Source organism: Burkholderia sp. SR8, from assembly GCF_052851275.1.
Window position 1 is genome coordinate 55,464 of record NZ_JAULUC010000009.1, and the last position, 200,849, is coordinate 256,312.

Below are 200,849 nucleotides of genomic sequence, written 5' to 3' on the forward strand. Positions count from 1 at the left end.
TACGCGACGAGCGCCGGATTGGCTGCGAGGAAATCGGGCAGCGCGCCCATTTCGTCGGCCTCGAAGTGCGGGACGATCACGCTGCTGACCATCGACGGCGCGATGCCGACGGTGTCGAGCGCCGCGCTCAGCCGCGTGAAATTGGCACGGGTGCCGGTTTCGACGCACAGCACGTCGCCGTGCGGCGATCGTACGAAGAACTGGCTGAAGCACAGGTTCAGCGTGTCGACGTAGGACGTGGCGCGAAACAGGCCGTCGCGGACGGCGTCGATTCGGGAGGCGCTCATCGGGTGATCCTCGCGCTGGGAATGGGGCGGGAGCGGCGCCGCCCGCGCGCCGCAGGTTGCGGTGCGGCAGGCGGCAGCAGTCGATCTTCCGATCCAGTCTAGCAGCGTCGCTGCGGATCCGCGAACCGGCCGGCGGCGGCCGTGACGCGTCAGTTCTTCAGCTTGTAGCCGGTGCGGAACATCCACGCGACGATCGCGAGCAGGATCGCGAGGAACAGCGTGGTCGCGGCGAGGCTGATCCACACGTGCACGTCGGCGAGCCCGTAGAACGACCAGCGGAAGCCGCTGATCAGGTAGACGATCGGGTTGAACAGCGTGACGATGCGCCATGCGGGCGGCAGCATGTCGACCGAATAGAAGCTGCCGCCGAGGAACGTGAGCGGCGTGATGATCAGCAGCGGCACGAGCTGCAGCTTCTCGAAGCTGTCGGCCCAGATTCCGATCACGAAGCCGAACAGGCTGAACGTGATGGACGTCAGCACCAGGAACAGCACCATCCAGAACGGATGCAGGATGTGCAGCGGCACGAACAGGCCGGCCGTCGCGAGGATGATCAATCCAAGCAGCAACGATTTCGACGCCGCCGCGCCCACGTACGCGATCACGATTTCCCAGTACGACACGGGCGCGGACAAGATCTCGTAGATCGTGCCCGTGAAGCGCGGGAAGTAGATGCCGAACGACGCGTTCGAGATGCTCTGCGACAGCAGCGACAGCATCACGAGGCCCGGCACGATGAACGAGCCGTAGCCGATGCCGTTCACGTCGCTGATGCGCGAGCCGATCGCCGAGCCGAACACGACGAAGTACAGCGACGTCGAGATTACCGGCGCGATGATGCTCTGCATCAGCGTGCGGCGCGTGCGCGCCATTTCGGCGCGGTAGATCGCGCGGATGCCGTGCCAATTCCAGTTCGTCATGTGCGTTAGGCCCCATGTGCGCCGTTGCGGCGGTTGTCGATCAGGCTGACGAAGATATCCTCGAGCGAGCTCTGCGTCGTATGCAGGTCGCGAAAGCCGATGCCGGCCGTGCCGAGGGCGTTGATCAGCGTCGCGATGCTCGCGTCGTCGCGCTGCGAGTCGTACGTGTAGACGAGCGCGCTGCCGTCGGCCGCGCGTTCGAGCCCGAACGCGGCGAGCTCGGCCGGCACGGCCGCGAGCGGATGCTCGAGCTGCACGGTCAGCTGCTTCTTGCCGAGCTTGCGCATCAGTTCGCGCTTCTCTTCGACGAGCACGAGTTCGCCGCCGAGAATGATGCCGATCCGGTCGGCCATTTCCTCGGCTTCCTCGATGTAGTGCGTGGTCAGCAGGATCGTCACGCCGCTTTCGCGCAGCGTATCGACGAGCTTCCACATGTCGCGGCGCAGCTCGACGTCGACGCCGGCCGTCGGCTCGTCGAGAAACAGGATGCGCGGCTCGTGCGACAGCGCCTTCGCGATCATCACGCGGCGCTTCATGCCGCCCGACAGCGTCATCAGCTTGTTGTCGCGCTTGTCCCACAGCGACAGCGCCTTCAGCGTCTTCTCGATGTAGGCCGGATCGGGCGCCTTGCCGAACAGCCCGCGGCTGAACGACACCGTCGCCCACACGGTTTCGAACGCGTCGGTCGTCAGCTCCTGCGGCACGAGGCCGATCATTTCGCGCGCGGCGCGGTAGTGGTCGCGGATATCGTGGCCGCCGACCGTCACGCGGCCTTCGGTCGGCGTGACGATGCCGCAGATGGAGCCGATCAGCGTGGTCTTGCCCGCGCCGTTCGGCCCGAGCAGCGCGAAGATCTCGCCGGGCCGGATGTCGAGGGTCACGTGCTTCAGCGCCTGGAAGCCGGACGCGTAAGTCTTGGAGAGGTCGGAGACGGAAAGGATCGGTTGCATGCTCACGGATGGCACGGCCGCTCGGTCCGACGCTGTGCGCCGCGCGTGCCCGGTGTCGCCGCCGCGAGGCGGCCGGTGTCGGGTGCGGCATGGCGAACGGGCGTCATGTCGAACGGCGTTGTGGTGCGGGATCGCAGGACCGCCATATTAGCAACCGGAAGATGGAAATGCATTTCGATGGAAACGGCATGCGATGCCGGTGCGCGATTCGCGTGAAATGCGCAGATGTCATTCAATAATGCGATGCTTTATTTGAATCGAGCGAACAATGTGTGGCGTTTTCGGCTGGTGGGGCGGTCGCGCGTCGTGCGGGGCAGCGGCCCCCGCGACGACTGTGCTGCCGGAACGCCGCCGCGCCGTACCGGGACGGCAGCCGCCGCGGTCGCGATAATGCGTTCCTTCACGTTCCCGGAGCGGTGCGCATGTCTCTGATCGATTTCAAGTCCGTTGCGGCCGCGCAAGCCCTCGCGTGGCAATCCACGATCGTCGGTGAAGTGGGGCCGGCCAGGATCAAGGTGCTGCGGATGGACGCGCAGCCGTACGAGGCGGAAGTGCACGATTACAACGAGGGGCTGCTCGTGCTCGACGGCCGGCTGATGCTCGAGGTCAACGCCCAGACGCTCGTTGTCGAGGCCGGGCAGATGTATCTCGCGGCGGCCGGCACGCGTCACGCGGTGCTGCCCGGCAGCCACGGCACGCTCGCGATCATCGACGTATGAGGTTGCGTCGCAGCATGCGTACGGCGCGGCGGACGCCCGCCGGCCGGGCATCTCGTGGTTTGAACGACCTCATCCACACGCGCGTGATGCGGCTCGGGTATTTGTCTGAGCAAATAAATTGAAGGCTGTTTGAAAAACTGTCAAACACCGTGCACGCAGTAGGATCGCGCGGTTCCGTTCGTTTGGAACTCTGCATCCATTTACTTGTGCGTATCGCCCGATCATAGTCTCGACCAACGACGCATCAACATAACGAATCAAGCGTACGTCTGGAGACCACACCATGAGACGCCTATCCGAGGGCCCGGCTGGACTGCCGTTTTCCGGCTTTTCAACGGATGCGGGCGCGCCGCGAGTCGCGCGCCTGCATCATCGCTTCGCGTTGCCGCTGTAGCGGCGCACACCGTTCCGTTCCGTTTTCCCGATGGCGCCGTGCCGCATGACGGCGCTGCCGGAGCGCGCTCGCGTGCCGTGGCGGGGTTCATTGCAACCGCGTGAATTGCAACACGGCGCCCAGGTGTGCACCGTCATGCGCCGCATGCCTTGCACGGCGGCGCGATACCAACCGGCGGGCCATGCAGCCCGTCCGGACGAGACCTGTCGTACCTCAAAAGGAGGGGTTGATGCTTTGCATTCCTGAATGGCGGAAGTCGATCCTGTCGTGCGCCGTGCTGGCGCTGCCGTTCGTCGCCGGTTGCGGCGGCGGCGACGATCCGGGCCCGATCAACGTGCCGCAGTGCTCGGGCAGCGCATGCGGGCCGAGCGGCGCCGAAACGACGCCGCCCGTCGTGACCAAGCTGTGTCCGGATTCGCTCGACTACACGACGACCTATACGGGCGGTGCGGGCAGCGGCGAATACGTGAAGGTGAAATTCGACACGACGAAGCTCACGTACCAGATGCAGTTCATCGACTCGTCGGTGCCGACGTCGGCGGGCCAGGTCAACGACACGCGCGCGGGCCTGACGATCAGCGGCGCGTTCCACCATCCGACCAACCTGCCGACCGCCGAGCAGAATCGTTGCGCGTTCGTGCTCGACAGCGGCGCGACGAGCGACGGCGCGTATGCGGTGACGATCAATCGTGCGGACCCGCCGATGCTGTTCGTCGGCAACGGGGTGGTCGGCGGCGGCATTCCGGGCGCGACGATCCAGTTCGACGGTATTCCTGTCGTGCCCGGTCTCTATCTCGGCACCGTGCCGTCGCGCACGTTCGATTTCTATCCGTTCATCGGCTTTACCGACACGGAGACCGATTTCACGAAGGTGGCCGGCGTGTACAACGAGGTCGGCATTCATCTGTCGCCGACCGGCAGCAGCTATCAGACCGCGACGCCGCAGGGCTGGCAGTCGGACGTCGTGAACTGGAGCCAGACACTGAATGAAGACGGTACGTGCACGATCACGCCGGGCAGCGACTACTCGTGCCAGACGACCGGCACGCCGTGGACGCTGCGCAAGAACGCGGACGGAAGCGCCGACAACGTGTTCGTCAGCGGCGCGAATCCGGGCCTGCCGTATCCGTCGGCCGGGCAGGAGCAGCCGCTCGTGCTGCTGTCGCCGACCCAGGCGCATGGCGTGATGATCGTCGGCAAGCTGAACGGCGTGCTGGTGCCGATCGTGATTCGCGTCGGCTATTCGCATGCAGACGCGACGAATCTGCTCGCGTCCGTCGCCGACGCGGAAGTCGGCATCTCGATGCTGTCGCCCGCGCAGCCTGTTGCGACCAATGTGCTGAAGGGCGGCTTCATCGGCGCGACGAGCGCGTCCGCGTGCGGGGTGGTCACGTCCAACGGCGTGTCGGGCGCGCCTGCGATATCCGGGCCGAGCTTCAGCAGCACGATGCCGCACCCGGATCTGCCCGGCACGTTCAACGGCACGTTCTTCCTGCCCGAGGCTGGCAACTGCACCGACGGCACGGCCGTATCGACGATCGCGGCGAACTACACGTCGACGCTGTTCCAGGGTGCGACTGCTGCGTTCATCGACCCGCAGACGTCGTCGGTCACGTCGCAGTTCGCGCTCGACTACACGCAGGCGACGCCCGGCAAGATCAAGGTCACGGCCACACAGGACTTCAACGCGAAGGGCGCGAACGGCAACGTGGCGATCTTCGGCAAGGGCGACACGGGCTGGCTCGTGACGGCCGGCAACGTCTACGCGATGGTCGTCAACAACAGCAAGGTCAACCCGTTCTTCACGGTCGGCGCGTTCGTCCAGTAACGGCGTAACGAACACGGAACACCGGCGGCGCACCGGCCGCCGCCGGCGAATCGAAATTCGAGAGGATTCCTATGAATGTGAAGAATTGGATGGCTGCCGCGTCGCTCGCGCCCGTGCTGGTCGCCTGCGGCGGCGACGGCGACCCGCCGCCCGCACCGGTGGTCCGGCTGTGCCCGCAGACGATCGACTACAACACGGTGTTCATCGGCGGCTCCGGCTCGGGCGAGCTCGTGAAAGTACAGCTCGACACGACGAAGATGACCTACCGGATGACCTATCTCGCATCGCCGGTGCCGACCGCCGCCGGCACCGTGCAGCCGACGCGCGACGCGGCGCCGGCCAACGTGGTCGACGGCGCGCTGGCCGACGAAACCGGCCTGCCGACCGTGAAGCTGAACCAGTGCACGTTCCGGATGCAGAACGCGAGTCTCGATCCGAGCCGGCCGGCGCGGCTGTTCCTCGGCGAAGGCGTGCTGGGCGGCGCGATTCCAGGTGCGACGATCCAGTTCGACGGCGTGATCGGCGTCGGCAGGATTCCGAAGACGACGTTCCCGTACTACCCGTTCATCAGCTTCTCGACGCTCGAAACCGATCTGTCGAAGATCGCCGGCACCTACAACCAGCTCGGCTACCACCAGGTACCGTCGCAGAACTTCCAGCCCGTGGCGCTCGACCAGCAGGTGACGATCAACGCGGACGGCAGCTACGTCGAGACCGACAACTTCGGCAAGAAGAACGGCGGGCAGCCGCTGCCGTCGAGCGCGACCGTGAACCAGCCGTTCACGCTGCGCGCCGATGCGCCGGCGTTCCAGTCGCTCAACTACCAGCCGCAGATTCCGCCGACGCTCGCCGCGCTCGATCCGGCGAAGGCCGGCAAGGGAATCCTGATCGTCGGCAAGCTGCGCAACCAGCTCGTGCCGATCTTCATCCGCACCGGTGCCGCCAATGCGGATCTCACGCAGGGCCCGCCGAGCGCGGACGACGAATCGGGCATCTCGTTCCTGAGCCCGCAAGCAGCGATCGCGCAGGGTTCGCAGAACGGCGAGTACACGGGGGTCGACAGCGCGTTCAACTACCGCGCAACCGCACTGATCGGCGCGCAGGCCACGTTGCTCGATCCGTTCAACGCGTCGCAGGCCGCGCTCACGCGTGCGCTGAACCTCGATTTCACGCAGAAGGTGCCGGGCGTCGTGACGACCGTGCATGCGGACGCGGCGTCGGGGCCGGCGACCGGCAAGTTCGTGTTCACCGGCGGCGTGTTCGGGTTCCTCGACATGGCCGATACGCGCAATCCGTACTTCACGGTCGGCGCGTTCGTGCAGTGAGCTTGCGTGGCTGCAGACACGGCGGCGCCGCGCGCACGTGCACGGCGCCGCCCGGACAGAATGAGGGGGAGACTTCATGAAGAAGCTGATTGTCGCGGGTGTCGTCGCAGGCGTGTCGACGCTCGCATCGGCCCAGCAGGCGGGCGACAACGTCGCGACGCTGGGCTGGCTGCACATCATGCCGCAGGATTCGACCAACGGACTGACGACGAATCTTGCCGGCATGCCGATCAACGGGCCGTTGCGGCTGCCCGGGTCGTTCACGTCGCCGGGCACGAGCCTGACGGTCAACAACGCCGATACGGTCGGCCTCACGCTCACGCACTTCTTCACCGACCATATCGCCGTGACGTCGGTGCTCGGCATTCCACCGGAATTCACGCTGACCGGGCACGGCGTGATCCGGCCGCCGGGTCCGGCCGGCGCGCTCGGCAGCGTCAACATGGACAATCCGTCGAACCAACCGGCCGTGAAGAACGCACGGCAATGGAGTCCGACGATCATTCTGCAGTACTACTTCAACGCGCCGACCGCGAAGTTCCGCCCGTTCGTCGGGATCGGCGTGGCCTACAGCTGGTTCAGCAACATCGAGCTGAACGGCAACTTCGCGCGGGACATCAACGAGAACCTCGGCAGCGTGCTCGCGGCCGGCGCAGGCAAGCCGGGGCCGACGTCGGTGGAGGGCAAGGCGTCGTCGTCGTTCACGCCGGTCTACAACGTCGGTGCGAGCTATGCGATCGACAAGCACTGGGGACTGACGGCGACGCTCACGTACATGCCGCTGAAGACCTACTCGTCGCTCGTGATCAAGGCCGCCGACGGATCGACGCTCGCGACCACGCGCACGCGGTTGAAGGCCGATCCGCTGATCACGTTCGTCGGGATTTCCTACAAGTTCTGAGCCGTGCGGCGTGCATCTTGCGTGCGTCGGCGGTTTCCTGCGGCCGGCTGGCCCGGTGTCATCGGGCCGGGCGGTCGCGTTCCTGGCGGCGTGCCGCCATTTCGTGAAGAGAGAGGGGGCAGTGCAAATGAGCATTCGCAAAATCGTATCGCTTGTTGCTGCAGTGGCATTCACCGCGGTTGCGGCCGCGCCCGCGTTCGCGGTGACCGTGTCGCGCGCGGACGGCCAGCCGATGAATCCGAACGGCGAACCGTTCTCCGCATCGGGGCTCACGACGCTCAGCAAGGGCGCCATCAACGCGAGCTGCAACGCGACGTTCAACGGCACCATCACGTCGACGGGCATCGTCAACATCACGTCGACGACGTTCGCGGGCGGCGCGACGTGCGGTCTGATCAGCGGCAGCGCGACGAGCGCGGCGCCGTGGACGGGCCAGGCCGACAGCACGACGCAACTGTCGATCAACAACGCCAAGGTGACCGTCACGCTGCTCGGTACCTGCGGGCCGAGCAAGGTCGTGACGGCGTGGAGCGATCCGAACTCGTCGCTGACGTTCAACAATGCCGTGCTGACGCCGGACTGTACGGTCAGCGGCACGGTCGCCACGTCGCCGAAGTTCCACGTGCAGTAAGCACCGCGCGATCGACACCGGGCGCCCGCCGGATACGAGGGCCGTGCAAGGATGCGCGGCGGGCGTTCCGGTTTGTCGATGCGTTGGCGTCGTCGCGCCCGATCGCGCGACGGCTGCTCGGCTGCCTGCTTCGCGATCCGGCGCGGGCGGCCATGCGGCGGCCGGTGCGATGCACCGTGCCGCCTGCTTCGATCGATACACAACAATTACCCGACTTGTCGGAACCATTCCTGACCACCCATGCTCACCGACCCCGCGAAGTATGGCGATGCGCGCGGTGCGACGCCCGACCGGCTGCGCACGGCTGCGTGGCTGCAGTATCTGATCGAACATCTGGACGACGCGGCGCGCGTGGCGGCGCGCGTTGCCGGCGCAACGATTGCCCAGCCGTCGCGCGCGGCACGCGTGCAATCGTGCATGAACCTGTCACACGACACGATCGCCATCCTGCATGAACTCGCGCCGTGGATCGCAGCGGACGGCACCGGTTGCGCCTGCGACGCGACTGACCCGCTCGACGCATGCGTGCACGTGCCCGATGCGCGGCAGCTCGCGTATGCGGAACGATGTTGTCCGGGGTCGCGCGCGGCATTCGAAGCGGCGCATGGCTTCATCGATGCGTGGGCGTTCGACGACCCCGACGATGGCTGGGCCGCGCTCGAGCGGATCGCCGGCGGCGTCGAGCCGGACGGCGGCGTCGCCGCGCACGCAGGCACGGAACCATCCGCGATCGGCGAAGTGCCGCCTGCGAAGAACCTGAGAGAGCGGCGCGCGCCCGTCGCAGCCGCGTGCGTGGCGCCGTCGGCGCGGCCGGGTGCGATCATCGACGCGGTCGTGCTGCGCGTCTGCGGGCCGCGCGACGATGCCGCGCGTATCGACGAGATGGCCGCGCTCGCGATGTTCTGCGCGGAACTCGCCGCCGGAAAAGGCGTTTCCGTCGCGGCGTACGGCGGTCGGCACAATCTCGTTGCACGCGCGATTCGCGAACGACGTGCGGATCTCGGATCGGTCGACGGCCTGCTCGCAGCGGTATCGGTGTGCCGGCTCGACCGGCTCGCCGGCGCGGGCAGCTTCTGGGCGTATTACCTGCTGGCGGGTATCGCGATCGCGGCGCCCGACATGGTGCGCGCATTCGCGCGCCGCTTCCACGGCGACGCATGGACGATCTGGCTCGATGAAATGCTGGCATGGCCGGCGGTCGGCCGCTTCGGACGGAACGAAGACGTCGCGTTCGACCGGTTGCGCGGTGCGATGAGCCTGACGTCGCGAGCGAATCCGATCGTGCGTGCAAAACGCGTGCGGCCGACGGCGACGCGCATCACGCGCTTGCGCACGCGCGGCGAGCGCGTCCAGTGAAATGAACAACGGCCCGCGGCGAGAACGCCGCGAGCCGTGCCTGTCGTTGCTGCCGCGCCCGGCGGTGGGCGCGGGCGCGGTTACACCGTCTCCGGCTGCCGCACCGCCTTCGCGACATTGCGCGCCATCGCGCCGTTCGCGACGAAGTAGGGGACGTCCACGCGCGCGAGCGGCGTGCGGCCGCGGATCTTGTCCGCGATCTTCTCCGCGATCATGATCGTCGGCGCGTTCAGGTTGCCGGTCGTGATGATCGGCATGATCGACGCATCGACGACACGCAGCCCTTCGAGCCCGTGCACGCGGCCTTCTTCGTCGACCACGGCCATGTCGTCGTAACCCATCTTGCACGAGCATGACGGATGGAACGCGGTTTCCGCGCGAGCCCGCACGAACGCATCGAGCTCCTTGTCGGTCTTGCAGTCGGCACCCGGGTTCAGCTCGCGGCCGCGATAGCGATCGAGCGCGGGCTGGCGCATGATCTCGCGCGTTGCGCGGATTGCGTCGCGGAACTCGCGCCAGTCGAGCGCTTCGGCCATGTAGTTGAACAGGATGCTCGGATGGTCGTTCGGATCGCGCGAGCGCAGCTTCACGCGGCCGCGGCTCGGCGAGCGCATCGAGCCGACGTGCGCCTGGAAGCCGTGCATCTCGATCGCGTTCGAGCCGTTGTAGTTGATCGCCACCGGCAGGAAGTGATACTGGATGTTCGGCCACAGATCGTCGTCGCGCGTGCGGATGAAGCCGCCCGCCTCGAAGTGGTTGCTCGCGCCGAGGCCGGTGCCGTTCAGCATCCATTCGAGACCGATCTTCGGCTGGTTCCACCACTTGAGCGCCGGATACAGCGACACCGGTTCCTTGCATTCGTACTGGATGTACATCTCCAGGTGATCCTGCAGGTTCTGGCCGACGCCGGGCAGATCGAGCACGACCGGGATGTCGAGCTCCTTCAGCCACGCGCCGGGGCCGACGCCCGAGCGCTGCAGCAGTTGCGGCGATGCGATCGCGCCGCTGCACACGAGCACTTCGCGGCGCGCATGCGCGGTCGCGCGCTCGCTGCCGCGCAGGTACGTGACGCCCGATGCGCGCTTGCCGTCGAACAGGATGCGATCGGCGAGCGCGTGCGTGACGATCTCAAGGTTCGGCCGGACCTTCGCCTGGTCGAGATAGCCGCGCGCGGTGCTCGCGCGGCGGCCCTTCGGCGTGACGGTGCGATCCATCGGGCCGAAGCCTTCCTGCTGATAGCCGTTCAGGTCGTCGGTGCGCGGATAACCCGCCTGCACGCCCGCATCGACCATCGCCTCGAACAGCGGATTCACGCCCGGCTTGCTGGTCGTGACCGACACGGGGCCGTCGCCGCCGTGATAGTCGTTCGGGCCGACGTCGCGCGTCTCGGCCTTCTTGAAGTACGGCAGGCAGTCGAGATACGTCCAGTTCTCGAGCCCCTTGTGCGTCGACCAGTTGTCGTAGTCGAGCGCGTTGCCGCGGATGTAGCACATCCCGTTGATCAGCGACGAGCCGCCGAGCCCCTTGCCGCGCCCGCATTCCATCCGGCGATTGTCCATGTGCGGCTCGGGGTCGGTCTCGTACGCCCAGTTGTAGCGGCGGCCCTGCAGCGGATAGGCGAGCGCCGCCGGCATCTGCGTACGGAAGTCGAAGCGGTAGTCGGGGCCGCCCGCTTCGAGCAGCAGCACCGTGACGTTCGGATCTTCCGTCAGGCGCGTCGCGAGCACGTTGCCCGCGGAACCGGCGCCGCAGATGATGTAGTCGTATTCGCGTGTCGTCATGACGGGGTATCTCCTGTCGTTCTCAAAACACCGGGTTATAGCGGCCGAGCTCGACCTGTACCGACTTGATGCGAGTGTAGTGTTCGAGCGTCGTGATGCCGTTCTCGCGTCCGACACCGGATTGCTTGTATCCGCCAACCGGCATCTCGGCCGGCGATTCGCCCCACGTGTTGATCCAGCAGATGCCGGCTTCGAGGCGATGGATCGTGCGGTGCGCGCGCGACAGGTTCTCGGTCACGACACCGGCGGCGAGGCCGTAGTGCGTGTCGTTCGCGCGGCCGATTACTTCGTCCTCCGATTCGAAATCGAGGATGCTCATCACCGGCCCGAAGATCTCTTCGCGGACGATCTTCATGTCGTCGCGGCAGTCGCCGAACACGGTCGGCGCGACGTACTGGCCGCTGGCGAAATGACCGTCGGTCAGCCGCGTGCCGCCCGCGAGCAATTTCGCGCCTTCGGCCTTGCCGCTTTCGATGAAGCCGAGCACCTTGTCGAGCTGCGCGGCCGACACGAGCGGACCGAAGTTGGTATCGGCATCGGTCGGCTTGCCGACACGGATGCGCTTCACGCGTTCGAGCACCTTCTGCGTGAATGCATCCTTGATCGAGCGGTGCACGAACACGCGCGTGCCGTTCGTGCAGACCTGGCCCGAGCTGAAGAAGTTGGCGGTGACCGCGATGTCGGCCGCGCGGTCGAGGTCCGCATCGTCGAACACGATCAGCGGCGACTTGCCGCCGAGTTCCATCGTCACTTCCTTCAGCGACGACGCGCCGGCGAGCGACATCACCTTCTTGCCGGTCTCGACACCGCCGGTGAACGACACCTTCGCGATGTCCGGGTGGCCGGTGAGCAGCGCGCCGACCGAGCCGTCGCCCTGCACGACGTTGAACACGCCGGCCGGCACGCCGGCTTCCGTGTAGATCTCGGCGAGCTTCAGCGCGGTGAGCGGCGTGACTTCGCTCGGCTTGAACACCATCGCGTTGCCGGCCGCGAGCGCGGGGGCCGTCTTCCAGCACGCGATCTGGATCGGGTAGTTCCATGCGCCGATGCCCGCGCACACGCCGAGCGGTTCGCGGCGCGTATAGACGAACGACTCGGCGCGCAGCGGCACCTGCAGCCCTTCGATCGCGGTCGCGAGGCCCGCGTAGTACTCGATCACGTCCGCGCCGGTGACGATGTCGACCGCGAGCGTCTCGCCGATCGGCTTGCCGGTGTCGCGCGTCTCGATCGCCGCGAGTGCGTCGTTGCGTTCGCGCAGCAGCTCGACCGCGCGGCGCAGGATGCGCGAGCGCTGCATCGCGGTCATCGCCGCCCATTCGCGCTGGCCTTCCTGCGCCGACGCGACCGCGCGGTCGACGTCGGCCGCGCTCGCCTGCTGCACCTGCGCGAGCAGTTCGCCGGTGGCGGGATCGAAGGTGTCGAAAGTCTTGCCGCTGGTGGCGTCGACGTAACCGCCGCCGATGTAGAGGCGCTGCAAACCGTATACGGACATGAGGATCTCCTTGAGGGCGACTGCGTGACGCGTCAGTCGGACGCGAGCAGCAGGTCGATGTAATCGTTGGCGAGCTTCAGTGCAGCCCGGGTGTCGATCGGGCCGCCGGCGAGTGCACCGCGCAGCCACAGGCCGTCGATCAGCGCGGCAAGGCCGCTGGCGGCCTCGCGTGCCTTCGCGCGCGGCAGCGCCTTCGCGAATTCGGCGCACAGGTTCGAATGGAGGCGCCGCGTGTTGACGTGCTGCAGCCGCTTGAGCATCGCGTCGTGCATGCTCTGCGACCAGAACGCGAGCCACGTCTTCATCACTGGCGCGCTGACCTGCGTGTCGTCGAAGTTCGCGGCCACGATCGCGCGCAGCCGCGAACGCGGATCCTTGCGCGCGGCCACGCGGCGTTGCGTGGTGGCCGTCCACAGATCGCGCAGTACGTGGCGCATCGTCGCCTCGAGCAGGCCGTCCTTGTCGCCGAAGTAGTGGCTGACGATGCCCGTCGAGATGTTCGCGCGCTGCGCGACCGACGCGAGCGTCGTGCCGGGCAGGCCGGCCTCGTCGATCGAGCGCAGCGTCGCGTCGATCAACTGTGCGCGGCGAATCTCCCGCATTCCGACTTTCGGCATCGCGACTCCCTTAGCCCGGACGGGCAGGTGGCTGGAAGTCGTGAGCTTAGCGGTTTTTTATTGAACGTTCAATCAACAAAAAAGCGGGGTCGGACGGTGTAGGCATGCGTCGGCAGACAGAAACGGGTTGCCGCACCGATTGTGCGGAGCGGAAAAACGGATTGAAAGGTGGTTAAATAATTTCAAGTTTGTTTAAAACGATTCAAGCCGGAATGACGCAATGGTCGTAACAGTTTCCCAATCCGATTCATTACACGTCGAAAGAATGTCGAGCTATGTGACATTTTGGAAAATCGCACGATTCGAATGCCAGCGGATGTCGCCGGTAATTTCTGGAAATCCGTTTGAATCGGGCGATGGAATTTCCATACATCATTGAATTTAAAGAGGATATGCATTGATATCCGCCGTTTAGTGGGCGATGCGAAAACGATTGCCGTCCGCCGCAACCCGATTCCGCATACCATAAAAAATGCTGGAAAAATTTGAACCGGGCGTATTTCCCGATGGAGTAGAGGGGATCGTTGGGATGACTTGAGTCAGTAATATTGCCCGTATTAGTATGGCGCCGCACTACGAGGAATGAATCGGCGCCGCGCGAATTTGCCGCGGTGCGTCGGCGACGGGGCGGCCCATGGCCGCGACGCGGCCGGCGCCAGCCATTGCGCACCTGCAGCATGCCGCGACGCCGAGACGCCGCATCCACCGGAGAACGACGATGCCGACCGAAAAACACGTGGTCCCGCTGCCGAATGGTCTGAAGGTCTACGTCGAACGGAACGTGTTCGATCCGTCGTTCGACACGGCGATGCTCGTGAACGGCGCGCTCGCGACGACCGCATCGTTCGGGCAGACCGTCCAGTATCTGGGCGAGCGGATGAACACGATCTGCTTCGACCTGCCGTATGCGGGGCAGTCGCGCCAGCACAACCCCGGCTGCTTCATCCTGACCAAGGACGACGAGGCCGCGATCCTGCAATACCTGGTCGAGCGCTTCGCGCCGGCGTTTCTCGTGTCGGTGTCGTGGGGCGGCGTCGCGTCGCTGTTCGCGCTCGCGCGCGGCTGCCCGAGCGTGCGGCGCGCGGCGATCTGCTCGTTTTCGCCGTTCCTGAACGACGCGATGATCGACTACGTGACGCGCGCCCGCGACCACATCGCGGCCGGCGAGAACCTGAAGGCCGCGCAGCTGCTGAACGATACGGTCGGCCGCTATCTGCCGCGCATCATGAAGCTGTACAACTACCGCTATCTGACGCGCCTGCCGCGCGACGAGCAGGACCAGGTCGCGTTCCACGTCGACCAGATCCTGTCGCTGCAGCCCGAGCGTTACCTGAGCGAGTTCGCAAACATCGGCTGCGAGCTGCTGTTCCTGAACGGCGAGCGCGACGAATACACGACGCCGGCCGACGTTCGCCAGCTCGCCGCGCACGTGCCGCGTGCGCGCTTCGCGACGATTCCCGACGCCGGCCATTTCCTCGACATCGAAGGCCGCGCGCAGCGCGACACCACGCGCGCTGCGCTGCTCGACTTCTTCTGCGACGCGCCGCCCGCTGCCGCCGGCATCGCGCTCGGCGCCGCGCACGCGTGCGTGCCTTCGCCGATGCCGGCGCTGTCGTCGTAATGCCGTCGTAATTCAGCACGCCGCGCACCGGGCCCACCGGGCGCATCCGAATTCTCATCCATACGAGGCAGGCTCGCCGTGAATATCGTTCAGACCATCGCCATCGTCGTTCCGTGGGCCGCGTGGCTCGCTTACTGGATCGCGACGTCGCAGGCCGTGAAGACGACCGTGCGCAAGGAGGCGTCGCGCTCGCGCACGCTGCAGTCGATTCCGCTGATCGTCGGCGGCGCGCTGATCATCCTGCCCGATCCGTCGTGGCAGGCGCTCGTGCCCGACTGGCACCGCTTCGGCCTGCAGGCGCAATGCGGGGTCGCGGTGCTCGTCGCCGGGCTGCTGTTCTCGGTGTGGGCGCGGCTGCATCTCGGCACGAACTGGAGCGTGTCCGTCACGCTGAAGGAAAACCACGAACTCGTGCGCACCGGCCCGTACGGCCTCGTGCGTCATCCGATCTACACCGGCTGCCTGATCGCGCTCGTCGGCGCCGCGCTGATCGGCGGCGAATGGCGCGGCGCGCTCGGCGTCGCGCTCGTGTTCGCGTCGCTTGCGTACAAGGTGCGCGTCGAGGAGAGCTGGCTCACCGGCTATTTCGGGCCGGCGTATGCGCAGTACCGCCGCGAGGTCGCGGCGCTGATCCCCGGCTTCTACTGATTCCGGCGAGGCGTGCGATGGCGAAGGTGATCGTGACTGCGATCGGCTCGGCGGGCGACGTGCATCCGCTGCTCGGCGTCGCGCGCGTGCTCGCGACGCGCGGCCACGAAGTCGTGTTCTGCACGCATCCGCCGTTCGACGCGATCGTGCGCCGCTGCGGCTTCGCGTTCGTGCCGGTCGGCACCGCGGCCGAGTACGATGCCGCGATGGCGAACCCGGCGCTGTGGGATCCGCGCACGTCGTTCCGCACGCTGTGGCGGGTGATCGCGCCGGTGCTGCGCCCGCATTACGACATGCTGCGCGCGCTGACCGACCGCGACACCGTGCTGGTCGGCACGCTGTGGGCGTTCTCCGCGCGCTTCATGCAGGAGCTGCACGGCACGCCGTACGTGTCGGTGCAGGTGTCGCCGTCGACGCTGCTGTCCGCGCACGTGCCGCCGACGCATCCGCGCCTGACGATTCCCGCGCGCTGGCCGCTGCCGGTGAAGGCGGCATTGATGACGCTGATCGAGCGGCAGGTGCTCGATCGCGTGTGCGGGCCGGCGCTCGATGCGGTGCGCGGCGAACTCGGGCTTGCGCCCGCGCGGCGCGTGCTCGGCCGCTGGCTGCATTCGACCGACGGCGTGCTGTGCCTGTTTCCCGACTGGTACGCACCGGCGCAGCGCGACTGGCCCGCGCATTGTCTGCAGAGCGGTTTCCCGTTGTTCAACGATGTCGCGACGCCCGGCGACGATCGCGCGCTCGATGCGTTTCTGGTGGCCGGCGAGGCGCCCGTCGTATTCACGGCTGGCTCGACGCTGGTCGATCACGCCGCGTATGCGCGCGCGGTCGCGCATGCGGTGCGTGCCACCGGCGCACGCGGCATCCTGTTGAGCCCGCACGATGCGGCGCCGGGCGACGACCGGTTGCTGGTGCGCCGCTTCGTGCCGCTGCGCACGCTGTTGCCGCGCTGCCGCGCGCTCGTGCATCACGGCGGGATCGGCACTGCGGCGCTCGCGTTCGAAGCGGGCATTCCGCAAGTCGTGACGCCGTTCGCGCACGATCAGTTCGACAATGCGCAGCGCGTCGTGGCGAGCGGTTGCGGTGTGCGCGTCGACGGTCCCGTCGACGGCGCGCGTATGGGCGCGGCGCTCGAGCGCGTGCTCGGCGAACCCGAATTCGCGGTGTATGCCGAGCGCGCGCGTGCGCTGATCCAGGCTGCTCCGGACGGCTGCGAGACGGCCGCCGATTTCATCGAGCGCTTCGCGCCGACGCGTGGCCGCGTGCCTGCATCGGGCGCTGTCGCGATGGCGGGCGCATGAGCACGGCATCGCCGCTTCAGCACGCAGACGCCGCCCCGAATGCGGGCGAATCGGTATCGGCCGCCGCGCGCCCCGTGCGCGGCGCGCGGCTTGCGCTGCTGACGTTCGCGCTGTCGCTTGCGACTTTCATCGAAGTGCTCGACTCGACCGTGACGAACGTCGCGGTGCCGGCGATCTCCGGCAGCCTCGGCGTGTCGAACAGCCAGGGCACGTGGGTGATCAGCTCGTACTCGGTCGCGGCCGCGATCGCGGTGCCGCTGACCGGCTGGCTCGCGCGACGTGTCGGCGAGCTGCGGCTGTTCGTCGGCGCGGTGCTGCTGTTTACGCTGACGTCGCTGCTGTGCGGGCTCGCGCGCGACCTGCACGTGCTGGTCGTCTGCCGTGCGCTGCAGGGGCTGTGCTCGGGGCCGATGGTGCCGCTGTCGCAGACGATCCTGCTGCGCACGTTTCCGCCCGACAAGCGCACCGTCGCGCTCGCGCTGTGGGCGATGACGGTGCTGCTCGCGCCGATCTTCGGGCCGGTGGTCGGCGGCTGGATCGTCGACAGCTTCTCGTGGCCGTGGATCTTCCTGATCAATCTGCCGATCGGGCTGTTCTCGTTCGCGGTGTGCACCGCAATGCTGCGTCCCGACGCGCAGCGCGGCGCAGCCGGCCCGATCGACGTGCCGGGCATCGTGCTGCTCGTGATCGGCGTCGGCTCGCTGCAGGCGATGCTCGATCTCGGCCACGACAAGGGCTGGTTCGATTCGCCGCTGATCGTCGCGCTCGCGGTGATCGCGGCGCTCGCGATCGTGTCGCTGCTGATCTGGGAGGCCGGCGAAGCGCATCCAGTCGTCGACCTGAGCCTGTTTCGCGACCGCACGTTCTCGTTCTGCGTGCTGATCATCTCGCTCGGGATGATGAGCTTCTCGGTGGTGGGCGTCGTGTTTCCGCTGTGGATGCAGGCGGTGATGGGCTACAACGCGTTCCATGCGGGGCTCGCCACCGCGTCGCTCGGCGTGCTCGCACTCGTGTTCTCGATCCTCGTCGGCCTGCACGCGCACCGCTTCGATGCGCGCGTGCTCGCGACGTTCGGCTTCGTCGTGTTCGCGGCCGTGCTCGCGTGGGACGCGCATTTCACGTTGAAGATGACGTTCCTGCAGATCGCCGCGCCCGGGCTGATCCAGGGCATCGGGCTGCCGTGCTTCTTCATCCCGCTGACGGCCGCGACGCTGTCGCGCATTCCGGACGATCGGCTCGCGGCCGCGTCGAGCCTGTCGAACTTCCTGCGCACGCTGTCGGCCGCATTCGGCACCGCGATGAGCGTGACGCTGTGGGACAACCGCGCGAGCTATCACTACGACGTGGTGTCGCAATCGGTCACGCACGCTTCGGCCAACACGCAGCGCTTCGTGAACACGCTGAACGCGATGGGCGTCGACGGCGTGCGCGAGCTGTCGACGCTGCACCAGGTCGTGATGCAGCAGGCATACATGATGGCGACGGCCGACATGTTCTGGATGGCGAGCATGACCTGCGTCGTGCTCGCCGCGATGATGTGGCTGACGCGGCCGAAGCGCGGCGCGGCGGCTTCGTTCGGACATTGAGGAGAGCGGCATGACGACACTCGGCGCACTCGTGATCCTGTATCACCCGACCGACGCGCAGCTAGCCGCCCTCGGCGCGTGGCGGCACGCGTGCGACGCGCTGCTCGTCGTCGACAACACGCCGCAACCCGATGCGCGTGCGCGCGCGCTGTGCGCGCGCGACGGCATCGCGCTGCTGCATCACGGCAATCGCGGCGGGATCGCGGGCGCGTACAACGCCGGGCTTGCCGCACTGTTCGGCGGCAGCGTCGATGCCGTCGCGCTGTTCGATCAGGACTCGTCGGTGCCGGCCGGTTACTTCGCGACGATGCGCGGCGTGTGCGCGACGCTCGCGGCGCGCGCGTTCCTCGCGGGCCCGCGCATCTTCGACGAGAACGCGCGAAGCTTCCTGCCGGAGCTCGCGACGAACGGGATCGGGTTGCGCCGGCTGCGCTTCGCGCCCGATGCGCCGCTGCAGCGCTGCGCGTTCCTGATCTCGTCGGGCTGCGTCGTGTCGCGTGCCGCGTTCGACGTGCTCGGCCGCTTCGACGAGACGCTGTTCATCGATCACGTCGACACCGAGTACAGCTTCCGCGCGCTCGCGCGCAACGTGCCGCTCTATGTCGTGCCGTCGCTGGTGCTGCCGCACCGGATCGGCGCGAAGCAGCGTCACGCGTTCGGCCCTTTCGAAATGACGTCGATGAATCACTCGTGGCAACGGCGCTATTACAGCGCACGCAATGCGGTGCAGCTCGGGATCCAGTACGGGCTGCGTTTTCCGGTGGCGATCGTGCCGAACCTTCTGACCGTGTGGCAGGTCGTGCAGATCGCGCTCGTCGAGCGCGACAAGCGCGACAAGCTCGCCGGCATCCTGTTCGGCATCGCGGACGGCCTGTTCGGGCGGCTCGGTCCGCTCGAGCGCACGCGGCCGCGGCTCGCTGCACGCGCGCAGCGCGTCCGGCAGGGATGAGCGGCGCGATGAAACGCATCGGAAAGGCGGCGCGTGCAGCGCAGAGCGGGTTGACCATCATCGCAGCGGCAGCGCTGTTGCCGCTCGGCGGCTGCGTACCGTCGGGCTTTTTGCCGTCGCTGTCGCTGCGTGCACCGGCCGGCGACGCGCTCGCGCAGACCGCCGGGCCCGGCGCGGACGGCGCGTGGCCCGCGCCCGACTGGGTCAGGCAACTGCAGGACCCGCAGCTCGACGAACTCGTCGCTCAGGCGTCGCAGAACAATCCGGATCTGCAGGTTGCGCAGGCGCGGCTGCGGATCGCACAGGCGCAGCTTCAGCAGTTCGATTCGCTGACAGGACTGACCGGCACCGCCGGCGCGACGGTCAGCCGCGCGCGGATGCCGAAGCCGGGCGACATCGCGGACGTCACGGCCGGCGGCTATCGCGTGCCGGTCGAGATCTTCGGCGATCCGGTCGTGTCGCCGTCGTCGGTGTTCGTCGGACTGAACTATCAGCTCGACCTGTGGGGCAAGAACCGCGCGGCGACGAAGAGCCTGATGTCGCTGCGCGATGCGGCGGCCGTCGAGGCCGAGCAGGTGCGGCTCACGCTCGCGGTCGCGATCGTCACCGTGTATTGCCAGCTCGACCAGGCGTACGCGGCGCGCGACCTGCTGCAGCAGAAACTGAAGATCAGCCAGCGCGTGACGGCGGTGCTGCGCGAACGTACCGCGCGCGGCCTCGACAACGCATACGACGCGAGCGATGCGTCGATCAAGCGCAGCCGCCTGCTCGGGCAGATCGCGCTGAACGACGAGCAGATCAAGCTCGCGCAACTGCAGCTCGGCGTGCTGTCCGGCCGCGGGCCCGAGCGCGGTCTCGCGCTGCAGCGGCCGCGTGTCGGCGCGTTCCCCGGCGGTGCGCTGCCTGCGCGGCTGCCGGCAGACCTGCTCGGCCGCCGGCCCGATATCGTCGCCGCGCGGCTGCGTGTCGAAGCCGCGTTCGCGAATGCCGATTCGACGCGCGCGCAGTTCTATCCGGACGTGAACCTCGTCGCGCTCGGCGGCGTGTTCGCGCTGACGCCCGCGTCGCTGTTCTCGCGCGACTCGCTCGCGGGGTCGGTCGGTCCGGCGATCTCGCTGCCGATATTCGATCGCGGCCGGCTGAAGGCGAAGCTCGGCGCGGACGTCGCGCAGGCCGACGTCGCGATCGGGCTGTACAACAAGACCGTCGACGACGCGCTCGGGCAGGTCGCTCAGATCGTCACGTCGCTACAGACCGCGCAGACGCTCGTCGCGCAGCAGCAGGACGCCGTTGCCGCCGCGCAGAAGATCGTGCAGATCGCGGCCGACCGCCATCGGCGCGGCGTGCTGATGCAGAAGGACGTCGACGTCGCGGATCTGACGCTGATCGACGAGCGCGCGCAGATGATCGCGTTGCTCGGCAAGCAGCGCACGCTGCGCGTCGGGTTGATCGGCGCGCTGGGCGGCGGATTCGATGCGGGCGCAACGACTGCCGCGGCCGCCGCTCCGGCCGCGCGCAGCGCGCAAAACGTGCGGGCGAAGCGCGGCGCGACGGCGAATGCCGCCGCCCGCAACGCGACGGACGCCGCCACGGAAGCGCGCCGCGCGGCTGCGTCGGATAACGGCGCCGCGGCACGCGCCGTAGCGGCCGACCGTTCGGCGGCGCTCGCCGTGCCGCGCAGCACGGGAGCCGACACCGCGGGCGCGGGCGTCGGCACGAGCGCGCGCAGTGCGGCTCCCGCCGTCGTCGCCGTCCCGCGTGGGCCCGCGATTCCGCTGTTTCAGCATGATCGACTGATCGTTACGCAAAGCGACTGATGCACCACGACAATCTCCATACCGCCGCGCAGCCGGCCGCACTGACCGACCCGCCACTCGATGCGCGCCGCGCGACGCGCCGCAGGCGCTTCACGGTGTTCTTCGCGGTCGTGCTGCTGGCCGCGCTCGTCTGGATCGCGTTCTGGCTGTTCCATGACCGCTATTACGAGGACACCGACGACGCGTACGTCGCCGGCAGCATCGTGCAGGTCGCCGCGCAGGTTCCGGGCGCCGTGACCGACGTGCTGGTCGCCGATACGCAGGCCGTGCGCGCGGGGCAGACGCTCGTGAAGCTCGACGATACGGAAGCGTCCGTCGCGTTCGCCCAGGCGAAGGCGCAACTCGTGCAGGCCGTGCGGCAGGTCGCGAACGCGAAGATCTCGAACACGATGTACGTGGAAGCCGTGAATGCACGCCAGGCCGACCTGTCGCTCGCACAGCGCGCGCTTGCCGCGCGTTCGGGGGCGTCGGTCGAGATCGTCGCGCCGGAGGAGCTCGCACGGGCCCGCGCGGCCGTCGCCGGCGCACAGGCCAACCTCGCGGCCGCGCAGGCGCAGCTCGAAGCCGCGCGTGCGCTCGGCACCAGGTTGCCCGTCGACGAAAGCCCGGCCGTCGTGCAGGCGGCCGCGCAGTTCAGGCTCGCGTACCGGAACCTGAAGCGCACGACGATCGTCGCGCCGGTCGACGGCACGATCGGCCAGCGTTCGGTGCAGGTCGGCCAGCAGGTCGGCCCGGGCGTGCCGCTGATGTCGATCGTGCAGTTGAACCGGCTGTGGATCGAGGCGAACTTCAAGGAAGGGCAGATTCGCCACATGCGCGTCGGCCAGCCGGTCGACGTCGTGTCGGACCTGTACGGGTCGCGCGTCGTCTATCGCGGCCGCGTGCAGGGCTTCTCGGCCGGCACCGGCAGCGCGTTCTCGATGTTGCCGTCGCAGAACGCGGCCGGCAACTGGATCAAGGTCGTGCAGCGCGTGCCGGTCGTGATCGCGATCGATCCCCGCGATCTGGCCGCGCATCCGCTGCGCGTCGGCTTGTCGATGCGTGCGACGGTCGATACGCGCAACCGCGACGGCCACGCGCTCGATAGCGAGCCGCCGACGCCGGCCGTCAGCACGCGCGTGCACGACGGCGTCGCGAGCGACGCGGAAGCGGCCGCCGCGGCGATCATCCGCGAGAATCGGGGCGGGTAATACGCGGACCGGGCGGGGCGCCGGACCGGCATGCTCGACCGGCGCTCGAGGGCGCTATTCGACGGCGCTATTCGTCTGTCCGACTGTCCGACTGCCCGACAGCCCGACAGCCCGACAGCCCGACAGCCCGACAGCCCGACAGCCCGACAGCCCGACCGCCCGACCGCGCGCCCGCCCGACCTCGTCGCATCGGATCGCGCCCCCGGCCCGGCCGGCGCCCGCGCATTCCGGCCCGTCGCCCACCCGCGTTTCGGCCGCTTCCCGCCCCGACTTTCGCGTTTCCGCCATCGATGTCGGCGCCGTTCAAACGCATGTCGGGTTTGAGACATCGGCGCCCCCGCCTCCGGGACTACTCTCGAACAGCACGTTGCGTGCGTGTCCGCATCCGCCGACGCATCGCGACGCCATCCAACGAGACATGGAGACAATACGATGAGCAGCAATCGAGGTGTCGTCTATCTTGGGCCGGGCAAGGTCGAAGTTCAGAAGATCGATTATCCGAAGATGGTCGATCCGACCGGCCGCGCGATCGGCCACGGCGTGATCCTGAAAGTCGTCAGCACGAACATCTGCGGGTCCGACCAGCACATGGTGCGCGGCCGCACGACCGCGCCGATCGGCCTCGTGCTCGGTCACGAGATCACCGGCGAAGTGGTCGAGGCCGGCCCCGACGTCGAGACGCTGAAGATCGGCGATCTGGTCTCGGTGCCGTTCAACGTCGCATGCGGCCGCTGCGCAATGTGCAAGGACACGCATACGGGCGTCTGCCTGAACGTGAACCCGTCGCGCGCCGGCGGCGCGTACGGCTACGTCGACATGGGCGGCTGGATCGGCGGCCAGGCCGAATACGTGCTCGTGCCGTACGCGGACTTCAACCTGCTGAAATTCCCGGATCGCGATCAGGCGATGGCGAAGATCCGCGACCTGACCTGCCTGTCCGACATTTTGCCGACCGGTTATCACGGCGCGGTGACCGCAGGCGTGAAGCCCGGCTCGACGGTCTATATCGCGGGCGCGGGCCCGGTCGGGATGGCGGCGGCCGCTTCGGCGCGCCTGCTCGGCGCGGCGGTGACGATCGTCGGCGACATGAACGCGGAACGCCTCGCGCACGCACGTGCGATGGGCTTCGAAACGGTCGACCTGTCGAAGGACGCGACGCTCGGCGAGCAGATCGAACAGATCCTCGGCGTGCCGGAGATCGACTGCGCGGTCGACTGCGTCGGCTTCGAGGCGCACGGCCACGGCTCGTCGGGCCATTCGGAAGAAGCGCCCGCGACGGTATTGAACTCGCTGATGGAAATCACGCGCCCGGCTGGCGCGATCGGCATCCCGGGCCTGTACGTGACGGACGATCCGGGCGCGAAGGACAAGGCCGCGCAGCACGGCAGCCTGAGCATCCGCTTCGGCCTCGGCTGGGCGAAGTCGCACTCGTTCTTCACGGGCCAGACGCCGGTGCTGAAGTACAACCGCAACCTGATGCAAGCGATCCTGTTCGACCGTCTGCCGATCGCGAAGATCGTCAACGTCGAAGTGATCTCGCTCGACCAGGCGCCGGAAGGCTACAAGAAGTTCGACGGCGGCGCGCCGCGTAAATTCGTGATCGATCCGCACGGTCTGCTCGCGGCCTGACGCGCGAACGGCACGCAGGGGAGCGACCCGCGGCGGGCGGCACCGGAAACGGCGCCGCCCGTTTTTCTTTTGGGGGCCGGCGCCGCTCGAGCAGGCGAATCCCGATCGCTGCGGCCCGCGATTGCTGCGATAATCATCGCCCGTTCCCGACCCTGTGCCGCCGTCCGGCGGCGATTCAAGGATGGCCAAGGCACTCCCTCTCGCCGCGTTGCACACGTTCGTCGAAGTGGCGCGCTGCGGCAGCATGAAGCAGGCGGCCGATCTGCTGTGCATTTCGCCGGGCGCGGTCAGCCAGCATGTCCGCAATCTGGAGGACCGGCTCGCCGTGCGGCTGTTCGAGCGCACCGGCCGCGAGCTCGAACTGACCGGCACCGGCCGCGCACTGTTCGACCAGCTCGCCGGCGGGTTCAACGAGATCGAAGCGGCCTGGGCGAACGTGCACGGCGCGCACCGGCGCATCGTGCGTCTCGCGGTGACGACCACCGCGTCGTTCGCGAACACGTGGCTCGTGCAGCGTCTCGGCTCGTTCAACGCCCAATACCCTGAAATCGAAATCACCGTCGAGACGCGTGCGCAACTGGTCGACCTGCGGCGCGACTACGTCGACGTCGCGATCCGGCACGGGCTCGGCCAATATCCGGGGCACGCATCGTTTCGCATCTGGACGCCCGAGCTGTGGCCGGTCTGCAGCCCGCAGCTATTGGATCCGGCTCGCCCGGTCGACACGCCGGCCGACTGCCTGTCGTATCCGCTGCTGCAGGACGCGGACCGCGCCGACTGGGTGCTATGGCTGCGCGCGCAGGGTATCGAGGATGCACGTGCACCGCGCGGCGCGAGCTTCAGCGAGGATGCGCTGCTGATCAAGGCCGCGGTGGCCGGGCAGGGCATCGCGCTCGTGCGCGACATCTATGCACGCGACGAAGTCGCGGCCGGGCGGCTGGTGCGCGTGCTCGCGCGCCCGTGGCCGACCGAGCTGTCGTATTACGTCGTCTGCAGCGACGCGCGGCGGCACGAGTGGAAGATCGCGGCGTTCCGCGACTGGCTCGCCCGCGAGATCGGCGGTGGCGACGACGGCCCGCGCGACCTACTGGCGTGACCCGCGCACGGCAGCGGCCGTGAACCCGTTCAGCTTGCCGGTCGCGAGCGCCGTGCCGAGCAGGATGATCGCGCACCCGATGATCGTCTGCACGGTGATCGCCTCGTGCAGGAACATCGCCCCCCACACCACGCCGAAGATCGGGATCAGGAACGTGACCGACGCCGCGTATTGCGCGCCGGCATTGCGGATCAAGCCGAAATACAGCAGGTACGCGACGGCCGTGCAGATCGCGCCGAGCAGGATCACGGCGACCCACGCGGACGCGTGAACCGGTTGCTGCGGCCACAGCGGGGCCGCCAGCGGCACGAGCACGAGCGCCGCGAACAGCTGGCTGCCGAACGCGGACACGAACGGCCGCACGCTCGCCAGCTTGCGCTTCGAGTAATGCGCGGCGAAGCCGTACGACAGCGTCGCGAGCATCGCGGCCGCGATCGCGCGCGGCGCGCCCGGCGTGCCGGCGCCGATCGCCGCACCGGCGAGCACGACGACACCGGCGAACCCCACTGCGAGGCCGATCGTCTGCGGCCGGGTCAGCGGCATGCGCAGCCACAGATACGCGACGAGCGCGGTCCAGAGCGGCGTCGTCGCGTTCAGGATCGAATCGGTGCCGGCCGACACGTAAAGGGCCGCATAGGTCAGCAGGCAGAACGGCAGCGCCGAGTTGAACACACCGACGACGAACAGCGGCAGTGCATGGGTGCGGAATTCATGCCGCGCGTGCGTGCCGCGCAGCACCGGCGACAGCAGCACGGCCGCGATCGCGACGCGCAGCGCGATCAGCGGGATCGCGCCGAATTCCGGCGCGCCCATGCGCATGAACAGAAAGGACGCGCCCCAGATCGCGGCGAGGGTCACGAGTTGCAGTGCATTCATCGACGGACTCCGTTCGGTGGTGGGCCACCCATTGAACGTGATTCGTCCGTCGCGATGCAAGCCCGATTTCGTGAGGGCCGGTTTAGAAAATTGAATCGGCACGCCGCGGTTTCAATGCCCGCGGTAGAGGTCGGCCAGTTGCGCGTCGGTCGCCGCGGCGCGTCGCGCGTGGCGCACATGCACGCTCACGCGGCGAACCGCATGGGCGCGTCGCGCCGGAACGCCGCCCTTCCAGTCGGCGACGCGAATGCCGCCGCCACGCGCGCTGTCCGGCCCGCGAGCCGGCGGCGCGTGCCGGGCGAGCGTCGTCGCTGCGCGTCCGGACTTGTGTGCAGTCGCGTGTGCGGTTGCACGTGCTGGGGGGCCGGCAACGGCGTCGGGCGGCGCGGCGGCCGCGAGCGTCGGCGCGTCGGCGGTTGTCCGCGGCCCGTCGTCCGGACGCAATGCAAACACGGGTGCGGGCGTCGCCGGAACCGTCGGCACCGTCGGCGCTGCATCCGCGGGACGCGTGCTCGCGTTGATCGTCGCCGCGTCAGGCGCACCCTGGCCGCGACAGACCGGATCGGACCGGCACATCCGGTCGTACGTCACGTAACCGCTGACCATCAGCACGAGGGTCAGGACGCTCAGCAGCGGCGCGCTGGATGCACGCGGCCGCCGCTGCGCCGCGCTGCGCACCGCGGCGGCGACGCGCGACGACCAGGTCGGCGCGGGCTGCACCGGGTGTACCGCATGCATCGCGGGGGCGGGCTGCGTATCGTAGCGTGCGTCGCCCAGCGGCGCGAACGGCCAGCCGCCCAGTCCGCAGACGGGGCACTGCTCGCGCGCGCGGAACGCCATGAAGCCGCACTGCCGGCATCGCTGGCTGACGGCGCCGCGCGGTTCGGCTCGCAGGGACAGAGTGCCGCGCAGCGTGTCGCGCGTGCGGACTTTCAGGTTCGGCAGGACTCGCATGGTGTTGCTACCTCGTCTGTCGTTGCCGTCCCGCGAGCGTGCCGATGGTCTGCATCGCGTCCTCGACGGCAGGGGTCCACGGCCGGCCGTAATTCAGCCGGACATAACGGCGAAAGGCGCCCGTCACGGAAAAGATCGGTCCGGGCGCGAGGCTCACGCCGTTCTCCATCGCTTCGCCGAACAGCTGCATCGCATCCACGTGCGGCGGCAGTTCGAGCCACATGAAATACCCGCCGCGCGGCGTGTACACCTCCGTGTCGGGCGGGAAGTACGCGCGCACGGCGGCCAGCATCTGCGCCTGGTGCGCGGCCAGGTTGCGCCGCAGCCTGCGCAGGAAGCGGTCGTATGCGCCGCTGCGCAGGTAGTGGGACACGGCCATCTGCGCGGGTACGTCGGCCGCCGGCGCGCTCGCGTCCTTCACCTGCCGGATCTGCCGCACATAGCGGCCGGCCGCGACCCAGCCGACCCGGAAACCCGGCGCGAGGCACTTCGAGAACGAGCCGCAGTGGAGCACGAGCCCGTTGTCGTCGTACAGCTTCGCCGGGCGCGTCGGTATCGGGCCGAAATGCAGTTCCCCGTACACGTCGTCCTCGATCAGCGGCACCTGGTGCGATGCGAGCAGATCGATCAGCGCGCGCTTGCGCTCGTCGGGCAGCGTCACGCCGGTCGGGTTGTGGAACGACGTCATGAACCAGCACGCGCGCACCGGATGCGTGTCGAGCGCATCGGCGAGCGCGTCGAGATCGAGGCCGGTGCGCGGGTCGACCGGGATTTCGATCGTCTTCAGGTGCAGCCGCTGCACGGCCTGCAGCACCGCGGGGAACGCCGGACGTTCGATCGCGACGATGTCGCCGGGGCGCGTGAGCGCCTGCAGGCTGAGCGTCAGCGCTTCGGCTGCGCCGGTCGTGATGACGATCTCGTCCATCGGCATTGCGCCGCCCGCGTTCAGGTAGCGCAGCGCGATCTGGCGGCGCAGCGCTTCGTGGCCGGGCGGCAGCCCGGCCAGCAGCTTCGTGCGATCCATGTTGCGGGCCGCCGTCGCCGCATACCGCCACAGGCTGCTCATCGGAAACAGCGAATAGCTCGCGAACGCGGAGCCGAGCGGCACGATGTCGTCGCGCTTGAGCGAGTCGAGCAGCTGGAACAGCGCGTCGTCGTCGCCCGTTTCCGGCGCGAGCGGTTTGCGGGGGATGTCATGGGGCGCGCGTACGCGCTTGTCTTCGACGTCCGCGACGAAATAACCGGAACGCGCGCGCGCAGTGATCAGCCCCTCGCTTTCGAGCGTGTAGTACGCGCGAAACACGGTGGAAGGACTTACACGGTACGCGCGGCATGCCGCCCGCACGGTAGGGATGCGCGCGCCGGCTCCGAGGTCGCCGCGCCGGATCGCGTCGGCAATCGTCTGTGCGAGCACCGCATATCGCTTCATGCCTGCCTCCCGCCGACCGCGGTCAGCGTTGAAAAAAGAGTAGCACGGCGTGCGCCGCGTTCAATCCCGCCCCGAATGCCGTTCGGTATTCGTCTGATCCGTATGTTTTCGACCGGCTCTGAGCCTTTTCTTCAGACCAGTAACCCGGCATGCTGCGCAAGTTTCATTCCCGAGGCGTGATCGGTACCGCGTTCACGCTGCCAATGGCGGATCCGTGACCCGCGCACCCTTGGTGCGGGTTCTTTTCTGCGGCGTCCGTCCCTACCTTTACCCGGAAGCAACCAAGCGTGAAATCGAAGTTCTTCGCTGCGGGCCTCATGGCCGGCATCGCCGTCACTCTGTTCAGCAGCACCGCATCAGCAGCCTGCATCAGCAACCCGCCGACCCAATCGAACGCGTCGTTTCCCGCCGCGCTGACCGGCAAGCTCGTCTATCACAGCTACGTCAAATACGGCGACGGCACGAGCCAGCTGTTCCTGTACGACTTTTCCGCCCATACGCTCACGCAACTCAGCAAGAGCAGCTGGGGCATCACCGATCCGATGAACGGCGTGTTCAGCCCCGACGGCAAGTGGCTCGCGTTCATGGGCATCAGCAACGGCGCGTGGAACGTGTTCATGCTGCAGCTCGGCGCCGGCACGGCGCCCGTCAACATGACGCACAGCACCGGCGCGACGCGCAACGAGGATCCGAAGTTCAGCGCGGACGGCAAGACGCTCGTGTTCAAGCAGAACGGCGACGTGAAGCAGGGCACGCTGTCGTACACCAGCGCGGGGCCGGTATTCACGTCGGTCGTGAGCCTGACCAACGCGCCGGCCGGCGCCGAATACTCGATGCCGTTCCTCGCGCCGGACGCGAGCGCCGTGTACTACGCGACGGGCACCGGCTCGAACATGGGTCTGATGAAGCGCACGATCGCGACCGGTCAGACTGCCACGTTCGATCACCCGGCCGGGTTGCAGACCTACTATCCGATCGTGCGCCGCGACGGCATGGTGTTCTATGCGCGCTGGAAGGATACCGGCGGCGCGGACCAGATCTATGCGAAGACCGCTGATCCGGCATCGACGCCGAACGCGCTGCCGATCAACGACTGCATGAGCAACAACTCGGATCCGGCGCCGGTCAGCGGCACGAACTACGTGTTCTTCTCGTCGACGACGGCGGGCGGCTACCAGCTCTACGTCGGCGACGTGACGAGCGGCCAGCGCTGGAGCCTGTCGCAGTTCGGCGTGAATGCGGATTCGACCAAGGCGAAGCTCGGGTCGAACTACTACGGCGGCCCGGCGGTCGCGCAGCCGACGCTGCTGTCGCAAGGGCGTCCTGCGGCCGCATCGGCGAGCTACAACGCGACGCTCACGGCCGACAAGGCGTTCGACGGCAACACGACCAGCACGCGCTGGGATTCGCCGGAGGGCGCGGGCGTCGATCCGCAATGGATCTCCGTCGATCTCGGCGCGGTGAAGAAGATCAGCAGCGTCGATCTGTACTGGGATGCGGGCGCGCTCGTCTACCAGATCCAGACGTCGAACGACAACGCGAACTGGACGACGGTCTACTCGACGAACAACGGCGTGTCGTATGGCCACGTCACGCTGCCGAACCTGAACGCGCAGGGCCGCTACGTGCGGATGCTCGGCACGAAGCGGGCGACGCAGTGGGGGTACTCGCTCGACGAAATGCAGGTGTGGGGTTCGTAAGCGCAAATGAAAAGCGGCCTTCAAGAAGGCCGCTTTTTTTTATCGCACCGGGCGCACTTCACGCATGAATCAGATGCGCCGGAAACGCCGGCCCGCCGGCCGCCGCACCCTGCGCGAGCGGTGCGACCTGCTTGCGGCGCTCGCGTGTCGGCGCAACGCCGAACGCATCGCGATAGCTCTTGCTGAAGTGGCACGCCGACTGGAAGCCGCACGCCATCGTGATGTGCATGATCGACATGTCGGTCTGCAGCAGCAGCTCGCGCGCGCGGCGCAGCCGCAGCGTCAGGTAATAGTGCGTCGGCGTCATCCCGAGGTGCTCGCGGAACAGGCGCTGCAACTGGCGCTGCGACATGTTCGCGAGCCGTGCGAGCTCCTCGCGCGACAGCGGCTCCTCGATGTTGTTTTCCATCAGCGAGATCACTTCGAACAGCGACTTGTTCGCCGAGCCGAGCCGCGCGACGAGCGGCATCCGTTGTTGCGCGCTGGTATCGCGCACGTGTTCGACGATGAACTGCTCGGCGATCTGCGTGACGCGCGCGGTGCCCACGCGCGCGGCGATCAGGTTCAGCATCATGTCGAGCGGCGCCACGCCGCCCGTGCACGTGATGCGGTCGCGATCGACCACGAACAGTTCCTTCAGGAAGCGCGTGTCCGGAAACTCTTCCTTCAGCGCCGACATGTTTTCCCAGTGGATCGCGCACGCGTAGCCGGCGAGCAGCCCCGACTTCGCGAGTGCATAGGTGCCCGTGCACAGGCTGCCGAGCGGAATGCCCGAGCGCGCGAAGCGGCGCAGCGTCGACAGATGGGCGGGCGTCGTCGCGCGCTGCACGTCCACGCCGCCGCACACGAACACGATATCCGGCTGGCCGACGCACTCGGCCGGCCCCGTGTCGACCGTGAGTCCGTTGCTCGCCGTGACCGGGCCGCCGTCCGGGCTGATCACCGACCAGCGGTAGAGCGGCTGTCCGCTCAGGTAGTTCGCCATCCGAAGCACCTCGATCGCATTCGTGAACGCGATCATCGTGAAGTTCGGTAAAGGCATGAACGCGAAGTGGGACAGCGACGCTGTGCGGTCGGGCGACATGGGGAGCGTTCCTTGAATCTCTAATAGCTTTTCGCCCGAGAGGCACGGATCGGGCTGCCGTATTGTGTGAGCGAGCGCAACAAGCGTGCCATACGGCTAAACCCTAGCTCCATACGTTGTATGGGCGCGCGGGCGATGTTGCACTGCACCGCAAGCGGGCTGCGCTGCACCCCGGACGCGCAGCCGAGGCACCGGCGAAGTGCCTGTCCATAGGTGAACCGCAACATGCGGTTTGGTTGGTCATCCGAAAAAGCACGACCGGTCACTTGTACAAAACGGACGCGCATGGCGGAAAAGGCAAAGAACGCGTCTAAATTCATCAATCCGCCGAAAATCCGAACGACAAGAATAGAGCCGTCGGCAGCCTTGCACTGGATGCGCTGGAAACCCAGGTACGGCGGGCCTCGAGCTTCGGTTTCACGCCCTTTATTCTTCGTCACGGACGCACTATGTCGAACACCCAGCCTTTCTTCTCGCAGCCCCTCGCCGAGCGCGACGCGCCGGTGCGCAGCGCCATCCTGAAGGAGCTCGAGCGCCAGCAGTCGCAGGTCGAGCTGATCGCGTCGGAAAACATCGTGTCGCGCGCGGTGCTCGAGGCACAGGGCTCGGTGCTGACCAACAAGTATGCGGAAGGCTATCCGGGCAAGCGTTACTACGGCGGCTGCGAATTCGCGGACGAGGTCGAGGCGCTGGCGATCGAGCGCGTGAAGCAGATCTTCAACGCCGGCTACGCGAACGTGCAGCCGCACTCGGGCGCGCAGGCGAACGGCTCGGTGATGCTCGCGCTGGCGAAGCCGGGCGACACGGTGCTCGGCATGTCGCTGGACGCCGGCGGCCACCTGACGCACGGCGCGAAGCCGGCGCTGTCGGGCAAGTGGTTCAACGCGGTCCAGTACGGCGTGAACCGCGACACGATGCGCATCGACTACGACCAGGTCGAGGAACTCGCGCACCAGCACAAGCCGAACCTCATCATCGCCGGTTTCTCGGCGTACCCGCGCGCGCTGGACTTCGCGCGCTTCCGTGCGATCGCCGACAGCGTCGGCGCGAAGCTGATGGTCGACATGGCGCACATCGCGGGTGTGATCGCCGCCGGCCGCCATGCGAATCCGGTCGAGCACGCGCACGTCGTCACGTCGACCACGCACAAGACGCTGCGCGGCCCGCGCGGCGGCTTCGTGCTGACCAACGACGAGGAGATCGCGAAGAAGATCAACTCGGCCGTGTTCCCCGGCCTGCAGGGCGGCCCGCTGATGCACGTGATCGCCGGCAAGGCCGTCGCGTTCGGCGAAGTGCTGCACGCGGACTTCAAGACCTACATCGACAACGTGCTCGCGAACGCGCAGGCGCTCGGCGAAGTGCTGAAGGCGGGCGGCGTAGACCTCGTCACCGGCGGCACCGACAACCACCTGCTGCTGGTCGACCTGCGCCCGAAGGGCCTGAAGGGCGCGCCGGTCGAGCAGGCGCTGGAACGCGCGGGCATCACCTGCAACAAGAACGGCATTCCGTTCGACACCGAGAAGCCGACCGTCACGTCGGGCATCCGCCTCGGCACGCCGGCCGGCACGACGCGCGGCTTCGGCGTCGCGGAGTTCCGCGAGATCGGCCGCCTGATTCTCGAAGTGTTCGACGCGCTGCGCGCGAACCCGGAAGGCGACCACGCGACCGAACAGCGCGTGCGCCGCGAGATTTTCGCGCTCTGCGAGCGCTTCCCGATTTACTGATAGACGACCCCACAAAAAGCAGAGACTGGAGCGAGAGGCAGATATGAGCACGCTGCATGAGGACAGCATCATCATCGACGGACTGAACATCTCGAAGTTCGAGAAGCCGGTGTTCGAGGACATGCGCAAAGGCGGCATCACGGCCGCGAACTGCACCGTGTCGGTGTGGGAGAACTTCACCAAGACCGTCGACAACATCGGCGTGATGAAGAAGAAGATCCGCGACAACGGCGAGCTGCTGACGCTTGTGCGCACGACCGACGACATCTTCCGCGCGAAGAAGGAAGGCAAGACGGGGATCATCCTCGGCTTCCAGAACGCGCATGCGTTCGAGGACAACCTCGGCTACATCGAGGCGTTCGCCGACATGGGCGTGCGCGTCGTGCAGCTCTGCTACAACACGCAGAACCTGGTCGGCACCGGTTGCTACGAGCGCGACGGCGGCCTGTCGGACTTCGGCCGCGAAGTGATCACCGAGATGAACCGCGTCGGCATCATGGTCGACCTGTCGCACGTGGGCGGCAACACGTCGTCGGAAGCGATCGCATTCTCGAAGAAGCCGGTGTGCTACTCGCACTGCCTGCCGTCGGGCCTGAAGGAACATCCGCGCAACAAGAGCGACGCGCAGCTGAAGGAAATCGCCGACGCCGGCGGCTTCGTCGGCGTGACGATGTTCGCGCCGTTCCTGAAGCGCGGGATCGAAGCGAACATCGACGACTACATCGAGGCGATCGACTACGTCGTGAACCTGATCGGCGAAGACGCGGTCGGCATCGGCACGGACTTCACGCAGGATTTCGCGAAGGAATTCTTCGACATGCTGACGCATGACAAGGGCCGCTATCGCCAGCTGACGAACTTCGGCAAGGTGATCAACCCGGACGGCATCCGCACGATCGGCGAATTCCCGAACCTAACCGCGGCGATGGAACGCCACGGCTGGAAGGAATCGCGTATCCGCAAGATCATGGGCGAGAACTGGGTGCGCGTGTTCAAGGACGTGTGGGGCGCATAAGCGCTCGCCGGCCCGAACCGCCAACGGAAATTCAACACTAGAACAATCGGGACGTGCCGGCGCCTGGCGCGCGGGCACGCGGACGATGTCGTGCCTGCGCCCGAGCCGCGCGGCCATTTTTCCTCACGGAGTCACCACGATGCAACCGCAACTGCCGATCAACGTCGATCCCGATACCGGCGTCTGGACCACCGACGCGCTGCCGATGCTGTACGTGCCGCGCCACTTCTTCACGAACAACCACGTCGCCGTCGAGGAAGCGCTCGGCGTCGACGCGTATGCCGAGATCCTGTACAAGGCCGGCTACAAGTCCGCGTATCACTGGTGCGACAAGGAAGCGAAGCTGCACGGGCTCACCGGCATGGCCGTATTCGAGCACTACCTGAAGCGTCTGTCGCAACGCGGCTGGGGTTTGTTCTCGATCATCGAGGCCGATCCGGCCAGCGCACGCGCGAAGATCGAGCTGCGCCACTCGTCGTTCGTGCTCCAGCAGCCGGGCAAGGAAGGCAAGCTCTGCTACATGTTCGCGGGCTGGTTCGCCGGCGCGATGGACTGGGTCAACGACACGACGCCGGAAGGCAAGGGTGCGCCGCGCGCGCAGTCGAAGGAAGTGCAGTGTGCGGCCGAGCACCACGACCACTGCGTATTCGAAGTGTCGCCGATCGCGCACTGATGCGCTGACGTAACGACACAGCAACACCACAACACCCGCAACACGAGACATTCGAACGCCAGAGGTCGCCTGCGATGCGTTATCCCCACCTGTTCAAACCCATGCAGCTGAACCAGCTGACGCTGCGCAACCGGATCGTCAGCACCGCGCACGCCGAGGTGTATGCCGAGCCGGGCGGCCTGCCGGGCGACCGCTACATCCGCTATTACGAAGAGAAGGCGAAGGGTGGCGTCGGCCTCGCGATCTGCGGCGGCTCGAGCCCCGTGTCGATCGACAGCCCGCAAGGCTGGTGGAAGTCGGTGAACCTGTCGAACGACAAGATCATCGATCCGCTCACGCGTCTGGCCGACACGATGCACAAGCACGGCGCGAAGATCATGATCCAGGCGACGCACATGGGCCGCCGCTCGTCGTTCCACGGCGAGCACTGGCCGCACCTGATGTCGCCGTCGGGCGTGCGCGAGCCGGTGCACCGCGGCAACGCGAAGATCATCGAGATCGAGGAAATCCGCCGCATCATCGGCGACTTCGCGGCCGCCGCGAAGCGCGTGAAGGCGGCCGGCATGGACGGCATCGAGATCTCCGCCGCGCACCAGCACCTGATCGACCAGTTCTGGAGCAAGCGTTCGAACCATCGTACCGACGAATGGGGCGGCAGCCTCGAGAACCGTCTGCGCTTCGGCATCGAAGTGCTGACGGCCGTGCGCGAAGCGGTCGGCAAGGACTTCTGCGTCGGCCTGCGCATGTGCGGCGACGAATTCCACGAAGACGGCCTCGATCACGAAGCGCTGAAGGAAATCGCGCAGGCGATGTCCGAGACGGGCCTGATCGACTACCTGAGCGTGGTCGGTTCGGGCGGCGACACGCACAACACGATCGCGAACTGCATGCCGCCGATGGCGCTGCCGCCGGAGCCGTTCGTGCACCTCGCGGCCGGCATCAAGTCGGTCGTGAAGATTCCGGTGATGCACGCGCAAAGCATTCGCGATGCGGGCCAGGCCGAGCGCCTGCTCGCGAACGGGATGATCGACCTGGTCGGCATGACGCGCGCGCAGATCGCCGATCCGCACATGGTGATCAAGATCCGCGACGGCCGCGAGGACGAAATCAAGCAGTGCGTCGGCGCGAACTACTGCATCGACCGCCAGTACAACGGCCTCGACGTGCTGTGTATCCAGAACGCCGCGACGTCGCGCGAAGCGACGATGCCGCACATCATCGAGAAGTCGCGCGGTCCGAAGCGCAAGGTGGTGGTGGTCGGCGCCGGCCCCGCGGGCCTCGAGGCGGCGCGCGTCGCGAAGCTGCGCGGCCACGACGTCGTGCTGTTCGAGAAGAACGCCGAAGTCGGCGGCCAGGTGATGATCGCCGCGAAGGCGCCGCAGCGCGAACAGATGTCGGGGATCATCCGCTGGTTCGACATGGAAACGAAGCGCCTCGGCGTCGACCGGCGCCTCGGCGTCGCGGCCGACGAGAAGATGATCATGGCCGAGAAGCCGGACATCGTCGTGCTCGCGACCGGCGGGTCGAGCTTCACGTGGCAGGTGCCGGCGTGGGGCGTCGCCGAAGGGCTGGCCGTCAGCTCGTGGGACATCCTGACCGGCAAGGTCGAGCCGAAGCAGAACGTGCTGCTGTTCGACGGCGTGAGCACCCATGCGGGCGCGGGCGTCGCCGACTTCATGGCGAGCCGCGGCTCGAAGGTCGAGGTCGTCACGCCCGACGTGAAGGTCGCCGACGATTGCGGCGGCACGACGTTCCCGATCTTCTATCGCCGCCTGTATGCGCTCGGCGTGATCCCGACGCCGAACACGATGCTCGATCGCGTGTACGAGGAAGACGGCAAGATCATCGCCGTGCTGCGCAACGAATACACCGAGGAGCTCGAAGAGCGCGCGGTCGACCAGGTGGTGATCGAGAACGGTTCGTCGCCGAACGACGAGTTGTACTGGAAGCTCAAGCCGGAATCGGTGAACCGCGGCCAGATCGATCCGCACACGCTGTTCGCGGCCGAGCCGCAGCCGTGCCTGTCGGAAGAACTGGGCAACGGCCGCTTCCTGCTGTTCCGTGTCGGCGACTGCATCTCGATGCACAACGTCCACGGTGCGATCTACGACTCGCTGCGCCTCGTGAAGGATTTCTAAAAATGAATCCGGCTTTCCTCATTACCGCACTGCTGTGGCTGTCGGTGGCGGGGCTCGCGTTCGCGGTCGCGAAGCGCTCGTCCTACTGGCGTCTCGGGCGCGCGACGGCGCCCGGCTCGTTCGGCGTCGCGAACCTGTTCGCGATCCCGAAGCGCTACTTCGTCGACCTGCACCACGTGGTGGCCCGCGATCCGTACATCGCGAAGACCCACGTCGCGACCGCCGGCGGCGCGATCGCCGCGCTCGCGCTGGTGTTCGTCAACTACGGCCTCGCGATCTATTCGCCGTGGCTCGACAAGCTGATCTTCCTCGCGGCGCTCGCGATGCTCGTCGGCGTAGTGTTCGTCTGGCGCCGCCGCGCGGCGAAGGACGTGCCGGCCCGCCTGTCGCGCGGCCCGTGGAATGCGCTGCCGTGGCTGCTCGGCTCGTTCGCGCTCGGCCTCGTGCTGTTCATGGTCGTGCCGGCCGGTGCGATGTCGGGTGCGTTCGCGGTGCTCTGCGCGCTGCTGATCGGCGTCGGCGCGTTCACGATGACGGTCGGCGCCGCGAAGGGCGGCCCGATGAAGCACGCGATCGCCGGCCTGCTGCACCTCGCGTTCCACCCGCGCCAGGAGCGTTTCGCGGCGACCCGCGACTCGTTCACGGGCAACGGCACGGCCACGCCGCCGACCGCGCTGAAGCTGCCGGACATCGAGCATGAAGAGTACGGTGTCGCGAAGCCCGTCGAATTCCGCTGGAACCAGCTGCTGAGCTTCGACGCGTGCGTGCAGTGCGGCAAGTGCGAAGCCGCGTGCCCCGCGTTCGCATCGGGCCAGCCGCTGAACCCGAAGAAGCTGATCCAGGATCTCGTCGTGGGGATGGCGGGCGGCACCGATGCCGCGTACGCCGGCAGCCCGACGCCGGGCCTCGCGGTCGGCCAGCATCGCGGCGAGCCGAACGGCCCGATCGTGTCCGGCCTGATCGAGGAGCAGACGCTGTGGTCGTGCACCACCTGCCGCGCCTGCGTGCAGGAGTGCCCGATGCTGATCGAGCACGTCGATGCGATCGTCGACATGCGCCGCAACCGCACGCTCGTGCACGGCACGGTGCCGGGCAAGGGCCAGGAAGTGCTCGCGAACCTGCGCGAGACCGGCACGATGGGCGGCTACGATGCGACCGCGCGCTACGACTGGTCGGTCGACCTGAACGCACCGGTCGCGCAACCCGGCAAGCCGGTCGACGTGCTGATCGTCGCGGGCGAAGGCGCGTTCGACATGCGTTACCAGCGCACGCTGCGTGCGTTCGTGAAGGTGCTGAACAAGGCGGGCGTCGATTACGCGGTGCTCGGCGGGACCGAAACCGACACCGGCGACGTCGCGCGCCGCCTCGGCGACGAAGCGACGTTCCAGCAGATGGCGAAGCGCCTGATCGGCACGCTCGGCTCGCTGTCGTACAAGCAGATCGTGACGGCCGACCCGCACGTGATGCACAGCCTGCGCAACGAATACCGCGCGCTCGGGCTGCGCGTGACGGTCAAGCACCACACGACCTACATGGCGGAGCTGGCCGACGCCGGCAAGATCGCGCCGAAGGCCGTCGAAGCAGTGCGCGAGAAGCGCACCACGTATCACGATCCGTGCTACCTCGGCCGCTACAACGGCGAGACGGAATCGCCGCGCAAGCTGCTGAAGACGATCGGCATCCAGGTCGTCGAGATGGAGCGCAACGGCATGCGCGGCCGCTGCTGCGGCGGTGGCGGCGGTGCGCCGCTGACCGACATCCCAGGCAAGCAGCGTATTCCCGACATCCGCATCGCCGACGCGCGCGCAATCGGCGCGGACGTGGTCGCGGTCGGATGCCCGAACTGTACGGCGATGCTCGAAGGCGTCGTGGGCCCGCGCCCCGACGTGCTCGACGTGGCCGAACTCGTTGCCGCCTCGCTGGAGTGAATCGATGAACACGATCAAACGAATCGATCCGCGCCGGCCGTTCATCATCACGGCCGCCGGCCTGAAGCGCATCACGCTCGGCGAGGAAGGCAGCGCCGATGCGAGTGCCGCGCAGTGGTCCGCGCACGGCCACGGCGCCGCGGCCGCGAAGCCGCGCCGCGCGGTGCAGGACCCGAAGCACGTGATGCTGGTGGTCGCGCATACCGAGCGCGGCGCGCTCGACGATCATGCGCGGCAGGCGATCGCCGCCGCCGCGGTGCTCGCCGACGCGCAGACGGAAGTCGCGCTGCTGGCATTCGGCGAACTGAAGGACGACGCGGCCGAACTCGGCGTCGACAGGCTGATCGAGCTGGCCGGCTTCGACCGCCGCGCGTTCGCGCCCGAAAGCGAATTGCAGGCATTGCAGGCATGTGCCGCGGCGCTCGCGCCGAAGCACGTGTTCGTGCCCGACAACGCGACCGGCGACGGCGACCTCGGCCGGCGTTATGCCGCGGCGGCCGGCGCGAGCGTCGCGACCCACGTCGTCGAGATCGATGCGAAGCATGTCGGCGCATACGCACAGGCCGGCCGCGCGTTCGCGACCCGCGGCTTGCCCGACGTGATCCTGCTCGCGCAGAACGCGGTCGAGGCGAAGCTGCCGTTCGTCGGCGCGGGCGAACGCCTGGCCGCCGACTTCATCCGTCCGGCCGGCGACGCGGCGCAGCCGTACCGCGATCTCGGCCTCGAGGAAATCGACGCGGCGCAGGTCGCGCTGGAGGAAGCCGACTTCATCGTATCGGCGGGCAACGGCGTGTCGGACATCGGCGCGTTCGAGCGGCTCGCCGGCGCATTCGGCGCGGCGATCGGCGCGAGCCGCGTCGCGGTCGACAACGGTCACTTCACGCGCGACAAGCAGGTGGGCGCGACCGGCAAGACGGTCGAGGCAAGCGTGTACATCGCGTTCGGCATCTCCGGCGCGGTGCAGCACCTGCAGGGGATCAAGGACTGCCGCCACGTGATCGCGGTGAACCTCGACGGCAGCGCGCCGATCGCGAAGCGCGCGAACCTGACGGTGGTGGGCGACGCGCAGGCGACGATCGCCGCGCTGATCGAACAGGTGCAGGCCGCGCGCGCGGCGCGCGGGCAATCACCGGCTGCGGTCGGCAGCCGTGAAACGGAAGGAGTCGCAGCATGAACGCCCCCCGCCAGTTGCAACGCATCGCGGTGCTCGTGTCCGTGGGCCGGCATCCGGTCAGCGGCACGGCGCGCTACAGCCGCAACGACGCGGCCGCGCTCGAAGCCGGCCGCCAGCTCGCGGAGCAGCATCGCGCGCAGCTCGACGTGATCCATGCGGGCGACCCCGCGAATGAAGCGCTTGCCGAATATCTCGCGCTCGGCGCGCGCCAGGTCGAAGTACTGGCCTGCCGCGACGGCGACGATGCCGTGCACGCGATCGCCGCGCGCGTCGAGGGCTACGACCTCGTGCTGACCGGCACGCGCGCCGAGGGCGCATACGACACCGGGATGCTGCCGTATCGCGTTGCCGCGACGCTCGGCTATCCGCTCGTCGGCTCGGCCGTCGACGTGACGGTCGGCGGCGGCCGCGCGGCGGTGCGGCAATTCTTGCCGAAAGGGCTGCGGCGGCGCGTCGACACGGCGCTGCCGGCCGTCGTCGCGGTCCATCCGCTCGCGAACGTTGCGCCGCGCTACGCGTATGCGCGGCTGCGGGCCGGCACGATCCGTCCGGCGCTCACGGCGCCCGGCACGGATGCCGATGCGGCCGCATGGAAGGTCGGTCCGATCGAGCGTAAACCCGTAAAGCTGGTCGCCGCCGAGAAGCGCTCCGGGCATGCCCGGATGCTGTCCGCGACGACGACCGAAAGCCGCGGCGGCAACGTCGTAAATGAAGGGAGTTCAGTCGAAAAAGCACAAGTGATCCTCGCGTATTTGCGCGAGCATCAGCTCATCGACTACTGATTTTGATGCCTGTCGGCAACAACACTGGGACGCAAGGAATCCGGAGCAAACGATGAAAGTATCGGCAGACATTCGCGCACTGATCGAACGCCGCAAGGAAGGCTACAGCCTCGAGGCGCCGTTCTACACGAGCGAGGAAATCTTCGCCCTCGACATGGAGGCGATTTTCCGCCAGCACTGGATCCAGGTCGCAATCGAACCGGACATTCCCGAGCCGGGCGACTACGTGACCGTGGAACTGGGCAGCGACTCGATCCTGATCGTGCGCGACGACGACATGGAAATCCGCGCGTTCCACAACGTGTGCCGGCACCGCGGCGCGCGCCTGTGCAACGAAGACAAGGGCTCGGTCGGCAACATCGTGTGCCCGTACCACAGCTGGACCTACAACCTGACGGGCCAGCTGATGTTCGCCGAGCACATGGGCGAGAAGTTCGACCGCTGCAAGCACAGCCTGAAGTCGGTGCACGTGCAGAACCTCGCGGGCCTGATCTTCGTGTGCCTCGCGGAGGAGCCGCCGGCCGACTTCGCGCAGCTGCGCGCCGAGATGGAGCCGTATCTGCTGCCGCACGATCTGCCGAACACGAAGATCGCCGCGCAGATCGACATCATCGAGGAAGGCAACTGGAAGCTCACGATGGAGAACAACCGCGAGTGCTATCACTGCGTCGCGAACCATCCGGAGCTGACGATCTCGCTGTACGAATACGGCTTCGGCTACCAGCGCTCCGACGCGAACGCCGAAGGCATGGATGCATTCGCCGAAACGTGCGTGCGCCGCGGCAAGGAATGGGCCGAGATGGGCCTGCCGTCCGCCGAAATCGAAAAGCTGCTCGACGTGACGGGCTTCCGCACGCAGCGCCTGCCGCTCGACCGCCACGGCGAATCGCAGACGCTCGACGCGAAGGTCGCGTCGAAGAAGCTGCTCGGCAAGTTCGACCAGGCCGACCTCGGCGGCCTGTCGTTCTGGACGCAGCCGAACTCGTGGCACCACTTCATGAGCGATCACATCGTGACGTTCTCGGTGATTCCGCTGTCGGCCGGCAAGACGCTCGTGCGCACCAAGTGGCTCGTGCACAAGGACGCGAAGGAAGGCATCGACTACGACGTGAAGAACCTGACGGCCGTGTGGAACGCGACCAACGACCAGGATCGCGCGCTCGTCGAATTCTCGCAGCGCGGCGCGACCAGCAGCGCGTACGAACCGGGCCCGTATTCGCCGTACACGGAAGGTCTCGTCGAAAAATTCTCGGCCTGGTACATCGGCCGGCTCGCCGAAAAGACCGGCGCGTAGTAGTACCCAGCACTGAAGCGGAGTTACACATGATGCGAGATGCGGCCCATTTCGAGCCGGCGGACAGCCGGGTCACCCACCCGGCGTTCTGGAGCGCGCTTCCGGAGCGCTGGACGAGCGACGTCGAGGAAACGCTGGTGTGCTGCCACGTTCGGCAGGAAACCCACGACGTGAAGAGCTTCTTCTTCCGTTCGCCGCAAGGCCGTGCGTTCTCGTTCGAGCCCGGGCAGTTCATCACGCTCGAGCTCGACATCGAAGGCGAGACGATCAACCGGTGCTACACGATCTCGTCGTCGCCGGCGCGGCCGCACACGATCTCGATCACGGTGAAGCGCGTGCCGGGCGGCAAGGTGTCGAACTGGCTGCACGACAACCTGCAGCCGGGCGCGTCGGTTCGCGTGCTCGGCCCGGCCGGCGAATTCACGTGCGCGCGGCATCCGGCGCGCAAGTACCTGTTCCTGTCGGCCGGCTCGGGTGTCACGCCGCTGATGTCGATGAGCCGTGCACACCACGATCTCGCCGAGGATCGCGACATCCTGTTCGTGCATAGCGCCCGCACGCCGGACGACATCATCTTCGCGCGCGAGCTCGACCTGATCGCGTCGAACCATACGAATTTCCGCACGTCGTTCGTCGTCGAGCGCGTCGGTTCGCGCACGAACTGGCCGGGCGTCACGGGCTTCCTGACGCTGCCGCTGCTGAAGCTGATCGCACCGGACTTCATGGAGCGCGAGATCTTCACGTGCGGCCCCGCGCCGTACATGAAGGCGGTGCGCGACCTGCTCGACGAAGCCGGTTTCGATCGCAAGCAGTATCACGAGGAAAGCTTCTCGTTCGAAACGCTCGCACAGACCGCGAGCGACGACGTGCTCGCCGAACTCGTGCCGGCGGCCGACGGCGGCGACGTCGCGACGAAGCAGTACACGGTCAGCTTCGCGAAGAGCAACCGCGAGATTTCGTGCGGCTCCGAGCAGCACGTGCTCGACGCGGCGCGGCAGTCCGGCGTGCGGCTGCCGGCATCGTGCACGCAGGGCATGTGCGGCACCTGCAAGGTGAAGCTCGTGTCGGGGCAGGTCGAGATGAAGCACAACGGCGGCATCCGCCAGCGCGAAATCGACCAGGGGATGGTGCTGCTGTGCTGCAGCAAGCCGCTGTCGGATCTCGTGATCGACAAGTAGTCCAGTACGCCACCGGCTGTCCGGACGCGTCGCGTTCGGACAAGCATCCGTCGGAAAAGAACGATACCGCGGATTTGTGGTTGAAGAACCTAGAGAGACAACGCGCGGTGTGCGCATATCAAGGAGATCGACCATGAAACTGTTCGGAAAACTGTTGTGGAGCGGTGCCCTGTCGGCGATGGTGGCACTGAGCGCGTCGGCGCTTGCCGATACCAAACCGACGCTGAAGATCGGCTACGTCGAAGGCTGGGACGACAGCGTCGCGACGTCGAACGTCGCGGCCCGCGTGATCGAGAAGAAGCTCGGTTACCAGGTCCAGCTGGTGCCGGTGGCGGCCGGGATCATGTGGCAGGGCGTTGCGCGCGGCGACCTCGATGCGACGCTGTCCGCGTGGCTGCCGGTCACGCACGGCTCGTACTGGAGCGAGTACAAGAGCAAGGTCGTCGACGTCGGCGCGAACTTTCCCGACGCGAAGATCGGCCTGATCGTTCCCGACTACGTGAAGGCGAAGAGCATCGAGGACCTGAACGCCGAGAAGAGCAGCTTCGGCGGCCGGATCGTCGGCATCGATGCCGGTGCGGGCGTGATGCGCAAGACCGACGAGGCGATCAAGAACTACGGGCTCAGCTACACGCTGATGCCGAGCTCGGGCAGTGCGATGACGGCCGAGCTGTCGCGCTCGGTCGGCGCGAACAAGCCGGTGATCGTGACCGGCTGGGCGCCGCACTGGATGTTCGCGAAGTGGAAGCTGCGCTTCCTCGAAGACCCGAAGAAGGTGTTCGGCGGCGCCGAGCACGTCGACAGCGTCGTGAACCCGCAGCTCGAAACGAAGGCAAAGCCGGTCGTCGCGTTCCTGAAGAAGTTCCAGTGGAAGCCGGGCGAAATCGACAGCGTGATGCTCGCGATCCAGAACGGTTCGAAGCCGGAAGCGGCTGCGGATGCATGGATTGCCGCGCATGCGGACCGCGTGAATTCGTGGACTGAAGGCGCGCAGTAACACCGCGGCGATTCGTCGCGCGAAGCATTACAACAATACGCCGGGAATGGCATGCAGGAATCCGAAACAATCGTGAATTCATGCAGCCATATCCCGGTTTTCTTTTACTGATTCTGCAAAAAAGCCCGTAAGTTGTTACACTACGGCCCTTGTGCGGAGTCATCTCAGGAGGCATTGGATGAGTCAGGCAGGACTGCGTGCGAATCGCACCAGTGATGTTGAGGCAACCATCTCACATGATTCGACGGGCCATACGCTGCATCGTGGCCTGACCTGGAAAGACGCTTTTTGGGTAACGAGCGGCGTGCCGGCAGGCGTGCTGTTCACGATCGGCGGCGTATGCACGACGATCGGCCAGCCCGCGTGGGCGATCTGGATCGCCGCGATCACGATGGGGCTGATTCAAAGCGCGACTTATGCGGAAATATCGGGGCTATTTCCTCATAAATCGGGCGGCGCGTCGGTGTATGGCGCGATCGGATGGGTCCGTTACAGCAAGCTGATTGCCCCGGTTTCCGTGTGGTGCAACTGGCTCGCGTGGTCGCCGATGCTCGCGCTCGGCTGCGGCCTCGCGGCGAGCTACGCACTCACGAGTCTCTTTCCCGCCGATGCCGCGGTGCTGCACTGGCAGCTCACGGTGGCGAATCTCGGTTTCATCAAGCCGGGGCTCTCGCTTCGCATCAACGCGACGTTCATCATCGCGACGATCCTGCTTCTCATCACGTTCAAGCTTCAGCACAGCGGCGCATCGAAGGCGGCGCGCACGCAGCGCATCCTCGGCATTGCATCGCTCACGCCGCTGCTGATCGTCGGCATCGTGCCGTTCGTCACCGGCGACGTGCCGATGTCGAACCTGCTCCCGCTGCTGCCGCTCGGCCACGATGCGCACGGCAACCTCACGGCCGCGACGTTCGGCTCTTGGAACGGGCAGGGCGTCACGATGGCGCTCGGCGCGATGTTCATGGCCGGCTGGGCGTCGTACGGCTTCGAGACGGCCGTCTGCTACACGCGCGAGTTCCGCGATCCGCGGCGCGACACCGCGAAGGCGATCTTCTGGTCGGGCGCACTGTGTCTCGTCGTGATGACGCTGGTGCCGATGGCGTTCCAGGGCGCGCTCGGCACGCAGGCGATGCTCGATCCGGCGATCGGCGACGGCACCGGCGTCGCGGCCGCGATGGCGAAGATCGTCGGCGGTGGCGCGTGGGTCGCGAATGCGGTCGTCGTGATGCTGATGCTGTCGATCCTGCTGATCGTGATGACGTCGATGATGGGTTCGTCGCGCACGCTGTACCAGGCATCGGTCGACGGCTGGCTGCCGAAGTACCTGTCGCACGTGAACGAGCACGGCTCGCCGACGCGCGCGATGTGGACCGATCTCGGCTTCAACCTCGTGTTGCTGATGATGTCGGACTACATGACGGTGCTGTCGATCTCGAACGTCTGCTACATGCTGTTCGTATTCCTGAACCTGCAGTCCGGCTGGATCCACCGGATGGACCGCGGCGACTGGGACCGGCCGTTCCGCTGCCCGACGTGGCTGCTCGTCGCCGGTTCGATCTGCGGCTACGCGAACCTCGTCTACGTCGGCGCGGGCGCGAACCTGCAGGGCGAAGGCACGCTGCGCAACGGGCTGATCGCGATGCTGCTGATCGTGCCGGTGTTCCTGTATCGCCACTACTGGCAGGATCGCGGCCGGTTCCCCGCACAGATGCAGCGCGACATGGAACTCGAAGTGCCGAAGCGCGCGATGTGGCTGAACCTGATGCCGTACGCGGCGCTGGTCGGCGCAGCGCTCACGATCTGGCTGTCGTACTACTTCGCGTGGATGAAGTAAGCGCGTGACGCATCGCGCGGCGCACCGGACACCGCACCGGGGCCGTCGCGCGAAGCGACGAACGAACTGCCCGAAAAAAAACCGACCGGCTGATTGCCGGTCGGTTTTTTGTTGGCGGCGCGCCGAGCGCAGGCGCTTACGGAAACACCACCGTCCGGTCGCCGTTCAGGAACACGCGGCGCTCGATGAATGCCTTCACCGCGCGCGCGAGCGTGATGCATTCGACGTCGCGCCCGACCGCCAGCAGTTGCTCAGGCCGCAGCGCATGGTCGACGCGCTCGACCACCTGCTCGATGATCGGGCCTTCGTCGAGATCGTCGGTCACGAAGTGCGCGGTCGCGCCGATCAGCTTCACGCCGCGCGCATGCGCCTGGTGATACGGCTTCGCGCCCTTGAAGCCGGGCAGGAACGAGTGATGGATGTTGATCGCGCGGTTCGCGAGCTTCGCGCTGGTTTCCTGCGACAGCACCTGCATGTAACGTGCGAGGATCACGAGCTCGGCGCCGCTCGATTCGAAGAAGTCGAGCCACTGCGCTTCCTGCTGTGCCTTGGTGTCGGCCGTGATCGGGAAATGACGGAACGGCAGCCCGTGCTGCGCGGCGAGCGGCTCGAAGTCCGGATGGTTCGACACGATGCCGACGATGTCCATCTTCAGCTCGCCCATTCGCCAGCGGAACAGCAGGTCCGCGAGGCAGTGCTCGAGCTTCGACACCATGATCAGCACTTTCGGACGCGCGTTCACGTCATGGATCGCCCATTGCGTGTCGCCCGCGCCGCCGGCGAGCGCGGCCGCGATCGGCCCGAACTCCTGGCGCAGCGCGTCGATCTGCAGCGTTTCATCCGTCGGATGAAACACGCAGCGTACGAAGAAGTGGTTGCTCAGATCGTCGTCGAACACGTTCAGCGCATCGACGTAGCAGCGATGGCGCTCGAGAAAGCCGACGACGGCGGCGACCTGGCCGGCCGCGCTCGGGCACGACAGCGTCAGGACGAATTGATCGGGGCGTGAGTCGGCGGTCATGAGATTCCTCGGATGTCATGGGGCGCGAACCCGTGCGGCGGCGCACCACGGCGCCGCGCGACACGGGCCGCGGGAGACTCAAGTAAATCAGGACGATATGGGCGCGGATAGAACCAACCCGCCGTGTGGCTGGTATCGGCGCGCCAGCGCGGCGGGGGCGGTGCGACGCGTCAGGCGGTGCCGAACGGGGGGCGCAGGCTTGCGGGCGGACGGCCTTTCACGCCGACGCGCACGCGTCGAGCAGCCAGCGGCGGAACACGTGCGTCGCGTCCGGCTCGGGCCGCTGCGGCGGGCGCACGAGAAAATAGCCGCGCGACGTGACGACGGGCGCGTCGACGAGCTTCACGAGCTGCCCGGACGCGACGAGCTCGTCGACGAGCGGCGACCAGCCGAGCGCGACGCCCTCGCCGAGCAGCGCCGCATGGATCACCAGCGCATAGCTGTTGAAGGTCACGCCGCGCGCGGCGGCCGGCGCGTCGAGCCCGTGCGCGTCGAACCAGGCGGCCCACGACAGCCAGCGCTCGGGGCGCGTCGGCTGCACGTGCAGCAGCGGCAGCGCATGCAGATGGTCGGGCCGTGCGACGTGCGGATGCGCGTCGCGGAACGCGGGCGAGCAGACGGGCGTGACGGATTCGGGGAAGAGGCGTGCCGCGGTGCACGACGGCCAGTGACCGTCGCCGAACAGGATCGCGATGTCCGCGTGGTCGCGCTGCGCGTCGTAATCCTGCGACGTGACGACCCGCACGTCGACGTCCGGCATCACGCGCTTCAGGCCGGCGAGGCGCGGCATCAGCCAGTAGGTCGCGAAACCGAAATCCGTGATGATCGTGAGCGCGCCGTGCTCGCGGCGCGCGCGCAGCGTCGCGGTCGCGCCGCGCAGCGTGTCGAGGCTCACCCGCACTGCTTCGTACAGGCATTGGCCGTCGCTCGTCAGCGTGACGCCGCGCGGGCTGCGCTCGAACAGCGGCACGCCGAGTTCCGCCTCGAGCTGGAACACCTGCTGGCTCACGGCCGGCTGCGTGGAGCCGAGCTCGCGTGCGGCGGCGGTGAAGCTCTGCAGACGCGCGGCCGATTCGAACGCGCGCAGCGCCTGCATCGACGGTAACGGTTCGGATTTCGACATAAGTCTCTCTAATGGCCCCATAAGGGCCGGACGCCTTCCCGCGCGAATTCGGGCGGGAGATAGTGCTTCGGACGGCCCGGCGTTGCAGCGGCCCTTCCGCGATTCTGCCAGTCGCGGAACGTGCGCGCGGCATTTTCTGCACGCTGCGTCCGTCATGCCGGCTGCGTCGCCGTCGAAGCGTCGCGCTGCTCCGTTCGAACACCGATTTCCCCACGACCGCGATGACGAACCCGACTCCCAACATCCTGATCCTGATGGCCGACCAGCTGACGCCGTTCGCGCTGCCGGCATACGGCAACCGCGTCGCGCGCACGCCGACGCTCGACCGCCTCGCCAAGCAAGGCGTGGTGTTCGACGCCGCGTACTGCGCGAGCCCGCTGTGCGCGCCGTCGCGCTTCTCGCTCCTGACCGGCAAGCTGCCGTCGGGCATCGGCGCCTACGATAACGCCGCCGAATTGCCCGCGCAAACGCTGACCTTCGCGCACTACCTGCGCGCCGGCGGCTACCGGACGATGCTGTCCGGCAAGATGCACTTCTGCGGGCCCGACCAGCTGCACGGTTTCGAGGAGCGGCTCACGACCGACATCTATCCGGCCGACTTCGGCTGGGTGCCCGACTGGGACCAGCCGACCGAGCGGCCGAGCTGGTATCACAACATGAGTTCGGTACTCGAGGCCGGCCCGTGCGTGCGCACGAACCAGCTCGACTTCGACGACGAGGTCACGTTCGCGGCGAAGCAGAAGCTGTACGACGTCGCGCGCGAGCGTGCGGCGGGGCACGACGAACGGCCGTTCTGCATGGTCGTGTCGCTCACGCATCCGCACGACCCGTATGCGATCACGCGCGAGTACTGGGAGCTGTACAGCGACGACGAAATCGACATGCCGGCCGTGCGGCTCGATGCGGCGCAAAGCGATCCGCATTCGCAGCGGCTGCGTTTCGTCTGCGAAAACGACCGCACGCCGCCGACGGATGCGCAGATTCGCGCCGCGCGCCGTGCATACTACGGCGCGACGTCCTACGTCGATGCGCAGTTCGGCAGCGTGCTGGCCGCGCTCGAGCAATGCGGATTCGCCGACGACACGATCGTGATCGTCACGTCCGACCACGGCGACATGCTCGGCGAGCGCGGGCTCTGGTACAAGATGACGTTTTTCGAAGGCGGTTGCCGCGTGCCGCTGATCGTGCACGCGCCGGGCCGCTTCGACGCCGCACGCGTGCGCGGGCCCGTGTCGCACGTCGACCTGCTGCCGACGCTCGTCGACCTGGCCGGGGTCGCGCCGGCCGGCGGCTGGCCCGACCCGGTCGACGGCGCGAGCCTCGTCCCGCATCTGCAAGGCGCGCCCGCGCACGATGTCGCGCTCGGCGAATATCTCGCGGAAGGGGCGGTCGCGCCTGTCGTGATGATCCGCCGCGGCGACTGGAAGTACGTGCATTGTCCGGCCGACCCCGACCAGCTCTACAACCTCGCCGACGATCCGCGCGAGCGCACCAACCTGGCCGGCCTGCCCGAAGCCGCCGACGTGCTCGCCGCTTTCCGCGCGGAAGCCGCGCAACGCTGGAACCTGCCGGCGCTCGACGCCCAGGTGCGCGCGAGCCAGCGGCGGCGCCGCTTCCATTACGCGGCGACGACGCAGGGCCGCATCCAGGCGTGGGACTGGCAGCCGTTTACCGATGCGAGCCAGCGCTACATGCGCAATCACATCGAACTCGACACGCTCGAAGCGATGGCGCGCTTTCCGCGCGTCGGGCGCTGAACGATCCGCATCGCGCGGACATTGACGAACGACGACGGAGGAAACAGACCATGAAACGGCAAATCCACGCAGCAAACCGCAGGCTCGGCACGGCGCTCGCCGTGGCCGCGTGCATGCTCGCGATGCAGCAACCCGCCCGCGCGGCCGATCCGCAGACGTGCCGCGACGTGAAGATGGCGGCGCCCGGCTGGACCGACATCGACGCGACCAACGCGATGGCCGGTGTCGTGCTGAAGGCGCTCGGTTACCGGCAGGACGTCGCGAACCTGTCGGTGCCGATCACGTACCAGGGCTTGAAGAAAGGGCAGGTCGACGTGTTTCTCGGCAACTGGATGCCCGCGCAGGCGCCGCTCGTGAAGCCGTTCGTCGACGAAAAGTCGATCGACGTGCTGCACGCGAACCTGAGCGGCGCGAAGTTCACGCTCGCGGTGCCCGACTACGTCGCGGCGGCCGGCGTGCACACGTTCGCCGATCTCGCTCGCTATGCGGACCGCTTCGGCGACAAGATCTACGGGATCGAGCCCGGCGCGCCGGCGAACCAGAACATCAAGCGGATGCTGTCCGACCATGCGCTGGGGCCGGCGAACTGGTCGCTCGTCGAATCGAGCGAGACGGGGATGCTCACGCAGGTCGAGCGCGCGGTGCGCGACAAGCGCTGGATCGTGTTTCTCGCGTGGGAGCCGCACCTGATGAACACCAAGTTCCACCTGACGTACCTGTCCGGCGGCGACGCGTATTTCGGCCCGAACTACGGCGGCGCGACGGTCAACACGGTCACGCGCCCCGGCTTTGCCGGCCAGTGCGCGAACCTCGCGCGGCTGTTCCGGCAGATGACGTTCTCCGTCGACGTCGAGAACCGGATGATCGCCGACATGCTCGACAACAAGACGTCGCCCGCAGTCGCGGCGCAGCACGTGCTGAAGGCCGACCCGGCGCTCGTCGCGGGCTGGCTCGACGGCGTGACGACGGCCTCCGGAGCGCCGGCGCTGCCGGCCGTGCGCGCGGCGCTCGACGCGCGCTGACCTCCGTCCGGGCGGCCGGTTTGTGCCGCGCCGCCCGTCTCCGTGTTTTCCCGACCAGTCGCATCGAGACCATTTGGTGTCGCCTTCAGACGGGTGACCCGAAATATGGGTTTGTATTTTTCGCCAATGGCTGCGTTATTGCGGAAAACGAAATGCCGAAGCCAGCGGACGTACCGAATTCGAATCAGCCGGCGTATTGCGGCACGCGCCGAGCCACGGTTCTTTCCATCGAACGGTTCAGGGGGTAGTCGACAATGAAGCAAAAGAAAGTCGCCGTAGCTGCCGCGCTCGCATGCGCGGCCTGTATTCCCGCCATCGGCCACGCGCAGAGCAGCGTGACGCTGTACGGCATCATCGACGCTGGCATCACGTACGTGAACAACACGGGCGGCTCGCACGTGGTCAAGTTCGACGACGGCATCGCGTACGGCAACCGCTTCGGCCTGAAGGGCACGGAAGACCTCGGCGGCGGCCTGAAGGCGGTGTTCACGCTCGAGAGCGGTTTCCACCTCGGCAACGGGCAACTCGGCTTCGGCGGCGCGGAATTCGGGCGCCAGGCTTATGTCGGTCTGCAGAACGACTGGGGTACGCTGTCGTTCGGTAACCAGCTGGACATCACCAACGAACTCGTGTCGATCTACAACATCTCGGCATGGGGCAGCGGCTACGCGATCCACCAGGGCGACTTCGACCGCTTCAACGGCGACCGTCTGCCGAACTCGGTGAAGTTCCTGTCGAACGACCTGAGCGGCTTCAAGTTCGGCGCGATGTACTCGTTCGGCAACGTGGCCGGCAACTTCCACCGCAACAGCGCATGGAGCGCGGGCGCGAGCTTCACGAAGGGCGACTTCTCGATCGGCGCCGCGTACACGCGCCTGAACAACCCGAACGGCATCTATGCGTTCGATCCGTACGCGATGATCGGCACGCATACGTTCCTCGGCCAGCAGACCGTGACCGTCGATCCGGCGACCGGTGCGCGCACCGACCTGTTCTCGAACACGGCGATGGACGTCGACAGCCAGGGCACGTTCGGCATCGGCACCAGCTACACGATCGGCAAGCTGACGCTCGACGCGAACTACTCGTACACGACGATCAAGGGCTTCGGCCAGTCGTCGCACATGCAGGTGTACGAAGGCGGCGGCCTGTACCAGTTCACGCCGGCGCTGAGCCTGATCGCGGGCTACCAGCACACGCGCTTCGAAGGCCATCACTGGAACCAGGGCACGGCCGGCCTGCACTACCTGCTGTCGAAGCGCACCGACGTGTACATCTCCGGCGACTACCTGCGCGCGTCGCAGGGCGTCGATGCGGTGATCGGCTACAGCTTCACGCCGTCGACGACGCAGACGCAGGCCGACGTGCGGATCGGGATGCGGCATTCTTTCTGAGTGGGGTAGATCTTTCGACGTCTTCAGCGAGGTCTCTCTTTGGCGCGAACCGCGGTTCGCGCTTTTTTTTTGCGCGGCGGCGGCGCCGTGTCGCGCGTACCGATCGCGCCGGCCGTGCCGCCGCACACGGGCACGGGGCTGTCGGCAGCGTTCCGGCAGTTGAAGCTATCATCGCGCTTTGGCCGCATCGCCTACCGCCGATCGCCAGCCTCCGTCCGATGACGTCTTTCCGATGACCGCCCCGTTACCCGAATCCGCTTCGCCGTCGCCGTTACCCGTCAACCTGTTCCGCCACGCACCGTTCCAGCGCTTCTGGGGCACGCGCGTGATGTCGTCGCTCGCATTCCAGATCCTGTCGGTCGCGATCGGCTGGTACGTCTATGCGCTCACGCACAGCGCGTTCGCGCTCGGGCTCGTCGGGCTCGCGCAGTTCGTGCCGATGTTCGCGCTGACGCTCGTCGTCGGACAGGTGGCCGATCGCTACGACCGTCGCCGCATCGCGACGATCTGCCAGAGCATCGAGGCGCTCGCCGCCGGCGTGTTCCTGTTCGGCGCGGCGAAAGGCGGGCTCACGGCACCGGCTGTGTATGCATTGGCGGCGATCGTCGGCACCGCGCGCGCATTCGAATCGCCGTCGGTGTCGTCGCTGCTGCCGGCCGTCGTGCCGCGCAGCGACCTGCCGCGCGCCACCGCGCTGTCGACGTCCGCGAACCAGGCTGCGCAGATACTCGGCCCCGCGTTCGGCGGCGTGCTGTACGGCATCGGCGCGCCCGTCGCGTTCGGCACGAGCGTCGTCGCGTTCGCGGTCGCGGCGCTGCTGAGCGGCACGATTCCGCTGCGCAGCGCGCCGCCCGCGCGCGAACCCGTCACGTTGCGTTCGGTGTTTTCGGGCATCGCGTTCATCCGGCGCGAGCCGGCGATCCTCGGTGCGCTGTCGCTCGACCTGTTCGCCGTGTTGTTCGGCGGCGCGACCGCGCTGCTGCCGATCTATGCGCGCGACATCCTGCAGGTCGGGCCCTGGGGCCTCGGTGCGTTACGCGCGGCGCCCGCGGTCGGCGCGCTCGCGGGCACGCTGTGGCTCACGCGTTTTCCGCTGAAGGGGCGGCCGGGCCGCGCGATGTTCGGCGGCGTGATCGCATTCGGTATCGCGACGATCGTGTTCGGGTTGTCGAGGAATTTCGTGCTGTCGCTCGTCGCGCTCGCGGCGTTGGGCGCTTCGGACGTCGTGAGCGTCGTCGTGCGCCTGTCGCTCGTGCAGTTGCGCACGCCCGACGACATGCTCGGCCGCGTGAGCGCGGTCAACTCGCTGTTCATCGGCACGTCGAACCAGCTCGGCGAATTCGAATCGGGCGTGACGGCCGCATGGTGGGGGGCGCCGGCCGCGATCGTCGTCGGCGGTGCGGCGACGATCGCCGTCGCGCTGACGTGGATGCGCTTGTTCCCGACGTTGCGAAACATGACGTCGCTCGAGCGTGATCGCTGAGTCGACGTCAGTGGCCGGTGCAGGGCCGACAAGCAGCGTCACCCGGCACGATGAATTTCAAATCGCTTTCCTGTTTCGATCGAATTCCGGACAAGCCCGCGTGTGAGGGGCGGCTAGCGTTCGACGGGTGACGGTCAGGCGCCGGCGTTCGGTGCGACCTGCACGGCCGTGCCGTAGCAGATGACTTCCGTGACACCCGAGCCGATCTCGGTCGAGTCGTAGCGCATCGCGACGATCGCATTCGCGCCGAGCTTGCGTGCATCGGCGAGCATCTTGTCGAACGCCTGCTGGCGTGCCTTCTCGCACAGCGACGTATACAGCGTGATGTTGCCGCCGAAGATGGTTTGCAGCGACGCGCCGAACGAGCCGACGATCGAGCGCGACCGCACGACGATGCCTTGCGCGACGCCGAGCGAGCGCACGGTCATGTGGCCGGGCAGGTCGAACGCGGTCGTGACGCGCACGGGGGAGAGCTCTGCGGCGGAGCGGGAGAAGTCGGTCATGGCGAGGCACCGTGAGGCGGAAATGATCGAGCGACGATTCTATCCGGAACGGGAAGCGCGTTCGAACGGGCGTGCGTGACGCACGCGCCCAGCCGGTGCCGTTCGAGAGTGCCGACGCCGCTCGGCGCTTGGCGCCGTGCTGACCGTCGTCGAGATCGGCCGCGTACGAAGGCCAGCTTGTCGAACTCCGGCGCGCGGTTCGCGTGCCGGCCGGATGCTGCGGTGCGCGCGCCGCCGTTCAGCGCGTCGCGCGCCGGTCGCTGCGCGGGCTCACGCCGAAACGCGCGCGATACGTGCGCGAGAAATGCGACGGCGATTCGAAGCCGCACGCGACGCACACCGACGTGATGCTCATGTCGGTCTGCTGCAGCAGTTCGCGCGCGCGGTCGAGCCGCAGGTTCAGGTAGAAGTGCGTCGGCGTGTCGTTCAACGTCGCGCTGAACAGCCGTTCGAGCTGGCGGCGCGTGATCGACACCTCCTGCGCGAGCGCGTCCGAGCCGAGCGGCGTCTCCATGTGCCGCTGCATCGTGTCGATCACCTGGATCAGCTTGCGGTTGTGCACGCGATAGCGCGCGGCGATCTCGAGCCGCTGGCTGTCCGAGCGCTGCCGGATGCGGCTCACGACGAACTGCTCGGAGATCGCCGCCGCGAGATCGGCGCCGTGCCGGCGGCCGATCAGGTCGAGCATCATGTCGATCGACGCGGTGCCGCCCGCGCACGTGATGCGCCGGTCGTCGATCTCGAACAGTTCCTGCGTCGCGTTCAGGCCCGGGTAGCGTTCGCGGAACGCGGCCAGTGCTTCCCAGTGCAGCGTGAGCGTTTGCGACGCGTCGAACAGGCCGGCTTCCGCGAGCACGAAGCTGCCGGTGTCGATGCCGCCGAGCGTCGCGCCATGCCGGTTCTGGCGGCGCAGCCAGTCGGCGAGCGGGCGGTCGTAGCACACGAGCGGATCGAAGCCCGCGACGACGAACACCGTCTCGACCTGCTCGACGTCCGCGTATGCGGCTTCGGCCGCGACCGGGATGCCGTTGCTCGCGGCGACGGGTGCACCGTCCGCGCTGATCACGTGCCAGCGGTACAGCTCGGTGCGGAACCGGTTCGCGACGCGCAACGGCTCGACCGCGGACATGAAGCCGAGCGCGGAGAAGCCGGGCAGCAGCAGGAAATGGAAATCCTCGGTCATCGGAGCGTGGGGTGAAATCGGGTGATCGTCGCGCAGCGCGCGGCGCGGCGAGCGGGCCGACCCCGCGGGCGCCGGCGCGGCTCCCGCGAGCCGAACGTTCGACACGGGATTATCGCGGGTTTTGCCGGCGCTCAGCGCGTTTTTGCGGTGCGCACCGTGCGGCGCGCGGTCGTCGACGGCAGTTCGCCGAACTGGGCCTTGTACGCGTTCGCGAAATGCCCGAGATGGATGAAGCCCCAGCGCGCGGCCGCTTCGCTGATCGGCAGGTCCGACTGCCGTGTGTCGAGCAGCAGGCGCCGCACCTGCGCGAGGCGCAGCGAGCGCGTGTAGTTCAGCGGGCCGGTCTGCACGACCGACTGGAAGCTGTTCTGCATCGTGCGCCGGCTCACGCGCAGTTGCGTGCACAGGCTCAGGATGTCGACGGGCGCCTCCGGATGCTCGATCACGTAGTCGTGCACGCGCCGCACGATGTCGGCATGGCACGCATGCGTGAGCCGGTTCGGCGGCTCCGGCATCCGGTACGTGAGCAGCTCGACGAGCACGGTGCCGACTTCGCCGCGCAGTTCCGCCTGCGCGCGTGCCGTGTCGAACCTGTCGGGTGCCGACAACACGCGCTCGAGCAGCGTCGCGAGCTGCACGCTCGCGCGTTCGCACGCGGCGGCCGGCACGTCGACGACGCCGCGCCGCAGCGTGCGTTCGTCGAACCGCACATCGGCGGCATCCTCGATCTGCTGCATCAGCGCGTGATCGACGACCACGCCGATCAACGACATGTCGTCCGGCGAATGGAGTTCGAAAGGTGAGCCGCCGCGCGCCATCACGATCGTGCCGCGCTCGATGCGCGCATCGCCGAACGCAAACGTGCCGGCGCCGGCGAGCGGCATCCCGAACACCGTATGGCCGGGCGGCAGACGTCCGCGCTGGATGATGCGCACGTTCGCCGCTTCCTGGAACAGCTGGACGCCGTCGAGCTCGACGTGCTTCACCGCGCTGCGATACGAGCCGCAGCCGATCTGGTCGTAACGCTGATCCCAGCCGCGCAGCGCCTCGGCATGCCGGTCTGCATCGTCGAACATCTGGTGAAACACGAGCACGGCGCCTCCGGCGATCGTTCGGACCGCGCAAGATTAAACCGACCGCGCGGTCGGTGCAATACGGACGAGCGCTATTCGCCCGAGGGTTTTTGAGGGGGCGGATGGCATGCGCAACCGCTGCCTTTCAGCCGGTTTTCCAATATCCCGAATCGGCACGCACGCGTTGCCGGTCCGGGCGCTGGCCGGATTTTTTGTCGCACTACAGTCGCTCCACATCACGTGAATCCCAACTGGAGGCGACATGAGAACAAGGCGACGCACCGCGGCTTGCGCGGCGACGCTGGCGTGCGCGGCGGCGTGGGCCGGCAGCGCGTACGCGACGGAAAAGCCGGAGGAGCTGGTCGTGCAGAAGATGCCGCCGTGGCATCCGCACGAGGTGTACGTCGTCGACATCGCGATGCCGACGATGACCGACGGACGCATCTACGTGTACGACGCCGACGCGAAGAAGCTGCTCGGCCAGATCGACGGCGGCTTCGCGCCGGGCCTCGCGATTTCGCCGGACCACAAGACGAGCTTCGTCGCGACGACGTATTTCTCGCGCGGCTCGCACGGCACGCGCACCGACGTGGTCGAGATGACCGACAACGCGACGCTCGATCACACCGGCGAGATCGCGATTCCGGCGAAGCACGGGCAGCACGTGCCGTCGCCGTACAACACCGCGTTCAGTGCGGACGGCAGGCGGCTGTACGTCGCGAACATCACGCCGGCCGCGTCGGTCACGGTGATCGATGCGGTATCGAAGCAGGTGCTGTCGGAGATCGACACCGCGGCGTGCGTGCTCGCGTATCCGTCGGGGAGCGACCGCTTCACCGCGCTGTGCGAAAGCGGCAAGGCGCTCACCGTGACGCTCGACGCGAACGGCAAGGAGGTGAAGCGCACGATGTCCGACGCGTTCATCGACGTCGACAACGACCCGGCCTTCATCAACGCATCGCGCTACCGCGGCGGCTATCTGTTCACGACGTATCACGGCAACGTGCGCAGCGCCGATTTCAGCGGCGACAAGCCGGCGTTCGGCACGTCGTGGTCGCTGCTGACCGATGCGGAGCGCGCCGAAGGCTGGCGCCCGGGCGGCATGCAGCAGACGGCCGTGCACGCAAAGCAGAACCGCTATTACGTGCTGATGCACAAGGGCGGCGACGGTACGCACAAGGATCCCGGCACGCAGGTGTGGGTGTACGACCTGAAGACGAAGCAGCGCGTCGCGCGCTGGGATCTCGCGCAGCAGAAGGTCGATCCGCTCGTGTCGATCCAGGTCAGCGACGACGACACGCCGCTGTTCTACGGGCTGACGGGAACGTCCGATCTCGTCGTGATGGACGCGCGCACCGGCAAGCTGCGGCACGTCGAGAAGCAGATCGGCAGCACGGCATCGCTGCTCGTGAACCCGTGAGGCCGCGATGACGCTCGATCCCGTATTCGCTACCGGCGCGCAGGCAGGCGCCGCCGTCGTCGTGTTGCTCGGCGCGTTCGCGAAGATGCGCCGGCCTGCCGCATTTCGCGACGCGCTGGCCGGCTATCGCCTGCTGCCCGACGCGCTCGCCGCGCCTGCCGCGTTCGCGATCCCGCTCGCGGAAGCCATCTGCGCCGCGGCGCTGCTGTTTCCCGATACGCGCATGGCCGGCGCGCTCGGCCTGATCGCGTTGCTGCTCGGGTTCGCCGCCGGCATGACGATCAACATCGTGCGCGGACACACCGACATCGACTGCGGCTGTTCCGGGTTTGCCGCTTCGCGTGCGGACGCGCCGCGCGGCATCGGCTGGCTGCATGTCGCGCGCGTGCTGCTGCTCGTCGTGCTGAGCGCGACCGCATTCGTCGAGCCGGGTACACGCACGGTCGTGTGGTTCGACTACCTGACGCTGTTCTCTTCCGTGCTGCTGATCGTCTGCGCGCTGCTCACCGTCGACGTGCTGCTCGCCAACGTACCGCGCCTTTCCCACCTGAGGAATTCATGATGCAAACCGCTCTCACCGTTTCCACCGCATTGCTGTGGATCGCCGTGCTCGCGCTCGCCGCGATCTGCCTCGCGCTCGTCCGCCAGATCGGCATCCTGTACGAACGCATCATGCCGGCCGGCGCGCTGATGATCGACAAGGGCCCGGCGGTCGGCGCGATCGCGCCGATGTTCGAGCTGACCGACATTCGCGGTTCGCAAGTGAAGGTCGGCGGCATCGATGCAGCGGGCAACGCAACGCTGCTGTTCTTCCTGTCGCCGACGTGCCCGGTCTGCAAGAAGCTGCTGCCGCTGTTGCCGTCGCTGCAGGCGAGCGAGTCGACGCCGGTGAACATCGTGCTCGCGAGCGACGGCGATCTCGACGAACACACGCGCTTCGCGCAGAAGCACGACCTCGCGCGTTTTCCGTACGTGCTGTCGCAGGAGCTCGGCCTCGCGTACCAGATCGGCAAGCTGCCGTATGCGGTGCTGCTCGACGAGAACGGCACCGTGCGCGCGAAGGGGCTCGTCAATACGCGCGAGCATCTCGAGAGCCTGTTCGAAGCGAAAGAGCGGGGCGTCGCATCGCTGCAGCAGTTCGTGCACGGCGATCACGACCACGGCGGCCATCGGGAGCACGCGCAGCACGCGTGATCGGCCGACCTTCTTTCTACGTCAACGGAGAACAACGGAATGGGCCTGCTTGATTCATGGTTCGAACGCTCGGCGCGCGGCGTCGCACAACATAGTTCGCGCCGCAGCGCGATGGCGAAGCTCGGCAAGGTGCTGGTGGGATCGGCGTTGCTGCCGCTGCTGCCGGTCGATCGTACTGCGTATGCGGCCGACGCGGCCGCGGGGGCATCGGCGGCTTCGGGCGCCGCCGCATCGGGTGCGAGCGACGATCCGCTGAGTTGCGACTACTGGAAATACTGCGCGATCGACGGCTGGCTGTGCAGCTGCTGCGGCGGTACGTCGAGCAGCTGCCCGCCGGGGACGACACCGTCGCCGATCACGTGGATCGGCACCTGCCGCAATCCGCACGACGGATCCGACTACATCGTGTCGTACAACGACTGCTGCGGCAAGACGTCGTGCGGCAAGTGCTTCTGCAACCGCAACGAGCGCGAGAAGCCGCTGTACAAGCTGTCGCTGAACAACGACATCAACTGGTGCATGGCGAACGGTAACTCGAATTACCACTGTTCGGTTTCGGTCCTGCTGGGAGCGGCAAAGCAATGAAAGCGAAGCAAGCTGGAAAGATCGTCGCCGCGTGCGTGGCAACTGCCGGCGCGTTCCTGATGGTGCCGGGCGTAGCCGGCGCGCAGCAGGCCGTACATTACCCGGCGGGCAAGCGCCTGTTCGACGCGCAGTGCGCGGTGTGCCACCAGGCGGGCGGCAAGGGGCAGGACGGCCTTGCGCCGCCGCTGACCGAGTACCCGGGCAAGTACGCGACGGCCGACGCGGGCCGTGCGCAACTCGTCGCGACGCTGTTGCACGGGATGTTCGGCGAGATCGACGTGCACGGCAAGCGCTACAACTTCAAGATGCCGTCGTTCGCGAACGCGAGCGATGACGACCTCGCGAACGTGCTCAACTACGTCGTGTTCGATCTCAACGACACGCACGGCGACGCGAAGCCGTTCACGGCGGCCGACATTCGCGCGGCGCGGGCGAAGGAGATGGACGGCACGGCCGTTCACGCGCAACGGGCGATCGTGACGAAGGGGCTGGGGCTGTGAATGCGGCCGGCATTCGGCGTCGCGGCGTGCGCCGTGCGGCCGTATCGCAGACCGGTTCGTTCATCGTGAATCGCCTGGCTGCGATGCTGGCCGCTGCCGCCGCATGCGCGATGCCTGCCACCGCACATGCCGACGGCACGGCCGACGCGACGCGCGCGCGCCAGCACTGGGTGCTCAACTGCATGGGCTGCCACACGGCGACGGGCGGCGGCATTCCGGGCAAGGTGCCGCCGCTCGCGAACTCGCTCGGTTATTTCACGCATCTGCCGGCCGGGCGCGAATACGTGATGCGCGTGCCGGGCGCGTCGAACTCCGCGCTGTCGGACCAGGATCTCGCGGACGTCCTGAACTGGGTGCTCACGACGATGAATCGTGAAGCGCTGCCGCGCGATTTCAAGCCTTATACGGCTGCGGAAATCGCTGCGCATCGACGGCCGGCGTTTTCGGATGTCGCGACGGTACGTGCGGCGCTCGTTCGCGCGTTGCGCGAGCACGGCATCGACGGTGTGTCGGACCGCTACTGATCCGCTTCGTTGACGAGACGGCGGCAGAGGGAGCAGTGGAACGCCGGTATCGCCGCCCGGTCACGCGCGAATCAGCACGACCCCGAGGACCAGGCATGCCGCGCCGGCGAGGCGAATCGCGCTGACCGGATGCTGCGGCGTGCCGAACAGTCCGAACTGATCGAGCAGCAGCGACCCGACCATCTGCCCGACGACGACCAGCGCGAGCGTCGTCGCCGCGCCGAGCCGCGGCACCATCAGGATCGCGACGCCGATGAACACCGCGCCGAAGAATCCGCCGGTCCAGCTGAACCACGCGCCGGCGTCGGAGAAGGCACTCGTCAGCCGCGGCTGCGGCGACAGCAACGCGACCGCGAGCATCGCGACGAGGCCCACGAAATAGCTGACCGAGCCGGCCCACCACGGGGACGCGAGCTGCGCGCGCAGGTGCGCGTTGAGCACTTGCTGCAGCGCGACGCTCATGCCGGCGGCGACGACGAGGAAGCAGGACAGAACGGTAGTCAGCGAAGTCATGGCGATCGGCAGTTTCCGGAAATCGGGCCGCGGCGGGAGTGGGCGGCCCGGAAGCTTTCATTCTGCGAAGTGCTCCGGTATAACGCAAATATCGAATCCGGCGCTCATCCATCTCGTTTCGGCATGCCATCCCTTCGTCAAATCCAGTATTTCCTGACCGTGGCCGATCTTGGCGGCTTCACGCCGGCGGCGAGCGCGCTGCATGTCGCGCAGTCGGCGCTCAGCCGGCAGATCGGGCAGCTGGAGGACGAATTGCGGTTTCCGTTGTTCGAGCGCGAGCCGCGAGGCGTCCGGCTCACGCCGGCCGGCGCGCTATATCGCGATCGCGTCGCGTCGATTCCGGCGACGCTGACCGCGGCGGCCGAAGCGGGCGCGCAGTTGGCGCGCGGCGAGGCCGGCATAGTGCGGCTGCTGCATTCGAGCACGATTCCCGTCGGCAGCCTGATGCCGGTTCTCGACCGGTTCATGACCGAGTGTCCGGGCGCGCGGATCGATATCGATCGCGCGTCGTCCGAGGATCAGGTGCTCGAGGTTGCGAACGGCAATGCGGATGTCGGCGTGGTGCGATTGCCGGTATTGCGGCGCGATGCGCGCGTTCGCTTCGTCGAGATGGCCGCGGAGCGGTTGTGCGCGGCGGTGCCGGTCGGTCATTCGCTCGCGAAGCAGAAGCGGACGACGATTGCGCGCTTGAAAGGAGAACCGTTCGTGTCCGCGGTGTATCGCGAGCGGGGCGGATTGGCGCGGGTCGTGCTCGATCTGTGCCTGAAACGCGGATTCGTGCCGGCAGCCGCGCGGATCGTTTCGCCGAAGACGTCGATGCTGAATCTCGTCGCAGCGGGGCGAGGGGTGGCGATCGTCCCGGAGCGGATGGCGGGTCTCGCGTTCGACGGTGTCGCATTCGTGCCGCTTGCGGATGACGATGCGCAATCGGTGTGTGCGCTCGTATTGCCCGTCGAGCCGACGGTGCTGGCGGAGTCCTTCATGCGGGTTGCGCTAGCGGCGCAAACGGGCCGGCGGCGCTGATGGCAGGCAGTTTGAAAGCCAGCCGCCCGTCGCGCCGGTTCAGTGTGGCGGCGACAATCGTTTGAAGCGGCTCCACAGCTTCTTCAGCGTCTGGCGATCGGCCGCGGCGCGTGCGGCGAGAAACCCGCGCGCAAACCCCGCACCCGGCGCGGCGTCGGGCGACGTACGAGGCAGCGCCTTCAGAAGCCGATCCGCGACCACGGCATCGTTGCGCCAGCCCAGATCGTCCTGAAGTGCCGTCAGCGCGTCGACATACGATCGAACGGCTTGCTTGCGGCACAGCGACGCGAAGAATTCGGTCGCGTACCGCACCTTCTTCGCCGCGATGCGGGCGCGGTGACGGCGATGATCGTCGAGATCGGCGAGCCGTTTGCCACGCTTGATCAGTTTCCGGTGCCGGCGACGCAGTACGTCGTGAGCAAAAGGGCGCGCCGGCTGCATGATCGCGTCGCGCTGTTCGTCGGGCATTCCGTCCCGCCAGCCCTTTCGGTTCAACCATGACGCGAGCTGCAACGCGAGCCGCGTGTAGCGAACCGACTGGACTGCGGTAGCCGCGCGCTGGCGATTGGCGATCGCAATGCGCCGGCATGCGTTGCGCACGGGGCGGATCTCGTCCGGATTGCCGCCCGTGCCCGCATGGTCGAGCGTCGTTCCGGCAAGCACTTCCCAGTCACGCGCGGCACCGAGTTCGCCGGCGATCCAGCGCAGCTCGTCGTCAAGGCCGGGAAACGCCGGAATCGCTTTGTCGAACAGGTCGAGCGCCGAACGCAGGCGACGAAGCCCGACGCGCATCTGATGAACGCTCGACGGATCATGACCGGACTCGACACCGCGCTCGTTGGCGTGGACCTGGTCCAGGCAGTTGCGCACGATCCGGCAGAACGCGTCTTCGATCGAATCGTGCTGCTTCAGTCGCAGCGGTCGGGCCTTGACGGCCGGCTGGTGCTCGGCGACGAGCAGCCCGTAGCCGAGATCGGCCTTGCTCTCGTGATCGATGCGCAATGGCGCGATGTCGAGCAATTCCAGTGCGATCCCGTACAGGTTTTCGGGGCGGCCGCGTTTCAGTTCCAGTTCGACCGCGGCGATCGGGACCGAATGCGAATTCGCGTCGATCGTCCCCTTGTCGAGCGCAACCTCGACTTCATCGCCGGACGGCAGGCGCAGCGGTAGCACCGTCCGCTTGATCCGTGTGACGAACACGGGATGCAGGTCGGGTGCCGTGGCGTCGTCGCGCACCAGCCGGCCGCAGTCGCTGTCGTCGGGGAGCTTGTCCCGCAGCAGTGTCAGATCGGGGACGTCGCCGTCGACGCGCATCTCGAATTCGTCCCGGTCGAAGAGGCCAGCCTGCGCCGGCCCTTCCAGTTTCAACGTCTGGATTCGGTCGTCGCCGACCGCACGGACGCGCAGCGACGCCGCGCACTTGTGAAATGCAAGCGCGACGGTATCGAAGTACGTGCTCGTCAGTTGTTGGGTCGCGGCGGCGCCGTTGGCGTGCGCCAGCAACGGTGCATGGCGCAACGTGTCGAGATCCTTGACGGAAACCCGCAGCTTCAGTTCTCGTTCCATACTGCCTCCGATGTGTCGCCGATCCTCGGACGACGCCCGGTCAGCGGGCGTCTTCCCAGTCGTGCCACTCGATTCGATGCGTTTCCACATAACCGCTTACCGCTTCGCCGATCGTCGGGAAGAAGTTGTTGTCGCCGAACATGCTGTACATGCCGTAATGCTTGAGGCTGTCCTTGACGGGACCTTTCAGTTCCGCGAAGACCAGCTTGACCTGCCGTGCGGCGAGTTCGTGATGCAGCTGTTCGAGTACGCCCGCTGCCGTGAGATCGATGTCGGTCACGGGCTCCGCCGCGATGACGATCCAGCGTGCCGGCTCGGGCGACTCGTCGACGGCGCGCAGCACGCGCTCGCGAAAGATCTCGCCATTCGCGAAAAAAAGCGGCGCATCCCAGCGCAGCAGCACGAGCCCCGGCACGCGCCGCGCGTCCGGATGGCGCGACACGTCGTGATAGCCCTTCCTGCCGTCGACGCGCCCGAGCACGGCGGCGTAAGGCCGCCACGCACGCCACAGAAACGACAGCACGGTGAGCAGCAGCGCCAGTGCAATGCCGTTCACGACCCCGAGGACTGCGACGCCGACGAAACACGCCACTGCCTGCACGAACTCGCTCTTGCGCAGCCGGTAAAGCCGCACGACGCCGCGCACTTCGATCATGTTCACGCATGCCGCGATCACGACGGCAGCCAGCGCGGATTGCGGCGTGTGTGCGAGCGCCCGGGGCGCGAACAACAGCAGCGCGGCAACGACCGCGGCAGCCACCACGCCCGTCGCCTGCGTCTTCGCGCCTGCCGCTTCCGCGACCGGCGTGCGCGAGCCGCTCGCACTCACCGCGAACCCCTGCACCAGACCGGCGGCGAGGTTCGACAGCCCGAGCGCGATGCATTCGTGATTCCGGTCCACATTGGTGTCGTTGCGCAATTCGTAGGTACGGGACAGCACGCTGATATCCGTGAACGAAACGAGCGCGATCGCCGCCGCGCTCCCTGCGAGATGCAGCCAGTCGTCGAGTCTTACGTTTGGTATGCGCGGCACGGGCAGCCCTTGCGGCACTGCCCCGACGGTCGCGACGCCGGCGCGCGTCGACAGGTCGAACCACATCACCGCCGCCGTCGCGCCTGCCACGGCGAGCAGCACGCCGGGCACCTTCGGGCAGAATCGTTTGCACGCGAGTATCAGCACGAGCGCCGCGACACCGAGTGCGAACGACGTGGCGTTCATCTTCGAAGCCGCGATGCCATCGAGCACGTCGCGCACCTGCTCGATGAACGATTCGCCTTTGCCCTTGAATCCGAGCAGCTTGGGCAGCTGCCCGATGCTGATCGTCAGCATGATGCCGTTCAGAAAACCGTACCGGATGGGCAGCGACAGCAGCTCGGTGACGAATCCGAGCCTGAGCGCCCCGACCGCGATGCAGATCGCGCCGGTGAGTATCGCAAGAGCGCCCGCAAGGGCGAGCGCGTGCGCGGCATCGCCGTGGGCAAGCGGCACGATGCTTGCGGCGATCAGCGCGACCAGCGCGGAGTCGGGCCCGAGCACGAGGATGCGGCTCGGCCCGAACAGCGCATACGCGAGCATCGCGGCAAACGACGCATAAAGGCCGCTGACGGCGGGCAGGCCGGCTGCGTTCGCGTACGCCATGCCGGCGGGGACGAGCACGGCACTGAGCGTGACGCCGGCCAGCAGATCGTGCGGCAGCCACGGCAATCGATAGGCGCGCACCGCGGCGAGTCCGTTGATCCACCGCAGCGGGCCGGCATCGGCCTTGCGGGTCGGTCGGGCCGTGTGCGGGCGGGCACGGCTTTTGATGTTCATCGCAGGACGTCAGGGAACCCGGGCGGAATCGTTCGCGACGTGCGCCGGTATCGTTAAAGCTTATGTTGCCGTGTCGCCGGATAGCAAGCCCGGTTTCATGAAGTTGCGTTTCGATGCGCCGGTCCATCCGGCGCAAATGCGAATGGACGGCCGAGCCGGTGGTCGATCCCGCGCCGTCCCGATGACGCACCACAACACACCAAAATTCCAACCTTCAGACAGCTTTCGCTAGAATCATTCGTCTATCGAAGGAAACAAGCGCTGCAAAGGCGGAGCGGCATCGATTCACGCATACCGCCCGCTCTCATTCCATCCTTTACCGGAGGCGAACGTGCCAGGATTACTTCCCGATGTCGACCGCGACGGGCTTCTTGAATACTCGGTCGTGTACACCGACCGGTCGATCAATCACATGTCGCAGCGCTTCCAGCGCGTGATGCGCGACATTTCCGCCGCGCTGAAGCAGGTCTACCACGCGAAGGCGGTTGCAATCGTGCCGGGCAGCGGGACGTTCGGCATGGAAGCCGTGGCGCGGCAATTCGCGACGAACCGGAAGTGCCTCGTCATCCGCAACGGCTGGTTCAGCTTCCGCTGGTCGCAGATTTTCGACATGGGCGGCATTCCGTCCGAGTCGATCGTGTTGAAGGCGCGTCCGGTCGAATCGGGCCGCCAGGCTGCGTTTGCGCCGGCGCCGATCGACGAGGTCGTCGCGGCGATTCGCGAGCACAAGCCGGATCTGGTGTTTGCACCGCACGTCGAAACGGCGTCCGGGATGATGTTGCCCGATGCGTACATGCGTGCGGTGGCCGACGCCGTGCATGCGGTCGGCGGCATGTTCGTGCTCGATTGCATCGCGTCCGGCACGATCTGGGTCGACATGGAGGCGAGCGGCGTCGACGTGCTGATCAGCGCGCCGCAGAAGGGCTGGAGCGCGTCGCCCGGCTGTGCGCTGGTGATGCTCGGTCCGCTCGCGCGCGAGCGGATCGACGCGACGACGAGCACCAGCTTTGCGTGCGATCTGCGCAAGTGGCTGCAGATCATGGAAGCGTACGAGAACGGCGGGTTCGCGTATCACGCGACGATGCCCACGGACGGCCTCGCGACGCTGCGCGACGTGATCGAGGAAACGGAAGCGTACGGCTTCGACAAGGTGAGGGCGGAACAGCTCGAACTCGGCACGCGGATTCGCGCGCTGCTCGCGCAGAAGGGGTTCCGGAGTGTCGCGGCCGAAGGCTTCGAGGCACCGGGTGTTGTCGTCTGTTACACCGACGATGACGATATCCGCTCCGGCAAGAAATTTGCCGACGTCGGCATGCAGATCGCGGCCGGCGTGCCGTTGCAATGCGACGAACCGGCGGATTTCAAGACTTTCCGCATCGGCTTGTTCGGTCTCGACAAGCTGCATGACGTCGATGCGGCGGTCGCGCGGTTCGCGACTGCGCTGGAGCGGGTGCTGTAGCGCATCGGCGGTCCAGAGTATGCGTCGCGGCGCGTGACGTGACGAGATCGATCAAGATCACGATTGCGGACGCGCCGCGTTTACCGAATGCCGCCGCGCTCGATCGGCGGCCGGCGGGGCCCATGCGATCCACTCGAACCGGATGCGCGCCGGCTGCAGGCGCTTGAACCCCATGTGTATATGCCGGGAGTAACCCAATAGGCTACGCGGTTCAGATCGTTTGGCATCTTGCCCGTCTACACCCGATGCTACCGATAGCGTCTTTTCCAGTCGAACGATGGGACATCGATACGAGTCGCAGCAGACCCGTTCCACGATGTTTCGAACCCCGCCCGCGAAAGCGCTTCTACAACCTGCCGACCGACTGCCGCCCCGCGCGCATCATCGCCGGCGAGGTCGCCGAAGGCGATCGTCAGGCCGTGTCCATCCAGCGCTCTTTCGACATCCTGCCCGTGATAAAAGCAGTACCCATGGTAGCGTCCCTGCGGCGCTTCCCGCACGACCTCCGAAACATCCGAGTGGCCGTCTGACATCGTGTATCCGGCGTTCGACAGCGCGCAGATGCCGGCGTCGTCCAGTTCGTCGAACACGCGGTCCAGGCGATCGCAATCCGTCTCCGGCGGCCAGGACCGCTCCGCGGCGGCCTTGCGCTCGAATTCCGAGTCGATGAAGCCTTCCAGCCGGTCTGCATCGCAGTCCGGTTCCAGGATGTCTTCCATCATTTCCCGGACGTCGTCGGAGTCGTTGAACCCCGACCAGACCCATTTGCTGATGCACTCCATTACGTACTTTTCGGTGTCCGTCACGTCATGGCCTCCAGGTGTGATCTTCGATGGTCAACGCCGCTGCGGGCCGTCACCCGCCATCGGCAGTCTTGCTCAACAGTTCGCGCAGGCGTGTTGAAACCGTATCGTCCGGCGAACGTCCTTCCAGAAAGCGGTCCAGCTCTCGACGTGCGCCGGCCGCGTCGCCCGTCTTCGCGAGCACGAACGCAAGCGCGATCGGATGCTGGACATAGTTGTAGAAGCCCAGCCCGCCGCTCGACAGATGGGCCCTCAGCCATTCGAATGCTGCCACGACGTCTTCGATCGACTCGACGCGTTGCCACAGTTCGTCCGCACGCGCGATCGCTGTTTTCACGACCACGGCCGCTCTGTCGGCGACGCCGCGCTCCCCGTGAATCACGCTGATATCGAGCGCCCGGTCGCGTGCATCGACGGCGAAGTCGAAGATCGCCGACTTGCCGGTTCGATGCCATCGAACCGCGTTGCCGGACACGTGCGGGACGAAGTCGAACGAAAATCCCCAGCGTGGCGCGATCACGCCGCCTTTCCATGCCGGAAATGCGAACATCGGGCGGATCGGCGCGCCGTCGGACCGTACCCACGTCAGCGGCGCGACAGCCTCGAAGCGTCGCCCGCCCAACGCGGCGTCGACGGCCGGTGCGAGCACGCGATGCGCAGCGTCCAGCGTCACGCTGTCGAACGTGTCGACGTTGCGGGTGTCGTTGCGAAGGCGCTTGAGCCAGGTGCCGATGCTCATCGTCGCTGCACCATTTCAGTGGAGAGCCGGATCGATTTCGGCACTGCTCAATCCGAACTCCGCCATGCGCGCACGATGCGCCGCGGAACCCAGATACACGCGTAGCTGCCGGTTGACCGCATCGAGCAACGCGTTGTTCTGTCGATTGAACGAGAAAGCGCCCAACGGCGGCCGGCGTGGTATCCCGTCCGCTACCGCCTCGTGCGCCACGGCCTCGAGCGATGCGCCGTCGATCCGGTTCGCCACGATCCGGTTTCCCAGCGCAGTGCTGGCGTACGCGTCGACCGTGCCGGCGATCACCGCCTCGATCGCATCGGCTTGCCGGTCGAACAGGGTGATCTGGTGCTCGCGCACGCCCGCTGCTTTCGCCGAATCGTGCTGCACCTGCCCGGTAATGACGCCGAGACGCGCATCGGGATGCGCGGCAAGCGAAGCGTAGCTCACGAGTTGCCTCGGGTTTCCGGCACGCACGAGAAAGCCGTCCGCGATGCCCCACACAGGTGCGCTGAACGCCACCATGGCCGCGCGTTCGGGTGTAACGAAGAGCGGAACGTTCATGTCCCAGCGGCCCGCGGCAACGCCTGGCAGCAGTTCATTGAACGTCGTCAGGTGATGTTCGATCCGGGTGACGCCGATCGCCCGCAGGATCTCGCCGGCCAGGTCGATGTCGGCGCCGGTCGCCGTGCCGTCCGGCGCCGTCCATCCAAATGGCGGTTCGTCGAGGTACGCAATCGTGACCGTCATCGCTGCTTCTCGCGAAAGGGGACGGCTGCCGGGTCGGGAGCCGATTCGCGACGATTCTAATCCTTCGCTCGCAGGACGGGGCCGGCCGCAGCCGGCCCGCATCATGCGACGACTTCAGCCGCGCTCAGCCCGCCGCGCTCCGGTTGGCCTCGATCACCGTCAACGCCGTCATGTTGACGATCCGGCGCACGGTCGCGCTCGACGTGAGAATGTTCACCGGCCCGTTGACGCCCAGCAGGAACGGCCCGACCGCGACGTTGCTGCCGGCTTCCGTCTTGAGCAGGTTGTAGGCGATATTCCCCGCATCGACGTTCGGGCACACGAGCAGGTTCGCGGCGCCCTTCAGCGGCGACATCGGCAGCAGCCGCGACCGCAGCGCCTCGTCGAGCGCGCAGTCGCCGTGCATTTCGCCATCGGCTTCGATATCCGGCGCCTGCGCGCGAATGAGGTCCAGCGCCTTGCGCATCTTCACGCCGGACGCCGCGCTGCCCGACCCGAAGTTCGACCGCGACAGCAGCGCAGCCTTCGGCGTCAGGTTCAGCCATTCCATCTGACGTGCGGCCGCGATCGTGAATTCCGCGATCTGCTCGGCGTCCGGATTGTCGTTCACGTGCGTATCGACGAGCGCGACCGTCCGTTGATTCAGCAGCAGGATATTCATCGCCGCATAGGTCGACGCACCGGGCTTTCTGCCGATCACTTCGTCGACGAAGCGCAGGTGGTTGTGATATTCGCCGACGGTGCCGCAGATCATCCCGTCCGCATCGCCGAGCCGCACCATCATCGCGCCGATCAGCGTCAGGCGGCGGCGCATTTCGACGCGCGCCATCTCCTTCGAAATCCCGTCGCGGCAGCGCAGTTCCCAATACGTGGTCCAGTATTGCGGGAAGCGCTCGTCATATTCCGGATTGGTCACCTCGACGTCCTGGCCGAGACGCAGGCGCAGGCCGAATCGCTCGATCCGCGCGAGCAGCACCTCGGGACGGCCGACCAGGACAGGTCGCGCGAGCTTCTCGTCGACGATCACCTGCACCGCGCGCAGTACGCGCTCGTCCTCGCCCTCGGTGAACACGATGCGCGCCTTGCCGCCGTCGCGCACGAGCTGGCGCGCGGTCGCGAACAGCGGCTTCATGAATGCGCCGGAGTGGTAGACGAACTGCTGCAGCTGCTCGACATACGCGTCGAGATCCGCGAGCGGGCGCGTCGCCACGCCGCCCTCGATCGCCGCTTTGGCCACGGCCGGCGCGATACGCACGATCAGGCGCGGATCGAACGGCTTCGGAATCAGGTATTGCGGACCGAACGACACTTCATCGCCGCCATAGGCCGCCGCGACGATATCGTTCTGCTCTTCCTGCGCGAGGCCGGCAATCGCGTGAACCGCGGCGATTTCCATTTCGCGGGTGATGGTCGTTGCGCCCACATCCAGCGCGCCGCGGAAGATGTACGGGAAGCACAGCACGTTGTTGACCTGGTTCGGGAAATCCGAGCGGCCGGTCGCGATCACGACGTCGTCGCGCGTCGCATGCGCGAGTTCCGGGAAGATCTCGGGCGTCGGGTTCGCGAGCGCGAGAATCAGCGGGCGCGCGGCCATCGCCTTCAGCATGTCCGGCTTCAGAATGCCGCCGACCGACAGCCCGAGGAACACGTCGGCGCCGCCGATCACTTCGGCCAGCGTACGCGCGTCGGTTTCCTGCGCGAAGCGTTCCTTGGCCGGGTCCATCAGCGTGGTCCGGCCGCGATAGACGACGCCTTCGATGTCCGTCGCCCAGATGTTCGCGACCGGCAGCCCGAGGTCGACGAGCAGGTCCAGGCACGCGAGCGCGGCGGCGCCCGCCCCCGACGTGACGACCTTCACTTCGGCGATCGACTTGCCGACCACCTTCAGCCCGTTGATGAACGCGGCCGCGACGGTGATCGCGGTGCCGTGCTGGTCGTCGTGGAAGACGGGAATCTTCATGCGCTCGCGCAGCTTGCGCTCGACGGTGAAGCATTCCGGCGCCTTGATGTCTTCCAGGTTGATCCCGCCGAACGTGGGTTCGAGGCCGGCGATGATGTCGACGAGCTTGTCCGGGTCGGTTTCGTTGATTTCGATGTCGAACACGTCGATGCCGGCGAACTTCTTGAACAGCACGGCCTTGCCTTCCATCACCGGCTTCGACGCGAGCGCGCCGATGTTGCCCAGACCCAGCACCGCGGTGCCGTTGGTGATGACGCCCACCAGATTCCCGCGGCTCGTGAAGCGGTGCGCGTTCAGCGGCTCGGCCGCGATCGACTCGCAGACGCTCGCGACGCCCGGCGTGTACGCGAGCGCGAGATCGCGCTGCGTCACGAGCGGCTTGCTGGCGACGACGGAGATCTTCCCCGGGGTCGGAAACTCGTGATAGTCGTACGCGGCCTGCTGCTGGGTCTCTGTCTGTTTCATGTTCCTGGGTCCGGGCATGCGCGTCAGGCCAGTCCCGACGCGATCGATGAAGGTGATTCTAGGGATCGGCCATAAGGAGATGATTCTGTTTTAATATCGGTCCATCACTTTTTCATGATGGTATGGCCGTCCGGCAATGACTTTCGACGCGAACGACGTGGTGCGGCGCCTGGGTGCGCGCCTGAAGATGCGGCATCTGATGCTGCTGCTGCAGATCCAGCAGCACGGGTCGCTGACGCGCGTCGCCGAGCACATGGCCAGCAGCCAGCCGGCCGTGACGAACGCGCTGTCCGAGCTGGAGAGCATGTTCGGCACGCCGCTGTTCGAGCGCTCGTCGCGCGGGATGCGGCCGACCGCGCTCGGCTCGGTCGTGCTCGAACGGGCGAAGGCGATGCTGAAGGACCTCGACCATCTCGCCCGCGAGATGGAGGCGGTCGCGGCCGGCCATGCGGCGCACCTGCATATCGGCGTGATTCCGTTTATTTCGGGCCAGATGCTGTCGGCGGCGCTGAAGCGCCTGCAATCCCGGATGGAACGGCGCCTGACCGTGACGATCCACGAAGGCACGAGCGACCAGTTGCTGCTGCAGCTGAAGGACCACAGCGTCGACCTCGTGATCGGGCGCGCGTCGTCGGCGGTCGATCTCGGGCAGGTATCGTTCGAAGTGCTGTACCAGCAGCAGCCGCGGATGATCGCGAGCCGGCGCCTCGCGGCGAAACTGGCGCGCACGAGGCTCGACTGGGAGAAGCTGCGCGCGCTGGACTGGATTCTCGGCGCGCCGCATACGCCGATGCGCGAGCAGGTGACCGACCTGTTCCTGTCGGCGGGCATCGCGCCGCCGGTGCCGATCGTCGAGAGCTACTCGTCGAAGCTGATCGGCGAAATGATCGCGTCGAGCGACGACGCGGTGTCGATCGTGCCGGCCGATATCGCCGAAGAAATGGTGCGCATCGCGGGCGTCGCGATCGTCCCTTACTCGCTGGTCTGGACGCTGCCGCCGATCGCGCTGTTCACGCGCTCCGCCGACCCGCATGCGCCGACGCGGGATTTGCTCGTCCAGGCACTGCGCGAGATTTGCGGGGAAACGTACGTCGAAGTGCCGCGATAACGGCACCGCGCGGCCCTCGAACCGCGCGGCCGGCACAAGTCGCAGGGCGCGCCTGAATGTCGCCGGCGAAGCGCGCGCACCTTACATTCCCGACGCCGCATCCGGACAAACCCGTTCTCGCCTGAATCCGCCCGAAACCCACGCCCCACAAGCCGCAGCCCGCGCGTAGTGGTTTCCACTCATAGTCGCAAACAGTCAAGAACAGGTCGCCGGCGGTCGTCTTGCTGGCAATATGGCTCGTTACTTTTACTTCCACGATGCAGGCCGGGACGCACTTCGCGCACCCGTCGGACATCGGTCCAACCGGAGGGGAGAAACCATGAAGTCGACAAAGATCGCCGCGTTCGTCGCGGCCGTGCTGGCGACCGGCGCAGTCACGACCGCGGCGCAGGCCGAAACGGATGCCGCGACCTGCCGCAACGTACGTTTCGCGGACATCGGCTGGACCGACATCACCTCGACCACGGCGCTCGCGTCGACGGTATTCGAAGGGCTCGGCTACAAGCCGACGACGACGATCGCCTCGGTGCCGATCTCGTTCGCCGGCCTGAAGAGCAAGCAGCTCGACGTCTCGCTCGGCTACTGGTGGCCGGTGCAGCAGAAACAGCTGCAGCCGTTCCTCGACAGCAAGTCGATCAACGTCGTCGAACCGCCGAACCTGTCGGGCGCGAAGGCGACGCTCGCGGTGCCGAGCTACGAATACCAGGCCGGCCTGAAGACCTTCGACGACATCGCGAAGCACCGCGCGGAGCTCGACGGCAAGATCTACGGGATCGAGCCGGGCAGCAGCGCGAACGCGACGATCCAGAAGATGATCGACACGAACCAGTACGGGCTCGGCGGCTTCAAGCTGGTCGAGTCGAGCGAGGCGGGGATGCTCGTCACGGTCGAGCGCGCGATCCGCGAGAAGAAGTGGGTCGTGTTCCTCGGCTGGGAGCCGCATCCGATGAACATCCAGATCAGCATGAACTACCTGTCCGGCGGCGATGCGTCGTTCGGCCCGAACTACGGCGAAGCGCGCGTGTACACGCTGACGGCGCCCGACTTCATCTCGCGTTGCCCGAACGCGGGCAAGCTCGTCGAGAACCTGCGCTTCTCGACGCAGCTCGAGAACCAGCTGATGCAGTCGGTGATGAACAAGACGAAGCCGGCCGACGCGGCGAAGGCATACCTGAAGAAGAATCCGCAGGTGCTCGATGCGTGGCTCGCCGGCGTCAAGACGTTCGACGGCAAGGACGGGCTGCCCGCCGTGAAGGCCTATCTCGGCCTGTAACGGATCATGCGCGCCGCACGCGGGCGGCGCGCAGCAACGAATCATCTGCAGTACGACATAAATCGAGCACGAAACGAGCGAGGGCTCCCAGCATGAACAACGAAGTCATCATCACCTGTGCGGTCACCGGCGCGGGCGATACGGTCGGCAAGCATCCGGCGATTCCGGTCACGCCGAAGGAAATCGCGGCCGCGGCGATCGAAGCCGCGAAGGCCGGCGCGACGGTCGCGCACTGCCACGTGCGCGATCCGCAGACGGGGCGCGGCAGCCGCGATCCGAACCTGTACCGCGAAGTGGTCGACCGCATTCGATCGGCCGACGTCGACGTGATCATCAACCTGACGGCCGGCATGGGCGGCGATCTGGAAATCGGTCCGGGCGAAGATCCGATGCGCTTCGGCAAGGGCACCGATCTCGTCGGCGGCCTCACGCGTCTCGCGCACGTCGAGGAACTGCTGCCGGAAATCTGCACGCTCGACTGCGGCACGCTGAATTTCGGCGACGGCGACTACATCTACGTGTCGACGCCCGCGCAACTGCGCGCGGGTGCGAAACGCATCCAGGAGCTCGGCGTGAAGCCCGAGCTGGAAATCTTCGATACGGGCCATCTGTGGTTCGCGAAGCAACTGCTGAAGGAAGGGTTGCTCGACGATCCGCCGCTGTTCCAGCTGTGCCTCGGCATTCCGTGGGGCGCGCCGGCCGACACCGGCACGATGAAGGCGATGGTCGATAACCTGCCGCCGGGCGCGCACTGGGCCGGCTTCGGGATCGGCCGCATGCAGATGCCGATGGTCGCGCAGGCGATGCTGCTCGGCGGTCACGTGCGCGTCGGCCTCGAAGACAACATCTGGCTCGATCGCGGCGTGCACGCGACCAACGGCACGCTGGTCGAGCGCGCACGCGAAATCGTCGAACGGCTCGGCGGCCGCGTGCTGACGCCGGCGGAGGGACGCCGCAAGCTCGGCCTGCCGGCGCGCGGCGAGCGCCTGCTCGAACGCCGTGCGGTGGCCGAGTTCGCGTGAGGTCCGGCGACCGATTCCGATTCACGACGGCGGCACGCACGAGCGCGGCCGCCATCCGATTCCCCTCGATTTCAAGGATGCGTTGACATGGCAGTGAAGACCGACATCAGGACGTTCGCCGCGATCGGCACCGGCGTCATCGGCAGCGGATGGATTTGCCGTGCGCTCGCGCACGGTCTCGACGTGGTCGTGTGGGACCCGGCGCCCGGCGCCGAGGCGCGCCTGCGCGCGAACGTCGCGAATGCATGGCCCGCGCTTGAGCGCGTCGGCCTCGCGCCGGGCGCCGATCCCGCGCGGCTGCGCTTCGAAGCGACGATCGAGGCCTGTGTCGCCGACGCGGACTTCATCCAGGAAAGCGCGCCCGAGCGCGAGACGCTGAAGCTCGAACTGCACGAACAGATCAGCCGCGCGGCGAAGCCGGACGCGATCATCGCGTCGTCGACGTCGGGGCTGCTGCCGACCGATTTCTATGCGCGGGCGACGCATCCGGAGCGCTGCGTGGTCGGCCACCCGTTCAATCCGGTCTACCTGCTGCCGCTCGTCGAGGTGCTCGGCGGCGCGCGCACGTCGCCGGAAGCGGTCGAAGCCGCGATGGCAATCTATCGCAAGCTCGGCATGCGGCCGCTGCACGTGCGCAAGGAAGTGCCGGGCTTCATCGCCGACCGGCTGCTCGAGGCGTTGTGGCGCGAGGCGCTGCATCTCGTCAACGAAGGCGTCGCGACGACCGGCGAGATCGACGACGCGATCCGCTTCGGTGCGGGCATCCGCTGGTCGTTCATGGGCACGTTCCTGACCTATACGCTGGCCGGCGGCGACGCGGGCATGCGACACTTCATGCAGCAGTTCGGCCCGGCGCTCGAACTGCCGTGGACGAAGCTGGTCGCGCCGAAGCTGACCGACGAACTGATCGACCGCGTCGTCGAAGGTACGAGCGAGCAGCAGGGCACGCGCCGCATCAAGGAACTCGAGCGCTATCGCGACGAGTGCATCACCGAGGTGCTGAAGGCGATCGCCGCGGTGAAGGCGCGGCACGGAATGCGATTCGAGGACTGAACGAACATGACCGGCGATACCCCGCTGACGATCTACCGCGACGTCGTACGGCCCGAGTGGGTCGACTACAACGGCCATCTGCGCGACGCGTTCTATCTGCTGATCTTCAGCTTCGCGACCGATGCGCTGCTGGACCGCATCGGTCTCGACGACGCGACGCGTCGCGAGCGGGGCCGCTCGGTCTACACGCTCGAAGCGCACGTGAACTATCTGCAGGAGATCAAGGAAGGCACCCGCGTGCGCGTCGACGCGCGGGTGTTCGCGCACGATGCGAAGCGCGTGCATCTTTACCTCGAACTGTTCGCGGACGGGCATGACGGTGCGGTGTCGGCGAGCGAGCAGATGCTGCTGCACGTCGACACGCGCGACGGCGCGAAATCGGCGCCGTTCGATGACGACGTCGCCGCGCGCGTGGCCGAACTGCATGCATTGCAGCGCGATTGCGCGGCGCCCGCGTATGCGGGGCGCGTGATCGGATTGCCGCCGCGCCGTTAGCGCGACGACGACGGGCGCACACGATGCTCGAACCGGAAATCGCGGCGTTCGTCGCGGCGGTCGATGCGGCATACCCGGCCGACACCGCGGCGCATTCGCCTGACGAACAGCGCCGCGTCTACGATCGCTTCGCAGCCGCATGGACACCGGCGGAACTGCCCGCCGGCATCGTGCAGCACGACGCGGTGTGGTACGCACCGGACGGACACGCGATCGCGCTGCGGCGCTACGCGCCGGCGCACGCCGCGCCGCGCGGCACCGTGCTGTTCTTTCATGGCGGCGGTTTCGTCGTCGGTTCGCTCGACAGTCACGCGCTGATCACCGCGCAACTGGCGGCCGACACGGGGCTGGCCGTGATCGCGGTCGACTACCGGCTCGCGCCCGAACATCGCGCGCCGGCGGCGCTCGCGGATTGCCTCGCCGTCACGCGCGCCGCGCGCGACGCAGCGCATTGGCCGTTCGACGCATGCACGCGCCCGCTGACGCTCGCGGGCGACAGTGCAGGCGGCAACCTCGCGGCGGCCGTCGCCACGGCGCTGCGCGATGCGGGCGAAGGCGGCATCGACGGCATCGACGGCATCGCGCTCGTGTATCCGATGCTCGGTTTCGAACCGCAATCGCCGGCGCGCGAAACGGAAGTGCATGCACCGATGCTGACGCTCGACGACGTCCATCGCTACCGCGCGCTGTACTGGGGTGATGCGGACGAAACCGCGTTGAACGGCGATCCGCTGCTGCGCGCGTCGGTGCCGCTCGCGGCGCCGCGTTTCGACGGACTGCCGCCGGTGCTCGCGATCGGTGCGGAACACGATCCGCTGCGCGACGATGCACGTGTCTATGTCGAACGCATCCGCGCGGCCGGCGGCGTCGCGCGTTACTGGATGGGTGAGGGGCTGGTGCACGGCTGCTGGCGCGCGCTCGGAACGAGCCCGCAGGCTGCGCGGATGCACCGGATGATCGGCGGGTTTCTGCTCGCACCGCACGCGTAGCGGGCATTTCCGGGAGGCAACGATGCAGGCAGCGCAACAGCGTATTGAGGACTGGCGGACGTTTTCCGCCGACGCGGCCGTCGCGACGGCGACGATCGGCGATGGAACGGTGGACGTCGAGTGGAGCGACGCGCGACGATCGCCGTTTCACTTCGACTGGTTGCGCGACAACTGCGCGTGTTCCGCATGCGTGCATGTGCTCACGCGCGAACAGGTGTTCGAGATCGCCGATGCGCGTGAGGATCTGTCCGCCGTTGCCGTGCATGTCGAAACCGATGGCGCACTGCACGTCGAGTGGAACGACGGGCATCGCAGCACCTGGTCGCCGGGATGGTTGCGCGCGCATGCATACGACGATGCATCGCGCGCCGAGCGTCACGCGGCACACGCGCGGCGCGTGTGGACCGGCGACGATGCGACGGCGATCGGCGTATTCGCGTGGCGCGACGTGATCGAGGACGACGGCGCGTTGCTCGCATGGCTTTCCGCGCTGCAGCGCACCGGGCTGACGCTCGTCGAAGGCGTGCCCGCCGAGCGCGGGCGGGTCGACGAGGTCGCGCGCCGGATCGGCCTGATTCGCGAAAGCAATTTCGGCGTGCTGTTCGACGTCGAATCGAAGCCGCGTCCGGACAGCAATGCCTATACGTCGCTCAATCTGCCGCCGCACACCGACCTGCCGACGCGCGAGTTGCAGCCCGGCGTGCAGTTCCTGCATTGCCTCGCGAACGACGCGACGGGCGGCGACAGCATTTTCCTCGACGGCTTCGCGCTCGCCGATGCATTGCGGCGCGAGCATCCGGCCGATTTCGGGCACCTTGCGTCGACACCGTTCGAGTTCTGGAACAAGAGCGCGACCAGCGACTACCGCTGTTCGGCGCCCGTGATCGGGCTCGATGCGCGCGGCAACGTGACCGAGGTGAGGGTCGCGAACTTCCTGCGCGGGCCGCTCGATGCGCCGGCCGGATCGGTCGCGGCCGTCTACCGCGCATACCGGCGGTTTCTCGCGCTCGCACGCGAGCCGCGTTTTCGCGTGCAGCGGCGGCTGCGCGCGGGCGACATGTGGGCGTTCGACAACCGCCGCGTGCTGCATGCGCGTACCGAGTTCGATCCGTCGACGGGCCGCCGGCATCTGCAGGGCTGCTACGTCGATCGCGATGAACTGCTGTCGCGGTGGCGCGTGCTGTCGCGCGGAAGGCTCGCCGCGCCTGCGCCCGCCGTGCCGCGCTGAGCGGCCGCGCACGCCTGCCGGCTTCCGTATGCGAAAAAGCGCCCGGACGCAGCGCGCCCGGGCGAAGCCACCCGCTGCCGGGCGGCGGAGGTATGCGTGCCGCAAAAAAGACGAGCCCGCATGACGGGCTCGTCCGGATACAGCTGGATCGCGCGATGCGCGGTGCGCCCGCCGGGGGGCGCGTCGGCTTACTGGCCGAAGAAGACCGAGTCGCGAGCGTTCGACGACGCTGCGGCAGCCGGGGCGCCCGAGTGGACGACCGGAGCCGGTTGTGCGCCGTAGCCGCTGGCGTCGGCACCATGAACGCGCGCTTCCGCCGACTGGATGTCGTTCGGATAGTACGGGCTCGACAGGCCCGGCTTGTAGCCGGCTTGTTCGAGTTGAACCAGTTCGTTGCGGACCTGGGCGCGCGTCACGGTGCTTTGTGCGAAAGCGCCGAACGAAGCGGACAGGGCGACAGCGGCAACAACTGCGGAAACGAGCGATTTCATGATGACCTCCGGTGTTTTATTGAGTTCGCTTGCGACACCATGTCTGCAGCGATTGACTAAATGTTAGTCACCGGGTCGTTCAGGGTAAACGCTGATTTTGACGATAGATTGTTTCCGGGTTGGTAACAGTGGTGCGCCGAATCCGCCTTTCATCGCGCTTTCGTTTCCGTAAGTGTAATAAGTATGAAGAATGGGCGAACAGCCGAGCACGCGGTTAGCGCACTTCGGCTGCCGTGTCGAACGGCTTCGCCGGCGCTCGTCCGGCCGGCACGCCCGAGCTCAGGAAACGCACGCCGGTAGCGGCTTCCGACGCTTCCCACAGCAGTGCGGCGACGGCTACGTCGCGCGCAGCGCGCGGCACGCTCGCGGCCGCAGGCAGGCCGCGCGCCTCGAACCAGCCGGACGGCCCGATATACGAGCCGCCGGTCAGGTCGGGCGACGTGGCCGCATGGATCGCCGGCAATGCACCCTGATCGGCCGGTTGCGCGAGATAACGGTTCGCCGCGCGCATCAGCGCGGCGCGCGCGGGCGAATCGTCCATCGCGGGGCCCGCGAACTGCAGATTGGTCGCCGCGTAGCCGGGGTGCGCGGCAACGCTGATCCCGGCGAACGCCGCGCGCTGGAAGCGGCGCTGCAGTTCGATCGCGAACACGAGGTTCGCGAGCTTGCTGTCGCAGTACGCGAGATAACGGTTGTAGCGGCGCTCGGCGCGCAGGTCGTCGACGCGGATCCGGCCGCCGCGATTGAAACCGCTCGACATCGTGACGACGCGTGCGCGCCGCGCGGCGCGCAGCGCCGGCAGCAGATGGCCGGTCAGCGCGAAATGGCCGAGGTGATTGGTGCCGAACTGCATCTCGAAGCCGTCGCGCGTGTGGCGCAGCGGCAGGAACATCACGCCGGCGTTGTTGCAGAGGATGTCGACGCGACCGTGACGGTCCGATACGTCGGCGGCGAAGCGCTGGATCGATGCGAGATCGGCGAGGTCGAGCGGCTCGACTTCGACACGGGCTGCGGGATGGAACCGGCGAATCGCGGCGGCGGCTTGCGTGGCACGCGTCGCATCGCGGCAGCCCATCACGACCGTGGCGCCCTTGGCGGCCAGCGTTTCCGCAATGTGCCAGCCGAGGCCGCTGTTCGCGCCGGTCACGACCGCGACCTTGCCGCCTTGCGCCGGGACGTGGCGCGCGCTCCATGCATGCATGTCTGCCTCCATCGGCGTGGCAGGGCGCCACGACGCATTATCGTTACATTGGATGATGTAACGATAATCGGCGCAGGCCGGACAGACAAGCAGAGGAACTAGACCGGCGCTTCTAGCGCGGGCACGCGGGCGATGCAGCCGGCCGCGGCGTGCGGCGGGGGCGCGTTATCGGCTGCCGGCCAGCGCGAGCACTTCGGCGGCGGAGATCATCGCGGCCGCGTTCGCGGGTGCCGGGCGCTCGGCCGGGCGGAATACTTCGTCGCCGCGCTGGATCACCTGGCGCGACAGCGCGCAGGTGCCGGTGCGCTGCGCGAAGCGGCGGCGCCAGCGTTGTTCGCCGTAGTGACAGCGGCCGGGTTCGACCCAGCGGACGACGAGCAGCGTATCGGAACGTTCGAGGATTTCGACGTGAACGTCGGCGGGATCGAGCGCAGGCAGGGATTTGGAGGCCTTCATTTTGCCGTTTCCTAAAGCTCGTGCGGTTTCGGCCGTGGCAGTGGATGTCACTACCCGAGGGCGAATCCGTAGCGGTTTCCATGAGTGGTGCGCTAAATGTAAGCGTCTGTGACCGGAAAAAACATCCTGTCTGGCTCAAATTACCTTTTGCCGATTTAGAAACAATCGCCGCGCATTTTCTTCGAAACGCCAACGACAAAAGCGCCCCGGACGCGTACGCCCGGGGCGGGAAAATCGGCCCGCGCGTCCGTGTCTGCTCGCTCAGTCACGTGGCACACCGCGGGGGACGGAGACGCCCGTCACCGATCGGCGACGGGCGGGGTGCGGTGGGCCGGGAAGCGCGGTCCGGCAATCCCATGATCGCGCGCCCACCCCGTTGAGACGCTGACGCGGACATGACGTTTTTGTCAGTTTCGCCGGGCGGCGGCGCGATCCAGGCGCGCCGGCCCGGCTGAAACGCCCGCCGATATTGGCTTCGCGGGCGACGCGGCCGATCGTCGACGCGTGAAAAAGACGGTAAACGAAGCCGCTGCCGCCGCCGTCGGCTCGATTCTCCCGCTCGGGAAAATACTGAATCGCGCGTTCGTGACAAATCCCGATTCTGTTCCTATGATTGGTTGGACCTTTAGTCCTTTGTGCCAATCGGCCGACTGGCGGCCGGCTTTTCGGGAGAGCTGCTCATGAGATTGCAGGGCAAGCGCGCGCTGGTGACGGCGGCCGGGCAGGGTATCGGCCGCGCGACCGCGCTGCGGTTCGCAAGCGAGGGTGCCGACGTGCTGGCGACCGACATCAACGAAGCCGCGCTCGCGCAACTCGCGGCCGATGCCGAGCGTGCCGGCGGCCGGCTCGCCACGCGGCGGCTCGACGTGACCGATGCCGGCGACGTCGCGGCACTCGCCGCGCACGAACGCGCGTTCGACGTGCTGTTCAACTGCGCGGGCTTCGTGCACCACGGCTCGATCCTCGACTGCGATGACGACGCGTGGGCGTTCTCGCTGAACCTGAACGTCACGTCGATGTACCGGCTCATTCGCGCGCTGCTGCCGGCGATGCTGGACGCGGGCGGCGCGTCGATCGTCAACATGGCGTCGGCCGCGTCGAGCGTGAAGGGCGTGCCGAACCGCTTCGTCTACGGGACGACCAAGGCGGCCGTGATCGGCCTGACCAAGTCCGTTGCCGCCGATTTCGTCGAGCAGCGCATTCGCTGCAACGCGATCTGCCCGGGCACGATCGAATCGCCGTCGCTGGAGCAGCGGATCGCCGAGCAGGCGCGCACGCGGCAGGTGTCGACCGACACCGTCCGCCAGGCATTCGTCGCGCGGCAGCCGATGGGGCGCATCGGCACCGCGGACGAAGTGGCCGCGCTCGCGTTGTATCTCGCGTCCGACGAAGCGTCGTTCACCACCGGCGCGATTCACCTGATCGATGGCGGCTGGTCAAACTGACCGTGTCTAACCGACCGTGTCCGCCTGACCGCACCTCCCATTCACTTTCCGCTTCCGCCCAGACGACATGAAACTGCTGAGATTTGGCGACAAACATCATGAGAAACCCGGCCTGCTCGATGCGCAGGGCAAGATCCGCGAGCTGTCCGGCGTGATCGACGACGTCGCCGGCGACGCGCTGACGCCCGCGTCGCTCGCACGGCTGCGCGACATCGATCCGTCGTCGCTGCCGCTCGTCGACGGCACGCCGCGGCTCGGCGCGTGCGTCGGCCGCGTCGGCAAGTTCATCTGCATCGGGCTCAACTATTCGGACCACGCAGCCGAATCGGGGATGGAAGTCCCGAAGGAGCCGGTCGTGTTCGGCAAGTGGACGAGCGCGATCTCCGGGCCGAACGACGACGTCGAGATTCCGCGCGGCTCGGAAAAGACCGACTGGGAAGTCGAACTCGGCGTCGTGATCGGCAAGGGCGGCCGCTACATCGACGAAGCCGATGCGCTGTCGCATGTCGCCGGCTACTGCGTGGTGAACGACGTATCGGAACGCGAATACCAGCTCGAACGCGGCGGCACGTGGGACAAGGGCAAGGGCAACGACACGTTCGGCCCGCTCGGCCCGTGGCTCGTCACGGCGGACGAAGTGCCGGATCCGCACGCGCTGCGGCTGTGGCTCGAGGTCGACGGCCATCGCTACCAGAACGGCTCGACCGCGACGATGGTGTTCCGCGTGCCGCACCTGATCAGCTACCTGAGCCGCTTCATGAGCCTGCAGCCGGGCGACGTGATCTCGACCGGCACGCCGCCGGGCGTGGGCCTCGGGCAGAAGCCGCCCGTCTATCTGCGCGCCGGGCAGGTGATCACGCTCGGCATCGACGGGCTCGGCGAGCAGCGCCAGCGCACCGTGCAGGCCTGATTTCCTTTAACGGACGATTCGTCATGCCTATCATTCGATCGATGCGCGTCCTGGACGTGCGCTTCCCGACCTCGCGGCAGCTCGACGGTTCCGATGCGATGAATCCGGACCCCGATTATTCGGCCGCGTACGTCGTGCTCGAAACCGACCACGACGGGCTCGAAGGTCACGGGCTCACGTTCACCATCGGACGCGGCAACGAAATCTGCTGCGCGGCGATCGACGCGATGCGTCACCTCGTCGTCGGCCTCGACCTCGACTGGATCCGCGAGGACATGGGCCGCTTCTGGCGGCACGTGACGTCGGACAGCCAGCTGCGCTGGATCGGCCCGGACAAGGGCGCGATCCACCTCGCGACGGGCGCCGTCGTCAACGCGGTGTGGGACTTGTGGGCGAAATCGGTCGGCAAGCCGTTGTGGCGGCTCGTCGCCGACATGAGCCCCGAGGAAATCGTGCGTGCGGTCGATTTCCGCTATTTGACCGACTGCCTGACGCAGGACGAAGCGCTCGACCTTCTGCGCCGGCAGGCACCGGGCAAGGCCGCGCGGATCGCGGCGCTCGAGCGCGACGGCTACCCGTGCTACACGACGTCGGCCGGCTGGCTCGGCTACAGCGACGACAAGTTGCGCCGACTGTGCCGCGAGGCGGTGGACGCCGGTTTCGAATACGTGAAGCTGAAGGTCGGTGCGAACCTGGACGACGACATCCGGCGCGTGACGATCGCGCGCGAAGTGCTCGGCCCCGATCGCAAGCTGATGATCGACGCGAACCAGGTGTGGGAAGTCGATGAAGCGATCGACTGGGTGCGCGAGCTGGCGTTCGCGAAGCCGTGGTTCATCGAGGAGCCGACGAGCCCCGACGACGTCGAAGGGCATCGCAAGATCCGCGAGGCGATCGGGCCCGTGCAGGTCGCGACCGGCGAGATGTGCCAGAACCGCGTGCTGTTCAAGCAGTTCATCGAGCGCGGCGCGATCGACGTCGTGCAGATCGATGCATGCCGGCTCGGCGGCGTGAACGAGATCCTCGCGGTGCTGCTGCTGGCCGCGAAGTACGGGCTGCCGGTGTGCCCGCATGCGGGCGGCGTCGGGCTGTGCGAGTACGTGCAGCATCTGTCGATGATCGACTACGTGTGCATTTCCGGCACGAAGGAAGGGCGCGTGACCGAATACGTCGACCACCTGCACGAGCATTTCGTCGAGCCGTGCGTCGTGCGCGGCGCGGCATACATGCCGCCGACCGCGCCCGGGTTCTCGATCGAGATGAAGCCGGAATCGCTGGAACAGTACCGGTTCCGCGGCTGAAGCACGCGGCACGCGGCACGCGGCACGTGGCGCGCCGCACGCAGCAGGCGGCACGGCGATGCACCGCGCACGGCATGCGCGGCGACAACATGAACGACGGAGACGCGAAGTGGATCTGAATCTGCAAGACAAGGTCGTGATCGTGACCGGCGGCGCGTCGGGCATCGGCGCCGCGATCTCGATGCGGCTTGCCGGCGAAGGTGCGATTCCGGTGGTGTTCGCGCGCCACGCGCCGGACGACGGATTCTGGCGCGAACTCGCGCAGAAGCAGCCGCGCGCCGCGTGCGTCACGGTCGAACTGCAGGACGACGCGCAGTGCCGCGACGGCGTCGCACAGACCGTCGCGCGTTTCGGCCGCATCGACGGGCTCGTCAACAACGCGGGCATCAACGACGGCATCGGGCTCGATGCCGGCCGCGACGCGTTCGTCGCATCGCTGGAGCGGAACCTGATCCACTACTACGTGATGGCGCATTACTGTGTGCCGCACCTGAAGGCGACGCGCGGCGCGATCGTCAACATCTCGTCGAAGACCGCCGTCACCGGGCAGGGCAACACGAGCGGCTACTGCGCGTCGAAGGGCGCGCAGCTCGCGCTGACACGCGAATGGGCCGTCGCATTGCGCGACGACGGCGTGCGCGTGAACGCGGTGATCCCGGCCGAAGTGATGACGCCGCTCTACCAGAACTGGATCGCCGGCTTCGACGATCCGGACGCGAAGATCGCGGAAATCGCCGCCAAGGTGCCGCTCGGCAAGCGCTTCACGACGGCCGACGAGATTGCCGACACGGCCGTGTTCCTGTTGTCGGCGCGCGCATCGCATACGACCGGCCAGTGGCTGTTCGTCGATGGCGGCTATACGCATCTCGATCGCGCGATCGGCTGAGGACGGCGAACCATGCAACCCGCTTCGAACCCGAACCAGAGCCTGGAGACCGCCGCGCCGCCGCTGATTGCGCTGACCGGCATCAGCAAGGGCTTCCCCGGCGTGCAGGCGCTCGACGATTGCCGGTTCGACCTGCGCGCCGGCGAAGTGCATGCGCTGATGGGCGAGAACGGCGCGGGCAAATCGACGTTGATGAAGATTCTCGCCGGCGTCTATCAGAAGGACGAAGGCGAGATCCGGATCGACGGCCGCGCGGTCGAGATCGCCGATCCGCGTACCGCGCAGGCGCTCGGAATCGGCATCATCCATCAGGAACTGAACCTGATGAATCATCTGAGCGTCGCGCAGAACATCTTCATCGGCCGCGAGCCGCGCGGCCGCTTCGGCGTGTTCGTCGACGAGGAGAAGCTCAACCGCGACGCCGCCGCGATCTTCGCGCGGATGCGGCTCGATCTCGATCCGCGCACGCAGGTCGGCCGGCTGACGGTGGCGAAACAGCAGATGGTCGAGATCGCGAAGGCGCTGTCGTTCGACTCGCGCGTGCTGATCATGGACGAGCCGACCGCCGCGCTGAACAACGCGGAGATCGCCGAGCTGTTTCGCATCATCGGCGACCTGCGCGCGCATGGTGTCGGCATCGTCTACATCTCGCACAAGATGGACGAGCTGCGGCAGATCGCCGATCGCGTGACGGTGATGCGCGACGGCAAGTACGTCGCGACCGTGCCGATGGCCGACACGTCGATGGATTCGATCATCGCGATGATGGTCGGCCGTCAGCTCGATGCGCAGTTCCGCACGCCGCCCGATACGGCGAAAAACGACATCGCGCTTGAAGTGCGCGGACTGTCGCGCGGCCGCGCGATCCGCGACGTCGGCTTCACGCTGCGGCGCGGCGAGATTCTCGGCTTCGCGGGGCTGATGGGCGCGGGCCGCACCGAGGTCGCGCGCGCGGTGTTCGGCGCGGACCCGGTCGACGCGGGCGAGATCCGCGTGCACGGCAAGACCGTGACGATTCGCACGCCGGCGGACGCGGTCAGGCACGGGATCGGCTACCTGTCCGAAGATCGCAAGCACTTCGGGCTGGCGGTCGGGATGGACGTGCAGAACAACATCGCGCTGTCGAGCATGCGGCGCTTCGTGCGCCGCGGCCTGTTCCTCGATGCGCGCGGGATGCGCGACACCGCGCAGTCGTACGTGCGGCAGCTCGCGATCCGCACGCCGTCGGTCGCGCAGCCCGCGCGCCTGCTGTCGGGCGGCAACCAGCAGAAGATCGTGATCGCGAAGTGGCTGCTGCGCGACTGCGACATCCTGTTCTTCGACGAGCCGACGCGCGGCATCGACGTCGGCGCGAAAAGCGAGATCTACAAGCTGCTCGACGCGCTCGCCGCCGACGGCAAGGCGATCGTGATGATCTCGTCCGAACTGCCCGAGGTGCTGCGCATGAGCCACCGGATTCTCGTGATGTGCGAAGGGCGCGTGACCGGCGAATTGCGCGCGGCCGACGCCACGCAGGAAAAGATCATGCAGCTCGCGACGCAGCGCGAGTCGACCGTGTTGTCCTGATTGTTTTGTCCAGACGCTGACCGATCATGTCCAACGATACGCATCCCGTTCCGCCTCTTGCCACCGGCGACTCGCCGGCCGGCGCACCGGGCCTGCGCGCCCGCTTCTTCAATCCGGCCGCGCGGCAGAAGCTGCTCGCGTTCGCGAGCCTCGTGCTGCTGATCGTGTTCTTCAGTTTCGCGTCGCCGAACTTCCTCGAAGTCGACAACCTCGTCGCGATCCTGCAGGCCACCGCGGTGAACGGCGTGCTCGCCGTCGCATGTACGTACGTGATCATCACGTCCGGCATCGATCTGTCCGTCGGCACGCTGATGACGTTCTGCGCGGTGATGGCCGGCGTCGTGCTGACGAAGTGGGGGATGCCGCTGCCGCTCGGGATCCTGGCCGCGCTGTGCTTCGGCGCGTTGTCGGGCAGCGTGTCCGGCTTCGTGATCGCGAAGATGAAGGTGCCGCCGTTCATCGCGACGCTCGGGATGATGATGCTGCTCAAGGGGCTGTCGCTCGTGATCTCCGGCACGCGGCCGATCTACTTCAACGACACGCCGGGCTTCACGTCGATCGCGCAGGATTCGCTGATCGGCACCCTGATTCCCGCGCTGCCGATTCCGAATGCGGTGCTGATCCTGTTCCTCGTCGCGATCGGTGCGTCGATCGTGCTGAACCGCACGATCTTCGGCCGCTATACGTTCGCGCTCGGCAGCAACGAGGAAGCGCTGCGCCTGTCCGGCGTGAACGTCGATGCGTGGAAGATCGCCGTCTATACGTTCAGCGGCGCGGTGTGCGGGATTGCCGGCCTGTTGATCGCATCGCGGCTGAACTCCGCGCAGCCGGCGCTCGGGCAGGGCTACGAGCTCGATGCGATCGCGGCCGTCGTGATCGGCGGCACGTCGCTGTCGGGCGGCGCGGGCAGCATCGTCGGCACCATCATCGGCGCGTTCATCATGAGCGTGCTGACCAACGGCCTGCGCATCATGTCGGTCGCGCAGGAATGGCAGACCGTCGTGACGGGCGTGATCATCATCCTCGCCGTCTACGTGGACATCCTGCGCCGGCGCCGCCGCTGACGCACGCACGAGCCAACGGACGAACGAACACAGGCACACAGGCGCTTCACCGCCGGCCGGGCCGGCATTTCAGTCGATACCAACCAAGGAGACGCGAAGTGATCAGGAGCAAGGTGTTGAACGCGATCGTCGGGCTGACGTTCGCCGTCGGCGTGACGGCCGGCGCGCAGGCGCAGGAAGCCTATATTCCGCTGATCTCGAAGGGCTTCCAGCATCAGTTCTGGCAGGCCGTGAAATCCGGCGCGATGCAGGCTGCGAAGGACTACAAGGTGAAGGTGACGTTCGAAGGCCCCGAGACCGAGGCGATGGTCGACAAGCAGATCGACATGCTGTCCGCCGCGATCGCGAAGAAGCCGGCCGCGCTCGGCTTCGCGGCGCTCGACAGCAAGGCCGCGCTGCCGCTGCTGAAGAAGGCGCAGGCCGAGAAGATCCCGGTGATCGCGTTCGACTCGGGCGTCGACAGCGACATCCCGGTGACGACCGCGTCGACCAACAACAAGGCCGCGGCGGCCCTTGCCGCCGACAAGCTCGCCGCGCTGATCGGCGACGAAGGCGAGGTGGCCGTGGTCGCGCACGACCAGACGAGCCGCACCGGCATCGACCGCCGAGACGGCTTTCTCGAACGGATGAAGTCCGCGCATCCGAAGGTGCAGATCGTGACCGTGCAGTACGGCGAAGGCGATCAGCTGAAGTCGACCGAAGTGACGAAGTCGATCCTGCAGGCGTATCCGAAGCTCAAGGGCATCTTCGGCACCAACGAAGGCTCGGCGATCGGCGTGGTGAACGGCGTGCGCGAGATGAAGCGCAAGGTCGTGATCGTCGGCTACGATTCGGGCAAGCAGCAGAAGGAAGCGATCCGCAGCGGGCTGATGGCCGGTGCGATCACGCAGAACCCGGTCGGGATCGGCTACAAGACGGTCGAAGCGGCCGTGAAGGCGATCAAGGGCGAGAAGCTGCCGAAGGTCATCGATACCGGTTTCTACTGGTACGACAAGACCAATATCGACGACCCGAAGATCGCGGCGGTGCTGTACGACTGAGCGCGATGCGGCGCGATGTGACGTGACCCGGCGCGTGACGGCGAAACACGAGGACACCATGGGCGCAGTGCGTATCGATTCCCATCAGCACTTCTGGCGTTACCGCGCGGCCGACTATCCGTGGATCGGCCCCGGGATGGACGTGCTCGTCCGCGACTACCTGCCCGACGCGCTGTGGCCGCAGATGCATGCGCAGGCGCTCGGCGCGTCGATCGCGGTGCAGGCGCGCGGCGGGCGCGACGAGACCGCGTTCCTGCTCGAGCTCGCCCGCGACGACGCGCGCATCGCGGCGGTGGTCGGCTGGGAGGATCTCGGTGCGCCCGAACTGGCCGACCGTGTCGCCGCGTGGCGCAGCCCGAAGCTGCGCGGCTTTCGTCATCAGGTGCAGGACGAAGCCGACGTCGCTGCGTTCGTTGCGGATCCCGCCTTCAATCGCGGTGTCGCGTGGCTGCAGAAAAGCTGCTACGTGTACGACGTGCTCGTGTTCGAACGTCAGCTGCCGGACGTGCATGCGTTCTGCGCGCGACACGATGCGCACTGGCTCGTGCTCGATCATGCGGGCAAGCCCGCGCTCGCCGAGTTCGACCGCGATGCAACGGCGCTCGCACGCTGGCGTGCCGGTTTGCGCGAGCTGGGCGCGCTGCCGCACGTCGTGTGCAAGCTGTCGGGGCTCGTGACCGAGACCGACTGGCCACGCGGCTTGCGCGGACGGGATATCCGGCACATCGAGCAATGCCTCGACGCGGCGCTCGATGCGTTCGGCCCGCAGCGGCTGATGTTCGGTTCGGACTGGCCCGTGTGCCTGCTTGCGGCGTCGTACGACGAAGTGGCGTCGCTGATCGAGCGCTGGGCCGAAGCGCGGTTGTCGGCGGCCGAGCGCAACGCGTTGTGGGGCGGCACGGCCGCACGTTGCTATGCGGTGCCGGGCGATATCGGGCCCGGCATATAAAATAGGCGCGAACGGCCCGATGCGCGCGCTCCATTCGCCAGGCCGTCCGCAACGCAACCGCTTACCAGTATCAACGTATGTCCATCCAGCCGATTCAGAACCGCCGCCTGTACCAGCAGATCGCCGACAAGCTCAGCGCGATGATCGAGTCCGGCGATTTCCCGCCGGGCAGCTACCTGCCGCCCGAGCGCGAGCTGGCCGAACGGTTCGGCGTGTCGCGCACGTCGGTGCGCGAGGCGCTGATCGCGCTCGAGGTGAACGGGCTCGTCAGCGTGCGCGTCGGCGACGGCGTGAAGGTGCGCCAGCCGGAGGCGGCCGCCGCGCCGGCGCCGCAGATCGACACGAAGGTCGCGCCGTTTTCGATCGTCGAGATCGATCCGGAGCTCGGCATCGAGCTCGACCTCGATACCGAGATTCCGCCGTTCGCGCTGCTGCAGGCGCGCCGGCTGATCGAGCCGGAAGCCGCGTCGCTCGCGGCGAAGCACGGCTCGGACGCGCAGATCGAAGGCATTCACGACGCGTTTCTGCGCAACCAGGAAGACAACCGCAGCGGTTCGCTCACGCACCCGGGCGACCGGCTGTTTCATATCCGTATCGCGGAAGCGAGCGACAATCCGGCTTATGCGCTGATGATCAAGCAGTTGCTCGCGCACAAGTACGATTTGATGTTCCAGCGGCTGCAGTCGCTGTACATGCCGAACGACATGCCGCATCGGTCGGAGCTCGAACACCGTGCGATTCTCGATGCGATCCGCGCGCGCGATCCGGAGGCCGCGCGTCGTGCGATGGCCGAGCACCTCGACGAGGTGATCGAGATCTTCGGCCGCGCGCTCGACTGAGTGCGGGCCGTCAGACGTTCCGACCGACGTTCCGATCGTTTGCGCGTTCGGACGTCGAGAATCAGAAGCGGTCGGCGCGGTAGGGCGTCGGGTCGGTGAACGGTGTCTCGCCCGTCATCATCTCGGCCAGCAGCCGGCCGGAGACGGGGCCGAGCGTCAGACCGTGATGGTTGTGCCCGAACGAGAACCACAGCCCGCGATGCGCGGGCGCGGGGCCGATCACCGGCCGCATGTCGGGCGTGCACGGGCGGAAGCCGAGCCACGGCTGCGGATCGAGCCGCTCGCCGAAACCGAACACCGGGCGCGCCATGCGTTCCGCGCGATCGAGCTGCACACCCGTCGGCGGCAGTCCGCGCCGTGCGATTTCCACACCGGTCGTCAGCCGCAAGCCGCGCCGCATCGGCGCGATCACGTAGCCGTATTCACGGTCGACGATCGGCGCCGACGGCGTGCCGCGTTCGGACGGCGCGTAGTGCATGTGATAGCCGCGCTTCTCGCGCAGCGGGATCTTGTAGCCGAACTTGCCGAACACCGTGTCCGACCAGGGCCCGAGCGCGACGACCACGGACGGCGCGGCGATCCGGCCTTCGTCCGTCGTGACCTGCCAGCCGGGCGCCAGCGCGTCGAGGCTCGCGGCATCGCCGGTGAGCAGCGTGCCGCCGCCTTGCACGAAGAGTTGCGCGTAGGTTTTGACGAGCGCGGACGGATCGACGACGCTTTTCGGATCGAGCCAGTGCAGCGCGCCGCAGAAGCCCGGTGCGAGGCTTGGTTCCCGCGCGCGGAGTGCGGCGGCATCGAGCGGCGTGATGCCGAGCCCGTGGCGGCGCGCGGTGAGCGCTGCATCGGCGACCGCGCGCTCGAACGCGGCCGGCGTGCGGAACGCTTCCATCCAGCCGCTTGCGCGCACCAGTTCTCCGGCGCCGGCGCGTGCGATCAGCGCGTCGTGCTCGACGATGCAGCGCTCGATCAGCGGCAGCATGTCGCGCGACGCGGCTGCGTGACGCATCGGCGCGGATTCCCACCAGAAACGCGCGAGCCACGGCGCGAATGCCGGCAGCGACGTGCTGTGCCAGTAGAGATCGGTCGAACGGTTCAGCGCGTAGCGCATCAGCGTGAACGGGCTGCGCGGAAACGGATACGGTTCGATCGACGAGCGCTCGATCAATCCGGCGTTGCCGAAGCTCGTGCCTTCGCCGGGTGCGCCGCGGTCGACGAGGGCGACCTTGCGACCGCGATCCTGCAGGTGCAGCGCGGCGGAGACGCCGACGATGCCTGCGCCCAGAACGATTACGTCGAAGTCCATGAGGGAAGACGAAATAAACGGTTGATGATCGACACGCGGCGTCGGCGATAAGCGCTTCGGCCGGGTGCTCGGAATTTCAATCGAATGATCAGCAAGGATACTCGGGAACACGGCGATGCGCGAATTGGGCGCGTTTCGCAAGAGACGAGGTTGCCGCGGCGGGCGCTCAGGTTGTACGCTAGGCGGGCCGGCCGCACGAAGCCGGATACGAAGGCGTCGCTCGAACTGCGCTTTTCTCTTCCGGAATGGCTGACGCATCTGGGGGCAGCGACTTCCTCGAATTTGCCAACTGGCCATCTGAACCCGCAATGTCCGAAAACAATATTCCCGAGACCCATCGACCTCCCGCCGTTCCGTGGCATCGATCGCCGATCGTTCGCAGCGCAGCGCTGTTGGCCGGACTGATCGTCATGCTGCCGCTCATCAGGTTTCAATTCGTGATCAGACTTCTTGTCGGCGCGATGTCGGCAACGATGCTGTACCGGATCTTGCGTGAATGGATACCCATGTTGCGGCCGTTTCGAACATGGCTGATCCGTCGCACCGTCAGAGTCATGCGGAAACTGCGCCCGATCGCGGAACTTCCTCCGGACGTCAACGTGGCTTATGGTTTGGTCGCGATGTTGTCGTTGCTTTGCGGAGTCTTGTGGATCGGGCTGGATATGATGTGGATCGGCCGTTTCTCGATACTCGTATTTCTTCTTCTGGCATACGCAGCTGCGCGGCACATTTTCCATGTATTGCTTCTGCTCGCGCGCTGGACGTGGAGCAAGGTATTGGGAAAGGGCGCGTATCTGGCGGTTGCGTCGGTCGCGCTCTGGCTTGCGCACTCGGACGCGGAGAAGCTCGTCTTGGCGTTGACGCATGAAACCGTCGATCATTTTTCCAGTTTCGTTGGCTTGTCAGCTTCCGTATTTTTCGTGCTGCATTTGGTTCAGGCAGCGGGACTTGTGCTTGTTGCATTCTTTGTATTTCAGATGGTTTTCCTGATCGGTAGCATGATCGTTCAGCATGCTGCGATTCAAGTCAGGATATTCAGTACGGACGGCGCTGAACGGATGACCGTGGCCTGGAAAAGACTCAGGTTCGGACTTAAGAAGAACGAGAGGGATAGTCGTGAGCGGCTTCGCCAGGTGATTACCACGCTAGCGCCGATTGGTATGGTGATCTGGGCAGTGCCGTTGCTGATCGGGCCCACCTATCTAATAGGAAGTAGCGAAACCCGGACGCTGTTTTCGCACGTGCTGGTACGGACGACGTATTCGGCAGCAGGCGCGTGTCGCGAAGACAGCCGTGCGGGGTTGTTCGCGCGCGTCGGCGACGACCGTGTGTCGGAGGCCGTGAAGGACGGGAACGGGTATGTGTTCCGGACGGTATTGTGCAAGTCGAAATAAGCGTCGTTTTTCCTGGCGCATCAGCTTTCGTCGTGTCGAACATCGCGCGACGGATCCGTTCGGGTTGGCGACGGAATCGCCCAGCAACTTTTACTGGTTGCGTATCGGTGTGCTGCGTAAACAGTTCCGTGCCCCGCTGAGGAACATATGAAGTTTGACCCGCACGGTCGTCCTATCCGCTGATAAATGCCTCGGTGTCGCAGGTGAATCGGCGTTAGGCCGCATCGTTACCTTGTCGTCGTGCACAGCACCGATTCAACAGACTTTCTCCCGCCATTCGCGGGTGTATCCCACTGGTTTGGGATACGAATTTTTACCTAAGATGGAAGCACTTGTGCGCGCGATACGGTGACTGCACGCGCATGGCAGGCAGGACGCAGCACCGGGAACGACGGCAGCAGATGTATTCATCATGGATGCGAGCGTGTGCGCGGCGGCTGCGGGTCTTGCAGTCGCATCGACGCCAGCGTGCGCGGCGGCCATCGCCGCGCGGAAGGCGTCCGGCAGACAGCGCCGAGTCGCCACGCTGCGTCACGCGTTCGTCGCAATCGTTTGCGCTCTGAGCATTGCACCGGGCGTCCTCGCGGGCGCGCCTGCCGATGCCGGCGATCCGGTCGACACGATCCGCGTGGCCGGCACCACGACCCCCGCCAATCCGACCGCTCCCGCCTTTTCGTCACACGACTCCGCCGTGCGCCAGGTCGTGCTCGGCATCGTGAGTTTCACGCGCTGGCCGACCACGCCCGTGCGCCTGCACCTGTGCGTGACGGGCAGAGCCGACTACGCGAGCGGCCTGACCGACACGTTGCAGGCCGGCTCGACGGTGCTCGACGTGCAGCGCGTGCGCTTCGACGATCCCGCGCTCGGGATCGCGTGCGACATCGTCTATCTCGGCGCGCTCGGCAACGACGAGCGAACGCGCGTGCGCACCGCGGTGGCCGGTCGCGCGGTGCTGACCATCGACGAACACGATCCGTCCTGCACCGCGGGCAGCATGTTCTGCCTGACCGTCGAAGGCGAGCGTGTGACGTTCGACGTCAATCTGGATGCGGTCGAGCGCAGCGGCGTGCGGGTCCATCCCAATGTGCTCAATCTCGCGCGGCGGCCGGTGACGCCATGACACGCTCCGCGCCCCCCATTTCCTCTTCACGCGTGCCGCGCCCGACGCTGCAAAGCGTGTTGCGCCGCGCGCACCTGCGCCTCGCGTTCGTGGCGGTCGCGATGGCTGCCGTGTCGCTGATCGTCGTCGCAGTGATCGCATTGCGCGCGTATGCCGGCAACAACCTGAACCTGCTCGCCCGCTCGCTCGGCTATACGGTCGAGGCGGCGCTCGTGTTCGGCGACCGCGTCGCGGCGAACGAGGCCATCGCGATGATCGCCGCCGATGAAGACGTCGCGCAGGTCGTCGTCACCGACGGCAAGGGGCAGTTGTTCGCGACGTGGAAGTTGCCGGTCACCGACGGAATCGCGCGGCTCGAGCGCGGCGTCGCCAGTCTCGCGTTGCCGGGGCCCGTCACGGCGCCGGTCATGCATGACGGCATCGTCGTCGGCCAGGTGATCGTGCGCGGCCGTGGACACCAGTTCTTCGGGTTCCTGATCGGCGGCATCGGCGGCATTCTCGGCTGCCTCGTCGTCAGCGTGTTTGGCGCTTATATCAGTTCGAAGCGTCTGCTGCGCAACATCGTCGCGCCGCTGCGCGCGCTCGCCGGTGTCGCGCACGCCGTGCGGCGCGAGCGTGCGTTCGCGCGGCGCGTCGAGCCCGTGGCGATTGCCGAACTGAACCAGCTCGGCGACGACTTCAATGCGCTGCTCGACGAACTCGAAGACTGGCAGAACACGCTGCGCGATGAAAACGCGTCGCTCGAACACAAGGCGACGCACGATGCGCTCACCGGTTTGCCGAACCGCGTGCAGTTCGAGTCGCGTCTGTCGGTTGCGTTGTGCGATGCCGTGGTGACGGGGCAGCGGGTCGCTGTGCTGTATCTCGACTGCGACCGCTTCAAGGAGATCAACGACGGCCTCGGTCACGATGCCGGCGACGCGGTGCTGATCGGTGTCGCGGCGCGGCTGCGCACGCAGGTGCGCGAGACCGATCTCGTCGCCCGGCTGGGCGGCGACGAGTTTGCGGTGATGCTGGCGGGCGTGCGCGAAGCGGACAGCGTGTGCCGGATCGCCGACGAGATTTTGTCCGGCATGGTGCCGTCGATCGAGCTGTCCGACGGACGCATGGTGGCCACCATGATGAGTGCCGGCGTTGCGCTGTATCCCGACCACGCGTCGGATGCGAGCGGCTTGCTGCGCGCGGCGGATGCCGCGATGTACCGCGCCAAGCGAGCGCGGCCGGGGTCGTGGCGACTGGCGGAAGCGGTCGCCGGGCGGGTGTGATGGCGATCGTTTCGCGCTGCGGACGAGGCCGCAGCGGCGGGATAAAAAGCGCACGCGACGCGGGCGCGCAGGAAGGGGACGATCATGAAAAGCTCGTTGCCATTGAGCAGTGGGAGAGTGTGCGTCGGGATGTGCGTCTGGAGTTCGGTGTTGCTGTGCCTGCTGCTTGGCGGATGCAAGACGGCGCCGCTGCATCGAGGGCTCACGCAGACGCAGGTCACGGCGCTGAAGTCGGCCGGGTTTCAGGAGACCGAGCAGGGATTCGAGTTCGGGTCGACGGGGCCGATTCTGTTCGATTTCGATCGGTATAACCTCAAGCCGGATGTCAGGCGGATTGTCGAGCGGATTGGCCGGACGTTGAAGTCGGCGGGGATCAATGGCGTTCGGGTTTATGGGTACTCGGATCAGGAGGGGGAGGCGGCTTACGATCTGGAGTTGTCGAAGCGGCGGGCGGAGGTGGTGGCGATCGAGTTGGTGGATGTGGGGCTGGACGGGAAGCGGATCTCGGTGGTCGGGAAGGGGAAAAGCGATCCGGTCGGGGATAACCGGACGCCTGCCGGGAGGATGCAGAATCGGCGGGCGGCGATTGTGGTTTCGCCGCGGTGAAGGGTGCTTCAACGATACGTATGATTGGGCCGGGCCTGATGACGGCATTGACGGGAATGCATCATGTCAATCGAGTGGAAGCAACGCGTTAGGCTGTTTGTCCAGCGTTTCTGGCAGCCGACCAGTGCGTGCATGACCTGCATGCCAGGGAGCTGGGGAAACGTCATGAGCGTTGCACACTGGAGTATTGCACTTCATACGGGATTGTTTACCGGGCTACTGGCTGTACTTTTGACTTTCACGCCGGCGACGAAACTGTACGGACATCGATACGGTAATGCGCTGATCGTTGGCGTTCTGACGACGTTGGGCGATGCTTACTCGCACACGAGTCACTACCGTATTCCCTATGTCGAACACATCGTGACAGGTGCAATTTCAGGTCTCTTGACGCTCGCGGCTTCGTATCTCCTGGAAGACCGCGCGCGACGCGTTCGGTCGGTATGGGCTCGGGTTTTCGGACAGCTTAGCCGGTGAGGTTCTGAACCTGGCGGGACGAATGGATAGAGACGCCTTGGTGAGGCTGGGTTTCTGATTAGCAAGCTGCGCGCGGACAATCGGAACTCGCGACTGTTGCATGCCTCAGCGTCTGGAAGCGGCCATGAACGGCCGTTCGGCACAGCTTTTTAGATCGTCGACAATCGGTGCGGATAAGGGCGTAGCCTTTAGCGGTTACCGTCGATCAGATCGTTCAGCAGCGCATCGAACGCGGCCTGTGCGTCTTCAAGTTCCTGCAGGGCGGCATCAAAGGTTTGCAGCGCGAACGGCGAAGGCTCGCCGCTGCCTTGCGGCGGAAATTGCTTCTGCATCGAAGCGAACGTACTCTGCACGCGCAGCGTGGCGGCCACCATGCGCTCCATCGCCTGGGTTTCTTCGGCTCGGGCCTGTTCCGGATTCATTCCTCTCTCCTTGGATGGTTTTCTTGAAGACCAGATCGTACACGCTGTGTCCGTTCTTGCCGCCCTTGGCAGAACGACTCCGTTGAAGGTTCCAACGGCACGCTGCGGGAGAAGCGATTTAATCGGGAATGATTCCGCAGTCGCGCCGAGGCCAAGATACTCATCGAGCGAGGCTATAAAATCCCGCCGCAGGTCGCAACGATTGGCCGCTTTGGATAAATCTGAAGGGCCGCTTCGGGTCGATAGCCGCCGATCCGGAAGGCGAGCGAAGGCGAGCGTATTAACGCGCCGCGGATCGTCACCACCAAACATCACCAAGTAATATTGCAAGACGACTGCGCGGTCCCCGCACCGCCCGTCGCCATGCAATGCGACCCGGCGCCGTCGTCATAAAACGTCCGCGTCTCTGGTTGCGGCACGGACGGATCGTACGGATTCGGCGCACCGTGTGGTCCACGTGCGGCATCGAAAGGCCGCGTTAGGGCATACGAATTCTGGCCGCCGGCCGCATGTGACCCATTGGCCCGCAGATATTCATTCCAGTTGAGTTCGCGCTGTTCGTGTCCGGGTAACGCGCGACCGAAGCTATCGCTGCCGCCCGCACCGAGTTCGACACGATTCGACGGCCAAACGGAGTCGCGAGACCCACGTTCCGCTGCCGGCAGCGGCACGAGCGTATCGCCGGAAACCCGCAGCGGCCGCGTATCCGGCGTATCGAACGGACTGTGTTCGACCGGCGCCGCGTACTGATTCTGCCGCGTCGTTGTTGTAACCACCCGCCCGTCATCTCGAGCAACCGTCCGACGTTCCGCCCGAAAAACATTGGCACTGCCCGAACGCTCGACCAGCGAATCGCGGCCCGAAGCATCGGCAGTAGAAACGGAAAGAGCAAGCACGCAAGCGAGCGCGGCGGCGGAGGACAAGCGAAGAGACTGATTCATCGGCGATCCGAAGCAGGCGATATGCAATGAAGAGAACGGCAGATCACTGGCTGGCGGTTCGGCGACGGATGGGCGTCGAAGCGGCCCTGAAGCGACGACGAAGCGCGGTGGGCGCGACTCGCAGGAAGGCTGGCTGGATTGCTGAAGCGAATCCGGATTATTTCATGAAAATCACAACAAGCTTTCGATGCGCAATCTTCCGTCAGGAACTGGAAGGATTGGCCGCACAATCCGACCGCCCCGTATCGGTGCACGCGCGCGCAATCATCGGACGATAGCTTCTCGCCGATCCGCCCCCAAAACGTTCAAAAACGGCCTCCCGCGACCGACCACTTCCAGAAAACCCAGTTCTAACAAGGCCGCGGCCCGCTATCCCATCCAAAATAGCAACCCAATTGCACCCGCCGCAAACGTTATCCTGCCCGTCAAGTTGCTCCCGATCGCCACCCTCAACCCGGCAAGTTTCTCCGTGTTTTCCCTCGGTATGCCGGCATTTTTGACAGACGATTTAAAAACGCCCATATAATTTCGACTGCCTTGCCAACGGCTGTCGGACCATCCCTCCGAACGAGCAGTTGGCAAGCGGGGCAGGCGAAACGCTTGCGCAATGCAAGACGCATCACGATGTCTTTCCGAACCAGACGTCCCCGTTGGGGACTGCAAGAGCCGGGCCCCGCTACGCATCATCCATCCGCAGGTCCGTCTTCATGTGTCTCGGGCGTGTCCCATGTCCTCGCCCCGGGTGCTGTTCGATTGCGCAAGTCATGCCGCCTTTGCCCGTATGACTAAACAACATCGAGGAGCTCCCAGATGACGCTGTCCCGTCTTACGTCCATTTCCGTCGCCGCCGTGCTGTTCGCCGCCGGCGCCGCCGCCGCGCAAGCGGAAACCGTGAAGATCGCCATCGCTGGTCCGATGAGCGGCTCGGTCGCCCAATACGGCGACATGGTGAAGGCCGGCGCGCTGACCGCGATCGAGCAGATCAATGCGGCCGGCGGTGCGGGCGGCAACAAGTTCGAAGTGGTGATGATGGACGACGCGTGCGAGCCGAAGCAGGCCGTCGCCGTCGCCAACAAGATCGTCAGCCAGAAGATCAAGTACGTGATCGGCCACGTGTGCTCGGGTTCGACGATTCCCGCATCCGACATCTACGAAAACGAAGGCATCGTGATGGTCACGCCGTCGGCCACCGCGCCGCAGCTGACGGAAGGCAAGAAGCGCCACTTCATCTTCCGCACGATCGGCCGCGACGACCAGCAAGGCCCGGCCGCCGCGCACTACATCATCAACACCGTGAAGCCGAAGAAGGTCGCGGTCCTGCACGACAAGCAGTCGTACGGCCAGGGCATCGCGTCGTCGGTGAAGAAGGACCTCGAAGCCGCGAAGATCCCGGTCGTCCTGTTCGAAGGCATCAACGCCGGCGATTCGGACTACTCGGCGATCATCACGAAGCTGAAGTCGCAAGGCGTCGATTTCGTGTACTTCGGCGGCTACCACCCGGAAATGGGCCTGCTGATGCGCCAGGCGCGCGAGCAGGGCGTGAAGGCGACGTTCATGGGCCCTGAAGGCGTGGGCAACAAGGACGTGACGGCGATCGCCGGCCCGGCTTCGGAAGGCATGCTGGTCACGCTGCCGGCCGACTTCTCGGCCGACCCGGCCAACGCAGGCCTCGTGAAGGCATTCGCGGACAAGAAGCGCGACCCGAACGGCCCGTTCCAGATGCCGTCGTACGCAGCGGTGAAGATCATCGCCGATGCGATCGCAGGCGCGAAGACGACGGATCCGACGAAGGTCGCCGCGTACATGCACAAGACGACGTTCGACACGCCGATCGGCAAGGTCGCGTATGACGCACAGGGCGACCTGAAGGCGTTCAAGTTCGTCGTCTACACGTGGCACAAGGACGCGACGAAGACCGCCGCCCGGTAATAACGAAGTACCCGCCCGCGCACCCGCCCTGTCCGAGACCCGGACGGGGCGCGTGCGCATTTGGCCGCGCATTCCCCGTGCGCGGCCGACGAGGGCGGCCCGAGACGACACCGTGCGTTGCGCGCTGCCGAACGCCGTGATCCGGCGACGGCATGCGTCCCAATGCCAACGGGAGCTTCCCGCACATGACTGACTTCTTTCCTCAATTCGCCCAGCAGCTGGTCAACGGCCTGACGCTGGGTGCGATCTATGCGCTGATCGCCATCGGCTATTCGATGGTCTACGGCATCATCGGCATGATCAACTTCGCCCACGGCGAGATCTACATGATCGGCGCGTACGTGGGCCTGGTTACTCTCACCGCAATCGGCATTTCCGCCGGCTATCCGCTGCCGCTCGTGCTCGGCGCCGCACTGATCGTGTCGGTGATCGTGACGGGCCTGTACGGCTTCGCGGTCGAACGCGTCGCGTATCGCCCGCTGCGCGGCGGCCCGCGCCTCGTGCCGTTGATCTCCGCGATCGGCATGTCGATCTTCCTGCAGAACTACGTGCAGATCGGCCAGGGCGCGCGCGACGTGTCGGTGCCGGTGCTGATCTCCGGCGCGTTCGACATCCATCTGGGCGGCGACTACGACGTGACGATTCCGTATGCGCGTCTGCTGATCGTCTGCGTGACGATCGTGCTGATGATCGCGCTCACGCTGTTCATCTCGCATTCGCGGATGGGCCGTGCGTGCCGCGCGTGTGCCGAAGACATGAAGATGGCGAACCTGCTCGGCATCGACACGAATCGCGTGATCTCGTTCACGTTCGTGCTCGGCGCGATGCTGGCGGCCGTCGGCGGCGTGCTGATCGGGCTGACGATCGGCAAGCTGAATCCGTACATCGGCTTCGTCGCGGGCATCAAGGCGTTCACCGCCGCGGTGCTCGGCGGGATCGGCAGCATCCCGGGCGCGATGCTCGGCGGCGTGCTGCTGGGCCTCGCCGAAACCTTCGCCGCAGGCTACATGCCGGCCGAGTACAAGGACGTGGTCGCGTTCGGCCTGCTCGTGCTGATCCTGCTCTTCCGTCCGACCGGCCTGCTCGGCAAGTCGGACATCGAAAAGGTCTGAGGGAGACGCAGATGAGTCAAGTCCTTTCCGTTCGCCGCCCGGCCGCCGACGCATCGGTCGGCCAGGCGCTGAAGAATGCAGTGGCCGCCGCGCTTCTGACGGCGATCCTCACGATCCCGGTGCTCGGCCTGCAGCTGAAGCTCGACGGCTATCAGGTGGTGCTCACGCCGCACTGGCGTCCGGTGTGGATCGCGGTCGCGGCCGTGTTCCTGTTCCAGCTGTTCAAGCCGTGGCTCGTGCGCGCGAAATCGGCAGTGAAGCTGCCGGCGATGCCCGCGATGGGCGCGCAGCAGCAGCGCGTGATCATCTGGGTGATGCTCGCGGTCGGCCTCGTATGGCCGTTCTTCGGTTCGCGCGGTGCAGTAGACGTCGCCACGCTCGCGCTGATCTACGTGATCCTCGGCCTCGGGCTGAACATCGTGGTCGGTTTCGCGGGGCTGCTGGATCTCGGCTATGTCGGGTTCTACGCGGTCGGCGGCTATACGTACGCGATGCTGAACCAGTATTTCGGGCTGTCGTTCTGGGAGTGTCTGCCGATCGCGGCGATCGCCGCGGCGACGTTCGGCTTCCTGCTCGGCTTCCCGGTGCTGCGCCTGCGCGGCGACTATCTGGCGATCGTCACGCTCGGCTTCGGCGAAATCATCCGCCTGCTCGCGAACAACCTGACGAGCCTGACCGGCGGCCCGGACGGCATCTCGAGCATTCCGAAGCCGACGGTGTTCGGCTTCGAGATGGCGCGCTCGGCGAGCGTCGAAGGCGCGAAGACGTTCCATGAGCTGATCGGCCTCGAATACAGCGGCGAACACATGGTGATCTTCCTGTACCTGATCGCGCTGGTGCTGGTCGGCTTCACGCTGTTCGTGACGAGCCGCCTGATTCGCATGCCGATGGGCCGCGCGTGGGAAGCGTTGCGCGACGACGAGATCGCGTGCCGTTCGCTGGGTCTCAACCCGACGCGCATCAAGTTGTCGGCGTTCACGCTCGGCGCGGCGTTCGCCGGTATCGGCGGTGCGTTCTTCGCCGCGCGTCAGGGCCTCGTGAATCCTGAATCGTTCACCTTCATCGAATCGGCGCTGATCCTCGCGATCGTCGTGCTCGGCGGGATGGGCTCGCAGCTCGGCGTGATTCTCGCGGCGATCCTGCTGACCGTGCTGCCGGAAGTCGCGCGCGGCTTCGCCGAGTACCGGATGCTGATCTTCGGTCTGGTGATGGTGTTGATGATGATGTGGCGTCCGCAGGGCCTGTTGCCCGCGAGCCGTCCCCACGTGGAGCTGCCGCAATGAGCGCGAATGCAGAACTGTTGAAGGTCGCCGGGCTGCAGATGCGCTTCGGCGGGTTGCTCGCGGTGGACGGCATCGATTTCGACGTGCGCCGCAACGAGGTCTTCGCGATCATCGGGCCGAACGGCGCGGGCAAGACCACGGTGTTCAACTGCGTCGGCGGTTTCTACAAGCCGACCGGCGGCGACGTCGTGCTCGACGGCCACGCGATTGGCGGGCTGCCGAGCCACAAGATCGCGCTGAAGGGCCTGGTGCGCACGTTCCAGAACATCCGGCTGTTCAAGTCGCTGACGGTCGTCGAGAACCTGCTCGTCGCGCAGCATCGCAAGGTGAAGTCGGGGCTGTTGCCGGGCCTCTTCTCGACGCCCGCGTATCGGCGCGCCGAGCACGAAGCGCTCGAACGCGCGGCGGTATGGCTCGACCGGATGGGGCTGAAGGCAGTCGCCAACCGGCCGGCCGGCACGCTGTCGTACGGGCACCAGCGGCGTCTGGAAATCGCGCGCTGCATGATCACCGAGCCGCGCCTGCTGATGCTCGACGAGCCGGCGGCCGGCCTCAACCCGCAGGAAAAGATCGAGCTACAGCACCTGATCGACAAGCTGCGCCGCGAGTTCGGCGTATCGGTGCTGCTGATCGAACACGACATGAGCCTCGTGATGGGCGTGTCGGACCGCATCCTCGTGATGGAGCACGGCCGGCCGATCGTGATCGGCACGCCGGAAGCGGTCCGCAACGACCCGCGCGTGATCAAGGCGTATCTGGGGGAAGAGTGATGCTGAAGCTGGAACAGGTCCATACGCACTACGGCGCGGTCGAGGCGCTCGCGGGCGTGTCGATCGAGGTGAACAAGGGCGAGATCGTCACGCTGATCGGCAGCAACGGCGCCGGCAAGACGACGCTGATGATGACGGTATGCGGCACGCCGCGCGCATCGTCGGGCCGCGTGCTGTTCGAGGGCAACGACATCACCGCGATGTCGACGCACCAGATCATGCGGCAGGGGATGGCGATCTCGCCGGAAGGGCGGCGCGTGTTCCCGAGCCTGACGGTGCTCGAGAACCTGAAGATGGGCGGCTTCTTCGCGAGCCGTCACGAGATCGACGACGGCATCGAGCACGTGTTCAAGCTGTTTCCGCGTTTGAAGGAACGCGCGACGCAGCGCGCCGGCACGATGTCGGGCGGCGAGCAGCAGATGCTCGCGATCGGCCGCGCGCTGATGAGCAAGCCGCGCCTGCTGCTGCTCGACGAGCCGACGCTCGGCCTCGCGCCGCTCGTGATCGCGCAGATCTTCGATATCATCCGGACGATCCGCGACGAAGGCGTCACGGTGTTCCTGGTCGAGCAGAACGCGAACAAGGCGCTCGGTGTGGCCGATCGCGGCTACGTGCTCGAAACGGGGCGCGTGGTGCTCGCCGACACGGGCGCGAACCTGCTCGCGAACGACCGGATCAAGCAGGCGTATCTCGGCGGCTGAGGCAGGACGCCGCCGGCCTGCAACGGGCCGGCGGCCTGTGATTCTGCCGGGTTCGTGGAACGTGCGGAGGAACGTGATGAAAGTCAAACGCATCGTCGCGAACGTCGACACGCAATCGGTCGACGACGCGAAACGCTTCTATCAGCAGATCTTCGGTCTCGACCTGCTGATGGACCTCGGCTGGATCGCAACCTACGGCAACACCGAGCGGATGAGCGTGCAGATCAGCTTCGCATCGCAGGGCGGGTCGGGCACGCCGACGCCCGACCTGTCGATCGAAGTCGACGACCTCGACGAAGCGCTCGCGCGCATCCACGCGGCACGTATCGCCGTCGAATACGGCCCGGCCGACGAACCGTGGGGCGTGCGGCGCTTTTTCGTGCGCGATCCGTTCGGCAAGCTCGTGAACGTGCTCGTTCACCGCTGATCGCCAACGCGGCGGCGTTGCACGGCGGGTTCACCCGTGCAACGCCAGTCCCTTCACCGCCTTGTCCACGGCCTTCTTCGGGCCGTGCAGCGCGAGGCCGACCAGATCCAGATTCGCCGCATCCTCGGCGCGAAACGCTTCGCGGTTGGCCGCATCGTGCCCGGTCGAAAACATCGCGCGGACGTACGGCACGATCGTCACATCGCGCGACAGCGCGTGCCGGTGCGCCGCCTGCAGGCCGTTCAGGTCGGCCGCGAATACCAGCATCGGCTGGCCCAGCATGCGGCCGTAGCGGTTGCCCGCCGCATCTTCGTAAGGCTCACCGAGCGCCTCGGGTGCGCCGGCCGCGACGCCCGTTGCGAGAAACGCGACCACGTTGAGTTTCTGCCACGCCGCGAGATCGTCGCGCACGATCAATGCCACTTTCGTATCGAACATGAGTGCTCCTCGTTGAAGCACTGATGATCGGATACCGGGTGCGATCAGTCTGGAACGTTCGTGCACATCCGCCGATACGCGGCCGGCGTCATCCGGTACGCGCGACGGAACCAGCGGCCGAGGTGGCTCTGGTCGGCGAAACCGACGTCCGCAGCGGCCTGCGCCGGCGTGCGGCCGGCCGCGAGCAGCCGCCGCGCGGCGCGCAGGCGCAAGCGTACGAGATACGCGTGCGGCGACGTGCCATATGCGCGCTGGAACAGCCGCGTGAGCCGAAAACGGTCGATGCCGGCCAGTTCGGCGAGTTCGTCGAGACCGGGATTGCCGTCCATCCGCGCGTGCAGCAGGTCGCGCACGCGGGCAATCGCGGGCGGTACGTCGCCGGCGCCGACGCTGCCCGACAGCGACTTGCGCACCTGATCGCCGAGCCGCGTGAGCAGACGGTCGAGCGTCTGGTCGCGCGCGAGCTTGCCTTCGTTGCCGTGGATCGCGAGAAATGCGTGGCGGATTGCATCGACGAGGCTGCGATCGTCGACGAGCGTATGGCCGAACGCGGCTTCGACACCGCCCAGGCCGGGAAGATTCACGCGGCGCGCCGCACGCTCGACCCATGCCTGCGGCAGGTACAGCATCGAATACGTGAAGCCGCCGGCTTCCGGCGCATGACCGTCGTGCATCGCGCCGGGCTCGATCAGGATCGCGCGGCCCGGCACGCTCGTATGCAGCGACCGATGGCACTGGAAACGCTGCACGCCTTGCTCCGTGAAGCCGATCAGCATGTCGTCGTGATCGTGAGGGTCGTACGCATGGCCGCTGAAATGCGCGCGCAGGCTTTCGATCCCCGTTTCCGGATCGCGGCGCGCGACCAGCCAGTGCTGGTTCGTGCCGTGGTCGTGTGCCGCAGTCGCCATCGCTTGCCTCATCGCCCGTCCTTGCCTGCCGGATAGTGTACGCAGATCGTCCGTGCGCCGTGCGGCATCGGCGGGCGGCGGCGCTACAGCGCGCGCTTCAGCGCCTGCTCCAGCAGCGACAGCCCGAGTTCGATTTCCGCTTCGCTGACCGTCAGCGGCGGCGCGATCCGGAACACGCCGCCCATCCCGGGCAACTGCACGATGTTCATGCTGAGCCCGAGGTTCATGCACTCGCGCGTGATCTTCGCGCCGAGCCCGTCCGCCGGTTCCTTCGTCCGCCGATCCTTGACGATCTCGACGCCGAGCAGCAGCCCGCGTCCGCGCACGTCGCCGATGCAGTCGAAACGCTCCATCAGGTCGAGCAACCCGCGCCGCAGGCGCTCGCCCATCGCGTTCGCGCGCTGCACGAGGCCGTCGCGCTGCACGACGTCGAGCACGCGCAGGCCGACCGCGGCCGGCAGCGGGTCCGACACGTGCGTCGTATAGAACAGGTAGCCGAGCTCGTGTGCGCGTTCCTCGATCTGCGCGGACGTGACGACCGCCGCGAGCGGCAGCCCCGCGCCGAGCGTCTTCGACAGCGTAAGAATGTCGGGCGTCACGCCGTCGCGCTGGCACGCGAACATCGTGCCGGTGCGGCCGACGCCCGTCTGCGCTTCGTCGAGGATGAGGAGCATCCCGCGTTCTTCGCACTTGCGCTTGAGCGCCGCCATGTAGCCTTGCGGCAATTCGATGATGCCGCCCGAGCTGAGGATCGGCTCCGCGATGAACGCGGCGAGGTTGCCGCTCGACTGGCGGTCGATCAGGTCGAATGCGTAGTCGAGCTCGGCGAGATAGTCGTAGCTGCCGTTGCGCTCGAAGCGCGGCCGGTACGTGAACGGCGCCGGAATCGCGAACGAGCCGACGGCGGCCGGGCCGACTCCCTTGCGGCCGGCGCTATACGTGGCGGACGCCGCCGCACCCGTCATCCCGTGCCACGACTGCGCGAAGCCGACGATCTCGTACTTGCCGGTGACGAGCTTTGCCATCCGGATCGCCGCCTCGTTCGATTCCGCGCCGGTGCTCAGCAGCAATGCGCGATCGAGGCCCGGCGGCGTGATGTCGGCGAGCCGCGTCGCGAGATCGACGACCGGGCGCGACAGCATCCCGCTGAACAGGTGATCGAGCTTGCCCGCGTATTCGCCGATGACGGCGACGATCTCCGGATGGCTGTGTCCGAGCACCGCGCTCATCTGTCCCGACGTGAAATCGAGGATCGCGCGGCCGTCCGCATCGTAGACGAAGCTGCCTTGCGCGCGCTCGACGATCAGCGGCTCGAACGTGCCGCCGTAGCGGATCAGGTGCTGCCTGGCGTTGCGCCAGAAGGTTGCGTCGTCGTTCAGGGACATCGGGATGCTCCGGGCAAGGGCAGGGATCGCTTGCAGTCTAGGCGCCGGTCTGGTTTTATGGAAACGAATAGTTCTTATGCAAGGTAGAAAAGGAGCTAATACCTTGGCACGTTCGCTCGACATCGACCTGCTGCGCTCGTTCGTCGCCATCGCCGAAGTGCGCGCGCTCAGCCGCGCGGCGGCGCGGGTCGGCCGCACGCAGTCCGCGCTCAGCCAGCAGATGCGGCGGCTCGAGGAAGTCGTCGACCAGCCGCTGTTCCAGCGCACCGGGCGCGGCGTCGTGCTCACGCATCCCGGCGAGCGGCTGCTCGTGCATGCGCAGCGCATCCTGCGGCAGCACGACGAGGCGATGGCCGATCTGTGCGGGACCGGGTTGTCGGGCACCATCCGGTTCGGCTGTCCGGACGATTACGCGCAGGTGTGGCTGCCGGCGCTGCTGCGGCAGTTCTCGAGCCAGCATCCGCACGCGATCGTCGAGGTCGTGTGCGGGCCGACGCCGCGGCTGCTCGAGCAACTGGACAAGCGGGCGGTCGATCTCGCGATGATTTCGTTGCCGGACGACGGCGCAACCGACGATTTCATCCGCCGCGAACAACTGGTGTGGATCGGCTATCCGGGGCTCGATGCCGCGCAGTTCGATCCGTTGCCGCTCGCGCTGTCCGATCCCGATACGCTCGACCACATCGCGGCGTGCGAAGCGCTGGATCGCGCCGGGCGCGGTTATCGCGTCGCGTATGCGAGCAGCAGCCTCGCGGGATTGATCGCGCTGGTGCGTTCGGGGCAGGCGTTCGCGGTGATGACGCAAACGGCGGTGCCCGGCGATCTGGCGATCGTCGCCGGCGATCGCGGGCTGCCGCCGCTGCCGGCGGTGGGCATTACGCTGCGGTTCGACCGCAAGCGGCCGTCGCATCTGACGGCCGCATTCGCCGAGCATATCCGTGCGGTGTTGCCGGTGCTGTGACGGCTAGCCGCGCGTCGCGCAACGTCGCGGCCTGCGTCAATCGCCCGGCATCAACGCGGGATTGAAGACGATCTCCCACAGATGTCCGTCCGGATCCTGGAAGTACCCTGAATAACCGCCCCAGAACGTCGCTCCGGCCGGCTTCACCAGCCGCGCACCGGCAGCGAGCGCCTGCCGCATCACGTCGTCGACTTCGCGCTCGCTCGATACGTTGTGCCCGATCGTGAACTCGGTCGCGCTGCGCGCCGTCAACGGCAGCCCCGCGTCGTGCGCGATGTTGCCGCGCTCGAACAGCGCGAGCTTCAGTCCGCTCTGGAAGTCGAAAAAGGCGACCGCGCCGTGCTCGAACTCGGTGCCGACGATGCCTTGCGTCGGCAAGCCGAGCCCGTCGCGGTAGAACGTCACGGCGGCGTCGAGATCGTCGACGCCGAGGGTCAGCACGCTGATTGCGGGTTTCATTGCGGATTCTCGATCGGGTTGGGTGGCGATACGGAAACGAAAGGTTATCCGCGTTTGGCGGCGCGTGGAACCGGCATATCGATCCATTGGGAAGCGCGGCCCCATCGTGCGTTTTGCAGCGCGCGACACGCACATTCGCGACGGCTGCCGGCCGGCGCTCTAGAATTGACGCCTGATCGACCGGGACGCCGCTGCGCGGACGATGTTCCGATATCGCGGCCGGCCTGTCGGGCGAACCGCTCTCTTCAACGGATTCCAACATGCGCATTCCACCGCTCAAGGCGATCATCGCATTCGAAAGCGTGGCCCGGACCAAAAGCGTCAATCGCGCGGCGGATGAGCTCGGCTTGACCGCGTCGGCCGTGAGCCACCAGCTCAGCAACCTCGAATCGCAGATCGGTCAGCCGCTGTTCCAGCGTTCGGGGCGCGGCCTCGTCCTCACGCCCACCGGCGAACGCTATCTGGCCGACGTCACGGGCTCGCTCGCCGACCTGAGCCGCGCGACCGAGCGCGCGTCGAGCCGCACCGAGGTCGATATCCTGCGCGTGCATTCGAGCCCGAGCTTCGGGCTGATGTGGCTGCTGCCGCGGCTGTCGTCGTTTCAGGAGGCGAACGGCGATATCCAGCTGAACCTCGCGTGCTCCTACGAAAACGTGTCGTTCTCGAACGGCTTCTACGATATCGACGTCCGTCACGGCTACGGCAACTGGGACAACCTCGAGGTGAAGACCGTGCGCGGCGAATTCATCGCGCCGCTCGCGTCGCCGCAGTACCTCGAACGGCATCCGGTGCACGCACCGGAAGACCTGCTCGCGCATCGTCTGATCTATTCCGAAACGCCGCTGGTCCAGTGGAAGCAGTGGTTCGGCCGGACGGGCGTACCGCTTGCCGCGCAGAAGACGTTCGACTTCTCGTTCGACCGCTCGTACATGTCGCTCGAAACGGCTGCGCTCGGGCTCGGCATCGCGCTCGAAAGCCTGATGCTCGCGTCGGTGAAGATTCGCGAAGGGCTGCTGGTGCCGGTGTTCGATCACACTCATGCGGTCGAAGTCGGCGCGCATCACCTCGTTTACCCGCGGCAGAACGCGGAGCTGCCGCGCGTGAAGCGCTTTCTCGCGTGGATCGAGCGGGAGGTGGCCACGCAGGGCCGCGCGAGCTGAGCGCCGCGCATCCGTCCCGCACGCAATATTGCGTTGCAGCACGCCGCGCCGCAGCGCGCGGCGACATCTGAAATTTTCTCAACTATGGCTGAGTGTTTCCGCGTTGATGCAGGTGTCCGGCGAGCCGACACTCTGCACACACATCAACACAGGAGACGACCGATGTTGCTCGACCAGAAGACCATCATCGTGACCGGCGCCGCATCGCCGCGCGGTATCGGCAAGGCCACGGCGCGCACGCTGGCCGCCCACGGCGCGCGCGTGGCGATCCTCGACCTGCGTCGCGAAGACGCGGAGGCCGCCGCCGCGGACCTCGGCCCGGGCCATCTCGGGCTCGCGTGCGACGTGACCGACCGCGACGCGTGCGTGGCGGCAGCCCGCGCGACGCTCGAGCGCTTCGGCCGCATCGACGGCCTCGTGAACAACGCCGGCATCACGCAGCCGGTGCGGACGATGGAGATTTCCGGACGCGACTTCGACGCGATCGTCGACGTGAACCTGCGCGGCACGCTGTACATGTCGCAAGCGGTGCTCCCGGCGATGAAGGAACAGCGCGGCGGCAGCATCGTGTGCATGTCGTCGGTGTCCGCGCAGCGCGGCGGCGGCATCTTCGGCGGCCCGCACTACAGCGCCGCGAAGGCGGGCGTGCTCGGGCTGGCGAAAGCGATGGCGCGCGAATTCGGCGCGGACCACATCCGCATCAATTCGATCACGCCGGGCCTGATCCAGACCGACATCACCGGCGACAAGCTGACGCCCGCGATGCGCGACGACATCATCAAGGGGATTCCGCTCGGCCGCCTCGGCGATGCCGGCGATGTGGCCAATGCGTGCCTGTTCCTGCTGAGCGACCTGTCGAGCTACCTGACGGGCATCACGCTGGACGTCAATGGCGGGATGCTGATCCACTGACAACGGTGCCGCGACACGCGCGGCGCCGCCCATCATGCACCCGGGACAACCCGGGGCCGTGGCAGGAGACAAACATGAGAGCAAAGTACCCCGCATCGCCGGTTCAGCCGGAGATGATGCTGCAACGGGACGATGCGCAGACGTTCGAAGCGGCCACCTACGCCAAGGTCGCGCGCCGGCTGATCCCGTTCCTGATGTTGTGCTACCTCGGTGCCTATCTGGACCGCGTCAACGTCGGCTTCGCGAAACTGCAGATGCTCAGCGACCTGCGCTTCAGCGAGACCGTGTACGGGATGGGTGCAGGCATCTTCTTTCTCGGCTACTTTCTGTTCGAAGTGCCAAGCAACCTGATCCTGCATCGCGTCGGCGCGCGCCGCTGGCTCGCGCGGATCATGCTGACGTGGGCCGTGATTTCCGCGAGCTTCGTGTTCGTGAAGTCGCCCACCGCGTTCTACGTGCTGCGGTTTCTGCTCGGCGTCGCCGAAGCGGGCTTCGCGCCGGGCGTCATCCTGTATCTCACGTACTGGTTCCCGTCGGCGCGGCGCGCGAAGGCGCTGTCGCTGTTCTTCATGGCGATTCCGCTCGCGGGGATCATCGGCGGGCCGCTGTCGGGCGCGATCATGCATTCGCTGCACGGCGCGATGTCGATGGCCGGGTGGAAGTGGCTGTTCCTGCTCGAAGCGCTGCCTTCGTTCGTGCTCGGTTTCGCGATCCTGCTGTATCTCGACGACGGCATCGACCGCGCGACATGGCTCACCGATGCAGAAAAGGCCTTGCTCGCGCGCAACGTGTCGGCCGATGCCGCGCACACGACCGCCCACCTGTCGATTCGCGCATTCGTGGCCGATCGCCGGCTGTGGCTGATGGCCGCGATCTATTTCTGCGTCGTGCTCGGGCAGTACGGCCTCACGTTCTGGCTGCCGACGATCATCCGCAAGGCCGGCGTCGCCGATCCGCTGTGGGTCGGCCTGTTCACCGCGATTCCGTATGCATGCGCAATCGTCGCGCTGCCGCTGATCGGCATCAGCGCGGATCGCCGCCGCGAGCGCCGCTTCCATCTTGCGGTGCCGATGCTGATCGCGGCGGCGGGTTTCGCGACGTTGCCGATGCTCGGCAGCGTCGGCGCATCGATCGTGTGCCTGAGCATCGCGTCGGCCGGCATTCTCGCGTCGTCGTCGCAGTTCTGGTCGCTGCCGACGGCGCTGCTCGGCGGGATGTCGGCCGCCGCGGGCATCGCCGCCGTCAACTGCGTCGCGAACCTCGCGGGCTTCTTCTCGCCGGCGATCGTCGGCTGGCTGAACGACCTGACCGGCAAGTCGACGGCCGGCCTCGTGTTCATCTCCGTTGCGATCACGGTTGGCGCGCTGCTGGTGTTCCTCGTGCCCCGATCCGTGAACCGCTGATTCGACCTGCATGCCTTCCGATCCAATACTGGAGTAATCGATGGATACCGAAACGATCCATGAAGCGGTCACGCTCGCCGAGCGCGCATACCGCATCCGCAGAAACGCCGTGCTGATGGGCGAAGTCCAGGGTCAGGGCTATGTCGGCCAGGCGCTCGACATCGCCGACGTGCTCGCCGTCGCGTACTTCGGCGCAATGCGCTATCGCCCCGACGATCCCGACTGGGAAGGGCGCGACCGCTTCCTGCTGTCGAACGGCCACTATGCGATCGCGCTGTATGCGGCGCTGTTCGAAGCCGGCATCCTGCCGGCCGACGAGCTCGAAACCTATGGCAGCGACGACAGCCGCCTGCCGATGTCCGGGATGGCGAGCTACACGCCGGGGATGGAGATGTCCGGCGGCTCGCTCGGGCAGGGGCTGACGATCGCGGTCGGCCGCTGCCTCGGTCTCAAGCGCAACGGCTCGGACGCATTCGTCTATACGCTGTTCTCGGACGGCGAACTCGACGAAGGGGCGATCTGGGAAGGGCTGATGTCGGCCGCGCACTGGAAGCTCGACAACCTGATCGCGATCGTCGACGTGAACAACCAGCAGGCCGACGGTCCGTCGACGCAGATCATGGCGTTCGAGCCGCTGGTCGACAAGCTGGACGCGTTCGGCTGGTATACGCAACGCGTGGACGGCAACGACATCGACGCAGTGAAGCGCGCGTTCGACAATGCGCGCCGGCATGACGCGCCGCAGCCGCGCATCATCGTCTGCGACACCAAGATGGGGTGCGGCGTGCCGTTCCTCGAAGCACGCGAGAAGAGCCATTTCATTCGCGTCGACGCGCACGAGTGGAAGCTCGCGCTCGATGCACTCGAAGCAGGGAGACACGCATGAGCACCGTCGACAACAAGCCGCGCCTGAAGACCTCCGCGATGATCGCGTCCATCGCGGCCGACGGGCAGGCGACGCGCGCCGCGCCGTTCGGCCATGCACTCGCGAAGCTCGCGCGCACGAACGGCAACGTGGTCGGCATGACCGCCGATCTCGGCAAGTACACCGACCTGCACATCTTCGCGAAGGAATTTCCCGAGCGCTACTACCAGATGGGGATGGCCGAGCAGCTGCTGATGGGGGCGGCCGCGGGGTTCGCGCACGAAGGGGCGCAGCCGTTCGTCACGACCTATGCGGTGTTCGCGACGCGCCGCTCGTACGACTTCATCCATCAGGCGATCGCCGAGGACAACCTCGATGTGAAGCTGGTGTGCGCGCTGCCGGGTCTTACGACCGGTTACGGGCCGAGCCATCAGGCGGCGGAAGATCTGGCGCTGATGCGCGCGATGCCGAACATGACGGTGATCGATCCGTGCGACGCGCTGGACATCGAGCAGATGGTTCCTGCCATTGCCACGCACAAGGGCCCCGTGTATGCACGCCTGCTGCGCGGCAACGTGCCGGCCGTGCTCGACGAATACGATTACCGTTTCGAACTCGGCAAGGCGAAGCTGCTGCGCGACGGCAACGACGTGCTGCTGATCTCGTCCGGGATCCTGACGATGCGTTCGCTCGAGGTCGCGAAGGCGCTCGAAGCCGACCGCATCGATGCCGCCGTGCTGCACGTACCGACGATCAAGCCGCTCGACACGGCGACCATCGTGCGCGAGGCGTCGCGCAGCGGGCGCATGGTGATCGTCGCCGAAAATCATACGGTGATCGGCGGGCTCGGCGAAGCGGTGGCGACCGCGTTGCTGGCGGCCGGCGTTGCCGTGCCGTTCCGGCAGATCGGGCTGCCCGATGCGTACCTCGCCGCGGGTGCGTTGCCGACGCTGCACGAGCGTTACGGGATCTCGGCCGGCGCGATGCGGGCGACTATCCGGTCGTGGGTCGGGTGATGGATCGACTCCGGGGCTGCGGGCGTTTCGCTTTCGTGCCGGCGGTTCCGCATTGAAATCGGGTCGTGTACGTGATCCCCGGAAACAAAAAAAACCGCGAAGCGTTGCGCTGTCGCGGTTTTCTGCATCTGTCCGAAACACGGTGAAAACCGTATCTGGTGCCGACGGCGAGACTCGAACTCGCACAGCTTTCGCCACTACCCCCTCAAGATAGCGTGTCTACCAATTTCACCACGTCGGCACTTCGGGACTGCTTCGGTACTGCAAGGGCCGCAATTCTAGCGTCACATTGCGCGTTTGTGAAGGGGGTATGACAGCGTTGCGCGGCCGCGGACGACGATCCCGGTAAAATTCGCCGGATCGATCCGACGAACATCGCAACCGGAACCCGTTTTCTCCCCGTGACGACCACTCTCGAACAACTGCGGGCCGGCCAGCTGGCGGGCGCCCGGCAACTGAAGCTCGCGTGCGGGCTGACCGAATTTCCGCGCGAGATCTTCGGCCTGGCGGACACGCTCGAAGTGCTCGACCTGTCCGGCAATGCGCTGTCCGCGCTGCCGGACGACCTGTCGCGGCTGCATCGGCTGCGGATCCTGTTCGCGTCCGGCAACCGCTTCACCGAATTTCCGCAAGTGCTCGGCACGTGCGCGCAGCTGGACATGATCGGCTTCAAGGCGAACCGGATCCGCACGGTGCCGCGCGGTTCGCTGCCGCGCGCGCTGCGCTGGCTGATCCTGACCGACAACGAGATCGACGAACTGCCGGCCGGGATCGGCGAGTGCTCGCGCTTGCAGAAGCTGATGCTCGCCGGCAACCGGCTGCGTGCGCTGCCGGCCGAAATGGCCGCGTGCCGCGCGCTCGAACTGGTGCGTCTGGCGGCGAACCGGCTCGACGCGCTGCCGGACTGGCTGTTGCGCCTGCCGCGCCTCGCGTGGCTCGCAACCGCCGGCAATCCGTTCGGCGCTGCGCAGCAGGCCGCGGCATCGGCCGAGCCGGGCGTCGCGAACATCGACTGGGCATCGCTCGCCTGCGAGCAGAAGCTCGGCGAAGGCGCATCGGGCGTGATCTACCGCGCGCAGTGGCGCGCGGACGGTCACGCGCCGCGAGCGGTCGCGGTGAAGCTGTTCAAGGGCGCGGTGACGAGCGACGGGCTGCCCGACTGCGAAATGGCCGCGTGCCTGCACGCCGGCCGCCACCCGAACATGATTCCGGTGATCGGCAAGGTGCGCGGTCATCCGGACGGCACGCACGGCCTCGTGATGGAACGGGTCGATCCGGCGCTGACGAACCTCGCCGGGCCGCCGAGCTTCGCGTCCTGCACGCGCGACGTGTATGCGGCCGACGCGCGATTCGCGCCGGCCGACGCGGCGCGGATCGCGCACGGCATCGCGTCGGTGGCCGCGCATCTGCATGCGCGCGGCATCATGCACGGCGACCTGTACGCGCACAACATCCTGCACGACGGCGCGGGCGGCGCGCTGCTCGGCGATTTCGGCGCGGCGTCGGTCTACGACGCGAACGACCGCGTGCTTGCGGCGCGGTTCGAACGGCTGGAGGTCAGGGCGTTCGGTTATCTGCTCGGCGAGTTGCTGGAGCGATGCGAGCCGCAGGCGGGGGCAGGTGCGCACGCGCTCGACGCGCTGGCGGCTGCGTGCTTGAACGAGGACATCGATGCGCGGCCGGCGTTCGACGAGATCATGGTCGCGCTGGACGCGGCGATGGACTGACGGTCCGGTTCGCGCGTGGGCGCCGGCAGAGTCGCGGCGCTGGCGCGTATGCGCCGCTTACGCCTGTCGTGCGGTCAGCAGCTTGATCCCGAGCCCGACGAACAGCAGCCCGCTCGCGCGCTTGGCCGCACGTACCCACGGGCTGACGCCGAAGCCGCGATGCAGCCGGCGCACGCCGAACGAATAGATGCTGTGCACCACGACGACGGTGCACGCGATCGTCGCGTACATCGCGATGAACTGCATCGCGAGCGGGCGGTCGTGCGTGATGAACTGCGGCATGAACGCCGACAGGAAGATCATCGTCTTCGGATTGCTGCCCGATACGAACAGCGCTTCGCGGAACAGCTTGCTGCGATCGGGCTCGACGATTGCCGTGCCGCCGTCAGCCGGGCGGCGATTGCGGTCGCCGCGCAGTTGCCGGATCCCCAGAATGATCAAATACGCAGCGCCGACGACTTTCATCGCGATGAACAGCGGCGGCATCGCGGCCAGCACCGCGCCGACGCCGAGCGCGACCAGCATGACGACCACGCCCTGCGCGACGAGATTGCCGGCGATCGTCGCGGCGGTGCCGCGCGAGCCGTAGCGCACCGTGTTGCGGATCACGAGCAGCACGTTCGGGCCCGGCGACAGCGTCGTCGCGAGATAGGCTGCGGCAAACAACATCCAGGTCTGAACGGACATGCGGCGCTCCGGAAGGCGGGTTCTGCGGTCGGGGTGAATCCGTGCATGATGCCACGGCGGCGCGCGGCTCACCCCGCCCCGTCGCGTCAACGCGTGTCGCGCAAGCAGTATGCGGCGATCGACGCCGGCGAATCGATCGCGGACGGCCGCGTCATCCACGCGACCCACGCCGCCCACAATCCGCAGACAATCAGCACGGCGAGATTCACCGGCGTCCGGTAGCGGACGATCCGGTGGGCCAGTCGCAAGCGTTCGTTGCTCATGTTCGTCTCCGTCGGTCGTGGCGTTGTGCCGCTACTGGCCCGTATAAGACGGCGCCTTCGCGTCGCAGGTCACGGACACCGTCGAGCCGTCGGCGAAATGCAGCGTGAACGGCACCTTCGCGCCGGGCGCGACCGGCTTGCGCGGATCCTCGAGCATCACGTGATAGTGCTTCGGCCTGAACGTCACCGTGCCGTGCGCGGGCACGTCGACCGCGTCGACGTGAACCATCTTCGCGGTGCTGCCGGCCGTCTGCGTTTCGTGGATCATCGCCATCCCGTACGCGGGCGTGTCGATGCCGGTCAGCGTGGCGGCCTTGTCGCCGCCGTTTTTCAGCGTGAAGTAGCCGGACGACGGCACCGTCGCCGGCATCGTGCGGATCCAGCATGCATCGGCCTGTACGGCCGACGCGGCGAAGGTGGCGGGCGCCTGCAGCGCGAGCATGGTGAACAGCAGGCTGGCCGGAATCGAACGTTTCATCGAGTGCTTTCCTTGTCGGGTATCGAAGATCGCCGCGCGGGCATCGTGTGCGTTACTTCACCGTGAACGTGTAGCGGCCCTGCGTGCGATGGCCGTCGGTCGCCACCGCGATCCACGCGACCGTGTACGTGCCGGCCGCGAGGTTCGCCAGCGCGACATGCATCCGCTTGCGGTTGCCGGCGTCGACTGCCGATTTGCCGTCGGCGACGGACTGGCCGTGGCTGTCGGTGACCGCAAGCGAGCTGAATGCAGGTTCGAGCGTTTCGCTGAAATCGATCGTGACCTCATGCGGCGCGCTCGACAGCGTCGCGTCGGCCGCGGGCTCGAGGGTTTTCGGATGCGCGTGCGCATGAGCGAGCTGGGCGACGACGAAGCCGAGTGCGACGAGTGCGCCGCGAACAATGGAAGTGGTTTTCATGGTCGAGTAGTCCGGTTGGAGATGACAAGGAGAACGATGCGTTCGACGCGTCGCCGCACGCGCTCGTGCGTACGGCCGCCGGAATCCGGCGAGCGCACGCACGGCACGATGCCGCGAGCAATGCGGTCGAACATGAGCGTCCTTCGAAACGTGGCACGACGGGCACGCGCATGCGCGTGCGGACGACGCGATGCGCGATGGCATCACGCGTTGTGACGACGAATCAGGACGCGAACGGCGGCGCGCGCGGTTGCGCGGCCGTCAGCGGCAGCGCGCGGCGCAGGCTTTCGAAGCGGGTCGCTTCGCGATGCTGGAGAGGGGGGATGCTGGCCGCGAACGTCAGTTCGGGCGCGGGGAGGGCCGGTGTATGCGCGAGCAGATTGCAATAGCCGCAAGCCTGCAAATGGGCTTGCAGGCGCTTCGATGAGCCATCGCCGATGTGGCCGGTATCCACCGGCCCGGCCGTGCAGTAACCGGCAAGCAGTGCGTCGACGCGGCCTTGCGTCGTCAGCGCCTGCGAGATCGTCGGCGCGAGCGTCGTCATCAGGATGGCGAGCATCCCGATCAGACTGACCAGCTTCCGGAGACGACGACTCAGCATGCGATGCGCGGCGGCGTATGGATCACGATGGAGCGGATTATGCCACGCACCCGCCGCGCGGGCATGCGGGCACGTGGATACCGGGAATGACGTGCGGAGTCGGCCGGACGGCGCGGCGCGGCGCGGCGCGCTTACGCGTGCTTCGCCAGATACTTCGCGATCAGCATCATCTGCGCGGCCCAGCCCTGATCGTTCATCTCGCGCGCCGTCGCACGGCGTGCTTCGATCAGCCGATCGAAACCCGTTTCGGTGACGGTCAGCCGCGTGCCGCCGTTCGCTTCCGCGAGCCCGAACGTGACGAGCGTCATCGGTTCGGACGCATAGTCGAAGTTCGGATCGATCGCGAACGGATGCCAGCGAAACGAGAACAGCTGCTGCGGCTCGATCCGGTCGACGACGATTTCGAACACGGCGCCTGCATAGGGCTCCTGCGCCTTCGCGACGTCGTCGTCGACGCGCGTCGGCGTGATGCGGCCGAACAGCGTCTGGCCAGCCACGAACGGGCCGTCGAAAGTCACGCCGAACCAGGTGCCGAATTCCGCGGCGTTGCTGACGGCTTCCCACACGCGCGCGAGCGGCGCGGCGAGCAATGCTTGTTTCTCGATGCGATCGGTCGACTGGGTCATGTCGTTCTCCAGGCAGGCATCATCGTTGCAGGACGGCGCACGGGCCGCGCGCCTCGTTCAGTCGATCATCTCCGCGTCGGGCACGTCCAGCACGACATCGGACGTCGCGACGGCCACGCACGGCAGCGTATAGCCGTCGGCCTTTTCGTCGCGGCTGAGGCCCGGCCATTCGATCGTGTAGCGTACGCTGCCGCTGACGATCCTGCACAGGCAGCTGCGGCACGTGCCGTTGCGACACGAGCGCGGCAGCCGGACGTGCGCGAACGCGGCGGCCTCGAGCAGCGTCAGCGAATCGGGCGCGTCGAACGTCGCGCCGAGCGGCTCGATGCGCACGAGAGGAGGGCGGTCGGGATCGGTCATGGGTCGAAGCGGGCGGCGGAGTGCCGACGATGCAGGGCAACGCAAGCGCCAAGCATACCCGAACGTGCGAGCGGCCGGCGCCCGGCGGGCAGCCGGCCGACGGCGTCAGTGCCGGCGCAGGTAGCGGTACACGGTATTGCGCGCCAGCCCGAGCTCGCGCGCGGCGGCCGACACGTTGCCGCCGTGCCGTGCGAGCACCGCGTCGATCACCGCGGCCTGATGGCTCTGCAGCGTCGTCGCTTCGCGCGTGGTGGCGGGCGCGGCATGCGCCGCGGGCGCGTCGTCGCAGTCGAGCCAGAAATCGTCCGGCAGGTGCGCGAGCGTGATTTCGGCTTCGTCTTCGGCGAGCATGCCGGCCGTGCGCAGCACGTTGGTCATTTGCCGCAGGTTGCCGGGCCAGCGGTGGCGCATGAACGCGTCGAGCACGTCGGCCGCGACGCGCGCCGGCATCGGCTCGCTGCGCGCGAGCCGCGCGAGAATCCGCTCGACCAGCACGGGCAGGTCGGTGCGCGCGGCGAGCGCCGGCAGCGTGACCGCGAGCCCGTTGATCCGGTAGAACAGGTCTTCGCGGAACGTGCCTTCGGCGATCATCGCGCGCAGGTCGCGGTGCGTCGCGCAGACGACGCGCACGTCGACCGGCACCGCGCGTGCACCGCCGAGCGGCATCACCGCGCGCTCCTGCAGCACGCGCATCAGCCGGACCTGTTGCGCGAGCGGCATGTCGCCGATCTCGTCGAGAAACAGCGTGCCGCCGTCTGCCTGCACGATCTTGCCGGGGCTGCCGCGCTTGCGGGCGCCGGTGAACGCGCCGTCCTCGTAGCCGAACAGTTCGGCTTCGATCAGCGAGTCCGGCAGCGCCGCGCAGTTGACTGCGACGAACGGGCCGTCCGCGCGCGGCGACGCGTGGTGCAGCGCTCGCGCGAGCCATTCCTTGCCGGTGCCGGTCTGGCCGAGGATCAGCAGCGGCAGGTCGCGTCCGCGGATCTTCGCGACGCGTTCGAGCACCGCGGCCATCCGCGCGTCGCCGGTGTCGAGCGTCGCGAACGTGATCGCGTCGGGATCCGGCGCCCGCGTGCGCGCGGCAGCGGGGGCGGGCGGCGTGACGGCGACGGTCGTCTTGTGCGCGTCGGCGAATTCGCCGCGGGCGAGCACGCGCACGCCGGTCGACAGCGTGAGCTGGAACGGTGCGCCGGCCGCGCGCGCCGCGTGCTGCGCCAACTGGCCGAAGTGCATGCCGAACAGCGCGTCGCAGCTCTGGTGCTGCAGTGCATCGAAGGTCGCGCCGAGCTGGAATTGCGCGCTGCGGTTCGCGGCGATCAGTCCGCCGTCGGGGCCGAATGCGACGAGGCCGGCGAACAGCGAGTCGACGCAGTCCTCGTGCGCGTGAAAGCGCAGCCGCAGCGCTTCCGCGCACTGGTTCGCGAACAGGTGGTTCTCGATCAGTTGCGCGGACATCCGCACCAGTGCGAGCGTATGGGGACTGAAGCCGCGCGGATCGCCGCTCACGTCGAGCGTGCCGAGCGTGCGGCCGAACGGATCGATGATCGGCGCGCACGAGCACGTGAGGATATGGTTCGCGCGCAGGAAGTGTTCGGCGCCGTGCACGGCGACGGCCTGGCCCGATGCGAGCGCGGTGCCGATCGCATTGGTGCCGCGTGCGCCTTCGGCCCACGACACGCCGGTGCACAGTGCGACGCGATTTGCTTTTTCGATGAAGTCTGCGTCGCCGATGCTGTGCAGGATCACGCCGTCGGCATCGGTGAGCAGCACGAGGCTTTGGGTGTCGGCGATTTGCGCGTGCAGGTTCTCCATCACCGGGCGGGCGTGCGCGAACAGTGCGTGGTTCGTGTCGAGCAGTTCGCGCAGCGCGAGTCGCGACAGCGGCGAGAAATCCGGGCGCTCGTTTGCGCGCAGGCCGACCGCGGTCGAACGGGCATGCGCCTGCGCGAGCAGGTCGGTGCGGCCCGCGGTGGCGGGCAGCACGAAAGATTGAGGCATGTCTTGTCTCCTGTCGGCCCCAGTTAGCGCTTTAGCGCTTACTGGGGCCCCATGCTTCGCGGTCCGCCCACTGTGCACCGCACCATCCGCCACGCGGGCCGCCGCCATCGATATCGCCTCATCATACAAGCGCCGCGCGCGTTGCGCGACCGCGTACAAAAACCCCTTGCTTTTAAGCGCCCGCCTGCAATCATGGAAATGGAGCACGCACGCGCCGTGTTCCGCATCGCAACATGCATGCGACGCGACATGCATCCGTTCGGGAGACGCATCATGGTTCGGACGGAACTGAGAGTCGTGCTGGCGGCCATCGCCACCTTCATCATGCTGGGCGGCATCGCCGTGGCGATCCACGGTCTGCTGTTCGATCTGACCAACGCGGTGCAGTACGGGGCGGCCGCGATTGCGGTGGGCGCCACGACCGCCGCGATCGCGCTGAACATCTGGCCCACCGATCCTCACTGACGCCGCCCGGCAAACGGTGCCGGAGTCGCGCTGGTCTGACGAAAATGCGCGTCGGAACGACGCATATCGCAAAATTTGCCTCCTGCGCGAAACCGTCTAAAGTGGAATGCAACCGGCATGCATTGTCCGCGCCATACCCCCGTGGATCGTGCCTCTGACGGCGAGCCCGCGTACATTTTCGTCCGGCCGGTAGCGGACGACGGACGCGGTCATTTGCTTTCTACCGGACGATAGGCGGCTCCCATGCAGATTCATTTCACGAATGAAAAACCCGAATATTCGGGGCGCGACCTGATGCTTGGATTTACGGCGCTGGTCAATGGCGAGCGCGTCCAATGTCAGATTACCGCCGAGGCGCTGGAGGACCATTTCGGTGCGGCATCGCCGCGCTTCGAGGACATGGTCGGTGCGTACGATCAGCACCGCGAGCGCATCGAGGCGGCCGCGCGGCGGCTGTTGTCCGAGACGCGCGCGCAATGCGTGACGCTGCGCAGCGGCTACGTGCGCTTCTACGAGGCGAACTGGCGCTGAACCGGACGACCGGCAGCGACGGAGCGGGCGCCGGATACCGGCGCCCGTGTCGTATCGGCACGCCCGATGCATCGAGCGGCGAGTACGCGCGGCCCGCGCCGGATGTTCGCGTATTCATTCTCGTGATCGGCGTTCCCCGATCTCGCCGGCCATTGCCGGAATCCATGTGCATCCCGCAGGCCGAGCGATTCGATTCGGAGCCCGCATCATTTACGGCGGGCACCGCCGACGCATCGCGCGCCACGCGTTCGCGCAAACGAAAACGCCACCCGAAGGTGGCGTTTTGTCATCGTGCCTTGCACCGACGCGCGTGCGTCACTCGCTGCCGAGGTAGAAGAAGCGGAACAGGAACACGGCCGCGATGATCCATACGATCGGCTTCACCGTGCGGCCCTGGCCCGTCAGCAGCTTCAGACCGCCGTACGCGATGAAGCCGAACGCGACACCGTTCGCGATCGAGTACGTGAACGGCATCAGCAGCGCGGTCAGCGCGGCCGGCACGGCTTCGGTCGCGTCGTCCCACGGCACGTCGACCATCTCGCGCAGCATCAGGCACGACACGTACAGCAGCGCAGGAGCCGTCGCATAGGCCGGCACGACGCCGGCGAGCGGCGCGATGAACAGGCACGCGAGGAACAGCACCGCGACGGTGATCGCCGTCACGCCCGTGCGGCCGCCGGCCTGCACGCCCGACGCGCTTTCGATATACGCGGTGGTCGACGACGTGCCGAGCACCGAGCCCGCGACGATCGCCGTGCTGTCGGCGAGCAGCGCCTTGTTCAGGCGGTTCATCTTGCCTTCGACGAGCAGGCCCGCGCGGTTCGCGACGCCCATCAGCGTGCCGGTCGCATCGAACAGCTCCACCAGGAAGAACACCAGGATCACGTTGATGATGCCGGTCGACAGCGCGGCGCCGATGTCGAGCTTGAACAGCGTCGCGTCGATCGACGGCGGCGCGGAGAACACGCCGTGGAACTGGTTGTCGCCGAAGAAGAACGACAGGATCGTGACGCCGATGATGCCGATCAGGATCGCGCCGCGCACGCGCAGGTGGTCGAGCGTGACGATCGTGAAGAAGCCGATGATCGCGAGGATCGTGTCGTGCTTGTGCAGGTCGCCGAGCGTGACGAGCGTGGCCGGGTTGCCGACGATCACGCCGGACGTCTTCAGCGAGATGATGCCGAGGAACAGGCCGATGCCGGCGGTGATCGAGATGCGCAGCGATTTCGGGATGCCGTTGACGATCGCCTCGCGCACGCGGAACAGCGTGACGAGCAGGAACAGGCAGCCCGAGATGAACACCGCACCGAGCGCGGCCTGCCACGTGAAGCCCATCCCCTTGACGACGGTGTACGCGAAATATGCGTTCAGGCCCATGCCGGGCGCGCATGCGATCGGGTAGTTCGCGTACAGCCCCATGATCAGCGACGCCAGCGCCGCGACGAGGCAGGTCGCGACGAACACGGATTCCTTCGGCATGCCGGCGTCGCCGAGGATCGCGGGGTTGACGAAGATGATGTAGGCCATCGTCAGGAACGTGGTGACGCCCGCGAGTATTTCGGTGCGGAAGTCGGTGCCGGCTTCAGCGAAGCCGAAATACCGCTTGATGGATTCCATGAAGGCGTTTCTCCGGTCGGGTTGTCGTGTTGCTTGTTGTTCGGGCCGAATTGTTGTAAGGGCAGCGCGAGGCCGGCCTACTGTAACCAGCCACTATTGCCACGCTATCGGCGGATTGTAATAGCGCGGATAGCTCTGACGATATAGTCGCGAGGCACGATCGGCGCGTTCGCGCGAACGGCCGGACAGGCCGGCGCGCGACGAAGGCGCGCATTTTACCGGTTCGGACGAAGCGGGCAGGCAAACGACGGAAGCGGCGATGGAAACGTTTCGATGACGCGGCGGACCGGGCCGGCCGATGCGCACGCAACGGCATCGCGCACGCCGCGCACGCAGCTGCCGCGCGAAGACATGCAAGCGATGCGACTGCACGGCGCATCCGCATGCAGGACGGGCGCGGGAAGCGGTACAGGACGGGTTCGGACCGGATGCCAGGCAACGCATGTGCGAACGCGCGCACGCGGCCGGCGCGGGTGCGCGGCGGCGTGCGGCGGACATTCGTCAGTCCAGCCGATCCCAGATATCGGGCTATCCTCCTCCGAAGCCGTCCCGTCCGCAACCATCATTTTGCGATGCGGGGCCAACTGTGGTTTCTGTGTAAAAGATTGCAAGACGTCATCGCGTAAACCGGCAAGTGTTTCTAGGATAGATACACCGCGCACACACGCCGGCCGGTTGTTGCCGACGCGGGGGAGTCGCAGTCCGTGCAGGCCAGGCGGTGAAGTGCGGTGACGGTCGCGGCGCATTCGGGCAGGACGCGACCGGTTGCGATTGCCCGATGCGGGTTCGCCCGTCATCACGGAGGTCAGCATGTTGAACTGGATCAGCCGCTGGGCGATGCGGCACGCCCCCACGCCGGAAAAAACCGCTGCGTCGATGCTCGTGACGGCGCGCATGGAACTGTTCGCAGCCGAACAGCGCGTCATCGATGCGAAATTACAGGCGGATTACTGGCGTACACGGGTGTCATTTCTCGAGGAGGTGCAGAAGCAAGGCATCGACCCGTGGGTGACCTCGCAGACGGCGCAACGCCCCGACCTCGATTCCACTCCCCGCAGCACGGGCCCGCGTCTCGCCGCCAGCACCTGATGCACACGATGCGTGTGAAAGCTGCGCACGGCGCGCGATCGCGCGCGGCACGCATCGGCGTGTCGCGTCATTCGACGCGCACCTGCGACGCGCGGCGCCGCAGGTGCGTCCGTTTCCGGATGCGGTGATTCCACGCGTTCCGGTGTCCCGTTGCGCGCGGAAGTCGCGCATCGTCAATCCCTTCTTCGCCATCGACCGACGAGCAAACGTTGCACTTGCGCGAGCGTGCGTCTGAGCCGTTCGCCGCGCCGCACGTACGCGGTCGTGATCGACGCTTCGGCCGGCCGGTCGTCGTCGGTGCCGAGCCAGATCCGGTCGCCGCGCGCGATGCGCAGCACGTCGCCGGGCTGGACCCAGTAGTCGTCGACGCTCGGCGGACGCGTGATCCACAGCGGCGCGCCATGCGCGCGAATCTCCGCATCGCTCGGCGCACGCCAGGTCAGCGTCGTGCGCGGCGCGACCGCGAAGCGGATCACGACGGTCGGTAATGCGATCGAGGCGATCGATGCGATCGCGCCGGCGCGGCGCGAATCGGGGCGGTCGAACAACGGGCTTGCCTGGTCCATCGTCTTCTCCATTCGTTGAACCGGACGGATGACGCGCACCAGAACAAAAAGGCCTCATCCGTTTCCGGTGAGGCCTTGTGTGACATGCGGTACTGCTCGGATGCTAACGCACAAGCGCCTCCCGTGATCCATTCTTTCGAATGTTCATCGGGCAATGATTCGCGATGGCGATGAGCTTGAACGTAGGCATGCGAACGAGTTTGTCGATGTCGTGCGGCGTTGTCAACGACTATTTTCGAGATACGTGGCGTTCACGCGTCGCGCTGTGCGAGCCCGTTCACGAGCAGTTCGGACAGCAGGCCCGTCATCCCGTTCGGGTGGGTGGCGGCACGCGCCTTCAGCTGTTCGACGAGTTCGGCGTTGAGCTTGCACGCGAACGGCACGAGGCCCTGTTCCTGGTCGAGCTTGCGCTGCGCGCGGCGATCGAGCTTCGCCGCTTCGTCCGCGCCCTTGCCGAAGCGCGCGGAGCTGGACTGCTTCATCGCGTGCGTCAGCTTGAGCGCCTTGTTCTTTTCTAGATCGGTTTTCTTCATGGCCATCGCGGCACCTCCGGGAAATGAAGCCGCGATTGTACGCATTTCGGCGGGCGCCGCCCGCCGAGGCCGTCGCGAACCCGGTGGCGAACGCGATGGCGAACCCGGTCACGCGCCTTTCGACGTGCCCCAGTTGCCGCCGTGCGCGGCCGCCTGCGCGGCCGGCGAGCGCGCCAGATACGCGAGCGCCTGCTCCGTCGAGCCTTCGTGATGCGGCGTATAGCCGGGCCTGAAATAGCGCAGCGCCGCGCCGATCACCTTCCAGAACGACGGCAGATGACCGCGCCGCGATCCCTTCCACCACGAGAGCACGAAACCGGGGTAGCGGCCGGCGGACGGATCGCGCCGGTACATGAACCGTGCGCCGCTCGTGATGAAGTACAGCAGCAGCACGATCACGAACGCCATGTGCACACAGCGCTCCAGGTAGCGGCCGCCCATGTGGTTGTAGATGTCGAATGCGACCGTCCGGTGCTCGACTTCCTCCGCGCCGTGCCAGCGCAGCAGGTCGACCATCGTCGGGTCGGCCCGGCCTTCGTCGAGCCCGTGCGCGTTGAGCACCCAGTTGCCGAGATAGCCGAAGAAATGCTCGAGCGATGCGATCACCGCGAGCTGCTGGCGCAGCCAGAAGCGCGTGTGGCCGATCTTCAGCCCGAACGGCGCTTCGCCGAGCACGCGCGTGAACAGCCAGTTCAGCTTCTGCGTGAACGGCTTCGTGTCGATCCCGTGCCGGTCGTAGTAATGCTTGAGCACGCCGCCGTGCGAGCGCGAATGCACGGCTTCCTGGCGCAGGAAGCCTTCGGCCTCGTCGCGCAGGCGCGCATCCGTGATGTGCGGCAGCGCCTTGTTGTACACGCGGCAGAACCACAGCTCGCCTTCCGGAAACAGCAGGTTCAGCGTGTTGATGATGTGCGTGCTGCCCGGGTCGTTCGGCACCCACGTGACCGGCGTGTCGCTGAAGTCGAACTTCACGTGCCGGGCCTTGATCTTGTGATAGTCGGCGGTTTCGGTCATCTGTGTCTCCATTCCTGTGCGGCGGCCTGCGCCGTCAATGCGACGCCATGCTCACGCGCGCGATCATCCGGCCGAGCCACGGCATGAAGCGGCCGACGAAGCGCAGTGCGTGCGCCTCGGTGCCCACCGCGACGACGGGCCGGTTGCGCAGCACGCCGTCGACCATCGCCTGCGCGACGGTTTCCGGTTTCAGGCCGCGCATCTGGTACAGCTTCGTCGCGCGCTTGCGCAGCCGCGCTTCGTCCTGTGCGTTCGCGCCCGCGTAGTGCGTCGACGCCATGATTCCGGTTTCCGCGAAGCCCGGGCACACGGCCGTCACGCCGATGCCTTTCTCCGCGAGTTCCGCGCGCATGCATTCGCTGAGCATCAGCACGGCGGCCTTCGTCGTCGCGTAAGCGGGCAGGTCGCGCGACGGCCCGAACGCGGCCGCCGACGCGGTGTTCACGATGTGGCCGCCGGTGCCGCGCGCGGCCATCTGCTGCGCGAACAGTCGCGACCCGTGGATCACGCCCCACAGGTTCACGTGGAGAATGCGCTCCCAGTGCCGCTCGCTCGTGTCGAGAATGCCGCCGGCCATGCCGATGCCCGCGTTGTTGATCACGACGTCCGCGCCGCCGAGTTCGGTGCCGACCCACGCGGCGAGCGCTTCCATGTCGGCGGCCGAGCCGACGTCCACGCGTTTCGCATGCGCGGTCGCGCCGGTCAGCCCGAGCAGCAGCGCGGTGCGTTCGGCACTCGCGAGATCGATGTCGCACGCGACGATCGTCGCGCCTTCGCGCGCGAACGCGAGCGCCGCGCAGCGGCCGATGCCGCTGCCCGCGCCGGTGACGACCGCGACCTTGCCGCTGAAGCGGCCGCTGGTGGCGCGGCGGCGTGCGTTCGCGAGCGCCGGCGGCTCGTCGCCCGATTCGACCGCATCGATCAACTGTTCGGCGAGGCCCGCGAAGCGCGCGGGATCGGCGAGCGGCAGCCAGTGGCCGGCCGCCACTTCGCGGCGGTAGTACTGCGGCACCCAGCGCGACAGGTTTTCCGACAGCGCCGGGCTCACGTACTTGTCGCCGAGCGGCACGATCGTCTGCACCGGTGCGTGCGCGTAGCGTTCGCGCGGCGCGAACAGGCAGCGGATGAAGTTCGCGCGATAGAGGCGCACGCCGTGCGCGCCGTCGTCGGCCTGCGTCGCGCGCGGCGCGGCCGGCGTCTTCTCGATCCGGCGCAGCAGGCGCGGCCACGCGCGGCCGAGCCACAGCCGCCAGCCCAGCTCGGGGATGAACGGCAGATGGAACAGGTACACGTACCACGAGCGCACGAGCTGGCCGGCGAGCTTTGCGAGCGACGCGGGCGTCGGATGCAGCACGCGTTCGCGCAGCCAGAAGCCGACGTGGTCGAGGCACGGCCCCGAGCACGACGTATACGACGCGATGCGTCCGGCGAGCCGCGGATCGGTGACGAATTCCCAGCCCTGGATCGAGCCCCAGTCGTGCGCGATCAGGTGCACCGCGCGGCCCGGGCACAGCGTGTCGATCACCGCGATGAAATCGTCGGTCAGCTTCGCGAGGTGATAGTCGGCCGTGCGCTTCGGCACGCCCGACAGGCCCGCGCCGCGCACGTCGTACGCGAACACGTAGTGCTTGCGCGCGAGCAGCGGCGCGACCTGCTGCCAGACGCTGCTGTCGTCGGGATAGCCGTGCACCAGCACGACCGGCGAGCGGGCCGGGTCGCCCCAGGTCCGCACGGCGAGCGTCAGGTCGCCGGACGCGACGGCCGTCTCGCTGTGAACCGATTCGAACAGGGCCAGCGGCGCTTCGTCGGAAAGAGGCTGCATCGTGAGTCCGTCGTTCAGGGATTCGGGAAGCGTGCGCATGTAATGCGTCACGCGGCGGCCGGCACGTTCGCCGCGGCCTGCGCGCGTTCGGCCTGGCGGCGCTGCCAGCGGCGCACGTGCGGCAGGTCGTCGTCGAGCCAGTACGCGTCGTCGTCGGTGATCACCAGCAGTTCCTCGAATTTCGCGCCGACGCCGGCGAAGCCGAGATGCGGTTCGACGGCCCACAGGCCGGGCACCGGCGCGTGTTCGGAGCGACGGTCGATCGACCACAGCGGCGACCAGCCCTGTTGCTTCGCCGCGCGGCCCTGGTCGAGCAGCAGGTTGCGCGTCGCGTTCAGGCCGAAGCGCGCGACGAAACGCGGCTTCGACAGCTTGTGGAGCTTCGCGACGCGGTGCGCGAGCGCCTTGAACGGATAGGCCTTGTGGCGCGGCTCGACGCCCTGGCGGCGGCACAGCGCGTCGACGGCCTGCGCGACCTCCGCCATCGGGCGCCGCTCCTTCACGAGCCGCACGATCATGTCGCGATGGTCCATCAGGTCGTCCTGCAACTGTTCGAGGATCGGGTTGTGGCCGAGGCAGTGCGCGTAGCCGACGTCCGCGACGACGCCGTCGAGCACGGGCGCGACGTCGAGGATCACCGGCATGTCGGCTTCGAGCTGGCGGTTGCTCGGGAAGAACGCGAGGTTGAAGCCGCCCAGGTGCTTCAGGCCCGAGAAGCCGTCGAACGCGGTGCGGTCGCCGAACCATGCGAACGGCTTGTGCAGCCAGTCGTGCACGCCGTTGTCCTGCAGCCATTCGGTCAGGAGGCGCGCGGCTTCCTTCTCGGTGATGCCGGGGTAGAGCATCGCGCCGACGGTCTCGACGCAGCGATACGCAAGCTGCTGGACCGCGCGGAATTGCGGCAGTTCGTCGAGGTGGACTTCCGGCAGCGGGTGGTGGGCGGTCATGATGCGTCTCCGTGTGTCGGCCCGCATTGCGTCTCGTCGCGGCGCGGGTCCTGGGCAAAGTTGGGCGCTGATCCGGAACGCATCCGCCGGCGGTCCGGAGGCGAATTATTCAGTCAGCATTTAATGTGCCATTGATTGATGTAATGATGATAGCCGGTTCGGCATCGTGCGCCAGTCCCCGGAGGTGAGGACTTCTCCTAATGAAGGGCTGAAATGGAGGGAAAGCTCTAGGTTTCCGGCAGTCGCGGCGGGGATGTCGGCCGCTGCGCACGCGTGTCGGGCGACGAGCTGGCCGGATGCACGACGCGCGCCACGCGCCGCGCCGGCGCGAGGTGCCGGATGTCGCGCCGGATCAACTCGCCGTCGTGTCGCGGCGGGACGCCGTCAAATTGCCGAAATACTGTCGCCACATCATCCGCCCCCGATTCGAAGCCGTCGCGGCTTCGCGGGACGGGTGTGCCGCGCGCCGCGCGGGGCAGCGTCCGAAGCCGATTCGGCATTTCAACGGAGACAGACCATGCAACGCCGCCAGTTCATGAACACCCTTGCCGCGGCGACTGCTGCGACGCCGCTGCTGCTCAAGGCCGGCATGGCCGGCGCGAAAAGCGCGAGCGCGCCGGACGCGCTCGATCCGGGCCGCTGGTCGCCGTTCAACGCCGCGCGCCTGCAGGCGGTGCTCGACCGGCATGGCATCGCGAGCGCGCGCTACGACGCCAAGCGTCGCCCGTATGCGGTGTTCGACTGGGACAACACGTGCATCATGAACGACTGCGAAGAGGCGTTGCTGATGTACCAGATCAACCATCTGCAGTACAAGCTGACGCCGGACGAGTTCGTCGGCGTGATGTGGAAGGACGTGCCGAAGGGTGCGTTCATGAAGGACTACACGACCGTCGACGGCAAGCCGGTGACGATGGAGGACCTCGCCGCCGACGTCGAGTCCGACTACCGCTGGCTCCATGCGAACTACAAGGGCCTCGGCGGCGACAAGAGCCTCGACGAGATTCGCGAGACCGACCAGTTCAAGGATTTCCGCGCGAAGCTGTACTTCATGTACGACGCGATCTGCGACACGCATCCGCTCGAAGTCGGCTACAAGTGGATCATCTACTTCTACAAGAACATGACGACCGCCGAGCTGCAGGCGATGGCGCAAGCGTCGAACGACTACGGTATCGGCGACGCGCTGCGCAAGGTCCGCTACGAAAGCCCGACGACGCTGCCGGGCAAGGCCGGCGTGGTGGCCGATACGCATTTCCACGGCATCCGCATTCACGAGGAAATCCGCGCGGTGATGCATACGCTGCGCGCGAACGGCATCGACGTGTACGTGAGCACCGCGTCGCTCGACGACGTCGTGCGCGTATTCGCCGGCAATCCGAACTATGGCTACGGCGTGCCGCCCGAGAACGTGATCGGCCTGCGTCTCGACATGCAGGACGGCAAGTACACGAGCACTTATCCGGCCGGCTGGCATTTCAACTGGGGGCCCGGCAAGACGGTGGGCATCCGCAACGTCCTCGCGTCGAAGAAGGGCTACGGCCCGCTGCTGGTGTTCGGCGACAGCGACGGCGACGCGTGGATGCTGCGCGATTTCAAGGACACGGCGGCCGGCGTGATCGTCAACCGGATGAAGAAGGGCGAGATCGGCGCGGACAGCAAGCTCGCGGCCGAGCAGATCGGCCACCCGGACGCACGGTTCCTGCTGCAGGGACGCGACGAGCACACGGGCCTGATGATCCCGGACGAGAAGTCGATCAAGTACGGCAAGACCGAGCGCAAGCTGCTGGCCTGACACAGGGCGGGCGACGGGCAGCGGGTACCCGGCACCCGCGGTCCCGCGCCCGCCGCCATCGGCCGCGGCGGCGCGCGGGCCGGCCTGCGCGCGTCTCAATGCTCGCGCGGCGCGCCCAACCGTTCCAGCAACGCCCCGAGCAGGTCGACCGGCAGCGGAAACACGATCGTCGAGTTCTTGTCCGCCGCGATCGTCGTCAGCGTCTGCAGATAGCGCAGCTGCATCGCCTGCGGCTGCTGCGCAAGCCGCTGCGCGGCCTGCAGCAGCTTCTCCGACGCCTGCAGCTCGCCTTCCGCGTGTATCACCTTCGCGCGCCGCTCGCGTTCGGCCTCGGCCTGCCGCGCGATCGCGCGGATCATCGTCTCGTTCAGGTCGACGTGCTTGATCTCGACGTTCGACACCTTGATTCCCCACGCGTCGGTCTGCGCGTCCAGCGTCTTCTGGATATCGGCGTTCAACTGCTCGCGCTCGGCGAGCAGCGCGTCGAGCTCGTGCTTGCCGAGCACCGCGCGCAGCGTCGTCTGCGCGAGCTGGCTCGTCGCGTCGACGAAGCGCGCGACCTGGATCACCGCCTTCTCCGGATCGACGACGCGGAAATAGACGACCGCATTGACCTTCACCGACACGTTGTCGCGCGTGATCACGTCCTGCGACGGCACGTCGAACACGACGGTGCGCAGGTCGATCCGCACGGCCTGCTGCACGATCGGGATGATCAGCACGAGCCCCGGCCCCTTCACTTTCCAGAACCGGCCGAGCATGAACACGACGCCGCGCTCGTACTCGCGGAAGATGCGGATCGACGACGCGGCGAGCACCACGACGAAGACGATCACGACGCTGCCGAAACCGAACGTGTAACCGATCATGAAGGTTCTCCGTGATGGGGTTCGAGCGGCCGCGCGTCGTACAGCGGCGCGACGGTGAGCATCAGTCCGTGGCGGCCCGTCACGCGCACGCGGCAGCCGGCGGCGAGCGGTTCGCTGCTCGCGACGCGCCAGCGCTCGCCGTGCACGAGCGCCCAGCCGGCGGCAGACGGCGCCGGGCCGGCGGCGCCGTGCGGCTGGTCCGAATGCAGGCCGTCGTCGAGCACTTCGCCGATGCTGCCGAGCATCGCCTCGGCGCCCGTCACGACCGGCCGCCGCCGCGCGCGCAGCGCGACGCCGGACATCGCGGCGACGAGCAGACCGCCGCCGACCGCGAGGCCCGCGATCACCGGCCACGGAATTCCGTAGCCGGGCACGTCGGTGTCGATCAGCATCAGCGCGCCGATCGTAAACGCGACGATCCCGCCGAAGCCGAGCACGCCGAAGGTCGGCAGGAACGCCTCGGCGACGAGGCAGCCGAGCCCGAGCAGCACGAGCCCGAGGCCCGCATAGCTGATCGGCAGCAACTGCATCGCGAACAGCCCGACCAGCAGGCAGATGGTGCCGGCCACGCCCGGCAGCACGAAGCCGGGATTCGCGAATTCGAAGAACAGCCCGTAGATGCCGATCGTCAGCAGGATCAGCGCGACGTTCGGATCGGCGATGATCGACAGGAAGCGGCTGCGCCAGTCGGGCGCGAGCACGACGAGCGGCGCGTGCGCAGTCGCGAGATGCAGCGTGCCTGCGGTCGTCGTCACGGTGCGGCCGTCGAGCTGGCGCGCGAGATCGGCCGGGTCCTGCGCGATCACGTCGACGACGTGCTGCGCGCGCGCCTCGGTCGCGGACAGGCTCACGGCTTCGCGCACCGCGCGCTCGGCCCAGTCGGCATTGCGCCCGCGCAGTTGCGCGAGGCCGCGGATGTACGCGGCGGCGTCCTGCGTCGCCTTGCGGATTTCGGTCGACTGCGTATCGTTCGGCAACTCGGCAGGCGTCGCGGGCGAACCGGATGCAGCGGATGCGCCCGATGCACCGGCCGCACCCGAGGTCCCGGCAGGCGAAGGCTTCGGCGTCCCCGGCGTGCCGCCGATCCCGAACTGCACCGGCGACGCCGCGCCCAGATTGGTCCCGGGCGCCATCGCGGCGACGTGGCTCGCGTAGACGATATAGGTACCGGCGCTCGCGGCCCGCGCGCCGCCCGGCGCGACGAATGCCGCAACGGGTACCGGCGAGCCGAGGATCGCCTTGATGATCTGCCGCATCGACGTGTCGAGCCCGCCCGGCGTATCGAGCTGCAGGATCGCGAGCGGCGCGTGATCGCGTGCCGCGCGGTCGAGCGAGCGGACGATGAAGTCGGCGCTGGCCGGGCCGATCGCGCCGTTGACGGGAATCACGACGACCGGCGCGGCGGCGGGCGCCATGGCAGGCGCGGCGGCGCCCGGCGCGGCGACCGCCGCGCACACGACGAGCAGCGCCGCGAACAGCGCGGCGCGCACGACCCGCGCGGAGAGCGGGTGACGGGGGCGGCCGCCGGGCGATGCTGACGCACGCGGCGGCCCATGACGGTGAATGCGCATCGGGGCGTCCGGGCGGCGCGCGGCCGCACGCCGTCCGGCTCGCGGAAAGGGCGTTGGCCCGATGCTTGAAGATTAGGCGGTTTCGGCGGAAAGCGCGAAGGCGGGGCGGGACCGGCCGCGCTCAGCCGCCGGCGCCGCCGCCGCGCGCAAGCGCTTCTTCGCGGTACTCGGCCGGGCTGCGGCCGCTCCATTTGCGAAACGCCCGGTAGAACGCGCTGGGTTCGGCGAAACCGGCGGCCGCGGCGACGTCGGCGATCGTGCGCGACGGATCGGCCAGCGCCTCGAACGCGAGGTCGCGCCGCAGCGTGTCCTTGATCGACTGGTACGCATGGCCTTCCTGGTGCAGCTTGCGGCGCAGCGTCGCCTCGGCCACGTGCAGCCGCGCGGCCATCCCGCCGGCGCCGGGCCACGACGCGGGCGGCATTCCGCGCAGCACCGTGCGCACGCGCTGCGCGAGCGCGTTCGGGTTGCGGTACTTGACGATGAAGCTGGCCGGCGCGTTGCGCAGGAACGTCTTCAGCGTCTTCGCGTTCTGCACGACCGGCAGCGTCGCGAATTCGGGATCGAAATCGACATACGAATCGGGCTGGTTGAACCGCATGTCGTCGCACAGCATCGACGGATATTCATGGTCGGCCGGCGGCGTGTCGCAGCGAAAGCTCGCATGCAGCACCGGAATCCGCCGCCCGATCAGCCAGCAGGTGAGCCCGTACACGATGATGAAATAGGTCGCGTACGTGAACATCGCGGGCGCCGCGGCGCTGTTGCGGTGCACGAAGCGCAGCCGCACGCGCTGCGGATTGGCGTCGAGTTCCGCGTGCAGATCGTCGAGCACGCAGTGCAGGAAGTTCACTGCGCGCGCCATCGCATGGAGCCCGTCCTGCGCGGACAGCGCGGCCTGGCTCATCGCGATGAAGCTGCCGCTGCGCATCGGGTGGCGATCCTGCCCGAAAAATTCGTCGTCGAGCGCGCGCGCAATCGCGTTCCACAGTGCGCCGTATTGCTGCGCGGACACGCGCGCCCGCGGCTGCGCGAGCAGCGCGGGCGCGATGCCGGCTTGCGCGAGCAGCGGCTCGGCCGCGACGCCGCGCCGGGTGGCGAGCGCGACGCTGTAAGCGACGAGGCTGATCGCGACGGTTCCCTTGTCTTCCTGCTTCATCGAAGCCGCCGGTATGGCAAAAACGCTCAGTGTAAATGAGCGGCGCGAGCATCGAACAGTCGCGCGGGCTTGCCTACACTTGTTGCATCGAAACGGAAGGTCGGTCGCCGCACGCGGCCGCGGGAGACAGCAGCGCCATGGACGAGCTTTACACCGAAGACCAGCGGATGATCCGCGACGCCGCGCGCGCGTTTGCCACCGAGGTGCTGGCGCCGAACGCCGCGCAGTGGGACCACGACGCGCATCTGCCCGACGCGGTCGTCGCGCAGCTCGGCGAACTCGGCCTGCTCGGGATGATCGTGCCGCAGGAACTGGGCGGCGCGTATACGGATTACGTCGCATACGCGTTGGCGATGGAGGAGATCGCGGCCGGCGATGCCGCGTGCGCGACGATGATGAGCGTGCACAACTCGGTCGGCTGCGGGCCGATCCTCGGCTTCGGCACGCCCGCGCAGAAGGATCGCTGGCTGGCCGAGATGGCGGCGGGCCGCGTGATCGGCGCGTTCTGCCTGACCGAGCCGCAGGCCGGCTCCGAGGCGAACAACCTGCGCACGCGTGCTGAATTGCGCGACGGCAAGTGGGTGCTCAACGGCGCGAAGCAGTTCGTGACCAACGGCCAGCGCGCGGGCGTTGCGATCGTTTTTGCCATGACCGATCCGGAAGCCGGCAAGCGCGGCATTTCCGCGTTTCTGGTGCCGACCGACACGCCGGGCTTCATCGTCGGCAAGCCCGAGAAGAAGATGGGCATCCGCGCGTCCGACACGTGCCCGATCACGTTCGAGAACTGCGCGATTCCCGAGGAAAACCTGCTCGGCAATCGCGGCGAAGGGCTGAAGATCGCGCTGTCGAACCTCGAAGGCGGCCGCATCGGCATCGCCGCGCAGGCGCTCGGCATCGCGCGCGCCGCGTTCGACAAGGCACGCCGCTATGCAGGCGAGCGCGTGCAGTTCGGCAAGCCGATCGCCGAGCACCAGGCGATCCAGCAGAAGCTCGCGGACATGGCCACGCAGATCAACGCGGCGCGCCTGCTCGTGCATCACGCGGCGAAGCTGCGCACGGCCGGGCTGCCGTGCCTGTCCGAAGCATCGCAGGCGAAGCTGTTCGCGTCCGAGATGGCCGAGCGCGTGTGCTCCGACGCGATCCAGATTCACGGCGGCTACGGCTATCTCGCCGATTACGAAGTCGAGCGTCACTATCGCGACGCGCGCATCACGCAGATTTACGAAGGCACCAGCGAAGTGCAGCGGATGGTGATCGCGCGGCAGCTGTGAGTCACGGCGCGCTCCCATCCGGCATCAGATCATCGAACGAGCAGGCGCACGACGCAGGCACGAGGGCAGCGCGGCAAACGCGGCACGCAACGACGTGACCGTGCGCCGCGCAACACGGAACCGGGCATGTGCTGCAGCACATGCGCCGGTTGACCGCTGGGCATGGAGACTGGACGGAGACGACACATGACGGTACAGGCATTCCTGGACGCACGCGACTTCCTGCTGCGCCATCGCACCGACTACGAAACCGCGTACCGCGATTTCGAATGGCCGGTGCTCGATGCGTTCAACTGGGCGCTCGACTACTTCGACCCGATGGCGCGCGGCAACGACCGGCCCGCGCTGTGGATCGTCGATGCGGCAACCGGTACGGGCGATCCGTATTCGTTCGCGCAGATGTCCGAGCGCTCGTCGCGGATCGCGAACTGGCTGCGCCGCATCGGCGTCGTGCGCGGCGACCGGATCCTGCTGATGCTGCCGAACCGGGTCGAGCTGTGGGACGCGATGCTTGCCGCGATGAAGCTCGGCGCGATCGTGCTGCCCGCGACCACGCAACTGTCGGCCGACGACGTGCGCGATCGCGTGCAGATCGGCGGCGCGACCTACGCGATCGTCGACGAGAACGAAACCGCGAAGTTCGAGCAGGCCGGCCTCGGCCTCAAGCAGAAGATCGTCGCCGGCGCGCCGCGCGCAGGCTGGCTCGCGATGCACGACGGCTACGCGGCGAGTGCCGCGTTCGAGCCGGATGCCGTCACGCACGCGAACGATCCGATGCTGCTGTATTTCACGTCCGGCACGACGTCGAAGCCGAAGCTCGTCGAGCATACGCACCGCACCTATCCGGTCGGGCACCTGTCGACGATGTACTGGATCGGGCTGCAACCGGGCGACATCCACTGGAACATCAGCTCGCCCGGCTGGGCGAAGCATGCGTGGAGCTGCTTCTTCGCGCCGTGGAATGCGCAGGCGTGCGTGTTCGCGTTCAACTACGCGCGCTTCGAGCCGAAGGTCGTGCTCGATGCGCTCGTCAAATACCAGGTGACCACGCTGTGCGCGCCGCCGACCGTGTGGCGCATGCTCGTGCAGCAGCCGCTCGCGTCGTTCGACGTGAAGCTGCGCGAGATCGTCGGCGCCGGCGAGCCGCTGAATCCCGAGATCATCGAGCGCGTGAAGAAGGCGTGGGGCATCACGATCCGCGACGGCTACGGCCAGACCGAGACGACCTGCCTGATCGGCAATTCGCCGGGGCAGCCGGTCGTTGCCGGCTCGATGGGCCGGCCGCTGCCCGGCTACCGGGTCGCGCTGCTCGATCCGGACGGCGCGCCCGTCAGCGAAGGCGAGGTCGCGCTGCCGATCGGCGATGACGTCGCGCGGCCGGTCGGGCTGATGAAAGGCTACGCGAACAACCGCGACGCGACGGCCCACGCGATGCGCGACGGCCATTACCGCACGTCGGACATCGCGATGCGCGGCGACGACGGCTACTACGTGTACATCGGCCGCGCGGACGACGTGTTCAAGTCGTCCGACTACCGGCTGAGCCCGTTCGAACTGGAAAGCGTGCTGATCGAGCATCCGGCGATCGCGGAAGCGGCCGTCGTGCCGAGCCCGGACCCGGTGCGGCTGTCGGTGCCGAAGACCTTCGTCACGCTGCGCCAGGGTTACGAGGAAAGCCCCGCGCTCGCGCTGGAAATCTTCCGCTTCTCGCGCGAGAAGCTCGCGCCGTACAAGCGCATCCGCCGCCTGCAGTTCGCGGAGCTGCCGAAGACCATCTCGGGGAAGATCCGTCGCGTCGAGCTGCGCCGTCGCGAGATCGAGCGCGGCGACGATGCAACGACGCGGATGCCCGGCGAATACTGGGAAGAGGATTTTGCCGACGAACTGAAGTGACCGGAAGCGGATCGCGCGCGCCGCATCGTCCGGCGCGCCGCCCGCGGCCCGCCCGAACCGAACCGGCTGCGCGTTGCATGACGCCACGCGGCCCACTGCAAGGAGAATGCACAGATGAACGCGAATCCGACGCCCCGCTCGGGGCAAGACGTGCCGACGGTCAAGCTGCTGATCGACGGCGCCTTCGTCGAGTCCACCACGAGCGAGTGGCGCGACATCGTCAACCCGGCGACGCAACAGGTGCTCGCGCGCGTGCCGTTCGCGACCGTCGCGGAAGTCGACGCGGCCGTGCAGGCCGCGCACGCCGCCTATGCGACGTGGAAGAACACGCCGATCGCCGCGCGCATGCGCATCATGCTGAAGTTCCAGGACCTCGTGCGCGCGAACCAGCAGCGCATCGCGAAGACACTGACGGCCGAACAGGGCAAGACGCTGCCCGACGCGGAAGGCGATATCTTCCGCGGCCTCGAAGTCGTCGAGCACGCATGCTCGGTCGGCACGCTGCAACTCGGCGAATTCGCGGAGAACGTCGCGGGCGGCGTCGACACCTACACGCTGCGCCAGCCGCTCGGCGTGTGCGCGGGCATCACGCCGTTCAACTTTCCCGCGATGATTCCGCTGTGGATGTTCCCGATGGCGATCGTGTGCGGCAACACGTTCGTGCTGAAACCGTCGGAGCAGGACCCGATGTCGACGATGGAGCTCGTCGAACTGGCGCTCGAAGCCGGCGTGCCGAAGGGCGTGCTCAACGTCGTGCACGGCGGCAAGGAAGTCGTCGACGCGATCTGCACGCATCCGCTCGTGAAGGCGATCTCGTTCGTCGGCTCGACGGCCGTCGGCACGCACGTGTACAACCTCGGCAGCCAGCACGGCAAGCGCGTGCAGTCGATGATGGGCGCGAAGAACCACGCGATCCTGCTGCCGGACGCGAACCGCGAGCAGGCGATCAACGCACTGGTCGGCGCGGGCTTCGGCGCGGCCGGCCAGCGCTGCATGGCGACTTCCGTCGCGGTGCTGGTCGGCAAGACGCGCGAATGGCTGCCGGACATCGTCGCGAAGGCGAAGGCGCTGAAGGTCAACGCGGGCTCGGAAGCGGGCACCGATGTCGGCCCAGTCGTGTCGCGCGGCGCGAAGGCGCGCATCCTGTCGCTGATCGAAGCCGGCATCAAGGAAGGCGCGAAGCTCGAACTCGACGGCCGCGACGTGAAGGTCGCCGGTTTCGAGGAAGGCAACTTCATCGGGCCGACGATCTTCTCCGGCGTGACGCCGGACATGACGGTCTACACGCATGAAATCTTCGGGCCGGTGCTGGTCGTGATGGAAGTCGACACGCTCGACGATGCGATCGCGCTCGTCAACCGCAACCCGATGGGCAACGGCGTCGGCATCTTCACGCAGAGCGGCGCGGCCGCGCGCAAGTTCCAGAGCGAGATCGACGTCGGCCAGGTCGGCATCAACATTCCGATCCCGGTGCCGGTGCCGTTCTTCAGCTTCACCGGCTCGCGCGGCTCGAAGCTCGGCGATCTCGGCCCGTACGGCAAGCAGGTCGTGCAGTTCTATACGCAGACGAAGACGGTCACCGCGCGCTGGTTCGACGACGACACGACGGCCGCCCCGGTGAACACGACGATCCGGCTGCATTGAGCCGCGAGGAGACGAACATGAAGATCGGTTTTATCGGACTGGGTCACATGGGCGCGCCGATGGCGCTGAACCTGCTGAAGGCCGGCCATGAAGTCCATGCGTTCGACCTGAGCGCCGATGCATTGCGCGCGCTGCAGGACGCGGGCGCACAGGTGGCTGCATCGCCGCGCGACGCGGCGACCGGCGCGGCATTCGTGATCACGATGCTGCCGGCTGCACCGCACGTGCGCTCGGTGCTCGCCGGCGAGAACGGTGTGCTGGCCGGCCTCGGCGCCGGCGCGACCGTGATCGATTCGAGCACGATCGATCCGGCCAGCGCGCAGGCGTTCGGCGCGCTCGTGCGCGAGCACGGCGGCGCGTTCGTCGATGCGCCGGTGTCGGGCGGCACCGGCGGCGCCGCGGCCGGCACGCTGACCTTCATGGTCGGCGGCAGCGATGCCGACTTCGAGCGCGTGAAGCCCGTGCTCGCGGGGATGGGCAAGAACATCGTCCACTGCGGCGCGACGGGGATGGGGCAGGTCGCGAAGGTCTGCAACAACCTCGTGCTCGGCATCTCGATGGCCGCCGTGTCGGAGGCGATGTCGCTCGGCGTCGCGCTCGGCATCGACCCGAAGGTGCTGGCCGGCATCGTCAACACGTCGACGGGCCGCTGCTGGAGTTCGGACACCTACAACCCGTATCCGGGCGTGATCGACACCGCGCCGTCGTCGCGCGGCTACAGCGGCGGCTTCGGCACCGACCTGATGCTGAAGGATCTCGGTCTCGCGAACGACGCCGCGAAGCAGGCGCGCCAGCCCGTCTATCTCGGCGCGCTCGCGCAGCAGCTGTACCAGACGATGAGCAGCCGCGGCGACGGGCAGCTCGATTTCTCGGCGGTGATCCGCCTGTACCAACCGGCCACGAAGAAGGACGTCTCATGATCGAACTGGACTACGTCGACGACGGCGCGATCGCGTGCGCGACGCTCAAGCGTCCGCCCGCGAACGCCTTTACCGCCGACGGGCTGCAGCAACTGCAGGAAACCGTCGCCGCACTGAATGCGAATCCGCGCGTGCGCGCGCTGGTGATCACCGGCGACGGCCCGAAATTCTTCAGCGCGGGCGCCGACCTCAACACGTTCGCCGACGGCGACCGCGCGGTCGCGCGCGCGATGGCTGCGCGTTTCGGCGCGGCGTTCGAGGCGCTGCACGACGCGCGCATCGTGACGATCGCGGCGATCAACGGCTACGCGATGGGCGGCGGCCTCGAATGCGCGCTCGCATGCGACCTGCGGATCGCCGAGACGCACGCGCAGATGGCGCTGCCCGAACCGTCGGTGGGCCTGCTGCCGTGCGGCCTCGGCACGCAGACGCTGCCGTGGCTCGTCGGCGAAGGCTGGGCGAAGAAGATCATCCTGGCCGGCACGCGCGTCGATGCGGCCACCGCATTGCGGATCGGCCTCGTCGAGGACGTGGTCGAAAGCGGCGCCGCTCGCGATGCGGCGCTGGTGCTCGCGCGCAACGTCGCGCGGCAGAGCCCGCACGCGGTTGCGTACAGCAAGGAGCTGATCGGTCTCGCGCGCCGCGGCGTGCCGCGCAGCGCGGCGCTCGCGGTCGAGCGCGAGCGCTTCGTCGACCTGTTCGACACGAACGATCCGCGCGAAGGCGTGGCCGCGTTTCTCGGCAAGCGCGCACCGCAATGGCACACCGACGGGGAGTCGCAACGATGAGCACACCGGTCATGACTCAAGACAGCTTCGCGCAGCCGGCACCGGAGGTGCTGTTCCGCGTGGTCAACCGCGTCGCGCTCATCACGCTGAACCGGCCGGCCGCGCTCAACGCGTTGTCGTATCCGATGATCGGCGAACTGGCCGCGCTGCTCGAGCGCTGCCGCACCGACGACCAGATCGTCGCGGTCGTGCTGCGCGGCGCGGGCGAGAAAGGCTTCTGCGCGGGCGGCGACGTGCGCGCGCTCTACAAAATGGTCGCGCAGCGCGACACGTGGCTGCCGTTCTTCGTCGACGAATACCGGCTCGACTACGCGATCCACACGTTTCCGAAGCCCGTCGTCGCGTTGATGGACGGCGTGACGATGGGCGGCGGGATGGGGCTTGCACAAGGCGCGGCGCTGCGTGTCGCGACCGAGCGCAGCAAGATCGCCATGCCCGAGACGCGCATCGGCCTCGTGCCCGACGTCGGCGCGACGCATTTCCTGTCGCGCATGCCGGTCGAGCTCGAGCTGTACGTCGGGCTGACGGGCGCGCTGCTGTCCGGCGCCGATGCGTTGAGCGCGAAGCTCGCGGATCTGTGCGTGCCGTCGTCGTGGCTCGATACGTTCGAGACGCGCATCGAAAGCGTCAAGTGGGACGGCGACGTGCTGCCGGCGCTGCGCAAGGTATTCGAGCCGCCGTGCAACGTGGTGCCGCATGCGGCGCTCGACAGCCAGATGGCGTGGATCGTCCGTCACTTCGACAAGCGCTCGACCGTCGAGCGGATCGTCGCGACGCTGAAGCAGGATCTCGCGCGCGACGAGTTGTCGCGCGAACATCGCCAATGGCTGCAGGCGACGCTCGACGCGCTGACCGGCCATTCGCCGACGATGCTGTGCGTGACGCGCGAAGCGCTGCTGCGCGGCCGCCAGATGACGCTCGCCGAGTCGTTCCGGATGGAGCTCGGCATCGTCGCGCGCGCGATCGAGGAGGGCGACTTCTGCGAAGGCGTGCGCGCGCATCTCGTCGACAAGGATCGCAAGCCGCGCTGGGCGCCGGCGGCGCTCGTCGAACTGCGCGCCGAGCGCGTGCGGCATTTCCTGACGTCGCCGTGGAAGCTGTTCGCGCATCCGCTCGCCGATCTCGGCGCGGCGTGATGTGACGTGCAGTGATGCGATGATCCGACGCGCCCGTGCGGCGCGTCTTTTTCAACCTGCCTTCTTGATGCTCGGCCGTTCCGGTCGCTCGATCATCGGCGGCACCGCCTGCACGAGCGCATCGATCACGCAACGCGTCTTGCGCGGCAGGTAGCGCGTTTTCGGCCAGATCGCGTGGATGTCGCCTTCGCAGACGAAGCAGCGATCGAGCACGACGACCATCTCGCCGCGCTTCACGTATTGATCGAGCAGCCAGCTCGGCAGCCATGCGATGCCGAACCCCGATGCGCCGGCCGCGGCGATCGCCTGCACGTCGTCGAAACTCAGCTGGTGCGGCATGTCGATGTGCACCGTCGAGCCGTCCGGCGCACGCAGGTACCACGGCTGCACGACGCCCGAGCGTGAATACGCGACGGTGCGATGGTGCTTCAGATCGTCGAGCGATTGCGGCATTCCGTAGCGCGCGAGATACGACGGCGCCGCGCCGAGGCTCCCGTACTGCGTGCCGAGCCGCCGCACCGCGAGGCTCGTGCTGTCCGCGAGCGGGCCGATCCGCACCGCGAGATCGATCCCTTCCTCGACCAGATCGACGAACCGGTCGGTGATCGACACGTCGATCCGCAGATGCGGATAGGTGCGCGCGAGATCGAGCACGATCGGCGTCACGCAGTGATGCCCGAACGCGAGCGGCACGCTCAGCCGCAGCTTGCCGCGCGCTTCGTTGCGGCCGCAATCGAGATCGGCTTCGGCCGCTTCCAGTTCCGCCAGCGCGCGCACGCAACGGTCGTAGTACGCCTGGCCGTCGTCGGTCAGGCTCTGACTGCGCGTCGTGCGCTGCAGCAGCCGTGCACCGAGCCGCTTCTCCAGCCGCGCGATCGCCTTGCCGACCGCCGAGCGCGTCATGTCGAGCCGTTCCGCGGCGAGCGCGAAGCTGCCGGATTCCACTACCTGGACGAAGGTCGTCACGCCATCGAGTCGGTCGGTCATAGCGGGCTGCGGTGATTGTGTCCTGTGGTTCCCCAGTCCGGTGAAACAGGTGCGTCAATGGGGAGTGGAATTCTCACTATAGTACCGATTCCCGCCCGGCGTGCGTCGCTGGCCTTCAGGCCGCCCGCTCGCGGCGAATCCTTTTTACCTGGAGGCGCGCGGCCGTTGCGGGCCGTCGCGCAATATGCATGACGCTATCCGACTCCCGCAGGAATGCGGTCGCGCTCGCGGCCGTCTGTCTCACGTCGCTGATGTTCGGCCTCGAAATCTCGAGCGTGCCGGTGATCCTGCCGACGCTCGAACACGTGCTGCATGGCGACTTCAACGGCATGCAGTGGATCATGAACGCGTACACGATCGCGTGCACGACGGTGCTGATGGCGGCCGGCACGCTCGCCGACCGGTTCGGCCGCAAGCGCGTGTACGTGATCGGCACCGTGCTGTTCGGCGCGACGTCGCTGCTGTGCGGGCTTGCGCCGAACGTGCCGGTGCTGATCGCGGGCCGTCTGCTGCAGGGCGCGAGCGGCGGCGCGATGCTGATCTGCCAGATCGCGGTGCTGTCGCATCAGTTCCGCGAAGGGCGCGAGCGCGGCCGTGCGTTCGGCATCTGGGGAATCGTGTTCGGGATCGGCCTCGGGTTCGGGCCGATCGTCGGCGGTGCGATCGTCGCGCTCGCGAGCTGGCCGTGGGTGTTCCTGGTCCACGCGCCGCTCGCGGCCGTCGCGCTCGTGCTGATCGGCGGCGCGGTGCAGGAGTCGCGCGATCCGCATGCGGGCACGCTCGACGTCGCGGGCATCGTCACACTGTCGCTCGCGGTGCTCGGCCTCGCCTTTTACATCACCCAAAGCGCGGCGCTGGGGTTGGCGAGCGCGGCCGGCCTCGGTGTGCTGGGCGCAACCGTGCTCGCACTCGCCGGCTTCTTTGTCGCGGAGCGCGTGAGCGCGCGGCCGATGTTCGACTTCTCCGTGTTCCGGATTCGCGCGTTCACCGGTGCGATCTTCGGCTCGATGGGGATGAACTTCAGCTTCTGGCCGTTCATGATCTACCTGCCGATCTGGTTCCAGGTCGCGCTCGGCTACGACAGCGTGACGGCCGGTCTCGCATTGCTCGCGTACACGCTGCCGACGCTCGTCGCGCCGCCGTTCGGCGAGCGGCTCGCGCTGCGCTACGGGCCCGGCGTCGTGATTCCGGGCGGCCTGTTCACGATCGCGGCCGGCTTCGCGCTGATGCGGATCGGCAGCGGCGTCGAACACGCGAGCTGGATCACGATGCTGCCCGGCTGCGTGATCGCCGGCATCGGGCTCGGGCTCACGAACACGCCGGTCACGAACACGACGACGGGCGCGGTGCCGAGTTCGCGGGCCGGGATGGCGTCGGGCATCGACATGAGCGCGCGGATGATCTCGCTCGCACTGAACATCGCGGCGATGGGCTTCGTGCTGGTCGCGGGGATCGTCGCGAGCCTGAAGGCGGGTGTCGCCGCCGCGATCGATGCGGGGACGCTGCGCACGCTGGCCCAGCAGATCGCGTCGGGCCGCACCGACGGATTGCAGACGATCGCGCCGGCGCTCGCGCAGGCCGACCCGACCGGCGCGGCACTGCACGCAGCGCTCGTGCACGGGTTCGGCTGGGTGATGGTGTACGGCGCGGTGGGCGTGGCCGTGCTCGCGACCGCGAGCGCGGTGGCGTTCGCACCGGCGCGGCGTCGGGCGGCGGTGTGTGAATGATGCTGCGTGGCGGGGCGCGCGGGCCCGCTTGCCGTCAGGGGGGACCGCCGCCCAGCGCGCGGTAGAGCGTCATCTGGTTGTTGAGCCGGTTCAGGCGTGTCAGTGCGTCGGCGCTTTGCGCGTCGCGCAGCCGCTGCTGCTGGTCGAGCCACGGCTGCACGGCGGTCGCGCCGGCCGCGAATTGCGCGGCGGCCAGCCGTTCCGCGCGCTGCGCCTGCGTCAGCGACAGCGCGCGCTGTTCGGCCTCGCGTTCGAGCTGCACGCGCGCCGACAGCGCGTTCTCGACTTCCGCGAGCGCGGTGTAAAGCCGCTGCCGGAACCCGACGACGGCTTCCTCGTACTGCGACTTTGACACCTTGATCTGCAACTGCATCGTGTTCCACTGGATGAACGGCAGCGCGAGGCCGAGCCCCAGCGTGCCGACCGGGTTCGCGAGCACGCGCTCGAGGCTTGTGCTCGACGTGCCCGCGCTACCGGTCAGCGTGAAGGTCGGGTAGAAGCTCGTTCGGGTCGCATCGACCTGCGCGAGCGACTCGCGCAGCCGGAACTCCGCCGCGCGCACGTCCGGGCGGCGGCCAAGCAGGCTGGCCGGCAGGCCGGCCGCGACCTCGGGCGGCGGCGCATCGGGCAGGGCCGCAGGTTCGGCGGCGAGCTGCTGTGGCGGCCGGTCGAACAGGATCGCGAGCGCATGACGGTTCTCCGTGCGTTGTTGGATCAACTGCGTCTGCGCCGCGCGTTGCACGGCCAGGTTCTGTTCGGCCTGCGCGAGACCGAGCCCCGACACGGCACCGGCCGCGTGACGCGACCTGACGATTGCGAGCGTGCGCACTGCATACGCGGTGTTCGCGTCGCCGAGCGCGATTTGCCGGTTCAGATAGCCGATCCGCCAGTACAGCGACGCAGTCGTGCCGATCAGCGACAGTCGCGCGGCTTCGAGATCGGCGGCGGTCGCGTCCGCTTCCCAGTGCGCGGCGTCGCGCAGCGCGGCCAGCCGGCCCCATAGGTCGATTTCGTAGCTGAGCGATCCGGTGACGCCACTCGACCTGCTCATCCGGTGCGTATCGAGTGTGCGCGACACAGCACCGTTCGCGTCGAGCGATGCGGTCGGCGTGAGGTTCGTGTCGACGAGCCCGGCCCGCAGTTGCGCGCGGGACACGCGGATCGCCGCGATCGCGAGATCGTTGTTCGCGCGCAGCGCGTCATCGATCAGCGCATCGAGCTGCGGATCTCCGAAGCTACGCCACCAGTCGCGTGTCGCAGTCGGAATCGTGACCGGTGCGTCGGCGGACACCGGCGCGGCCCAGTTCGCGGGTATCGCGACCGCGGGCAGCGGTGCGTGGTGCGCGCCCGTGCAGCCGGCCAGCAGGGCGGCCGCGCACGCGAAGGCGCCGACGCGGTGAAGCGATGAGGATTGCGTCATGGTCGGCTTCCGTCAGTCGCGCGCGAGCGCGTCGATCGGATCGAGCCGTGACGCGTTGCGCGCCGGCATGAAACCGAAGATCACGCCGGTGAGCGTCGAGCAGACGAAAGCGGTCACGATCGCGCCGGCTGAGAACACCATCTTCCATTGCTCGACGAACATCGAGAACACCGCGCCGAGCACGAACGACAGCGCGATCCCGATCGTGCCGCCGAGCAGGCAGACGAGCACGGCCTCGACGAGGAACTGCTGCAGGATGTCGGACTGGCGCGCGCCGACGGCCATCCGGATGCCGATTTCGCGTGTGCGCTCGGTGACCGACACGAGCATGATGTTCATCACGCCGATTCCCCCGACGACGAGCGAGATCACCGCGATCAGCGACAGCAGCAGCGTCAGCGACTGGCCAGTTTTCTCAACGGTCTTGACCACGCTGTCCATGTTATACGTGAAGAAGTCCTTGCGGCCGTGACGCTGGATCATCAGTTGCTCGAGGCCTTTCTCGGCGGCGGCGCTCGGCTGCCCGTCGCGCACTCGCACGGTGATGCTGTCCAGATGGCGCTGGCCGAACACCCGACCGCTCGCGGTCGTATAGGGGACCCACACGTTCAAGCTCTTCGCGCTGCCGAACGCGCTCTTCTTGTCGGCCGCGACGCCGATTACGACGCACGGCACGTTGTCGACCAGGATCACTGCGCCGATCGGATTGCCGGTCGTGCCGAACAGCTTGCGGCGCGTGTTCTGGTCGATCACGGCTACCTGCGCCTGGCGGCGCACCGCATCGTCGTCGAACGCGATGCCGAGCGCGAGATGCATCCCGCGTGCCTGGAAGAAGCGGTCGCCGACGCCGCTCACGAGCGCGTTCACGTCGACGTTGCGATAGCGCAGCAGCAGCGTGCGCGATGTTTCGGGTGTCGCGCTGTCGACGTACGGCTGCTCGGCGAGCGCGGCGACATCGGCAGGCACGAGCGTCTGGATTGAATCGGCGCGGCTATCGCCCCAGTCGGTGCCCGGATAAAGGTTGATCGTGTTCGTGCCGATGCTGCCGATCTCGTCGAGCATGTAGCGCTTCGCGCCTTCGCCAATCGCGATGATAGACACGACCGACGTGATGCCGATGATGATGCCGAGCATCGTCAGCAGCGTGCGCAACCGGTGCGACACGAGCGCGATCCAGGCCATCCGGCAGGCTTCGGCGAAGCGGCCGGTGCTGGCGGCGAAGCGCCGCGCGCGCGGGTCGATTGCGGCAGGCGGCGTTGTGTCGTCGGACGTGTAGCCGTGCGTCGACACAGTGTCGGATGCGGCGTTCTGCGGTGCCGATGCCATGCCGAGGCCGGCTTCGGCGAGCGCTTTCGCGTAATGGCGATTCGGCCGGTCGGCGACGATCTCGCCGTCGCTGATTTCGATGATGCGCTGCGCATGACGCGCGACCGCCTCGTCGTGCGTGACGATGACGATCGTATGGCCGAGTGCGTTCAACTCGTGCAGGATACGTAGCACGTCCCGGCCACTTTGGGTGTCGAGCGCGCCCGTCGGTTCGTCGGCGAGGATCACCTGGGCGCCGTTCATCAGCGCGCGTGCAATGCTGACGCGCTGCTGCTGACCGCCCGACAGCTGGCCGGGCCGATGATGCGCGCGATCGGCAAGTCCGAGGCTCGCGAGCAGTTCGCGCGCGCGCGTGTGCCGTTCGGTTCGCACGATACCAGCATAGATCGCCGGCATCTCGAGGTTCGCGACCGCGTCGAGATGAGGCAGCAGATGATAGCGCTGGAACACGAAGCCGAAATGCTCGCGGCGCAACTGCGCGAGTTCATCGCCGTCGAGCATGTGCGTATCGCGGCCGCCGACCATGTAGGTGCCTTCGCTCGGATGGTCGAGGCAGCCGAGGATGTTCATCAGCGTCGATTTGCCGGAACCCGACGCGCCGACGATCGCGACGATTTCGCCCGCGTCGATTGACAGGTTCACGTGGTTCAATACGACGACGTCCTTGTCGCCGGCCGGGAAGCGACGCGTGACGTCGGCGAATTTCAGCAGGGGCGCGCTCATCGTCACACCACGTCCGCGAGCGGTGCGTGCTCGTCCGCGGCGGCTTCGCCGATCACGACGCGCTCGCCGTCCTTCAGGCCCACGAGCACCTCGACGCGCACGTTGTTGTTGATGCCGGTGCGTACCGCGCGCGTTTCGGTGCTGCCGTCGGCGCGCAGCACGCGGACCGCATAGGTACCGTCCTTGTGTTTCTCACCGAGTGCAGCGGCCGGCACGCTGAGCACGTTGCGCGCGTCGTCGAGCACGATGCTGACCTGCGCGGTCATCGAAATGCGCAATCGATGCTCGGGATTCGGCACGTCGAACAGTGCGTTGTAGAACACGGCGCTGTTCGGTTTTGTGCCGCCTGGAGTACTTTGCGTGTCGGCGTAGTTCTGCGGCGCCGGTTCGATCGCGCGCAACTTGCCGTAGTGACGCTTATCCGGTTCGCCGAGGATCGTGAAATACGCGGTCTGCCCGGCTCGCACGCGGATCACGTCGGCTTCCGATATCTGCGCCTTGACGGTCATCGTGTCGAGCTCGGCGAGCTTCAGGATGACCGGTGCCTGTTGTTGCGCGATGACGGTCTGGCCTTCCTGGGTGACGATCGCGACAACCTCGCCGTCGATCGGCGCGACGATGCGCGTATAGCCGACGTTGGCCTGCGCGGTCTCGATCTCGATGCGCGCCGAGCGGATCTGTGCAGCGAGCGACGCGAGCGTCGCTCGCTGCACGTCGCGCGCCGCGCGTGCGGTTTCGAAGGCTTCGCGCGACGTCGCATCGTCGGGAAGCATTGCCTGTTGGCGACGGAACGCGAGCTCGGCCTGCTTGTACTGCACGGCGGTCGATTCATACTGCGCGCGCAGGCTTTCCTCGCTCGCGGCCGCCTGACGCAGTGCATTCTCGGAAATCACCGGATCGATTTCGGCGAGCCATTGGCCCTTCGTGACCTTGTCACCGAGCTTTGCCTTCAGCGATTTCAACTGCCCGGACACCTGCGCACCGACGTCGACCTGCCTGAACGCCTGCAGTACGCCGGTCGCGAGCACCGCGTTTTCGAGATCGCTGCGCGTGACGTAAGCTGTCAGGTACTGCGGACGCTTGTTTGGCGCGAATATCGTTAGCGCTATGACAGTGGGGACGACGACACTGATAGCCAGCACGATGAGTCTGTTGCGGATTTTCTGATTCATGAGAATGCGGCGATGATGAGACTGGCGTCGGCTGCGTGAAGGCTCAACCGGGATGATCCGGCTAGCGTGGTACGGCGTGCAGTTTGATCGATGTCGGAAACTGGTGGGTATCGCGCGGCGGTGACGATTCAAGTCGGTCGGCTATGGCAATCGCGGCAATTTGGTGAATTTGTGTCGGAATTATGCTGAATTGTGCCGGTGGTGGCGCCTGAACGGATTCTGAGCATTGTCATTGTTGCAATGTGTGAAATGGGCAGACCCAAGCGTGAGCGCGACGACAACGGCTGTGTGATTTCCCCCTGCAGGGAGCGGGAGCGACAAAGAAACGTTTCCGGCGCCGCTAGTGGCAGGCGAGGTTGGACGGTCGACGTGGCTATTTTCGATCAATCTTGTCGGTCAGATCTCTTCCTGAAATAAATCCCGCGACTCTTTCGCCAGAAGGCAGGAATGTGGTTGGTGTTCCCTTGATGTTGAGTTTCTTTCCCAGCGAAAGGAGTTCGTTTGTGACGGCCGGCGGGCAAGCTCTGCGAGGGGGAGTGATTTTCCCGCGCTGAACCCATTGCTTCCATGCCAGGGATCGGTTATCGGCGCAAAGAATCATTCCAGACTTTCTGACCGAGTCGGCAGAAAGGATGGGGTACAGGAAAATATATATGGTGGAATTTGGGATTTTGTCTAATTCCGGACTCATCTTTTTGCAAAACGAGCAGTTTGGATCGAAAAATGTTGCAAGTACTCGCGTGCCGGTTCCATTTTTTATCTTTATCGAGTGCTGAAATGGAAGCTCATTTATGCCTATACTGTTGATTTTGTTGAATCGAGTTTCGGTTAGATTTTCCTGGCTGACGGTATCAAGCATATTTCCGATAATGATGCGGGATCCGGATGGGTTGCTGTAGAAAATTCGTGAGTCTGCGACTATTTCGTATAATCCTTCGATTCCGGATGGGGAGACGGTCTCAATTTTTAGCTCTGGAATTTTGACTTGTAAGGCCCGCTTCAAAAACAGCTCCTCCTGAGCGGAAGCAACATCGGAGTGCACTGTGGCAAGGGCGATCGCCAGGAGTGGTGTAGCATATGGTTTCAAATAATTTGACATGGTGCGTGAAATTTGTGATCTGAAGGCATGCCGAGGAGTTATGAGGTGGTTGCTCGTATCAGGGTCTGTGCGACGCTGATGTCCGCTTGTTTTTCTATTGCACCGCCCGCGAAAAATTTTTCGAGTCGGTGATAAAAAAATATGTCACCTGGGGATGCTTGCTTCTCAGAGTCAAGTTTTTCCATGATGCGCCATACCACCATCGGCGAGGGTTCCCATTCCCTGCTTATGGAGTCGATGATGTATTTGTCGAAGTGCGACGATGGGATCGACCGAATTTTTCCAGTGCTGTCGATCAATCTAAAATCTGAATTTTCGTCGACCAAGGTATCCCATTCGTGGGTATAGGTTTTAATGTTGCTTGTGTTATTTTCTACGGCATCATTGAGGAGTCTCGTAAAACTGTGAGGCCCGGCGGCGGAGTTGATCGCGTTTTCGGGAAGCTGAATCAAGAAGAATTCTGACATTCTTTGTGACGTCACCCAATGTCTAAAATTCGCATGTTCCTCAGATGATAGAAAATTCATCCACGCGAAAATTTCTACGTCTTTGTCGATTGTTTGGGTTTCGATTGATAGATTTTCTGGAATATAACCGAGGTGCTCGAGAAACCATGCCGAAAGCGTGCTGGCGTTGCGATTCTTGAGTGGACCGAAATGCCAATTTCCACCGATAAGGACGCATGATCCCGTTAAATTTTTGTTTGAAATTTCTAGTGAAATGATGTTGAAGGAGGTGGTCGAGAATGTTGCGTGGATTATGTTGTGATGATCTTTATTGGGGGTCATCGGAATTCCTCAAATATTACTGAGATATTGTAGATTCGTCGCGCGCCAACGCTGGTCGACCTATAATCACCACCCTTGACGATACCGTCGTTCGCTCGCGACGAAATACATCATTGTTATTATACGGCGCATCCGCTTACCATCGGCCACCACCCGTTCGAACGATTGCAGTTGTTCAGGCAATCTCCGCATCGCGTCATGCCAGCATTTCCACCGGGCCTGCTGCCATACCGTTGGATACACATTGTGTAAAAGACAGAGCAGCTTGTAAATGCGCGTTGATTCGAATTGTTCGGGCCCTCGAGAATTTTGTTGGCAAGCCCTTCTGCGGCGGCGATGCCAGGTTGCAGCATGGAAATGACTACGCTGAAGGTAACTGCGGCAGAACGGATGCCTTTTCTTGTGAAGAAGCTTTGCTTGGAATACACCGAAACCTCCTTTGTTGCTGGTTGAGGGAAGGTAATGTTCCTTCGAAATGAAGTGAATGAATTTTTTGTGTGTCGTCTTCAATTTAGGATTCCTGTGTTGATAGATTAGTTTTTCATTTGGATAATTTTCAAGCGTTATCTTTTTTGAGAAAATGGGATTGTTGCAGAGTGTTATATTGCAAACATTGTTAAATTTTATTGGGGTGAATGTATTTTATTGCACCTTTTGAGCGACGGGACTGGGGCAACTGCTTGATTGGAAGCGGCGAGGTCGAAGCTTTTGAGCGAGTTCGGCTGCGAATGCACGGCGCCATTGACGACGATGCCTGAAGGTCGAGTCAGCTATGGCGAAGGCGGCGGGAGAGTTGATTGGTGACAGCGAATGTGTCGAACGGGCGATACTCGCGCTGGGACGCGCATGTTGAGGGGAATTTGCACGACGAGCTGTGCATTCGCGCCTATGCTGAACTCGACCCGAGGTCGTATCGATCACACATAGTTTCGATGCGCAGGATTTCTCGCGCCGCGTTGCGGCTAGAGATGTACCAAATCGGCGGGGGCAGTTGCGAACGTCGTCCGGGGATTGCTACCGTCGCGCAGTGCCATTTGCTAGATTCCGCGAACTTACACGCCGTCGCCGTGTGCATCGATCCTGCGTCGTGTGTCCGCGTCGACGATCGCGCGGATCGCGCGGAACAGCGGCGCCGCGTCGGTATAGCGCCGGCCGTAGCCGAGATTGAACGCGTAGTCGAAGTCGGGCGGATTGCTGCCCTGACTGTGCTGCAGGATCGTCTCCAGCTTGTCGAGCGCCTTCGCAGCGCGCGCCTCCGGCGATCCGGCGGCTTCGTATTCATCCCACAGTGCGACGATCTCGTTGCGCAGCGCGCGATCGAGACCGGCCGTCAGCGTCAGCAGGTCGTCGCGTTCGTGCGTGCTCTTGTGCGGATGCGCGGCCTGCTCGATCGCCGGGATGTCGCCGTGCAGCGCTTCGCCGAGATCGTGCACGATGCACAGCTTCAGCAGCTTCGTCGTGTCGACGTCGGGCAGCGCGTCGGCGAACACGAGCGCCATCAGACACAGCCGCCAGCTGTGCTCGGCCGTGCTTTCGGCGCGCCCGCGCGACGTATGGCCGCTGCGCAGCACGTCTTTCAGGCGTTCGGCTTCGCGCAGGAAATCGAGCCGCGCGTGGATCGTGTCGAGATTCATGGGCTGCGCAATGCTTGAATGGAGCCGCCAAGCGTACGCCGTACGCACGTACTGCGTCCACGCATGAAATATGCGTACCGCGGCGACCGGCGGGCGCGTTACAGCGTTTCGACGAGCCGCGCGGCCGAGCCGTCCGACAGCATCATTCGCGTCCATCGGCACGTGCTGCCGCGAATCGGTACGACGCGCGACGTATTGGTGCCGGTCGCGAATTCGACGCTCGGTGGCCCTGCGCGATCGTGCCAGCCGAGCGTGTCGAGCGCGGCTTCCATGCGGGCGATCTCCGGCGACGCATAGCGCCACAGCGACGTGCCGACGAGCGCCGGCAGCGGCCGCGAGAACTCGGCCGCGCGCGACGGCGAGCACGCGAGCAGACGGTGCGTGAGATCGCATACGAGGTGCATGCGCGCGGTGCTGCTCGCGATCAGCCGGGCGAGCGCGTGGTCGCCGGCCGAATCGAGTCGCGCGGCAAGCAGCCGCTCGGCGGTCGCGCGCTCGCCGGGCGACATTGTCAGGATGCCGGCCTCCCAGCGCGAGATCGTCGACTGCGTCACGCCGAACAGCTCGGCCGCGTGGCTCTGCTTCATGCGATGCAGCATGCGCCAGCGCTTCAGTTGCGGGCCGAGCGGCGGGGTATGAAGCGGCGAGATCGTCATGTCGATGCTCCGGTTTGCGGTCGTCGGGCGAGCGCATACATTGTGAGCGATTGTCACGACGGCAGCTGTCGTTACATGATCCGCAGGCCGCCGCTCGCCTGGATCGCGATGAGCACGAATGGCGCGAGCACGACGCCGCCTAGTGCGAGCACACCGTCGGCGGCGACCGTCACCGGTGTCGCGAGGATCCGCATGCCCATGCCGACAGCGGACGGCGATTCCTCGATGTAGACCGAGTAACGCTCGTTGAAGGTCTGTCTTGCCGCACTATCGTTGCCGGCGAAGCCCTCGGCCGAATAACGTTTGCCGGCAATCTCGCCTTCGAGCACGAGGCCGGCCTGCGCAGCCGTGAAACCATCGGCGGTTGCGGCCTGTTGATCGTCTGCCGATGCGTCTTTCAGTAACAGGATCTGGTAGTGGCCGGTCACGTTGCTGCCGCTTGCATGAAAGCCGGTGAACGCACTGCGGAACGACTTCCGGTAGCCTGACAGCAGCACGGGGCGCAGCGAGTCCGGCAGATCGAAGATGTAGTGGTAATTCGTGCCCATGACGACGAGTTTCTTGCCGTCCTCGGTGATGAGGAATTCGGATACTCGTTCGCGGTACGCGCTGTCCTTGTACAGTTTCGGCGTGAGACAGCCGGACAGCGGGACGCTGGCCGCAGCCATGCCGATGGCCAGCAGACGCCGGCGAGTGATCGATATACGCATTTCTTGTTGCCCCGTCTTTGCGGTATGGAATGGCTTTCGCCCTCGGAGGCGGGGATTCTCGCGTATCCGGCACATGTTGTCGAACGGGTTGACGGCGCGGTGTGGCGGCTCAAGGGCGAACGGGCCGGGTGGGGCGCGTTCGTGCGGCTGCTGCTCACCCCGGAGCTGTGGGTCGCCGCGCAGATCCGCAAGCGCGCGGTGACGATGGCGTGGACGCCCGGGCTCACCCTCGACTATGCGCGCGCGCTCAGCATGCTGGCCGATCCGCGGCCGTTCGCGTGGTGGAAGGTCGCGCGCTCGGCCGTGCGCGCGATCATGGCGTCGCGCCGTGCGTGGCGCGAGCAGGACAGCGCGGCGCTGGCGGCCGGTGGATCGGAAGCCGCGTCGGTGAAATAATCACGTGGCGCCGGACGAGGGCCCGGCGCGACACGGGGTGCGCCGCCGGCCGAGCCGGCCGTGACCCGCCATCAGAACCAGCTTGACGCATGACCATGAAACCCACGAGCGCATTCCGCCTGCTGATTCCCGTTTCCCTGGCGCTGGCGGGCGCCGGCCTCGCGCAGGCGAGCGTCGACGAGGTGCCGCGCATGAGCAACGACGTCTACCGGACGTCGGTGTCGTTTTGCGCGAACGTGCCCGCCGACGAGAAAATCGAATGCCAGGGCGACATGATCGCTGCGGGCAGCCGGATCGTCGCGGCGATCGGCGGCCTGCCGCCGTCGTCCGCCGTCACGATCGACGAAGCCGCACGCGCCAAGCTGCCGGCGGCGGAGCGCAAGGGGCTCGCACCCGTCGAACCCGGCACGATCGACAACGACGACGACCTGGCCGGGCTCGCCGGCATGGTGCGGCTGTGCGACGTATACGAGGCCGAACCCGCGTCGCGCGCGCGGCATCACGCGGCGCTGAAGCAGAAGGCGCCGGATGCGGCGCCGCGTGTCGAGGCACTGCTCGCCGACTCGTCGACGGCCGCGCGCCAGCGCGTGAGCATCGGCGTCTGGGAGATCCTCGCGCTCGAAAGCCCGGAGACGATCACGCGCGCGTGCACGCAACTCGGCACGTAAGCGCGTGCGGTCGTGCCGACGTCCCGCGATCGCGCAGGCCGGGCCTCAGGAAATGGTTCGCAAGCCTTCATATTCGTGCCACGTTGCGTCGGCAACAATCTCGGGCAGACATTCGACGATCTTGCGGCGCATCCCGCGACCGCAAGCCTTTTCCGAGGAAACGCCATGCTCAAGACGCTCGCCCGCGCCTCGGCCGTACTCGCCGTCGCATCCGCCTCGCTGCACGCCGTCGCGCAGACCGGCTACGACTATCTGTTGCTCGCCGCCTCGTGGGAGCCCGGCTTCTGCGCGTCGCACGACACACCGGAGTGTACGAATCTCGCCGGCACGTACGCGGCGACGAGCTTGTCGCTGCACGGCCTCTGGCCGAATCGTTGTGACGGCAACCAGCCGTTCTATTGCGGCGTGCCGCAAAGCGACATCGACCTCGACAACGCGCATCAGTGGTGCAGCATGGACGCATATCCGGTGAGCACCGCGACGCGCAGCACGCTGTCGACGTACATGCCCGGCGTTGCGTCGTGTCTCGACAAGCACGAATGGTTCAAGCACGGCACCTGCTCGAACTCGGCGTCGCCGGACACGTACTGGAACGATGCGGCGGGCATGGCCAGCCGGCTCGGCAACACGTCGTTCAACGCGTTCCTGCAGGCGAATGCGGGCAAGACGGTGACGCGCAACCAGCTGCTGTCCGCGTTCGAAGGCGCGTTCGGCAGCAACACGCGCAGCGCGGTGTCGCTGAAGTGCACGAAGACGAACGGCGTCAGCTATTTCACGGAGGCATGGATCGCGGTGAAGACGAATGCGACCGCACAATTTCCGAGCGCGGCGTCGCTCGTGACGGACGGCAATACGCAGGGGACGTGTCCGACGTCGGGCGTGTTCATCGCGAAGTCGAAGTAACGGTCACGCGCGACGTCGCCCGCGCGAATTCACGGAATGCGCCGGCCGGGACGCGTCCGGCCGGTGACGCTGTGTCGGCGTCGCGAACCTCTACGCGAGCAGCCGCAGCGCGTCTGCGAGCGACAGCACCGTCGTGCGGGTCTCGAACGCCGTCGCGAACAGATGCTCGTGCACGACGGGATCCGGGTCGTAGCAGCAGTCCTTCACCGTAAACAGCCGGAAATCCGCGTCGCTGGCGTGCGCCACCGACGACAGCACGACGCCGGTCGATGCAATCCCGACGAGGATCAGCGTATCGATACCCTGTGCGACGAGCCGCGGCTGCAGGTCGGTGCGGTAGAACACGCTCGCGCGATGCGCGGCGAACAGCGGTTCATGGTCCAGCCGCCCAAGCTCCGGGCACAGGCCGTCATCGACGAACAGCCCGAGCTGCTTGATCCCCTGGCCGTTCTTGTTGCGCGGGCTGACTTCGGGATAACCGGGGCTGAAGCGGAGGTTCGCGAAACACACGTGGACACCGCCGGCGCGCGCCGCATCGCACAGCTTGCGCGTGTTGGCGAGCAGGGTGGGCGCGACCGACGGAAAGAGACCGAGGATGTCGGTCTGGTAGTGCATCACGATCAGCGCGGTTTGCGCCGGCACGATCGGTGGAATCGGCGCGGGCGTATGGCTGCCCGCGCTTGCGTGGCGAGTCGTCGCGAAATCTGAAGCGTGTTCCGGTTGCATGACTGATGCTCTCCCATGAGTCACTTCGGTGGTCACTTCGAGGTTGTCAGAAAATCGACCGCTCCGTATACGTCGTCAACCATTCGAGCGCCAACGTGCCCGCCAGCGAGTTCCCGTTCGCATCGAGCCCCGGCGCCCACACGCACACGGCCATCTCTCCCGGCAGCACCGCAACGATCCCGCCGCCGACGCCGCTCTTGGCCGGCAGCCCGACGCGATAGACGAAGTCGCCGGCCGCATCGTAGGTGCCGCAGGTCAGCATCAGCGCCGACAGCCGCTTCGCCGAACTCGCATCGACGATCCGCTCGCCGGTGACGGGCGCGACGCCGCCGTTCGCGAGAAAGAGCGCCGCCTGCGCGAGCTCGACACAGTTCATCTCGATCGCGCACTGGCGGCAATACGCGTCGACCACCGCGTCGGGCGGCATCTGCATGTTGCCGAAGCTCGCCATGAAATGCGCCATCGCGCGGTTGCGTTCCGCGTGCTGCAGTTCCGACAGCGCGACGCGCGAATCGTAGTCGAGGTCGTTCGAGCCGATCAGCCGCCGCACGAATTCGACGAGCGCGGTCTCCGCCTTGACGAACCGGCGGCACAGCACGTCGGTGACGACCAGCGCGCCCGCGTTGATGAACGGGTTGCGCGGCTTGCCGCGCTCGCTTTCGAGCTGGACGAGCGAGTTGAACGCGTTGCCGGACGGCTCGCGGCCGACCCGCTCCCACAGCGCGTCGCCGAGCAGCTGGAACGCGAGCGTGCACGCGAACAGCTTCGAGATGCTCTGGATCGAGAATCGCTCGCGCGCATCGCCGACCGTGTAAACGTTTCCATCGAGCGTCACGACGGCCATCCCGAACTTGTCGGCGGGCACTTTCGCGAGTTCGGGGATGTAGTCGGCAACGCGCCCCTGGCCGATCCAAGGGGCGAGTTCGGTGTGGATCCGTTCGAGGATCGGCTGATAGTTCATCACGTGAGGCAGGGCGGGCGCGCGGCCCGGATTCCGGGGAGCCCGTATGGAACCGTTTTGGCGCCGGTTCGTCAAGCGCGACGGCCATTGCGCCCTTATTTTCGAGATCGGCAAACAGGCAATCGGCGGGCGCAGTATCATGCGGTACGTTTCGGCCGATGGCCGGCAGCCGGCGCGAGCCGGTGCCGCCCCGGTCTCTCCGTATGATCCGACCGTTGCCCATGTCTTTTCGCATCCTGCTCGTCGAAGACGATACCCGCCTGTCCACGCTGATTGCCGGCTACCTGCGCAAGAACGACTATGAAGTCGACACTGTGCTGCACGGCGACGCCGCCGTGCCGGCGATCCTGTCCGCGCGCCCGGACCTCGTGATTCTCGACGTGAACCTGCCGGGCAAGGACGGCTTCGAGATCTGCCGCGAGGCGCGCAAGCAGTACGACGGCGTGATCATCATGGTGACCGCGCGCGACGAGCCGTTCGACGAACTGCTCGGCCTCGAATTCGGCGCGGACGACTACGTGCACAAGCCGGTCGAGCCGCGCATCCTGCTTGCGCGGATCAAGGCGCAGCTGCGCCGTGCGCCCGTGCGATCGGCCGAAGGCGCCGCCCCGCAGCCGGAGCGCTACACGTTCGGCCAGTTCTCGATCGACCGCACCGACCGTTCGGTCGTGCTGCCCGGCGGCGACTCGCCCGATCTCACGTCGGCCGAGTTCGACCTGCTGTGGGTGCTGGTGTGCCACGCGGGCGAAGTCGTCAGCCGCGACGACCTGATGCTGCAGCTGCGCGGCGTCGAGTTCGACGGTCTCGACCGCACGATCGACGGGCGCATCTCGAAGCTGCGCCGCAAACTGCACGACGATGCGGGCAACCCGCAGCGGATCAAGACGATCCGCAGCAAGGGTTACCAGTTCAGCAAGCATGCGTGGGAATGATGCCGCGCCGGCGCAGCGCCGCCGGCCGCGGCCGCCCCGCATCGCACGATAGCCGGAAGCCGCGATGATCCGACGCACCCGTTCGCACCCCGATGCACCGCCGCTGTCGACGCTGCGCTACGTCAAATGGCGCTGGCTGCATTTCCGCCGCGCATGGACGGATACGCGCGCCGACCGCATTCCGAGCTGGTCGCGCCTGTACGTGCGCACCTACCTGCACCTGCTCGGCCTCGTGCTGCTGACGGCGCTCGTGCCGGCGCTCGCGCTGTGCGTCGTGTTGTCGCCGGAAGTCGTGTGGCATGCGTTCGACGCGCTGCCGGGCGACATCTGGATCGTGCTCGCGTTCGTGTTCACCGCGCCCGCGCTTGCCGCGTACCGGTGGATGCGGCCGGTCTGGTCGGATCTCGTGATGGTGCGCGAGCGCGCGATCGACTTCACCGGCGGGCGCTTCAACACGCGCGCGCGGGAATCGCACAGCGTGATCATCGGCCCGCTCGCGCGCACGCTGAATGCGCTCGCGATGCGCATGGAGCGGCTGATCGCCGCGCAGCGCGACCTGACGAACGGGATCTCGCACGAGCTGCGCACGCCGCTCGCGCGCGTGCGCTTCGCGCTCGAGATGCTGCGCGAGCCGGGCTCCGCGGCCGAATACCATGGCGCGCTGGAGAGCATCGCGCAGGACGTGACCGAGCTCGAGGAGCTGATCGACATGAGCCTCACGTACGCGCGGCTCGAATACAGCTCGCTGCAGTCGAACCTCGAACTGACCGCGCCGGTCGCGTGGTTCGAGCATCAGGTCAGCGACGCGCAGCTGCTGTATCCGGAGCGCGCGATCGAGTCGCGCATCGCGATCGCGTCGGACCTGCGCGTGAAGATGGACCGGCGGCTGATGTCGTACGCGATGCGCAACCTGCTGCGCAATGCGAGCAAATATGCGGCGTCGCAGATCGTCGTCGGGATCGCGATCGAGCACGGCAACATCGCGATCTTCGTCGAGGACGACGGCCCCGGCGTGCCGGAGAGCGAACGCGAACGGATCTTCGACGCATTCGTGCGCCTCGACCGCCGCACCGGCGGCTACGGGCTCGGCCTCGCGATCACGCGCCAGGTGCTGCACGCGCACAACGGCCGGATCGCGGTCGTCGACCCGGTCGAACTCGGCGGCGCGCGCTTCGAGATCAGCTGGCCGATCTGAGTGCCGTCAGTACGTGCGGCCCAGCTGCAGATAGATGTTGCGCCGTCCGCCCGGCGCGAGCGCGACACCCATGTACACCGGCCCGAACGCGGTCGACAGGCTCGTGAAGAACGTATAGCTCTGCTTGAGCGTGCCGCCGCCGATCTTCTCGCCGCTCGACCACACGTTGCCGACTTCGGCGCTGGCGCCGATCGACAGCGCCTTGACCGGCGACGCGTTGAACGTCATCAGCTGGTTCATGTACGTGACGTTGCCGTACGCGAGTTCGTTGCCGTTCAGCTGGTCGGCCGCATACGCGGCCAGGTGCTGGAAGCCGCCGAGCGTGAAGTTGAACGCGTTGATCAGGTTGGTGCCGCCGATGCTCTTGCCGCCTTCGATCGTCGCGCTGATGCTGTGCCGGCCGAACTGCTGCGCGATCATCGCCTTGCCGTAGATGTCGGTAAACGGCGTATTGGAGATCGCCTCGTCGAATTGCTGCGCCGACTGGCTGTTGTGCGACAGCAGCGAGCGTTCGACGCGGAACTCGGTGTAGTAGCCGCGCCGCGGGAACATCGGATCGTCGAGCTGGTCGATGACGAGCCGCGCACGCGCCGTCAGCGCCTGCGACGTGAAGCTCGGCCACAGCAGCGTCGAGCTGCTGCCGTCGTCGGACGAGAACGGCAGGTTGTAGTTCGGCGAGCCGTGCCCGGTCGCGTAGCCGATGCCGATCCGGAAGTCGCCGAGGCGCCCGATCGGCAAGCCGAAGTCGAGCCCCGCGCGCGCCGTCTGCATCAGGTACTGGTTCAGCTTCACGTCGCCGCTGTTGTCGTACAGGTTCGCGTAGCGGCGCTGATATTCGGCGTACGGCGCGATGTAGAAACCGTAAATCGACGCGAAGGGCTGACGCAATTCGACGCGCGCCGACTGCAGGTCGCTGCCGATCGTCGTATCCGCGCGGAACTCGAGCCCCGACTCGGTCAGCCACGGCCGCCGGTAGCCGACGTGCAGGCGGAAACCGCCTTCGTCGGTCGAGCTGCTCGACATCCCGACGCCGAACAGCAGGAAATTCGGCCCCCAGTATTTTTCCCGCGCGTCGATCTCGAGCACGTTGTCGTCGCCGTGGCTGACGATCTGCTGCGTCACGCTTTCGAAATTGCCGCCGGTCGTCAGTGCGAGCAGATCCTGGCTGACGGTCGCCGGATCGTAGATGTCGCCGGGCTTCACGTGCAGCGCGTTGTGGACGACGCGCTTCGGCACGCCGCCGGTCGTCTTGATCTCGATCCGCGTGATGCGGATCGGCGGCGGCAGCGGCTGCGCATGCGCGGACCGGTAGGCCGCGTACTGTTCCGGCGTCAGCGCGAAGTGCCGAAGGCGCGGCAGCGCCGCGGTCGCGGCGGCCGCGCCGGCGGCGATTGCCTGCTTCGCATTCTGGAAATCGGTGAACGCGAGCGAGCCGAGGTCGGGCGTGAGCAGCACGTCCTGCGCGGCGAGCTGCTTGCGCTGCGACGTCACGTTCTGGCGGATCAGGATGCCGACCATCTGCTGCATCACGTCGGCCGGCGACGCGAGCGCGTCGAGCGGACGCAGCGGCGAGCCGATGTCGACGGCGATCACGACCTTCGCGCCCATCTGCCGGGCGGTGTCGACGGGCAGGTTGCTGACGAGCCCGCCGTCGACGAGCGCGCGGCCGTTGATCTCGGCCGGCGCGAACAGGCCGGGCATCGCCATGCTCGCGCGGATCGCGAGCGGCAGCGAGCCGTGGTCCAGCACGACCATCTGGCCGGTCTGCAGGTCGGTCGCGACTGCGCGATACGGGATCGGCAGCTGGTCGAACGGCTGGTTGGTCGGCACGGCGGCCGTCCAGTTCGCGAGCAGCGCCTGCAGCCGGTTGCCCTGCACGAGCCCGACCGGCGCCTTCACGCCTTTCTTGCCGAAGCCGAGCGTCAGGCCGTTGATATACGAGCGCTCGTCCTCGCGGCTGCTTTGCGGCAGGTCCGCGCGGTCGGTCACGTCGAACGCGATGTCGGCCAGGTTCACTTCGGACAGCCGCTTTTGCATCTCGTCGGCGGCCATCCCGCTCGCGTACAGGCCGCCGACCACGGCGCCCATGCTCGTGCCCGCGATGCAGTCGATCGGGATGCGGTTCTCCTCGAGCACCTTCAGCACACCGAGATGGGCGTATCCGCGGGCGCCGCCGCCCGACAGCACGAGGCCGATCGACGGCCGGCCCGACGGGCCGCCGTCGGCGATGCACGTCGGTGCGGCGGACGCGGGCACGGCGGCAGCCGGGGCGGGCGCAGTGTCGGCGGCGGTCGCAGCCGTCGCGGCGGCAACGGCTGCCGTCGCGGTGCGGGTGGCGGTGTCGGCGGCCGGCAAGGGCTGCGCGGCGACGGTGCAGCACCAGAGCGCAACGAGCGTTGCGCCGAGCTGGCGCACCCCGAGCCAGCGGAGAGAAGCGGGCGCTGTCATGGTGGAATACCTGGCGTGATCGGGCATCGGACGCCTGCCGGGAGCAGGCAAGACCGAGAGATTACCGTGTTTTACAAGCGCAACGCGAGCGGCCGATGCGGGGCTGCGTACCGGCGAAAACGGGTTTTCGGCAATTTCGTCGCGAAAAAATCATCAGAATTGCCTAAAGTATCGGAACGATTTGCCGCTAAGCCCTTGATGGGGCGGCGAAGGCGCGCCTCGGGGATGCGGCCTGGCCGTTTCGGCTCGTTTGTCAAAAAAGGCTTGATATGTCGACACCGCTGTTCGGAAAGTTGTTTGCGCAACCCGTTGCAATCGATCCCGGGACGGCGAGTACACAGATTTACACGCACGAGCGTGGCGTGGTGCTGAACGAGCCGTCGGTCGTCTGCTTCCGCAAGGCCGGCGCGTCCGATGCGCGGCCGACGCTCGAGGCGGTCGGCGAACGCGCGAAGGCGCTGCTCGGCCGCGAACCGGGGCATCTCGAGGCCGTGCGGCCGATGCGGCACGGCGTGATCGCCGATGCGCACGCTGCCGAGCAGATGATCCGCCGCTTCATCGACATGTCGCGCACGCGCTCGCGCTTCAGCCGCCGCGTCGAGGTCACGCTGTGCGTGCCGTCGGACGCGACGGCGGTCGAGCGCCGCGCGCTCCGCGACGCCGCGTTCGCGGCCGGTGTATCGGACGTCGAACTGATCGAGGAGGCGCTGGCCGCCGGGCTCGGCGCGGGCCTGCCGGTGACCGAGCCGGTCGGCTCGATGGTGATCGATATCGGCGGCGGGACGACGGAAGTGGCGGTGATCGCGCTCGGCGGCATCGTGTACCGGGAGGCGATCCGCGTCGGCGGCAACCAGTTCGACGCGGCCATCGTCAATCACGTGCGCAACCTGTACGGCGTGCTGCTCGGCGAACAGACGGCCGAACGCGTGAAGAAGACGATCGGCTCGGCCACCAGCGCCGTGCCGCGCACGTCGACGCGCGCGATCGGGCGCGGCGTCGGCGACGGCCTGCCGCGCTCGATCGAACTGTCGAACCACGACGTCGCGGACGCGCTCGCCGCGCCGCTGAAGCAGGTGATCGGCGCGGTGAAGTCCGTGCTGGAAAACGCGCCGGCGGAACTCGTGACCGACATCGCCCATCGCGGCGTGGTGCTGACGGGCGGCGGCGCGCTGCTCGCGGACCTCGAACGGCTGCTGCGCGACGAAACCGGGTTGATCGCGCGCATCGCCGACGAGCCGGCCACCTGCGCGGTGCGCGGCGCCGGCGAGGCGATGGGGCGGCTCGCGATGTGTTCGGCGGATTGACGGTGGGCGAGCATGCCGCGCGACCTTCGTTGAAGGTCTTTCAAATGCCGGCCATCCGCTGCCGCGAACGTCGGCACGCCTGACCGCGACCGGCCTGCGCCGCGTGGTGCGGCCGACACCTGGACACGCCCGGTACACGATGCCAGCATGACCGTCCATGCAGATGGCAGATGGCGTACTTCTTCCAGGAGTTGAACAACATTGAACCAACGTCTCAAGCGCCGCGGTGCGGCGCGGATCGGCCGCGCGCTGGCGGTTATCGCCCTTTTGTGGATCGCTGCGGCCGTCGCGATCGCCGGTTGCGGGATGCGGATGCGGAGTGAACCCGTCGATGTCGCGGTGATCTTCGGCAATGCGCTGGATGAAAACGGCGCGCCGAAACCCGTGCTTGCCGCGCGGCTCGACGTCGCCGTGCGCTGCCATCGGGCCGGGCAGTGTCCGGCGTTCCTCGTCAGCGGTGCGATCGACGGCCCCGGGCTGAACGAGGCAACCGCGATGCGCGACTATCTGGTCGCGCGCGGGGTGCCGGCCGAGCGGATCGCCGTCGACGACCAGGGCGACAACACGCTCGCGACCGCGCAGCACACGCGCGCTTACATGCAGGCGCACCGGATGTCGCGCGTGCTGATCGTCAGCCAGTATTACCACCTCGCGCGGGCGCGCCTCGCGTTCGAGCGCGTCGGCATCGAGCCGGCGAACATCTTTGCCGCGTATCCGCGCCGCTTCCAGTTGCGCGATATCTATTCGAGCTGGCGGGAAGTGCCGGCGTTGGGGATTTATGCGGTGCGTCTGTGGCTGAATCCCGATGCGCAGCCGATATCGTTCCGGCCGATGCTCTATCTGATGAGCCTGTTTTCGTAACGCGGTGCAGCATTTGCAGCGGACGGTTTCGGATTTTCTTCCTGACAGCCGTTTCCCGTTGCGGAACCGTTCGCTGTTTCGCGTCGAATCGCGCGGTATCCGATTAATGGAATCGGTACCGTAATCGCCGCGCGATTAACATCATCCCGCGTTTGGGCCTCCGCACGCCCATTCGACGTGATTTGTCGGCACGCAAAAATTTTACTAACAGTGTGCCGTGGTCAAAGCGGATCGATATTATCCATCCCACCGTTGTTACCGTCCCGTCTATATCGCCTCACAAGAACCGGCCGCGACATTTGGCGCTTGTGCCCGCTGTACGGCGTCATCAATTCGGTCGATACCACGCGAAATTGCCGTCGCCGCATCGAGCCTGCGGTGGCGGGCTCGCCGAATGCATGTAAAAAATACACGTCTCGCGATTTTTGCCCCATAGCCAAACATCAACTGGAAAACCCGGTTTTTTTGATATAGCCTTGTCTCACAAAAAAGCAGCGCGATATTCGAATCAACCAGAAAATCACTGCGGAAAACAAGGGGCCACCATCATGTCATTCGGCTAGTTTTGCGTTCGCAAACGAGAATCGATTAACCGCAGTTCATCCACGAATAAACCGACGTCGTGCCGCGACCGCCGGAGGGCATGTTTTTGCCCTTGATTTTCTGCTGTCGCCGTCCGATTCAGCGGCCATGCCGATGACGAGGGGGGGGGAAGCATGAACATTGCGTATCCGAATTCGAAGAAGAGCGGAGAGCCGTTTCCGAAACTCCTGTTGCCGACCGGTATTTTCCTCGCGTTGTCCGGCGCCGGCATCGTTCCGGCCTATGCGACCTGCAGCACCGCCGGCACGACGGTCACCTGTTCGGGCGTAGCGAATCCGCTGGCGCCGAGCTATTCGAACAGTGCGAACAACCTGAACGTCACCGTCAATCCGGGCTCGAGCGTGGGCGTGCTGCTCGGCGTCGGCGGCACCGCGATGTCGCTGACCGGCAGCGGCGTCACGCTGACCAACAACGGCACGATCGACCCTTCGGCGCTTGGCTCGGGCCTCGGCGTCCTGTCGAGCGGCGCAGTGGTCGGCAACGCGACGGCGAGCACCACGACCGTCACCAACAACGGCACGATGAACGGCTCGACCGGCGTCGCGATCAGCGGCGTGACCGGCATGGCGCTGTCGGTCCAGAACGGCACGGGCGGCGTGTCCAACATTTCCAACACCGGGTCGATCGGCTCCGCTGCGCTGGTCGGTGCGACGCTCACCGGCGCCGATGCGCCGGTGGTGGCCGCATACGGCGGCGGCCAGGTGAACATGTCGAACAGCGGGACGATTACCGGGCGCGTATCGTTCGGCTCGAATGGCACGCCGGGACAGGGCAATACGTTTACCAACTCGGGCGTGATCAACGGCAGCGTGTCGATGGGCGCGAACAGCACCAACACGTTCAATGCGATGACGGGCTCGTCGGTCAACACGGCGGGCGGCACCGGCGGCGCGTTCAACATCACGGTCGGGCCGATCACGCTCGGCGTCGCGGCGACCGGCATCGTCGACGGCGGCGCGGGCGGCAACAACACGCTGAACCTGCAGCAGGGGGCCGCCGCGAACGGCACGATCGCGGTCAACAACTACATCAACTTCAATCATCTCGACGTCACGAGCGGCAACTGGACGATCAACGGAGCATCGACCGCGCAGGACGCGACGCTGTCCGGCGGTGTCGCGATCATCAACGACAACGCGTCGCTCGGCACGGGCACCATTACCGGCAACGGCGGCGCGCTGCAGGCGGGCACGGCCGGACTCGACGTTTCGAGCAATGTGTCGCTCGGTGCGGGCGGGCTGACGGTGCAGGGCGCAACCGGGCTCACGCTGTCGGGCACGGTGACGGGCGGCGGCACGCTGACGAAGAACGACGGCGGCACGCTGACGCTGTCGGGCGCGAACAGCTACACGGGCGGCACGAACCTGAATGGCGGCGGGCTCGTGATCGGCAACAATTCGGCGCTCGGCACGGGCATGCTGAACGTCAATGCGGCGGCGTCGCTCGACACGAGCACGAACGTGACGCTCGCCAATACGGTCAATCTCGCCACCGGCACGACGCTGACCATCGGCGGCAGCAACGATCTCGGGCTGACCGGTGCGATCACCGGCGCCGGCGGCCTCGTGAAGAACGGCGCGGCGACCACGACGCTGAGTGGCGCGAACACCTACACGGGCGACACGACGATCAACAGCGGCACGCTCGCACTGAGCGGTGCGGGCAGCCTGTCGGCGACGGGCACGGTCAACCTGAGCGGCGTGGGGGCGACGTTCGACCTGAGCGGCGCGTCGGGCGCGCGGACGATCGGCTCGCTGGCCGGCGCGGCGGGCACGAACGTGAACCTCGGCGCCAATTCGCTGACGCTCGGCGGCAGCGGCAATGCCACCTATGCCGGCACGATCGGCGGAACGGGCAGCCTGACGCTGTCGGGCAGCGGCACGCAATCGCTGACGGGCACGAACGTGTACACCGGCGGCACGAACCTGAACGGCGGCAATCTCGTCGTCGGCAGCAACGCATCGCTCGGCCTCGGCGCGGTCAACGTCAACGGCTCGTCGACGCTCGACGCGACCACGAACGTGTCGCTCGCGAACGCCGTCGACATCGCCACCGGCACGACGCTCACGATCGGCGGCAGCGCGGATCTCGGGCTGGGCGGCACGGTCTCCGGCGGCGGCGGGCTCGTGAAGGACGGCGCGGCGGCGCTGACGTTGAACGGCGCGAACAATTTCGCGGGCGGCACGACGCTGAACGCCGGCAGCCTCGTGCTCGGCAACGCGTCGGCGCTCGGAACGGGTGCGTTGACCGTCGCGGGCGCGGCGACGCTCGATGCGAACACGAACCTGACGATCGGCAACGCGATCGATCTCGGCGCGGGCACGGCGCTCACGCTCGGCGGCAGCAATGCGCTCGGGCTCGGCGGCGCGATCTCGGGCGCGGGCGCGCTGGTGAAGAACGGCGCGGCGACCGTGACGCTGACCGGCGCGAACACGTACAGCGGCGGCACGACGATCAACGCGGGTACGCTGGCTATCGGCGCGGGCGGCAGCCTTGCCGCAACCGGCGCCGTGAATCTCGCGAATGCCGGTGCAACGCTCGACCTGGGCGGCGCGGCGGGCGCGCAGTCGATCGGCGCGCTGGACGGCGCGACCGGCACGTACGTGAACCTGGGCGCCAATGCGCTGACGCTCGGCGGAACCGCCAGCGGCACGTTCAGCGGTGCGATCGGCGGCACCGGCAGCCTGACACTGGCGGGTACCGGTACGCAGACGCTGAACGGCCCGAGCACCTATTCCGGCGGCACGAATCTCAACAGCGGCACGCTGGTGCTCGGCAATGCCGCGGCACTGGGCACCGGCGCACTGACCATCGGGGGCGCGGCCACGCTCGATACGAATACGGCGCTGTCGGTCGCCAATGCGGTCGATCTCGGCGCGGGCGCGACGCTCACGCTCGGCGGCAGCAACGCGCTAGGCCTCGGCGGCGCGATCTCCGGCGCGGGTGCGCTCGTGAAGGACGGCGCGGCGACCGCGACGCTGACCGGCGCGAACACGTACACCGGCGGCACGACGATCAATGCTGGCACGCTGGCGATCGGTGCGGGCGGCAGCCTCGCCGCGACCGGCACGATGAATCTCGCGAATGCCGGCGCAACGCTCGACCTGAGCGGTGCGACGGGCGCGCAGACGATCGGCGCGCTGGCCGGGGCGGCCGGCACGAACGTGAACCTCGGCGCCAATGCGCTGACGCTCGGCGGCGCCGCCAGCGGCACGTTCAGCGGCGCGATCAACGGGACCGGCGGCCTGACGCTCGCGGGCACCGGCACGCAGACGCTGAACGGCGCGAGCACCTATTCGGGCGGTACGACCCTCAACAGTGGCGGACTGGTCCTCGGCAATGCCGCGGCACTGGGCACCGGCGCACTGGCGGTCGGCGGCGCGGCGACGCTCGATACCAACGCGAGCCTGTCGGTCGCGAACGCGATCGATCTCGGCACGGGCGCGGCCCTCACGCTCGGCGGCAGCAATGCGCTCGCGCTGAGCGGCGCGATTTCCGGTGCGGGTGCGCTCGTGAAGGACGGCGCGGCGACGACCACGCTGACGGCGGCGAACACCTATACCGGCGGCACGACGATCAATGCCGGCACGCTCGCGCTGGGCGCCGGCGGCAGCCTCGCATCGACCGGCACGGTGAATCTCGCCGGCACCGGCGCGACGCTCGACCTGAGCGGCGCGTCGGGCGCGCAGACGCTCGGTGCGCTGTCGGGCGTGACGGGCAGCACCGTGAGCCTCGGCGCCAACGCGCTGACGCTGGGCGGCACCGCCAGCGGCACGTTCGGCGGCGTCATCGGCGGCACCGGCGGCCTGACCGTCGCGGGCACAGGCACGCAGACGCTGACCGGTAGCAATACGTACACGGGCGGCACCACGATTGCGTCGGGCGGCACGCTGCAGCTTGGCAACGGCGGCACGTCGGGCAGCGTGGTCGGCAACATCGTCGACAACGGTGCGCTGATCTTCGACCAGTCCGCCAACGTGACGCTGGCGAACGTGTTGTCGGGCACCGGCTCGCTGACACAGGCGGGCAGCGGACAACTGACGGTGACCGGCATCAATGCGCTGAGCGGCCCGACTACCGTCGCCGCGGGCACGCTCGCGGTCGACGGATCGCTCGGCCAGTCGGCCGTGACCGTGCAGAACGGCGCGACGCTGACGGGCACCGGCACCGTCGGCGGCCTCGTCGTCCAGGGCGGTGCGTTCGCCGCGGCGTCGCAGCCGGGCGCGCCGCTGAACGTGACCGGCAACGTCACGTTCCAGCCGGGTTCGACGCTGCAGGTCGCGGTCACGCCGCAGCAGAGCGGCAGCATCGTGGCGGGCGGGACGGTCACGCTGAACGGCGGCACCGTGCAGGTGCTCGCGAACCAGGCCGGCTACCAGCCGACCACGACGTACACGATCCTCAGCGCATCGGCCGGTGTGCAGGGCACGTTCAGCCAGGTGACGTCGAACTACGCGTTCCTGATGCCGACCCTCAGCTACGATCCGAACCACGTGTATCTGCAACTGGTCGCAAACGGCACGTCGCTGCCCGATGTCGCGACGACGCCGAACCAGCGCGCGGTCGCGACCGCGATCGGTGCGCTCGGCGCGGGCAATCCGCTGTATGACGCCGTGCTGACGACCGATGCAGCCACCGCTCGCCGCGCCTACGGGCTGCTCGACGGCGAACTGCACGCGAGCCTGAAGAGCATGCTGCTGCTCGACAGCCGCTACGTGCGCGATGCGGTGACCGATCGCGTGCGCCAGGGCCTCGCGCCCGGATCGGGGCCGCTTGCCGCGCTGTCGTCGGGCGGCGCTGCGCTGTGCGGCGACAACACGGCCGGCGCGACCGATCGCGCGCTGCCGCCGGAACGCCGCATCGGTTCGCGCGAGGGCTGCTACGGCGGCACGCCTTACCAGCCGGTGGTATGGGGACAGGCGTTCGGCGGCCGTAGCCGGCTTGGCGGCGACGGCAATGCATCGACGATCAACCGCAGCATGACGGGCTTCATCGCCGGCGCCGACATGGCGTTCAACGACAACTGGCGTGCCGGTCTGGCGGCGGGCGTCACGCACAGCTCGCTCGACAACGACCGGAGCGCGTCGGCGGCGGTCAACAGCTACTACCTGTCGCTGTACGGCGGCGCGCAGTACGGTGCGCTCGGCGTGCGCGGCGGCGCGTCGTACACGTGGTACCGGATCAACAGCGACCGCTATCCGGGCTTCGCCGGCTTCTCCGATCACGATTCGGCCGGCTACAACGCGAATTCCGCGCAGGTGTTCGGCGAAGTCGGCTATGCGGTGCCGGTCGGGCCGGTCGCGCTCGAACCGTTCGCGGGTCTCGCGTATGTGAACCTGCATACCGACGGCTATACGGAAAGCGGCGGCGCGGCCGCGCTGCGAGCCGGCGGGCAGACGACCCACGTCGGCTTCTCGACACTCGGGCTGCGCGCCGCATCGCAGCTCGGCGCGATCGCGAGCGGCACGTTCACCGCGCGCGGGACGGTCGGCTGGCGGCATGCGTTCGGCAACGTGCGGCCGTCGTCGGCGTTCACGTTCGCGAACGGCGGCACGTCGTTCCAGGTATCGGGCGTGCCGATTGCTCGCGATAGCGCGGTGCTCGAAGCAGGCATCGACGCGAACGTCACGAAACGCCTGACGCTCGGTCTCACGTTCAGCGGCCAGTACGGCAGCGGCGTGCGCGACAACGCGGTGCTCGGCAACGTCCTGTGGAAGTTCTGACCGGCTGATCCGCGCGCCACACGCGCGCAAGCGACGCCCCGCGACGCCGCCCCGTCGCGAGGCATCGCGACGCGTCGCTTCATCGCTGCGCACGCCCCCCGTTCTGGCCTATCCTGTGCGAAACACGCGACGCGCGCCGCGCGTTGCGCCTCGACACAGGAGGATCGATGCCGAATCACGCCGAAGCCACCACGACGCAGGCGCCGCAAGTCGCGCCTGTTCCCCCCGCTCGAGTGCCGGGGCCCGCGTTCATCGCCCCCGAAGCCAATCCGCAGGCGCTCGCGCGCAACAACCAGTACGTGCTGAAGTCCGGCGACGCGTTCGTCGTCAGCGACGCGCTCGGCGACATCGCCGGCCATGACGACGGCCTGTTCGTCGACGACATGCGCGTGCTGTCGACCTGGCGCCTGACCTTCGGCGGCCGCGCGCCGTCGCTGCTGTCGGGCGCGACGAGCGCCGACAACGCGTCGTTCACCGCGCACCTGACGAACCGCCCGCTGCCGCCGCTCGGCGGCCACGAGACGCCCGAGGGCGTGATCCACATCGAACGGATGCGCGTACTCGCGGGCGACGTGCTTTACGAAGCGCTGACGCTGACGAACTACGGCGCGAGCGAGGCCGAAGTGCCGCTGTCGCTGTCGTTCGCGGCGGATTTCAAGGACATGTTCGAAGTGCGCGGCACGCAGCGGCCAAAGCGCGGCACGGTCGTTGCGCCGCGCGTCGACGCGGGCGCGGTGCGGCTGCGCTACGACGGCCTCGACAAGGTCGAGCGCAACGTGACGGTGTATTTCTCGCCGGCGCCCGACGCGCTGTCGGTCGATCGCGCCGACTACACGCTGACGATCGCCGCGCAGGCCTGCGTGTCGATCTACCTGACGGTCGATGCGACGCTCGGCGCGGCGCACGACGGCCAGGCGCCGGGGTGCGGCCGCGTCGCGCTGCGCACCGCGCTCGTCGGCGTGCATCGCGAGATGCGTTCGCGGCGCGAGTCGATGGCGCGCGTGAAGACCGGCAATCCGCTGTTCGACGCGTGGCTCGACCGCTCGCTCGCGGACCTCGGCCTGCTGACGACGCAACTCGACACCGGCCCGTATCCGTATGCGGGCATCCCGTGGTTCTCGACCCCGTTCGGCCGCGACGCGATCGTCACGTCGCTGCAGATGCTGTGGCTGCAACCGGCGCTCGCGCGCGGCGTGCTGCGCTTTCTCGCGGCGCACCAGGCGCGCGAGACGTCCGCGTTCCGCGATGCGGAGCCCGGCAAGATCATGCACGAGTTTCGCCGCAGCGAGATGGCCGCGACGGGCGAGGTGCCGTTCGCGCTGTATTACGGCGGCGTCGACACGACCCCGCTGTTCATCGTGCTGGCCGGCGCGTACGTCGAACACACCGGCGACGATGCGCTGATCGACGAGCTGTGGCCCGCGCTCGAGCGCGCCGCGCAATGGGTGGCCGACAAGTGCGACCGCAATCCGTACGGACTGCTGGATTATCAGCGCACGTCGGAGCGCGGCCTCGCGAACCAGGGCTGGAAGGACAGCCACGACTCGGTGTTCCATGCGGACGGAACTTTCCCCGACGGGCCGATCGCGCTCGTCGAAGTGCAGGCGTATGCGTGCGCGGCGTTCGAGGCGATGGCGATGTGCTCGCAGCGGCGCGGCCATCCGGCCGATGCGGCCCGCTATGCGCTGCGCGCGAGGACGCTGCGCGACCAGGTCGAAGCGCTGTTCTGGATGCCGGACGGGCAGTTCTACGGGATCGCGCTCGACGGTCACGGCGACCTGTGCCGCGTGCTGGCGTCGAACGCGGGGCATCTGCTCGCCTTCGGGCTGCCCGACCCGCAGCGCGGCGCGGCGGTCGCCGGCGTGCTCGGCTCGACGCTGTTCCAGACCGGCTGGGGTGTCCGCACGCTCGCGGCCGGCCAGCCGCGCTTCAACCCGATGGCGTATCACAACGGCTCGGTGTGGCCGCACGACAATGCGCTGATTGCGCGCGGGCTCGCGCGCTACGGCGACAAGACGGCCGCCGTGAATCTGCTGCGCGCATTGTTCGAGGCCGCGGTCAGCTTCGAGATGCGGCTGCCGGAGCTGTTCTGCGGGTTCCCGCGCCGACGCGGCGAGCCGCCCACCGCTTATCCGGTCGCGTGCCTGCCGCAGGCATGGGCGGCCGGTGCGCCGTTCATGATGCTGCAGGCGTGTCTCGGCGTGAGTATCGACGCGGCGTACCACGAGGTGCGCGTCGAGCGCCCGGCATTGCCGGAGGGTGTCGACTGGCTGCGCATCGAGGACCTGCGAGTCGGCGACGATACCGTCACGCTGACGTTCCGGCGCGTCGACGGCCAGGTGATCGCGGCGGCGGAGCAGCCGGGGCGCGTGAAGGTCGTCGCGATGTTGTGACGCATGCGGCATGCGGCTCTCGCGGAGCTTGCGCGATGTCGCGCCACGTCCGCGCGCAGCGGCATAGAATCGTGACATGACCCCTCGAACGATGGCGGAGGCACCTACGATGACGACCGACAACCGGCCCGACGACGGCGAGCACAAGCTCGAGAATCTCGAAGCGGCGGTCGACCACCTGCACAAGTCGATCGAATCGCAGAGCATCGCGGTTGGCGCGGCGAAGGGCATCCTGTTCAGCCTGATCGAAACGCTCGGCGCGCTGATCGGCGATCCCGACCTGCCCGAACATGCGCGCTCGGGCTACGAGGCGCTGCGCGACAAGGCGCGCGAACTGCGCGGCGGCCTCGACCGGCACTGACGCACCGGCGGTGCCGGCGTCGCCGGATGGCGCGCCGGCACTGCCCGATTCTGCGCGATTCACACAAAAGCCCGTGCGATCAACGACTTGGCAGTCTGGTGCGCAGGATATCCACATGCTTGCCAACACAATCTGTGGAGAACCGACCGGCCGCGAAGCGGCCGTGCGCCGGATGCGGCGACGCCGTCAATCGGTGCCGCATCGTTGACCTGCCGGCGCCGATCTACTGAATCCCCTTTTGTATCAGGATGTTACGCGTCACATTGGTGGAATATCCACAGGCTTGCCAACAAAATCTGTGGATAAGTCTGATGTGATTGCTTCTCGACGGTTGAGTATTCCGGGCGCGGAAGCAGACGCCGCCAGCCGCGTGCACAGCGGCTGCCCGCTGCGTGCGTTCGCCCGGTAATTCGTGCGCGATCAACGAGTTAGGTCCCGGGTACCCAGGATATCCACATCCTTGCCAACACAATCTGTGGACAAGGCCGGCCCCGTCACTCGGCGGGCGCGTCGGCCGCTTCCGCGACGATCCAGTCGCGAAACAGCGTCATCGCGGACGTGAGCGGCTTCGACTTCAGCGACGTGAGCCAGTAGCCGCCGCCGTGCACGTCGATGTCGAGCGGCCGCGCGAGCTGGCCGAGCTGCAGTTCGCGCACGAACATGCACGCCGGTGCGAGCGCGACGCCTGCCCCCTGCATCGCGGCTTCGACCATCAGCCGCGACGAATCGAACACGGGCCCGTTGACGGTCCACGGTTCGAGCCGCGCGGCGTCGAACCAGCCGAGCCATTCGTCGGCGCGGTACGAGCGCAGCAGCGTTTCGTTCGCGAGATCGGCGGGCTGCGCGAGACGCCGCGCGATCTCCGGCGCGCACAACGCGGTGAGCGGCGCATCGAGCAGACGCTCGTTGCGCGTCGCCGGCCAGTTGCCTTCGCCGAAGCGGATCGCGAAATCGAGCCCCTCGGCCGCGAGATCGACGACGTTGTTGTTGGTCCGCAGCCGCAGCTCGACGAACGGGTGCGTGTCGCCGAAGCGCTTCAGCCGTGGCATTAGCCAGCCTATGGCAAAGGTGCCTACCGCACCGAGCGTCAGCACCTCGTGGAAGCGGCCGCCCTCGAACTGCTTGAGCACGGTTTCGATCCGGCTGAATGCATCGCTCAATACCGGCAGCAGCGCGCGCCCTTCGTCGGTGAGCCCGAGGCCGCGCGGCAGCCGCGTGAACAGCGTGCAGCCGAGGCGCTCCTCGAGCGAGCGCACCTGCTGGCTGACGGCCGCCTGCGTCACGCTCAGTTCGAGGCCGGCGCGCGTGAAGTTCAGGTGGCGTGCCGACGATTCGAACGCGCGCAATGCATTCAGCGGAAGATGAGGGCGGAGCTTGCTCATAAGAAATTCTTTTGTCAGCGCTCAATTATCGTTGCTTGTCAGGCAACCGTAAAGTCACGATAGTGCTGTCTCGCCGGCCGGCCGCTTTGCATCCATTCCACCACGAGAGACACGACATGACTTACTCATCGCAACGTCGAACCCTGTTGCTGGCCGCCGCGACGGCGCCGCTCGTCCTGACCGTCACCGCGTGCGCATCGCCGCCGGCCGCGGCGCAGCACGTGTCGTCCGCGACGTCGTTTGCCGCGCTCGAACGTGCGGCGGGCGGCCGTCTCGGCGTGTGCGCGATCGACACCGCGAGCGGCCGGCGCGCGCTGCATCGCGCGGACGAGCGCTTCCCGTTCTGCAGCACCTTCAAGGCGATGCTCGGCGCGGCGGTGCTCGCGCAGAGCGTCGAGCGGCCCGGGTTGCTGCAGCAGCGCGTGACCTATGGGCAGGCCGATCTCGTCAACTATTCGCCGGTGTCGGGCAAGCACGTCGGCACCGGCATGACCGTCGCGCAATTGTGCGAGGCGGCGATCCAGTACAGCGACAACTCGGCCGCGAACCTCGCGATGAAACTGATCGGCGGACCGTCGGCAGTGACCGCGTACGCGCGCTCGATCGGCGACGACGCGTTCCGGCTCGATCGCTGGGAGACCGAACTGAACACCGCGTTGCCGGGCGACGTGCGCGACACCACGACGCCGGCCGCGATGGCCGAGAGCATGCGCGTGCTCACGCTCGGCGACGCGCTGCCGCCCGCGCAGCGTGCGCAGCTCGTCGCGTGGCTGCGCGGCAACAAGGTCGGCGACAAGCGGATTCGCGCGGGCGTGCCGGCCGGATCGCAGGTGGCCGACAAGACCGGCACCGGCGACTACGGGACGACGAACGACGCGGGCGTCATCTGGCCGCCGTCGCGCGCGCCGATCGTGCTCGCCGTGTACTACACGCAGGCGCGCGCCGATGCGAACGCGAAGGACGACGTGATCGCGGCCGCCGCGCGGATCGCGGTCGCGACGTTCGCGTGAGCCTGCGGCGCGGCGCGTGTTCATCGATGGGTGGCCGAAGCGATGGATGCGCGCCGTGCCGCAGTCGTGATCGGCATGTCGAAACGTTGTGCGATCAACGACTTAGGTCACGCATGCTCAGGATATCCACATCGTTGCCAACACAAATTGTGGACAAGCGCCGCGATCGCGCGCGGCCGGTCCGCATGCACGGTTCGAGGCAGCGCGGACAAAGCCTTTCGGATCAAGCGCTTGGCCGCGGTATGCGCAGGCTGTCCACACGCTTGCCAACACAATCTGTGGACAAGCGAAGCACGCCGCGCGACAGAAGATACTTGCGTCGCGTGACGGTGCGCGAGCGACGCTTTGCGTGCCGCTCGTCGGCTGATGCGTGCTGCGTGCCGCATTCGAAGCGGCGCGGACAAAGCCTTTCGGATCAAGCGCTTGATCGCGGTATGCGCAGGCTATCCACATGCTTGCCAACACAATCTGTGGACAAGCCGGCGGCTTCGCCCGCTCGATGTTCAGCGCTGCCGATCGTCGACCGCGGGCCAGCGCGCGAACGCGAACACCCACAGCATGATGAAGTTCACGACCGGGACGAACATCGTCAGGATCCACCAGCCCGAATGTCCGGTACGCCGAACGATGCGGACATACGGATAGACGACGATCGCGACCAGCACGAGCGACACGAGCAACTGCCCTGCGGTGAAGTGTTCCATGGTCTTCCTCGGCATGATGTGTTTTGGTCCGATGCGGGCGCAACGGCTGGCCCGCCGAGCCGTCGGTTGAGGCCGGCGAAGTGCGCGGCCGCGAGCGGCTCGTGCGATCGTGACGCGTTGCGAGGGCACACGTCAAGGCGCCGCCGTTGCGCCGGATCGTTCGTTCGCGCAGGCGAGCCGAACGGGCGCTGCCGAAACGGCGACGCGACGGATGAATCGTTGTCCGATCAACGGGTTAGGCGATGCTTGCTCAGGATATCCACAAGCTTGCCAACAAAATCTGTGGGTAAGTGGCGCAACGCTCGCGTGGTGGCTCGGCAGCGCAGCGCCCGCCGTCGACGTGGCATCGTGATGCGAAGTGCGGCGACGCGGCGCGTATGACGGCCCGGCGCGCGCCGCGTCTGCATCACGCGTGCCAAAGTCCGTCGGATCAAGGGCTTAGCGTCGCGGTGCGCAGGATATCCACAAGCTTGCCAACATTTTCTGTGGAGAAGTCCGCGTGGCGATAGGCCGGCGCGGCAGAGGCTGCAAACCGCGCGCTGCGCCGGTTCGCGCGTTCGCTCATGCGGTGCAAATGCCCGGCACCGCGACCTTCTGGAACAAGTGCGGGCTCGCGACGGCGGACGACGGATAGGCCGACAGTTTCGCGACGAACTCCGGATGCGTGAAGGCCGCGCGAAACGCTTCCGTCGATTCCCAGACCGCGTGGTTCAAATACGTCGGACTGTCGCCGAGCGCGCGATGAAGCTGCGTCGAAATGAATCCCGGCTGCTGCTTCATGAACGCGGCGTCGTTTTGCCATACGGCCAGGAAATCGGCTTCGTCCGCCGGGTCCAGCGTGAAGACGTTGACCAGCACGACGGGGGCCGCGTCGATGCCGAGCTGTTGCTGGATCGGAAAGGCCGGATCCATCGGTTTGAAATGTGCCATGGAGCGCTCCTGAAGGTAATGGATCGATGGTGCGATTACGCTCGCGCGTCCGGCGCATGCGCGGCGCACATCGCCGACAGCACGCGAATCGCCGCATCCAGATCGGCTGAACCGAACTGGCCGGAGATGTCGCGAACATGCTGCTGCCATTGCTCGACGACGGCCTGATACGCGGCGGCACCGCGCGGCGTCAGCGCATACAACGGCGATCGTTTGTGCAGCGGGTTGGGCAGCGACTGCACCAGTCCTTCTTCGGTCAACACGTTGATCTGCTTCAGGACGGCCTGCCGCGTGATGCCCATCGCATCGGCGATCTGCGGGATGTTCGGGGCGTCCGGCGCCATCGAGATGGCGCCCAGCACTTGCCAGCGCGCGCTGGTCAAGCCATGCGGCGCGGCAAACGCGTTGCCCCATTCGATCAACAGGCCGTTCAGCCGGAAGACGGACAACGCGACGGCCGTCAGTTTGGCGGGTTTCGTCATATCAGCGAGGTGTGATGAATTGACAACCAGTTTACGTGATGGACAACTGGTTGTCAATTAACGTCGACGGTTACCGCGGTGGCGCGTCAGTGTCGGCTCAGGGGCGGGAAGGATTGCAGCGCAATGCCGCGTCGATGCGGGCGCTCGCTCGGTGCGCGTTGGCGCATTTGCTGCGCACGACCGCCAAATCCTTTCGGATCAACGGCTTGCCATCGTTAGCGGGCGGTTGTCCACAAGCTTGCCAACACAATCTGTGGAAAAGCCGCTCGCCCGGGGTATCCGTCAGGCCGGCGCCGGAAATCGCACGGTCACGGTCAGCCCGCGTCCGCCGTGCGTCGTGCCGAGCGCGACCGTCGCGCGATGCTGCTCTGCGATGCGCTTGACGATCGACAGGCCGAGCCCGCTTCCCGAAGAGGTAGCGGCCTGCGCGCCTTCGCCGCGATAGAAGCGCTCCCACACATCGGTGCGTTCGGCTTCCGGGATGCCGGGGCCGTCGTCGGCGACTTCGAGCACGGGCGTCGTGTCGTCGACGCGCGCGGAGACATCCACGCGTGCACCGTCGCCCGCATAACGGATCGCGTTGTCGACGAGGTTGTTCAGCAGCACGCGCAACGTGTCGACGTTGCCGGCGGCCATCACCGGCGACGACACGATCGCGCCGAGGTCGATCCGGTGCGCGTCCGCGACGCGCGTGCGGTCGGCGACCACCGAGCGGCACAGCGCGGCGAGATCGACCGGCGCGGCCGCCGACACGGACGCCTGCGCATCGGGTTCGAGTCGCGCGAGCGTCAGAAGCTGCTCGGCGAGGTGGCCGAGACGCGTCGTGCCCGCGTGGATCTGCGCGAGGATCTGCTCGCGTTCGTCGGCCGTCGACGCGCGCCGCAGCAATTGCGACTGGATCGACAGCCCCATGATCGGCGTGCGCAGCTCGTGCGCGGCATCGGCGATGAAGTGACGCTGCAGCGTGAACGAACGATCGAGCCGCGCGAGCAGATCGTTGATCGCTTCGGCGAGCGGGCGCACTTCGTTCGGCATCGACGCGACGTCGACCGGCTCGAGATTGTTGGCATTCCTGCGCTTCAGGCCGGATGCGATCGTGCGCAGCGGCCGCAGCCCGGCGCCGATGCCGAACCACAGCCCGATCGCGAGCACGGGCAGCATCGAGAACACCGGCCACAGCAGGTGCACCGCGATGCCCGCGATCGCTTCCCAGCGTGCATGGCGCGCCTGCGCGACGCGGATCGTCGTGCCGCCGCGCTGCGTCACGTAGGTCCGCCACGGCTGGCCGCCGACGTCGACGGTCGCGGTGCCGGTCTGGACGGGCGGCGGCAGCGACGATTCGCGATCGGTCGAATACACCAGCGTGCCGTTGCGCCAGACCTGCAGCAGCACGGCATCGGGGTCGCTCGCCTCGAAGCCGTGCTTGCCGTCGCCATGGTTGCGGAACGACAGCTCGCCGTTCGGCCCGACGACGATCTGCTTCGACATGCTGCGCATCTGGTCGTCGAGCAGGTCGTCGAGCTCGCGCAGCGCGCCCCAGTAGGTGCCTGCGCTCGCGACCAATCCGATCACGCATGCGGCGGGCAGCAGCCACGTCAGCAGGCGCCGCCGCAGCGACGCGCTGCGCCAGCGCGCGACCGCGTGTTGCAGGCCCGTCATGCGCCGTCACCGATCCGGTAGCCGACGCCGCGCACCGTGCGGATCATGTCGTGGCCGAGTTTCTTGCGCAGGTTGTGGATATGAACCTGCACCGCGTTGCTTTCGATTTCCTCGCCCCAGCTGTACAGCCGTTCCTCGAACTGTTCGCGCGAGATCACCGCGCCGGGGTCGCGCATCAGCTCGTGCAGCAGCACGAATTCCTTCGGCGACAGCGTGACTTCGTCGTCGTTGAGCCAGACCAGGTGCTTGACCGGATCGAGCCGCAGCGGGCCGATCGCGAGCGTGGTCTGCGCACGCCCCGCATGACGGCGATTGACCGCGCGGATACGGGCGAGCAGTTCTTCCAGCACGAACGGCTTCACGAGGTAGTCGTCGGCGCCGCTGTCGAGGCCCGCGATGCGCTCCGACACGCCGTCGCGCGCGGTGATGATGATCGCGGGCAGCGTTTCGTCGCGGCGGCGCAGCGACGCGAGCACCGACAGGCCGTCGCGGTTCGGCAAGCCCAGGTCGAGCAGCAGCAGGCCGTAGCCGGTCGAGCGCAGCGCGAGCGACGCGGCGTCGCCGTCCTTCACCCAGTCGACCGCGAAGCCTTCCTGTTTGAGGCCCTGTTCGAGCCCGCTGCCGATCAGCGGATCGTCCTCGACGAGCAGTACGCGCATGGATTCATGTCTCTTCATGGGGGCGGGCGCCCGGGGTTCCCATGATATGCGCACGTGGCTTAGGCGGAGCTTAAAGATCGCGGCCTTGCCGTACTTTCGGACTTGTCCCATGCGGCTTCGTGTCGCCTCGGCGCGTCCTTCAGGTTTGCTTAATCTTACGGTCCGTAATCTTGGTCCGTCGCGTTCAACGGGGCGCGGCGCCCAATCGAAGAAGAGGAACACGATCATGAAACACCTGGCCAGAATCCTGACGATCGCGCTCGCGGTGCTGCCTGCGGCCGTCCATGCGCAGTACACCGGGCCGTCCGCGCTGACGACCACCACCGTGAAGGAGCTCCTTGCGAACGGCAAGGACGATCAGCACGTGCAGTTGCAGGGGCGCATCGTCAAGCACGTCGGCGGCGAGGATTACGAGTTCGCCGATGCGACCGGCTCGATTCGCGTCGAAATCGACCACAAGCTGTGGGCGGCGGGGCAGCCCGTCAGCGACAAGAACGAAGTGAAGGTGACCGGCGAATTCGAGCGCAAATGGTCGGGGCGCGTGAAGGTCGACGCCGATCACGTCGAAGTCCTGCGCTGACCGGTGCACCGGTGCGGACGGGGCCGGTGATACCATGAGCGACCGGTTCCCGTTCCCACCAAGATGGCTGCCAATTTCGATGAACTCGCGTCCCGGATCCGGACGCAATTTTCCGAACTGAGCCCGCAATTCCAGGCGGGCGCTGCATTTCTGCTCGATCATCCCGACGAGGTCGCCACCTCGTCGATGCGCAAGGTCGCACAGCGCGCGCAGGTTCAGCCCGCGTCGCTCGTTCGGCTTGCGCAGCAATTCGGTTTCCCCGGCTGGAACGAACTGCGCGACCTGTGCGTCGCGCGCGTGCGCACGCGTCCCGAGCCGCTCACGCAGCGGGCGCGTTCGCTGGTGCGGCCGGACGCGAAGGCGTCGCTCGCGCACGACCTGCTCGCCGCGCAGCAACACAATCTCGCCGCGACCGCCGCGCAGAACGAGCACGCGCTCGCCGACGCCGCGAAGCTGATCCGCAAGGCATCGCACGTGCACGTCGCCGGGTTCCGGTCGTGCTATCCGGTCGCGTTCGGTTTCGTGTACGGCTACCGGCTGTTCCGGCCGACCGTGTCGTTGCTCAACGGCGTCGCGGGTTCGCTCGAGATGGAGCTGCGCACGATCGCGAAGCAGAGCGTGACCGTGATCATCAGCTTCGCGCCGTATTCCGCGGAAGCGACGCGCGTCGCGCAGGCGGCGAAAGCGCAGGGCAGCAAGATCGTCGCGATCACCGACAGCGCGGTATCGCCGATCGCGCTGCATGCCGATGCGCAATTGATCTTCACGCACGACAGCCCGTCGTTCTTTCCGTCGCTGGTCGCCGCGCATGCGATGGCCGAAGCGCTGGTCGCGCAGTTGCTCGCGCTCGAAGGCAGCGATGCGATTGCGGCGCTCGAGCGCGCGGAAGCGGAACTGCATGCAAAGGGCGCGTATGTCGTGTAGCCGCGCGTGCGGCCCCAACCTCCCGCGTTGCCGGTTTTGCCGTTGATCCGACGCAGCCGGTGACGTTCGGCTCCGGCGCGACCGTCCGCAAGCAGATTGCCGCGCCGCTCGTCCGGTGCGACGAAAGCCGGCCAGGCGCCCGGGCGTCGGCTCCGGCGATGTGCCGCCGCCATCGATATTTCGCTGCACCCCGAAACGTCGCGGTATCGCGCGCGCGTATGCTGGCGTCTCCCGTTCCGAGGAGACAGCGATGTCCGCATCCGACCTGCAATTCCGCCAAGCCGAAGCGTTCCGTGCGCTGCATGCGCGCCCCGGCGCATTCATCATCCCGAACCCGTGGGACGCCGGTTCCGCGCGCCTGCTCGCGATGGCCGGCTTCGAATCGCTCGCGACCACGAGCGCCGGCTTTGCCTACTCGAGAGGGCGGCCCGACAACGCGATCGGCCGTGACGAGATGCTCGCCCACATCGCCGAGATCGTCGCCGCGGGCGGGCTGCCGGTCAGCGCCGATCTCGAGACCGGCTTCGGCGACACGCCGGACACGGTCGCCGAGACGATCCGGCTCGCCGCCGGCGCCGGCGCGGTGGGCGGCTCGATCGAAGACGCGACCGGCCGTGCCGACGCGCCGATCTATCCGCACGACGCGGCGGTCGAGCGCATCGCGGCGGCGGTCGACGCGGCGCGCGCGCTGCCGTTTCCGTTCACGCTGACCGCGCGCTGCGAGAACTACCTGCACGGCCGCCGCGACCTTGCCGACACGATCGCGCGGCTGGTCGCGTATCGCGACGCGGGTGCCGACGTGCTGTACGCGCCGGGCCTGACCGATCCCGACGACATCGCGGCCGTCACGCGCGCGGTCGATGCGCCGGTCAACGTCGTGATGGGGCTGCAGGGCGGGTTGCTGAGCGTCGATGCGCTCGCGGCGCTCGGCGTGAAGCGCGTCAGCGTCGGCGGCGCGCTGGCGCGGACCGCGCTCGGCGCGTTCCTGCGCGCCGCGACGGAGATGGCGCGCGACGGCACCTTCACGTTCGCGCAGGCGGCAGTGCCGGGGCGCGACCTCGATCGCTGGTTTTCGGCGCCGGACAATTCGCCGGTGCAGTTTGCCCGGTGAGCGCCGATTAATAGTGGGAACGTTTCCAGCCGAAAACCGGATTGACAGTAATCAACGGAACCCGCGGCCGATTTAAAGACCGCTGACGGCTCGAAATACATCGTTTATTCTCCGCATTCCGGCTGGAGGCGCCGGACCGGCGCGCAAGCCGCGTCCGTTCTGGCACCAATCGCGCGCCACGCGTATCGATCACGCGTATTGTTGCGATTTTCCGCCCGATGTCGTTTTTGATTTTCGGGAGTTGCCGGTTATTTTTCGGATTGGTAATCTGCTGCATATCCGAATGACCGGCGAGCGGGCCGCCGGAAAATGAATATATATAAAATCGAGAGAGCGATGAAATTCCGAGAAAATCACCGCGGCGGCTTTCGCGCCGGCGATGTCGTGACGCTGAAAACCGGCGGGCCGCGCATGACGGTCACCTATGCCGGGCCGGTCGTGTTCGACGATGCCGACTGGCTGATCTGCCAGTGGTTCGACGACAGCGGCCACTTCCGCCAGGAAATGTTCCATCACGATACGGTGGCGCTGGAGCCGCGCGCGATTTCCGCCGGCCGTGTCCGCCTGCGCATGCAGGCGCATCGTTGCCGTTCCGCCGCCTGACACAGGCCCGCGGTGCGCCATCCGGCGCCCGTGAATGGGTGCGACGCAGCGGGCGCATGGCAGGTACAGCGACATTTCACGTCGACGCGAAACATCCGGCGGTCGGAGGCGCCGATACTGCACGCATGAACCCGACCGATCCGATTGCCGCGGTCACGCACCGCGATCCCTATCCCTACTACGCGACGCTCGTCGACGGGCCGCCGCTCGCGTTCGACGCCACGCTCGGACTCTGGGTCGCGAGCCGCGCGGCGAGCGTGACCGCGGTGCTCGGCCACCCGGCGTGTCGCGTCAGGCCGCTCGATGCGCCGGTGCCGCCCGCGTTGCGCGGCACCACGGCGGGCGCGCTGTTCGGCGAACTGGTGCGCATGAACGACGGCGCGCTGCGGCACGATGTGCCGAAGCAGGCGCTGCGCGCGGCGTTCGCGCCGATCGATGCGGACGCGTTGCGCGAGCGTGCCGCCCGCCTCGCCGGCGACCGCCTGCGTGCGCCGCACGACGCCGACGCATTGAACGCGTGGTGCATGACGGTGCCGGTTTGCGCGGTCGCCGATCTGCTCGGTTTCGACGAGTCGCAGCTCGACGACATCGCCGCGCGGGTCGTCGACTTCGTCGCCGCGCTGTCGCCGCTGTCGGACGACGCGGCGCTGGCCAGAGCGAGCGACGGCGCGCGGGAACTGCTGGACCGGATGACGGAACGCGTCGCGCACACCCGTGCACACGACGGCTCGCTCGTCGCGGCAATTCAGCAGGCGGCGCGTGCGGCGGGCTGGCACGCGAGCGGCGCGCTCGTCGCGAATCTCGTCGGTTTGCTGTCGCAGACGTGCGAGGCGACGGCCGCATGGCTCGGCAATGTGCTGGCCGCATCGGACATCACGATCGCCGACGGCGACCGCGAAATGCCGGACGCGGCAGCGCTCGATGCATTCGTCGCCGAAGTCGGTCGATTCGATTCGCCGGTGCAGAACACGCGCCGCTTCGTCGCGTCGCGCACGACGATCGAAGGCGTGACCGTCGATGCCGGCGCGGCGATCCTCGTCGTGCTGGCGGCGGCGAACCGCGATCCGGTCGTGCATCGCGACCCGCATCGCTTGCTGCCCGGGCGCGTGCCGGGGCCGAATTTCGGTTTCGGCACGGGGCCGCACGGCTGTCCGGGCGAGCGGATCGCTCGGGCGGTAACGGCGGGGGCGTTCGGGGCGTGGTTGCGCGCGGTCGGTAACGCGCCGCGCGACAGGCTGGTGTGGGACTACCGGGCCTCGACCAACGTCAGGATGCCGAAGTTCGGCGCGGCGAGGTAGCCGGAAAGACGGGAATGGCGCGCTTCAGCGGCAACCCTGCTTCTCGGCCCATTGCTCCTGGGCCGCGACGCGTCGCTGTACGCGTTCGACGAGACCGGTCGAGAAGGTGCGCATGCTGATGCCGCGACGCTTCGCGAGGATGGTCTGCGCGACGTCGGTTTGCGGGTTCGGCTGGCATGCCCAGTACAGCGTCATCAGCCAGCCGATGCCCGTCCACGCGAACAGCGCGTTGAACATCGCGATCGTCAGCTTGTCGCGCCGGCCGCGCCGGTCGGCGATGACGGCGGGAAGAAAATAGAGCGCGATCGCTGCGACCGAACCGGCCACCTGAATCAGGACTGCGTGTTGCATGTTGCTGCTCCGTCCGAACTGCAATGAAGCCGATTGTCGCGCTTTTTCCGTTCGCGTGCTGGCAATTGATTGTTGCGCTTTTGATGACGATCAGCGCGTAACGGCGTCCTCGGCGCGCAGTTCGTTGCTCAGCGCGAAACCTTCGTCGAGCCAGCCGGTGATGCCGCCGATCATCAGCTTCACCGGCCGGCCAAGGCGCGCGAGCCGGATCGCCGCGCGCGCGGCGCCGTTGCAGTGCGGGCCGGCGCAGTAGACGACGAACAGCGTGTCGGCCGAATGCTCGGCGAGCTTGCCGGCGACGATCTTGCGGTGCGGCAGGTTGCGCGCGCCGGGCACGTGGCCGGCGGCAAATTGCTCGGGACTCCGGACGTCGAGCAGTACGAAATCGGGCGCGCCGGACGCAAGCGCGTCGTGCGTGTCCCAGCAGTCGGTCTCGAAGCGCAGCGACGCTTCGAAGTGGGCGAGGGCGGCCGCGCTGTCGGCCGCGGGGACGTCGGTTACGTATGACATGAAAGGCGCTCCTGAACGGCGGCGCGGAATGCGCCGGAATGAAGGGCAGTATCGCGGTTCGGCGGCCATTGCGGCAGTGGCGCGATCGACAAGTTCCGGTAACATCGCGCCATGCACAATCATCTCGTCGTCGCGCTCGCCTACGATCGCCTCTGCACCTTCGAATTCGGCTGCGTGGTCGAACTGTTCGCGCTCGAACGCCCGGAACTCGGCGTCGACTGGTATCGGTTCGCGGTCTGCGCGAGCGAGCCGGGCCCCGTGCGCGCGGCGGGCGGCATCACGATCGCCGCGCCGTACCGCCTCGCGATGCTCGATCGCGCCGACACCATCGTGATTCCCGGCTGGCGCGATCCGGACGAACTGCCGCCCGAACCGTTGCTGAAGAAGCTGCGTGCCGCGCATCGCCGCGGCGCGCGGCTCTGTTCGATCTGTTCCGGCGTGTTCGTGCTCGCGGCAGCCGGCGTGCTCGACGGGCTCACCGTAACGACGCACTGGCGCTATGCGGAGCGTCTGCGGGCGCGCTATCCGGCACTGACGGTGAATCCCGACGCGCTGTACGTCGACGAAGGGCAGGTCGTCACGTCGGCCGGTTCGGCGGCGGGGCTCGACATGCTGCTGCATCTCGTGCGGCGCGATCACGGCGGCGCGATCGCGAATCGCGTGGCGCAGCGGCTCGTGCTGCCGCCGCATCGCGACGGCGGTCAGGCGCAATTCGTGCCGCGCCCGGTCGCACCGGGCGGCAGCGACCGGCTCGCGAAGCTGATCGACTGGATGCGTGCGCACGCGGCCGAGCCGCACACGCTCGCGTCGCTGGCCGCGCAAGCCGCGATGAGCACGCGCACGCTGCAGCGGCAGTTCGCGGATGCGACGGGGATGTCGCCGCTCGCGTGGCTAATCCGCGAGCGCGTGAACGTCGCGAAGGACATGCTCGAAGCCCATCCCGCGCTGTCGCTTGCGCAGATCGCCGCGCGTTCGGGGTTCGGTTCCGAGGAATCGCTGCGCCGGCATTTCCGGCGCGTCGCGGCGACCAGCCCGGCCGCGTACCGGCGCGGGATGGATCGCGGTGTTCGGTCGCCGGACGCGTGAGCGTCGCGTCTGTTCGTTCCGTCCGTTCGTTCCTGGAGAACGGTCTCGAGATCCTGAAGGCCGCGCTGCCAGCCGATGCAATTGCACCGTGGGACGGCGAACTGAGCGGCAAGCTCGATGAAGAAGGCGAAGCGCAGCTTGCCGCGTGGGTCGGCCGGTTGAGCGCGTAATCGGCGTCATCGCGGTCACGACGCAGCGCCGGCAGTGACGGTGCGTCGCGACGCCGGCCGCCTATTGCCGGCGCGACGTCGCAATCCGCATGCTCAACGGGTATTGGTAGCGCGCGCGGTTTCCTTGATGCACGCAATCCGATACACGCCGTCCTCGACTTCGACGCCATGCGTATCGTGCGTGAAGCCGGGGAAGCGCAGGTCGTACTGCTCGAGCGCCTTCAGATAGCCGAGCAGCGGGCCGTCGGCCGGCCCCGCATTCTCGCCGGGCATCAGCAGCGGAATGCCGGGCGGATACGGCACGACGCCCGTCGCGACGGTGCGGCCCGCCATCTCCGACAGCTCCAGCATCTCGATGTCGTTGTGCACCAGGCGCTCGAAGGCCTCGGCAGGGCTGAAGTCGGGTTTCGGCAGCGTCGAGAAGCCGCGCGACATCATCTCGGTCGTCCTCAGGTCGCTCATCGCGCCGAACATCAGGTCGCACAGCTCGCGCAGGCCGAGCTTGCCGTAGCGGTCCGGATAGCGTGCGACGAGTTCCGGCAGCGCCTGTTCGAGCGGCGCGTTCGCGTCGTAGTCGCGCTTGAAGTCGAGCAGCGTGTTGACGAGCGTGCCCCACTTGCCCTTCGTCACGCCGAGCGAGAACAGGAACAGGATCGTGAAGTCGGTCGTCTTCTCGACGACGATCCCGTGCCGGTCCAGGTACGCGGTGACGACCGACGCCGGAATGCCGACCGGCATCAGCCCGCCGTGCGGCGCGACGCCCGGCGTCACGATCGATACCTTGATCGGATCGAGCATGCAGTAGTCGTCCTCGATGTCGCCGAAGCCGTGCCATGTATCGCCCGGATGCAGCACCCAGCATGACGGATCGGTGGCGAGCAGCGTTTCGTCCGCCTCATGGAAGCGCACGCGCCGGCCCGTCTTGCGCTCGACGACGGTGTCCGGCTGCCAGCCGTTGAAGAACCAGTCGTCGTTCTCCTCGCATTCCGCATGCAGCCGCGCGAGCATCCGCCGGAACGACACGGCCTCGCGGATCGCGTCGGTCGTCAGCGCGCCGCCGCCGGGGCCGTCCATCATCGCGGCGCTCACGTCGTTCGACGCGATGATCGCGTAGTTCGGCGACGTCGACGCATGCACCATGTACGCCTCGTTGAAGCGCGCATGTTCGATCGGATTGCGGCCGTCGCGGACATGAATGAACGACGCCTGCGACAGCGCGGCGAGCAGCTTGTGGGTCGACTGCGTCGCGAACACGGTCGGCTTGCTCGCGTCGTGCTGCGCGGGATCGCCGTGCATCGCGTGGCGATCGCGGTAGATCGGGTTGAAGCGCGCATAGCCGTACCACGCCTCGTCGAAATGCAACCGGTCGACGCTCTGGCCGAGCAGTTCCTCGACGCGCGCGACGTTGTAGCAGAGGCCGTCGTACGTCGAGTTCGTGATCAGCGCATGCACCGGCGTCGGATCGATGCCGTCGCGGCCGCGCACGAGCGGGTTCGCGTCGATCGCGAGACGCACGGCGGCGGCCGTGAGCCGCTCCGGCATGATCGGCCCGATGATTCCGTAATGGTTGCGTGACGGAATCAGGTACGTCGGAATCGCACCCGACATCGTCATCGCGTGCTCGGCCGACTTGTGGCAGTTGCGGTCGCACAGCGCGACCTGGTTGCGCGTGACGCTCGCCATCAGGATCACGCGGTTCGACATCGACGACCCGTTCGTCACGTGATACGTGCGGTGCGCGCCGAACACGCGCGCAGCGTAGCGTTCGCTTTCGCCGATCGGCCCCGAGTGATCGAGCAGCGAACCGAGTTCGCCGACCGAGATCGACAGGTCCGAGCGGAACAGCGCCTCGCCGAAGAATTCGAAGTACGCGCGCCCGACCGGCGATTTCAGGAACGCGGTGCCGCCCGTGTGGCCCGGCGTATGCCACGAGTATTCGTACACGCGCGAGAACTGCGCGAGCGCGCGGAACATCGGCGGCAGCACGGTCTCGCGGTAGCGTTCGATCGCGGCGACGATCCGGCCGCCGATGAATGCGGTGGTGTCCTCGAGCATCCAGATGAAGTCGTCGGCCTTGCGCATCGCGTCGACCGGAATCGCGGCCGCGCTCGCGCGGCTCGCGAGCAGGAACACCGGCACCGTCGCATTGCGCGCGCGCATCGCGTCGAGCACGGCCTGCGCGGGCGCATGACCGGCGTCGTTGCCGAGTTCCCAGTTGAGCAGCAGGCACTGGATCGCGGGATCGGCGTCGACCACGGCACGCGCGTCTTCGGCGGAGGTCGCGATCACGACGTCGACGAGCCGCGTGCGCAATTCCTCGGCGAGCGCGGTGGCCGCGCGGCCGGCGGCCGTGCGTTCGTCGACGTCGTGCTGCACGAGCAGCGCCTTCATGCCGAGGCGGCGGAACGCCGGTTGGGTCAAGGAAGCGGTCATGGGTTAGTCCACCGTTTGCTGGGTTGCCTGGACGTTCGCGGCCACGGCCGGCGAGCGCGCGTGAAGGATGTCGGCCTTGTGTCGGCCCACGGAGATCCAGAAGGTCGCGACGAGCGCGACGATGGTCACGCCGAGCGCGAAATAGCGCACCCAGCGCGGCGAACGGCCGCCCGGATGAACATGGGTTTCCTCGATTTCGCGCTGGCGGTTGATCGACAGCTCGTAGAACACGATCGTCGCGATCACGAAGATCAGCGACCAGCGCGTCTGCTGGCCGTCGGAGCCGACCATCGCCCACAGCGCGTAGACGGCGCCGATCAGGCCGACGATCGTGTAGAACGTGAACTGGTGCGACGGCATCTTGCCGTAGCCGAGCACCTTGATCGCGATGCACGAGTAGATGTACGGCAGCAGCGTCATGATCACGGCGATCGACGCGATCTTGCCGAACTGCTCGCTCGCGCTCGGCGACATCGTCGCGAGCACCTGCACCGACATGATCGCCGCGACGATCGCGAGGCCGGCCGACGGCACGTTCTTCGCGTTCACGCGTGCGAACACGCCGGCAAACAGCCCGTCGTCGGCTGCGGCCTTCGCGGTCTGGCCGACCAGCAGCGTCCAGCCCGCGAGCGAGCCGAGGCAGCCGAGCGCCGCGCAGATCGCGACTGCATTCGCCGCGGTGTCGCCGAGCGCGAGGCGCGCGGCATCCGCGAACGGCGCGCTCGACGCGAGCAGCGCCTTGTTCGGGATCATCCCCATGATCACGGTCGAGCTCAGCACGTAGCAGACGGCCGCGAGCACCACGCCGCCGACGGTCGCGATCGGCACGTTGCGCGACGGGTTCTCGACCACGCCGGCCGACACCGACGCGCTCTCGACGCCGATGAACGCCCACAGCGTGAAATTCAGCGTCGCGCCGATCGCGCTGAAGCTGCTGGCGCCCGACACGTTCCAGCCGGCGAAATACACGTCCTTGCTGAACCAGAACCAGCCGAACACGGCCATCCCGAGGATCGGCACGAGCGCGAAGATCGTGGTGACCGACTGCACGCGGCCGACGACGTTCGGCCCGAGGATGTTCGCGTACGTGAACAGCCAGATCACGAAGATCTGCGCGAGCGCGAACACGAGCGGGTCGCGCAGCATCGGGAAGAAGTGCGTCAGATAGCCGAGGCCGGCGACCGCGAGGCCGACGTTGCCGAGCACGTTCGCGAGCCAGTAGATCAGGTTGGTCTGGTAGCCGATGTACGGGCCGAACGACTTGCGCGCATACGCGTACGGGCCGCCGGCGGCCGGGTCGATCGCGGCGAGCTTTGCGAACACCAGCGCGAGCGACACGGCGCCGACGACGGTGATCAGCCAGCCGAAGATCGCGATGCCGCCGGTGGCGGCGAGGTTCGCGGGCAGCATGAAGACGCCGGAGCCCATCATGTTGCCCGCGACCATCAACGTGGCGGGGATGACGCCGATTTTCGGTGCGGCGGCGGCCGTCGGCGCGGCGGCGGAACGGGAGGGGGACGAGCTGGCATCGGACATGCGAGGCTCCTTGAAAAGACGTGATGCGGTTGAGGTGGCGCGGCCCGGCGCCGGTCGACGATTCCGGAACGGATCGTCGGTTTATTGAACGACGTCATGTTATCTCGTTAATGAGATTCGTAATTGAAAACGTCGAAATTAAATTGTTTAAATATTGACGTGAATCATTGAGTCAGGCGAAACGATGTCCCGGCGTGGCCGTGGCCGGTTGGCGTCGGGGGCGTGTCGGGCGTGCGCCTGCGTCGCAGGACTATCGGAAAGGCTCGTTGAATGCGGTGTCGGTCGATAATCGATGATTTTCCGAAGTGGCTGAATCGCACCGTGATGTAAATAATCGTTTGGTTAATGATCGATTTTGTTGATTGTTGTCAATGGAATTAAAAGATGGGTCGCAGGCGGAAATATGCGTTGCGTGCTGGTAACGGGCGCAGATTCCGCTCCGGGGCCGGTGCGGGCCGAGCACCCGCTGCCGGCTGACTCGCGCGGCGCAGTCACGGAGGTTGCTCGACGGGCGCGGCATGCAGCCCGGAACGCGCGTGGAAAAGGACGGTGAAGGGTCCGCGAAAGCGGCCGCCGAAAGCCGCCCGGCGCCAGGCCCATCGGCGTATCATCCGGATTTTCGTCAGCCCTATCCAGGCACCCACCATGACCTCCGTCGACACTACCCCCGTCCTCGACCATGACAAGCTCGTTACCTTCGTCGAGCGCAAGTGGAACGATGAAATCCTCCACGCACTGACCGACTACATCGCGATCCCCGCGAAGAGTCCCGCATTCGACCCCGACTGGGCAAAGCGCGGGTATCTCGAACGGGTCGTCACCGATGCCGCGCAGTGGGCCGAGCGCCAGCCGGTGAAAGGCCTGAAGCTCGAGATCGTGCGCTTGCCCGGCCGCACGCCGGTGATCTTCTTCGAAACGCCTGCCACGCGCTCGGGCAGCACCGACACGATCCTGCTGTACGGCCATCTCGACAAGCAGCCCGAATTCGACGGCTGGCGCGCCGACCTCGGGCCGTGGACGCCGAAGTTCGAGAACGGCAAGCTGTACGGCCGCGGCGGCGCGGACGACGGCTACGCGATCTACGCGAGCCTCGCGGCGCTCGGCGCGCTCGACGAGCAGGGCGTCGAACGGCCGCGCTGCGTTGGCCTGATCGAGACCTGCGAGGAGTCGGGCAGCTACGACCTGCTGCCGTACGTCGACGCGTTGCGCGACCGGCTCGGCCAGGTCTCGCTCGTCGTGTGCCTCGATTCGGGCGCCGGCAACTACGACCAGATGTGGCTCACGACGTCGCTGCGCGGGCTCGTGTCCGGCGACCTGCAGGTCGAGGTGCTCGAGGAAGGCGTTCACTCGGGCGTGTTCGGCGGCATCGCGCCGTCGAGCTTCCGCGTGATGCGCCAGCTGTTCGAGCGCCTGGAAGACGCGAAGAACGGCAACCTGCTGCCGGGCGTGTTCCATTGCGAGATTCCCGACAGCCGCGTGCGCGAAGCCGACGCGGCCGCCGCGATTCTCGGCGACGCCGTGTGGAAGGGGCTGCCGTGGGCATGCGGCGCGGACGGCAAGCCGGTGCTGCCGACCACGACCGATCCGCGCGAGGCGCTGCTGAATTCGACGTGGCGTCCGTCGCTGTCGGTGACCGGCGCGGCTGGCCTGCCGGCGCTCGCCGACGCGGGCAACGTGCTGCGTCCGCGCACCGCGTTCAAGCTGTCGCTGCGCCTGCCGCCGCTCGTCGACGCCGCGCAGGCCGTGCAGCAACTGAAGGAACTGCTCGAACTCGACCCGCCGTACAACGCGAAGGTCACGTTCAAGCCGGATGCGGGTGCCGCGACCGGCTGGAGCGCGCCGGATCTCGCACCGTGGCTCGCATCGTCGCTCGACGCCGCGTCGCGCCGCCATTTCGGCGCGGACTGCGCTTACATGGGCCTCGGCGGCACGATCCCGCTGATGAACGTGCTGCAGGCCGGCTTTCCGTCCGCGCAGTTCATGGTGTGCGGCGTGCTCGGGCCGAAGTCGAATGCGCACGGCCCGAACGAGTTCCTGCACGTGCCGTATGCGAAGAAGCTGACGGCGGCGGTCGCGGACGTGATCGCGTCCGCGCGCTGAACGCACGCGCCGTTTGCACGACCGACCCGACCGGATTCAACCCGACCTGACGGAGCCTTGCCGATGACCGCGCTGCCGACACCCGATACCGACGCGTTGCGGATGCACGCCGAACCGCTGCATGCGTTCGTCGCGGCACTGTGGGAGCGGGTCGGCAGCAGCGAACGCGAGGCGCGGCTCGTCGCCGATCACCTGGTCGGCGCGAATCTGGCCGGGCACGATTCGCACGGGATCGGGATGATCCCGAACTACGTCGCGTCGTGGCGCGAAGGGCAGCTGCAATTGAACGGGCACGCGTCGATCGTGCGCGACGGCGGCGCGGTGCTGACCATCGACGGCGGCCGCGGCTTCGGTCAGGTGATCGCGTTCGAGGCGATGGTCGAAGGAATCGAGCGCGCGCGACGCATGGGCATCTGCGCGATCGGGCTGCGCGACGTCCATCATCTCGGCCGCATCGGGCACTGGGCCGAGCAATGCGCGCGCTCGGGGCTCGTGTCGTTTCATTTCGTGAACGTGCCGGGCGACCTGCTCGTCGCGCCGCTGCACGGCACCGATCCGCGCTTCGGCACGAATCCGTTCTGCGCCGCGTATCCGCGCGCGGGCCGGCCGCCGCTGCTGCTCGACTTCGCGACGAGCGCGATCGCGTACGGCAAGACGCGGGTCGCATACAACCAGCGCAAGCGCGTGCCGGCCGGGTCGCTGATCGATCATCGCGGCCAGCCGACCGACGATCCGGCCGTGATGCACGAGCAGCCGTTCGGTTCGCTGCTGCCGTTCGGTCTGCACAAGGGCTATGCGCTGGCCGCGATGTGCGAGATCTTCGGCGGCGCGCTGGTGGGCGGGCATACGACCTACGACGGCACGCTGCAGAAGACCAGCGCGATCGTCAACGGGATGCTGTCGGTGCTGATCGATCCGAACGCGTTCGATGCCGCCGATGCGGAGCGGGAAGCCGACGCGTTTATCGCATGGGCGAAGGCGTCGCCGCAGGCGGGCGATGCGCCGGTGCTGATGCCCGGCGAGCCGGAGGAGGCGAGTCGCGCCGCGCGCGGCGCGCACGGCATTCCGGTCGATCGTGCGACGTGGCGGCAGATTTGCGAAAGCGCCGCGGCCGTCGGCTTCGTCGATGCGGAACTCGAGACGTGGACGCAGCGCTGTACCGGCGCCGCGTGACAGGCCCGATGCACCGCCACGACAGGACAACCGATGAGCTGGCAGGCTGACAAGGCGCACGGCGAAGAGATCGCCTATCAGATCGCGAGCCTCGGCCGCGTCGAGGTTACGCGCTTCTTCAGCGGCGCGGCGATGCGGCTCGACGGCGTGATGTTCGGGTTTCTCGCGCGCGGCTCGCTGTTTCTGCGTGTCGACGACGTGAACCGGCCCGCGTTCGTCGCGGCGGGGATGGGGCCGTTCTCGTATGCCGGCCGTACGCGCACCGTCGCGCTCGAAGGCTATTACGAAACGCCGGCCGACGTGCTCGAGGATGCCGGCGCGCTGTTCGACTGGTGTCGCGGCGCGTATCGCGCGGCGCTGCTGGCGGGGGCACCGAAGCGCAACGCGAAGGCGGTGCGGGCGCCGGCGCCGGGAGCGGCGTCGAATGCCGTACCGAAGCGCACGGCGAAGGCCGCGTCGATGCCGGTGCGTGCGCTGGAACGTGACGCGGGCGCGACGCCTGGGTCAAAGCCCGCGAAGAAGAACACGCCTGTGAAAGCGGTGCAAGCGCCGGAATCCGAACCAGTCTCAAAAGTCGCGCCGAAGCGCCGGGCGACCGCGAAAGCGGCACCCGAGCCATCGTCGGAGCGGAAGTCGGCTGCTGCATCGGAACCGGCACCGAAGCGGCGCGCGAAACCACTCGCAGAGGCGGCGCCGAAACCCGCCGCGCAAACCGTGCCGAAGCGCAAGCATCCGTAGTTCGGTGACAGCGCCGCGTCGGCGTCGAGATTTCCGTTGTCCTTTCTTTTCGATTCACCGTTCACCGGTTCTCGCGTAACGCGTGCGAAACGCGCCGCCGATTCCCGGTACACGAAAACAGCAACGCGGCCGCCCGCATATTCCCCAAGCTTCACAAGCGCGGCCGTGGCGTTTATGATCGGCGCGGATCGCGACCGCGTCCGGCGCGACCCGTGCCGGCCCTGACTGCGGCCCCGCGAACGGCCCACCGAACGCCGCGTGGCATGCATCCCCCACTCATCGTTCCAGACGGAGACAACCGATGCTCGTCCTGATTCTCGGTTTAGCGATCTTCCTCGGCGTGCACTCGATCCGGATCGTGGCCGATGGCTGGCGTGCCGCGATGATCGCGCGCATCGGCGAGAAGGGCTGGAAGGCGGGCTATTCGATTGCGTCGATCATCGGCTTCGTATTGATCATCCGCGGCTACGCGGTCGCCCGCGAGAACGCGACGCTGCTGTGGGTGTCACCCGCCGGCGTCCGTCACCTGACCGGCATGCTGACCGCGGTCGCGTTCGTGCTGATCGCCGCGTCGTACGTGCCGCGCAACCGGATCAAGACGCTCGCGGGCCACCCGATGGTCGCCGGCGTGATGGTGTGGGCCGTCGCGCATTTGCTCGTCAACGGGACGGTGCATGCGGCCGTGCTGTTCGGCGCGTTCTTCGTGTGGTCGCTCATCCAGTTCATCGTGTCGCGCACGCGCGATCGTCGCGACGGCGTCCGCTATCCGGCCGGGCGTCTGTCCGGCGACGTCGCCGCAGTCGTGGCCGGCCTCGTCGTATGGGCGGTGTTCGCGCTGTTCCTGCACGGCCCGCTGATCGGCGTGCGGCCGTTCGGTTGAGCGCGCAGGCCATGCTGAGCGGCATGGCCGAGATATCCCCGCGACACGTTTCGAACGACTGATCAATTGACGCCGTGGCGATGCAATGCATGTCGCGACGGCGACGCAATGTGCGTGCGTCAGATCGGTTTCACGAACAACCCGATGGTCAGCGCAACGCCGATGCAGACGATCGCGATGCGCAGCACGCGCTCGTTCACGCGGTGCAGCGCCCACGCGCCGAGCAGCCCGCCGACGATCGCGCCGCCGCCGAGCGCGATTGCCGCGCGCCAGTGCAGGTGCGGCGAAGTGACGAACAGCACGACTGCCGACGCGTTCATCACGCCCGCGAGCGCATTCTTGGTCGACATCGCGCGACGCGGCGGCAGGCCGGCCATCGTCAGCGCGGCCATCATCAGGAACCCGATGCCGCCGCCGAAGTAGCCGCCGTAGATCGCGATCAGGAACTGCGCGACGCCGGCCGCGACGGGGCCGAGATGCTGCGTGCCTGCGGCGGCCTTGCGGAAGAAGCTGCCCCACGCGAACACGACCGTCGCGAACAGCACGAGCCACGGCACCAGGTGCGAGAAGATCGACGACGGGGTTTTCAGCAGCAGCAGGCCGCCGAGCGCGCCACCGACCACGCTGATCGCGAACAGCGCGCGAAACGGCAGCTTGCCGACGCCGCTCACCATGTTTCGGCTCGCCCAGCCCGTCGTGACCTGACCGGGGAACAGTGCGACCGTCGAGGTGATGTTGGCCGCGAGCGGCGACATGCCCGACACGATCAGCGCGGGCAGCGTGATGAACGAGCCGCCGCCCGCGAGGGCGTTCTGCAGGCCGGCCCACACGCCGGCAATGATGATGAGAGCGAGCACGATCGATTGATCCGGGATATCCGACCTCGAACCGCTGACGGCCAAGCCTGCCGCGCGGGAATGCCCGATGGTAATTCAGGACCGCGGTGCACGCACGCGCTATCGGGGCCATGGCGGAGGCGACCGGTGCGCGGGCCAAATGCGCATCGATTGCTTCCGACGAAGATTCAATCTCGGGAAAATCACGTCATTTATCTCTCTTTTTGATTTGGCGCATTTTATTTGCAGAGAATGGTCGGCGGTGTGAGTCGGCGCCATTTCGATAGCGATTGAATTGAATTTGCTGAATCGAGATAGAAGGGATGCGGCGCGGGGCGGCGCGTGGGGCACACGAGTGGATCGACCGGCGGTGAGTGCAATGAAAGGTTGTGAACGAATCCTTGCTGACGAAAAGGTTTTTGGCTGAACGCGGTGCGCGTCGCAACGAGCTGCTTCGATGCAGTGACGTATCGGGATTCGGTTTCATTTGCATTGCGCCGTGCCGGGCATGAAGTGAAGTCGGCCGCGGTGCGGCGAACGTCCGCCGTGCCCATTCGCCGTGGGGCGCGCGGCTATCCGGTGGCACTCCGGCAACGGCAGACATCGCGACGAATCATTGTGTCGACAACAAACGCACACGACTCAATCTTCCAAATTGTTTATCTTTTTATCGCTCCCGAAAAATACGCGTAAGAAAGACTGAAAATATTTGTAAAAGCTTCAAGGGAGTGTAATCATGTGCGTGAAAGATCGGTGTAATCTGAATGCAGGCACGAGAGGTAGTAAAAAGCAGTTGTGGTGCACCGCGACAATTCGCCTTGATCAAGCGGATTGTTGATGATTCGCGATAAAAGGAAATAACTAATATGGCGAGGGCGGTAGAAATGCAGATCCAATATCAAAAAAATCGCCGTGCGGACAAAGCCCGTGGCACAAGGGCAATCAAACACGTATGTCCGGCGGGATGGTGCGTCGAGATCGGTCCTTTCCTGGCACGCAGGGCGCACGGCTTTTCCGGTCGTCTGGACTCGTCTCTGATTCCATAGCAGCTCCGGCTCTTTTCCTCCTTTTCCGTCATAGGCCGCCTCGCGCGGGCTAGCGGCTCGCTGTGTCCCGCGCGAGCCGGACACCCGGTATGCAGCGGCGCGAACTCGCGTCGGGCGCCGTTGCGTCTGTTCGGTTGAACGTTTGCCCGTCGGCGACGGGCCAGGTTTCGTCACACCCATTTACAAGGAGTCGGGCAATGGTTTCCTCGTCGGTCTTGAGCAATCACGTCGATGTTCCTGTCGCCAACGGTTCGCAGGTCGTCACGTCGCCTGGCGGCCCAGCCAATTTCCTGCTGTCCGCTCACAAGGAGGACGTGGCCAACTACGCGCGGTCGGGGAACGACCTGATCGTCGAATTCAAGGATGGCCGAACCGTGCGTGTTCAGGCGTTCTTCGAGAACGGCGCGGATTATCACAATCTCGTGTTCGTCCAGGACGACGGGCGGTTTCTCGTGCAGTTCGGACCGGGGCTGCAGGCGACCGGAGACGGGGTCGTCGATTCGGCGCTCACGTATGCGCCGATCGGCGACGGGTTGTCGACCGGTGCGCTGCTTGGAATTCTCGGTGGCGTCGCCGCTGCCGGCGGCATTGCGGCCGCTGCGGCCAGCGGCGGCGGCGGGGATGGCGGCGGCACCGGCAGCGGCGGTGGCGGAACGCCCACAGGGCCCGCGCGGGTGGCGATCGACTCCGTCGACGGGCAGTCGATAGGCGGCACCGGCAATATCATCACGGGCCGCGCGTCGCCGACGATCATGGGTTCGGGCGCTCAGCCGAACGCGAGGATCACGATCCTGGTCGACGGCCAGCCTATCGGCACGGTGACCGCGGACGCGAACGGGCATTGGTCGTACACGCCCGGCACGTTGCCGGAAGGCGTCCATCAGATCACGGTTACGCAGACCGACAGTAACGGCAAGACGAGCGAACCGACCGCGGTGGGGATCATCGTGGATACGGTGGTGCCGGAGACGCCTGCGATCACGGCCGTCAGCGACGACGCGCAGCATCCGGTGGCGGTCGGCGGTACGACGAACGATACGACGCCGACATTGAGCGGTACCGCGGAACCGGGCAGCACGGTGAGCGTGTATGACGGCACGGCATTGCTCGGTACGACGACGGCGGATTCGACCGGGAAGTGGACGTTTACGCCGAGCACCGGGCTGGGCGAGGGTGCGCATTCGATCACGGTCACGGCAACCGACACGGCGGGCAATGTGAGCGCCCCGAGCTCCGCATTCGGTTTGACGATCGATACGACGGCTCCGGCGTTGCCGACGGTGAATGCGACGGACGGTACGTCGTTGTCGGGCACAGCGGAAGCGGGTGCAACGGTCAACATCGACACGAACGGCGATGGCACGCCGGATGCCACCGTGACGGCGGACCCGAGCGGAGCGTGGACGTACACGCCGTCGACCCCGCTGCCGGCCGGCACGGTGATTGGCGTGACGGCAACCGATGCAGCGGGTAATACGAGCCCCTCTGCCTCGGTAACGGTGACGGGCGATACGACGGCGCCCGCGGCACCGATCATCGGAACCGTCACGGACGATGTTGGCTCTGTTGCCGGTGCGATCGTTTCGGGCGGCAGCACTGACGATGCAACGCCGACTCTCGCTGGCACGGCAGAAGCGGGCAGCACCGTGAGCATCTACGACGGCACGACGCTGCTCGGCACGACGACGGCCGACCCGAGCGGCAACTGGACCTTCACGCCGACCACTGCACTGGGCGAAGGCGCACACAGCCTGACGGTCACGGCAACCGACACGGCGGGCAATGTGAGCGCCCCGAGCACGGCATTCGATCTGACGATCGATACGACGGCTCCGGCATTGCCGACGGTGAATGCGACAGACGGTACGTCGCTGTCGGGCACGGCG

At 67.0% G+C, this 200,849-nt stretch carries 180 protein-coding genes, 1 tRNA gene and 1 pseudogene (1 of these 182 only partly in view); 108 read left to right on the forward strand and 74 right to left on the reverse strand.

Annotated features, from left to right (window positions below):
* The 3 genes from Q3A80_RS13940 to Q3A80_RS13950 all read right to left on the reverse strand — a co-directional run.
* Positions 1 to 287, reverse strand: the start of a protein-coding gene (locus Q3A80_RS13940) for an MBL fold metallo-hydrolase (protein WP_446329558.1). 415 nt of this gene lie to the left of the window's left edge; only the first 287 of its 702 coding nucleotides appear in the window; its start codon is at positions 285 to 287; its stop codon lies beyond the left edge, outside the window.
* A gap of 149 nt (positions 288 to 436) precedes the next feature.
* Positions 437 to 1,207, reverse strand: a complete 771-nt coding sequence (locus Q3A80_RS13945) for an ABC transporter permease (RefSeq protein WP_446329559.1) — start codon at positions 1,205 to 1,207, stop codon at positions 437 to 439.
* 5 nt (positions 1,208 to 1,212) lie between these two features.
* Complete coding sequence (locus Q3A80_RS13950; RefSeq protein WP_446329560.1) at positions 1,213 to 2,157, reverse strand: ABC transporter ATP-binding protein; 945 nt, start codon at positions 2,155 to 2,157, stop codon at positions 1,213 to 1,215.
* A 422-nt stretch (positions 2,158 to 2,579) separates the two neighbouring features.
* Here Q3A80_RS13950 and Q3A80_RS13955 point away from each other — a divergent pair, with 422 nt between their 5' ends.
* From Q3A80_RS13955 to Q3A80_RS13980, 6 genes are all read left to right on the forward strand, one after another.
* Positions 2,580 to 2,876 (forward strand): cupin domain-containing protein, encoded by a 297-nt coding sequence (locus Q3A80_RS13955; protein ID WP_446329561.1) that lies wholly within the window; start codon positions 2,580 to 2,582, stop codon positions 2,874 to 2,876.
* Positions 2,877 to 3,499: 623 nt separating this feature from the next.
* Entirely contained in the window at positions 3,500 to 5,098 is a 1,599-nt protein-coding gene (locus tag Q3A80_RS13960) for a DUF2957 domain-containing protein (protein ID WP_446329562.1), read from the forward strand.
* A 71-nt stretch (positions 5,099 to 5,169) separates the two neighbouring features.
* Positions 5,170 to 6,423, forward strand: coding sequence for a DUF2957 domain-containing protein (locus Q3A80_RS13965; RefSeq protein WP_446329563.1), 1,254 nt, complete (start codon positions 5,170 to 5,172; stop codon positions 6,421 to 6,423).
* Positions 6,424 to 6,499: 76 nt separating this feature from the next.
* Complete coding sequence (locus Q3A80_RS13970; protein ID WP_446329564.1) at positions 6,500 to 7,324, forward strand: OmpW/AlkL family protein; 825 nt, start codon at positions 6,500 to 6,502, stop codon at positions 7,322 to 7,324.
* A 127-nt stretch (positions 7,325 to 7,451) separates the two neighbouring features.
* Positions 7,452 to 7,955 (forward strand): activator protein, encoded by a 504-nt coding sequence (locus Q3A80_RS13975; RefSeq protein ID WP_446329565.1) that lies wholly within the window; start codon positions 7,452 to 7,454, stop codon positions 7,953 to 7,955.
* Between the two features lie 240 nt (positions 7,956 to 8,195).
* Positions 8,196 to 9,311 carry a hypothetical protein gene (locus Q3A80_RS13980; RefSeq protein ID WP_446329566.1) on the forward strand — a complete coding sequence of 372 codons (1,116 nt, stop codon included), beginning with the start codon at positions 8,196 to 8,198 and terminating at the stop codon, positions 9,309 to 9,311.
* Between the two features lie 80 nt (positions 9,312 to 9,391).
* Here the strand turns inward: Q3A80_RS13980 and betA are convergent, their stop codons facing one another.
* Genes betA through betI form a run of 3 tightly spaced genes read right to left on the reverse strand, consistent with a single transcriptional unit; the run spans position 9,392 to position 13,201 of the window.
* Positions 9,392 to 11,092 (reverse strand): choline dehydrogenase, encoded by a 1,701-nt coding sequence (gene betA / locus Q3A80_RS13985; protein WP_446329567.1) that lies wholly within the window; start codon positions 11,090 to 11,092, stop codon positions 9,392 to 9,394.
* 22 nt (positions 11,093 to 11,114) lie between these two features.
* Positions 11,115 to 12,584, reverse strand: coding sequence for a betaine-aldehyde dehydrogenase (betB, locus tag Q3A80_RS13990; RefSeq protein ID WP_446329568.1), 1,470 nt, complete (start codon positions 12,582 to 12,584; stop codon positions 11,115 to 11,117).
* 32 nt (positions 12,585 to 12,616) lie between these two features.
* Positions 12,617 to 13,201 carry a transcriptional regulator BetI gene (betI, locus tag Q3A80_RS13995; RefSeq protein ID WP_446329569.1) on the reverse strand — a complete coding sequence of 195 codons (585 nt, stop codon included), beginning with the start codon at positions 13,199 to 13,201 and terminating at the stop codon, positions 12,617 to 12,619.
* 718 nt (positions 13,202 to 13,919) lie between these two features.
* On the opposite strand from betI, the gene Q3A80_RS14000 reads away from it, so the two are divergent.
* The 9 genes from Q3A80_RS14000 to Q3A80_RS14040 all read left to right on the forward strand — a co-directional run bounded on the left by Q3A80_RS14000 (position 13,920) and on the right by Q3A80_RS14040 (position 25,038).
* Positions 13,920 to 14,822, forward strand: coding sequence for an alpha/beta fold hydrolase (locus tag Q3A80_RS14000; RefSeq protein ID WP_446329570.1), 903 nt, complete (start codon positions 13,920 to 13,922; stop codon positions 14,820 to 14,822).
* Positions 14,823 to 14,900: 78 nt separating this feature from the next.
* Complete coding sequence (locus Q3A80_RS14005) at positions 14,901 to 15,470, forward strand: methyltransferase family protein (protein WP_446329571.1); 570 nt, start codon at positions 14,901 to 14,903, stop codon at positions 15,468 to 15,470.
* 17 nt (positions 15,471 to 15,487) lie between these two features.
* On the forward strand, positions 15,488 to 16,771 hold the full coding sequence (locus Q3A80_RS14010; RefSeq protein ID WP_446329572.1) for a glycosyltransferase: 1,284 nt from the start codon (positions 15,488 to 15,490) through the stop codon (positions 16,769 to 16,771).
* Positions 16,768 to 18,357, forward strand: coding sequence for a DHA2 family efflux MFS transporter permease subunit (locus Q3A80_RS14015; protein ID WP_446329573.1), 1,590 nt, complete (start codon positions 16,768 to 16,770; stop codon positions 18,355 to 18,357). The genes Q3A80_RS14010 and Q3A80_RS14015 overlap by 4 nt, the downstream gene beginning before the upstream one ends.
* Before the next feature lie 10 nt (positions 18,358 to 18,367).
* Entirely contained in the window at positions 18,368 to 19,306 is a 939-nt protein-coding gene (locus Q3A80_RS14020) for a glycosyltransferase family 2 protein (protein WP_446329574.1), read from the forward strand.
* An 8-nt stretch (positions 19,307 to 19,314) separates the two neighbouring features.
* Positions 19,315 to 21,123 (forward strand): efflux transporter outer membrane subunit, encoded by a 1,809-nt coding sequence (locus Q3A80_RS14025; protein WP_446329575.1) that lies wholly within the window; start codon positions 19,315 to 19,317, stop codon positions 21,121 to 21,123.
* On the forward strand, positions 21,123 to 22,313 hold the full coding sequence (locus tag Q3A80_RS14030; protein WP_446329576.1) for an HlyD family secretion protein: 1,191 nt from the start codon (positions 21,123 to 21,125) through the stop codon (positions 22,311 to 22,313). The genes Q3A80_RS14025 and Q3A80_RS14030 overlap by 1 nt, the downstream gene beginning before the upstream one ends.
* Before the next feature lie 432 nt (positions 22,314 to 22,745).
* Positions 22,746 to 23,942, forward strand: coding sequence for a formaldehyde dehydrogenase, glutathione-independent (gene fdhA / locus Q3A80_RS14035; protein WP_446329577.1), 1,197 nt, complete (start codon positions 22,746 to 22,748; stop codon positions 23,940 to 23,942).
* A gap of 181 nt (positions 23,943 to 24,123) precedes the next feature.
* Positions 24,124 to 25,038: a LysR substrate-binding domain-containing protein gene (locus Q3A80_RS14040; RefSeq protein ID WP_446329578.1), complete on the forward strand. Its 915-nt coding sequence runs from the start codon at positions 24,124 to 24,126 to the stop codon at positions 25,036 to 25,038.
* Here the strand turns inward: Q3A80_RS14040 and Q3A80_RS14045 are convergent.
* From Q3A80_RS14045 to Q3A80_RS14055, 3 genes are all read right to left on the reverse strand, one after another.
* Positions 25,027 to 25,914, reverse strand: coding sequence for a DMT family transporter (locus tag Q3A80_RS14045; protein ID WP_446329579.1), 888 nt, complete (start codon positions 25,912 to 25,914; stop codon positions 25,027 to 25,029). The two genes, Q3A80_RS14040 and Q3A80_RS14045, sit on opposite strands and share 12 nt — an antisense overlap.
* Positions 25,915 to 26,025: 111 nt before the next feature.
* The gene (locus Q3A80_RS14050; RefSeq protein WP_446329580.1) at positions 26,026 to 26,868 is read right to left on the reverse strand and encodes an ATP-dependent serine protease; all 843 of its coding nucleotides are present in this window, start codon (positions 26,866 to 26,868) and stop codon (positions 26,026 to 26,028) included.
* Positions 26,869 to 26,875: 7 nt separating this feature from the next.
* Positions 26,876 to 28,297 carry an aminotransferase-like domain-containing protein gene (locus Q3A80_RS14055; protein WP_446329581.1) on the reverse strand — a complete coding sequence of 474 codons (1,422 nt, stop codon included), beginning with the start codon at positions 28,295 to 28,297 and terminating at the stop codon, positions 26,876 to 26,878.
* Positions 28,298 to 28,584: 287 nt separating this feature from the next.
* Between Q3A80_RS14055 and Q3A80_RS14060 the strand changes: the two genes are divergently transcribed.
* Positions 28,585 to 29,997: a discoidin domain-containing protein gene (locus Q3A80_RS14060; RefSeq protein ID WP_446329582.1), complete on the forward strand. Its 1,413-nt coding sequence runs from the start codon at positions 28,585 to 28,587 to the stop codon at positions 29,995 to 29,997.
* Positions 29,998 to 30,055: 58 nt separating this feature from the next.
* Here Q3A80_RS14060 and Q3A80_RS14065 read toward each other — a convergent pair whose 3' ends face one another.
* Together Q3A80_RS14065 and Q3A80_RS14070 are read right to left on the reverse strand one after the other, a co-directional pair.
* Positions 30,056 to 31,081, reverse strand: a complete 1,026-nt coding sequence (locus Q3A80_RS14065) for a GlxA family transcriptional regulator (protein ID WP_446329583.1) — start codon at positions 31,079 to 31,081, stop codon at positions 30,056 to 30,058.
* Positions 31,082 to 31,101: 20 nt separating this feature from the next.
* Positions 31,102 to 31,521: a hypothetical protein gene (locus Q3A80_RS14070; protein ID WP_446329584.1), complete on the reverse strand. Its 420-nt coding sequence runs from the start codon at positions 31,519 to 31,521 to the stop codon at positions 31,102 to 31,104.
* A 9-nt stretch (positions 31,522 to 31,530) separates the two neighbouring features.
* On the opposite strand from Q3A80_RS14070, the gene Q3A80_RS14075 reads away from it, so the two are divergent.
* From Q3A80_RS14075 to Q3A80_RS14125, 11 genes are all read left to right on the forward strand, one after another.
* A complete protein-coding gene (locus tag Q3A80_RS14075; RefSeq protein ID WP_166721850.1) occupies positions 31,531 to 32,805 on the forward strand; it encodes a serine hydroxymethyltransferase in 1,275 nt (424 codons plus the stop codon).
* Positions 32,806 to 32,848: 43 nt separating this feature from the next.
* The gene (locus Q3A80_RS14080) at positions 32,849 to 33,820 is read left to right on the forward strand and encodes a dipeptidase (protein WP_446329585.1); all 972 of its coding nucleotides are present in this window, start codon (positions 32,849 to 32,851) and stop codon (positions 33,818 to 33,820) included.
* Between the two features lie 139 nt (positions 33,821 to 33,959).
* A complete protein-coding gene (locus Q3A80_RS14085) occupies positions 33,960 to 34,493 on the forward strand; it encodes a DUF5943 domain-containing protein (RefSeq protein WP_048243292.1) in 534 nt (177 codons plus the stop codon).
* A gap of 74 nt (positions 34,494 to 34,567) precedes the next feature.
* Positions 34,568 to 36,631, forward strand: coding sequence for an NADH:flavin oxidoreductase (locus Q3A80_RS14090; RefSeq protein ID WP_044844361.1), 2,064 nt, complete (start codon positions 34,568 to 34,570; stop codon positions 36,629 to 36,631).
* A gap of 2 nt (positions 36,632 to 36,633) precedes the next feature.
* Complete coding sequence (locus Q3A80_RS14095; protein WP_446329586.1) at positions 36,634 to 38,559, forward strand: (Fe-S)-binding protein; 1,926 nt, start codon at positions 36,634 to 36,636, stop codon at positions 38,557 to 38,559.
* A gap of 4 nt (positions 38,560 to 38,563) precedes the next feature.
* A complete protein-coding gene (locus Q3A80_RS14100) occupies positions 38,564 to 39,733 on the forward strand; it encodes an FAD-binding protein (RefSeq protein ID WP_446329587.1) in 1,170 nt (389 codons plus the stop codon).
* Entirely contained in the window at positions 39,730 to 40,515 is a 786-nt protein-coding gene (locus Q3A80_RS14105; RefSeq protein ID WP_446329588.1) for an electron transfer flavoprotein subunit beta/FixA family protein, read from the forward strand. Before Q3A80_RS14100 ends, Q3A80_RS14105 begins: the two co-directional genes overlap by 4 nt.
* A gap of 52 nt (positions 40,516 to 40,567) precedes the next feature.
* Positions 40,568 to 41,809, forward strand: coding sequence for an aromatic ring-hydroxylating oxygenase subunit alpha (locus tag Q3A80_RS14110; RefSeq protein WP_446329589.1), 1,242 nt, complete (start codon positions 40,568 to 40,570; stop codon positions 41,807 to 41,809).
* Positions 41,810 to 41,838: 29 nt separating this feature from the next.
* Positions 41,839 to 42,987 (forward strand): FAD-binding oxidoreductase, encoded by a 1,149-nt coding sequence (locus Q3A80_RS14115; RefSeq protein ID WP_446329590.1) that lies wholly within the window; start codon positions 41,839 to 41,841, stop codon positions 42,985 to 42,987.
* A gap of 133 nt (positions 42,988 to 43,120) precedes the next feature.
* Positions 43,121 to 43,984: a glycine betaine ABC transporter substrate-binding protein gene (locus Q3A80_RS14120; RefSeq protein ID WP_446329591.1), complete on the forward strand. Its 864-nt coding sequence runs from the start codon at positions 43,121 to 43,123 to the stop codon at positions 43,982 to 43,984.
* Positions 43,985 to 44,162: 178 nt separating this feature from the next.
* A complete protein-coding gene (locus tag Q3A80_RS14125) occupies positions 44,163 to 45,818 on the forward strand; it encodes an APC family permease (protein WP_446329592.1) in 1,656 nt (551 codons plus the stop codon).
* A 136-nt stretch (positions 45,819 to 45,954) separates the two neighbouring features.
* Here Q3A80_RS14125 and purU read toward each other — a convergent pair whose 3' ends face one another.
* Positions 45,955 to 46,839: a formyltetrahydrofolate deformylase gene (gene purU / locus Q3A80_RS14130; protein WP_040140800.1), complete on the reverse strand. Its 885-nt coding sequence runs from the start codon at positions 46,837 to 46,839 to the stop codon at positions 45,955 to 45,957.
* 217 nt (positions 46,840 to 47,056) lie between these two features.
* Positions 47,057 to 47,983 carry a choline sulfate utilization transcriptional regulator gene (locus tag Q3A80_RS14135; protein ID WP_446329593.1) on the reverse strand — a complete coding sequence of 309 codons (927 nt, stop codon included), beginning with the start codon at positions 47,981 to 47,983 and terminating at the stop codon, positions 47,057 to 47,059.
* A gap of 200 nt (positions 47,984 to 48,183) precedes the next feature.
* On the opposite strand from Q3A80_RS14135, the gene betC reads away from it, so the two are divergent.
* The 4 genes from betC (at position 48,184) to Q3A80_RS14155 (ending at position 53,618) form a co-directional block, all read left to right on the forward strand.
* Complete coding sequence (gene betC, locus Q3A80_RS14140; protein WP_446329594.1) at positions 48,184 to 49,719, forward strand: choline-sulfatase; 1,536 nt, start codon at positions 48,184 to 48,186, stop codon at positions 49,717 to 49,719.
* 50 nt (positions 49,720 to 49,769) lie between these two features.
* Complete coding sequence (choX, locus tag Q3A80_RS14145) at positions 49,770 to 50,741, forward strand: choline ABC transporter substrate-binding protein (RefSeq protein WP_446329595.1); 972 nt, start codon at positions 49,770 to 49,772, stop codon at positions 50,739 to 50,741.
* A gap of 254 nt (positions 50,742 to 50,995) precedes the next feature.
* Positions 50,996 to 52,135 carry a porin gene (locus tag Q3A80_RS14150; protein WP_446329596.1) on the forward strand — a complete coding sequence of 380 codons (1,140 nt, stop codon included), beginning with the start codon at positions 50,996 to 50,998 and terminating at the stop codon, positions 52,133 to 52,135.
* Positions 52,136 to 52,367: 232 nt separating this feature from the next.
* Positions 52,368 to 53,618: an MFS transporter gene (locus tag Q3A80_RS14155; RefSeq protein WP_446329597.1), complete on the forward strand. Its 1,251-nt coding sequence runs from the start codon at positions 52,368 to 52,370 to the stop codon at positions 53,616 to 53,618.
* A 134-nt stretch (positions 53,619 to 53,752) separates the two neighbouring features.
* On the opposite strand, the gene Q3A80_RS14160 is transcribed toward Q3A80_RS14155, so the two are convergent.
* From Q3A80_RS14160 to Q3A80_RS14170, 3 genes are all read right to left on the reverse strand, one after another.
* Positions 53,753 to 54,121, reverse strand: coding sequence for a YbjQ family protein (locus Q3A80_RS14160; protein ID WP_446329598.1), 369 nt, complete (start codon positions 54,119 to 54,121; stop codon positions 53,753 to 53,755).
* Positions 54,122 to 54,359: 238 nt separating this feature from the next.
* Positions 54,360 to 55,304 (reverse strand): GlxA family transcriptional regulator, encoded by a 945-nt coding sequence (locus Q3A80_RS14165; protein ID WP_446329599.1) that lies wholly within the window; start codon positions 55,302 to 55,304, stop codon positions 54,360 to 54,362.
* Between the two features lie 131 nt (positions 55,305 to 55,435).
* Positions 55,436 to 56,398: a helix-turn-helix domain-containing protein gene (locus Q3A80_RS14170; protein ID WP_446329600.1), complete on the reverse strand. Its 963-nt coding sequence runs from the start codon at positions 56,396 to 56,398 to the stop codon at positions 55,436 to 55,438.
* 241 nt (positions 56,399 to 56,639) lie between these two features.
* Between Q3A80_RS14170 and Q3A80_RS14175 the strand changes: the two genes are divergently transcribed.
* The 6 genes from Q3A80_RS14175 (at position 56,640) to Q3A80_RS14200 (ending at position 60,600) form a co-directional block, all read left to right on the forward strand.
* Positions 56,640 to 57,797 (forward strand): amine dehydrogenase large subunit, encoded by a 1,158-nt coding sequence (locus Q3A80_RS14175; protein WP_446329601.1) that lies wholly within the window; start codon positions 56,640 to 56,642, stop codon positions 57,795 to 57,797.
* A gap of 7 nt (positions 57,798 to 57,804) precedes the next feature.
* Entirely contained in the window at positions 57,805 to 58,359 is a 555-nt protein-coding gene (locus Q3A80_RS14180) for a MauE/DoxX family redox-associated membrane protein (RefSeq protein WP_446329602.1), read from the forward strand.
* Positions 58,356 to 58,991: a methylamine dehydrogenase accessory protein MauD gene (gene mauD, locus Q3A80_RS14185; protein WP_446329603.1), complete on the forward strand. Its 636-nt coding sequence runs from the start codon at positions 58,356 to 58,358 to the stop codon at positions 58,989 to 58,991. Before Q3A80_RS14180 ends, mauD begins: the two co-directional genes overlap by 4 nt.
* 39 nt (positions 58,992 to 59,030) lie before the next feature.
* Positions 59,031 to 59,576, forward strand: coding sequence for a methylamine dehydrogenase light chain (locus Q3A80_RS14190; protein ID WP_446329604.1), 546 nt, complete (start codon positions 59,031 to 59,033; stop codon positions 59,574 to 59,576).
* Complete coding sequence (locus Q3A80_RS14195) at positions 59,573 to 60,076, forward strand: c-type cytochrome (RefSeq protein WP_446329605.1); 504 nt, start codon at positions 59,573 to 59,575, stop codon at positions 60,074 to 60,076. Before Q3A80_RS14190 ends, Q3A80_RS14195 begins: the two co-directional genes overlap by 4 nt.
* 83 nt (positions 60,077 to 60,159) lie before the next feature.
* Positions 60,160 to 60,600 (forward strand): c-type cytochrome, encoded by a 441-nt coding sequence (locus tag Q3A80_RS14200; RefSeq protein WP_446329720.1) that lies wholly within the window; start codon positions 60,160 to 60,162, stop codon positions 60,598 to 60,600.
* Positions 60,601 to 60,660: 60 nt separating this feature from the next.
* On the opposite strand, the gene Q3A80_RS14205 is transcribed toward Q3A80_RS14200, so the two are convergent.
* Entirely contained in the window at positions 60,661 to 61,104 is a 444-nt protein-coding gene (locus Q3A80_RS14205; RefSeq protein ID WP_446329721.1) for a DMT family transporter, read from the reverse strand.
* 132 nt (positions 61,105 to 61,236) lie between these two features.
* Between Q3A80_RS14205 and Q3A80_RS14210 the strand changes: the two genes are divergently transcribed.
* The gene (locus tag Q3A80_RS14210; protein ID WP_446329606.1) at positions 61,237 to 62,136 is read left to right on the forward strand and encodes a LysR family transcriptional regulator; all 900 of its coding nucleotides are present in this window, start codon (positions 61,237 to 61,239) and stop codon (positions 62,134 to 62,136) included.
* A gap of 39 nt (positions 62,137 to 62,175) precedes the next feature.
* Here the strand turns inward: Q3A80_RS14210 and Q3A80_RS14215 are convergent, their stop codons facing one another.
* Both Q3A80_RS14215 and Q3A80_RS14220 read right to left on the reverse strand, forming a co-directional pair.
* On the reverse strand, positions 62,176 to 63,702 hold the full coding sequence (locus Q3A80_RS14215) for a CYTH and CHAD domain-containing protein (RefSeq protein WP_446329607.1): 1,527 nt from the start codon (positions 63,700 to 63,702) through the stop codon (positions 62,176 to 62,178).
* Between the two features lie 40 nt (positions 63,703 to 63,742).
* Positions 63,743 to 65,515, reverse strand: coding sequence for a SulP family inorganic anion transporter (locus Q3A80_RS14220; protein WP_446329608.1), 1,773 nt, complete (start codon positions 65,513 to 65,515; stop codon positions 63,743 to 63,745).
* 331 nt (positions 65,516 to 65,846) lie between these two features.
* Between Q3A80_RS14220 and Q3A80_RS14225 the strand changes: the two genes are divergently transcribed.
* The gene (locus Q3A80_RS14225) at positions 65,847 to 66,974 is read left to right on the forward strand and encodes an aminotransferase class V-fold PLP-dependent enzyme (RefSeq protein ID WP_446329609.1); all 1,128 of its coding nucleotides are present in this window, start codon (positions 65,847 to 65,849) and stop codon (positions 66,972 to 66,974) included.
* A gap of 248 nt (positions 66,975 to 67,222) precedes the next feature.
* On the opposite strand, the gene Q3A80_RS14230 is transcribed toward Q3A80_RS14225, so the two are convergent.
* The 4 genes from Q3A80_RS14230 to Q3A80_RS14245 form a co-directional block, all read right to left on the reverse strand.
* On the reverse strand, positions 67,223 to 67,780 hold the full coding sequence (locus tag Q3A80_RS14230) for a DUF6891 domain-containing protein (RefSeq protein ID WP_446329610.1): 558 nt from the start codon (positions 67,778 to 67,780) through the stop codon (positions 67,223 to 67,225).
* A gap of 49 nt (positions 67,781 to 67,829) precedes the next feature.
* Entirely contained in the window at positions 67,830 to 68,516 is a 687-nt protein-coding gene (locus Q3A80_RS14235; protein ID WP_446329611.1) for a hypothetical protein, read from the reverse strand.
* A gap of 15 nt (positions 68,517 to 68,531) precedes the next feature.
* Positions 68,532 to 69,260 (reverse strand): transporter substrate-binding domain-containing protein, encoded by a 729-nt coding sequence (locus tag Q3A80_RS14240; protein WP_446329722.1) that lies wholly within the window; start codon positions 69,258 to 69,260, stop codon positions 68,532 to 68,534.
* 124 nt (positions 69,261 to 69,384) lie between these two features.
* Positions 69,385 to 71,685: an NADP-dependent malic enzyme gene (locus Q3A80_RS14245; protein WP_446329612.1), complete on the reverse strand. Its 2,301-nt coding sequence runs from the start codon at positions 71,683 to 71,685 to the stop codon at positions 69,385 to 69,387.
* Between the two features lie 136 nt (positions 71,686 to 71,821).
* On the opposite strand from Q3A80_RS14245, the gene Q3A80_RS14250 reads away from it, so the two are divergent.
* The 7 genes from Q3A80_RS14250 (at position 71,822) to Q3A80_RS14280 (ending at position 78,853) form a co-directional block, all read left to right on the forward strand.
* On the forward strand, positions 71,822 to 72,793 hold the full coding sequence (locus tag Q3A80_RS14250) for a LysR substrate-binding domain-containing protein (RefSeq protein WP_446329613.1): 972 nt from the start codon (positions 71,822 to 71,824) through the stop codon (positions 72,791 to 72,793).
* A gap of 319 nt (positions 72,794 to 73,112) precedes the next feature.
* Positions 73,113 to 74,066 carry a choline ABC transporter substrate-binding protein gene (locus tag Q3A80_RS14255; RefSeq protein ID WP_446329614.1) on the forward strand — a complete coding sequence of 318 codons (954 nt, stop codon included), beginning with the start codon at positions 73,113 to 73,115 and terminating at the stop codon, positions 74,064 to 74,066.
* 92 nt (positions 74,067 to 74,158) lie between these two features.
* The gene (locus tag Q3A80_RS14260; RefSeq protein WP_446329615.1) at positions 74,159 to 75,088 is read left to right on the forward strand and encodes a 3-keto-5-aminohexanoate cleavage protein; all 930 of its coding nucleotides are present in this window, start codon (positions 74,159 to 74,161) and stop codon (positions 75,086 to 75,088) included.
* 87 nt (positions 75,089 to 75,175) lie between these two features.
* Complete coding sequence (locus Q3A80_RS14265; protein WP_446329616.1) at positions 75,176 to 76,141, forward strand: L-carnitine dehydrogenase; 966 nt, start codon at positions 75,176 to 75,178, stop codon at positions 76,139 to 76,141.
* 6 nt (positions 76,142 to 76,147) lie between these two features.
* The gene (locus Q3A80_RS14270) at positions 76,148 to 76,636 is read left to right on the forward strand and encodes a thioesterase family protein (protein WP_057927505.1); all 489 of its coding nucleotides are present in this window, start codon (positions 76,148 to 76,150) and stop codon (positions 76,634 to 76,636) included.
* 23 nt (positions 76,637 to 76,659) lie between these two features.
* A complete protein-coding gene (locus tag Q3A80_RS14275; protein ID WP_446329617.1) occupies positions 76,660 to 77,625 on the forward strand; it encodes an alpha/beta hydrolase in 966 nt (321 codons plus the stop codon).
* Between the two features lie 22 nt (positions 77,626 to 77,647).
* Positions 77,648 to 78,853 carry a TauD/TfdA family dioxygenase gene (locus tag Q3A80_RS14280; RefSeq protein ID WP_446329618.1) on the forward strand — a complete coding sequence of 402 codons (1,206 nt, stop codon included), beginning with the start codon at positions 77,648 to 77,650 and terminating at the stop codon, positions 78,851 to 78,853.
* A gap of 188 nt (positions 78,854 to 79,041) precedes the next feature.
* Here Q3A80_RS14280 and Q3A80_RS14285 read toward each other — a convergent pair whose 3' ends face one another.
* From Q3A80_RS14285 to Q3A80_RS14295, 3 genes are all read right to left on the reverse strand, one after another.
* Positions 79,042 to 79,344 carry a DUF4148 domain-containing protein gene (locus Q3A80_RS14285; RefSeq protein ID WP_124495223.1) on the reverse strand — a complete coding sequence of 101 codons (303 nt, stop codon included), beginning with the start codon at positions 79,342 to 79,344 and terminating at the stop codon, positions 79,042 to 79,044.
* Between the two features lie 214 nt (positions 79,345 to 79,558).
* On the reverse strand, positions 79,559 to 80,545 hold the full coding sequence (locus Q3A80_RS14290; protein WP_446329619.1) for an oxidoreductase: 987 nt from the start codon (positions 80,543 to 80,545) through the stop codon (positions 79,559 to 79,561).
* Positions 80,546 to 80,710: 165 nt separating this feature from the next.
* The gene (locus Q3A80_RS14295; RefSeq protein ID WP_006749506.1) at positions 80,711 to 81,001 is read right to left on the reverse strand and encodes a DUF3331 domain-containing protein; all 291 of its coding nucleotides are present in this window, start codon (positions 80,999 to 81,001) and stop codon (positions 80,711 to 80,713) included.
* 680 nt (positions 81,002 to 81,681) lie between these two features.
* On the opposite strand from Q3A80_RS14295, the gene Q3A80_RS14300 reads away from it, so the two are divergent.
* The 9 genes from Q3A80_RS14300 (at position 81,682) to Q3A80_RS14340 (ending at position 91,001) form a co-directional block, all read left to right on the forward strand.
* Positions 81,682 to 82,446, forward strand: coding sequence for an SDR family oxidoreductase (locus Q3A80_RS14300; RefSeq protein WP_446329620.1), 765 nt, complete (start codon positions 81,682 to 81,684; stop codon positions 82,444 to 82,446).
* 67 nt (positions 82,447 to 82,513) lie between these two features.
* The gene (locus Q3A80_RS14305; protein ID WP_446329621.1) at positions 82,514 to 83,356 is read left to right on the forward strand and encodes an ureidoglycolate lyase; all 843 of its coding nucleotides are present in this window, start codon (positions 82,514 to 82,516) and stop codon (positions 83,354 to 83,356) included.
* A 23-nt stretch (positions 83,357 to 83,379) separates the two neighbouring features.
* Entirely contained in the window at positions 83,380 to 84,657 is a 1,278-nt protein-coding gene (locus Q3A80_RS14310; protein ID WP_446329622.1) for an L-fuconate dehydratase, read from the forward strand.
* 109 nt (positions 84,658 to 84,766) lie between these two features.
* Positions 84,767 to 85,543 carry an SDR family oxidoreductase gene (locus tag Q3A80_RS14315; RefSeq protein ID WP_446329623.1) on the forward strand — a complete coding sequence of 259 codons (777 nt, stop codon included), beginning with the start codon at positions 84,767 to 84,769 and terminating at the stop codon, positions 85,541 to 85,543.
* A gap of 12 nt (positions 85,544 to 85,555) precedes the next feature.
* Positions 85,556 to 87,109: a sugar ABC transporter ATP-binding protein gene (locus Q3A80_RS14320; protein ID WP_446329624.1), complete on the forward strand. Its 1,554-nt coding sequence runs from the start codon at positions 85,556 to 85,558 to the stop codon at positions 87,107 to 87,109.
* 26 nt (positions 87,110 to 87,135) lie between these two features.
* The gene (locus Q3A80_RS14325; protein ID WP_446329625.1) at positions 87,136 to 88,173 is read left to right on the forward strand and encodes an ABC transporter permease; all 1,038 of its coding nucleotides are present in this window, start codon (positions 87,136 to 87,138) and stop codon (positions 88,171 to 88,173) included.
* A gap of 98 nt (positions 88,174 to 88,271) precedes the next feature.
* Positions 88,272 to 89,213 (forward strand): substrate-binding domain-containing protein, encoded by a 942-nt coding sequence (locus tag Q3A80_RS14330; RefSeq protein ID WP_446329626.1) that lies wholly within the window; start codon positions 88,272 to 88,274, stop codon positions 89,211 to 89,213.
* A gap of 58 nt (positions 89,214 to 89,271) precedes the next feature.
* The gene (locus Q3A80_RS14335; protein WP_446329627.1) at positions 89,272 to 90,162 is read left to right on the forward strand and encodes an amidohydrolase family protein; all 891 of its coding nucleotides are present in this window, start codon (positions 89,272 to 89,274) and stop codon (positions 90,160 to 90,162) included.
* Between the two features lie 77 nt (positions 90,163 to 90,239).
* Positions 90,240 to 91,001, forward strand: a complete 762-nt coding sequence (locus Q3A80_RS14340) for a FadR/GntR family transcriptional regulator (RefSeq protein ID WP_446329628.1) — start codon at positions 90,240 to 90,242, stop codon at positions 90,999 to 91,001.
* A 61-nt stretch (positions 91,002 to 91,062) separates the two neighbouring features.
* On the opposite strand, the gene Q3A80_RS14345 is transcribed toward Q3A80_RS14340, so the two are convergent.
* Positions 91,063 to 92,304: an NAD(P)/FAD-dependent oxidoreductase gene (locus tag Q3A80_RS14345; protein ID WP_446329629.1), complete on the reverse strand. Its 1,242-nt coding sequence runs from the start codon at positions 92,302 to 92,304 to the stop codon at positions 91,063 to 91,065.
* A 308-nt stretch (positions 92,305 to 92,612) separates the two neighbouring features.
* Between Q3A80_RS14345 and Q3A80_RS14350 the strand changes: the two genes are divergently transcribed.
* From Q3A80_RS14350 to Q3A80_RS14370, 5 genes are all read left to right on the forward strand, one after another.
* Positions 92,613 to 93,698, forward strand: coding sequence for a hypothetical protein (locus Q3A80_RS14350; protein ID WP_446329630.1), 1,086 nt, complete (start codon positions 92,613 to 92,615; stop codon positions 93,696 to 93,698).
* Positions 93,699 to 94,110: 412 nt separating this feature from the next.
* Positions 94,111 to 94,818 (forward strand): YfiR family protein, encoded by a 708-nt coding sequence (locus Q3A80_RS14355; protein WP_446329631.1) that lies wholly within the window; start codon positions 94,111 to 94,113, stop codon positions 94,816 to 94,818.
* The gene (locus tag Q3A80_RS14360; protein WP_446329632.1) at positions 94,815 to 96,083 is read left to right on the forward strand and encodes a diguanylate cyclase domain-containing protein; all 1,269 of its coding nucleotides are present in this window, start codon (positions 94,815 to 94,817) and stop codon (positions 96,081 to 96,083) included. The genes Q3A80_RS14355 and Q3A80_RS14360 overlap by 4 nt, the downstream gene beginning before the upstream one ends.
* 84 nt (positions 96,084 to 96,167) lie before the next feature.
* A complete protein-coding gene (locus Q3A80_RS14365) occupies positions 96,168 to 96,689 on the forward strand; it encodes an OmpA family protein (RefSeq protein ID WP_446329633.1) in 522 nt (173 codons plus the stop codon).
* 63 nt (positions 96,690 to 96,752) lie between these two features.
* A complete protein-coding gene (locus Q3A80_RS14370; protein ID WP_446329634.1) occupies positions 96,753 to 97,166 on the forward strand; it encodes a hypothetical protein in 414 nt (137 codons plus the stop codon).
* 188 nt (positions 97,167 to 97,354) lie between these two features.
* Here Q3A80_RS14370 and Q3A80_RS14375 read toward each other — a convergent pair whose 3' ends face one another.
* Both Q3A80_RS14375 and Q3A80_RS14380 read right to left on the reverse strand, forming a co-directional pair.
* A complete protein-coding gene (locus Q3A80_RS14375; protein WP_011549124.1) occupies positions 97,355 to 97,588 on the reverse strand; it encodes a hypothetical protein in 234 nt (77 codons plus the stop codon).
* A gap of 311 nt (positions 97,589 to 97,899) precedes the next feature.
* Positions 97,900 to 98,529 carry a hypothetical protein gene (locus tag Q3A80_RS14380; protein WP_446329635.1) on the reverse strand — a complete coding sequence of 210 codons (630 nt, stop codon included), beginning with the start codon at positions 98,527 to 98,529 and terminating at the stop codon, positions 97,900 to 97,902.
* 26 nt (positions 98,530 to 98,555) lie between these two features.
* Here Q3A80_RS14380 and Q3A80_RS14385 point away from each other — a divergent pair, with 26 nt between their 5' ends.
* From Q3A80_RS14385 to Q3A80_RS14415, 7 genes are all read left to right on the forward strand, one after another.
* On the forward strand, positions 98,556 to 98,807 hold the full coding sequence (locus tag Q3A80_RS14385; protein ID WP_446329636.1) for a hypothetical protein: 252 nt from the start codon (positions 98,556 to 98,558) through the stop codon (positions 98,805 to 98,807).
* A 532-nt stretch (positions 98,808 to 99,339) separates the two neighbouring features.
* Positions 99,340 to 100,458 (forward strand): branched-chain amino acid ABC transporter substrate-binding protein, encoded by a 1,119-nt coding sequence (locus Q3A80_RS14390; protein WP_446329637.1) that lies wholly within the window; start codon positions 99,340 to 99,342, stop codon positions 100,456 to 100,458.
* A gap of 185 nt (positions 100,459 to 100,643) precedes the next feature.
* Positions 100,644 to 101,570, forward strand: coding sequence for a high-affinity branched-chain amino acid ABC transporter permease LivH (livH, locus tag Q3A80_RS14395; RefSeq protein WP_006484734.1), 927 nt, complete (start codon positions 100,644 to 100,646; stop codon positions 101,568 to 101,570).
* Between the two features lie 11 nt (positions 101,571 to 101,581).
* Complete coding sequence (locus tag Q3A80_RS14400; protein ID WP_446329638.1) at positions 101,582 to 102,853, forward strand: high-affinity branched-chain amino acid ABC transporter permease LivM; 1,272 nt, start codon at positions 101,582 to 101,584, stop codon at positions 102,851 to 102,853.
* Complete coding sequence (gene livG, locus Q3A80_RS14405; protein WP_446329639.1) at positions 102,850 to 103,623, forward strand: high-affinity branched-chain amino acid ABC transporter ATP-binding protein LivG; 774 nt, start codon at positions 102,850 to 102,852, stop codon at positions 103,621 to 103,623. Before Q3A80_RS14400 ends, livG begins: the two co-directional genes overlap by 4 nt.
* Positions 103,623 to 104,324: an ABC transporter ATP-binding protein gene (locus Q3A80_RS14410; protein ID WP_011694813.1), complete on the forward strand. Its 702-nt coding sequence runs from the start codon at positions 103,623 to 103,625 to the stop codon at positions 104,322 to 104,324. Before livG ends, Q3A80_RS14410 begins: the two co-directional genes overlap by 1 nt.
* Before the next feature lie 76 nt (positions 104,325 to 104,400).
* Positions 104,401 to 104,751, forward strand: coding sequence for a VOC family protein (locus Q3A80_RS14415; RefSeq protein WP_446329640.1), 351 nt, complete (start codon positions 104,401 to 104,403; stop codon positions 104,749 to 104,751).
* A gap of 30 nt (positions 104,752 to 104,781) precedes the next feature.
* Here Q3A80_RS14415 and Q3A80_RS14420 read toward each other — a convergent pair whose 3' ends face one another.
* From Q3A80_RS14420 to Q3A80_RS14430, 3 genes are all read right to left on the reverse strand, one after another.
* Positions 104,782 to 105,189, reverse strand: coding sequence for a DUF2000 family protein (locus Q3A80_RS14420; RefSeq protein WP_446329641.1), 408 nt, complete (start codon positions 105,187 to 105,189; stop codon positions 104,782 to 104,784).
* Between the two features lie 44 nt (positions 105,190 to 105,233).
* A complete protein-coding gene (locus Q3A80_RS14425) occupies positions 105,234 to 106,097 on the reverse strand; it encodes an AraC family transcriptional regulator (RefSeq protein WP_446329642.1) in 864 nt (287 codons plus the stop codon).
* 83 nt (positions 106,098 to 106,180) lie between these two features.
* Positions 106,181 to 107,482, reverse strand: coding sequence for an aspartate aminotransferase family protein (locus tag Q3A80_RS14430; RefSeq protein WP_446329643.1), 1,302 nt, complete (start codon positions 107,480 to 107,482; stop codon positions 106,181 to 106,183).
* 76 nt (positions 107,483 to 107,558) lie between these two features.
* Between Q3A80_RS14430 and Q3A80_RS14435 the strand changes: the two genes are divergently transcribed.
* Entirely contained in the window at positions 107,559 to 108,443 is an 885-nt protein-coding gene (locus Q3A80_RS14435; protein WP_446329644.1) for a LysR family transcriptional regulator, read from the forward strand.
* Between the two features lie 36 nt (positions 108,444 to 108,479).
* On the opposite strand, the gene Q3A80_RS14440 is transcribed toward Q3A80_RS14435, so the two are convergent.
* On the reverse strand, positions 108,480 to 108,902 hold the full coding sequence (locus tag Q3A80_RS14440) for a VOC family protein (protein ID WP_446329645.1): 423 nt from the start codon (positions 108,900 to 108,902) through the stop codon (positions 108,480 to 108,482).
* A 260-nt stretch (positions 108,903 to 109,162) separates the two neighbouring features.
* Here Q3A80_RS14440 and Q3A80_RS14445 point away from each other — a divergent pair, with 260 nt between their 5' ends.
* The 5 genes from Q3A80_RS14445 (at position 109,163) to Q3A80_RS14465 (ending at position 114,258) form a co-directional block, all read left to right on the forward strand.
* Positions 109,163 to 110,062 (forward strand): LysR substrate-binding domain-containing protein, encoded by a 900-nt coding sequence (locus Q3A80_RS14445; RefSeq protein WP_446329646.1) that lies wholly within the window; start codon positions 109,163 to 109,165, stop codon positions 110,060 to 110,062.
* Between the two features lie 162 nt (positions 110,063 to 110,224).
* The gene (locus Q3A80_RS14450) at positions 110,225 to 110,974 is read left to right on the forward strand and encodes an SDR family NAD(P)-dependent oxidoreductase (RefSeq protein ID WP_446329647.1); all 750 of its coding nucleotides are present in this window, start codon (positions 110,225 to 110,227) and stop codon (positions 110,972 to 110,974) included.
* A 74-nt stretch (positions 110,975 to 111,048) separates the two neighbouring features.
* On the forward strand, positions 111,049 to 112,377 hold the full coding sequence (locus tag Q3A80_RS14455; RefSeq protein ID WP_446329648.1) for an MFS transporter: 1,329 nt from the start codon (positions 111,049 to 111,051) through the stop codon (positions 112,375 to 112,377).
* Between the two features lie 40 nt (positions 112,378 to 112,417).
* On the forward strand, positions 112,418 to 113,263 hold the full coding sequence (locus Q3A80_RS14460) for a transketolase (RefSeq protein WP_446329649.1): 846 nt from the start codon (positions 112,418 to 112,420) through the stop codon (positions 113,261 to 113,263).
* Complete coding sequence (locus Q3A80_RS14465; protein WP_446329650.1) at positions 113,260 to 114,258, forward strand: transketolase family protein; 999 nt, start codon at positions 113,260 to 113,262, stop codon at positions 114,256 to 114,258. The genes Q3A80_RS14460 and Q3A80_RS14465 overlap by 4 nt, the downstream gene beginning before the upstream one ends.
* Before the next feature lie 156 nt (positions 114,259 to 114,414).
* Here Q3A80_RS14465 and Q3A80_RS14470 read toward each other — a convergent pair.
* Positions 114,415 to 114,499: transfer RNA gene (locus Q3A80_RS14470), tRNA-Leu, on the reverse strand.
* Between the two features lie 160 nt (positions 114,500 to 114,659).
* Here Q3A80_RS14470 and Q3A80_RS14475 point away from each other — a divergent pair.
* Positions 114,660 to 115,985 (forward strand): leucine-rich repeat-containing protein kinase family protein, encoded by a 1,326-nt coding sequence (locus Q3A80_RS14475; RefSeq protein WP_446329651.1) that lies wholly within the window; start codon positions 114,660 to 114,662, stop codon positions 115,983 to 115,985.
* Positions 115,986 to 116,042: 57 nt separating this feature from the next.
* Here the strand turns inward: Q3A80_RS14475 and Q3A80_RS14480 are convergent, their stop codons facing one another.
* The 8 genes from Q3A80_RS14480 to Q3A80_RS14515 form a co-directional block, all read right to left on the reverse strand.
* Positions 116,043 to 116,672 (reverse strand): LysE family translocator, encoded by a 630-nt coding sequence (locus tag Q3A80_RS14480; protein WP_446329652.1) that lies wholly within the window; start codon positions 116,670 to 116,672, stop codon positions 116,043 to 116,045.
* 86 nt (positions 116,673 to 116,758) lie between these two features.
* Positions 116,759 to 116,935, reverse strand: coding sequence for a hypothetical protein (locus tag Q3A80_RS14485; RefSeq protein ID WP_446329653.1), 177 nt, complete (start codon positions 116,933 to 116,935; stop codon positions 116,759 to 116,761).
* 31 nt (positions 116,936 to 116,966) lie between these two features.
* A complete protein-coding gene (locus Q3A80_RS14490) occupies positions 116,967 to 117,413 on the reverse strand; it encodes a copper chaperone PCu(A)C (RefSeq protein WP_446329654.1) in 447 nt (148 codons plus the stop codon).
* Positions 117,414 to 117,465: 52 nt separating this feature from the next.
* Positions 117,466 to 117,831 (reverse strand): copper homeostasis periplasmic binding protein CopC, encoded by a 366-nt coding sequence (copC, locus tag Q3A80_RS14495; RefSeq protein ID WP_446329655.1) that lies wholly within the window; start codon positions 117,829 to 117,831, stop codon positions 117,466 to 117,468.
* A 223-nt stretch (positions 117,832 to 118,054) separates the two neighbouring features.
* Complete coding sequence (locus Q3A80_RS14500; RefSeq protein ID WP_446329656.1) at positions 118,055 to 118,432, reverse strand: DUF2946 domain-containing protein; 378 nt, start codon at positions 118,430 to 118,432, stop codon at positions 118,055 to 118,057.
* A 131-nt stretch (positions 118,433 to 118,563) separates the two neighbouring features.
* On the reverse strand, positions 118,564 to 119,058 hold the full coding sequence (locus Q3A80_RS14505) for an SRPBCC family protein (protein ID WP_446329657.1): 495 nt from the start codon (positions 119,056 to 119,058) through the stop codon (positions 118,564 to 118,566).
* A gap of 57 nt (positions 119,059 to 119,115) precedes the next feature.
* Positions 119,116 to 119,418, reverse strand: coding sequence for a 2Fe-2S iron-sulfur cluster-binding protein (locus Q3A80_RS14510; protein WP_446329658.1), 303 nt, complete (start codon positions 119,416 to 119,418; stop codon positions 119,116 to 119,118).
* 105 nt (positions 119,419 to 119,523) lie between these two features.
* Positions 119,524 to 121,416, reverse strand: coding sequence for a sigma-54-dependent Fis family transcriptional regulator (locus tag Q3A80_RS14515; RefSeq protein WP_446329659.1), 1,893 nt, complete (start codon positions 121,414 to 121,416; stop codon positions 119,524 to 119,526).
* Positions 121,417 to 121,608: 192 nt separating this feature from the next.
* Between Q3A80_RS14515 and Q3A80_RS14520 the strand changes: the two genes are divergently transcribed.
* Together Q3A80_RS14520 and Q3A80_RS14525 are read left to right on the forward strand one after the other, a co-directional pair.
* Positions 121,609 to 121,881: a DUF2964 family protein gene (locus Q3A80_RS14520; RefSeq protein WP_446329723.1), complete on the forward strand. Its 273-nt coding sequence runs from the start codon at positions 121,609 to 121,611 to the stop codon at positions 121,879 to 121,881.
* Between the two features lie 243 nt (positions 121,882 to 122,124).
* On the forward strand, positions 122,125 to 122,412 hold the full coding sequence (locus Q3A80_RS14525) for a DUF1488 domain-containing protein (protein ID WP_014898618.1): 288 nt from the start codon (positions 122,125 to 122,127) through the stop codon (positions 122,410 to 122,412).
* A 315-nt stretch (positions 122,413 to 122,727) separates the two neighbouring features.
* Here Q3A80_RS14525 and Q3A80_RS14530 read toward each other — a convergent pair whose 3' ends face one another.
* Positions 122,728 to 124,029, reverse strand: coding sequence for an NCS2 family permease (locus Q3A80_RS14530; protein ID WP_446329660.1), 1,302 nt, complete (start codon positions 124,027 to 124,029; stop codon positions 122,728 to 122,730).
* Between the two features lie 810 nt (positions 124,030 to 124,839).
* Here Q3A80_RS14530 and Q3A80_RS14535 point away from each other — a divergent pair.
* Positions 124,840 to 125,118 (forward strand): hypothetical protein, encoded by a 279-nt coding sequence (locus Q3A80_RS14535; RefSeq protein ID WP_446329661.1) that lies wholly within the window; start codon positions 124,840 to 124,842, stop codon positions 125,116 to 125,118.
* Positions 125,119 to 125,291: 173 nt separating this feature from the next.
* On the opposite strand, the gene Q3A80_RS14540 is transcribed toward Q3A80_RS14535, so the two are convergent.
* The 5 genes from Q3A80_RS14540 to Q3A80_RS14560 form a co-directional block, all read right to left on the reverse strand.
* Positions 125,292 to 125,684: a DUF2917 domain-containing protein gene (locus tag Q3A80_RS14540; RefSeq protein ID WP_446329662.1), complete on the reverse strand. Its 393-nt coding sequence runs from the start codon at positions 125,682 to 125,684 to the stop codon at positions 125,292 to 125,294.
* Between the two features lie 251 nt (positions 125,685 to 125,935).
* Positions 125,936 to 126,223 (reverse strand): hypothetical protein, encoded by a 288-nt coding sequence (locus Q3A80_RS14545; RefSeq protein WP_175921700.1) that lies wholly within the window; start codon positions 126,221 to 126,223, stop codon positions 125,936 to 125,938.
* Between the two features lie 102 nt (positions 126,224 to 126,325).
* The gene (locus Q3A80_RS14550) at positions 126,326 to 127,231 is read right to left on the reverse strand and encodes a metal-dependent hydrolase (RefSeq protein WP_446329663.1); all 906 of its coding nucleotides are present in this window, start codon (positions 127,229 to 127,231) and stop codon (positions 126,326 to 126,328) included.
* A 34-nt stretch (positions 127,232 to 127,265) separates the two neighbouring features.
* A complete protein-coding gene (locus Q3A80_RS14555; RefSeq protein ID WP_446329664.1) occupies positions 127,266 to 129,053 on the reverse strand; it encodes an SDR family oxidoreductase in 1,788 nt (595 codons plus the stop codon).
* Positions 129,054 to 129,100: 47 nt separating this feature from the next.
* A complete protein-coding gene (locus Q3A80_RS14560) occupies positions 129,101 to 130,000 on the reverse strand; it encodes a M24 family metallopeptidase (RefSeq protein WP_446329665.1) in 900 nt (299 codons plus the stop codon).
* A 517-nt stretch (positions 130,001 to 130,517) separates the two neighbouring features.
* Here Q3A80_RS14560 and Q3A80_RS14565 point away from each other — a divergent pair.
* Positions 130,518 to 131,795, forward strand: a complete 1,278-nt coding sequence (locus Q3A80_RS14565; RefSeq protein WP_446329666.1) for a haloacid dehalogenase-like hydrolase — start codon at positions 130,518 to 130,520, stop codon at positions 131,793 to 131,795.
* A 95-nt stretch (positions 131,796 to 131,890) separates the two neighbouring features.
* Here Q3A80_RS14565 and Q3A80_RS14570 read toward each other — a convergent pair whose 3' ends face one another.
* From Q3A80_RS14570 to Q3A80_RS14580, 3 genes are all read right to left on the reverse strand, one after another.
* A complete protein-coding gene (locus Q3A80_RS14570) occupies positions 131,891 to 132,664 on the reverse strand; it encodes a slipin family protein (protein ID WP_446329667.1) in 774 nt (257 codons plus the stop codon).
* Positions 132,661 to 134,235, reverse strand: coding sequence for an NfeD family protein (locus Q3A80_RS14575; protein WP_446329668.1), 1,575 nt, complete (start codon positions 134,233 to 134,235; stop codon positions 132,661 to 132,663). Before Q3A80_RS14575 ends, Q3A80_RS14570 begins: the two co-directional genes overlap by 4 nt.
* A 121-nt stretch (positions 134,236 to 134,356) precedes the next feature.
* Positions 134,357 to 135,394, reverse strand: a complete 1,038-nt coding sequence (locus tag Q3A80_RS14580; protein WP_446329669.1) for an AraC family transcriptional regulator ligand-binding domain-containing protein — start codon at positions 135,392 to 135,394, stop codon at positions 134,357 to 134,359.
* A gap of 137 nt (positions 135,395 to 135,531) precedes the next feature.
* On the opposite strand from Q3A80_RS14580, the gene Q3A80_RS14585 reads away from it, so the two are divergent.
* The 6 genes from Q3A80_RS14585 (at position 135,532) to Q3A80_RS14610 (ending at position 143,046) form a co-directional block, all read left to right on the forward strand.
* Positions 135,532 to 136,665, forward strand: a complete 1,134-nt coding sequence (locus tag Q3A80_RS14585) for an acyl-CoA dehydrogenase family protein (RefSeq protein WP_059466933.1) — start codon at positions 135,532 to 135,534, stop codon at positions 136,663 to 136,665.
* Positions 136,666 to 136,851: 186 nt separating this feature from the next.
* The gene (locus tag Q3A80_RS14590) at positions 136,852 to 138,558 is read left to right on the forward strand and encodes an AMP-binding protein (protein WP_446329670.1); all 1,707 of its coding nucleotides are present in this window, start codon (positions 136,852 to 136,854) and stop codon (positions 138,556 to 138,558) included.
* A gap of 114 nt (positions 138,559 to 138,672) precedes the next feature.
* A complete protein-coding gene (locus Q3A80_RS14595) occupies positions 138,673 to 140,202 on the forward strand; it encodes a CoA-acylating methylmalonate-semialdehyde dehydrogenase (protein ID WP_446329671.1) in 1,530 nt (509 codons plus the stop codon).
* A gap of 17 nt (positions 140,203 to 140,219) precedes the next feature.
* A complete protein-coding gene (mmsB, locus tag Q3A80_RS14600; RefSeq protein ID WP_446329672.1) occupies positions 140,220 to 141,122 on the forward strand; it encodes a 3-hydroxyisobutyrate dehydrogenase in 903 nt (300 codons plus the stop codon).
* A complete protein-coding gene (locus Q3A80_RS14605; RefSeq protein WP_446329673.1) occupies positions 141,119 to 141,910 on the forward strand; it encodes an enoyl-CoA hydratase in 792 nt (263 codons plus the stop codon). The genes mmsB and Q3A80_RS14605 overlap by 4 nt, the downstream gene beginning before the upstream one ends.
* Positions 141,907 to 143,046 (forward strand): enoyl-CoA hydratase/isomerase family protein, encoded by a 1,140-nt coding sequence (locus tag Q3A80_RS14610; RefSeq protein WP_446329674.1) that lies wholly within the window; start codon positions 141,907 to 141,909, stop codon positions 143,044 to 143,046. The genes Q3A80_RS14605 and Q3A80_RS14610 overlap by 4 nt, the downstream gene beginning before the upstream one ends.
* Positions 143,047 to 143,097: 51 nt before the next feature.
* Here Q3A80_RS14610 and Q3A80_RS14615 read toward each other — a convergent pair whose 3' ends face one another.
* Positions 143,098 to 144,033, reverse strand: a complete 936-nt coding sequence (locus Q3A80_RS14615; protein ID WP_446329675.1) for a LysR family transcriptional regulator — start codon at positions 144,031 to 144,033, stop codon at positions 143,098 to 143,100.
* A gap of 188 nt (positions 144,034 to 144,221) precedes the next feature.
* On the opposite strand from Q3A80_RS14615, the gene Q3A80_RS14620 reads away from it, so the two are divergent.
* Complete coding sequence (locus tag Q3A80_RS14620) at positions 144,222 to 145,760, forward strand: MFS transporter (RefSeq protein ID WP_446329676.1); 1,539 nt, start codon at positions 144,222 to 144,224, stop codon at positions 145,758 to 145,760.
* A 34-nt stretch (positions 145,761 to 145,794) separates the two neighbouring features.
* Here the strand turns inward: Q3A80_RS14620 and Q3A80_RS14625 are convergent, their stop codons facing one another.
* From Q3A80_RS14625 to Q3A80_RS14660, 8 genes are all read right to left on the reverse strand, one after another.
* Positions 145,795 to 147,180, reverse strand: coding sequence for an efflux transporter outer membrane subunit (locus tag Q3A80_RS14625; RefSeq protein WP_446329677.1), 1,386 nt, complete (start codon positions 147,178 to 147,180; stop codon positions 145,795 to 145,797).
* A 12-nt stretch (positions 147,181 to 147,192) separates the two neighbouring features.
* Positions 147,193 to 149,229, reverse strand: coding sequence for a MacB family efflux pump subunit (locus tag Q3A80_RS14630; protein WP_446329678.1), 2,037 nt, complete (start codon positions 149,227 to 149,229; stop codon positions 147,193 to 147,195).
* Positions 149,230 to 149,231: 2 nt separating this feature from the next.
* Complete coding sequence (gene macA / locus Q3A80_RS14635; RefSeq protein ID WP_446329679.1) at positions 149,232 to 150,401, reverse strand: macrolide transporter subunit MacA; 1,170 nt, start codon at positions 150,399 to 150,401, stop codon at positions 149,232 to 149,234.
* Positions 150,402 to 150,774: 373 nt separating this feature from the next.
* A complete protein-coding gene (locus Q3A80_RS14640) occupies positions 150,775 to 151,500 on the reverse strand; it encodes a DsbC family protein (protein ID WP_446329680.1) in 726 nt (241 codons plus the stop codon).
* Between the two features lie 38 nt (positions 151,501 to 151,538).
* Positions 151,539 to 152,288: a DUF3658 domain-containing protein gene (locus Q3A80_RS14645; RefSeq protein WP_446329681.1), complete on the reverse strand. Its 750-nt coding sequence runs from the start codon at positions 152,286 to 152,288 to the stop codon at positions 151,539 to 151,541.
* Positions 152,289 to 153,340: 1,052 nt separating this feature from the next.
* Positions 153,341 to 153,922: an HD domain-containing protein gene (locus Q3A80_RS14650; protein WP_446329682.1), complete on the reverse strand. Its 582-nt coding sequence runs from the start codon at positions 153,920 to 153,922 to the stop codon at positions 153,341 to 153,343.
* Between the two features lie 98 nt (positions 153,923 to 154,020).
* Entirely contained in the window at positions 154,021 to 154,578 is a 558-nt protein-coding gene (locus tag Q3A80_RS14655; protein ID WP_446329683.1) for a helix-turn-helix domain-containing protein, read from the reverse strand.
* A 71-nt stretch (positions 154,579 to 154,649) separates the two neighbouring features.
* Positions 154,650 to 155,246 (reverse strand): hypothetical protein, encoded by a 597-nt coding sequence (locus Q3A80_RS14660; RefSeq protein WP_446329684.1) that lies wholly within the window; start codon positions 155,244 to 155,246, stop codon positions 154,650 to 154,652.
* 129 nt (positions 155,247 to 155,375) lie between these two features.
* Between Q3A80_RS14660 and Q3A80_RS14665 the strand changes: the two are divergent.
* The 3 genes and pseudogenes from Q3A80_RS14665 to Q3A80_RS14675 form a co-directional block, all read left to right on the forward strand.
* Positions 155,376 to 155,684, forward strand: a pseudogene (locus Q3A80_RS14665) (DUF308 domain-containing protein); the annotation flags it as partial.
* 95 nt (positions 155,685 to 155,779) lie between these two features.
* A complete protein-coding gene (locus Q3A80_RS14670) occupies positions 155,780 to 156,352 on the forward strand; it encodes a hypothetical protein (RefSeq protein ID WP_446329724.1) in 573 nt (190 codons plus the stop codon).
* Between the two features lie 165 nt (positions 156,353 to 156,517).
* A complete protein-coding gene (locus tag Q3A80_RS14675) occupies positions 156,518 to 157,255 on the forward strand; it encodes a ribonuclease T2 (RefSeq protein ID WP_446329685.1) in 738 nt (245 codons plus the stop codon).
* Between the two features lie 90 nt (positions 157,256 to 157,345).
* On the opposite strand, the gene Q3A80_RS14680 is transcribed toward Q3A80_RS14675, so the two are convergent.
* Positions 157,346 to 157,981 carry an isochorismatase family cysteine hydrolase gene (locus Q3A80_RS14680; RefSeq protein WP_446329686.1) on the reverse strand — a complete coding sequence of 212 codons (636 nt, stop codon included), beginning with the start codon at positions 157,979 to 157,981 and terminating at the stop codon, positions 157,346 to 157,348.
* 46 nt (positions 157,982 to 158,027) lie between these two features.
* On the reverse strand, positions 158,028 to 158,942 hold the full coding sequence (locus Q3A80_RS14685) for a glutaminase (RefSeq protein WP_446329687.1): 915 nt from the start codon (positions 158,940 to 158,942) through the stop codon (positions 158,028 to 158,030).
* A 221-nt stretch (positions 158,943 to 159,163) separates the two neighbouring features.
* Here Q3A80_RS14685 and Q3A80_RS14690 point away from each other — a divergent pair, with 221 nt between their 5' ends.
* Both Q3A80_RS14690 and Q3A80_RS14695 read left to right on the forward strand, forming a co-directional pair.
* Positions 159,164 to 159,874: a response regulator gene (locus tag Q3A80_RS14690; protein ID WP_446329688.1), complete on the forward strand. Its 711-nt coding sequence runs from the start codon at positions 159,164 to 159,166 to the stop codon at positions 159,872 to 159,874.
* A gap of 64 nt (positions 159,875 to 159,938) precedes the next feature.
* Positions 159,939 to 161,069 (forward strand): ATP-binding protein, encoded by a 1,131-nt coding sequence (locus tag Q3A80_RS14695; RefSeq protein ID WP_446329689.1) that lies wholly within the window; start codon positions 159,939 to 159,941, stop codon positions 161,067 to 161,069.
* A gap of 6 nt (positions 161,070 to 161,075) precedes the next feature.
* Here the strand turns inward: Q3A80_RS14695 and Q3A80_RS14700 are convergent, their stop codons facing one another.
* Positions 161,076 to 163,517 carry a patatin-like phospholipase family protein gene (locus Q3A80_RS14700; RefSeq protein ID WP_446329690.1) on the reverse strand — a complete coding sequence of 814 codons (2,442 nt, stop codon included), beginning with the start codon at positions 163,515 to 163,517 and terminating at the stop codon, positions 161,076 to 161,078.
* A gap of 269 nt (positions 163,518 to 163,786) precedes the next feature.
* Here Q3A80_RS14700 and mreB point away from each other — a divergent pair, with 269 nt between their 5' ends.
* The 5 genes from mreB to Q3A80_RS14725 all read left to right on the forward strand — a co-directional run bounded on the left by mreB (position 163,787) and on the right by Q3A80_RS14725 (position 174,762).
* Positions 163,787 to 164,821: a rod shape-determining protein MreB gene (mreB, locus tag Q3A80_RS14705; RefSeq protein WP_446329691.1), complete on the forward strand. Its 1,035-nt coding sequence runs from the start codon at positions 163,787 to 163,789 to the stop codon at positions 164,819 to 164,821.
* A gap of 201 nt (positions 164,822 to 165,022) precedes the next feature.
* The gene (locus Q3A80_RS14710) at positions 165,023 to 165,682 is read left to right on the forward strand and encodes a YdcF family protein (protein WP_446329692.1); all 660 of its coding nucleotides are present in this window, start codon (positions 165,023 to 165,025) and stop codon (positions 165,680 to 165,682) included.
* A gap of 716 nt (positions 165,683 to 166,398) precedes the next feature.
* Positions 166,399 to 172,008 carry an autotransporter domain-containing protein gene (locus Q3A80_RS14715; RefSeq protein WP_446329693.1) on the forward strand — a complete coding sequence of 1,870 codons (5,610 nt, stop codon included), beginning with the start codon at positions 166,399 to 166,401 and terminating at the stop codon, positions 172,006 to 172,008.
* A 167-nt stretch (positions 172,009 to 172,175) separates the two neighbouring features.
* On the forward strand, positions 172,176 to 174,401 hold the full coding sequence (locus Q3A80_RS14720; RefSeq protein WP_446329694.1) for an amylo-alpha-1,6-glucosidase: 2,226 nt from the start codon (positions 172,176 to 172,178) through the stop codon (positions 174,399 to 174,401).
* A 109-nt stretch (positions 174,402 to 174,510) separates the two neighbouring features.
* On the forward strand, positions 174,511 to 174,762 hold the full coding sequence (locus Q3A80_RS14725; RefSeq protein WP_446329695.1) for a hypothetical protein: 252 nt from the start codon (positions 174,511 to 174,513) through the stop codon (positions 174,760 to 174,762).
* 494 nt (positions 174,763 to 175,256) lie between these two features.
* Here the strand turns inward: Q3A80_RS14725 and penR are convergent, their stop codons facing one another.
* Positions 175,257 to 176,144, reverse strand: a complete 888-nt coding sequence (gene penR / locus Q3A80_RS14730) for a beta-lactamase transcriptional regulator PenR (protein WP_446329696.1) — start codon at positions 176,142 to 176,144, stop codon at positions 175,257 to 175,259.
* 116 nt (positions 176,145 to 176,260) lie between these two features.
* Here penR and blaPEN-bcc point away from each other — a divergent pair, with 116 nt between their 5' ends.
* On the forward strand, positions 176,261 to 177,154 hold the full coding sequence (gene blaPEN-bcc, locus Q3A80_RS14735; protein ID WP_446329697.1) for a PEN family class A beta-lactamase, Bcc-type: 894 nt from the start codon (positions 176,261 to 176,263) through the stop codon (positions 177,152 to 177,154).
* A gap of 503 nt (positions 177,155 to 177,657) precedes the next feature.
* On the opposite strand, the gene Q3A80_RS14740 is transcribed toward blaPEN-bcc, so the two are convergent.
* The 5 genes from Q3A80_RS14740 to Q3A80_RS14760 form a co-directional block, all read right to left on the reverse strand.
* Positions 177,658 to 177,858 (reverse strand): hypothetical protein, encoded by a 201-nt coding sequence (locus tag Q3A80_RS14740; protein ID WP_446329698.1) that lies wholly within the window; start codon positions 177,856 to 177,858, stop codon positions 177,658 to 177,660.
* 561 nt (positions 177,859 to 178,419) lie between these two features.
* A complete protein-coding gene (locus tag Q3A80_RS14745; protein ID WP_446329699.1) occupies positions 178,420 to 178,788 on the reverse strand; it encodes an antibiotic biosynthesis monooxygenase family protein in 369 nt (122 codons plus the stop codon).
* Positions 178,789 to 178,823: 35 nt separating this feature from the next.
* A complete protein-coding gene (locus tag Q3A80_RS14750) occupies positions 178,824 to 179,270 on the reverse strand; it encodes a MarR family winged helix-turn-helix transcriptional regulator (protein WP_446329700.1) in 447 nt (148 codons plus the stop codon).
* 282 nt (positions 179,271 to 179,552) lie between these two features.
* The gene (locus Q3A80_RS14755) at positions 179,553 to 180,929 is read right to left on the reverse strand and encodes an ATP-binding protein (RefSeq protein WP_446329701.1); all 1,377 of its coding nucleotides are present in this window, start codon (positions 180,927 to 180,929) and stop codon (positions 179,553 to 179,555) included.
* Positions 180,926 to 181,588 carry a response regulator gene (locus tag Q3A80_RS14760; protein WP_446329702.1) on the reverse strand — a complete coding sequence of 221 codons (663 nt, stop codon included), beginning with the start codon at positions 181,586 to 181,588 and terminating at the stop codon, positions 180,926 to 180,928. The genes Q3A80_RS14755 and Q3A80_RS14760 overlap by 4 nt, the downstream gene beginning before the upstream one ends.
* Before the next feature lie 226 nt (positions 181,589 to 181,814).
* Between Q3A80_RS14760 and Q3A80_RS14765 the strand changes: the two genes are divergently transcribed.
* The 5 genes from Q3A80_RS14765 to Q3A80_RS14785 all read left to right on the forward strand — a co-directional run bounded on the left by Q3A80_RS14765 (position 181,815) and on the right by Q3A80_RS14785 (position 186,104).
* Positions 181,815 to 182,168, forward strand: a complete 354-nt coding sequence (locus Q3A80_RS14765; RefSeq protein WP_446329703.1) for a NirD/YgiW/YdeI family stress tolerance protein — start codon at positions 181,815 to 181,817, stop codon at positions 182,166 to 182,168.
* A gap of 63 nt (positions 182,169 to 182,231) precedes the next feature.
* Entirely contained in the window at positions 182,232 to 183,092 is an 861-nt protein-coding gene (locus tag Q3A80_RS14770; protein ID WP_446329704.1) for a MurR/RpiR family transcriptional regulator, read from the forward strand.
* A 250-nt stretch (positions 183,093 to 183,342) separates the two neighbouring features.
* Positions 183,343 to 184,203, forward strand: a complete 861-nt coding sequence (locus Q3A80_RS14775; RefSeq protein ID WP_446329705.1) for an isocitrate lyase/PEP mutase family protein — start codon at positions 183,343 to 183,345, stop codon at positions 184,201 to 184,203.
* A gap of 336 nt (positions 184,204 to 184,539) precedes the next feature.
* Entirely contained in the window at positions 184,540 to 184,806 is a 267-nt protein-coding gene (locus Q3A80_RS14780; protein ID WP_446329706.1) for a YodC family protein, read from the forward strand.
* A 125-nt stretch (positions 184,807 to 184,931) separates the two neighbouring features.
* The gene (locus Q3A80_RS14785) at positions 184,932 to 186,104 is read left to right on the forward strand and encodes a cytochrome P450 (RefSeq protein ID WP_446329707.1); all 1,173 of its coding nucleotides are present in this window, start codon (positions 184,932 to 184,934) and stop codon (positions 186,102 to 186,104) included.
* Between the two features lie 24 nt (positions 186,105 to 186,128).
* Here Q3A80_RS14785 and Q3A80_RS14790 read toward each other — a convergent pair whose 3' ends face one another.
* On the reverse strand, positions 186,129 to 186,455 hold the full coding sequence (locus Q3A80_RS14790; RefSeq protein ID WP_446329708.1) for a superinfection immunity protein: 327 nt from the start codon (positions 186,453 to 186,455) through the stop codon (positions 186,129 to 186,131).
* A 90-nt stretch (positions 186,456 to 186,545) separates the two neighbouring features.
* Positions 186,546 to 186,965, reverse strand: coding sequence for a rhodanese-like domain-containing protein (locus Q3A80_RS14795; protein WP_446329709.1), 420 nt, complete (start codon positions 186,963 to 186,965; stop codon positions 186,546 to 186,548).
* A 111-nt stretch (positions 186,966 to 187,076) separates the two neighbouring features.
* Here Q3A80_RS14795 and ftrA point away from each other — a divergent pair, with 111 nt between their 5' ends.
* Both ftrA and Q3A80_RS14805 read left to right on the forward strand, forming a co-directional pair.
* Complete coding sequence (gene ftrA, locus Q3A80_RS14800) at positions 187,077 to 188,051, forward strand: transcriptional regulator FtrA (protein WP_446329710.1); 975 nt, start codon at positions 187,077 to 187,079, stop codon at positions 188,049 to 188,051.
* Positions 188,048 to 188,221 (forward strand): hypothetical protein, encoded by a 174-nt coding sequence (locus Q3A80_RS14805; RefSeq protein ID WP_446329725.1) that lies wholly within the window; start codon positions 188,048 to 188,050, stop codon positions 188,219 to 188,221. The genes ftrA and Q3A80_RS14805 overlap by 4 nt, the downstream gene beginning before the upstream one ends.
* A gap of 93 nt (positions 188,222 to 188,314) precedes the next feature.
* Here Q3A80_RS14805 and Q3A80_RS14810 read toward each other — a convergent pair whose 3' ends face one another.
* Together Q3A80_RS14810 and adiC are read right to left on the reverse strand one after the other, a co-directional pair.
* Positions 188,315 to 190,654, reverse strand: coding sequence for an Orn/Lys/Arg family decarboxylase (locus Q3A80_RS14810; protein WP_446329711.1), 2,340 nt, complete (start codon positions 190,652 to 190,654; stop codon positions 188,315 to 188,317).
* Positions 190,655 to 190,657: 3 nt separating this feature from the next.
* Positions 190,658 to 192,190: an arginine/agmatine antiporter gene (adiC, locus tag Q3A80_RS14815; RefSeq protein WP_446329712.1), complete on the reverse strand. Its 1,533-nt coding sequence runs from the start codon at positions 192,188 to 192,190 to the stop codon at positions 190,658 to 190,660.
* Between the two features lie 645 nt (positions 192,191 to 192,835).
* On the opposite strand from adiC, the gene Q3A80_RS14820 reads away from it, so the two are divergent.
* From Q3A80_RS14820 to Q3A80_RS14835, 4 genes are all read left to right on the forward strand, one after another.
* Complete coding sequence (locus tag Q3A80_RS14820; protein WP_059506616.1) at positions 192,836 to 194,290, forward strand: M20 family metallopeptidase; 1,455 nt, start codon at positions 192,836 to 192,838, stop codon at positions 194,288 to 194,290.
* A 63-nt stretch (positions 194,291 to 194,353) separates the two neighbouring features.
* Entirely contained in the window at positions 194,354 to 195,463 is a 1,110-nt protein-coding gene (locus tag Q3A80_RS14825) for a malate/lactate/ureidoglycolate dehydrogenase (RefSeq protein WP_446329713.1), read from the forward strand.
* Positions 195,464 to 195,496: 33 nt separating this feature from the next.
* Complete coding sequence (locus tag Q3A80_RS14830; protein ID WP_446329714.1) at positions 195,497 to 196,201, forward strand: TfoX/Sxy family protein; 705 nt, start codon at positions 195,497 to 195,499, stop codon at positions 196,199 to 196,201.
* 301 nt (positions 196,202 to 196,502) lie between these two features.
* The gene (locus tag Q3A80_RS14835) at positions 196,503 to 197,081 is read left to right on the forward strand and encodes an NnrU family protein (RefSeq protein ID WP_446329715.1); all 579 of its coding nucleotides are present in this window, start codon (positions 196,503 to 196,505) and stop codon (positions 197,079 to 197,081) included.
* Between the two features lie 119 nt (positions 197,082 to 197,200).
* Here Q3A80_RS14835 and Q3A80_RS14840 read toward each other — a convergent pair whose 3' ends face one another.
* The gene (locus Q3A80_RS14840; RefSeq protein WP_446329716.1) at positions 197,201 to 197,938 is read right to left on the reverse strand and encodes a sulfite exporter TauE/SafE family protein; all 738 of its coding nucleotides are present in this window, start codon (positions 197,936 to 197,938) and stop codon (positions 197,201 to 197,203) included.
* A 1,222-nt stretch (positions 197,939 to 199,160) separates the two neighbouring features.
* Between Q3A80_RS14840 and Q3A80_RS14845 the strand changes: the two genes are divergently transcribed.
* A partial coding sequence (locus tag Q3A80_RS14845) for an Ig-like domain-containing protein (RefSeq protein WP_446329717.1) occupies positions 199,161 to 200,849 on the forward strand: 1,689 nt, incomplete at its 3' end.

What these genes read in the sequence shown, in the direction of transcription:
- Q3A80_RS14605 (WP_446329673.1), top strand. Translation starts at nt 141,119, where the DNA reads ATGATCGAACTGGACTACGTCGACGACGGCGCGATCGCGTGCGCGACG.
- Q3A80_RS14190 (WP_446329604.1), top strand. Translation starts at nt 59,031, where the DNA reads ATGGGCCTGCTTGATTCATGGTTCGAACGCTCGGCGCGCGGCGTCGCA.
- penR (WP_446329696.1), bottom strand. Translation starts at nt 176,144, where the DNA reads ATGAGCAAGCTCCGCCCTCATCTTCCGCTGAATGCATTGCGCGCGTTC.
- Q3A80_RS13965 (WP_446329563.1), top strand. Translation starts at nt 5,170, where the DNA reads ATGAATGTGAAGAATTGGATGGCTGCCGCGTCGCTCGCGCCCGTGCTG.
- Q3A80_RS14275 (WP_446329617.1), top strand. Translation starts at nt 76,660, where the DNA reads ATGCTCGAACCGGAAATCGCGGCGTTCGTCGCGGCGGTCGATGCGGCA.
- Q3A80_RS14505 (WP_446329657.1), bottom strand. Translation starts at nt 119,058, where the DNA reads ATGACCCAGTCGACCGATCGCATCGAGAAACAAGCATTGCTCGCCGCG.
- Q3A80_RS14030 (WP_446329576.1), top strand. Translation starts at nt 21,123, where the DNA reads ATGCACCACGACAATCTCCATACCGCCGCGCAGCCGGCCGCACTGACC.
- Q3A80_RS14685 (WP_446329687.1), bottom strand. Translation starts at nt 158,942, where the DNA reads ATGAACTATCAGCCGATCCTCGAACGGATCCACACCGAACTCGCCCCT.
- Q3A80_RS14825 (WP_446329713.1), top strand. Translation starts at nt 194,354, where the DNA reads ATGACCGCGCTGCCGACACCCGATACCGACGCGTTGCGGATGCACGCC.
- Q3A80_RS14305 (WP_446329621.1), top strand. Translation starts at nt 82,514, where the DNA reads ATGAAACTGCTGAGATTTGGCGACAAACATCATGAGAAACCCGGCCTG.
- Q3A80_RS14690 (WP_446329688.1), top strand. Translation starts at nt 159,164, where the DNA reads ATGTCTTTTCGCATCCTGCTCGTCGAAGACGATACCCGCCTGTCCACG.
- Q3A80_RS14820 (WP_059506616.1), top strand. Translation starts at nt 192,836, where the DNA reads ATGACCTCCGTCGACACTACCCCCGTCCTCGACCATGACAAGCTCGTT.
- Q3A80_RS14490 (WP_446329654.1), bottom strand. Translation starts at nt 117,413, where the DNA reads ATGAAACGTTCGATTCCGGCCAGCCTGCTGTTCACCATGCTCGCGCTG.
- Q3A80_RS14375 (WP_011549124.1), bottom strand. Translation starts at nt 97,588, where the DNA reads ATGAATCCGGAACAGGCCCGAGCCGAAGAAACCCAGGCGATGGAGCGC.
- Q3A80_RS14055 (WP_446329581.1), bottom strand. Translation starts at nt 28,297, where the DNA reads ATGAAGCGATATGCGGTGCTCGCACAGACGATTGCCGACGCGATCCGG.
- Q3A80_RS14720 (WP_446329694.1), top strand. Translation starts at nt 172,176, where the DNA reads ATGCCGAATCACGCCGAAGCCACCACGACGCAGGCGCCGCAAGTCGCG.
- Q3A80_RS14485 (WP_446329653.1), bottom strand. Translation starts at nt 116,935, where the DNA reads ATGAGCAACGAACGCTTGCGACTGGCCCACCGGATCGTCCGCTACCGG.
- Q3A80_RS14370 (WP_446329634.1), top strand. Translation starts at nt 96,753, where the DNA reads ATGTCAATCGAGTGGAAGCAACGCGTTAGGCTGTTTGTCCAGCGTTTC.
- Q3A80_RS14780 (WP_446329706.1), top strand. Translation starts at nt 184,540, where the DNA reads ATGAAATTCCGAGAAAATCACCGCGGCGGCTTTCGCGCCGGCGATGTC.
- Q3A80_RS14545 (WP_175921700.1), bottom strand. Translation starts at nt 126,223, where the DNA reads ATGGCCATGAAGAAAACCGATCTAGAAAAGAACAAGGCGCTCAAGCTG.
- Q3A80_RS14630 (WP_446329678.1), bottom strand. Translation starts at nt 149,229, where the DNA reads ATGAGCGCGCCCCTGCTGAAATTCGCCGACGTCACGCGTCGCTTCCCG.
- Q3A80_RS13955 (WP_446329561.1), top strand. Translation starts at nt 2,580, where the DNA reads ATGTCTCTGATCGATTTCAAGTCCGTTGCGGCCGCGCAAGCCCTCGCG.
- Q3A80_RS14285 (WP_124495223.1), bottom strand. Translation starts at nt 79,344, where the DNA reads ATGAAATCGCTCGTTTCCGCAGTTGTTGCCGCTGTCGCCCTGTCCGCT.
- Q3A80_RS14195 (WP_446329605.1), top strand. Translation starts at nt 59,573, where the DNA reads ATGAAAGCGAAGCAAGCTGGAAAGATCGTCGCCGCGTGCGTGGCAACT.
- Q3A80_RS14220 (WP_446329608.1), bottom strand. Translation starts at nt 65,515, where the DNA reads ATGAACATCAAAAGCCGTGCCCGCCCGCACACGGCCCGACCGACCCGC.
- betB (WP_446329568.1), bottom strand. Translation starts at nt 12,584, where the DNA reads ATGTCCGTATACGGTTTGCAGCGCCTCTACATCGGCGGCGGTTACGTC.
- Q3A80_RS14080 (WP_446329585.1), top strand. Translation starts at nt 32,849, where the DNA reads ATGAGCACGCTGCATGAGGACAGCATCATCATCGACGGACTGAACATC.
- Q3A80_RS13980 (WP_446329566.1), top strand. Translation starts at nt 8,196, where the DNA reads ATGCTCACCGACCCCGCGAAGTATGGCGATGCGCGCGGTGCGACGCCC.
- Q3A80_RS14540 (WP_446329662.1), bottom strand. Translation starts at nt 125,684, where the DNA reads ATGGACCAGGCAAGCCCGTTGTTCGACCGCCCCGATTCGCGCCGCGCC.
- betI (WP_446329569.1), bottom strand. Translation starts at nt 13,201, where the DNA reads ATGCCGAAAGTCGGAATGCGGGAGATTCGCCGCGCACAGTTGATCGAC.
- Q3A80_RS14510 (WP_446329658.1), bottom strand. Translation starts at nt 119,418, where the DNA reads ATGACCGATCCCGACCGCCCTCCTCTCGTGCGCATCGAGCCGCTCGGC.
- Q3A80_RS14150 (WP_446329596.1), top strand. Translation starts at nt 50,996, where the DNA reads ATGAAGCAAAAGAAAGTCGCCGTAGCTGCCGCGCTCGCATGCGCGGCC.
- Q3A80_RS14500 (WP_446329656.1), bottom strand. Translation starts at nt 118,432, where the DNA reads ATGCTGAGTCGTCGTCTCCGGAAGCTGGTCAGTCTGATCGGGATGCTC.
- Q3A80_RS14785 (WP_446329707.1), top strand. Translation starts at nt 184,932, where the DNA reads ATGAACCCGACCGATCCGATTGCCGCGGTCACGCACCGCGATCCCTAT.
- Q3A80_RS14480 (WP_446329652.1), bottom strand. Translation starts at nt 116,672, where the DNA reads ATGTCCGTTCAGACCTGGATGTTGTTTGCCGCAGCCTATCTCGCGACG.
- Q3A80_RS14075 (WP_166721850.1), top strand. Translation starts at nt 31,531, where the DNA reads ATGTCGAACACCCAGCCTTTCTTCTCGCAGCCCCTCGCCGAGCGCGAC.
- Q3A80_RS14740 (WP_446329698.1), bottom strand. Translation starts at nt 177,858, where the DNA reads ATGGAACACTTCACCGCAGGGCAGTTGCTCGTGTCGCTCGTGCTGGTC.
- Q3A80_RS14020 (WP_446329574.1), top strand. Translation starts at nt 18,368, where the DNA reads ATGACGACACTCGGCGCACTCGTGATCCTGTATCACCCGACCGACGCG.
- Q3A80_RS14760 (WP_446329702.1), bottom strand. Translation starts at nt 181,588, where the DNA reads ATGCGCGTACTGCTCGTCGAGGACGATCCGCTGATCGGCAGCGGGCTC.
- Q3A80_RS14350 (WP_446329630.1), top strand. Translation starts at nt 92,613, where the DNA reads ATGTCCGAAAACAATATTCCCGAGACCCATCGACCTCCCGCCGTTCCG.
- Q3A80_RS14755 (WP_446329701.1), bottom strand. Translation starts at nt 180,929, where the DNA reads ATGACGGGCCTGCAACACGCGGTCGCGCGCTGGCGCAGCGCGTCGCTG.
- Q3A80_RS14000 (WP_446329570.1), top strand. Translation starts at nt 13,920, where the DNA reads ATGCCGACCGAAAAACACGTGGTCCCGCTGCCGAATGGTCTGAAGGTC.
- Q3A80_RS14445 (WP_446329646.1), top strand. Translation starts at nt 109,163, where the DNA reads ATGCGCATTCCACCGCTCAAGGCGATCATCGCATTCGAAAGCGTGGCC.
- Q3A80_RS14520 (WP_446329723.1), top strand. Translation starts at nt 121,609, where the DNA reads ATGGAAATGGAGCACGCACGCGCCGTGTTCCGCATCGCAACATGCATG.
- Q3A80_RS14650 (WP_446329682.1), bottom strand. Translation starts at nt 153,922, where the DNA reads ATGAATCTCGACACGATCCACGCGCGGCTCGATTTCCTGCGCGAAGCC.
- Q3A80_RS14270 (WP_057927505.1), top strand. Translation starts at nt 76,148, where the DNA reads ATGACCGGCGATACCCCGCTGACGATCTACCGCGACGTCGTACGGCCC.
- Q3A80_RS14050 (WP_446329580.1), bottom strand. Translation starts at nt 26,868, where the DNA reads ATGCGAGTCCTGCCGAACCTGAAAGTCCGCACGCGCGACACGCTGCGC.
- Q3A80_RS14200 (WP_446329720.1), top strand. Translation starts at nt 60,160, where the DNA reads ATGCTGGCCGCTGCCGCCGCATGCGCGATGCCTGCCACCGCACATGCC.
- Q3A80_RS14420 (WP_446329641.1), bottom strand. Translation starts at nt 105,189, where the DNA reads ATGTTCGATACGAAAGTGGCATTGATCGTGCGCGACGATCTCGCGGCG.
- Q3A80_RS14015 (WP_446329573.1), top strand. Translation starts at nt 16,768, where the DNA reads ATGAGCACGGCATCGCCGCTTCAGCACGCAGACGCCGCCCCGAATGCG.
- Q3A80_RS14045 (WP_446329579.1), bottom strand. Translation starts at nt 25,914, where the DNA reads ATGAATGCACTGCAACTCGTGACCCTCGCCGCGATCTGGGGCGCGTCC.
- Q3A80_RS14590 (WP_446329670.1), top strand. Translation starts at nt 136,852, where the DNA reads ATGACGGTACAGGCATTCCTGGACGCACGCGACTTCCTGCTGCGCCAT.
- Q3A80_RS14830 (WP_446329714.1), top strand. Translation starts at nt 195,497, where the DNA reads ATGAGCTGGCAGGCTGACAAGGCGCACGGCGAAGAGATCGCCTATCAG.
- Q3A80_RS14390 (WP_446329637.1), top strand. Translation starts at nt 99,340, where the DNA reads ATGACGCTGTCCCGTCTTACGTCCATTTCCGTCGCCGCCGTGCTGTTC.
- Q3A80_RS14660 (WP_446329684.1), bottom strand. Translation starts at nt 155,246, where the DNA reads ATGGCTGCGGCCAGCGTCCCGCTGTCCGGCTGTCTCACGCCGAAACTG.
- Q3A80_RS14440 (WP_446329645.1), bottom strand. Translation starts at nt 108,902, where the DNA reads ATGAAACCCGCAATCAGCGTGCTGACCCTCGGCGTCGACGATCTCGAC.
- Q3A80_RS14465 (WP_446329650.1), top strand. Translation starts at nt 113,260, where the DNA reads ATGAGCACCGTCGACAACAAGCCGCGCCTGAAGACCTCCGCGATGATC.
- blaPEN-bcc (WP_446329697.1), top strand. Translation starts at nt 176,261, where the DNA reads ATGACTTACTCATCGCAACGTCGAACCCTGTTGCTGGCCGCCGCGACG.
- mauD (WP_446329603.1), top strand. Translation starts at nt 58,356, where the DNA reads ATGATGCAAACCGCTCTCACCGTTTCCACCGCATTGCTGTGGATCGCC.
- Q3A80_RS14610 (WP_446329674.1), top strand. Translation starts at nt 141,907, where the DNA reads ATGAGCACACCGGTCATGACTCAAGACAGCTTCGCGCAGCCGGCACCG.
- Q3A80_RS14110 (WP_446329589.1), top strand. Translation starts at nt 40,568, where the DNA reads ATGAAAGTATCGGCAGACATTCGCGCACTGATCGAACGCCGCAAGGAA.
- Q3A80_RS14385 (WP_446329636.1), top strand. Translation starts at nt 98,556, where the DNA reads ATGAAGAGAACGGCAGATCACTGGCTGGCGGTTCGGCGACGGATGGGC.
- Q3A80_RS14345 (WP_446329629.1), bottom strand. Translation starts at nt 92,304, where the DNA reads ATGGACTTCGACGTAATCGTTCTGGGCGCAGGCATCGTCGGCGTCTCC.
- Q3A80_RS14340 (WP_446329628.1), top strand. Translation starts at nt 90,240, where the DNA reads ATGTCCATCCAGCCGATTCAGAACCGCCGCCTGTACCAGCAGATCGCC.
- Q3A80_RS14580 (WP_446329669.1), bottom strand. Translation starts at nt 135,394, where the DNA reads ATGAAGCAGGAAGACAAGGGAACCGTCGCGATCAGCCTCGTCGCTTAC.
- Q3A80_RS14155 (WP_446329597.1), top strand. Translation starts at nt 52,368, where the DNA reads ATGACCGCCCCGTTACCCGAATCCGCTTCGCCGTCGCCGTTACCCGTC.
- Q3A80_RS14565 (WP_446329666.1), top strand. Translation starts at nt 130,518, where the DNA reads ATGCAACGCCGCCAGTTCATGAACACCCTTGCCGCGGCGACTGCTGCG.
- Q3A80_RS14435 (WP_446329644.1), top strand. Translation starts at nt 107,559, where the DNA reads ATGCAAGGTAGAAAAGGAGCTAATACCTTGGCACGTTCGCTCGACATC.
- Q3A80_RS14010 (WP_446329572.1), top strand. Translation starts at nt 15,488, where the DNA reads ATGGCGAAGGTGATCGTGACTGCGATCGGCTCGGCGGGCGACGTGCAT.
- Q3A80_RS14135 (WP_446329593.1), bottom strand. Translation starts at nt 47,983, where the DNA reads ATGGGGCCATTAGAGAGACTTATGTCGAAATCCGAACCGTTACCGTCG.
- Q3A80_RS14570 (WP_446329667.1), bottom strand. Translation starts at nt 132,664, where the DNA reads ATGATCGGTTACACGTTCGGTTTCGGCAGCGTCGTGATCGTCTTCGTC.
- Q3A80_RS14765 (WP_446329703.1), top strand. Translation starts at nt 181,815, where the DNA reads ATGAAACACCTGGCCAGAATCCTGACGATCGCGCTCGCGGTGCTGCCT.
- Q3A80_RS14450 (WP_446329647.1), top strand. Translation starts at nt 110,225, where the DNA reads ATGTTGCTCGACCAGAAGACCATCATCGTGACCGGCGCCGCATCGCCG.
- Q3A80_RS14670 (WP_446329724.1), top strand. Translation starts at nt 155,780, where the DNA reads ATGAAACCCACGAGCGCATTCCGCCTGCTGATTCCCGTTTCCCTGGCG.
- Q3A80_RS14120 (WP_446329591.1), top strand. Translation starts at nt 43,121, where the DNA reads ATGAAACTGTTCGGAAAACTGTTGTGGAGCGGTGCCCTGTCGGCGATG.
- Q3A80_RS14555 (WP_446329664.1), bottom strand. Translation starts at nt 129,053, where the DNA reads ATGCAGCCTCTTTCCGACGAAGCGCCGCTGGCCCTGTTCGAATCGGTT.
- fdhA (WP_446329577.1), top strand. Translation starts at nt 22,746, where the DNA reads ATGAGCAGCAATCGAGGTGTCGTCTATCTTGGGCCGGGCAAGGTCGAA.
- Q3A80_RS14165 (WP_446329599.1), bottom strand. Translation starts at nt 55,304, where the DNA reads ATGACCGAGGATTTCCATTTCCTGCTGCTGCCCGGCTTCTCCGCGCTC.
- Q3A80_RS14380 (WP_446329635.1), bottom strand. Translation starts at nt 98,529, where the DNA reads ATGAATCAGTCTCTTCGCTTGTCCTCCGCCGCCGCGCTCGCTTGCGTG.
- Q3A80_RS14695 (WP_446329689.1), top strand. Translation starts at nt 159,939, where the DNA reads ATGATCCGACGCACCCGTTCGCACCCCGATGCACCGCCGCTGTCGACG.
- Q3A80_RS14300 (WP_446329620.1), top strand. Translation starts at nt 81,682, where the DNA reads ATGAGATTGCAGGGCAAGCGCGCGCTGGTGACGGCGGCCGGGCAGGGT.
- Q3A80_RS14175 (WP_446329601.1), top strand. Translation starts at nt 56,640, where the DNA reads ATGAGAACAAGGCGACGCACCGCGGCTTGCGCGGCGACGCTGGCGTGC.
- Q3A80_RS14725 (WP_446329695.1), top strand. Translation starts at nt 174,511, where the DNA reads ATGACGACCGACAACCGGCCCGACGACGGCGAGCACAAGCTCGAGAAT.
- Q3A80_RS14290 (WP_446329619.1), bottom strand. Translation starts at nt 80,545, where the DNA reads ATGCATGCATGGAGCGCGCGCCACGTCCCGGCGCAAGGCGGCAAGGTC.
- Q3A80_RS13975 (WP_446329565.1), top strand. Translation starts at nt 7,452, where the DNA reads ATGAGCATTCGCAAAATCGTATCGCTTGTTGCTGCAGTGGCATTCACC.
- Q3A80_RS14560 (WP_446329665.1), bottom strand. Translation starts at nt 130,000, where the DNA reads ATGACCGCCCACCACCCGCTGCCGGAAGTCCACCTCGACGAACTGCCG.
- Q3A80_RS14615 (WP_446329675.1), bottom strand. Translation starts at nt 144,033, where the DNA reads ATGACCGACCGACTCGATGGCGTGACGACCTTCGTCCAGGTAGTGGAA.
- mreB (WP_446329691.1), top strand. Translation starts at nt 163,787, where the DNA reads ATGTCGACACCGCTGTTCGGAAAGTTGTTTGCGCAACCCGTTGCAATC.
- Q3A80_RS14295 (WP_006749506.1), bottom strand. Translation starts at nt 81,001, where the DNA reads ATGAAGGCCTCCAAATCCCTGCCTGCGCTCGATCCCGCCGACGTTCAC.
- Q3A80_RS14265 (WP_446329616.1), top strand. Translation starts at nt 75,176, where the DNA reads ATGGCAGTGAAGACCGACATCAGGACGTTCGCCGCGATCGGCACCGGC.
- Q3A80_RS14410 (WP_011694813.1), top strand. Translation starts at nt 103,623, where the DNA reads ATGCTGAAGCTGGAACAGGTCCATACGCACTACGGCGCGGTCGAGGCG.
- Q3A80_RS14585 (WP_059466933.1), top strand. Translation starts at nt 135,532, where the DNA reads ATGGACGAGCTTTACACCGAAGACCAGCGGATGATCCGCGACGCCGCG.
- Q3A80_RS14325 (WP_446329625.1), top strand. Translation starts at nt 87,136, where the DNA reads ATGTCCAACGATACGCATCCCGTTCCGCCTCTTGCCACCGGCGACTCG.
- Q3A80_RS14040 (WP_446329578.1), top strand. Translation starts at nt 24,124, where the DNA reads ATGGCCAAGGCACTCCCTCTCGCCGCGTTGCACACGTTCGTCGAAGTG.
- Q3A80_RS14700 (WP_446329690.1), bottom strand. Translation starts at nt 163,517, where the DNA reads ATGACAGCGCCCGCTTCTCTCCGCTGGCTCGGGGTGCGCCAGCTCGGC.
- Q3A80_RS14810 (WP_446329711.1), bottom strand. Translation starts at nt 190,654, where the DNA reads ATGACCGCTTCCTTGACCCAACCGGCGTTCCGCCGCCTCGGCATGAAG.
- betC (WP_446329594.1), top strand. Translation starts at nt 48,184, where the DNA reads ATGACGAACCCGACTCCCAACATCCTGATCCTGATGGCCGACCAGCTG.
- Q3A80_RS14250 (WP_446329613.1), top strand. Translation starts at nt 71,822, where the DNA reads ATGACTTTCGACGCGAACGACGTGGTGCGGCGCCTGGGTGCGCGCCTG.
- Q3A80_RS14575 (WP_446329668.1), bottom strand. Translation starts at nt 134,235, where the DNA reads ATGCGCATTCACCGTCATGGGCCGCCGCGTGCGTCAGCATCGCCCGGC.
- Q3A80_RS14065 (WP_446329583.1), bottom strand. Translation starts at nt 31,081, where the DNA reads ATGTCGCCCGACCGCACAGCGTCGCTGTCCCACTTCGCGTTCATGCCT.
- Q3A80_RS14280 (WP_446329618.1), top strand. Translation starts at nt 77,648, where the DNA reads ATGCAGGCAGCGCAACAGCGTATTGAGGACTGGCGGACGTTTTCCGCC.
- Q3A80_RS14535 (WP_446329661.1), top strand. Translation starts at nt 124,840, where the DNA reads ATGTTGAACTGGATCAGCCGCTGGGCGATGCGGCACGCCCCCACGCCG.
- livG (WP_446329639.1), top strand. Translation starts at nt 102,850, where the DNA reads ATGAGCGCGAATGCAGAACTGTTGAAGGTCGCCGGGCTGCAGATGCGC.
- ftrA (WP_446329710.1), top strand. Translation starts at nt 187,077, where the DNA reads ATGCACAATCATCTCGTCGTCGCGCTCGCCTACGATCGCCTCTGCACC.
- Q3A80_RS14745 (WP_446329699.1), bottom strand. Translation starts at nt 178,788, where the DNA reads ATGGCACATTTCAAACCGATGGATCCGGCCTTTCCGATCCAGCAACAG.
- Q3A80_RS14260 (WP_446329615.1), top strand. Translation starts at nt 74,159, where the DNA reads ATGAACAACGAAGTCATCATCACCTGTGCGGTCACCGGCGCGGGCGAT.
- mmsB (WP_446329672.1), top strand. Translation starts at nt 140,220, where the DNA reads ATGAAGATCGGTTTTATCGGACTGGGTCACATGGGCGCGCCGATGGCG.
- Q3A80_RS14365 (WP_446329633.1), top strand. Translation starts at nt 96,168, where the DNA reads ATGAAAAGCTCGTTGCCATTGAGCAGTGGGAGAGTGTGCGTCGGGATG.
- Q3A80_RS14310 (WP_446329622.1), top strand. Translation starts at nt 83,380, where the DNA reads ATGCCTATCATTCGATCGATGCGCGTCCTGGACGTGCGCTTCCCGACC.
- Q3A80_RS14595 (WP_446329671.1), top strand. Translation starts at nt 138,673, where the DNA reads ATGAACGCGAATCCGACGCCCCGCTCGGGGCAAGACGTGCCGACGGTC.
- Q3A80_RS14620 (WP_446329676.1), top strand. Translation starts at nt 144,222, where the DNA reads ATGACGCTATCCGACTCCCGCAGGAATGCGGTCGCGCTCGCGGCCGTC.
- Q3A80_RS14100 (WP_446329587.1), top strand. Translation starts at nt 38,564, where the DNA reads ATGAACACGATCAAACGAATCGATCCGCGCCGGCCGTTCATCATCACG.
- choX (WP_446329595.1), top strand. Translation starts at nt 49,770, where the DNA reads ATGAAACGGCAAATCCACGCAGCAAACCGCAGGCTCGGCACGGCGCTC.
- Q3A80_RS14425 (WP_446329642.1), bottom strand. Translation starts at nt 106,097, where the DNA reads ATGGCGACTGCGGCACACGACCACGGCACGAACCAGCACTGGCTGGTC.
- Q3A80_RS14235 (WP_446329611.1), bottom strand. Translation starts at nt 68,516, where the DNA reads ATGAGCATCGGCACCTGGCTCAAGCGCCTTCGCAACGACACCCGCAAC.
- Q3A80_RS14655 (WP_446329683.1), bottom strand. Translation starts at nt 154,578, where the DNA reads ATGACGATCTCGCCGCTTCATACCCCGCCGCTCGGCCCGCAACTGAAG.
- purU (WP_040140800.1), bottom strand. Translation starts at nt 46,839, where the DNA reads ATGACCGCCGACTCACGCCCCGATCAATTCGTCCTGACGCTGTCGTGC.
- Q3A80_RS14090 (WP_044844361.1), top strand. Translation starts at nt 34,568, where the DNA reads ATGCGTTATCCCCACCTGTTCAAACCCATGCAGCTGAACCAGCTGACG.
- livH (WP_006484734.1), top strand. Translation starts at nt 100,644, where the DNA reads ATGACTGACTTCTTTCCTCAATTCGCCCAGCAGCTGGTCAACGGCCTG.
- Q3A80_RS14095 (WP_446329586.1), top strand. Translation starts at nt 36,634, where the DNA reads ATGAATCCGGCTTTCCTCATTACCGCACTGCTGTGGCTGTCGGTGGCG.
- Q3A80_RS13945 (WP_446329559.1), bottom strand. Translation starts at nt 1,207, where the DNA reads ATGACGAACTGGAATTGGCACGGCATCCGCGCGATCTACCGCGCCGAA.
- Q3A80_RS14335 (WP_446329627.1), top strand. Translation starts at nt 89,272, where the DNA reads ATGGGCGCAGTGCGTATCGATTCCCATCAGCACTTCTGGCGTTACCGC.
- Q3A80_RS14675 (WP_446329685.1), top strand. Translation starts at nt 156,518, where the DNA reads ATGCTCAAGACGCTCGCCCGCGCCTCGGCCGTACTCGCCGTCGCATCC.
- Q3A80_RS14125 (WP_446329592.1), top strand. Translation starts at nt 44,163, where the DNA reads ATGAGTCAGGCAGGACTGCGTGCGAATCGCACCAGTGATGTTGAGGCA.
- Q3A80_RS14400 (WP_446329638.1), top strand. Translation starts at nt 101,582, where the DNA reads ATGAGTCAAGTCCTTTCCGTTCGCCGCCCGGCCGCCGACGCATCGGTC.
- Q3A80_RS14515 (WP_446329659.1), bottom strand. Translation starts at nt 121,416, where the DNA reads ATGCCTCAATCTTTCGTGCTGCCCGCCACCGCGGGCCGCACCGACCTG.
- Q3A80_RS14240 (WP_446329722.1), bottom strand. Translation starts at nt 69,260, where the DNA reads ATGACGGTCACGATTGCGTACCTCGACGAACCGCCATTTGGATGGACG.
- Q3A80_RS14525 (WP_014898618.1), top strand. Translation starts at nt 122,125, where the DNA reads ATGCAGATTCATTTCACGAATGAAAAACCCGAATATTCGGGGCGCGAC.
- Q3A80_RS14680 (WP_446329686.1), bottom strand. Translation starts at nt 157,981, where the DNA reads ATGCAACCGGAACACGCTTCAGATTTCGCGACGACTCGCCACGCAAGC.
- Q3A80_RS14640 (WP_446329680.1), bottom strand. Translation starts at nt 151,500, where the DNA reads ATGTCAAATTATTTGAAACCATATGCTACACCACTCCTGGCGATCGCC.
- Q3A80_RS14025 (WP_446329575.1), top strand. Translation starts at nt 19,315, where the DNA reads ATGAAACGCATCGGAAAGGCGGCGCGTGCAGCGCAGAGCGGGTTGACC.
- adiC (WP_446329712.1), bottom strand. Translation starts at nt 192,190, where the DNA reads ATGTCCGATGCCAGCTCGTCCCCCTCCCGTTCCGCCGCCGCGCCGACG.
- Q3A80_RS14255 (WP_446329614.1), top strand. Translation starts at nt 73,113, where the DNA reads ATGAAGTCGACAAAGATCGCCGCGTTCGTCGCGGCCGTGCTGGCGACC.
- Q3A80_RS14530 (WP_446329660.1), bottom strand. Translation starts at nt 124,029, where the DNA reads ATGGAATCCATCAAGCGGTATTTCGGCTTCGCTGAAGCCGGCACCGAC.
- Q3A80_RS14320 (WP_446329624.1), top strand. Translation starts at nt 85,556, where the DNA reads ATGCAACCCGCTTCGAACCCGAACCAGAGCCTGGAGACCGCCGCGCCG.
- Q3A80_RS14085 (WP_048243292.1), top strand. Translation starts at nt 33,960, where the DNA reads ATGCAACCGCAACTGCCGATCAACGTCGATCCCGATACCGGCGTCTGG.
- Q3A80_RS14415 (WP_446329640.1), top strand. Translation starts at nt 104,401, where the DNA reads ATGAAAGTCAAACGCATCGTCGCGAACGTCGACACGCAATCGGTCGAC.
- Q3A80_RS14210 (WP_446329606.1), top strand. Translation starts at nt 61,237, where the DNA reads ATGCCATCCCTTCGTCAAATCCAGTATTTCCTGACCGTGGCCGATCTT.
- betA (WP_446329567.1), bottom strand. Translation starts at nt 11,092, where the DNA reads ATGACGACACGCGAATACGACTACATCATCTGCGGCGCCGGTTCCGCG.
- Q3A80_RS14245 (WP_446329612.1), bottom strand. Translation starts at nt 71,685, where the DNA reads ATGAAACAGACAGAGACCCAGCAGCAGGCCGCGTACGACTATCACGAG.
- Q3A80_RS14775 (WP_446329705.1), top strand. Translation starts at nt 183,343, where the DNA reads ATGTCCGCATCCGACCTGCAATTCCGCCAAGCCGAAGCGTTCCGTGCG.
- Q3A80_RS13970 (WP_446329564.1), top strand. Translation starts at nt 6,500, where the DNA reads ATGAAGAAGCTGATTGTCGCGGGTGTCGTCGCAGGCGTGTCGACGCTC.
- Q3A80_RS14460 (WP_446329649.1), top strand. Translation starts at nt 112,418, where the DNA reads ATGGATACCGAAACGATCCATGAAGCGGTCACGCTCGCCGAGCGCGCA.
- Q3A80_RS14625 (WP_446329677.1), bottom strand. Translation starts at nt 147,180, where the DNA reads ATGACGCAATCCTCATCGCTTCACCGCGTCGGCGCCTTCGCGTGCGCG.
- Q3A80_RS14360 (WP_446329632.1), top strand. Translation starts at nt 94,815, where the DNA reads ATGACACGCTCCGCGCCCCCCATTTCCTCTTCACGCGTGCCGCGCCCG.
- Q3A80_RS14790 (WP_446329708.1), bottom strand. Translation starts at nt 186,455, where the DNA reads ATGCAACACGCAGTCCTGATTCAGGTGGCCGGTTCGGTCGCAGCGATC.
- Q3A80_RS14645 (WP_446329681.1), bottom strand. Translation starts at nt 152,288, where the DNA reads ATGACCCCCAATAAAGATCATCACAACATAATCCACGCAACATTCTCG.
- Q3A80_RS14105 (WP_446329588.1), top strand. Translation starts at nt 39,730, where the DNA reads ATGAACGCCCCCCGCCAGTTGCAACGCATCGCGGTGCTCGTGTCCGTG.
- Q3A80_RS14180 (WP_446329602.1), top strand. Translation starts at nt 57,805, where the DNA reads ATGACGCTCGATCCCGTATTCGCTACCGGCGCGCAGGCAGGCGCCGCC.
- Q3A80_RS14770 (WP_446329704.1), top strand. Translation starts at nt 182,232, where the DNA reads ATGGCTGCCAATTTCGATGAACTCGCGTCCCGGATCCGGACGCAATTT.
- macA (WP_446329679.1), bottom strand. Translation starts at nt 150,401, where the DNA reads ATGAATCAGAAAATCCGCAACAGACTCATCGTGCTGGCTATCAGTGTC.
- Q3A80_RS14550 (WP_446329663.1), bottom strand. Translation starts at nt 127,231, where the DNA reads ATGACCGAAACCGCCGACTATCACAAGATCAAGGCCCGGCACGTGAAG.
- Q3A80_RS14715 (WP_446329693.1), top strand. Translation starts at nt 166,399, where the DNA reads ATGAACATTGCGTATCCGAATTCGAAGAAGAGCGGAGAGCCGTTTCCG.
- Q3A80_RS14115 (WP_446329590.1), top strand. Translation starts at nt 41,839, where the DNA reads ATGATGCGAGATGCGGCCCATTTCGAGCCGGCGGACAGCCGGGTCACC.
- Q3A80_RS13960 (WP_446329562.1), top strand. Translation starts at nt 3,500, where the DNA reads ATGCTTTGCATTCCTGAATGGCGGAAGTCGATCCTGTCGTGCGCCGTG.
- Q3A80_RS14355 (WP_446329631.1), top strand. Translation starts at nt 94,111, where the DNA reads ATGGATGCGAGCGTGTGCGCGGCGGCTGCGGGTCTTGCAGTCGCATCG.
- Q3A80_RS14430 (WP_446329643.1), bottom strand. Translation starts at nt 107,482, where the DNA reads ATGTCCCTGAACGACGACGCAACCTTCTGGCGCAACGCCAGGCAGCAC.
- copC (WP_446329655.1), bottom strand. Translation starts at nt 117,831, where the DNA reads ATGAAAACCACTTCCATTGTTCGCGGCGCACTCGTCGCACTCGGCTTC.
- Q3A80_RS14795 (WP_446329709.1), bottom strand. Translation starts at nt 186,965, where the DNA reads ATGTCATACGTAACCGACGTCCCCGCGGCCGACAGCGCGGCCGCCCTC.
- Q3A80_RS14835 (WP_446329715.1), top strand. Translation starts at nt 196,503, where the DNA reads ATGCTCGTCCTGATTCTCGGTTTAGCGATCTTCCTCGGCGTGCACTCG.
- Q3A80_RS14160 (WP_446329598.1), bottom strand. Translation starts at nt 54,121, where the DNA reads ATGACCGACTTCTCCCGCTCCGCCGCAGAGCTCTCCCCCGTGCGCGTC.
- Q3A80_RS13950 (WP_446329560.1), bottom strand. Translation starts at nt 2,157, where the DNA reads ATGCAACCGATCCTTTCCGTCTCCGACCTCTCCAAGACTTACGCGTCC.
- Q3A80_RS14750 (WP_446329700.1), bottom strand. Translation starts at nt 179,270, where the DNA reads ATGACGAAACCCGCCAAACTGACGGCCGTCGCGTTGTCCGTCTTCCGG.
- Q3A80_RS14455 (WP_446329648.1), top strand. Translation starts at nt 111,049, where the DNA reads ATGAGAGCAAAGTACCCCGCATCGCCGGTTCAGCCGGAGATGATGCTG.
- Q3A80_RS14215 (WP_446329607.1), bottom strand. Translation starts at nt 63,702, where the DNA reads ATGGAACGAGAACTGAAGCTGCGGGTTTCCGTCAAGGATCTCGACACG.